The sequence below is a fragment of the Flagellimonas allohymeniacidonis genome, assembly GCF_004296335.1.
GTDB classification, from domain to species: domain Bacteria; phylum Bacteroidota; class Bacteroidia; order Flavobacteriales; family Flavobacteriaceae; genus Flagellimonas; species Flagellimonas allohymeniacidonis.
On sequence record NZ_SGIU01000001.1, the window covers coordinates 1,267,101 to 1,497,786 of the forward strand.

Genomic DNA, 230,686 nt, shown 5'->3' on the forward strand with positions numbered 1-230,686 from the left:
ATCGCCAAAGGCCGATGTGGCCTCGCTAATGGCACGCTCCATTTGTGATTTTAAGTCTGACTCCTTATCAACGATTCGCATCCCCTTTCCTCCACCACCAGCAGAGGCTTTGATTAGTACGGGATATCCGATTTCAGCTGCAATTTCCTTAGCTTTTTTTACGTCTGTAATGGCCTCATCAATACCAGGTACCATAGGAATGTCGTACGCCTTAACCGCTTCCTTGGCCGCCAGCTTACTTCCCATAATTTGAATTGCTTTCGAACCCGGACCAATAAACGTTATTCCATTTTTCTCGGCAGCCTCGGCGAATTCGGCATTTTCACTCAAGAACCCATAGCCAGGATGAATTCCATCCACTCCCAATTCCTTGGCAACCTCAATAATTTTATCTCCCAACAAATAGGATTGGTTCGATGGCGCCGCTCCAATGCAGACCGCTTCGTCAGCAAAGCGTACATGGGGAGCGTTTCTATCAATTTCTGAAAACACCGCTACCGTTTTTATACCCATCTTTTTGGCGGTTCGCATTACCCGTAAAGCAATTTCTCCCCTGTTGGCGACCAGAATTTTTTTCATGCTATACTATTCAAAGGTTAGTAATATCTGTTTTTTATCCACAGCCTCTCCCTTTTTCACTGAAATTTCCTTTATCACACCGGCTCGAGGGGAAGAAATAATATTCTCCATTTTCATAGCTTCAAGAATCAAAAGTTGGTCATCTTCCGCAACTTCTTGTCCTGCCTTGACTGAAATATCCAAAATCAACCCTGGCATTGGAGCCTCAATTGAAGTGATGTTCTTTGTGCCATTTGAAGCAAAGCCCATGGCATCGATAAGTTTATCCAGCTTATTTTCTATGCTGGTGTGGTATTCCATACCATTTACCCTAAGCACATAACTTCGATTGTTGAAATCGGTGGAAACCACTTCAATGTGAAAGGACTTTGAACCATACAGTAGGTGGAAATCCTTTTTACTTGTTTTTAAAATATCAAGCTTTTCTATATCATCCTTGGAGAGCTGAAAATCAAGGTTCTCATTGACCTTGATGGAGAAGGAGTTTTCCATAAAATTATAGTGCCTTAGGTTACTTGAATAAATATAAGATTAAAAGCAATAATCTTAGGCAAAGCTAGGACGATATCACAGTCAAATTCATGACAACCGTCATTCATTTCAACAAAAACATCGCTTAACTATGCATAGTTTTTCGGGGAAGCGAAATCTTATCAAATGCTTACTTTTGAAATTAAAATTTTCATAATGCTTGTCATAGGAATCGCTGGGGGTACAGGTTGTGGTAAGACCACTGTTGTCAACCAAATTGTGGAGGAATTGCCACAGAACGAGGTAGGGGTCATATCACAGGATTCCTATTATCATGATCTTGCCCATTTGACCAAGGAAGAAAGGGGGAAAGTAAATTTTGACCACCCCAATAGTATTGATTTTGACTTGATGATTGCTCATTTGGAAGAACTCAGAAATGGCAAACCCATTGAAAAACCAATTTACTCTTTTGTTGAGGAGACCCGATTGGACGATACCATAACGGTCCACCCCAGAAAGGTAATTATTGTTGAGGGTATTTTGGTTTTGAGCAACCCTAAGCTTCGTGAAATGTTCGACATAAAAATATACGTTCATGCCGATTCTGACGAGCGATTGATACGAAGGCTGCAAAGGGACATTAAAGAAAGGGGGCACGATTTGGAAAAGGTTCTGCACCGTTATCAAACGGCAGTTAAGCCCATGCACCAGCAGTTTATTGAACCGTCGAAGGAGTTCGCGGACCTTATCATACCCAATAACCACTACAATACGGTGGCTGTGGATATGGTTCGGACCATAATCAATGAAAACTTAGGTTAATATGGGGTTTGGCGAACTGAAAAAGAAAAAATGGTTTAAAGTAATGACCAATATGTACATTTTGGTCTTAACCATTTTTGTGATCTGGATGGCTTTTTTTGACACAAATTCCATGTTGATTCATTTAGAATTACGGAAAGAAATCAAAAAGTTGGAGCGACAAAAAGAATTTCTTCAAGGGGAAATTGACAAGGACAAAGAAGTTCTAAAAAAGCTATCCGATACGAGCGAACTGGAAAAGTTTGCCCGCGAAAAGTATTATATGAAAAAGGAAAATGAAGAAATATTCTTAATAGAATATGAGGATAGCTTAAAGACCAAAAAGAATGAGTGACAATGCCTTATTTGACGAATTTCCTCAAGTTTCCGCGAAACAATGGAAAGAAAAAATCCAATATGACCTAAAAGGAGCAGACTACAGCGACACCTTGGTATGGGAATCCCCTGAAGGCATCAAGGTTAAACCTTTTTATCACTCCGAAGACCTATCAGAAGTCTCCAAATTCAAGCGAAGTGAGGTTGAATCATGGAAAATCGGACAAGAAATCTATGCAGGAAATGCCACAAAAGCCAACGAAACTGCATTGAACACCTTGTCACGCGGGGCAGAAAGTCTGATTTTTTTGATACCTGATGAAAGTATTGACTTGATGAAACTGCTTGGTAACATCAATTTGGAGAAAACTGCAGTTCATTTTCGGTTTCAATTTTTAGCACTGGCTCCCATTAAGGGCCTATTGGAATTTTTAAGAGGTAAAAACTGCAATATCTACCTTCATTTTGATATCATTGGAAATCTGGCCCGAACTGGGAACTGGTTCCATTCCATGAAAGAGGACCATGAGATCCTGGAAAAAGTTTACGCAGCAACAAAAGCCATTGAAGGTGTTTCCTGTTTAAGTGTTGATCTTTCCCTATATCAGAATGCCGGGGCCAATATGGTGCAGCAATTGGCTTACTCCCTGTCGCATGCCCATGAATATGTAAACCATTTTCAGTCGGAAACCACAAGTGGTGTAGAGGAGTCCTTTCCAATGACTTTCAAAGTGGCCATGGGGGGGAACTATTTTTTTGAAATTGCCAAACTTAGAGCATTGCGATGGCTATGGAATAGCCTGACCGATGCCTATGGAATTGCTCCGGATTGCCACATTTTGGCTTTTCCTTCACGAAGGAACAAAACATTATATGACTACAATGTCAACCTACTCCGAACAACTTCGGAGTGCATGTCGGCTATTCTCGGCGGGGCAAATACTGTTTGCAATCAAGCCTATGATGCCATTTATCACAAAGACAATGAATTTGGGGATCGGATTGCCAGAAATCAATTGGTCCTCCTAAAGGAGGAAAGCTATTTTGATGAAGCGCACAAGGCTTCAGAAGGTACCTATTACATAGAAAGTCTTACCAAGCAGTTGGCTGAAAAAGCCCTTGTTCTTTTTAAACAAATTGAAGCTTCGGGTGGTTTTTTGGAAGCACTGAAAAAGGGAATCATACAACAAAAAATTAAAGAAAGTGCTGCCAAGGAACAGCAACGTTTTGATGAGGGTCAAACGGTCTTGGTGGGAACCAATAAGTTTCAAAATTCTGAGGACCGCATGAAGGGCGACCTTGAATTGTATCCCTTTGTGAAGCAAAGGTCCGAGAAGACCCTGCTTGAACCCATAATTGAAAAAAGACTGGCCGAAACACAAGAACAAAAACGATTGGACCATGAGTAGAAAAAACCTTCAAAACCTTGAGCTGATTGAAAAAGGCGGTTCCAGCTCTGCGGAAACTTCCAACAACGGACAATTGAATTTTGCCGCTGGTATCACACCCTTTCTTCGGGGTCCCTACTCCACCATGTATGTGCGACGACCATGGACCATACGTCAATACGCAGGGTTTTCCACTGCTGAAGAGAGCAACGCCTTTTACCGAAGAAATTTAGAGGCGGGACAAAAGGGACTCTCGGTGGCATTTGACCTTCCCACCCACCGAGGATATGATAGTGACAATGAACGTGTGGTTGGAGATGTGGGTAAGGCTGGTGTCGCGATTGATTCGGTTGAAGACATGAAGATTTTGTTTGATGGCATCCCATTGGATAAAATGTCTGTTTCGATGACCATGAACGGAGCAGTTTTACCGGTAATGGCTTTCTACATTGTTGCTGCCGAAGAACAAGGTGTCTCTATGGAAAAGCTCTCCGGAACCATCCAAAATGACATTTTGAAGGAGTTTATGGTACGGAATACCTACATCTATCCTCCTTCTCCCTCCATGCAAATTGTGGCTGATATCTTTGAGTTTGCCAGCCAAAATATGCCTCGATTTAATAGCATCAGTATCTCGGGATACCATATGCACGAAGCCGGCGCACCCGCTGCCATGGAGTTGGCATATACTTTGGCGGACGGTATTGAATACATTAGAACCGGAATCAAAGCGGGGTTGAAAATTGATGATTTTGCCCCAAGACTTTCTTTCTTCTGGGGTATCGGAATGAACCACTTTACGGAAATCGCAAAAATGCGAGCAGGTCGTATGCTCTGGGCCAAATTGGTAAAAGAGTTTGATCCACAAAACCAAAAGTCCTTGATGCTCCGCACCCATAGCCAAACCAGCGGATGGAGCTTAACCGAACAAGATCCATTCAACAATGTGGCGCGAACCACTATTGAGGCCATGGCCGCTGCTTTTGGTGGTACTCAAAGTTTGCATACCAATGCATTGGATGAGGCCATTGCGCTTCCTACGGACTTTTCGGCACGAATCGCAAGAAACACGCAAATTTATCTTCAGCAAGAAACCCACATCACCCGAACCGTTGATCCCTGGGCTGGAAGCCATATGGTTGAATCCCTAACCCAAGAAATTGCTGAAGAAGCTTGGCAATTGATACAGGAAGTGGAGAAATTGGGAGGGATGACCAAAGCCATCGAGGAAGGAATTCCCAAAAAACGTATTGAGGAAGCAGCCGCTAAAAAACAGGCGCGCATTGACAGTGGACAGGATACTATTTTGGGTGTGAACAAATATCAACTGGAAAATGAGGATGATCTGCAAATTTTGGAAGTCGATAATGCCAAAGTAAGAAAGCAACAGCTAGAAAGGCTGAGAGAAATCAAATCTTCTAGAAATGCCGGTAGCGTTTCCGTTTCGTTAAAGCGTATTGAGGAAGCGGCGCAAAAAGCCATGCAAAATGAATCAGGGCGTGAAAATTTACTAGATTTAGCCGTGGAAGCGGCTCGAAACCGTGCTACCCTGGGTGAAATCAGTGATGCCATGGAAACCGCTTTCGGCAGATATAAAGCAAAAATCCAATCGTTTACCGGAGTGTATTCCAAAGAAATAAAAAATGACAAGAGCTTTGAAAAGGCTCGTAAAATGGCCGATGAATTTGCGTTGGCGGAAGGTAGAAGACCTCGTATCATGATCGCCAAAATGGGTCAGGACGGTCATGATCGTGGTGCCAAGGTTGTAGCCACAGGATATGCCGATCTCGGTTTTGATGTGGATATTGGACCTTTGTTCCAAACTCCTGCGGAGGTGGCCAAACAAGCTGTTGAAAATGATGTGCATGTTCTTGGGGTTTCCTCATTGGCCGGAGGCCATAAGACGTTGGTTCCCCAAGTGGTCAAAGAGCTTACCGAGCACGGCCGTGAAGACATCATGGTCATTGTGGGCGGTGTGATACCAAAACAAGATTACGAACACCTATTGTCCAATGGAGCGGTTGCTGTATTCGGACCTGGCACCAAAATCAGCGAAGCGGCCCTCGAAATCTTGGATATTTTGATGGAGTAAGTCCACTTAATATTCTAATAATTAAAACTTTAACTTTCTTTAACGCCCATTGTTAAGTTTATCCACTTCCTGTTAACAAAATACATTTTTTGTCATAGTAAATAATCGTATTTTTAGCACCTAACTTACTATGAAATGGGCAAGATTATTGCTATTGCAAATCAGAAGGGTGGTGTAGGAAAAACAACGACGACGGTAAACTTGGCCGCGTCTTTGGGCGTACTGGAAAAGAAGGTATTGCTCATCGATGCAGACCCCCAGGCCAACGCTACTTCAGGACTTGGAGTGGATGTGGATAGCGTGGAAAAAGGAACCTATCAATTGCTGGAACATACCCTTGGGGTTGAAGACGTAATTATTTCAACGGATTCTCCTAATGTGGATTTGATTCCGGCCCATATTGACCTAGTGGCCATCGAAATTGAGTTGGTGGATAAGGACAATAGGGAATATATGTTGAAAGAGGCTCTGAGAGGTCTTCATGATCGTTACGACTTTATTTTAATTGATTGTGCTCCTTCACTTGGCTTGTTAACGCTTAACGCACTGACTGCGGCCGATTCAGTAATGATACCTATCCAGTGTGAGTACTTTGCATTGGAAGGACTCGGAAAACTTTTAAATACGGTAAAGAGCGTTCAAAAAATTCACAACTACGACCTTGATATTGAGGGAATGCTCCTGACCATGTACGATTCCAGGTTGCGACTATCCAATCAAGTAGTGGAAGAGGTCAAAAAGCATTTTGCTGATATGGTATTCGATACCATAATACAAAGAAACGTTAGGCTCAGTGAGGCACCCAGTTATGGCGAAAGCATTATTAAATATGATGCCAGTAGCAAGGGGGCCACAAACTATTTGAATCTGGCCAACGAAATTTTGAAAAAAAACAAGGAGAAAGTTTAGATGGCGAAGGCAACAAAAAAACAGGCTTTGGGAAGAGGCCTGTCCGCTCTTTTAAAGGACCCTGAAAATGATATCCAATCCGTTTCGGACAAAAATGCGGATAAGGTCATCGGTAATGTGGTGGAACTGGACATCAATTCCATAGATGTCAATCCTTTTCAACCTCGTTCGAACTTCAACGATGAAGCTTTGGGTGAACTGGCAAGTTCAATTCGGGAATTGGGCATTATTCAACCCATTACGGTACGTAAACTGGATTTCGATAAATATCAGTTGGTGTCCGGAGAAAGACGATTCAGAGCTTCCAAAATGGTAGGGCTGGCCACCATTCCCGCCTACATTCGTATCGCCAACGACCAGGAGTCTTTGGAGATGGCCTTGGTAGAGAACATTCAGCGCCAAGATTTAGACCCAATAGAAATTGCGTTGTCCTACCAACGTTTGATTGATGAGATTCAGGTAACCCAAGAAAAGTTGAGTGACAGGGTCGGAAAAAAACGTTCCACCATAGCCAACTACTTAAGGCTTTTAAAATTGCACCCAATCATCCAAACAGGAATGCGCGATGGTTTTATAAGTATGGGACATGGCAGGGCATTGATCAACATCGAAAAAAAGAAAGATCAAATAGACATTTACGAAAAGGTTGTTTCTCAAAATCTTTCCGTTCGTGAAACCGAACGCTTGGTAAAAGCCTATCAAGAGTCCAAGGGAGGTCCTGTTGCGCTTAAAAGAATTGCGAAGGACAAAGAAATTCCCGGATACATTTCCAAAGGGGCCCAAGCTTTAAAAGAACACCTTTCAACCAAGGTGGATGTAAACACTTCCTCAAACGGGAAGGGCAAAATTGTGATTCCTTTCCATTCCAAAGAGGAATTTCAGCGTTTAAGAAAACTGCTTACTGGTGAATAAGTTTCTTCCTTTCTTTTTGGCCCTATGCTTTCTAAATTTTCTTTCCGCCCAAGAGGATGAGCAAGAGCCCCATGATCAAGCCATTGATTCTTTGGCACAAAATCTTGAAGGTCAGGGCGTGGTCATCCAAGAAGTTACCTATGAAAAGAAACCCATAAACCCGTTGGCACCTAGTAAGGCGGCCTTCTATTCAGCTGTTTTACCAGGGTTGGGTCAACTCTACAATAAGCGAGGGGCATGGTGGAAAATTCCCGCGGTTTACGGTGGTCTTGCAACCGGAGTTGCTCTTTATTCGTTTAATAATACCGAGTACAATGCGGCAAGGGACGCCTTTAAACGAAGAAGAGCGGGTTTTGAAGATGATGAGTTTTTTGATATCAATGGGGATGGCCAAGGCCCCGACATCTCCTTGGACGCCCTTCAAAGTGCACAAGAGAATTTTCAACGGACCAGGGATTTGTGGTTGGTACTGACCATTGTTTGGTATTCTTTAAATATTATTGAGGCCAATGTAACCGCCCATTTGGCACAGTACAATATCGATGAACAACTGAGCTTTGATTTGCAACCCTATCTGAATCTTGATCCTGTTACCAATGATCCCAATTATGGGATGGCATTGGTGTTTAAATTTTAGCAATGAAAATCGGTTTGTTTGGTTACGGTAAGATGGGAAAAATGATAGCGGGTATGGCCGAGGAAAGAGGGCATACCATTGCGACCAAGGTGGATCTGGATACTGTGGAAATCGACTATGCTTCATTCGACGTGGCCATTGATTTCAGTACCCCGGAAGCTGCTTTTGAGAACATCACCAACTGTTTTAAAAACAACGTACCTGTTATTTCTGGAACCACGGGCTGGTTGGACAGGTACCAAGAAGCGGTGGAGCTTTGCCAACAAAATGATAGTGCTTTTATTTATGCTTCGAATTTCAGCTTGGGGGTAAACATCTTTTTTGAATTGAACCGCCAGTTGGCAAAAATGATGTCCCAATTAAACGAATACACGGTTTCCATGGAGGAAATCCATCATACCCAAAAATTGGATGCCCCCAGTGGAACAGCAATTACTCTTGCCGAAGGCATTATGGAGAACAGCTCGTACATGGACTGGCAACTAAATGGTACAGGAGAAAATAGCATTCCCATACATTCCATAAGGGAAGGCGCAGTTCCCGGTACGCACACGATTGCCTATGACAGTGAGGTGGATGGCATTGAAATCAAGCATACAGCACATAATCGTAAAGGATTTGCCCTTGGTGCAATTTTGGCCGCGGAGTGGATTCTCGGAAAGAAAGGGATTTTTGGGATGAGGGATGTTTTGAACTTTACATAGGTTGTAACAAGTAATCAAGAAAAGAGTCTAAGAAATAAATTCATATATGAACGGAGCACAGTGGCTTATTTTTATTTTGATTATCCAAGTGATTCATTTTTTAGGCACTTGGAAACTCTACGTTAAAGCCGGAAGAAAGGCTTGGGAAGCAGCGATCCCAATCTATAACGGCTTTGTTTTGATGAAAATCATTAATAGGCCATGGTGGTGGGTGCTTTTGCTTTTTATTCCCATTATCAATTTACTTATGTTCCCCGTTGTATGGGTCGAAACTATTCGCAGTTTTGGTAAAACCAAAATATGGGATACCTGGTTGGTGATTTTAACCCTGGGTTTTTACATATACTATATTAATTATGCTGAGGATGTAAAGTATATTGAAGACCGCAGCTTAAAGCCCAGGACCGGTTTGGGCGAATGGGTTAGCTCTATAGTTTTTGCCATTGTAGCGGCAACCTTCGTCCATACGTATTTTATTCAGCCCTATGTCATTCCGACAGGATCATTGGAACGCACTTTGCGAATTGGCGACTTCTTGTTTGTGAGCAAATTTCACTATGGAGCTCGCGTACCCATGACCACCCTGGCGGCTCCCATGGTTCATGATACGCTTCCTGGATTAAAAAAGCGGTCGTACATCGCAGATGTAAATCCCGAGACCTATAAAACCTCTTGGAAAAACAAACTACAGTTACCTTACCTGCGTTTTCCTGGATTTGAGAAGGTGGAAAAAAATGATATTGTTGTCTTTAGCCTTCCTTCCGATACTCTTTACCAGTTTTTCAAGGCAGAGAAGGCTGTAAAAAAACCGATTGACAAAAAATCCAATTATGTAAAACGCTGTGTGGGAACTCCTGGTGATTCCTTGGCGGTAATTGGGGGGTTTGTCCATATCAATGGCGAAAAACTACAACTTTCAGACAGGGCCAAGGTAATGTATGACTACACCATTTATTCAAGTAAGGGTGTTTCCAGTAGATTATTGGCCGAAGTTGATGCTTCTGACTATACCCGAAAATATATCGCAGATGCCCTAGATTCCAATCAATACAATGCGCTTGGACCATATGTTTTGGGGGCTTATCGAAACCAAGCCGGAAAAATTGAAATCATCACCCAAGAAAAAGGCATCCCCGCCGAGGTGATTCGACAGCTTCGCTTGGCACTAACCGAAGAAAAGCCCCGCTCACGGGTGGCCAACTTGACCGACGAGATAGCTGCCAAGCTGCGAAATAACCAAAATATTGATTCCGTTGTAAGAACCAACGAAGAAAAAGGAGTTTACGGTGGGGCCTATCCACAGAAACCGAACCTATATCCTTGGAATAATGACAATTTCGGACCTATTTACATTCCCGAACGCGGGGCGACTGTCAAAATTGATTACAAGACCATTCCACTTTATAAAAAAATTATTCGCGATTACGAGTACAATGATGTAGACGTAAAAGGACAAAAGGTCTTTATCAATGGGAAGGAAGCGAACTCGTATACCTTTAGACAAGATTATTATTGGATGATGGGCGACAATCGCGATCACTCAGAAGACAGTCGAACCTGGGGGTATGTCCCTGCTGACCATATCGTGGGTAAGCCCGTTTTCCTTTGGATGAGTTTTGACAACTTCAATGATGGACTTTTTAATTGGAGCCCTCGTTGGGAACGTGTTTTTACAACCGTTGGCGGTAGCGGAAAACCGGTGTCTTACCTCCCCTACTTTCTTATTCTGCTGGCGGGTTGGTTTGTATTTGATTTTATTCGAAAACGTCGAAAGAAGAAAAATTCTTGAAACTTTTACTGCATCCCACCTACTTCCCAAGTATCATTACTTTTGCAGCTATTGCTCAAAATGAAGTCGTTTGGGAAGTCTGTGATAACTTTCAAAAGCAGACCTATCGCAACCGTTGTTATATCTGTACCGATCAGGGCAGACATATGCTCAATATTCCAATAAAACACGTAGGTACAGATCAAGGGCGACAGCTGTACAACGATGTGATTGTCGATAATACTTCCCATTGGAAAAAGATACATTGGCGTACCTTGGAAACAGCCTACCGCACCTCCCCCTATTTTGAGTTTTACGAAGACGAATTAAGACCTTTGTTCGAATCCTCGGATGAAAAACTTTTGGACTTCAATCTGAAAACCATTCAAACTATTGGGGACTGTTTGAACCTAAAAATTTCAAATACCCGCTCAGAGTCTTATGAGATTACACCAAAAGATTTGGTGGACCGAAGGCAGCTTGTAAATGCTAAAGGAGCAACAACATTCCATCAAGAAAAATACAATCAAGTCTTTGAAGAAAGACACGGATTTATTGGGGATTTAAGCATATTGGACCTTTTGTTTAATGAAGGCCCCAATAGCTTGCAATACATCAAGAATCAACCCATTTCCTTTTTGTAATGTTGCGTTTCTTGGTACATTATGGTATTCACTTTATTGTTCCAGTGGCAATAGCTTTCTTATTTTTCAAGGAAAGAAAAATCGCGGTTGCATTATTACTATTGAGCGGAATTCTTATTGACATTGACCATTTATGGGCAGAACCAATATTCGACCCTAACCGTTGCAGTATTGGGTTCCATCCTTTGCATTCGTATTGGGCCATTATTGGATATAGCATTCTTCCTTTTTTCAAGAAAACCCGCTTAATTGGCCTTGCTTTATTATTACATATCATTGCAGATATAATGGACTGCCTACTCCTCTGATTTTATGCGCACCGTGGCCACTATGGGATAATGGTCAGAAAGCTTGACGTCGAAATTCTGATGTGATAGAATCTTAAATTCCGGTTCTGCCAAAATGTAATCGATGCGCAGCGGAAACCCAAAGAGGTTATAGGTTCTGCCAAATTTTTCTCCTTTTTCCAAGAAGGAATCCTGAAGGTCGCCTTTTAAAATTCTATAAATACTGGAAAATTGGGTATTGTTCAAATCCCCCGTAACAATAACCCTATAGGGTGATGAAGCTCGATGTTCATCAAAAATTTCAACTTGTTGGCGTTGTTTCTCAAAAGTGGTGACCAATCTTTTGTAATTTTTTTGGGATTGTTCTTCCGAAAAGGTCTCGCTGGAGGGAACAATGTTGAAGGATTGCAGGTGTATATTGTATATCCGAACTGTATCTGAATCTATAAGAAGGTCGGCATAAATAACATTGTTTATCGTATTGGGCAAATCCAACGAACCACTTGAAACAATTGGAAATTTTGAAAAAATCGCCTGAATAGTCCTAGGCTGAGAATACGGTGTCTCACTTCTGTAAGGATATTGCTGTAATTGCCGATACCGTATTCTACTGTGTTCTTGAAGGCACAAAATGTCTGGGTCCTCTTCGGCAATAAAGTCGATAATTTTATCCCCGATGTTGGGTTCTTTGATCCATTCATTTTTATTGAATCCCCAAACATTGTAAGTCATAATCTTGATATCGGAATCAAGATGGGTTTCACTTTCTTTATTTGAGCGATAAAAGGATCCAAATACAATATATGCGATGAGCAAGGTTGAAAGAGATAAAAGTAACCGCCTATTCCGTTTTATGGCCCAAAAGAGAACAAAAACTAGATTGATAATAAAAAGAAGTGGAACCAACAAGCTGAAAACAGAAAGGTAGGGAAGTGTGAAATAGTAAATAATACAGGTCAAAAATAACAAGATAGCAAACACCCAGTTTGCAATCATAACCAATTTGCTTGCTATTGAGAAGGTTTTCTTCAAAGGTTAATCTTCTTTTCCAGCTTTGAACAGAAAATCCTTTTCTGCTTTAGATAGACTCTCATAACCGGACTTGCTTATTTTGTCCAAAATGGCATCTACCTTACGTTGACGAGCCTCCTTATCATAGTTAACGGCCTTGCCCCGGGCTGTATTTTTTTTGTAAACGGTCTTTAAGGGTGCTTTCTTCTCACTTCTTTTGAAAAGGTTGCCAACGCTGTTCAAAAGTTTTGTGAATCCTGAACCAATATCAGTACCATTAAGCAATTGTCTGGCATAAATGTACCCCAGCAAGGCACCACCCAAATGGGCTAGCCTTCCCCCAACATTGCCTCCATAGGGAATTTGAATTAAATCGACCAAAACAAAAAACGCCCCAACATACCAAAGCTTAATATTAAAGAATATAATTCGAACTTCTTGGTTGGGGATATAGGCACAAATAAAAATCAAAACAGCAGTGACCCCTGCAGAAGCTCCTATTAAAGCCGTGTTTGTATTTAGCAAGGTGGGAAAGACATTATAACTTGTCAAGAATACGAGTCCTCCCACGATTATTCCCAAGAAGTATACATTGATGAATTTTTGATTGTCAAACAGGTTTAAAAATATTCGACCAGTAAAATACAGCATGAGCATATTCCAAAAGATATGGCCCAAACCTGCATGAAAAAAGGAATAGGTAATCAGCGACCAGGGCTGTCCCAAAAAGGCACCGATATCTTTTGGTAAGTGGAACCATTCATCCACAGAAACCGCAAAAAGAGCTTTGGAAAGTCCATTTAAAATAAAAATGAGGACATTGATCGCGATGAGTTTCTCCGCGATGTTGAGCCTGGCAAAATTATATTGCAAACCACCACTTGCCATTTTTAATTCCAACGGTTTTGGTTAAACTGATTTTTCTTCCAGTACCACATCATAATAAATCCAATCAACGCACCCCCGATATGTGCAAAGTGTGCAATTCCTGTATTGATATTTCCAATTCCAAAAATCAAGTCCAAAAGAATCAACGCAGGTACAAAATACTTCGCTTTTATGGGGACTGGCAAAAATATTAACATCAATTTCGCTTCCGAATACATAAAGGCGAAGGCCACCAAAATTCCATAAATGGCTCCGGATGCACCAACAGCGGGAGTGTTATACGCACTTAGAAAATTATCGATTGTACTTTTTGAAGCGACATTGTACCAATCTGGACTATACTGCCCCCTCGAAATAATATCCAAAACTTGAGTCTCTGTCATGCCCGCATTAACCAAAGCCTGCATACCTTCATTGAAAAGGTAATAGTTGACCCCACTATGCAGAAGGGCCGAGCCTAAACCTGCCGAAAAATAGAAGAACAAAAACTTATTGCGGCCCCATACCTGTTCCAAGGGCGTTCCAAAGGCCCAAAGCGCATACATATTAAAAAGGATATGCATGAGGCCACCATGCATGAACATATGGGTCAGAACCTGCCAAAATTCGAAATTTCCATTTTTTGGAAACCACAGTGAGAGCCATTGGTACATTTGTTCCCCATACAGTTGGGTGGCAAAAAACAAAATGACATTAATTATCAACAAGTGCTTTACCGCCTCTGTCAATCTACCCATTAATCTAATTTTTTATCTAAATCCCTATCTGAGATAATTGTATATGTTTTTTTTAGCATTGGACTTAAAGTAGGTTCCTTACATCCAAATAAATCATTGACCAGTGCCATTTGCGATTCTTGATCCAAGACCTCTCCAGATTTTACGGCCAAGTTTTTTGATAGGCTTTTGGCCAAAACATCGGCTTGCGAAATTGAATCTTCACCAAAACCCTCTTTATGATTCGCAATAAGTTGATCCAATACCGTGCCAATTCTACTTTCGGAAACCATGGCAGGTACAGCTGTCACTTCCACAGTTTCTTCTTCGAGTTTTTCGAAACTGAATCCTACATTGGCCAAACCTTCTTGAAGCTCTTTAAGTATATTTCTTTCCTGCGGACTAAACGTCATGGAAAGTGGAAACAGAAGCTGCTGGCTAATTCCTTTTTTTAAAGTGATTTCACCCAAAAACTTTTCGTACAACACCCGTTCGTGGGCACGATTTTGGTGAATGACCAACAATCCGGACTTAATGGTGCTCACCACATATTTACGCTGAAGCTGAAATGTGGTTCCGCTACCCTGGGAAAGTTCATCTTCCTCATACATGGAGGATTGCCATTGACCCTCAGATTCAATGTGTACACTACTGAAACTGGACTTTTCAATATCCTCATCAATGTTGGAATACAGACTTTCCCAACCTTTCACATTGGGTTTTTGATATGACCCAACAGCCTTTTTTGGCTCAGCAGGTTCTGCAAACGGATTAAATGTTGCGTCTACCGATATCTTTGGCAATACCGCTCCTTTTTCCTTGTAGGCATAAGGGGTATCTAGGTTTGAATCCCGTTCAAAATCCAAGACCGGGGCCACATTGAACTGCCCCAAACTATGTTTGATTGCCGATTTGAGAACGGCATACAAGGTATGTTCGTCATCAAACTTCACTTCAGTTTTGGTGGGGTGTATGTTAATATCGATGGATTTGGGGTCCACATCGAGGTACAAAAAATAGCCCGGATAATGATCTGCCTTTAATAAGCCCTCAAAGGCTGCTACAACAGCGTGATGCAAGTACGGACTTTTGATAAAGCGCCCGTTTGCAAAAAAGAATTGCTCTCCCCTACTCTTTTTGGAGAACTCGGGTTTGCAGACAAAACCTGACACTTTGACCACCTCAGTTTGCTCTTCCACGGGCACCAAACGATCTTTCATTTTACTTCCGAAAACTTGCGTGATACGTTGTCTACTATTACTTTGGGGCAAGTTGAATATCTCGGAGCCATTATTATAAAAATGAAATTCGATGGAAGGATTCACCAAAGCCACTCGGTGAAACTCATCCATGATGTGTCTCAATTCGACCTGGATGGATTTTAGAAAATTCCTTCTCGCCGGGATATTGAAAAATAGATTCTTAACGGAAATAGAGGTGCCTTTGGAAGTGGCCACCATTTCTTGTGAAATTATTTTGCTGCCCTCAATTTTTAGATGGACCCCAAGTTCAGAATCTGGCTTTCGCGTGAGCATATCAACATGGGCAATGGCAGCAATGGAGGCCAACGCCTCACCGCGGAAACCTTTTGTTTTCAAAGCAAACAAATCCTCCGCACAGGAGATTTTGGAGGTCGCGTGCCGTTCAAAGGAAAGACGGGCATCAGTTTCACTCATTCCAATGCCATTATCCACTACTTGAATCAAGGTTTTTCCGCCATCCTTTACAATTAGTTTTATCAAGGTGGCGCCTGCATCGATTGCATTTTCCAAGAGTTCTTTGACCACCGAGGCCGGACGTTGAACTACTTCACCTGCCGCAATTTGGTTCGCGACATGGTCTGGCAAAAGTTTAATGATGTCCGCCATTAAGATGTCCAGAATATGGATAAATCGAAGTCTATGATGAAGAGAAAAATCAAGATCAATACGACAAGAACAACTAAAAATCGGAGTTTTAAATGTTTGTCCCCCTCATTTTTAAGGTCATCCACAGCCCAGGAAATCTTATTTTTCAATCCCCTTTGCCGTTGTGCCGTACTTCGAAATTTATCGAGTTTGTGTTCAATTTTAAAAGGACTACCCTCTCCCTTATAATATCTGGGCGTGTAATTATATGAACGGTTTTTTTTTAGCTTTAGAAAATTCCGCATGAAGTCCTTTTCGAGTAACTTCAAAGGTACTTAAAAACAAAATATGCTTTCAACAGGGCGTCCCAAAAAATGTTAAGAGTTCTTCCTTCGGGAAGGTGATTCTGAAAACTTATCCCAATACGGCCATTTGAATGGCTGCTATGGCTGCTTCCGTGCCTTTATTGCCATGCTTACCTCCACTACGATCAATCGCTTGTTGCAAGGTATCATCGGTCAAAACACAAAATATAACGGGCACATCGTAGGCTACATTAAGATCTTTGATCCCTTGGGCCGTGGCAGAACAAACAAAGTCGAAATGACTGGTCTCTCCACGTATTACGCTCCCAATCGCAATAACGGCATCGACCTCCTGCGTAAGAATCATTTTTTTTGCACCATAAGTAAGCTCAAAGCTACCTGGTACATTCCAGCGGACAATATTCTCTTCAATCGCACCACAATCTGCAAGGGCATCATAAGCCCCTTGGTAGAGGGCATGGGTAATCTTGTCGTTCCATTCAGAAACAACAATCCCGAATCGCAACTTCTTTGCATTCGGGATTTTACTTTTGTCGTAAACGGAAAGATTTTTGTTCTCGGTAGCCATAGAAATCAACTCTTGGCCAGGCCAATCAGAACATCAATATTGTTGGCTTGTTGCCAAGAAGCATATTCATTCTTGATACGCTCAAAATAGCCTAACGCCTTATCTTTTTGGCCCAAGTCCAAGGCCAAGACACCCGCTTTATACAAAAATCTTGGAGTGGTATAATCGTTGGTGTCATGATTTAGCGCTTTTTCATAGTATTCTAGCGCATCTTCGGGTTGATCCAACTGTGCAAAGGCATCTCCGATGCCTCCTTTTGCCATGGCGCCCAAAATAACATCATCTGAAGAGAATTCTTCAAGATGTGCAATAGCTTCTTGATATTGTTGAAGGTTCAAATAGGTCATCCCAGCTGAATACTTGGCCAAGTTGGCAGCCTTCGTTCCTTTGTATTCTGTGATGATATCCAAAAATCCGTATTTCCCCTCCGCCCCGTTCAAGGCCAAAGCAAATAAGGAGTCTTTTTCAACCTCGTTATTCAGAGCCTGATCAAAGTATTGTTGTGGATAAAATAATTCGTTGGCCGCAGAGGCCTCTTTTGGTTTTTGGATAAATTCATTGTACCCCAAAAAACCCAACACTCCAATAGCAACTGCGCCAATGGCTCCCAAAATGTAGTTTTGGTTTTTTCGAACCCAAGCTTCGGTTTTCGAAGCACTTTCATCCAAGGTACTGAATACCTCGGCCGTTGTGCTGTTCGCCTCATCAATCTGTGCCTCCTCTGCTTTATTTTTTGGTTTAAAGCCCCGCTTCTTGTATGTTGCCATTCTTTGTTTTATTAATCGCGCAAAAATAAAGTTTTTATCCAAATTCAAAAGGTAATTTATTCGTTATTTTTGGAAGCCTTAATCGGATTCCGTGCTTTATATAAAGCTTTTCGTCTCTTATTTTTATGTTTTTAAACCGCTTATCCTTAGTTAATTATAAAAATTTTGATTCCATCGATTTGGAGTTCGACCCCGTCATCAACTGCATCGTGGGGAACAATGGGATGGGCAAGACCAACATTTTGGATGCCATCTACCACCTTTCATACGGAAAGAGTTACTTCAATCCGGTGTCAACCCAAAACATAAAGTATGATGCCGATTTTTTCTTGGTTGAAGGGGAGTTTGAAAAAAAAGGGCGCACCGAAAAAATAACTTGCAGTTATAAAAAGGGACTAAAAAAAGTAATTAAACGAAACGGCAAGGCATACGATAAGTTTTCGGAGCATATTGGCTTCTTGCCCCTGGTGATCATTTCGCCTACCGATCGCAATCTTATTATCGAAGGGAGTGAAACCCGTAGGAAATTTGTCGATGGGGTCATATCCCAATCCGATAAATTGTATCTGCAAAACCTAATCAAATACAATAAGGTATTGGTGCAGAGAAATTCTTTGCTCAAATATTTTGCGGTCAACCACACTTTTGATTCAGATACACTTTCCATCTACAATGATCAATTGCATGAGCTGGGTACTTCCATACATGAAAAGCGTAAAGCTTTTATCGAAACCTTCATTCCCATTTTTCAAGAACAGTATGCCCATATTTCCGATAAGGCTACAGAGGAAATCATGCTAACGTATGAAAGTCAGCTTGCGCAAGGGGAACTAAAAAAACTTCTGGAGGCATCCATCGATAAGGACCGGGCCTTGCAATATACCAGTGTTGGGGTTCACAAGGATGATTTAGCTTTCAGCATTGACCAACATCCCATCAAAAAATTCGGAAGTCAGGGACAGCAAAAAACTTTTTTGATTGCACTAAAATTGGCGCAGTTCCATTTCATGAAAAAACAGGCCCAAACCACCCCGATTCTTTTGCTGGACGATATTTTCGACAAACTAGACGAAAGTAGGGTGGCCCAAGTGGTCGCCTTGGTCAACAAAGAAAGTTTCGGGCAACTTTTTATTAGTGACACTCACAAAGAGCGCACTGAAAAAGTAGTGAAAAGTATCCATCAGAGTTATAAAATATTTACCTTGTAGTATGTGGAAGTGGACCCTCTCTTTTTTGATTCTTTTGCTCTGTTGTTGTACAGGTCGCGGTGTCACCTCAGATGAATTGAACCATTTAAACGGGTACTGGGAAATTGAAGAAGTTACTTTTCCAGATGGTTCAAACAAGGAATACGGAGCCAGTCCTGCCGTGGATTTCATCCATTTGGAGAATGAAAAAGGGTTTCGTAAAAAGGTATATCCAAAAATCGATGGTTCCTTCAATACCTCAAACAGTGCAGAATCTTTTGAATTAGCCGATACGGATGATGGTTTTGTTTTTTTGTATTCCACTGAGACCGCTGATTGGCAAGAAAGATTGCTGCAGATTGATTCAGTTTCGTTCACCGTGATGAACGAAGAGGGCTTGAAATATTCTTACAGGCGTTTTCAACCCATAGAAATTCCTAAGTAATGGCGAAAAGACAGAATTCATATATCCCACTTAGTGATGCCCTTAAAGAGTTTGTAAAAGAGAACAAGCTCCAAAAAGGAATGGATCGGGTGAATGCCAAAGAAGCCTGGCAAAATCTTATGGGCAATGGGGTAAATAGCTACACTACCTCGGTTGAGCTCAAGAATGACACTTTACATGTGTCCCTATCCTCCTCGGTGCTGCGAGAGGAGCTCAGTTTGGGTAAGACCAAAATAATGGCCATGCTAAACGAAGAATTGGGACAGGAATTGATAAAAAAAATAGTGCTCCGGTGAGTACTGATTTTACAATAGGTTTCAAATAAAAAAAGCCCCCGTTTAGGAGGCTTTTCCATTTATCTTCTTTCCTTTTTAAAATACTTCTCTTCCTGAAAAGTGAAAAGCACCTTCGATAGCCGCGTTTTCATCACTATCAGAACCATGTACTGCATTTTCGCCAATACTTTTGGCATACAGTTTTCTAATGGTTCCATCAGCAGCTTCCTCAGGATTTGTAGCACCGATCAAAGCCCTAAAATCCTCAACGGCATTGTCTTTTTCCAGAATAGCAGCTACAATGGGGCCTCTTGTCATAAATTCTACCAACTCTCCGAAAAAAGGTCTTTCCTTGTGTATGGCATAGAACTCTTCGGCGTCCCTTCTGCTCAGTTGGGTGTACTTCATGGCCGAAATCTTGAAGCCAGCACCCGTTATTTTCTCTAAAATTGCCCCTATATAACCACTTTCAACAGCATCTGGTTTGATCATGGTAAAGGTTCGATTTCCTATCATTTTTCAAAATTTTGCGCAAACATACGCTTTTTCGGGCAAGAGGCAAGGACTAATAGGACTGTTTCAACTCTTGGTAAATCTTGCCATTTTCGCCCATTATTTTGAAATGGACTTCTTTTTGGGCTAAATCCAAATAAATAAGCCCAAAACTTGGCACGGGGACCACCTCTCCTACTCTATAATCGTTGGGCTCAAAGGTATAGCTCGAATAAGAATGGGTAAGACCGCTACTTGTAAAATCTACTAAGGGATAAGATAAACTGGGTAGTTTGGTTTTTGAAAACTCGGAAATATGCCGGTCTCCCGAAAGAACCATTACTCCCTCGGCCCCAGATTCAACAATGACTCGCTTTAGTTTTTCCACTTCTTTGGGAAAATTCCCCCAACTTTCAAATCCGTGCTCCCATGACAAAAATTGAATGCTTGTAACAATAAGATTGAATTTAGCTTGGGAGGAGTCCAGTTCTTTTCGCAACCATTGCCATTGTTCCTGTCCTAAAATGGTAGCGGCGTCATCTCGATTGATTTTATATCTTCTATTGGGGTTCTCATCCTTTTCAAGCTGGCTTCGAAAATAACGGGTGTCAAGTACCAATACTTTAATATTCCCAGATGGCGTTTTAAAATCATGTGCAGCATAAACTCCGTTTTGCTTTCTTCTCGAATCGTTGGCTGGTACATCTAAAAAGTCCAGAAAGAGTTGCTGGCTTTGAGATTTCATTACAAATTCCTCACCCCCATCGTTAAGTCCGTAATCATGGTCGTCCCAAGTTCCAACTATGGGCACTGTTTTGGAGAGTTTCTTGTAATTGGGGTCCTGCTTTTGTTTTGCGTACATGGACTGCATCAACTCCATATCATCCGTATCGGCATAGATATTGTCGCCACCCCAAATCCAAACATCTGGAGTCTCGGCAAGAACATCGTCCCAAAAAGGATTGGTTTCATCTTGCTTATCGCATGAACCAAAAGCGACTACAAAAACAGAGTCGTTTATCGATTCTTCGTTGACTGCTTTTTCAACCACAGAGGCTTCCTTGGTCTTGCAACCAACAAGCAAAAGGGACATCACTAGATACAGGTACGTTCTTTCCATTTTTTGTAATTCGTTCACTACAAAAATAATGCATCACCAATTACCTCTATGTTATATTATTGTATCTTTGCACGCATGAACTTTGAAGACATTACGACCATAAAGTCGCTTCTTTCATCACCCCAAAACATTGCTATAATTCCGCATAAAAACCCAGACGGAGATGCTATTGGCTCCTGTCTCGCCCTGTATCATTTTCTCAAGAAAAAAGGGCATCAGGTTTCTGTTGTTTCTCCCAACGACTATCCAAAGTTTTTGAAATGGCTGCCTGGCAATGAGCACATTCTGAATTTCGAAAAAGAAAATGGTGTAGCCTCAAAAAAAGTTAAGGAAGCTAACTTAATTTTCACTTTGGATTTCAATGATCTGTCCCGAACAGGTTCTATGGAAAACTTCCTAAAGGGAGCCAATGCCGATTTTATAATGATCGACCATCATCAGCAGCCCAGCGATTACGCCAAGGTCACTTACTCTGATGTATCCATGAGTTCGACCTGTGAGATGGTTTACAATTTCATGGAATTTCTTGGGGAGACAAACCTGATTACGGAGCCCATTGCAACAGCGCTTTACTTGGGGATCATGACGGATACAGGTTCTTTTAAATATCGTTCCACTTCAAGTCGAACACATCGTGTGGTGGCAGACCTTATAGATAAGGGCGCCAACAATATGGAGATTCATCAAAAGGTATATGACACCAATTCACCCTCACGTTTACACCTTTTGGGCATTGCTTTGAACAATATGGTAATTCTGGATGAATTTCGAACGGCATACATCACTTTGAGTCAAGAAGAGTTAAATGCCAACCATTTTAAAAAAGGAGACACCGAAGGGTTTGTGAACTATGGTCTCACTTTGGAGAACATTATTTTTGCGGTCATATTTATTGAAAATAAAGAAGAGGGTATCATAAAAATGTCATTGCGTTCTGCTGGAGATTTTTCCGTTAACGAATTTGCCAGAAACCATTTCAATGGTGGTGGCCATACCAATGCGGCGGGCGGTAGGAGTAATCAAGACTTGGAAGAAACGGTTCAAACTTTTTTAAGTGTCTTAAAGGACTATAAATCGCAACTGAGACCATGAGGCAGTTATTTGTGCTTTTCTTATTTGTTCTAGTGGTGAGCTGTGGCGGCCCAGAACCCCGCAGACCTATTAAGGTAAAGTCAGGTAGTTTTTTCAAAGAGTCCGTTGAACGGAACAAAAACTTATTGGCCATAGAGGAAAAAATAATCAAAGAAATCATCAAGCAAGATACCCTCCATGACTATATCGCTAGTCCAAATGGATTTTGGTATTACTACGACACGCAAAATAATGATTCACCCTATACACCACAGACGGATGATCAAATTTTATTTTCGTATGACCTTCGAACACTTGATGAAAAAACCATCTATTCCACTGATGATTTAGGTCCTACTTCTTATACCGTGGATAAAGAACAGTTGTTCCCTGGGCTTCAAAACGCAGTAAAACTTTTGAAAATAAATGAAAAAGCAACCTTTCTTTTTCCATCACTACAGGCCTATGGCTACTTAGGCGATGGAGAATCCATAGGACCCAAAACACCTTTAAAATCAACTATTGAACTACATACCATAATTATCAATCAAGACAGTCTAAATCTAAAACCATTAAAATGAAACATACCATTGTTTTAACAGCTTTAATTGCGTTAAGTGTTGTTGGATGTAAATCGGGTAAATATGCCAATTTGGAGGACGGAATTTTTGCCGATATCCAAACCAATCGAGGGGATATTCTTGTAAAATTATACCATGAGGCCACTCCGGTCACAGTGGCAAATTTCGTTTCTCTGGCGGAAGGCACCAGCCCCTTTGTAACAGATAGCATAGGCATAGTCACCGGGCAAGATACCGTGGTGCTTAACTTGAAAGGGAAAAAGTATTACGATGGCGTTCCGTTCCATCGAATCATTAAAGATTTTATGATTCAGGGAGGGGACCCTACTGCATCAGGTTCGGGTAACCCTGGATATAAATTCAAAGATGAATTCAATGATACCCTTACCCACTCTAAAAAGGGCATACTTTCCATGGCCAATTCCGGTCCAAAAACCAATGGCAGTCAGTTCTTCATCACCCACAAGGAGACTCCATGGCTCAACGGAAGACATACCGTATTCGGGGAAGTTGTCATGGGTATCGAAGTGGTGGATTCCATTGCCAATGTAGCTACCGGCCCACAAGATCGCCCCAGTGTTGATGTGATAATGAACAAAGTGGAGATAGTTCGCAAGGGCAAAGAAGCCAAAAAGTTTGATGAAGTTCAAATCATGACAGATTACTTCGAAGAGGAGAAAGCTGCAGAGGCGGCTTTCAAGAAAATGAAAGAGGATTTGGTGGCACAGTTTGAACAACAGAAAAAAGATGCAGAAGAAACTTCAAGCGGTCTCCGGATCTATTCCCTTAAAAAAGGGGATGGGGAACAGCCTAAAATAGGCCAAAAAGTGATGGTATTATATGCTGGATGGCTTACCAACGGTGACCTTTTTGATAGCAACTATGAAGAAATCGCGGTTCAATTTGACCAATTTGACCAGAGAAGGAAACAAGGTGGGGGTTACTTCCCAATTCCAATGGATTACAGTCCGGAAGCCAGATTGATTCCTGGTTTCAAAGAGGGGCTTCAAAGTATGAAGGTGGGCGACAAAGTACGCTTGTTCATTCCGCCACATTTAGGCTATGGCCCACAAGGAGGTGGTCCCATACCGCCAAATGCCGACCTTGTTTTTGATTTGGAAATAACAGGTATCCAAGAAGAATAGATTTCAATGAAAGAAACGTCGCTTAAAGCGGCGTTTTCTTTTTTCAAATAATCTATGACCTGTACTCCCATTGTCATCTAACAATTAAGACTTAGCTTAGAATTCGTAATTCATTCCATCCTATTGGTCTATTTATGGGAAAAAGGACAAAAACAATCCTTCTACTGGCACTGCCCCTACAAATTATCCTAGTGAAGTGGTTGGGCAGTTATCCCGAACTGGTTGAAAAATACTATAGCCAGGCCATCTATCCTCTGATTTCCCAATTCTTTCGAATTCTTTTTGGATGGATTCCCTTTTCAATCGGGGATGTATTGTACACCATTCTTGGTATTTTGGCCATCCGATACATATACCGCCATTGGACGTTCATCAAAACAAAGCCTTTGGGCTTTTTAAAGAACATTCTTGTTGTCCTTTCCATTACCTATTTTCTTTTTCATCTGTTGTGGGGGCTCAACTACTACCGTCTGCCCATCGATGAAAAGTTGGAAATCACCAAAGAGTATTCTGAAGAAGAGTTAGTAGAATTCATAAAATACCTCACCAATAGGGCGAATACGATTCAAACGGAAATAACGGGTGATAGCACTTTACCCGTAAAAATTCCATATTCAAGGAAAGAAATCTTTAAGAAAACAGAAGAAGGATATAAAAGCTTAAAACAACAATACCCGGATTTTGACTACAAGCATCGAAGTTTGAAAGCCTCCATATATAGCATTCCCCTCACCTATATGGGGTATGGCGGGTATTTGAATCCTTTTTCCAACGAGGCTCAGGTAAATGGGGTTACACCCAAATTTAGGCTCCCCACAGTTAGTGGGCATGAGGTGGGACATCAGCTGGGATATTCTGCCGAGGACGCTACCAATTTTCTAGGTTTTTTGGTGACATCCGTCAACGACGACCCCTATTTTCAATATGCCGCTTATTCACATGCCTTAGCTTATTGCCTTTCGGATTTGGCACGACGCGATGGAGAGAAATTCAAAGAAATGGTCGAAGGGTTAAACGAAGGTGTCCGGGAAAACTTCAGGGAAGTGAACCGATTTTGGGAAAAATATGAAAACCCTTTGGAGCCAGTTTTCAAATCCATATTCAATACCTTTCTTAAGGCCAATAATCAAGAAGAAGGCATACAAAGCTACAATTCCGTGGTAGGTCTATTGATAGGCTATCATGCCAAAGAAAGGTTCTAGTAGAAGTTTGTACAATCCTATCAGTTCAGTTACCTTTAAAGCTGACTAATTCAACACGGTAGCTCTATGAAAAAACGATTTCTTACCTATGCTCTCTTATGGGCATGTGCAACAGTCTTTGCACAAGATTACTTTCCAAAAAATGACGGCGTCAAAGCCAAAAACAACAACTACACTGCATTTACCAATGCTAAAATATTCATTACTCCAAGCAACGTAATTGAAAATGGAACCCTGCTTATACAAAACGGTAAGGTGGTTCAAGTGGGGGCCACTGTCAGTATCCCAAAAAACTCGGTTGTAGAAGACCTTCAGGGCAAATCCATTTATCCATCGTTCATTGATGTATTTTCAGGATTTGGGGTAAAAATGCCCGAAAAAGCAAAATCCACAGGAAGGTCTGCACAATACGATGCAGAGCGAGAGGGGTTTTACTGGAATGACCACATCATGCCCGAAAATATGGCCATTGCCAAGTTTGATTATGATGAGAAAAAGGCAAAAGAACTCCGTAAACTGGGATTCGGGGTCGTGAACTCTCATATACAGGACGGTATTGCAAGAGGTTCTGGGGTTTTGGTCGCTTTGAATGACGAAGGGGATGCCTCACAAAGAATACTTGATGATAAATCAGCTCAGTATTTTTCATTTAAAAAGAGCATTGCAAAACGCCAGTCTTATCCCACTTCATTAATGGGAGCTACTTCGTTGATGCGACAATTGCACCACGATATGAACTGGTATGCACAAGGCAAGGTGGAAACAAAAGATCGGTCGTTGGAAGCTCTTATTGCCAATAAAGGTTTAAAACAGATATTTGCAGCAGGTGATAATGGGAATGTACTTCGCGCGGATAAAATTGGGGACCAGTTTGGAGTTCAGTATACCATTTTGGCCGGAGGTGATGAATATGAACACATAGAGGACATAAAAAAAACCAATGCCACCCTGATTGTTCCCATAAATTTTCCGAAGGCCTATGATGTATCAAATCCTTACCAAGCGGCCTATGTCACCTTGAAAGATATGCGTCATTGGAACCTAGCTCCGACGAATCCAAAGGTTTTGGAACAAAGCAACATCAATTTTTCATTGACCTTGCACGGTTTAAAGTCGTCCTCTGATTTTAAATCAAAGCTGATGAAGGCCATCAGCCATGGCCTTTCAAAGTCAAAAGCCTTGGAGGCGTTGACCACAATACCCGCCGCAATTTTGGGAAAATCCAATGAGATTGGTTCGTTGCAGCCTGGTCGACAAGCGAATTTTCTAATTACTTCCGGAGACCTTTTCGAAAAGGGAACCATTCTTTATGAGAACTGGGTCCAGGGCGTAAGAAGTACCATCAATGACAGAAATCAAAAAGATATTCGAGGAGATTACAGCTTGGCCTTAGGTGGAAAAACCTACCAAATTTCCATCTCAGGTGAACCCAATAAACCTAAGGCTTCGGTTAAACAAGACACCCTAAAGCTCGTTAGCAAATTCAGTTTCAAATCGAATTGGTTAAACTTGGCATTTACAGATAGCAAAGGAGACTCATATCGTTTGGTTTCCTTGGTTGATGCCCAATCAAATAACCTTAAAGGAAAGCTGATAATGCCCAACGGAAATGAATCCAGTTTTACCGCTACAAAAACCGATTCAATAGATCAAAAATCCCCGGTAAAAGCAACATCGCCCCTATCAAAGGCACTGCCACTGACTTTTCCGAATGTTGGTTTCGGCTATGCTTCAAAACCGAGGCAAGAAGATATACTCTTCAAGAATGCGACCGTATGGACTGGGGAAACTATCCTTGAAAACACTGATGTGCTCATCAAAGATGGTAAGGTGTCGAAGGTTGGTAAAGACCTCAATCCTGGTAGAGCCAAGGTAATTGATGCCACAGGAAAACATTTGACCGCAGGAGTAATTGATGAGCACTCCCATATTGCTGGTTTGTCCATCAATGAAGCAGGTCACAATTCTACAGCAGAGGTGCGCATGACCGATGTTGTCGATGCCAAGGACATTGACATTTACAGAAATTTGGCAGGAGGCGTCACAACCATTCAATTGTTGCATGGTTCGGCCAATCCTATTGGCGGACAATCGGCCATTATTCGATTAAAGTGGGGTGAAAGCGCAGATGGACTTATTTTTCCCGACATGCCCAAATTCATCAAATTTGCCTTGGGTGAAAATGTCAAGCAATCCAATTGGCAGAGTTTCTCACGCTTTCCGCAAACCCGAATGGGGGTCGAGCAGATTTTTGTAGATTATTTTCAGCGTGCCAAGGAGTATGATGCCAAAAAGAAAAGTGGACAGGCCGTTCGCTATGATGAAGAGATGGAAGTATTGGCGGAAATCTTAAATGGAGAACGCTTTATTAGTTGTCACTCCTATGTGCAAAGCGAAATCAATATGCTCATGAAAGTAGCGGAGAAATTTGACTTTAAAGTGAACACCTTCACCCATATTTTGGAAGGTTATAAAGTGGCGGATAAAATGGCGGCACACGGTGTTGGCGGCTCCACCTTTAGCGACTGGTGGGCTTACAAATACGAAGTAAACGATGCCATCCCCTATAATGCGGCAATCATGGCTAGCCAAGGGGTGACCGTTGCCATCAACAGTGATGACGCGGAAATGTCAAGACGATTGAATCAAGAGGCTGCAAAGACCGTAAAATATGGAGGCATGAGCGAAATTGAGGCCTGGAAGACCGTGACCTTAAATCCCGCAAAACTTCTTCATATTGATGATCGCGTAGGTAGTGTGGAAGTGGGCAAAGACGCCGATTTGGTGCTTTGGAACAATCATCCCCTATCAGTCTATGCCAAAGCCGAGAAAACACTGATTGAGGGAGCTGTATACTTTGATTTGGAAAAGGATAAAATGCTTCAAGCGGCTGTAAAGAAAGAACGCAGCCAACTCATCAACATGATGTTGAATGAAAAAGAAAACGGAGCTAAGACCCAAGGCCCCAAGCAGAATAAAAAACCAAAGTTTCATTGTGATTCCCTTTAATACCTAGAGATATGAAAACAATATTCAACATAATATCAACCACCGTTTTTCTAATAAGCACTTTAGGTTTTGCCCAACAAACCCCCGCAGGTGCCCAAACGGAAGCCGTCACCATTCAAGGTGCCACCGCACATATTGGAGATGGAACCCTTAGGGAAAACTGCACTTTGGTCTTCGAAAATGGAAAAATTACAACATTGGGCGGGCCTGAAGTTACAGCCAAAGGACAAGTTATTGATGCATCTGGAAAGCACATCTACCCTGGATTTATAGCTCCCGGAAAATCCTTGGGACTTATCGAGGTAAATGCAGTACGGGCCAGTAATGATCAGGATGAAATTGGAAATCTAATCCCGCACATTCGAAGTATCATTGCCTATAATGCCGAATCCAAGGTGGTGGAAAGCATGCGACCCAATGGTGTTCTTTTAGGCCAGATTACTCCCAAGGGTGGCAGAATTTCGGGCACCTCTACCATTGTTCAGTTTGATGCCTGGAATTGGGAAGATGCGGCAGTGAAAATGGATGATGGCATCCACTTGAATTGGCCCACAACGTTTCGAAGAGGTCGATGGTGGTTGGGAGAACCCCGTGGGTTTCTTCCGAACAAGGATTACGACAAACAAAAATTGGAGGTTGTTACCTTCATGCAAAACGCTAAGGCGTATGGGCAATCCGGAACTGCGGAGATCAATCTGCCCTTTGCTGCCATGCAAGGTGTTTTTGACGGAAGTCAGCATTTGTATGTGTATGCCCATGGAGAGAAAGAAATCATTGATGCCATTAGCCAAATCAAGAAAATGGGCGTAGCCAATGTGGTACTTGTGGGAGGTTATCATGCCCACAAGGTGATTGACTTCCTAAAGGAAAACGACGTCCCTGTTTTGGTAAACTTTACCCATTCCTTACCCAATTTTGACGATGATGATTACGATTTCACCTATAAACTTCCGAAGATTTTGGTTGACGCTGGGCTTTTGGTAGGATTGCAAAATGCTTCTGCTTCCAACTTCCAGACGAGAAACCTGCCCTTTTATGCAGGTCAAGTGGTGGCGCAAGGGCTGGAAAAAGAAAAAGCCTTGCAATTGATTACTGGAAATACCGCCAAAATTTTAGGTATTGAAGCCAACTATGGAACCTTGGAAGTGGGAAAAAGTGCCACACTTTTCATTTCAGAGGGTGATGCCTTGGATATGCGAACCAACCAACTGTCAAGGGCCTTCATTGATGGACGGGATATTTCGTTGGAAACCCATCAAACCGAACTTTGGAAACGGTACATGGGCAAGTTCGAAGGAAAATAAAACAAAAAAGGCGTTCATTTTGAACGCCTTTTTACTCTAACCACCATGATTAGCTTTTCTTGAGCTCAACATACGCTGCACTTTCCGGTTTCGCATAGAACGAATCGGATTTTTTTGTTGTACTCAGCTTTATGTCATTAAAAGTGACCGTGTTTCTTGGTTCAAGCGGGGTTCGACTTTCATAGGTATACCAACTGATGGATTTTGGCAAAAGAAGCCCTTCAACTTCTATCCAATCCGAGTACCTTATCCATCTAATATTATCCGACTTTTCACCACTTTTATACGTTACCGTATAACCCAACCAGACCATTTGGTTGGTGATTGGGTCATAATGGATGTAGTATTCATCCTTGGATGAAGCTCCTACTCCATCATGGTAGGCAATCCGGACACCTGGGTAATGCTTCCCTTCAAAAACCAAGTCCTCCGTATGCCCGTATACGATACCATCATCAGCCAAAACAAAGGGCATGGCGTAGAAATAGAACATAAGGTTGTGATAAAAACCAGGGTTCCCTTTGTACTTCTCTCCTTCATCCTGCAGCCAAACCTGTTGACCATCAAAACCCAAAATAAATTTTTCCGTATCAACTCTGTCTTTTCTGGTATGCAAATCAATGGTATGCACCTCAGTAAAATCAGGTCTCTCCATGCTAAAGGACAGCGTTCTTTGATCCCTCCAAAGTTCGAGTCCTCCATGGGCTTTAAAAGTATTGGAGAGGGACTGGGGATATTTCTCCTCTACTATGGCGGAGCTATCCTGCTGTTCATTTTTTGAATCCTCCTTGGGCGTCTGTTTACAGGCAGCTAGGGTCAGTAGAATCAATAACGTACTTAGTTGTTTCATTGCTATCAGTTTGGTCGCTTGGTCGTTCATTCGGATTTAAGATTACAGGAAAACGTATTTTTGACCTGTGAAGGTAGAGAAACTTATCAGCAGCACGCAAAATCCCTTGGCAAAAAAAGTGCTGGCACTCAAAGATAAATCTAGGGAACGTAAAAAAACAGGACTCTTTGTGGTGGAGGGCCATCGCGAAATAGAAATGGCACAAAAAGGGAGCTATCATTTTGAAGTGCTTTTGCATGTCCCCGAGATTACTTCCTTTTCAATCCAGCGTTTTCTTGAAAACCAGCCTGAAACGGAAGTAGTGCAGCTATCCAAAACCGTTTACGAAAAGATTGCCCATCGTGGGTCAACTGAAGGGGTTTTGGCAATTTGTAAAGCAAAAGAACATGGGCTGGCACAAATTAAGCTTCAAAGTAATCCATTGATTCTTGTTGCCGAAGCGCCTGAGAAGCCAGGGAACATTGGTGCACTGCTAAGAACCGCTGATGCTGCCAATCTGGATGCTGTTTTAATTGCCAATCCCAAATCAGATTTGTACAACCCAAACAGTATCAGGTCGAGTGTAGGATGCCTTTTCACAACCCAAGTTGGAATAGGGACCTCTGAAGAAATCATTCAGTTCTTAAAACAAAGGGAAATCAAAATAAAGTGTGCCGCTTTATCTGCTTCCAAAACCTACACTGAAAGCGATTTTACCCAACCCACAGCCATAGTTGTTGGTACTGAATCCACCGGTTTATCCGATGAATGGTTAAAGAATTCCGACGAAAACCTCATAATCCCGATGCGAGGGCAAATTGACTCTATGAACGTTTCCGTGTCAGCAGCAATACTTATCTTTGAGGCGGGGCGTCAAAGAGGATTTTAGCCTATGGGAGAAACTACGCTTTTCTACATTATCATCTTTATTTTAACGGCGCAATATCTGATTCATCAGCTATTGGAATACCTAAACGCCAAACGATTTACGTCCCAAATTCCTGAAGAGCTCAAGGATGTTTTCGATGAAGAAGAATATCAAAAGTCACAGCAATATAAAAAAACCAACTACCGATTTGGACTTCTCTCGGACGGGTTTTCCTTGGCACTCACTCTAGCATTTCTGATTTTTGGCGGTTTTGAATGGATAGACTCCGTAGTCAGGTCCATTACGGACAAAACTATACCCATGGCCCTTCTATTTTTCGGAATTATCGTATGGGGAAGCAGCATTTTAGGATTGCCCTTCTCCTACTACCAAACCTTTGTGATTGAAGAAAAATTTGGATTCAATAAGACCACCAAATCCCTTTTCTTTTCAGATATGGTCAAAGGCTGGCTCTTGAGCTTGGTCTTCGGAGGAGGCATTTTGGCCCTTTTTATATGGTTCTATCAATGGACCGGTCCCGATTTTTGGTTATACGCTTGGGCAATGTTGGCCTTTATCACCCTTATTCTAAATTTATTTTACAGTCGGTTCATTGTTCCCATTTTTAATAAGCAAACACCCTTGGAGGACGGAAGCCTCAAAAGTGCCATTGAAAATTATGCCAAGCAAGTGGGCTTCGAACTCAATAAAATTTTTGTCATCGATGGTTCCAAAAGGTCGACGAAAGCGAACGCGTACTTTTCGGGATTTGGAAGAGAAAAAAGAGTTACCCTGTTCGATACCCTGATCAGTGATTTGGACGAAGATGAAATTGTAGCGGTTTTAGCTCATGAAGTTGGCCATTATGAACGAAAACATATCATTTTTAATCTTTTCGTCTCTTTGAGTTTAATGGGATTTACGCTATACATACTCTCCCTTTTCATCAACAATCCGGAAATTGCATTGGCTATTGGCGTCTCTAAGGCAAGCTTCCACGCCGGATTGGTAGGTTTCATGTTATTGTACAGTCCGATATCGGAAATAACAGGTTTGGCCATGAACTATTTGTCTAGAAAATTTGAATTTCAAGCAGATGATTATGCCAAAAAGACATTTGCCGCCGATCCATTAATAACCTCCCTAAAAAAACTGTCCAAAAACAGCCTGAGTAACCTAACACCCCATCCTGCGTACGTTTTTGTGCATTATTCGCATCCTCCTTTGGTTGAACGAATTAGGAACCTAAAGGCATGATTTTTGTTGTTTAGCTATAAAGTTTGTGTAACTTTAATATACTATGACAGAGGCAGCTGTAGAGAAAGAGAACAAAGAAATTGCAAAGCAATACAAAGAATTGCTTCGCATAAGCTATCAGAACTTGTCCGCCGAGGACAAGAAACTGATACGCTCTGCCTTTGATGTGGCTGTAGACGCCCATAAGGATCAACGAAGAAAATCTGGGGAGGCTTATATTTTCCATCCGATTGCGGTTGCCAAAATTGTTGCTTCAGAAATAGGACTCGATGCAGTCTCCATTGCTTCGGCCCTTCTCCACGACGTTGTGGAAGACACCCCCTACACCCTTGACGATATTGAGCGAATGTTCGGGGAAACCGTGGCCCGTATTGTAGATGGCCTCACCAAAATAGCCCATCTTAAGAAGGATAAGGACATTAGTCAACAAGCGGAGAATTTCAGAAAAATGCTCTTGACGCTGCATGACGATGTTCGGGTGATCATTATTAAAATAGCGGATCGCTATCACAACATGCTCACCATGGATGCCATGCCAGAACACAAGCAGGTGAAAATTGCATCCGAAACTTTGTATATCTATGCGCCTCTTGCCCACCGAATAGGCCTTTACAATATTAAAACGCATCTTGAAGACCTCAGTTTAAAATATACCGAACCTGAGGTGTACAATGACATTCAGGCCAAAATAGAGGACACGGAGGAAGATCAGTTGTCCTATATTGAAGCTTTTTCAAATATCATCCGAAATTCACTGGATAAAGAGGGTCTCAATTACGAGATCAAGGGTCGCATGAAGTCTATTTTTTCGATAAGACGAAAAATGAAAGCCCAAAATGTTTCATTTGATGAGGTCTATGACAAATTTGCTATTCGAATTATCTACAAATCGGATCGAAAGAATGAAAAATTTCTTGCCTGGAAGATTTACTCCATTGTAACGGATCACTTTACCCCTAACCCCATTCGTCTCCGTGACTGGATCACTTCTCCAAAATCTACAGGGTATGAAGCTCTACATATAACCGTGATGGGGCCAAAGGGTAGATGGGTCGAGGTACAAATCCGTAGCGAACGCATGCATGAAATTGCCGAAAAAGGGTATGCGGCACATTTCAAATACAAACATGGCGCACAGAAGGAACAAGGTATCGAGGAATGGCTCAATCGCCTTCAAGAAGCTTTGGAGACATCCAATGGCAATGCAGTTGATTTTGTTGAGGAATTCAAACTCAACCTGTATTCCAAAGAAATATTCGTTTTTACTCCAAAAGGTGAATTGAAATCCATGCCCAAAGGCGCCACAGCTCTGGATTTTGCCTTTCATATTCATACCGAGATTGGAATGAAGACCCGAGGTGCCCGCGTAAATGGAAAACTAGTACCCCTAGGTTCTGAATTGCATAGTGGTGACCAGGTAGAAATCATCACCTCAGAAACAGCGAAGCCCAGTCAAAGCTGGCTCGATTATGCCCAAACAGCAAGGGCCCGGTCAAAAATTCGCTCTTCGCTAAGTGAGGAGAAAAAATCCATTGCCTCGGAAGGCAAAGAAATTCTACGTAGGAAACTAAAGTCGCAAAAGATAGATTTGACAGAAGATACGGTCAACAAATTGGTGACCTACTTCAAGCTAAAAACAAGTTTAGATCTTTTCTATCGTGTTGGGATTGGTGTGATCGACAATCAGAAAATCAAAGATTTCGCTTCTTCCTATCATAATGCATTTCTCAATTTCTTTAAAAATCGCATTCGACGTACTCCAGTACCACAAGATGTCAACAAGGAAGAAATTACCTCAAAATTTGACATGTTGGTTTTTGGTAAGGAAGAGGAAAAACTCCCTTACAAACTCTCCAACTGCTGCAACCCCATTCCCGGAGACGAGGTATTTGGTTTTGTGAGCGTGAACGATGGGATAAAAGTGCACAAAAAGAACTGTCCCAATGCTATTTCCCTTCAATCCAACTATGCATATCGAATTATTTCGGCCAAATGGATTGATTCCACTCAGGAAGAGTTTACGGTGGATATCGAAATCACCGGAATAGACAACATGGGACTTGTAAATGAAATCACCAATATTATTTCCGATAATATGCACGTGAATATGAGAAATTTGAATTTCAGTGCAGATGGCGGAACTTTCAAAGGAAAGATCGCGTTGGTAGTAAAAAACAACACCATTCTCAAAAAACTGATCAATAACCTGAAACAAATTGAGGGGATAGATCGAGTGGACAGAATTTAATTTTTAGGCGTACCTTTGCCCTTTAGTTTAGTTGAGACCATGGGGAACAACAAAAATCAGGAAATTGTTAAAAATGTCTTCACTTCCTTTCTGGAAGAAAAGGGGCATCGCAAGACTCCAGAGCGTTATGCCATTCTACAGGAGATTTATAACAGCGATGACCATTTTGATGTGGAATCCCTCTACATTAAAATGAAGACCAAAAACTATCGGGTCAGTCGGGCCACCCTTTACAATACCATCGAATTGCTTTTGGAATGCAAACTGGTTCGTAAGCATCAATTTGGTAAAAACCAGGCCCAGTACGAAAAATCTTATTTTGACCGTCAACACGACCATGTCATCTTGACGGACACCGGCGAAGTGGTCGAGTTTTGTGACCCACGTATCCAGTCCATCAAAAAAACCATCGAAGAGGTTTTTGATATCAAAATCAATAACCATTCGCTCTATTTTTACGGAACCCGAAACAAAGAAGAAAACCTAACAGACTAACCAACTTACTTCATGGTAGATTTATTGCTCGGACTCCAGTGGGGAGACGAAGGGAAGGGGAAAATTGTTGATGTACTAACCAAAAATTACGATATCATAGCCCGATTTCAAGGCGGTCCCAATGCAGGGCACACTTTGGAGTTTGATGGTATTAAACATGTATTGCATACCATTCCATCTGGAATTTTTCACGAAAATGCCCTAAACATTGTTGGTAATGGAGTGGTAATTGATCCCGTGATTTTTAAAAAGGAATTGGACAACCTTGAAAAATTTAATATTGATATCGTCTTGAGATTGTTGATCTCACGAAAGGCCCATCTCATTCTGCCTACCCATCGCTTACTTGATGCCGCTTCCGAAGCTTCAAAAGGAAAAGCGAAAATAGGCTCTACCCTTAAGGGTATTGGTCCAACATATATGGACAAAACAGGACGTAATGGACTTCGTGTGGGCGACTTGGAATTTGATACTTGGAGAAAAAAGTACCGAGCTCTTGCCAACAAGCATGAAGCCATGATCGACTTTTATAATGTTGACATTCAGTACGATTTAAAAGAGCTGGAAGATGAGTTTTGTGAGGGGGTCGAAGCCCTTAAAAAACTAACTTTCATTGATAGCGAAGAATTTATTTTCAAGGCGCAGGCGGAAGGTAAAAAAATATTAGCGGAAGGGGCCCAAGGTTCTCTTTTGGATATTGATTTTGGAACCTATCCCTATGTTACATCCTCCAATACCACTGCGGCTGGAGCTTGTACCGGTTTAGGTGTGGCCCCCAACAAGATTGGCAGTGTATTGGGTATTTTTAAAGCCTACGCCACTAGAGTGGGTAGCGGCCCTTTTCCAACAGAGCTTTTTGATAATGACGGCGAAACCATGGCTCGCGTCGGTAATGAGTTTGGTGCCACTACGGGAAGGCCTAGGCGCTGTGGGTGGCTTGATCTTGTTGCGCTAAAGTACGCCGTTCAAATCAACGGGGTAACAGAACTGATGATGATGAAGGCCGATGTATTAAGCGGCTTTGAAACCATAAAAGTTTGCACGGCCTATATGTACGGGGGTGAGAAAATCAAGCATCTTCCATTCAATATTGAAAGTGATAATGTCATTCCAGTTTATACGGAGCTTAAGGGTTGGTCCAAAGACCTTACAAAGCTGAGAAAAGTTGAAGATTTGCCGCCAGCCCTCAATGAGTACATTACATTTCTCGAAAAAGAACTCAATGTACCTATCAAGATAGTTTCTGTAGGACCCGATAGGCTACAAACCATCCACAGATAATTCGAATCGATTTTTCTGCTTGTGCTTCATCTCTTAAATAAAACTTGCTTCAGTATTAAAGGTTTGTAAAGAGTAGAATCAACTTCTTCTAAAAACCCTACTTTTGACCCAAAAGCAATGCGTTTGAAAAGACTTGTCTTCTTTTTTTGTCTGTTTGCCCATATCACGCTTGTGGCTCAAGAAACCCAGCCTGAAAGCAAGCAGATCAATATCGTGTATGGTGCGAATTTCACCAAAGATGAGGCACAATTTCCAGGTGCATCCATCTTTAGCAAAGATGATGAACGGCAGGTGCAATTTGAACACCAAGGGGCCGACCTATGGTGCGACATTGCCATTTTCTATACCCAGGAAAACAAATTAAAGGCCATTGGTAACATCCGATTGCAGCAAGGAGATTCCATCGAACTGAACAGTGGCAAAATTGATTATGATGGGAATACAAAAATTGCCAAAGCCTGGGAGAATGTTGATCTGACCAATGGTCAAATGACCTTGACCACCGATACGCTGTACTTCAATCGTGAAAAACAGGAATCGTTCTATCGTTCTGGTGGCAAAGTGGTTGACTCTGCCAATGTTTTGACAAGCAGAATTGGCACCTACTTTATGACTCCAAAGAAATATCAATTCTTGGATAGTGTACATATTGATAATGAGCAGTATACCTTGGATTCTGAACGTCTGGATTATTATACTACTTCAAAAAATGCCTATATGTATGGCCCTTCCACCATTGTTGGCGAGGATTACAAAATTTACTGTGAGCGAGGTTTTTATGACACCAAGATTGAAAGAGGATACGGAATCAAAAACACCCGAATCGACTATGATGACCGTATTATTGAGGGGGACAGCCTCTATTTCGATAAAATTTCAGAGTTCGCCTCAGCTACCAATAACATTCAAATTACGGATACCATCAACAGTGGGGTGATTCGGGCCCATTATGCTGAGGTGTATAAGGCACTGGACTCATTATTCGCCACTAAAAGGGCGGTTTCCGTCAATTTAGTGGAACAAGACTCCCTATACATCCATGGGGACACCCTTATGGTGACCGGCCAGCCCGAATCCAGAATTCTAAGGGCTTTCAAAAATGCCAAGTTCTATAAAACTGATTTGAGCGGTAAATGTGATTCCATTCATTTTGCTGAAAAAACAGGCATTACACAACTCATCACCAATCCCATTCTTTGGAACGTGGAAAATCAAATTACCGGGGATAGTATCCATCTTATTTCCGACTTGGAAACTGAAAAACTGGATTCCCTTAAGGTTTTAGAGAATGCTTTTATCATTTCTTTTGATACCATCGGCAAACAGGGTTATAACCAGGCCAAAGGCAAGGATCTCTTCGGAAAGTTCATTGAAAATGAGCTTAAAATCATTGATTTGGTGAAAAATACCGAGGTGATCTACTACATGTACAACGATGACCAAGAACTCATTGGCATTGATAAGACCATTTGCAGTAAGATTAGACTGGTTATGGCCAACAACGATATTGAGGATATTACCTTTTTTGTAAATCCCGATGGGGATATTTTTCCTGATAAGGACCTTCCTGTGGAGAGCAGAAAACTTAAGGGATTTGTATGGCGAGGTGACGAACGTATATTGACCAAGGATGATATTTTCGATGAGGATGACAACAATATCACTTTGGTGAAAATCCGTGGAATTGAAAATCCTATTGATATTGATGCAGAGGAACAAGAAAGGCGAAAAAACGAGAATGACCCGGTGAATCAAGTATCTCAAAGTAAAGCGACCAAACCTAAAGAGGTCAAGGTTCCTAAAGCACAAATCCCATAAAGCTGAAAGAAGATTTTTTCAAATATCAGGCGCAAACTACCCCACATCCCTTAGGCTTAACGATTTCACGAGCGGAAGGCAGCTACATTTATGATGATCAAGGTAACGCCCATCTCGATTTTGTAGCAGGCGTTTCGGCCTGTAGTTTGGGCCATTGTCATCCAAAGGTGGTTGATGCGGTAAAAACACAGCTTGATAAATACATGCATGTGATGGTGTATGGCGAGTACATTCAAGAACCTGCGGTTACCTACACCAAGTTATTGGCCGAATGTTTGCCAAGGCCCTTGGAGACCACTTATTTGGTAAACTCGGGTACCGAAGCAATGGAAGGTGCAATAAAATTGGCTCGTCGTTACACAGGTCGTTCTCAATTGGTAGCTGCGCATCATGCCTATCATGGCAATACCATGGGAAGCCTGAGCCTTATGGGCTATGAAGCTCGAAAAAGTGCCTTTAGACCGCTTATCCCCGACGTTTCCTTTATCCAATTCAACCATGAAGAGGATTTATCGCTAATTACCAAAAAAACAGCGGCCGTGGTTCTTGAGACCATTCAAGGCGGTGCAGGCTTTGTTCTACCAAAAGAAGGGTATCTGGAAAAAGTAAGGAAACGTTGTAATGAAGTAGGCGCTTTGTTGATTCTGGATGAGATTCAACCGGGTTTTGGGCGCACCGGCAAACTCTTTGCTTTTGAGCACTTTAATTGTATACCGGATATTTTGGTCATTGGAAAAGGCATGGCCTCTGGTCTGCCAGTAGGTGCTTTTGTTGCATCCCATGAGATGATGGCCACCTTACAAGATGCCCCCAAATTAGGCCATATCACCACTTTTGGCGGTAATCCTGTGATTGCAGCTGCCAGCTTGGCCACTTTACGCGAACTGACAAAAAGCCAGTTAGTTTCTCTGACATTGCAGAAAGAAAAGCGACTTCGTGAGCTTTTGGTACACCCTTTGATTAAAGAAGTTAGAGGGAAGGGATTAATGCTGGCATTGATCATGCAGAATGAGGAAATTGCCAACCATTTGGTCTTGACGGCTGCAAAAAAACACCTTATCCTTTTTTGGTTGCTGTTTGAACCAAAAGCGGTACGAATCTCCCCTCCGCTTACCATTTCTATGCAAGAAATAGAACTGGGATGCGACCTAATTATTGAGATTTTAAATGAATACGAGCCGGGTTCTGTTAACTAATTTGTTGATAACATACCTAAAATTCGGCTTTAATGAAGAAGGCAAAGGGCTAATTTTAAGTCCATAGTAAAACCAAATACGTTCCTATGGCGTTAGATTCTAACGAAAATACTGACAAGTCAATAAGTAAATTTGAGTCTATGCTCAAAACGGATGACGTCTATTTTTTTGATGCTGAGGACTTTGAAGACATCATTCACTACTACCTGAACAACGGAAAAATCGCGTTGGGAAAAAAGGCCATTCAAATCGGTCTGGAACAACACCCAAACTCCCTTGAATTAAAGTTACTGCGTGTAGAAGTATTGGTTTTTGAAGATAAATTTGAAAAGGCCGAAAACCTTTTGGATGAACTTCAAGACATTGATTCCCGAAATGATGAGATCTATATCCAGCGAGCCAACATAAGCTCCAAAAAAGACAATCATCAAGAAGCTGTAAACTTTCTGTTGGAAGCCTTGGAAATAAGTGATGACAACTTTGATATCCATTCCCTTTTGGGTATGGAATATTTGTTCATGGATGATTTCGAGAGCGCCAAACGTAGTTTTATGCGATGTGTGGAGTTTGATAACGCAGATTATTCATCCCTGTACAATGTGGTGTATTGCTTTGAATTTTTGGAAGACTACCAAGGAGCAATTCACTATTTGAACGATTATCTCGAAAGCAATCCGTATTGCGAAGTAGCATGGCACCAATTGGGCAAAATGTACCAAGCCAAGGGCATGTACCAAGAAGCCCTGACATCCTTTGATTTTGCCATTATTTCGGATGATTCATTTATTGGAGCCTATTTTGAAAAAGGTAAAGTCCTGGAAAATATGGGAAAATACAATGAAGCCATCGAAAATTATGAAACTACAATTTCCATAGATGACCCAACCTCCCATGCTTACCTTCGAATAGGCAGATGTCATGAAAAATTGGGAAACGACGATTTGGCCAAGTATTATTTCTACAATACCGTACATGAGGACCCTTTGTTGGACAAAGGATGGTTGGCCATTACGGATTTTCATAGTAGGCTAAAGAATTTTGAAAAGGCTTTGTACTACATCAACAAGGCCATTAACATCGATGGGGAAAACCCATTGTATTGGAAAAAAGCCGCCAAAATCTATTTCCAACTTGGAAATTTTGATGAAGCCGATTTTGCCTATAAACAAACGGTAGATTTGGGTAATTATGAACTGAAGACTTGGATGAACTGGGCAGAAACTCTAAAGAATATGGGGGATTTCAATTCGTCCATTCAAGTTTTGGTACAGGGTATTGAGTTCTATCCGGAGGAATCCCAGTTGTATTATAAATTGGCCGGCCTTTATCTCAAAAACAAGGAGTTCGAGAAATCGAAAACCAAGATAAAAGAGGCTATCGACATAAACCCAGATAATCTTCATCTATTTGAATCAGAATTCCCAGAACTTTGTGAAATAAAATGGCTTAAAAGTCTGCTCACCGGTGTGAAGAAAGCATCCACCTAATAATCTAGGTCCTACATTTTTACTATGAAGTCAAGAAATCCGTTGGATTATGTGTTTGTTACGCTCAAAGGTATGGCCATGGGTGCCGCTGATGTTGTGCCCGGGGTTTCCGGGGGCACCATTGCTTTTATCTCTGGAATTTATGAAGAGCTCATAAGCTCCATCAACAATATCAATTTGTCCTTGTTCAAAACGCTTGGCAAAAAAGGGTTCAAGGCATTCTGGACAAAGCTGAATGGTAATTTCCTACTCACCTTGTTTGTTGGGATTTTCATCAGTGTCATATCCTTGGCGAAGTTTTTAAGCTGGTTGTTGGAAAACAAACCCGTGCTACTTTGGTCTTTTTTCTTCGGTTTGGTACTCGCCAGTATTTTTTTTGTGGGGAAAGAAATCAAAAAATGGAATCTAAGCACCATACTCGTTTTTATTGGAGGTGCTGTTTTGGCCTATTTTATTACGGAGCTTCCACCGAATGAAAACATCAACAGTCTTCCCTATTTGTTTCTTTCAGGTGCCTTAGCGGTTTGCGCTATGATATTGCCGGGGATTTCCGGAGCGTTCATCTTAGTGCTATTGGGCTCGTATAAAACCATATTGGACGCCGTGCACGAAAGAGATGTTAATATAGTCTTGACCGTTGGGATTGGAGCGATTTTTGGACTATTGAGTTTCGCGCGCTTGCTAAAATGGATGTTCGTCCATTATAAAAACCTTACGCTAGCCTTGCTAACCGGATTTATACTAGGGTCGCTCAACAAAATTTGGCCCTGGAAGAAGGTTTTGGAAACCAAGACCTTTGGTGATAAAACTATAGTGGTCGATGAAATGAATGTACTGCCCTCTGCTTTTGAAGGGGACCCCCAAATACTACCTGCTGTAGTTCTAGCTTTGTTCGGTTTTTCGCTTATTTTTATCCTGGAAAAAACAGCTTCCAAAAAATAAGACGAGAATTCCCTTATGTACAAACCCAGAACCTTTTTGGATAAATTCTTTTTGGTGGTGAAAGGCCTATGCATGGGTGCTGCCAACAAAGTACCCGGGGTGTCCGGGGGAATTGTTGCGTTTGTTGGGGGATTTTATGAAGAGTTTATCTATTCCCTTCAAAAAATAAATACCAAAGCGTTCAAGTTGCTTTTTAATGGCAGGTTCAAAAGTTTTTTTAAGTATACGAACGCACAGTTTTTGATTCTCCTCATTACGGGGATGCTCATAAGTTATTTTAGTGTTTCCCGGGTACTGGACTATTTTCTTGAACAAAAGGAATTGTTTGTTTGGGCAGGTTTCTTTGGGATGATACTAGGTTCCATTTACTACATCGCCAAAGACTTTCACCACTGGAACAAAAAAACCATTCCTGCGGGATTTATTGGCCTGTTGATTGGAATATCCATTAGTTTCCTGAGTCCTGCTACGGAGAACGACAACCTGATTTTTATTTTTTTCTGCGGCATAATCAGTGTTTCGGGCATGACCCTTCCCGGACTTTCCGGTTCCTTTATTCTTATCCTTTTAGGGAATTATGTGCTTTTGTTGGTAGATTCCGTCAACGCGCTTTACGATACAATTTCAGAACTTTTTTCTGGAGATCTAAGTTTTGTAAATGATTCTGAGCGAATACAAACCCTAAAAATTTTGGCGGTTTTCACTATGGGTTCGGCGACTGGACTGGTTACTTTTTCCCATTTGCTCAGCTACGTTTTGAAGCACTACAAGGAAATTACCACTGCGGTCATCCTGGGGTTTATTACAGGTTCGTTGGGTGTTGTGTGGCCTTGGAAGCGAACGATTTACAAAATGGATGCCATTGGCAACCCGCTTTTTGATTCGAACGGGGATAAAATTATTCAGAACTATCAGCGTTTTCTGCCCGATTTTACAAATGGGGAAACCTTATGGGCTCTGGTTTTTGTCGTGTTGGGCATTTTGGTATTGTTGATTTTGGATTGGTATGGAAAAAACAGAAAAGAGCGAAAAGCGTTACGGACTGCTCGGTAAAAACATTTCTTATTCCTTTTCGCAAGGCTATTTTACCCAAAAATTCAAGGATTTGGGGCTGAGAGATCACAGCTATCAAAATTTGGATATAAGAGATATCCAAGAATTCCCACAATTGCTGTCCGAAACCAATTTTAAGGGGCTGAACGTGACCATTCCCTACAAGGAACAGGTGATTCCTTTTCTTGCCGAATTGGATTCGGTCGCTTCGGAAATTGGGGCAGTAAATACCATCAAATTCACTGAAAAAGGTTTAATAGGATTCAATACAGATGCTTTCGGATTTCAAAAATCTTTGGAACCACTACTCGGGCCACATCATACCAAAGCACTGGTGCTGGGCACTGGAGGAGCATCCAAGGCCATAGTATACGTTCTTGATCAACTTGATATTTCGTATTCCTATGTTTCACGAACACCTCAAAAAGGGTGGTTGACATATGACCAATTGGATGGTAAGATCATCAATGCTCATTTATTGATTATCAACTGCACCCCACTTGGGACCTATCCGAATATTGACCAAAGACCGGATATCCCCTACCAATTTATCACCGAAAAGCACCTTTTGTTTGATCTTGTCTATAACCCCGCAAAGACCACTTTTTTGCAACTTGGGGAAGAGCAAAGCTCAAAAATTTCTAATGGCTTGAAAATGTTGGAGTTACAAGCAGAAAAGGCCTGGGAAATTTGGAATACACGGTAAAGTGCGCAACAAACACGCATTTTAGCCCCATCGGTAAGCCCCAAAACTTAAACAAAAAGAAGAATCACTACCTTTGTTATTGGTGAATATAGTTGTTAACTTGGCTATAATTCCATCAATCGAAAGGAAAAACACTACTGATGCAGGAAAATGAACAAAAACTTCAGGAAACTGAAAGTGGTGCTCAGAAAGTTTCGGATATTATAAACACATCATTGGAAGAAAGCCCCATTTCTGACCCAAATTCATCCGAAAAAGAAGGCACGGAAAAAGTTCCGGAAGAAGACAATACAGAAAATGGTTCTTCTCAGGAAATTGTAACTAAAAATGATTCTTCAAAAAAGGAAGATGCTGATAAGGCTTTGGAAGAAATCGATGAATCAAATGCGGAGGATGCCGAGGATGTCGAAAATGAAAAACGACACCACATTCCCATGCTTGATTACCACGGCATGTCCCTTGAAAATTTGGTCGGCGAGCTTCAACGCCTAGTCAAAAATGAAAAAGTCCAAGCCATACACAAGCATATAAGTGCTATCAAATATGAGTTTGATCAAAAGTTTCAGGCTTTTTTAGAGCATAAAAAGGAGGAGTTTGTCGCCCATGGTGGCAATGAAATAGACTTCCGATATAATTCTGTTGCAAAAAGACAGTTCAATGAAGTTTTCGGGGAATACCGCGAAAAACGAGACCATTATTACAAAGAACTGGAGCAAAACCTAAAAAATAACCTCCAAAAACGACTGGAAATCATTGATGAGCTCAAGGGCTTGGTCAATGTCGAGGAGGATATCAACACCACTTACAAAAACTTCAAAGACCTGCAAGAACGGTGGCGCAATGCGGGGCCCATACCCCGTAACAATTACAACGACGTTTGGAGGACCTATCACCACCATATGGAAATCTTCTACGATTTTCTTCATCTTAACCGGGAGCTTCGGGACCTGGATTTTAAGCACAATCTGGAAGAAAAGCTCAAATTGGTGGAACGCGCAGAAAGCCTGGTCAACGAGCCGGATTTAAGTAAGGCTTTCCGGGAGCTGCAAACCCTTCACAAAATTTGGAAGGAAGATATAGGCCCCGTCGCCAAAGAGCAGCGGGAAGAGGTTTGGGAAAAATTCAGTAATGCAACAAAAGCATTGCATGAAAAGCGGCAAGATCATTTTCAGGAACTGGAAAAGGTCTATGAAAAAAACCTTGAAAAGAAACAGGAAATCATTGCGTCCATTGCTCAAATCGGTAATAATGTGAGTAATAACCATAGGGCTTTGCAGCAGCAAATCAAGGAGATTGAAGAGCTTCGTGAGTCCTTTTTCAAAGCTGGCAAAGTACCCTTAAAGCTCAATGAGCAAACGTGGAGCGATTTTAAAGAAGCTGTGCGCACCTTCAATCGAAACAAGAACGCCTTTTACAAAAACCAAAAGAAAGAGCAACACCTAAATCTAGAAAAGAAAAAAGCTTTGTTGGCGTTGGCGCTATCCCTTAAGGATAGTGAAGATTGGGACACGGCAACGCCAGAAATGAAACGCATCCAAAGTGAATGGAAAAAAATAGGACATGTCCCCCGAAAATATTCCGATAAAATCTGGAATGAGTTCAAAACTGCTTGCAATCATTACTTCAACCGACTGCATGCCGAGAAAAATGCTGGGCAGCAAGAAGAATATAAGAATCTTGAGGCGAAATCAGCCTGTCTTGACCGCTTAAAATCCTTTCAACTAAGTGGTGACAAGGAAAAGGACATGAAAGCCCTGAAAGGGTTCCTTGCCGACTGGAAAAAGCATGGTCGGGTTCCTTACAACAAAAGACATCTGAACGGCAAATTCAATAAGATAATTGATGCCCTGTTTAAGAAAATTGGGGTCAGCCAACAAGAATCTGAACTCATCAAATACGGTGATAAGATGCAACAATTGGCCAAGGGTGACGATGACAGAGCCTTACAAAATGAAAGAACCTTTATTAGAAGGAAAATTGAGGAATCCAAATCAGAAATCAGGCAGTTGGAGAACAATCTTCAATTTTTCTCCAATTCGTCTGGCGATAATCCCCTTGTCAAAGAAGTTGTGGAGAATATCGACCGCCATAAAAAAGCCCTTGAAACTTGGAAGACCAAGCTAATAAAGCTGAAGGTTATGGCCAACAATCGGAATAAACAGGAGGAAGCTTCTTCGGAAGAAGAATAGTCCTTTTTTTCGAATTCGTTTTTGCAAAATAGCATCCCTTTACAATTTCACGTCAAATTTACCGATGCACGTAACAATCATCTGAAGGTGTTAAGCTTTTGATAATTAAGTTGTTTCGTATAAACCAGTGCCATTTCTTTGACATAGTTTTTGTTTTTTTTCGGCAAAATGATTCCGTTATACATTACACAACTAGCTCTTTAATCCCCAAAAAATTGAAATGATTCGTTAAAATGGCATCATAAACCCAACTCGTTCACTTAAACGAAGCAACCTTATTTCAATCTTTGACTCTTCAATTCATCAAATCGCGGTTTATAAAACCAAATCATCATTCAAAACCTAAAAAACGAAGTAAATCATGAGAAAACTTAGTGCTTTCTTATTCCTTTATTTGACATTTTCCTGCAGTGAAAGTGAAACATCAATACCAAATGAGGATACTACAGAAATTTATTTGCTTCCAGTGGTGGTGCATGTTCTTCACAATGGTGAGGATATTGGAATCGGAACAAATATTTCAGATGACCGGATTAAAAAGCAAATAGAACTACTCAACAATGATTTTAGGAGAAAGTCGGGCTCTAGAGGGTTTAATAATCATCCTGATGGGGGAGATGCCAAAATTGAATTTGTTCTTGCCACAAAGGATCCCTTAGGGAATCCAACAAATGGCATTTTACGAAAGCAACTGGTCATTGACGATTTACCCAACGATATTCCAGCATTTGAATTTGAGCAATATGCTCATTTCAGTTATTGGGATTCGAAGGATTATATAAATATTTGGGTGGCTCCTTACCCTGAAGACCTTACCAATATCGTGTTAGGGAAAGCAACAGGGCCAGACTCAGATCTACCCGGTGATTCCCTTTTTCAGAAACCACTCCCCGGAGGAGCAGAAGGAATTATTGTTAATTGGGCTCATTTTGGGGAAACCAATCTGGCGGGAGGTCGTAATTTGGGGCGTACCTTAACCCATGAAATGGGGCATTATTTGGGTTTACTGCATACCTGGGGTGATAGGAACTGCGAAACCAACGATTTTTGCGATGATACTCCGGCTGTGGATACGGAAGTAACGAATGATCAACCTCATTTGGGCTGTGCAAATGAAGATGTCATGGTGGCCAACTACATGAACCTGACATCAGATGCTGTGATGAATATTTTTACGAATGATCAAATCACGCGAATGCGCTATGTGCTCGAAAACAGCCCAAGAAGAGCTTCTTTATTAACCTCCAAAGGAGTAAAAAGTATATAATCGAGCTTATTTAGCCACGTTCACAGAACGGGTTTCTCGAATCACTGTTACTTTTACTTGACCAGGGTAGGTCATATCCGTCTGGATTTTCTGCGAAATTTCGAATGAAAGCTCAGCAGCTTTATCATCGCTGACCTTTTCACTCTCCACAATGACCCGAAGCTCCCGACCAGCTTGGATGGCATAGGCCTTTTGCACCCCATTGAAACCAAAAGCTATCTCTTCCAAGTCTTTGAGACGTTGAATATAGGAATCAAGAACTTGTCTCCGAGCTCCCGGGCGGGCTCCACTGATGGCATCGCAAACTTGTACAATTGGTGATATCAAAGTAGTCATCTCAACCTCATCATGGTGGGCACCAATGGCATTGCAAACTTCTTTTTTCTCTCCATATTTCTGGGCCCACTGCATTCCTAAAATGGCGTGTGGTGTTTCCACTTCCACCTCAGCGTTGGGTACCTTTCCAATATCATGTAAAAGACCGGCACGTTTGGCCAGTTTAGGATTCAAACCTAGTTCCGCTGCCATTACCCCACAAAGTTTAGCTACTTCACGAGAGTGCTGTAGAAGGTTCTGTCCGTAAGAGGACCTATATTTCATTCGGCCTACGGCCTTTATTAGTTCTGGGTGAAGCCCGTGAATACCCAGGTCAATTACAGTTCGCTTACCAATCTCAATGATTTCTTCATTGATTTGTTTTTCGGTTTTCTTTACAATTTCCTCGATTCTTGCCGGATGTATTCTACCATCGGTAACGAGTCGATGCAGGGATAATCTGGCGACTTCTCTACGCACTGAGTCAAAACATGAAAGAATAATGGCCTCTGGAGTATCATCAACAATAATTTCCACTCCGGTGGCAGACTCCAAGGCACGAATGTTTCGTCCTTCCCGTCCAATTATCCTTCCTTTAACATCATCGGATTCCAAATTGAAAACTGAAACACAATTCTCGATGGCCTCTTCCGTACCAATTCGCTGAATGGTATTGACAACAATTTTTCTGGCTTCTTGCTGTGCGGTAAGTTTTGCTTCCTCCAGAGTGGACTGAAGGTACGCCATAGCATCTGTTTTAGCCGTCTCCTTTAGCGACTCCAGTAGTTGACTCTTGGCGTCTTCGGCCGATAAGCCCGATATTACCTCAAGTTGTTGCACTTGACTTTTGTGCAGCTTCTCTGCTTCGGAATGCTTTTTGTCAAGAATCTCACTTTTGTAGGAGACTTCCTTTATTTGTTGCTGCAGTTGCTCATTCAATTTTTTATTCTTGGCGAGCTCATTACTCACCTGCGATTCCTTATCCCTTGTGCGTTTTTCAGCTTCAGCAATTTTCTTGTCCTTGCCTATGATTACTTTTTCATGTTCCGCCTTGAGCTCCAGAAACTTTTCCTTCGCCTGAAAAATTTTATCTTTTTTTATGTTCTCCCCCTCCTTTTTGGCCTCTTTAATGACATCTGTGGCTTCCTTTTTGGCATGGGCCAATGTTTTCGATGCCTTTCCTTTCTCCATTATCTTGGCAACGGCAAAGCCTACCAAGAGTCCAACCAAAACTGCTCCTACGAGCATTATAGTGTTATCCATGTTGTTAGTGTTTGGTTATAAAAAAAGCCCACATTGGGCGAAGTTTTGTACAAACTCCTAATTACAGGTTTAGGGCTAACAAGCTGCTCAAAAATCCCTATGCTGGTAGGGCCCGCTTTCACAGCTTAAACTCACCCTTTTCAAATATAATAGTGTTGAGTTTGTCAAAAAATAATTACCAATGTGGGCAGTAACAATAATTTATTTAAAAGAACTTATTCGCCTAATTTGGAATGTACCAACTCGTTAAGCGCTTTTAAGCGCTCTAGAGCGGCTTTGGTACCTTCAGAACGGTCTATTCCACCTTGCTCTATTTTGGAAGCGAACTGTAAAGCGCACATGGCAAGAACATCTTGCTTATCGCGCACCGCATAGTTCTGCTCAAATTTCTTGGCCAAAATCTCAATGTTCTTGGCCGCTTTCCGTAAACCTTCCTCCTGTTTGGGATCTATCGTCAATGGATACACCCTATCTGCAATGGAAAGCTTTATTTTGAGCTTCTCCTCCATATTTTTTCATTAATCGGCAAGCTTGGCAATGCAAATATCCAATTCGCGAATCAATGTATTTATTTTGAGCTTAGCTTCTGTTTTATTTGTATTACTACCCAACATTGTGTTTGCCATTTTTAGAGAGTTGTACTTATCCTCCCAATCTTGAGCGCTCTGATGTTCCAATTGTTTGTTGGCCAAAGCTTGACTTAGCTCCTCCCTTAATTTGGAGTTGGTCTGTTGTAAGAGTTCCAGCCTATGCAGCAACTTACTTACCTTGTTCTCCAAAGAATCAACAATCTCAACGAGTTCGCCCATATGCAAACAACAATGCGTATCACACAAATTTAACGATCCTTGCCTAACCTCGCAATTTTTTTAAGAGATATTCCAAGCTGGACACAATTCGAACAAAGCGACCAAAAACACTTTTAACAGAGAAAAACATTGGTTACTTTCGTATGAACTTTGATGTTATGCCTATGCGCTTGTCCCTTTTCGGATTAATTCTGCTCCTATCCTCCCCATTCTACAGTCAAGAAAAGTACCCCAAAGATATTTTTCAATCTCCCTTGGATATTCCATTGATATTGGCTGGTACTTTTGGGGAGCTCCGTTCCAATCATTTTCATGCAGGAATCGACATTAAGACCCAAAGGAGGCAAGGACTACCCGTTTATTCCATTGCGGATGGCACGGTTACCCGTATCAAAATTTCCCATTGGGGATATGGAAAAGCGATGTATGTGGCACATCCCAATGGATATACCTCGGTATATGCACATTTGCAAAAGTTTAGTCCAGAAATTGAAGCTTACATCAAAGAAGTGCAATATCGAAAGCAATCCTATGAGGTGGAGGTTTTTCCAGATTATGGTGAATTAAAGGTCGAAAAGGGAAATATTATAGCCTACTCCGGAAATTCCGGTAGTTCCTCTGGCCCACATCTTCATTTTGAGATAAGGAGCAGTGTGACCGAAAGGCCTACAAATCCCCTTTTATATGGTTATGAGATAAGGGATGCCACCAACCCAACACTTTTAGGGCTCTTTGGCTACCCGTTGTCTGAAGATGCTGTCCTTAACCAAAGTGCCGAAAAAGCTCAAATCGGTTTTTCAAGACAGCCCGATGGTAGTTTTTTAGCAGATAAGGTTACCGCCATAGGTACCATAGGTTTCGGGTTTAACGGTTTTGACCGCCAAGATATGGCCGCCAACAAAAATGGTGTTTTTGCGGTGAAACAAACCGTCAATGGGAAAGTGTATTCCGAATATGATTTTGAGACCTTTTCTTTTTCTGAAACACGTTACATCAACACCCTTATTGACTACGCACACTTTGGAAAATTCAAACAGCGTATTCAAAAATGTTTCAAAGTGCCGTCTAACCGTTTATCCATTTACAAAACGCTTCACAATCAAGGTAAAATCTCAGTGAAAGAGGGGTTTTCCTATAATGTTGAGCTTTTGATTTCCGATTATGAGGGAAATCAAATTAAAGTGGTGATTCCTGTCGAAGGGAAAAGAGAGAATCCACAGGCCCAAAGAAACCATACCAAAACCGAAAACTTTATTATTTCGGACAAACCCAACAATTTTGATTTGGACGCAGCTACGGTATACTTTCCGGCCAATACATTTTACGAAGATTTTTATATTGATTTGACCAAAGGCAAAGACACGGTGAACATTCATAGAAACACAGTGGCGGCCCATAGGAATTTCACCATAAGTTTTGATGTTTCAAAATATTCCCAAGAGCAAAGAAGGCAGCTTTTTATTGCCAGATTGGACGAGAAGTTGAAGCCAAGACATCACAAAACATACAAAAGGGATGACTCCTTTACCACCCGAACCAGAGCATTGGGCATGTACACTTTGGTCCGGGATTCGGTTCCACCGGAAATCAGAGCTCGTAATTTCAAGGAAAAACAGTGGCTTAGCAATTATAGTTACCTGAGTTTGGAAATTTCCGATGACCTTAGTGGTATCAATACTTATAACGCAACCTTAAACGGGGACTGGATTTTGATGGAGTACGAGCCCAAAACAAAAACCATTACCTACAACTTCGACGATAAGATATTGGACAAAACGCAATGCAATCTTAAAGTCAACGTTACTGATAATGTGGGCAATACAACTACTTTTGAACGTACTTTCTTCCGTAAATAAGTTCTTAACAAAGGAATTTACCCTTTGGGTGGTATTTTTTTCTTTGGGGACTTTACTGACCTATGCCCAAAGTGCATACATCACTGGAGTTGTACTTGACCCAAACAACACGCCCTTAGAAAATGTAAACATTACTTCTACCGCCAACGGGACGACTACCGATGTGAACGGTTACTTTCTTCTTGAAATAACCGCCGATCTCAAGACAACCATAACATTCACCCATGTAGGTTTTGAAAATGTGGTGCTCAAAGATTTGATTTTGAATACCAACGAAACTTTTGAATTCAATCCCGTAATGCGCTCAGATGCCATTCAAATTGCAGGGGTGGAAGTATCAGCTACGGGAGATAGGAATCTGGAAGGCGTAACCACCATTGACCCAGAAGTTGTCCGTAAAATACCCGGCGCCAACGCAGGGGTTGAAAACGTTCTGAAACTTTTGCCAGGGGTATCCTTCAACAATGAGCTCAGTACGCAATACAATGTTCGGGGTGGAAACTTTGATGAAAATCTGGTTTACGTTAATGGAATTGAAGTATACCGAACCTTTCTCATACGATCTGCCCAACAGGAAGGATTAAGTTTTGTAAATAGCAACATGGTAACCGACCTCACTTTTTCTGCGGGGGGCTTCCAATCCAAATATGGAGACAGGCTTTCTTCCGTTTTGGATATCACCTATAAAACGCCACAGAATTTTTCATTTAGTGCCGAAGGAAGTTTCTTGGGTGTCGGCAGCACCTTGGAAGCCATATCAAAAAACAAAAAGTTGACCACTGTTGCAGGAATTCGTTTTAGGGACAACAGCCTTTTGGTGAACAGTCAGCAGACCAATACCAACTTTAATCCATCGTTTTTTGATTTTCAGAACTTCTCAACCTATCGCTTTTCCAATCAGGTTCATCTTAGTTTTTTGGGTACTTATGCCATCAATCAATATGAAAACGAACCTTTGACAAGGCAAACCAATTTCGGTACCATCAATGAACCACGTGCTTTGCTTGTTTTCTATGAAGGACTCGAAAAAAGTCGTTACGAAAATGTTCTTGGCGCCTTAAAACTGGATTACCTGCCCTCCAATTCCACCAAATTGGACATTACTGGGTCATTGTACCATACCAAGGAAGATGAATTTTCGGATATCATTGCTTCTTATGAATTGGGAGAAATCGAAACAGGTCTTGGGAGTGAAAATCTAGGAGGAGTCACTTCCTCCAGAGGGGTTGGTTCGCAACAATCCCGCGCAAGAAATCAGTTGGATGCACTCATTTTTAGTCTAAAACACAGTGGCGCCTATCAAAAAATGGGCAATTCCCTTGAATGGAGCCTCAAGTTCACCCATGAAGATTTCAGGGACCAACTCCGGGAAAGTGAATTCATCGATTCCGCCGGGTTCTTTGTTCGCCCTCGTGAACCTCAATTTGAGAATAATCAACCCGAAGAACCTTTTACGGGTGACATTGTTCCCTTTGAAAGCGTTCGGGCCACCAATGCAGTTCAGACCAACCGCTGGTCTGGCTTTGTCCAGTTTAGCAGACAAACCCAATGGAACACCCATGATATTTACTTCAATCTTGGACTTCGAGCTCAACATTGGACCCTATCTGGCCAAGGCTTCAATAACAATTCGCAATTCCTGTTCAGCCCTCGCGCACAATTTTCCATCAAACCAAATTGGGAACGCGACATATTGTTCCGGTTGGCCATAGGGAGTTATCAACAACCTCCCTTATATCGTGAATTAAGGAATTTATCCGGTCAAGTCAACCCGGAAGTCGAAGCTCAAAAGTCTCTGCATTTTGTAGTGGGGAGTGAGTTTAGTTTTGAGCTTTGGAACAGACCGTTTAGTCTGGTTAGTGAAGCGTACTATAAAGACATGTGGGATGTAAACACCTACACTATTGAAGATGTTCGAATTCGATATGCCGCCAATAATAATGCGGAAGCCTACGCCTTTGGTTTTGATTTTAGACTTACCGGCACATTTGTGCCCGGAGCTGAGTCTTGGGTGAGTGTTGGTTATTTACAAACGGAGGAAAACATCGCAGGACGGGGTTATATTTCGCGCCCTACCGACCAGCGTTTTAAGTTCGCCATGCTTTTTCAAGACTATGTTCCCAGCATCCCCAATCTAAAACTGTATTTAAATATGGTCTACAACACCGGCGTGCCCGGTGGTTCTCCCAATAATGCAGACCCCTATGATTTTCAGAATAGATTAAGAGATTATAGAAGGGTCGATTTGGGAATTTCCTATATTTTTGCCGACAATAAAAGCAAGTACCCCGAGGGTCATTGGTTGCATAAGTTCAAGGAGTTGAGTGCTGGATTTGAAATTTTCAACATGTTCAATAACCAAAACTCAATCACAAATACTTGGGTTAGGGATGTAGATACACAACAGCAGTTCGCCGTTCCCAACTTTTTGACCAGTCGGGTCTTTAATCTGAAGTTTGCTTTGCGATTTTGATGAGTCCTATGAATTTGATGAAGAAAATTAGCTTCCTTTTTTCCGTATTTGCGGTAACCACTGCATTTGCCCAAAAAAACATCTACGAAAACAGGAGGTTTGACGAACTCGCCCAAAATCATGAAGTATTGGCCATTGTTCCCTTCATCACCAATCTGGATTTGGAGCAAAGAGTAAATCCAAATGAACTCAAAGAATTGGCAAAAAAGGAAGGGTACGCCGTTCAGAATGCCCTTGAGACCTATTTCTCCAGAAGAAAGAAAAGGAAAAAATTCAATGTGGAGTTTCAAAACATTGAGGATACCAATGCCATTCTGAGCCAAAATAGTATTTCATACGACAACCTCGACATTTACACCACAAAGCAGCTATGCGAAATTCTCAAGGTAGATGGAATCATCAGTGGCACCCTTAGCCTTAACATTCTTCTTTCTGAAGGTGTGCCCACAAAATTTAGTTTTCTGGATTACTTCAGTGGTGATGCCGATTATGGAAGAATCGGAGTAAAGGTAAGTGATGGTGATTCTGGGAAACTTCTCTGGAAGTACGAAAAGGGAATTACCAAAAAAACAGGAAAAAACACAGTGGAACTCATCGACAAGATGATGAAACTTGCCTCGAGAAAATTTCCGTACGACAAGGAAAAGAAACGGAGAAACAAGGACTAACTTTCTGAGAATTCTTTGAGTACTTGGATGGTGTAATCCAGCTGTTCTTTCGTATTGTACTTCGAAAACGAAAAGCGCAACGAGGGTTTTTCCAATTCTTCTTCCGACAGAATTTCTTGAAGCACGTGAGAGCCTAAATTACTTCCCGATTGACAAGCACTTCCCTTTGAACAGGCAATTCCTTTTATATCCAAATGAAAAAGAAGCATAAGCCCTTTCTGCTTGTCGAAGGGTAGCCGAACGTTGGTCAAGGTATAGGTGCTTCCTTCCATATCACCAGACAGTCCGTTGAAGGTTACATCCGGAATTTCCGTTTTAATATGTTCAATGAAGTACTGTTTAAGCCCCTTTACCGTTTTGGTCTCTTCCTCCAAATTTGCATAGGACTGTACAAATGCCTCCTCAAGCCCAACGATGTTGTGAAAGGGCTCGGTTCCTGCACGGTAGCCTCTTTCTTGCGAACCTCCAAAAATAAGAGGCTTGAGACCTGAGTTCTTTCGAATGAAGGCAAAACCAATGCCTTTGGGACCATGAAATTTATGGGCTGCCGCTGTGAAAAAATCGATGGGTGTTTTTTGTACATCCCACGGATAGTGACCTATGGATTGCACCGTATCAGAATGGAATAAGGCTCCCGTTTCCTTGCAAAGCTCGCCTATCCGTTTAATGTCAATAATGTTACCTATTTCGTTGTTCACATGCATCAAGCTTACCAACTTCTTGGAATCATCAGCTCTTAGCAAGCTTTCCAAGCTTTTCAAATTCGGATTCCCATCTTTATCCAACTCCACAAACCGAACCGAAACACCATATTCCTTTTCCAATTCTTCGGCCGTATGCAATACCGCATGGTGTTCAATTTTAGAGGTAATTATGGTTTGGACACCCAAGTCCCTTACCGCACAGCGCAAAATCATATTATCGGCCTCAGTGCCTCCAGATGTAAAAATAATCTCAGAAGGCTGGGCATTTAGGGTTTTGGCAATAGTTTTGCGAGCCTGCTCCACTTCCGTTTTGGCCGACCTCCCATAGCTGTGGGTCGATGATGGATTCCCATAAACACTTAACGCTTGCTGCATACGCGCAATGACCTCTTCCCTGACCTGGGTTGTGGCGGCGTTGTCCAAATACACCTTTTGCATGATTTAGCTATCAAATTTTGACCATCAAAAATAGGTGAAATAAAGTTAATTTCATCCAAACTATTTCCAGGCTTTGAGGTATTGAAATGAATTGCTTTAAATTTGGGGCATGAGAAAATTTTTCCTACTCCTTTGCTCCCTAGGCATCGCAATTTCATGCAGTGATGGTGACCTACAAATTGAAGTAATTGATTTTAATGACATCACACCACAATCCTGCTCAAGTGCCGATCCAGCTTCCAGCAACATCCTTTTTAAGATAAACGATACCGAGGCCCTGATTTTGAATCTCCAAAGCGGTGTTTTGAACAATGGCGTGGTAGGTGAAACGGTTACAACCGAAAGTGAGGTTCCAGGTGGATCCACCCTAACGTTTCGTGTTTTTTCAGGTGGGGTCACAAGCAATTACTTCTGCGACGCTATTCCACCGGCCACCCCAACGGTTATTGAAGAAATCAATGCCACGGATGGCAGCATCTTAATTGAAACGGTCATAGATGCTGATACAACAAATTTCGTTCACACCATTCGACTTAGTGAGATAACCTTTGTGAACGCAGGCGGCGAACGAATCACCAATTTGACCATTGATGAATTCGGCGAGGTAACTACTACAATTCCTGTTGCAAATTAGTTGTTTTGATAGATGTACACCTCAGTGGCACCCATGCCATATTTTTGATATTCCGCATCGTAGTATTTGAGGTTGTCATACTTTTTAAATAGGTAGCGTAGCTCCTCTTTGAGCACTCCCTCACCTACCCCATGTATAAAAACCACCTTTTGAATTCGCTTGGCAATGGCAAAATCCAGCCTTCTTTTGGCAGTTTCCAGTTGAACATTGAGGATATCAAAATTGCTCATTCCCTTGGTTGATTTTACCAATTGATGGACATGGAGGTCCACTTCCATTTTGGGGATGTTTCGCTCTTTTGGTTTTGGTGTTTTTTTTGGTTTTTTGGCTGGAGCATCTTTTTGCGACTTGATTTGGGCGGCCTCATAATTGGTGACCCTAATTTCACCTTGGGCCGGTATCAATTCAGATACTGCATACTGTAATGAAAATCCATCTTCCATGGATATGGTTACTACGGGTCCTTCAATTTTTAGGACCTTTCCCCGAATGGACTCGTCCAATACCTCAACCCAATCCCCTTCTTGAAAGCCCATGAACAACGGAATTAATTTTTTGAAAATTTTAACAGTAACTGCAAAAATAATAGTAATTTTCTGGGCAATTATGTATCCATTGAATACATGTTTTTGAATAGCCTGGCCATAAACGCACAAAACTTCATGTTACCCTGCTTAAACAAGCAATTGTTTGGGTTGGATTGCCCTGGTTGTGGCTTGCAACGATCTCTATACTTTCTATTACATGGGGAATTTATGGCCGCCTTTAAAATGTATCCTGCAATCTATCCTATGATATTGCTTTTGTTTTTTTTGGGATCCAGCATATTTGTAAAATTCAGATTTGCTGGAATCATCAAATGGTCATTGATTTCGCTTACAGTAGGAACCATATTGGTCAGCTATTTTATCAAAATGAATAACCTTTTCAATTAAAATCAATATTTATGGAACAACAAAAACTCCCGAATTCGACCCTGATCTTGGTCTTTGGCATTATCTCAATTGTAACCTGTTGTTGTTACGGGGTACTGGGCCTTATTTTCGGAATCATCGCATTGGTTTTGGCCAATAAGGCAATTAAGCTCTATGCCGAAAATCCTGAAATGTATGATGGGATCAAAAATGTAAAGACAGGTCGGGTTCTGGCAATCATAGGGATTATCTTAAATGTGATTTACCTGTTAATGTCCATTTGGGCTATTTCGACCTTTGGATGGGACTCGTTACAGGATCCAGAAAAAATGCAAGAAATATTAGAACAATACCAATAAAACTATGAACCAACAACCCTTACCGGGTGCAAGCACAGTACTGACAATGGGTATTCTTTCCATTGTTGGTACTTTGATTTGTTGCGGACCCTTCGGAGCTATTTTTAGCATCATCGCTTTAGTAAAGGCAAAAACCGCCAATCAATTGTACCAAGAAAATCCAGAGGGATATTCAGATTATAGCAACATAAAGACCGGAAGGATATTGGCGTACATTGGTTTGGGCCTATCCCTGGTGTACTTGCTACTTTTTATACTCTATTTTGGATTTATTGTTGCGATGATATCTTCGGGAGGAGACTGGAGCGGAAGTTACTAATTGGCCACTTCGCTGATGAATTTTAGACGATACAGACGTAGTTCTTCATCTTCGTAATCCCCTTCAAACTCATCAATGGCTTGGGAAATGGAATCGGATTCGGCTTCCAAGAAATACTCATGTATTTCATCTTGCTGATCCTCATCCAGAATCTCATCAATCCAATAAGCAATGTTCAGCTTGGTACCACTGAACACAATTTGCTCCATTTCTTTGATGAGAGCTGGCAATTCCAAACCTTTGGCAGAAGCAATATCATCCAAGGGTAGTTTTCGGTCAACATTTTGAATGATGTAAAGCTTTAGTCCTGAATTGGCCCCTGTACTTTTCACAACAAGGTCGTCAGGGCGTATTACGTCGTTTTCTTCCACATAGTTTGTAATGAGCTGAACAAAGGGTTTTCCGTATTTTTTGGCCTTCCCTTCACCCACTCCGTGGATATTCAACAATTCTTGTATGGAAATAGGATATTTTAAGGCCATATCTTCAAGAGAAGGATCCTGAAAGACCACAAACGGAGGGACTTCCATTTTTTTGGCCTCCTTTTTTCGCAAATCCCGCAGTAGTTTTAACAAATTCTCATCAGCGGCCCCGCCAGAGGACTTCCCAGCTGTCACAATACCTTCATTGGATTCCTGACTGTACACATGATCTTTTGTCATCATAAAAGAGGTGGGATTTTCCAAAAAGTCCTTTCCCATCCCCGTTACATGTAAAATACCATATTGCTCTATTTCTTTTTTGAGCAGTCCCGCTACCAAAACCTGTCTCGTCAATGCCATCCAAAAGGCTTCGTCCTTTTCTGAACCAATACCAAAAAAGTCCTTCTCGTTGGTCTTATGTGAGGATATCATGGCGTTTGTTTTGCCTACAAGTACTTTTACGATTTCCTTGGTCTTGAATTTCTCGTTGGTATCCCTTACCACGGTCAAAAGCTTGATCACTTCTTCTTGAGCTTCCTCTTGAGGTTTAGGGTTTCTGGCGTTATCATCCATATCGGCTCCCTCCCCGTTCATAGAGTCAAACTCCTCCCCGAAATAATGAAGGATAAACTTTCTTCTCGACATGGAGGTCTCAGCATAAGCGACTATTTCTTGAAGAAGGGCGTTTCCAATCTCTTGTTCCGCCACCGGCTTGCCGGACATGAATTTTTCCAATTTTTCAACATCCTTGTACGAATAAAAGGCCAAGCAATGACCTTCTCCACCATCTCTACCAGCCCTACCAGTTTCCTGATAATAACTTTCAATACTTTTCGGAATGTCGTGATGAATTACAAACCGAACATCGGGTTTGTCGATTCCCATCCCAAAGGCAATGGTGGCCACAACCACATCAACCTCTTCCATCAAAAACATGTCTTGATACTTTGATCGTGTTTTGGCATCGAATCCTGCATGATAGGGAACGGCACTTATGCCGTTCACCTGTAATACCTGAGCCAACTCCTCCACCCTTTTCCGGCTCAAACAATAGATAATGCCAGATTTTCCCTGATTCTGTTTTACAAATCGGATGATATCCGCATCTACGTTCTGGGTTTTTGGGCGGACCTCATAAAACAGATTAGGTCTGTTAAAAGATGCCTTAAAAACTTTGGCATCGGTCATTCCCAAATTTTTGATGATATCTTCTTGTACTTTGGGTGTAGCAGTGGCTGTTAAGCCTATAATCGGTATATCATCGCCCAAACGACCGATGATACTTTTCAAATTGCGATATTCCGGTCGAAAGTCATGTCCCCATTCTGAAATACAGTGGGCTTCATCCACAGCTACAAAAGAAAGTGGCACGGAGCTCAAGAACTCAACATTTTCTTCTTTGGTCAAGGATTCTGGGGCTACATACAAAAGCTTGGTAATCCCATTGCTAATGTCTTCCTTAACCTGTTTTACTTCCGTTTTGGTAAGTGATGAATTGAGTACATGCGCTATGCCGTGTTGGTCGGATACCCCTCTTATGGCATCCACTTGATTCTTCATCAAGGCTATGAGCGGTGAAACGACAATTGCCGTACCCTCTTTCATAATGGCCGGAAGTTGGTAACATAACGACTTTCCACCACCGGTGGGCATTATTACAAAGGTGTCGTTGTCATGTATTATGTTTTCAATGACACTTTCCTGTAGCCCCTTGAACTGCGAAAATCCAAAGTATTTTTTAAGGGAGGCGCGCAAATCGGTGTTCGTAAGACCCGTTTCCATATTTCAATTTAAGTCAAATCAACCTTTAGTGGGAAGATTACCAATGTTTTTATCTGAATTTAATTAATGAGGCGCTCGCAATCGGTGATGCACAAATAGTTTCGGTAAAAGATAGTTTGTTTAGTTTTGTAATCTTAAATATAAGATATTCTTTTAGAATATAATTCGATAATCCCTTTATTACCTTGAGCGACAATACGTCTATTCTATCCATAGCTAAAAGAACCTTAGAAACTGAAAGCAAGGCCATTGCCAATTTGGTCAACCTTTTGGACGAGGAATTTGCAGAAGCCGTTCAGTATATTTTGAATTGCCATGGAAGGGTTGTGGTATCTGGAGTGGGCAAAAGCGCCATTATTGCTTCAAAAATAGTGGCTACCCTCAACTCAACAGGAACACCCGCCATTTTCATGCATGCAGCTGACGCCATTCACGGTGACCTTGGAACGGTTCAGGAAAATGATGTGGTGGTCTGCATATCCAAAAGTGGAAACACTCCAGAAATCAAAGCGTTGATTCCATTGATCAAGCTTGCTAAAAATAAGCTCATCGGCATTACAGGAAACCTGAATTCCGTATTGGCGAAACAGGCCGACTTTACCTTGAATACCTACGTTGACAAAGAAGCTTGTCCCAACAATTTGGCCCCTACCACAAGTACTGCGGCACAACTGGCCATTGGCGATGCATTGGCTATCTGTCTTTTAGAGTTAAGAGGCTTCAGTAGTTCTGATTTTGCCAAGTTCCACCCCGGTGGTGCCTTGGGCAAAAAACTGTATTTAAGGGTTTCGGACATTGTGGCCTTGAACCAAAAACCAAAAGTGAACATCGATTCAAGCGTAAAACAGGTCATCGTTGAAATTTCAGAAAAGATGTTGGGCGTTACAGCGGTTATAGAAAACGAAAAAGTAGTGGGTGTGGTCACCGATGGTGATATTAGGAGAATGTTGAACAAATACGACAACATTAATGGACTCACAGCAGGTGATATTATGACCCGAAACCCAAAATCGGTCAAGGCGGACACTTTGGCCGTAAAGGCGCTGGAACAACTTCAAGATAATGGCATATCCCAACTTCTGGCCTTCGATGGGGAAGAGTATGCTGGGGTGGTTCACATTCATAATCTTATAAACGAAGGAATTTTATAATGGCAGAGACTGCTCAAGACCCCGATGAAATGTCCTTTTTAGACCATTTGGAGGAACTCCGTTGGCATTTAATACGGTCGACCATTGCTATTGTGGTTGTAGCTTGTGGGGCCTTTGTGATGAAGGATTTCATATTTGACACCGTCATTTTCGGACCCAAAAAGATGGACTTTCCCACCTATCAGTTTTTTTGTAGGATTGCCACATTTTTCGGAATTGACTCTGAATTTTGTTCAGACTCCCTTCCCTTTACCATACAGAACCGAACCATGGCCGGTCAGTTTTCTGCACATATTTGGACTTCCATTTGGGCGGGCTTCATTATTGCTTTTCCATACGTTTTGTTCGAGCTGTGGCGTTTTATTAGCCCTGGACTTCATGAGAACGAACGAAAACACTCCCGCGGGTTTATTTTGGTTGCTTCATTCCTGTTCTTTTTAGGGGTTCTTTTCGGATACTATGTGGTCGCTCCACTCTCCATTAATTTTTTGGGCACCTATCAGGTAAGCAAGGAAGTCTTGAATGAGATTGACATCGGCTCCTTTATCGCAACGGTTCGGGCATCGGTGATTGCCTGCGGTATTATGTTTGAACTTCCAATTTTGATTTACTTTCTCACCAAAGTTGGACTAGTCACCCCTACAATATTGAAAAAATATAGAAAGATCGCCTTGGTACTGGTATTGGTGCTTTCTGCCATAATCACTCCTCCCGATGTGGCCAGCCAAATTGTGGTGGCTGTACCTGTACTTATTTTGTATCAAATCAGCATTTATATTTCGAAGGTTGTATTGAAAAAAGAGGCCAAAAAAGCATAGAGACATGTCAAATCAAGTAGAAGAATTCAATGCCTATCGTTCCAAAATGAACGAAAAGTTGCTAGCGGAAAACAATAAGCTCATCAAACGAATTTTCAATTTGGACACCAACGCTTATATGGCCGGTGTGCTCGATGTGAAGACGAAGGAGCTTCTTGGCCTGGTCGCTTCCGCGGTTTTACGCTGCGATGACTGTGTAAAATACCATTTGGAGAGTGCAAAAAGTGCCGGGGCACAAAAAGAGGAAGTTATGGAAACCCTTGGTATAGCCACTTTGGTGGGCGGCACTATTGTAGTACCCCATTTGAGAAGAGCTTATGAATTTTGGGAAGCTTTGGAAGAACAGGACTCCTAATTTGTTCACAAAATCTTCCACTTGAACACGAATATGAGTAGTTTTAGCCCGTTTATATGAAGCTAAGAGCAGAAAATATCATGAAGGCCTATAGAGGCCGGAAAGTTGTAAAAGGCATTAGCCTTGAAGTGAACCAAGGAGAAATTGTTGGTTTATTAGGACCCAATGGGGCTGGTAAGACAACTTCCTTTTACATGATTGTTGGCCTCATCAAACCCAATGGCGGTAAAATCTTCCTGGACGATATGGAAATTACAGATTTTCCTATGTACCGTCGAGCTCAAAATGGTATCGGTTATCTGGCTCAAGAAGCATCTGTTTTTAGAAAACTTAGTATTGAGAAAAACATCCTGAGCGTACTACAGCTTACCAAGTTGAGTAAGAAAGAACAGCATATGAAAATGGAGTCCCTCATTGATGAGTTTGGATTGGGCCATATTCGGAAAAATCGGGGGGATTTGCTTTCCGGTGGGGAACGAAGACGCACCGAAATTGCCCGGGCACTCGCAACCGACCCTAAATTTATCTTGTTGGATGAGCCCTTCGCAGGTGTTGACCCTGTGGCCGTGGAGGATATTCAGCGTATTGTTGCCCAGTTGAAAAACAAGAATATTGGCATCTTGATTACGGACCACAATGTTCAAGAGACTTTGGCCATCACGGAACGATCTTATTTAATGTTTGAGGGAGGTATACTTAAAGCAGGGATTCCTGAAGATTTGGCCCAGGATGAAATGGTTCGTAAAGTATATTTGGGACAAAACTTTGAGCTCCGCAAAAAGAAGCTTAATTTTTAGGAAATGTCCGGAGTACTTTTCTGCATAAAAGACATCAGCACATACATCAAGACAATTATTGGTATCGCCAAAAACCTGATTGTCAACAACAACACCAAACTTCCAATCAAGAATAGATAACGAACTGCATTATCCTTGAAACTCCAATTTTCAAATTTCAAGGCAAAAAGCCGCAACTTGGAATTCAGCAAAAAAGTACTCACCAAGGTCATTCCCATCAAGAACCATGGATTAAGGATAAGGCCGTTCAATGCATCATTGTTGTGATGAAGCAGAATCAAAGGGAGCGAAATAATAAGTAGGGCATTGGCTGGTGTAGGCAACCCTATAAAAGAAGTCACTTGGTTTTCATCCACATTAAAGTTGGCCAACCGATAGGCCGAGGCCAAGGTTATCAGAAATCCAAAAAAGGGTAGAAAGCTTAAGTTTGACTCTGTCTCAAGAAATCCATGCCCCCAACCTCCGGTTTGGGACATATTCAACAACTGAAACATGATCACTCCCGGTACCAATCCACTCGTGACCATATCCGCCAAAGAATCCAATTGAACGCCTATTTCGCTCTGAACCTTCAAAACACGGGCGGCAAGGCCATCCAAAAAATCAAAGAAAATTCCCAGAAAAACAAAAATTGCTGCTATCTCCAAGCGGTTCATCACCGCAAAAACCACCGCAATACAACCGCAGAAAAGATTAAGTAAGGTTATAAAATTGGGGATATGCTGTTTCATGGTTAGGCTTTTTGTAAAAATAGGGCAAAAAAGAAAGAGTCCGAATATTTGCTTTTAGGTGTTTGATTTATTCTGATATTTGTTGGATCATTCAAGTCTATGGGGCGTCTTTTTTCTGTGCTATCACTTATGTTGCTACTATTTCAAATAAATACCGTAGCACAAACCCCTTCCCTTTCTGAATCTTCAACCATAAGTTTGCTTACTTGTGGAAGCGGGGAAGAACTCTATTCTTCTTTTGGACATACGGCATTTCGCGTACAAGATCCTGCTTTAGGGATTGATGTAGTATACAACTACGGGACTTTTGATTTTAACAAGCCCAATTTCTACTTGAACTTTGCAAAGGGCAAACTGATCTATTCACTTTCCCGTACTTCCTTTGAACGTTTTTTATATGAGTACGAGTTGGAAAAAAGATGGGTAAGAGAGCAAATTTTTGACCTGAACCTAGCTGAACGAAATCGTATTTTGGCTTTTTTGGAAAACAATTATAAACCAGAGAACCGTGATTATGCCTATGACCCCCTTCTAAACAATTGTTCAAGCATTACGGGGGATATTTTAATAGATCAATTCAATGGCTCTATTGAGTTTAAGGAGTCTCATCTAAAAAAGCAATATTCCTTCCGGCAGTTGGTACGACAATATCTCAGCTATAATTCGTGGTCGGCTTTTGGCATTGACCTTGCTTTTGGTTCAGTTGTAGACCGGGTTGCTACCGTTCGTGAGCACATGTTTATGCCTTACTATGCCATGTATCAACTTAGAAACACGACCAAAAGAGGTAAACCCTTGGTTAAAAGGGAACGTGTTATCCTTGACTACGCCGAATTGGAGGACAATAGTTTTTTTCCGTTGTCCCCACTTTTTTGGTTTTCCCTTCTTTTCGTCTTTATCTGTGTCATTACATATTTAGATCGAAGTCACAAAGCGAGGAGCCGTTGGCTCGATTTTTCCATTTTCTTGGTTACTGGATTGGTCGGGACCATTTTGTTGATACTTTGGTTGGCCACCGACCATACCTCCACGCCCTATAACTACAATGTCTTATGGGCAATGCCCTTTAATCTGGTATTTGCATTTATATTGTTGGCGGAACCTCGGTTTTCAACTTGGATGTCAAAATATCTATTGCTTTTACTCGGACTGATGGCATTGGTCATTCTGTTATGGATAGTCGGAGTACAAAGTTTCTCTCCCGTTTTGATACCATTGTTTCTCGCTCTGGGGGTCCGATACCTATACTTGCTCAAAATTTCAAAACTTCCGTAGCGGGAAACCACATAGAAAATGAATCTACTTACCGCTGAAAACATATCCAAGTCGTACGGAGAACTAGTTCTCTTTTCCGATATTTCCTTTGGAATCAATAAAGGACAGAAAATAGCCCTGGTCGCCAAAAATGGTAGCGGAAAGACCTCGATTTTAAATATCATTTCCGGAAAGGATAATCCAGATACAGGCCAAATCACCACACGAAAGGGAATTCATATTTCATTTTTGGAACAAGAACCACATTTTAAGTCCGAAATAACAGTGGAAGAAGCTGTGTTCGAATCAGACAACACCATTCTGAAAACCATAGAAGCTTATGAAAAGGCGGTGGAACAGTCCGATGATACCGAGCAATATCAAAAGGCTTTCGAGGCTATGGAACGACTTAATGCTTGGGGTTTTGAAACCCAGTACAAGCAAATTCTCTTTAAACTTCAGTTGACTGATATGAAGGCCAAGGTCAGCTCACTTTCTGGAGGACAAAGAAAAAGATTGGCCCTTGCAAATGCACTTCTGAGCAAACCCGACTTATTGATTTTGGATGAACCTACCAACCATCTCGATTTGGAGATGATTGAATGGCTGGAGGCCTATTTCGCCAAGGAGAACCTTTCCTTGTTCATGGTTACCCATGATAGATACTTTTTGGAGCGTGTATGCAATGAGATCATCGAGCTCGAAAACAACCAACTTTATACCTACAAGGGCAATTACTCCTACTATTTACGGGAAAAGGAAGCAAGACAGGAGCGGGAAGCTGTGGAACAGCATAAAAACAAAATTCTTTTTAAGAAAGAATTGGATTGGATGCGCAGACAGCCCAAGGCAAGAACTACCAAATCAAAATCCAGGATTGATGATTTTCATGAAATAAAGCGCAGGGCCCATCAAAGAAGATTGGAACACGAAGTACAACTTGAGTTGAACATGGAGCGTTTGGGCAGCAAGATCCTTGAATTGCACCGGGTCTCAAAATCATTTGGGGACAAAACCATTCTCTCCAAATTCGATTATACCTTCACCAAAGGTGAACGATTGGGAATCATTGGTTCAAACGGTACCGGTAAATCCACTTTCTTGAATCTTCTCACTCAAAAAGAAAGTGTTGATGGCGGTAAGATCGTAAAGGGCGAAACCATCAAATTTGGATACTACACCCAAAAAGGGATAAGGGTTAAAGAAGGGCAAAAAGTCATTGATGTCATTCGAGAGTTTGGCGATTACATTCCTTTAAAAAAAGGAAAACAGATTTCCGCACAACAGCTTCTGGAGCGCTTTCTGTTCGATAGAAAAAAGCAGTACGATTTTGTGGAGAAATTAAGTGGTGGTGAACGCAAACGGCTTTACCTCTGTACCGTTCTCATTCAAAATCCCAATTTTCTGATTTTGGATGAACCGACAAACGATTTGGATATCGTGACCTTAAATGTGTTAGAAAATTTCCTGTTGGATTTCCCAGGGTGTCTGCTCGTAGTATCCCATGACCGCTACTTTATGGATAAAATCGTGGACCACCTATTTGTATTCAAGGGTGACGGGGTTGTTGAAGATTTTCCAGGGAACTACTCCGATTACCGTGCTTATGAAGGCAGTAGAATTCTTGAAGAGCGTGAAAACAAAAATCAAAGCCCGGATAAAGAGGACAAAAAAGACTGGAAACAACGAGATACTTCTAAAAAACTGTCGTATAAAGAACAAAAGGAGTATCAAAACCTCGAAAAGGAAATTCAAAAGTTGGAGGGGCAAAAAGAGCAACTCCAAAATCGATTTACCGAGGATAATTTAACCGGCGAAGAAATCAATACCCTTTCCATTCAGTTAAAAGAGCTTTCAGATACAATTGAGGCAAAGACCGACCGCTGGTTTGAACTTTCCGCCATACTTGAAAGTTGATATGTTTCGATTGGTTTCCTATTTGAAATTTTTACTGAAATCCACCAACGAACATGGTATCCACTCCCCTTTTGTGTTTAATCTAGTGACAAAATGCCTGTATGCAAAACCACGAAAGGCAAAACGAAAATCTTTGGATGTTCTCCTCAAAAGTTTGGCATACTTTAAGGTCAGGAGCTTGGAAATTTTAGGCAACTCCGAAATAAAGGCAGAGATGAAAAAAAGGTATCCTGAGCCATCCTTTTCCAAGGATCTTAAAGATTTGATCTATTTTGATAGCGTGCCAAATGAATCGTTTACCGAACTGCTCGATTATATTCAAATCCACAACGATACGGTAATTCTGTTCAACAGGATTCATTCCAGCTCCAGTGAATTCGAAAAGTGGTCAAGATTTGTGGAAGACGAAAAAATAACGGTGAGCATCGACCTCTTTCATTGCGGCATGGTCTTCATTCGAAGAGAACAAGCAAAGCAACATTTCTACATTAGAATTTAAAAAAGTAACTTTAAATACCAATTGTTAAACTATGGATTATACCGTCTATATTATTCTAGGAGCCTTGGCAATTGTTTATTTTGTTGTTTTTTTCAAGAATAAGCGAGGAAGAAAACGAAGAAGATCTCGAAAATTTATGGAGGGCAAGCGCAGACATGAAAAATAGCATCCAGCCCTTAACCACAGACTCCTAACTAGTATTATGAAAATTTATACCAAGACCGGTGACAAAGGTACCACTGCACTTTTTACAGGAGCAAGGGTCCCAAAGCACCATATTCGCATTGAAAGTTATGGTACCATTGACGAGTTGAACTCTGTTTTGGGCCTGGTTCGGGACCAAGAAATCGATGGGCATTCAAAAGGGATTTTGGCCCTTGTTCAAAACAAGTTGTTCACGGTGGGCGCCATTTTGGCTACGGAGCCGAAAAAGGACAATAGACTCAAAATACCTCGAATCAACATTGAGGATATTGAACTTTTGGAAAATGAAATAGACCAAATGAACGAGGAATTGCCTCCCATGACACATTTTATCCTTCCCGGTGGGCATACAACAGTGTCATACTGTCATATGGCCCGAACCACCTGCCGAAGAGCTGAGCGCATGATATCCTATCTCCATGAAAAAGAACCTGTCCCAGAGAATGTAATAGCCTATATCAACCGTCTTTCTGATTACCTTTTCGTGTTGGCACGAAAGTTGTCAAAGCAATTAAACGCTCAAGAAGTGAAATGGATTCCCGAAAAACTGGACAAATAAATTCGTTTTTTTGACGTTTCAGTTTTAAAGAGTTGAAAATTATTTTTAAATAATTGGGATTTTTCTTGACTAATTGAGTTTAAAAATTATTTTTGCAAAAATTTTAAAATCAAACCGTTACTATGTACTGGACATTAGAACTAGCCTCATATTTAAGTGACGCGCCTTGGCCAGCCACCAAGGACGAACTTATCGATTACGCGATTAGGACAGGTGCTCCCCTCGAGGTGGTTGAAAACCTTCAATCCATGGAAGAAGAAGGTGGAGAAGTATATGAGTCTATTGAAGAAATTTGGCCAGATTATCCTACAGAGGAAGATTACCTCTGGAACGAGGACGAGTATTGATTTCACATGGCACAAACCTTTCCTAAAAGTCTCTTCTGAGGCTTTTTTTTATGTAATTTTGACAGCCTGGCGAGGGCTTTTCCCCTTCTTTTGACAATGGAACAGCTTTTGCAAACCAAAAGAAAAACAATTCATGAGCTTTATTAATTCCGTACTAAAGGTTTTTGTAGGAGATAAATCGGAGAAAGATGTAAGGGCCCTACAACCTTTGGTCAATGAAATAAAATCCTTCGAACAACAGCTCGAAGGACTGTCTTTGGATGAACTAAGACAAAAAACAACTGCGTTTAAATTCAAAATTAACGAGGAGCGCAAAGAAATTGACGATAAAATAAATACCCTTACCGAAGAGGTCCATAATTCCTCAGATATAGATCGAAATGAGGAAATCTACTCCGAAATCGATAAGCTTAACGAGGAAGCCTATAAAATCGAAGAAATGACGTTGGAAGCCATTCTTCCAGAAGCTTTTGCCGTTGTAAAAGAAACCGCCAAAAGGTTTGCCCAAAACGAAACCCTTAGCGTAACCGCCACAGAATTTGACCGATTTCTTTCGGGATCCAAGGACTATGTCACTTTGGATGGTGACAAGGCCATTTGGAAAAATGCTTGGGATGCAGCAGGCAAGGAAGTGACTTGGGACATGATTCACTACGATGTGCAATTGATTGGTGGAGTCGCTTTACATCAAGGAAAAATTGCGGAAATGCAAACCGGGGAAGGTAAAACCCTTGTTGCTACCTTACCCCTATACCTTAACGCTTTACCAGGAAAAGGCTCCCACTTGGTTACCGTAAATGACTATTTGGCCAAAAGGGACAGTACTTGGATGGCACCCCTATTTGAGTTCCACGGCCTTTCTGTGGATTGTATAGACAAACACCAGCCCAATTCCGAAGGTAGAAGAGCTGCCTACAATGCAGATATTACCTATGGTACCAACAATGAATTTGGTTTTGATTATCTGCGTGACAATATGGCCCACGCTCCCAATGACTTGGTCCAACGGCCCCATCACTACGCTATTGTGGATGAGGTCGATTCTGTTCTTATCGACGATGCGCGAACACCATTGATTATCTCTGGACCTGTTCCTGAAGGAGATCGTCATGAATTCAATGAATTAAAACCAAAAGTGTCCGATATTGTGCAAAAGCAGAGACAATATCTAACCGGGGTACTTGCCGAGGCCAAAAAATTGATTGCGGAAGGCGACGCCAAAGAAGGTGGTTTCCAACTGCTACGTGTCCACCGTGGACTGCCAAAAAATAAAGCACTTATTAAGTTTTTGAGCGAAGAAGGCGTCAAACAGCTGCTTCAAAAAACAGAAAACTTCTACATGCAGGACAACAACCGCGAAATGCCCAAAGTGGATGCAGAGTTGTTGTTTGTAATCGATGAAAAAAACAATCAAATAGAGCTGACCGATAAGGGAGTGGACTACCTTTCTGGGGAACAAGACCGGGATTTCTTCGTGATGCCCGACATCGGTGCGGAAATTGCAAAAATTGAAGGGCAAGAACTCGAGATTGAAAAAGAAGCTGAGCTGAAAGAGGATCTGTTCAAGGATTTTGCCGTTAAAAGCGAACGTATCCATACCATGACCCAGCTTTTAAAAGCCTACACCCTATTTGAAAAGGATGTAGAATATGTGGTGATGGAAAATAAGGTCATGATCGTGGATGAGCAAACAGGCCGTATCATGGATGGAAGAAGATATTCCGATGGTTTGCACCAAGCTATTGAGGCCAAGGAAAATGTGAAGATTGAGGCCATGACCCAAACTTTTGCCACCATTACCTTGCAGAATTACTTCCGGATGTACAAAAAGCTGGCTGGTATGACCGGTACAGCGGTAACCGAAGCTGGAGAATTCTGGGAAATCTACAAGTTGGACGTGATGGAAATTCCAACCAACCGACCAATTGCCAGAGATGATCGCAATGATTTGATCTATAAGACCAAGCGCGAGAAGTACAACGCAATAATCGAGGAGGTCACCGACCTATCCAAAGCAGGAAGACCTGTGCTTATCGGTACCACCTCTGTTGAGATTTCAGAACTGCTATCCAAACTATTGAGTGTTCGGAAGATTCCTCACAATGTTTTGAATGCCAAACTGCATAAAAAAGAGGCAGATATTGTCGCAGAAGCTGGAAATCCTGGCATTGTCACCATAGCCACAAACATGGCCGGGCGTGGAACCGATATCAAATTGATAGATCAAGTAAAAGATGCCGGTGGATTGGCCATTGTGGGAACAGAACGACACGATTCAAGGCGTGTGGACCGTCAGTTAAGAGGGCGATCAGGGCGTCAGGGTGATCCTGGAAGTTCCCAATTCTATGTTTCCCTGGAAGACAACCTCATGCGTTTATTCGGATCTGACCGTGTGGCCAAAATGATGGACCGTATGGGCTTGGAAGATGGAGAGGTCATCCAACACTCCATGATGACCAAATCCATAGAACGAGCGCAGAAGAAAGTAGAAGAGAACAACTTTGGTATTCGTAAACGTCTGTTGGAATATGATGATGTAATGAATGCCCAGCGTGAAGTGGTATATAAAAGAAGAAGGCACGCTCTTCAGGGCGAACGCTTAAAAGTGGATATCGCCAACATGATCTACGACACCTGCGAGGTCATTGCCGATACCAATAAAATGGCTGATGATTATAAGAATTTTGAATTCGAACTCATCAAATACTTCTCTATCACTTCACCGATAAATGAAGAGGAATTCAAGCGATTGAGCTTTCAAGAAATTGCCAATCAGGTATACCAGGCCGCTTACAATTTTTATCAAGAAAAAATGCAGCGAAGTGCTGATGTGGCCTTTCGGGTGATAAAGCAGGTGTACGAGGACCAAACCAATAAGTTTGAGCGTATTGTGGTGCCCTTCACCGACGGCATCAAAACACTAAATGTGGTCACCAATCTTGAATCAGCTTATCAAAGTGGGGGAACGCAGTTGATCACCGATTTTGAGAAAAACATTAGCCTTGCCATTATTGATGATTCTTGGAAAACCCATCTTCGCAAAATGGATGAACTAAAGCAGTCGGTTCAGCTTGCGGTTCATGAACAAAAGGATCCTTTGTTGATATATAAGTTTGAGGCTTTTGAGCTTTTCAAAGAGATGATCGATAAGGTAAACAAGGAAGTGATTTCATTCTTGTTCAAAGGGGAATTGCCCTCGGAGAACACAAACCAAATACAGGAAGCCGGGACAGTTCATAGGCCGAAGGAAAAATTGCAGACCTCGAAAGAGGAAATCCCAAATAGTGATGAGTTGGCGGCTCAAAACAGGGCAGCAGGACAAACCTCTAGAAGCAGACCCCAAATTACGGAGACCATTGTTCGAGAAAAACCGAAAATTGGAAGAAATGAAAGGGTCACTATAAAGAACATCATGTCTGGGGAAAGTAAGACTTTAAAATACAAGCAAGCTGAACCTTTGATTGACAAAGGGGAATGGGTACTGCTTGAAGATTAGCATTTCAAACGGTTAAGAAAAACGGTGGCTCTTAAGAGCCACCGTTTTTGATTATACATAAAACATATTTAGATTTATAGCCGAAACACCCTATAAAACCATACTTTTGCTGCCGAAGTTCAAGGCGCAAGGTCATAGAATCAAGACAACCAGGCAGATTGATGAATATTCCAAATAAGGATAAATACCGCTTACAAGATAAAATGCAGCTGGTTCTGAAGGTGAACTACAGCTCCGCCTTCTTTTCGGTACTTTTTGGTTTGGTTTGTATGTTCCTTTTGGACATTCAAGGTGTTATCCCTTATGTTTTTTTTGCCTTTGCCGCCCTAAATCTTCTCAACACTCTTTTGTACAAAACGCATAAGGTACTCACCACGACCTACAACGTGACTTCCATTTTGGCGATGATCGGGGCCATATTGATTACTCTTTTTAGTGGTGGGATTCAAAGTCCATTCATTTTTGTATTGGCCATTGTTGTTTTTGCAGGATATGTTACAACCAAGATTTACGGGCGAATTTATCTCGTTGTGAATTTAATCGTAGTTGCCCTCATATTTCTCTATGATCTGAGCGATTTCAAAATATCTGAAAATACGGTACCGCTTGAATCCCGAAATTGGTTTGCCTTTTTAAGTGTGATTTTTGCTGTTTATTTATTGGGAGGCGTATTTGGTAAAAACCTACTCAGGGCACATCACAAACTTTATAAATCCAGAAGGGAGGTACAGCAACGTATTGAGGAGAAAGAGACCCTTTTGAAAGAGGTGCATCACCGGGTAAAAAACAACTTGCAAACCGTTTCCAGCTTGTTGAGCCTGCAATCCCGCGCGGTGGCAGATGATAAGATCAGTAGCATCATAAAAAGCAGTCAAAACCGTGTGGTTTCCATGGCCATGGTTCACGAAATGTTGTACAAACGGGACGATTACCTTTCAAAAATTGAATTCAAGCCCTATGTAAAGGAACTTTCGGAGTATTTGGTCCGCTCGGTAAAGGGAAATTCAAATGATGTAAGTGTCAATCTCGATATGGCCGACACCAAGTTAAGCATCGATACCGTTATCCCACTGGGATTGATCATTAATGAGACTATTACCAACGCCCTTAAGTATGGAATTAAGGAAGACCAACCGGGAGAGCTTTTCATCTCATTAAAAAAAATATCGGACAACAGATTTGAGATGTTGATAGGAGATGATGGCATTGGTTATCCAGAAGAAATCGGGCCGAAAACTTCAAAGTCACTGGGCCTTAAACTCATCTATAACCTTGCACGACAGTTGCGCGGAACCATATCGCGAGATTCTAGCAAGAAAGGCACCCATTACCGAATGGAATTTGAGGAAATCATAGAGGATTTCACAGCTATCGAATAAAAGCTTTTGCTATCTTTAGAAGATTAACCAATCTTTCTAGAGAATGCTAAAAAAATTACTCTTGGGAGTGCTGTTCCTAAGCACTTCGATCTCCGCTCAGGATTACTTCTTCAAAAAATTTCACCCCTTTGATTCCAACATTCCTTCCCCTGAAGAATTTCTTGGATATGGCATAGGTGAAAGACACACCCGACATGATCTGATTGTCAATTATCTAACAAAACTCGGGGAGCTTTCCGATAGAGCATCCATCTACGAATATGGCCGCACCCATGAAGGTAGAAAGCTTGTCATTTTAACGGTGACCTCACCCCAAAATCTACAAAATCTGGAGAACTTAAAAAATCAACACTTAGAATATGTGGACCCTACCAAAAACCCGACAGCATACGATGAACTGCCTTCGTTTATCAACTTAGGGTACAATGTCCACGGAAATGAACCTTCCAGTTCTGAAGCGGCACTGCTCACAGCCTATACTTTGACGGCTTCCAAGAATCCTGAAATACTACGCTATTTGAAAGATGGCGTGATTTTTATTGACCCCACCATCAATCCCGATGGCCGGGACAGACATACCCAATGGGCCAATATGTATCAAGGAAATCCGTTGGTCGGAGATCCACAAGATGCCGAACACAACGAGTACTGGCCCAGGGGAAGAACAAATCACTATTGGTTCGATTTAAACCGGGATTGGCTCTTGGGCATCCACCCTGAAAGCCGCGGAAAACTTACCTGGTACCATCAATGGTACCCCAATGTGGTTACCGATTTTCATGAAATGGGCACGCAAAGCACCTATTTTTTTGAGCCTATGAAAGACAATGGATCACTTGACCCCATAATGCCAAAGGAAAATTATGAGGATTTGAACAATCTCTTCGGAGATTATTTCTCAAAAGCTTTGGATAGTATTGGTTCCTTTTACTTTACCAAAGAGGTGTTCGATGGTACCTACCCGGGTTATGGTTCTTCCTATCCAGATCTTCAAGGAGGCCTTGGATTGCTTTTTGAACAGGCCAGTTCTCGGGGGCATAAACAAACCACTCCTTTTGGAGAAATCACGTTTCCCTTCACCATAAGAAATCAATATTTAAGCAGCATTACTACGGTCAAGGCTGCTGTGGAAAACAAAGGAATGTTGCGAAAGTATCAGCAAGACTTCTTCAAAAGTGCGTTGAGCAACGCATCAAAAAGTCGCATTCGCGGATATACGTTTAAGGATGATCATGATGCCACTAGAGTCAAGGCGTTTGTAGATAAATTGTTACTGCACAAAATTGATGTGTACAAAAACAACAATGCGTTTGTTGTGCCTACACGTCAACCCCAATATCGTATGGTTCAAACCATGTTTGAAACCTATGAAAGGTATAGGGACAGTGTTTACTATGATGCATCTGCATGGTCTGTGGCCAATTTCTACAATATCAAATACAGCCCAGTGACGGCAGTGAATCTAGGCGAAAAAATCACCAGTTTAGATGGCCTTATAGTTTCGGGGCCAGTACAAAAGTCTAACTATGCCTATATTTTGGACTACGACGATTACAATGCAGTAGCTGCCTTGAATCATTTACAATCCAAAGGATTGGTAGTTTCGTCCTCCTTCAAACCCTTCCTTCTGAAAACATCCGTTGGAGAGAAACAATTCAATTATGGAGCAGTGATTGTTCCCGTAAGTCTGCAAAAAAAAGAGGGTGACGCCATATTTCAAATTGTACAGGAAACCCAAGCGAAATTCAAAGTCCCTTTTTATGCCGTTTCTTCCGGATATAGTGTAAAGGGAATTGATCTGGGCAGCCGATATGTTCGACCTGTAACAAAGCCTAAGGCGGCCATGATCATTGGCAATGGCGTTCGCTCCTACGAAGCTGGTGAGGTATGGCATTTGTTGGATACTCGGGTACACATGCCCATCACTAAAATTCCTGTTCGCAATTTTGGAAGAGCAGATTTGGACAAGTACAATACCTTGGTCATGGTTTCCGGGTCGTATAGCTTTTCTGAAAAAGTACAGAACAAGATCAAAGCTTGGGTAGAAAAAGGAAATACATTGGTGACCATAGGCACAGCCACTAAATGGGCAATTGACAAAAAATTGGTCAAGGAAAAGCTAACCGATGCCGAAAAGGATTCCACAGAAAATGTGAATCGTAGACCGTACGTGGGTGCTCCAGAAGATTTAGGAAAGGAAAGTGTGGGCGGAGCAATTTTTAAGGTGGATTTGGATGTTACCCATCCCCTGGCCTTTGGATATCACGATGCTTCAATTCCTGTTTACAAAAACAACTCGGTCTGGTTAGCACCCAGTAAAAATGCCTATGCCACCGTGGCCAAATATGCTTCAGACCCCCATATTGATGGTTTTATTACAAAGAAGAACATGGAGGAAAACTTAAAACCATCTGCCTCTTTGGTAGTAAGCAAATTAGGAGGTGGTCGCGTGATATTGTTTGCGGATAATCCCAATTTTAGAGGATCTTGGTACGGTACCAATCGCTTATTTCTAAATGCCCTGTTCTTGGGTGATAAAATCCGAATTCCAGAATAAAACAATTATGAAAAGATTTCTCTCCTTTCTTATTCTTTTGCAATGCACGCTGACCTTTGCTCAAAACGACCTAAGCGAAGGGCCATTTCCTCAACTGATCATTCGTGGGGTTACCCTTATCAACGGCAATGGTGCTCCCCCAAGGGGTCCCGTGGATATTGTTGTCGAAAACAACAAAATTGTGGATATCAAAGTCGTTGGATACCCAGGAGTAAAGATCGACCCTGCCAAGCGTCCCCAACTCAAAGCAGACGGGAAAGAACTGGACTGCACAGGGATGTATTTGTTGCCCGGTTTTGTTGATATGCACGGACACATTGGTGGTGTATCCCAAGGAGCAGATTACGATTATGTTTTTAAACTGTGGATGGCCCATGGAATCACCACGGTACGCGAACCGAGTGGTCGCAGTATTGATTGGACTCTTGATTTGAAACGGAAAAGCTCCAAAAACGAAATTGTAGCCCCAAGAATATTTGCCTACACCGGATTCGGGCAAAAAACGAAAGATTTTAATCCTTTAAACGATATCCCCATCAGTACCCCGGAGCAAGCTCGCAAATGGGTACGGGCCAATGCGGAAAGAGGGGCCGATGGCATAAAATTTTTTGGTGCACCACCAGAGATTATGGCGGCGGCCTTGGATGAAAATAAAAAACTGGGCCTCCGATCAGCTTGTCACCATGCCCAAATGGATGTGGCCCGATGGAATGTACTGCATTCCGCAAGGGCGGGATTGACCAGTATGGAACATTGGTATGGCCTTCCTGAAGCTCTATTTGACGACAGAACCGTTCAAGACTATCCGCTGGATTACAATTACCAGAACGAACAACACCGGTTTGAGGAAGCCGGTAAATTGTGGGTACAGGCTGCAAAACCCTATTCCGACCATTGGAACAAGGTTATGGATGAATTGATCAGTCTTGACTTTACCCTTGATCCCACCTTCAATATTTATGAAGCCAGTCGCGATCTCCATAGGGCAAGAAGGGCCGAATGGCATGAAGACTATACCTTACCCTCACTTTGGGATTTTTATCAGCCCAGTAAAATTTCACATGGGTCATATTGGCACGATTGGGGAACCGAGCAAGAAGTAGCGTGGCGAAAGAACTATCAGCTTTGGATGACCTTCGTCAATGAATACAAGAACCGGGGGGGAAGAGTGACCACAGGCTCAGATTCTGGCTTTATTTTCCAGCTTTACGGCTTTGCCTATGTCCGGGAGATGGAATTGTTGCGTGAAGCAGGCTTTCATCCTTTGGAAATTATTCGTTCTGCAACCCTCAACGGTGCCGAAGCCCTGGGAATGGCGAATCAAATTGGAACTGTTGAAATTGGTAAGCTGGCCGACTTTGTAGTAATTGACGAAAATCCACTTAAAAATCTTAAGGTTTTATATGGAACTGGTGCCATACGTCTTACCGACGATAATGAAGTGGTACGTGTGGGTGGTGTGAAATACACCATTAAAGATGGAATCGTTTACGATGCCAAAGCCCTACTAAATGATGTAAAATCGATGGTGTTGAAAGAAAAGGAAAAACTCAACTACCAAATTACACAGCCCGGCAACAAATAATTAGCTTTTGTACGGGAACTTAGTTGGATTGAAGGTTTCAGAAGAACGTACCTTCTTGGTCTGAAATCTAGTTTGGTTTTTGGTTGGGTTATATTTAGAAAAGCCCAAAAAAAGTAAAATGCTCGTAAAAAGAAGGATAAAGTATATCATAGTATTTGTTGATTAAGCAAGCTTGGAACGATTTCTTTTGGTTCTGAAAGCCAATTCCTTTTTGATTCTGGAATTTTTGAACTTGTAAAGTCTAGCAACCTCTTTGTCCATTTTGAAAGTTTCCTTTACCTCAATGTCCAAAGTAACCTCCATACTAATGGTTTCTACCTTGATTTCTTCGGCAGGGTTTTGTGCCATTGCGAAAGTTCCGAAGAAAACTACTGCGATAAGGGTTAAAATTGCTTTCATGACTTGGGTTCTTTTTACATGATAAAATTACCTTCGCATGAAGCCTGAGGCGGATTTAACTCGCCTAAAATCACTTTTTTATCGGTGTTGGAATTTTTTTAGGTTGAAGTGTATTTTATCTCCGATAAACGATTTCGGGGTCAAAATCAAGCTGCCGATCAGAGGTGCATTTCATCGATCATTCAAGAAATAACCTTTAATAAAAGATTGGGGTTTGGGCAGTTCTTTTTGAAGAAATCCAAATCATTTTGGGAACAAACCCCGGGATAATCCCCATAATGATCTTCAATATCCAATACAATTTGAAAATGTAGATGAGGGGCATAGTTCACGTTGATGTCTGGTGTGCCCAAAGTGCCCAATACCGTACCCTTTTCAAATTGCCTGCCCTCCTGCAAGTCTTTCAAAGATTCTATGGACAAATGGCCATAAAGCGTGTAAAAAGACTTAGCCTGCCATTTATGTTTCAAAATAATGGTTGGCCCGTAATTGCCAAAATCGCTGTTGTTGGCAAAACTATGAACTTGCCCATCGATGGGGACAACCACTTTTGTACCAGCTTTGCACCAGAAATCCATGCCCAAGTGAATATCGCGCTCCCCTTTGGCCCTAAACCGCGCCGCTTTGGCATAAAGCCCTCTCTTCTCAAGATACCCGCCATAGGCTACCTGTTTGTTATTCCCCAGTACTTTTTCCACGTAAGCTTGGCATTCATCAGGAGATGTTAAATCAATATGGTCCAAATCGTCATTGGTCACCGACAAATCAATTGTGATGTAGTCGGAAAGTGGAATTTCAGAATCAAGAACTTTAATAGCCCCCTCATTATAGTGTCTTAAATACTTCTCGAAATTCATGATCGGTCCATTCTGATTAACAATTTTTAACAAGCCCTACCGTAATAGTTGGTAACTTAGGCCTACTAAGGAAAAAAACCAAAATGAATATATTAAGAATTCCCAGTATTGCCCTTCTATTTTTTGTTTCTCTGAGTTGTCAACCTAAGAATACCACAAGCAAATCCGATTTAGCTGAAGAAAAAAGTATTGAGAAAGTCGCTTTTACCGCGACCCAGCTACAAGAATACGAAACAGCATACTTCGCCAGCGGTTGTTTTTGGTGCGTAGAGGCCATTTTTGAGAGTGTAAAGGGGGTGAAAGAAGTATATTCTGGATATTCCGGAGGAAAGGAAGAAAATCCCACCTATGAAGAGGTAGCCTATGGGCGAACCGGGCATGCCGAAGCCATTGAAGTATATTATAATCCAGAGGTAATTACCTTCACCCAGCTGGTACAGGTATTCTTCGGTTCGCATGACCCCACATCCCTCAATCGTCAAGGACCTGATCGTGGGGCCCAATATCGTTCCGTAGCTTTTTATAAAAATGAAAAGGAACAAAAAATCATCACGGATTATGTTGAACTATTGGAATCAAAAAATCTTTATGATCGTCCAATTGTGACTCAAATCGCAGAATTCGAAAAATTCTATAAGGCCGAGGAATATCACCAAGATTATGAACGTCGGAATCCGAATAACTCATACATCCGCAATGTTTCCATCCCCCGGTTAAATCGTTTCAAAGCAAACTTTCAATCCTATTTGAAAGAAGATTCCCACTAACGGGATACAGCCTGTTTTTTAAAATACCTATCTTAGAGCCATGCGAACATCTGTTTACATGGCTCTTTTGCTCTTGGTTTTGAGTTGCAAATCAGCCCAAAAAGAAGACCATCAAGTAATTGAAGTCAACAAAGCCCCAAAAAGTCCTTTAATTGATGGTACTGCCATGGACGCCTGTTGGGGAAATAGCGAATGGCTTGCCTTGGATCAACTGTGGCTAGGAGAAGCCTATAGCACCAGTGATTTTAATGGAAGGTACAAATTGAGCTGGGATGAAGAGGCGCTCTATCTTTTGGTGGAGGTAACCGACGACGTTCTTTTCGATCAATACGATGACCCCCTGAAACTTTGGTGGGATGACGATTGTGTTGAAGTTTTCATAGATGAAGACAATTCTGGAGGTCAACACCAGTTTTCGCATAACGCCTTTGCTTATCACATCGCAATGGACGGAAATGTGGTGGATTTGGCCCCAGATGAACAACCTCGATTGTACAATGACCATATTACTTCAAAAAAAGTCACAGAGGGAAATGTCTCTACTTGGGAAATAGCCATAAAACTCTTTTCCGATGATTTTGTGGATGGTGAAAAGAATTCTCCGGAAAAACTATCCAATAACAAAAAAGTGGGGTTCGCCTTGGCCTATTGTGATAATGATGGAAGTAAGGAGAGGGAAAATTTTATAGGCTCTGTTTTCGTGCCGGGGGAAGATAAGAATCAGGGATGGATCAATGCGGATATCTTTGGGACCTTAGTGCTCAAGTAGTTCTATTCCTTTAATACCACTTCGCTATATTTCGAGTTGATATTGATGGTCTTTCCTTTCATATTCTTGATATGATACCCGTTGTAAATGTTGGATTCCCGGTTCTTGGAGGAGCCAACGGACAAAATTTCAGGATAGCTAAAATCTGAAATGGTTTCATTTACATAGATGGTAAAAGGAACCGTGGGCAAAACAAAATCCAGTTCGCCATTCTCAATGGAGATATCAATATTGGTAAAATCATCACCAACGGAGTTGATCTGTAATTCCCCAAAATTATTGGTGACCAAGGCTTTATTCACCAATTTACCTATCACTACATTGGACGATACCGAATTTAACCGAAGCTCTTTCACTTCTTTCAGTCTCACCCTGTCGGAATAATCTGTTTTTAGTTTTCCATAGTTCCAACGTTGTACCTCAACCGGAGAATAGGAAGCGCTAATACTGGTGCTCTGGCCATCTATGGTTGAGGCAAGCAAGCTTGCGTAGGACAAGCTTGCGTTGATATTCTTTACATTGGCGGCCAATTTTACTTCGCCATGCCTCACATTCATCTTCAGTTTTACGGACTTTGGCATCTTTATTTTGATGCGTTTTTTGACCTTGTACCTTTTGCCTTCCCCATCTGAAGAGAAGTAAAACACATTGGGTTCGTCATCATCACCTACATGGATACGAAACCCCCTACTCGACCTGTACCGCTCTTTTATCTTTTCCCTTTTTGCTCTTTGTTCCTCCCGTTGTTCCCTAGCTTTCTCACGCAACTCCTCGCGCTGTTCTTGCAGCTCTCTTCGTTTCTCACGAAGCTCTTCCCTACGTTCTTCATGAACCTTCGCTTTTTCCTCAATCCTTTTGCTCCACTCCTTGAACCGATCTTGATATTCATCATCAAAATTCTTATCAAATTCCTTCTTCCATTCCTTCAAGTATTTGTCACCATCCTTTTTATAGGCATCATAATCAAATTCAATATGTGGAATAGGAGGCATCGGAGGTAAATCGGGCAGTACAATAACCTCGGGCAATTCTGGAATGTTCAAACTCTCAAACAAGGGTTCAACAAATGTTATATCAGGAGTGACAAAATCAAAATCGTAATCGAAATCCCCACTGGTCACAAAATTGAAGCTTCTATTTGGGGTACTCACCTCTATTTCCTTGCTATTTCCAATTATTTTCACGGCTTCATCCTCAAAAAAACGCTCTGCCTCCTCCTTGGTGGCTTCCTCTAGTTCGACCACTGCAGTAATCTCCACTTGATCTTTATCCCAAGTCTCAAATTCGATATCTGCATGGTTTGTGTTGATATTGAGGACAGCATCGCTTGCCACATTAAAGGTTTCCTTATAGGTCTTTGACGTAGTTTCCTGCCCCATAACCGGCAATGCGAAAAGCACAAGCAGCCCTAGATTAAATAATACTCGCTGATTTCTGTTCATTTTTTGATGATTTTAATTGATTCAACTTTGTTTTTAATTTTTGCAATAATTGCAGTCTCAACTGTAAATTGCCGATAAGAGCGCTTATGGTATTGTCATTGGGGCCCAATTCATTGAGCTCTGTATTCAAGCGCCTGTATTCTTCATCCAATTCGGCAAGACGTTCCATATAGCCATCCACCAATACTTTGTCCTTCTGATTGAATTCCAATCCAGATAGCTCAAAATTGATGTTGGCCACATAATAATCTTCAATCCTTTTAAATTCGGGTGATAGGTCGCCCAGAGAAATCGTCTTTATATTTTGATCTGTGTTTCCATTATCCACCACTTTGGGCACAACCGTTTCATCGGGCTGCAATTGAAATGGATAGAAGTATATCCCTAAGCCCAAAACCACTGCAATCGAAGCAGCAATGGACCAACGAAAGAAATTGTTCCTTTTTTCCTTTTTTGGTAGCCCTTCCTCTAGTTTGGACATGAAGCGTTTTTCATGTCCCTTTTTCATGACGTACTTCTTTTCTTCTCGCTCTTTGGCGAACAATTCTCTAAGATCTTGTGCCATATGCTTTGCCTTTTAGCATTTCCCGCAATCTCGATTTACCTCTCAGTAATCGGGTACGGCTTGCTGTTTCTGATATTTTCAATATTTCTGAAATTTCACTGTGGTCATAGCCCTCAACCAAAAAAAGCTGTACCACAAACCTGTATTTGTCCGGTAATTGTTCGATTGCATTTTTTACCTCATCAATGGATATGCCCGTATCAAAGCTCCAATCCTCATCTTCAGCCACGCGCATATATCCTTCATTTAATTCCACCGTGCGCTGTTGTTTTGATTTTAAAAAATCAATACTACCATTAACAACAATGCGTTTCAACCAAGCTCCGAACGTCACATCGCCCCTAAACTGGTCAATGCGTTGAAAAGCTTTTATAAAAGACTCTTGAAGCACATCCTCAGCGTCATCAACATCCTTTAAAAATCGCATCGCCACACAGAACATCCCATCGCAATACTGCTCATAGAGCTGCAACTGCGCTTTCCGGTCATTTGCCTTGCACTGTTCTACCAGTTCAATTTGAAACATGGTCAGTTGTAATCGTGTTTTAGAGTTGTTTAAGATAAGGACGATGGAAAAACCACCGCGTTGCAAAAACCTTCATTATTTGATTCTTTTTTAACAGAAAGACTCAATTTAGGTTAGCGGGCATCTCTTCTGAAAACTTTTTACCTTCGTAGCAAACCTGATGATTCCCATTTGTGGCAAACCAAAAGAAAACCCGAAACCAAAACATATCCAAAATACGAAAGTTACGGAAGGAGGAGGTTTCCGTTGACAGCTTGATTGAAGGAATACGACAATCGGATAAAGCCTCCTTGGCCCGGGCTATCACCTTGGTGGAAAGTTCCAATCCCGAACATCTTGAACAGGCAGAGCAATTGATTGTGAAATCCCTTGCCTTGAACTCCAACAGCATTCGAATTGGCATCACAGGAGTTCCTGGTGTGGGCAAAAGTTCCTTTATAGAGGTTTTTGGCAAAACCTTGACCCTATCGGGCAAAAAAGTGGCCGTTTTGGCGGTAGACCCTACCAGTGCGTTGAGCAAAGGGAGCATTCTCGGCGACAAAACACGCATGGAAGAACTTTCGAAAGATCCCCTTGCATTCATACGCCCCTCACCCTCGGGAGAATCGCTTGGCGGGGTCGCCCGGAAAACCCGCGAAAGCATAATTCTTTGTGAAGCAGCTGGGTATGATGTTATTCTGGTTGAAACCGTAGGGGTTGGTCAAAGTGAAATTGCTGTGCACAGTATGGTCGATTTCTTTTTGCTTTTGAAGTTGTCAGGAGCTGGGGATGAGCTTCAAGGCATTAAAAGGGGAATCATGGAAATGGCCGACGGGATTGCTATAAATAAAGCCGATGGAAACAATGTGGAACGTGCAAAGCTGGCCCAAGCTGAGTTTGCAAGGGCCTTACACCTATATCCTCCGAAGGAAAATGGTTGGGTTCCCAAAGTATTCTGCTGTTCGGCCGTTGAAAACACCGGTATTAATACATTGTGGGAGTTAATACAAGATTTCACAAAGACCATGAAAACCAATGGGCATTTTGAGCGGAATCGAAAATTGCAGAACAAAAACTGGTTTCTGCAGACCGTTGACGAACAAATAAAAGTCTATTTCCATTCCAAAAAATCTTTCGTTGAGGCCCAAGAGGAAATGCTCAAAGCGATTGAGGAAAACAAAATATCCCCTTATCATGCCGCTCGTAAACTGCTGGATGGGCTCAAGGAACAACTTAAATAAAAGCCCTAAATTTGAACCCAATATTTCTCAAGTAGATGAGCGTCGTCACCAATTCCCTTCTTTCCATTGTAGTTCCCTTATACAACGAACAGGACAATGTTGTCTTGTTGACCCAGAAAATACATGAAAGTCTCAAAGGGTATCGATATCAAATCGTTTATATAGATGATTTTTCGACTGACCAAACCAGAAAGGTGGTCAAAGAAATGAACGATGAGTTGGTCCATCTTATTGAATTGAAAAAAAATTATGGCCAGAGTTTGGCCTTGGCCGCTGGGATTGATTACGCGGAAGGTGAGTTTATTATCACCATGGATGGAGATCTTCAGAACGACCCCTCCGACATACCTCATATGTTGGAATTTGCGGTTAGTGATGAGTACGACGTGGTCACTGGAATTCGACAAAAAAGAAAAGATTCCTTAGTAAAAAAAATACCCTCCAAAATTGCCAATTTTTTGGTGAGACGAGTGACCAAGTTGGATATTAAGGACAACGGTTGTGCACTTAAAGTGTTTACAAAAGATATTGCCAAGGGCCTTAATCTCTACGGAGAAATGCACCGTTTCATAAACCTTTTGGCCTATTTGGAGGGTGGTCAAATAAAGCAAGTTCCCGTTAAACATCATGCCCGCCATGCCGGGGTTTCCAAATATGGTTTGGAACGCGTGTTCAAGGTTGTGGCCGACATGATGCTCTTGTTGTTCATTCGCAAATACTTTCAGCGCCCCATACATCTATTCGGAATTTTCGGGGTTTTGTTGATTATTCTGGGGATTTTCATCAATATTTATCTGCTTATTGTAAAGCTTGGATTTGGAGAGGATATCGGAAGTCGACCTCTTCTTATTTTTGGAATGATGTTCATTTTAGGGGGCATTCAGTTATTTACTATAGGTATTGTAATGGAACTGTTGATTCGAACCTATTATGAATCACAACAAAAGAGGCCATACCGGGTCAAAAAAATATCCATAGGTGCAAGAAAGGCGGCGTAAACAACTGCTAACTATCTTAAAGATAGTGGTAAGTGGAGTTCTAATCTATTTCATTTTTACCAAAATCAATTTTCAAGATGTTGTTCGGACGCTAAAGACGAGCAATCCCTTTTATCTAATCGGAGGAATTTTATTGGTGTTGTTTTCAAAGGTCATGGCTTCTTTCCGCCTGAATCTATACTTTCATCAAATTGGGGCAAAACTTACCACATGGAGTAATTTGAAACTCTATTTTCTGGGAATGTTCTATAATTTATTCTTACCAGGGGGCATTGGTGGGGATGCGTATAAGGGCTATATCATTCAAAAAAGCTTTAAGCCCGGCACCAAAAAAGTAGTAGGTGTTTTGTTGATAGACCGTTTGAGCGGTCTTCTCCTATTGTTCATTTATGCCTGTATATTGTCACTGGTTTTGAATAATGATTTCATTGCACCCTACAAACCTATTTTTGCAGTGGCCATTCCTTTGAGTATAGCTGCTTTTTGGTGGATGAACAAACGGTTTTTCCTCTATGCCCTACCCATCTTTTGGAACTCCTTTTTGTATTCAGCGTTAGTCCAATTTTCTCAAATGGTTTGTGTAATCCTTATTCTCTTATCCTTGGATGTGCATATGACATATGTAGAATATCTTTTGGTCTTTTTGGTTTCTTCCATTGTTTCAGTGATTCCCTTGACCATTGGCGGGATTGGAAGCCGAGAGGTTACTTTCCTATATGGGGCCCAGTGGTTGGCATTGGAAGCCAATACCGCAATAGGAGTGAGTTTTGTTTTCTTTTTGATGACCGCCCTAATCTCCTTTATCGGAATTCGTTATCACTTCGAGAAACCCAAATTGGAAGTTGTGGACTCCTAATCAAGACGTACCAGATGCATCTTGTTCAAGATTTTTTGCCGGGTATGCGGATTTAAAAATCTGGCCTGAAGTCTAGTGATTCGAAATTGATCTACGGTATGTTGATCATGCCAATGATAACCCAAATTGGCCAAGCGCTCCAACTCATCGTCATTGGCGTAAATCCAAATATTGTGTTTTTCATACAATTCTTCGGGACCAAGAATCGAAACAGGTTTTTTGTTATAAAAATCCAGGGCCCAGCTAAAATTCTTGGATACTTTATAGATTTCATCAACGGGAATATTCTCTTCATGTATAATCTGTGCCATCGTTGAGCCTGCCTGATATTTTAGCAATGAGGGATAAAAATGGGTGTTCATCACACCATTCAGCAGTAAAGAGCTGTAAACAGAAAGTGTGATAATCCGCATATAATAGGCTTCTCGTTTCAGGCAGAAATACGTGATTACCGCCAACAAAGAAATCAGAATGAAGTAGCTATGTATTTTCTCAAACTTGAAGACATGAAAACAGACCAAAAGAACGAAAATGAACACCACACTCAATACAAAGTATTGAATGCCCAACAGTACTTTGATGATGGTATGCTTGGAATACCGATAAAGACTATGTAGATAGGAAGCCGCCAAAATGGAATACAACGGTATTAAAATGTTCATGTAGTGTGGCAGTTTGAACTGGGCAAAACTGATAACAAAAAACAAAATGGTAATACCACCCAAAGTGAGAAATTCATATTGGGGTTTATATTGAAAGCGCAGTTTAATGAAAGTCTTTACCCTCCGCCAGTAAGCAATCAAAGCCAAAACCGTCCAGGGCAGAAACACCCAAAGGAACGTATGAAAAAAGAAAAAATAGTCGCTGCTGTTCTTTCCAACCCCCTGACCGCTCAAGCGCTCGAAACTCTGTTCCCAAAAAATAAAGAAAATACCACTTCGGTTGGCCTTTCCGCGTATTACCTTTTCAGGATGAAGGTCAAATTGCAGATAGTAGGCATATAGCATTGGGGCAATCGTAATGGCAAATACCAAAAGGGCCAGAAACACTTTCCAGTTGAGCAAACTTTTCCATTTTCGGGTGTACGCTAAATGGCAGAGTACCGAAATACCAATAACCACCAATGCGATCTGACCTTTAGTACAAAAAGCCATTCCCGCACCAAAAGCTCCTAGCAAAATTGCCACTAGCTTTCCAGTTTCAACATATCGTACCAACTGCCAAATAGAGAAAATGGTGAATCCGGTCAAAACAGCATCTGTACGTACGTCAATGTTTGACAATACAATGGTCTGCGCGGTCATAAAAATCAAGGCCGAAAAACGGCCTATATCATTATTGTATAGCAGCCTACCAAGCCCATAGCAGCTATATGCGCCCAACAAGGTCGCCAGAATTGCCGGTATTCGATAAGCCCAGTCATGGATTCCAAAAAACTTAAAGGAAAGCGCCGCCAACCAATAATGCATATGCGGCTTGTCAAGATACTCCTCCGTGCCCTTTATCAAGGTAAAGAAATCGTTTTCCTGAACCATTCGCATGGCCATCACAGCGAACTGTGCCGAGTCATTTTCAAAGAGGGTGACAAACATCCCGGCAATGTAAACGATAATAACGAGGGTAATTAAGAACCAGTACCTTGCCGATGAAATCATGTTCCAAATTTTTGGAATGCAAATATAGACAAGTTGGCAAACAGCCCGCCAAAAATCAGTCCGATTAAAATACCGGTGACCACATCCAAAGGATAGTGAACCCCAATATAAATTCGGCTATACGCTACTAATAGGGCCCACAGGGTCAGAGGTGTAGCAATCCATTTGATTTTAGATTTCAGAAGCACACTAAAAAAAGTAGCTAAAGCCATGCTGTTGGAAGCATGGGCGGAAAAATATCCAAATTTTCCACCACAGGATTTTTTCACCAATCGAACCATCTCGCCAATATCCAAATCATGACAAGGACGGGGTCGTTGAACACCATATTTGAAAAAATTGCCCAACTGGTCCGTGGCCGTTATCAATAAACCGATAAAAACCAGTACAATAAGGGTTCTTTTCCACCCAAGAAAATGGTAGAGAACCCCAAGAAGAACAATATACAATGGAATAGCGCTCCATTTATTGGTGATGAAAAGCCAAAATCCGTCCCATGTTTCAGAACCAAGTCCATTTAGAAACAGGAAAAACTCTTTATCCCACTGTACTATTCCTTCAAGCATGACTATTCTTGATATCTGGAAACTTCCCTGTCGTAAAAAGCGGTGGCGGCCTCTATTAAAGATTCAGTTTCATTGGCGAGTTCCTCTTCATCCTGTTTTGAGAACTCCTCCAACCACTCCACTTCGTCATTCTCCAAATTGATGATAAAACGGGGATATTCGGTGTGCACAATAAAAATTGAATTCGGGTGGTCTGTATTATCACCTAAAAGAAACTTGGGTACTTCCATTTTAAAAAGTATAAAGTCTTACGTCATTGGATGGAAAATCCAATTAGTTTTTGATAAGCTTTTTGGTTAGAAAATTGAATCGAATATACAACATTACAGCAGAAGCTGTTAGGCCCAAAAGGAGACCCAACCATATACCGGAACTCTTCCATTCAGTGTGCAGCCCCATATAGTAGGAAATAGGGAAACCGATGAGCCAGTAGGCAATAAAGGTGATAAAAGTGGGAATTCGGACATCTTGAAGTCCGCGGAGTGCTCCCAATACCACTACTTGAATGCCATCAGATATTTGAAAGAAGGCTGCAATCAAGAGTAGTTTTGCCGCAATTGCAATCACCTCGGTATTGTCCATCTGATTGCTTAGGTCGTCAACATCTAAATAAATCGTAGGCAACCAGTGACGACCCAATAAAAAGAGCGCAGCAAAAACGATTTCCAACAAAAGGGTCAAGAAAAAAATGGATTCGGCAATACGTTTCAACTCCTTAAAGTTTTGCAATCCTTTTTGGTTCCCTACGCGAACCATGGCCGCCACACTAAGTCCCATTCCCACCATAAAGGTCATGCTACTAAGATTCAGGGCGATTTGATTGGCGGCCTGGGCATTCTTTCCCAAAACCCCACTCAACCAAATGGCCGCAGTGAAAATGGCGACTTCAAAAAACATTTGGAGGGCCGAGGGAAATCCCAAACTGATAATTTTCCGCATCACCTTTTTCTCGATGACTCTAAAGTTAAACCCCGTGACATAGGGTTGGAATTTCTCCTTACGCCCGAGCAAAAACCAAATATAGCCCACCATTATAAAGCGCGAGGCCAAGGTGCCAATCGCGGCCCCAACAATGCCCAATTTGGGAAATCCGAAAGCTCCAAAAATCAATAGATAGTTGATGACTACATTGATCACATTGGCCAAAATCGTAGCATACATGGGGTATTTCGTTTGTGAAAGGCCCTCAGAAAACTGTTTAAAAGCTTGAAAAATAATCAATGGGACCAAGGAAAAGGCTACCAAATCAAGATATGGAATGGCCAGTTCCACCACTTCCTCAGGTTGTTGCATCATATGGAGGAGCGGCTTGCACAACAGTATGATTCCAAACAAAGACAACCCCAAAATGGTACAAAGCACCAAACCGTGTTTAAGAGCACTTTTCCCACCGGCCTGATTACCTGCCCCATCCGCTTCAGCGACCAAAGGAGTGATTGCTGTGGAAAACCCAATTCCCAAAGACATCGCAATGAAAATGAAACTGTTTCCCAAGGAAACTGCCGCAAGCTCTGCGGTACCCAATTGGCCCACCATGATATTGTCAGCAAAAGCTACGAATGTATGCCCGAGCATTCCCAAAATGACGGGATAGGCCAATCGCAAATTATATTTGAATTCTTTGGTGTATTGTTGAAACAAGGCTAGGTTTTTAACCGGGCGTAAAGATAACTGGATTCCCCTTCAATGCTCGACGAAAAGATGAGGATTTATGAAATAAAATGAACAGAAAAAAAGCTACAGGCTTTTGGCTTCTTCCCAAAAAACGTCCATTTCTGCCAAGGTCATTTCCTTAAGGGATTTACCCGCCTCCTTCGCTTTACTCTCAAGATATTGGAACCGTTTTATGAACTTTTTATTCGTGCGCTCGAGTGCATTTTCTGGATTTATGTGCAAAAATCTTGCATAATTCACCATCGAAAAAAGAACATCGCCATATTCTGCCTCCAACCTATCACTATCATTTCGAAGTACTTCTTCTTGCAACTCTGATAGTTCCTCTTGCACTTTTTCGAATACCTGTTGGGGTTGTTCCCAATCAAATCCAACACCTGCAACTTTTTCCTGGATTCGATTCGCTTTTACTAAGGCGGGAAGGCTATTTGGCACCCCTTGCAGCACACTTTTTTTGCCTTCTTTAAGTTTGATGTTTTCCCAATTTTGTTTCACTTCCTCTTCGTCATTGACCTTTACATCTCCATAAATGTGGGGGTGGCGGTTAATCAATTTCCCACAGATGTCGTTAGCTACATCGGCGATATCAAAATCATTTGTTTCGGAACCAATTTTGGCATAAAAAACAATATGTAACAAGAGATCTCCCAGTTCCTTTTTGACTTCATTCAAATCCTTTTCCAAAATGGCATCTCCCAATTCATAAGTCTCTTCAATGGTCAAATGTCGCAAGGACTCCATAGTTTGCTTACGGTCCCAGGGACATTGTTCCCGAAGTTCATCCATAATCGTCAAAAGCCGGTCAAAAGCTTTCAGTTGTTCGTCACGGGTACTCATCGCAAAAGTTTGTCTAAAAGTACAAAGACCAAAAATTAGGGCAGGATTGATTTTTGGGTTATTTTAGAAGACTATCAACCAGTTTTCAACACATTGCATCAAATGACACGTATCACCAGCTTTATTGTCATAATTTCCTTTTATTTTGCACACTTCAATAACCCAATTATGGCTCAAGAAAAAACCACCGAAGAAAAAATAGATTCCTTATTGGAACAAATGACCCTTGAAGAAAAGGTCGGACAAATGAACCAGTACAATGGTTTTTGGGACGCAACAGGTCCCGTTCCGGAAGGAGGTAATGCCGCAATGAAATATGACCATTTAAAAAAAGGGTGGGTGGGTTCCATGCTCAATGTCGTGGGAACGGAAGAAATTCGAAAACTTCAGCAAATTGTTGTTGAGGAATCACGCTTGGGCATTCCCTTGATTTTTGGCTATGATGTAATCCACGGGTATAAGACCTTGGCACCTATCCCTCTGGCTGAAGCCGCCAGTTGGGATATGGAAGCTATAGAGAAGTCTGCTCGAATTGCTGCTGATGAGGCCTCTGCCGTAGGCCTTAACTGGACTTTTGCCCCGATGATAGACATTTCCAGAGAGCCTCGCTGGGGCCGAGTGATGGAAGGCGGTGGTGAGGACACCTATTTAGGTTCCAAAATTGCCAAAGCCCGTATAAAGGGTTTCCAAGGGGATGATTTATCAAAACCCAATACCATCGCAGCATGCGCCAAGCACTTTGCCGGATATGGCTTTGCAGAGGCGGGAAGAGACTACAACACGGCCGATATTGGTACAAGCACCCTGTTTAATTCAGTCCTACCGCCATTCAAGGCGGCCATAGACGCTGATGTGAAGACAGTGATGAACGGGTTTAACCTGCTCAATGGCATTCCTGTAACTGGCAATAGCTTTCTTCAGCGCGATATTTTAAAAGGAAAATGGGGCTTTAATGGTTTTGTTATTTCCGACTGGGCCTCCATTGCAGAAATGGTACCTCATGGATTTGCAGAAAATTTAAGCCATGCTGCGGAGCTAGGTACAAAGGCGGGTTCTGATATGGACATGGAATCTTCCGCTTACGTTCGTCATTTGGCTCAAAACGTGAAAAATGGAAAAGTAGATGAAAAGTTGGTGGACGATGCTGTAAGACGAATTCTTCGGGTGAAGTTTGAACTTGGACTTTTTGATGATCCCTACCGATACTGCAACCCTGAAAGGGAACAGGAAAGATTATACCATGATGACCACCATGCAGGGGTTTTGGATATGGCCATGAAGTCCATTGTGTTGCTCAAGAACGAAGGAAATTTGCTCCCATTGGCAAAAGATCAAAAGAAAATTGCCGTAATAGGTGAACTTGCCAATGATAAAAATAGTCCGTTAGGTAGTTGGCGTTTGGCATCTGACAACAATTCCGGGGTGTCATTTTTAGAAGGACTTAAATCGTACACCGATGAGGTGTCTTATGCCCGAGGGCCCAAAATTTTCAATGACGATGCCAGTTTTTTGCATGAGGTTCAGGTAAATTCCACAGATACTTCTGGAATGGATGAGGCCGTTGCCTTAGCCAAAGATTCCGATGTTGTACTCATGGTGTTGGGTGAACATGGATTTCAAAGCGGCGAGGCTCGTAGCAGAACGCACCTTGATTTGCCAGGACTGCAATTAGATTTGCTCAAAGCAGTCTACGAAGTGAACCAAAATGTGGTACTCATATTGATGAACGGGCGGCCCATGACCATTACTTGGGAAACCGAAAACATCCCTACCATTCTTGAAACTTGGCAATTGGGTACCCAAGCTGGAAATGCGATTGCAAAGGTGGTGTTCGGGGATTATAATCCCAGTGGAAAATTGCCGATGACTTTTCCTAGGAGCATAGGGCAAATTCCCATTTATTACAATCGTTTTAGCACAGGTCGGCCTGATCCGGAGCCCAATGTTTTTTGGTCCCACTATGTAGATGAGGTAAATGACCCCCTCTTTCCCTTCGGGCATGGATTAAGTTATACCCAATTCGAGTATTCGGATCTAGAAATTGACTCCTCCGATTCCAAAAATGTGAAGGTAAGCGCTAACGTTAAAAATTCAGGGGGCGTAAGTGGAGAAGAAGTTGTTCAATTATACATTCGGGACAAGGTGGCCAGCGTTGTTCGGCCTATAAAAGAGCTAAAAGGTTTTGAAAAGATCAGCCTTGCCGCAGGAGAGTCCAAGAAAGTTGAATTTGTGCTTACCGATGCCGAACTGGGATTCTATGACCACAACTATGATTTCGTGGTGGAACCCGGCTCGTTTGAAGTTATGATTGGAACCAGTTCCCAAGAAGGTTTAACCGGGCACTTCAAAATCGATTAATAGTATGTGGCGCGGTTTCAAACTTGCTTGCCTTGTTGTTGTACTTTGTATTTCATCGAGTACCGCCCAAAAAAAACTTGCCTTTGAGGAAGAGGTTAAGGACATTCAAAAAAAGATGGATACTCTTTGGGATGCTTCAAAAGAGACCATTGTTTTTACAGGAAGCTCCAGTATTCGGCTATGGGAGGATTTACAAGAACGGTTTCCCGAGCAGCAAGTGTTGAACACCGGCTTTGGAGGTTCACAGAGTTCGGACCTTGTCAATTTTCTGGATGAGTTGATTCTGGACTACAACCCGGTCAAGGTTTTTATTTATGAAGGAGATAACGACATTTTTGCCAAAAAACGACCCAAAGCCATTATCGAAACCTTCAATTCGATTTTGAACAAGCTTCAAAAAGCCCGACCTCAAATGGAGATTGCTCTTATTTCAGCCAAACCCAGCATATCAAGATGGCATTATAGAGGAAGATATCGAAGATTGAATAGGAAGCTGAGCAAAATTGCAGAGGAACGCGAAGAGGTTTCCTTTATTGATGTATGGCATATCATGTTGAACAAAAGAAGGTTAAAAAAAGACCTTTTCATTGAAGATGGCCTCCACATGAATCCAAAAGGATATGAGTTGTGGTATATTACCATTAAAGACTATATACCCACGGAAGCGAAATGAAGTTATTATTGAAAATAGCACTTATTTTTGGGTTGATTTTGGTTTTTGCAGCCTGTAAAGAGCCCAAGATTCAAATTCAATATCCCCATACCGACCTTGCTTCAGAAGCCTTAATTCCCAAACCTGTGAAGACCATAGCCACGCATAGTGGTTTTGGTTTGGAAAAAAACACCATGATCTATGTTTCGGAAAAGGACACCCAACTTGTTGCTGTTGGACATTTTCTTTCCCATAAGATAAAAGATAAAACAGGCTTGGTGATACCTGTCAATGCGGATACCGACCAATCTCCTCACAATTTGATTTACATTTATAAATCTGATAGTGTCAACCTAAAAGTACCAGAGTCCTATCAACTTTATATCAAGGAGGATTCAATTCTTATCAATACCAAAAATGCCTCAGGGGCATTTAGGGGCATTCAAACTCTTCTACAACTTGTTCCGGAGATGAGCAATGATACTTTGACCGACTACCCCTTATGGGTTGTGCCTACCGGCAAAGTCATTGATAGTCCCAAATTTGAATATCGAGGAGCCATGTTGGATGTGGCCCGCCACTTCTTTTCAGTGGAAGAGGTCAAAAAGTACATCGACCTTTTGGCTTACTACAAATTCAACGCCTTGCATTTACATCTTTCTGATGATCAAGGTTGGAGATTGGAAATCAAATCATGGCCTAAGCTCACCCAAATTGGTGCCAAAACCGAAGTTGGCGGTGGTACCGGAGGGTATTACACACAAGGAGACTACCAAGACATTATTCAGTATGCCGCGGAACGTTTTGTTACAATTATTCCTGAAATCGATATGCCAGGTCACACCAATGCAGCTTCGGTTAGTTATCCTTTTTTGGATGGAACCGGAAAACCTATAAAACCCTATCATGGGACACGAGTGGGCTTCAGTTCCTTTGATACCAGAAAAGATACCGTCTATCAATTCATAGATGAGGTAGTAAAGGAAATAGCTGAGCTGTCCCCTGGACCCTATTTTCATATAGGCGGGGATGAAAGCCATTCAACAAAAAAATCGGATTACAAGTATTTTGTAAATAAGGTAGAAGGCATTGTGCAAAAACACGGTAAAATCATGGTGGGGTGGGATGAAATTGTGGATGGCGATATAAGCTCCGAAGCCATTGCCCAACATTGGAGAACAGAATCCAACGCTCTAAAAGCGGCTGAAAATGGGAATAAGATAATTTTATCTCCAGCTAAAAAGGCATACTTGGACATGAAGTATGATTCCCTATCAAAGTACGGATTGGATTGGGCTGGTCATATTCCTTTGGATGTGGCCTACAACTGGGACCCTGAGACTTATATTGAGGGTCTATCCAAAGAAAATATTCTGGGCGTTGAAGCACCCTTATGGTCTGAAACCATAAGCAACAGTGCTGAACTAGAATATTTGGCCTTTCCCAGGACATTGGCCTATGCCGAGTTGGGGTGGTCAAGTTCTGAAAATTGTGATTGGGAAGATTTTAAAATACGATTGGCGCAGCAGGCCATCTTTTTTGAGCAGATGAATGTAAGCTACTACCCTTCCCCTTTGATTGATTGGAAATAGTTTTTATTCCTCTTCGGAAGAATCCGATTCCGCATCGCCATCGGCATCCGAAAAATCGGTGATCTTATTGTCCAAAAGCAGATTATACCACTGGATGATTTTCTTTATGTCGCTGGCATAAACTCTATCCTCGTCGTAATTGGGCAACACCTCAAAGAAATACTCTTCCAGCTGTATTTTTTCCGCCTTGTGGTTAACGGATGTTTTGCTACCGTTTTCCTTCTCTTTGATTTTCTGAAAAACTTCCTTTAAGGGAACTTCTTCTTCCAGAGTATAAATGGCAATCTCTGAAAGAACACTCACATTGTTTCTAAGGCCGACCGTAACTCGTTTTCCATCCAAAAGCGATTCCCCGACAAAACCTGTTCGGGTTTGGGTCAAAAGTTTATAAAGTCCAGGTTTACCGGCGATAGATAAAATCTTGTCAAGAGCCATTTAATTATTTTTGCGGGCAAAATTAGACTTTTATCCCAAACAATATTTTTTTTAACGTCCCTTTTTGATATTGGGGAATTTCATTTTGTAGTCAACGTTAATCTTTCCTTTGGAAATCTTGTCCAGTCTACTTTTTAAAAGCCTTTTCTTCAGGGATGAGAGTTTATCCGTAAAAAGAATGCCTTCGATGTGGTCGTATTCATGCTGAATGACCCTTGCCAAAAGTCCATTATAGGTCTCGGTGCGCTTTTCAAAGTTCTGATTAAAGTAGGTAATTGTGATTTCCGGTTTTCGCTTCACATCTTCCCGAATATCAGGAATACTAAGGCACCCTTCATTAAAATCCCACTCCTCACCTATTTCATTCTCAATTTTGGCATTGATAAACACTTTTTTGAAGCCGTTCAATGCTTCTTGCTCCTCTGGACTTAAATCCTCATCATCTGAAAAGGGAGTGGTATCAACCAGAAACAAACGAATCGGCAAACCCACCTGAGGAGCGGCCAGACCAACCCCATGGGCATTGTACATGGTCTCCCACATGTTTGTGATAAGCTCTTTAAGTTTGGGGTAACTTGAATCTATTTCCTTCGCGACCTTACGTAAAACGGGTTCCCCGTAGGCTACTATGGGTAAAATCATATTTTTATTTTCTTTCTAAGTAGGCTTGTAAGATGAGCGTAGCGCTAATTTCATCCACAAGGGCCTTATTTCGTCTTTTTTTCTTTTTCAAACCGGATTCCAGCATGGACTCAAAAGCAATTTTTGAGGTAAAACGCTCATCTTGTCGTTCCACCGGAATTTGGGGGATTCTTTTGCTGAGTTTTACCAAAAAACCTTCGATCAACTGTTCTGATTCTGATGGAGTATTGTCCATCTTTTTAGGAAGTCCAACAATAAACTTTTCCACAGATTCGTCCCCAACATACTTCTCAAGGTAGGGCAACAATTGGTCAGTGTTGACCGTGGTTAGACCAGAGGCTATCAATTGAAGTTCATCTGTAACAGCAATGCCTGTTCTTACTTTCCCATAATCCAACGCCACAATACGTGCCAAACCCAAATTTTTGGCAAAAATACATCTAAAAATGTTACGGGTTTAAAATAGGGGTCAATATTCAATCCCGTCCGACTATCTTTGCGAAAAAATTAAGAATGACCGAATTAAGAGCACTTATTGAAGAAGCCTGGGATAATAGGGAATTACTGAAAACTGAAAAGACACAAAATGCAATTCGCGAAGTCATCAACCGAATTGATTCTGGCGAATTGCGCTGCGCTGAACCTACGGAAAATGGTTGGCAAATCAATGAATGGGTCAAGAAGGGTGTCGTGCTCTATTTCCCTATACAAAAAATGGAAGTGCTTGAGGCGGGAATCTTTGAATATCACGATAAAATCCCGTTAAAACGAGGATACGAAGAAAAAGGGATTCGAGTTGTTCCGCATGCTGTGGCGAGACATGGAGCGTATATTTCAAAAGGAACCATTTTAATGCCTAGTTATGTAAACATCGGTGCTTACGTTGATGAAGGCACCATGGTCGATACCTGGGCCACGGTAGGAAGTTGCGCCCAAATCGGGAAAAATGTGCACCTGAGCGGTGGCGTAGGTATTGGCGGAGTACTGGAACCCTTACAGGCGGCTCCTGTGATTATTGAGGACAATGCGTTTATCGGCTCAAGATGTATTGTTGTTGAAGGAGTACGCGTGGAAAAAGAAGCCGTTTTAGGGGCCAATGTGGTTTTGACAGGTTCCACTAAGATTATTGACATTACGGGTACGGAACCTGTTGAGCTAAAGGGAAGAGTTCCTGCAAGATCTGTTGTCATCCCCGGAAGTTATACCAAGACTTTCCCTGCGGGCGATTACCAAGTACCTTGTGCATTAATCATTGGAAAAAGAAAAGAAAGCACAGATAAAAAGACTTCCTTGAACGATGCCTTACGTGAACATAGCGTGGCAGTTTAGTTCAAAAAAGTCTTTGTCTTCAAGCAATCTAAAAGATTTTCGATAATGGAAGCAACCCTTTGCGTTTTTGACATCTTTTAGCTACAAAACAACCTAATTTCGCGAGTTACCAACAAAGAATTGGATAAATTCACAATTCGGAGACATGTAAGAAAATTACATCCGAAAACAATTTTATCCTTGTTTTTTTGTTATAATTTTGTAAACACCAAACGCGGATACCAATAAATTATGGCTGAGTTGAGGACCCCAAGACAAAAATTGTCAGCTCTGATCATAACCTATAATGAAGTAGGTTATATTGAAAGATGCATCGAATCCATATCCTTTGCAGATGAAATTCTCGTTGTGGATTCTTTTAGCACTGATGGTACCTATGAGTACCTGATGGAGCACCCAAAAGTAAGAGTAATTCAAAATCCTTTTGAGAATTTTACGGCGCAAAAATCCTATGCACTTGGACAAGCAACACATGATTGGATACTTTTTGTTGATGCCGATGAAGTCGTTACTCCGAATTTGGAAAAAGAAATAGTGCAGACTATAAGCAATCCAGATGCCTGTGAAGCTTACTGGTTTTATAGAAAGTTCATGTTTCAAAATGAGCCATTGCACTTTAGTGGTTGGCAAACCGATAAAAACCACAGACTTTTTAGAAAAAGCAAAGCAAAATTTACCGATAAGAAAATAGTCCATGAGACCTTAGAGGTCGATGGTTCTTCTTGTGTTTTAAAGGAAAAATTAATCCACTATTGCTACAAGGATTATGAAGACTATAAAGGTAAGATGCTGCGGTATGGACAATTGAAGGCAAAAGAAGCTTTCTATAAGGAAAAGCATTTCAATTATTTACTTATGCTCATCAAACCAGCTTGGAAGTTTTTCTATCACTACATCATCCGTTTGGGTATCCTAGATGGGAAAAAAGGAATCATCATTTCTTATCTGAATGCGCTAGGGGTACTGGAACGATTTAGAGAATTAAAAAGGCTGGAAAAGAAAAATGAGCTTACTTATTACTTGGTGATGCCATAGTGGGTCCAAACCCGTTTTTGGTTCCTGGTCTTTCTTCGTATTTCCAAATTTTTCGCAATTGATTCGGGAGTTTTATATCCCCTCTTATGATCTAAGTGCACGCAGACCGCGCTATATCTCAGTTGTTTGGATTTGATTCCGAAATTGAACAAACGCTCCCCTAGCTCCCTGTCCTGTCCTCCATACTGCATTCGTTCATCGAAGCCATTTACGTTTAAAATATCCTTTTTCCATCCGGAAGAGTTATGTCCATTCCAACTTGCATTTGTGGGGGTAAAGGTGTTCAATAGTTTTGAAATCCAGCCGCTGGCGGTAAGCTTGTTGTTCTTAAAGGTTTTTGGAATGCCCTTGTCTTTGAGCCAATTAATACTAAAACAATGTTGTTTTTGAATATCCTCTTGGGTAATCATTTTGGAAATATTCATGGGAAGCATGTAGTACCCTCCAGAAATAAAGTATCCCTTCTCCTTATTGATATAGTGAACCTCTGTAAAATCTTCCCTTGGAATGCAATCTCCGTCCGTCATGATAACATATTCCGCGTTGCAGGACTCCAGGGCTTTATTCAAAATTCGAGATTTTTGGAAGCCATCGTCTTCTTGCCAGACATGGACGATATCATAAAAAACCTCTTTTCGCATTACGTCGATGAGTTCTTTGGTTGTGGGTCTGGACCCATCATCCGCGATAACCACTTCGAAGTTCTTGAAAATCTGACAATTAAATCCCCATAATACCTTCCGTAACCATTCCTCGGAGTTATACGTACTTACAATTACAGAAATTTTGGGTTGTTCTCCTTGGGCTCTGTTCATAATCACAAAAATATGAGATTAATATTAACGTTCGGATGTTTAATTTTGCGATTCAAATCAATTCTTGATGAAGGTCAAAGAAATACCTCTTTCTCTATATTCCCAAACAAAACTTACGTACAAATCCAAGGAAAAACTGGTAGCAAGCAAAAAACAGCTTCCCATTATGGTTTCCTTGGCATCCATTCCTTCGCGACTGTCCATTGTTCATCTAGCCATCCGTAGCATTTTAAATCAGAATGTGCTTCCCGAGAAAATAGTATTGTGGCTTCACAAAGATCTTGAGAGCAAGATTCCCAAAAAACTGTCGGCCTTGGTGGGGTCCATTTTCGAAATCAGATATTCCGAAGAAACAAGTTCACATCGTAAGTTGGTTGAGACTTTGAAAATTTACCCCCAATCCACCGTCATTACCTGCGATGATGATATGATGTATAGATCCAACTGGCTGTCTCAACTCTACAAAATGCACAAGGATTTTCCGAACAAAATTGTTGCAAATCAAGTAAGGTGCATAGCGTATGATAAAAATGAACAATTACTATCGTACAAGGATTGGCCCTTCACAAAAATGCCTTGCACAAAAGTGAACAATGCTTTGCCCATTGGAGCTGGCGGAACTTTATATCCTCACGATGTTTTACACCCACAGGTGTTGGATAAAGTCCTGTACATGAAGTTGGCCCCTAAAGCGGACGACCTTTGGTTTAAGGCCATGGCATTGTTAAAAGGTACTGTTTCCATACCTTCCAGTTATGCGGTAAAGGAACCTATTCCCATTTGGGGATCACAAAAAGTTTCGCTTAAAAAAATCAATATTTCTGAGGACAAAAACCGGACACAGTGGTTGGCCCTTACCGAACATTTTAACTTAAAGCTTTAAAATTTGACAACGGAAATCAATACATGCATCGAAGCATTAAACAAAGGAAATTTAATAGTGTATCCTACGGATACGGTTTGGGGAATTGGCTGTGATGCCACGAATCCTGATGCAGTCCAAAAAGTTTATGCCCTTAAAAAAAGGGAAGATAGTAAGGCCTTGGTATGCCTTGTTTCCAATCAGGCGATGCTTGAGCGTTATGTAAAACAGGTTCCAGATGTAGCCTATGATATTATGGACTTAGCCACAAAACCTACCACAATTGTTTTTGACGAACCCATCGGAATAGCTCAAAATTTGGTGGCTGAGGACAACACTTTGGCGATTCGGGTGGCCTCAGACAACTTTTGCCAACGAATGATTCAAAAATTTGGAAAACCTATAGTTTCGACTTCAGCCAACATTTCAGGTATGCCCACACCTAATAACTTTGATTCTGTTAGCAACGAAATTTTAAAAGGAGTTGACTATGTGGTAAATTTGCCTCTTGAAAACAAAAACGCTCCGCCCTCCTCAATCATAAAACTTGGGAATGACGGACAGGTAAAGGTGATCAGGGAATAGAATGACGAAAGAACTCCATACAAAAGCAATACAGCAGCCCATTTTTAAACTCATTGGAGATACTTCCCAAGAAATTGGACAGGACTGTTATGTGATTGGAGGATTTGTTCGGGATTATTTGCTTGAAAAACGCATTCCTAAGGATATCGATATTGTTGTAACAGGAAGTGGCATCGAACTTGCGAAAAAAGTGGCTACCAAACTTAAGGGAAAACCACAGGTTTCTATTTTCAAGAATTTTGGAACGGCCATGGTCAAGCACAAGGAGTTGGAGTTGGAGTTTGTTGGTGCCAGAAAGGAAAGTTACCATCGCGATAGTAGAAAACCTGTAGTGGAAGATGGCACTTTGGGGGATGATCAAAATCGAAGGGATTTCACCATTAATGCGCTCGCCATTTCACTAAACCCAGAAAATTTTGGAGCGCTTATCGACCCCTTTGATGGAATTGGGGATTTGAATCGAAAGTTAATTCGAACCCCTTTGGAGCCCGGGGTCACCTATTCCGATGACCCACTTCGCATGATGCGGGCGATTCGATTTGCAGCCCAGCTTGATTTTTCCATCGAAATTGAATCCCTCCGAGCAATTGCTGCGCATAAAGAGCGTATCAAAATTGTGTCGAAAGAGCGGATCGTTGATGAATTGAACAAAATTTTAATGTGTGATAAGCCTTCTGTTGGACTGGCCTTGATGCATCAAACAGAACTCCTTCCGATTGTTCTGCCCGAACTTACAGCACTCCAAGGAATTGAAGAGGTAGAAGGACAACGGCACAAGGATAACTTTTGGCATACTCTCGAAGTGGTGGACAATATTGCCAAAATCACGGATGACCTATGGCTACGATGGGCCGCCCTTCTCCACGACATTGGCAAGGCCCCAACCAAACGTTTTAGCAAAAAAGTGGGTTGGACCTTCCACGGTCATGAGTTTTTGGGTTCAAAAATGGTCTATAAGCTTTTTAAAAGATTGCGTCTTCCCTTAAATGAAAAAATGAAGTTTGTGCAAAAGATGGTGCTCATGAGTTCCCGCCCCATCATTTTAGCTGAGGATCACGTGACCGACTCAGCGGTTAGGCGACTGGTTTTTGATGCAGGTGACTATGTTGATGATCTTATGACCCTTTGTGAAGCGGACATCACAACAAAAAATCCCAGAAAACAACGGAAATACAAAAACAATTTCAAGCTCGTACGACAGAAAATTGTTGAAGTGGAAGAGCGTGACAAGATTCGAAACTTTCAACCCCCAGTCACCGGAGAAGAAATCATGGAAGTTTTTGACTTAAAACCCTCAAAGGAAATAGGAATCATCAAAGAGGCCATCAAAGAAGCCATATTGGAAGGAGTAATTCCCAATGAACATGATGCTGCCTATCAATTTATGCTGAAAAAAGGCGAATCCTTGGGCCTAAAACCTGTTTCACAATGAAATTATCCTTTCGAAAACTCGCAAAAATAAGCTTAGTATTGGTCTATTTGGTTATTGTGGCCGGAGCAGTGGTTCGTATGACCGGAAGCGGGATGGGTTGTCCTGATTGGCCTAAATGCTTTGGTTATTACATCCCCCCTACCGATGAACAAACCTTGCTATGGGAACCCAATCGAGAATTTGAAAAGGGCCAGGTCATCATTAAAGAGGAACAATTATTGGTGGCCAATACGAATTTTACAAGCACTGAAACCTTCACGGATAGCCATTGGGATCTTTATACCAAACATGATTATGCAATTTTTAATGTGTGGCATACATGGATAGAGTACATCAACCGCTTATTTGGAGCGCTTGCGGGATTGGCCGTACTGCTTCTTGCCATTTTCTCATTGAAGTATTGGAGCACTAAAAAAAGAATTGTCCTGCTTTCATGGCTAACGGTTTTTGGCATGGGCTTTCAGGCATGGCTGGGAGCAACCGTAGTATATTCCGTCTTGGAACCAGTGAAAATAACGCTACATATGGTTATGGCCCTTGTAATAGTGGCTATGCTACTCTACATCATACATTTGTCCAAAGTCACCCATAAAAAACTCCAAGTCGCTAAATCGCTTCAATATTTGATGGGTTTTGCACTGGTATTGACTTTAGTGCAAATCGTTTTGGGGACCCAGGTCCGACAATTTGTCGATGAGCAGATTGACTTGGTGGGTGAACAAATGAAAGACTTGTGGTTAAAAGACCCGACCTTTCAATTTTATGTCCACCGTTCCTTTTCCATTTTGGTTTTTGCGCTCAACGCATACTTGTGGTACGCTGTCAGGAAAAGAAAGTTGCCCCTAAACCAAATGAATTGGGTAATGGGGCTTATCGGACTGGAGATACTTACTGGCATCGCCATGTACTACATCGATTTTCCCTTCGGAAGTCAGCCCGCACACTTGGTTTTGGCCTCTATTCTTTTTGGTGCTCAGTTCAGCTTGGTTTTGGATGTGATAAATCCAAGAACTACTCCGAAAACTTCTTAAATTTGCACCCACTCATAAAATTTTGGGATGATATATAAGATTAGGATAATCCTTGATGCCGAAGAAGACATTTTCAGGGATTTGGAGATTGAGCACATGAGTACTTTAGAGGATTTCCATAATGCCATCACACAGGCTTTTGGTTTCATGGGGAGCGAAATGGCCTCATTCTATACCTGCGATGAAGAATGGAACCAAGATGAGGAAATTGCTCTTTTCGATATGGGCGAAAATGGTGCCGAAACACGTCTTATGGGGGAAACCATCCTAGAGGATGTGCTTACCGAAGAAAGCCCTAAATTAATTTACGTTTACGATTTTTTGAGCATGTGGACCTTTTTCGTTGAACTTGCCGATATTGTTGAAAAGGAAGATGGACAAACCTATCCCAACCTTTTATTCAGTTTTGGAGAACTTCCCGATGCTCCACCGGAAAAAAGATTTGAGTCCAAACCCTCAATAGACTTTGACGATTCGATTGACAATTATGATGATTTGGACTTTGATGAAAATTGGAATTGATTCATCTAAACCACTATAGCAACGCAGCTTAGCACAATTAAAAAAATAGCACATTCATTCCCATTGTAAAAAACTCTGATAAAGAACATGCTCAATTTATATCCCACCCAAATCGAAAGTGTTTCCCTGCACCGTGTTGGAAACAAAAGCAAAAATGAACCCACTTTTCTGTCCTCCTCCCCTTTCTCCTTGACCGATGAGATGGCAGGACTGCTAAAGGAATATTTTTTTAGACCCTTTAGAGAAAAAGAGGAGAATTATTATCGTTTTTCAAATGAAGTTGACCTGGAATTCAATGAGATTTTTAAATCCATTGCACAACTGTTTGAAAACCCGTCCCAATCACATGCGATTTCCAAGAAAATCACCTCATATCTCTATGATCAGTCCAGTCATCCCCATATTAAAAGTGGTGAGGTCTATATTGCCCATCTTTCAGATGTGGTTTTGGACAATCAAAAAATCGATGCCGTTGGCATATTCAAAAGTGAATTAAAACACGATTTTCTTCAATTTGAGGAGAAAGAGGAGAATCTTGATATTTTAGTTCGACAGGGCATCAATATCAACAAGCTAGACAAAGGCTGTATCGTTTTTAATGTTGACAAAGAGGAGGGTTATAAGGTTTTATCTGTGGACAGCAACCGATATGACGCCAAATATTGGTTAGAAAGCTTCTTGGGTCTGGAGCCTTTGACCGATGAGAATTTCTACACCAAGAATTACCTGAAGTTTTGCCAGAATTTTGCCAAGGATGTTGTTCTTCCCGCAGAAGACAAGCAACAAGAGGTGCTTTTTATGAACCGGGCAGTCAATCATTTTGCAAAGAATGATGCCTTTGAGGAAAGTTCCTTTCTAAACGAGGTAATGGAAAATCCGGAGTTGATTCCTGAATTTAAACACTATAAGGTTGAAAAGGGCCCTAAGTTCAGCATAGAAGATGTCTCCAATTTCGATATCGCCAACAAAGCAGTTTCCGATGCGCGAAAAAAAATAAAAAATGTAATTCAGTTGGATACCAACATCCAAATAAAAATGGATTTCATCAACCCAGAATCAGCGGAAAAATTTGTTGAAAAGGGTTGGGACGAAGAAAGACAGATGTACTACTATTTGGTCTATTTCAATAAGGAGCAGAAGAGTTAATCAAATTATCCCTTATAAAGATTAAAACTTTTTCTCAATGATTTGCTTCATACTGACGTCTTGGTAATTGCGCTTAACGAAGTCCAACGCTTCGGCCAAAACTTGACCCATGGTCCCACTTTTCTTGAATTTCATATCCAAGGTTAAATCGTAAATCTGCATTTTTAGCATCTCGATGTTCTCTTGTAGAGAAATGTTATCGGTTTTGGCAATATTGATCAAACGCTTGATGCGATTTCCTGAGCTGATGATTCTTTTGGCAACTATGGACCGTTCTTCAATCTTGTATTGATCCACAGAGTACTTCTGAAGTTTGGTGCTTACCAACTGCACCATTTGGTAGTTTTCTTTAAAAAATTGGGGGCGATACACCTTTAAATTGCCCTCAAAACATTGTTGGTCAAAGTCAATGGCCCGGATTCGATACACCACATGATCAAAATCATGTACCGGTACAATAACATAGTTGTAAGACCTCATATCGCCCAAAAGACGAATCATACAACGTTCATTGAACTTTACAAACTCTTTGGCAAGCTGTGATTTTTCGCTTTCAGTACACTTGGGTAAAAAGTCCTTGATAAAAACATCCCCAGGAATTCCGGCGATATGTTCTTCTATCAAGGTGTCTCGATGGACCAAAAAATTAAGATTATACGGGGAGAGCATGTGCTCAAGTTCCAGCCCGTACACCCGGGAAGCATCGGTTTTTTTTACATAGAAATAGGTGTAGTTGTCGTTGAGAATATTTCGCACCTTAATACGAAAAGGTTTGGAATTCCCAAAAGTACAGTAGTCGACTGCATCAATGTTCAAATAATCCAAAATGCGCTCACTTCCATCCGAATGCAAAATGGAATAAACCTTTTTGAGGCTTGAATCAATTTCTTCCCGGTCAAAATCCGAATAGTATACCCTGACCCAGAGTGTGTCATCGCCATCCGCATCGTAAACTACAACAGAACCCGAAAACCGCAGTAAATCCTCATAGAAAATGGGAATCTCAATTTTACGGCTATACCGATCCAAGTAACCATCCAGTTTTTTATTGACTGGATAGGCAGGCTTTTTTTTCGACATCAATTTTTCCTCGGCCATTCTTTCATTATTTTGTAACAAAAACAAGCATATTTCGTCAAGTTACTACAAACAAATCAAAAAACGACGTCACTTTGAATACAATACTAACCGTCAACAACCTCACTAAAAAATTCGGATACCTCACTGCGGTAAAGGATTTGTCCTTTACCATTGAAAAAGGAAATGTGTACGGTATTTTGGGACCTAACGGAAGTGGGAAATCCACAACCTTGGGAATCATCCTGAATGTCGTCAATAGAACCTCGGGGGAATTTAGCTGGTTCGATGGCACAACTTCCACGCATGATGCCCTTAAAAAAGTAGGTGCCATTATTGAGCGGCCCAACTTTTATCCGTATATGACCGCGATACAGAATCTTTCTCTGGTCTGTAAGATCAAAGAGGTATCCAATGAAAAAATTCAGGAGAAATTAGAGCTGGTTGGCCTTTGGGAGCGTAGGAACAGTAAATTCAGAACCTATTCCTTGGGTATGAAACAACGACTGGCCATAGCTTCGGCATTGCTCAACGACCCTGAAATTTTAATTCTGGATGAGCCTACCAACGGATTGGACCCTCAGGGAATCCATCAAATTCGTGAAATCATAAAAAGAATTGCTACCCAAGGCACCACGATTCTCTTGGCCTCGCACCTTTTGGATGAAGTGGAAAAAGTATGCTCACATGTGGTTATCCTCAGAAAAGGAGAGAAACTTTATTCGGGACCTGTGGACGGTATGATGGCAAGCCACGGCTTTTTTGAACTGCGGACCACCCATATGGAAAAACTCAAAAACCTTCTTGAAAAACATGCAAGTTTTGGAAAAATCAGCCAAGAAAATGGTACCCTCACTGCCTTTTTAAAAGAAGAAATGAATGCTGAGGCCCTCAACAAGCTTCTTTTTGAAGAAGGGATGGTGCTCTCCCATTTGGTAAAACGCAAAGAAAGCCTTGAGGAGCAGTTTTTAACCTTGACCAAAAACCAATAATCAAAAAAACGAATGGTACGCTTACTTCAAATAGAATTCATCAAACTTTGGAACAATAGGGCGAGTAAAATCTTGATTACCTCCTATTTTGTGTTGCTTACATCAATTGCCCTGATTGCAGCCATCAAGTTCGACATAGGTCCCATAAAATTTCACTTGGCTGAAATTGGAATTTTCAACTTCCCCTACATCTGGCATTTCAACACCTTTGTCACCGCCTTTTTTAAACTTTTTCTGGCTATTGTGATTGTTTCCATGATGGCCAACGAATATAGCAATAAGACCATCAAACAAAACTTGATAGATGGGCTTTCAAAGAAAGAATTCATTCTCTCCAAATTTTTGACCGTCATCTCATTTGCACTGATATCCACCGTCTTTGTCTTTGTGGTATCCTTGATTTTGGGAGGAATTTATTCGGATTACGATGAATTTTCCATCATTTTTTCCGATCTGGAATTTGTCATGGCCTTTTTTGTAAAACTTGTCGGGTTCTTTTCCTTTTGCTTGTTTTTGGGAATTTTGGTGAAGCGTTCTGCATTCTCCTTGGGCTTTCTGGTTATTTGGCAAATCATAGAAGGAATCACCACAGGTCTTATACGATGGAAACTCTTCAATAAAGAGACAACAGAATTTGTTATGGGATTCTTTCCCTTGCAGTCCATGTACAACCTCATCAAGGAACCTATCACTAGATTGGAGGCAGTTCAGACCGTAGCAGATCAAGTAGGAGAGGAAATTGTACTAGACTATCATGTTCAGTGGTATGAAATTTTGATTGTACTCGGTTGGACAGCTATTTTTGTCTATTTATCCTATGCACTATTAAAAAAACGTGATTTGTAGTATCTTACAGTGTTGGAACACTGAGAGATGCTTAAAAAAATTGCTCTTTTTCTTACCCTTTGCTCCACAGCAATTGGTCTTGGACAGAGTTGTCCAAGTTTGATCACCCCATTGGATGGTGCAACCAATGTACCTGTTGATGCAACTATCGTATGGAATGCTGTTGCCGGAATTCCCGGCTATCAAATACGGTTGGGGACAGCTCCTGGTCTTGGGGATATTGCCCAAGCTTCGGTAGGAAGCTCCACTGCCTACACCCCGCCCCGTGGAATGCCTGAGAATACTGAGGTTTTTGTAACCATTGTTTTGGATTTTCTTTTTCAAGGGGGAGATGACATCATCTGCCAGGGACAGTCCTTTTTTACGGAAGATGTGGTAACACCGCCCAGCTGCACAAACATCCGAACACCGGTTGACAACGCCACCGATGTAAGTGTATTTACCAATATTTCATGGGATTATGCCCCAAGAGCGACGGGCTATAGAGTTGCCTTGGGTACCTCTCCAGGGGGCAATGAAATCTTTCCATTGCAAGATGTAGGGAACGTATTGACTTTTAATCCTCCGGGGCAACTGCCTCCCAATCAAGACATTTATGTTCGGATTATTCCATACAATGAAAATGGAGATGCGGTTAACTGCGAGGAATATGAATTCACAACAAGGGACGTGGCACCCCTACCTGGCTGTACCAGTTTGATCAGTCCGGCTAACGGGGAAGTCAATGTACCCCTTACACCATTTATCGAGTGGGTTGAGGTACCGGAAGCGACTGGATATAGGGTGACCATTGGCACCACTCCGGATGGAAACGATATCTTGGATGAAGCAAGTTTTTTTACAAATTCTACCTTTGTAATTGATTTTGATGAGAATAGAACCTTTTTCATCACCATCGTTCCTTTCAATCCTTCAGGTTCTGCTATAGGATGCCCGCAAGAGTCCTTTTCAACAGCCTTGGGCTGTGGCCCATTTTTAGATCTTACAACGGGAGATTTTGTGGATTTGTTCCCAGATATCGAATTCCCAACGGTATTTTCTTTTTGTAAAAACAATGAGCCTTTGGTTCTGGAAGCTCCTCCAGGCGCAGATGGGTATCGGTGGGTCAGTGTGGATCAATTTGGCAATAACACCATACTTGAAGAGGGAAACCAGGTGACCATCACCGAAAATGGAACGTTTTTTTTAGAAGCTTTCAATTTTTCGCCACAGGCTGAAGGTGTTTTGGAATGCCCTGTAATTTTGGATTTTGAGGTGGTTTCTTCGGAAACACCGCGCATTGATAACCTCAGAGTTCGCGAAACCGCCTTGGGACTTGATGTTACTGTTGAAGTGTCTGGGTCTGGGGATTACGAATACGCCATTAACAATATTGATGGGCCCTACCAAGACAGCAACCAATTTTCTGGTGTTACACCAGGCACAAGTACCTTTTATGTACGGGACAAAGGTGGTTGCGGTATAGTGGAAGAAACTCTTGTTCAAGATTTGACCGTTGAGGGTTTTCCCAAATTTTTTACTCCCAACGGGGATACCATCAATGATTTTTGGCAATTCATTCAACCGAAAACTGGGGAACAGATCGTTTTGCAGAGTATTCAAATATTTGATCGCTACGGCATGTTTTTGAAGCAAATTGATCAAAACTCCCTTGGCTGGGATGGTACCTTTAATGGCAACCCACTTCCTTCCGGTGATTATTGGTTTAAGGCCGTGGATAACCAAAATAGAATGGTGCAAGGTCATTTTGCCCTAAAGCGCTAATAGATTCATAATCTTTCTTTTTTGGTGTGGCTCTTTCGTAATTTTATTCCATGAAGTTTCAAGTAGTTTCAGAATTTGATCCCACCGGAGATCAACCTCAAGCCATACAACAACTTGTGGAAGGAGTGGAGACCAATGAACCCCACCAAACCTTGTTGGGCGTTACAGGGTCCGGTAAAACATTTACCATTGCCAATGTAGTGGAGTCAGTTCAACGACCAACTCTAGTACTGGCCCATAACAAGACCTTGGCTGCGCAGTTATACTCCGAGTTCAAACAATTTTTTCCAAATAATGCTATAGAGTACTTTGTATCGTACTATGACTACTATCAGCCCGAGGCTTATATTCCAACCAGTGGACTTTATATTGAAAAGGACCTTTCCATTAATGAGGACATTGAAAAATTGCGCTTAAGTACAACCTCTTCCCTCCTATCAGGCCGAAGGGATGTATTGGTTGTGGCCTCGGTCTCCTGTTTGTATGGAATCGGAAATCCGATAGAATTCCAGAAAAATGTAATCTCAATTCATAAAGACCAGGTGATTTCCCGCACCAAATTTCTAAAGCAATTGGTGCAAAGTCTCTACTCAAGGACAACAGCGGATTTTAGAAATGGGAATTTTAGGGTCAAGGGGGATGTGGTCGATGTTTTCCCCGGATATGCGGACCATGCTTTCAGAGTCCATTTTTTCGGGGATGAAATCGAGGAGATTGAAGCTTTAGACCCCTTCAATAATAATGTAATTGAGGTATACGAGAATCTAAACATTTATCCGGCGAACATGTTCGTTACCTCTCCGGATATCCTCCAAAATGCCATTGTTCAAATTCAGGATGACCTGGTGAAACAAATCGATTACTTCAAAGACATTGGAAGACCCCTTGAGGCAAAGCGATTGGAGGAACGCACCAATTTTGATTTGGAAATGATTCGGGAACTCGGGTACTGTTCCGGAATTGAAAACTACTCAAGGTATTTGGATGGCCGTGAACCAGGTACACGACCCTTCTGTTTATTGGATTACTTTCCAGAGGATTACCTGATGGTAATTGACGAAAGTCATGTCACCATTCCACAGGTACATGCGATGTACGGCGGTGACCGCTCTAGGAAGGAAAACTTGGTTGACTATGGCTTTCGGCTTCCCGCAGCGATGGATAACAGACCCTTAAAATTTGAAGAATTTGAAGCCCTGCAAAATCAGGTAATTTATGTAAGTGCTACACCGGCAGATTATGAGCTGCAACTCAGTCAGGGGGTATATGTGGAACAGGTAATTCGCCCTACCGGACTTTTGGACCCTGAAATCGAGGTGAGACCCAGTAAGAATCAGATTGATGATTTGGTGGAGGAAATACAAAAACGTGTGGAAGCCGATGAGCGGACCTTGGTCACCACTTTGACCAAACGTATGGCCGAGGAATTGGCCAAATACCTAACACGAATTGATGTACGCTGCCGCTACATCCACAGTGATGTGGATACACTGGAACGAGTGGAAATCATGCAAGATCTCCGCAAGGGCCTTTTTGATGTATTGATCGGGGTAAATCTTTTACGAGAGGGGCTCGACTTACCTGAGGTGTCCTTGGTAGCCATTTTAGATGCGGATAAGGAAGGGTTTTTAAGAAGCAATCGGTCCTTGACCCAGACTGTGGGCAGGGCTGCACGTAACCTTAACGGGATGGCCATAATGTATGCTGATACGATTACGGAGAGTATGCAGAAGACCATTGATGAAACTGATTATCGAAGGGAAAAACAGCAGTCCTACAATCTCGATAACAATATCGTTCCCAAAGCACTGAACAAAAATCTGGACAATGCCTTGGCCAAAAACTCGGTTTCCACCTATCATTTCCAGAAGGAAGAACTGCGGGCAGCCGAGCCAGATATTGAGTACCTTACTCCAAATCAAAAAGAAAAACTGATCCGAGAAAAAAGAAAGGCCATGGAAAAAGCCGCCAAGGAACTGAACTTTATGGAAGCGGCCAAGTTAAGGGACGAAATAAAGGTATTGCAAGAACACGAATAAAGAAAGCGCGCTCCCTCCAATTAAGGAAGGAAACGCGCCTCCAACTAACCAACTAAACCAATCATCATGAAACACCTAAGTTGGTGTTCTTTCATCCTACCCTTATCCTATAGAAATTAATCTTTTAGGCTTGGGCAGTGCTTCTTCCTTTTTCGGCAGGGTCAACGTTAGAATTCCGCTCTCATATTTGGCGTCAATCTTAGAACCATCCACTGTTTCGGGAAGTGTAAAAGCTCTTTTGAAAGCTGTGTATGAAAACTCTTTGCGAGTGTAATTTTCGTTTGATTCTTCGCTTTCGGTTTTTGCCTCACTGGAAATGGTCAAAACATCGTTATCCACTTCCACTTTAAAATCATCTTTTTTGGCTCCAGGCACTGCTAGTTCCAATGCAAAGCCACTATCATTTTCCTTAATATTTACCGCCGGTAAATCTGTATTCCATCGGTCAACGCCTCCAAACCAATCTGGTCCCAAAAACTCATTGACCAGGGAAGGGAAAAATGGGTTGTTTCTTTTTACGATACTCATGGTGATTCAATTATATATTAAACTTCAAAATCACCTTTCTTAAGTCAAAACCTATACCATGTACTTTTTAATGCCATTTTGGCATTTTCTTAATAAAGAAAGCTGTCATTATGACATTTAATTGTAATGGGCCTTGAAGATTTCAATCAATACTTCTGGAGGAACAAGCTTGTTGGGATATTTGTGCATTATTTGAAGCACTTGCGTCACCGCTGAGGGTGGAAGCCCCATTTTTAAACCGATGTTGTGAAGTGTATGGATTTCTTTCTCATGTTGTTCTTCATCAATGTTCATGAGCAATACCAGCCGGTGAAACTGTACAATTCGCTCTGCCTGCGACTTAAAAACCGGTTTGGCCACCTTTTGTTTCAATAAGGCATCAAAAGAGTCCTTGTTAATCCCCAAATTGGCAGCTACACCAACCAAAAACTGATATTCAGAGTTCTTCAGGGATTGATCTACCCGGGCAAATGCAATCATTTGGGATAAAATATCCAACTTCTCCTGTCGAGTATCCATTGAATTGGGATTGATATTAATAGATAACTCAAAACTCCTATGGTTTAGTGCATAAAAAATCCTGAGGACTCCCCAGGATTTTATTGACTGATTTAAAAACCTACGTTGCGCGTTTATTCGAATAAGAAGAACATGGACCTATTCCTGCCATATTTTATACGAGGATTAGTTCCCTTGCCTGGGCACGATTCGAATGTCAACGGTAAATTGCCTTCCCTCTTTAAAATCCGGAATAACAACCTTTTTATTGTTCAATGATCGGGTCAAGAATCTTTTTACTTCCACAAAATCGGTTTGCACCACCAATACCTCAATCCTTTGTTCCTCGTTTAAAGTGAAAAGTACTGTTGCCGTTAAATCCTGATTCTTGGCACAAATCGAATTATCGGCCAAAAGTTCGTGGATTTGTCTTGTTAGGGTCTTGTCTTTTTTGGGCGGATTGGCCATTGCACTGGACGATACCAATGTAGCCGCCAGAATCGAAGCGATACTTAGTTTTCTCATGATGTCTATTTTTGATTAATGATTGATGTATATCAAATAGACAGAAAAGCAATCCAAATGTGTCTTTCAGGATTCCCAATTAACAATCCCTTGGGGTATTTTTAGCACAATTTATGACAGTAGCCCCCAGACTTCGGAAGAAGGCATAAAAAAAGGACCTAATTGGTCCTTTGTAATTTATGTGTACGATAATCCTTAGGAGAGCACTTCCTTTACCTTATCCGCTGCTTCCTGGAACTGTACAGCGGAATGCACAGCAAGTCCTGAGTTATCTATAATCTCTTTGGCTAATTCGGCATTGGTTCCTTGAAGCCTAACGATGATAGGGACCTTAATGGCATCCCCCATATTTTTATAAGCATCAACAACACCTTGGGCAACACGGTCGCATCGAACGATTCCCCCAAAAATATTAATAAGGATAGCTTTTACATTAGGGTCTTTAAGAATGATTCTGAATGCCTCTTCCACTCTTTTCGCATCGGCAGTACCTCCAACGTCCAAAAAGTTGGCAGGTTCCCCTCCAGCCATTTTGATCAAATCCATCGTGGCCATGGCCAAACCAGCTCCATTGACCATACAGCCTACATTTCCGTCGAGGTCTACATAATTTAGACCCACCTCACGGGCTTCAACTTCAATCGGATTTTCTTCACGCAGATCCCGCATTTCAGCGTAGGGCTTTCTTCGATACAGAGCATTGTCATCAATGGTCACCTTAGCATCAACCGCCATGATCTTATCATCTGATGTCTTCAAAACCGGATTGATTTCAAAAAGACTGGCATCACTTTGATCGTATGCTTTGTACAAGGCAGAAACAAATTTCACCATTTCCTTGAAGGCCGCACCGGAAAGTCCCAAATTGAAAGCGATGCGTCTTGCCTGAAAAGGCAAAAGTCCGGTAGCTGGATTAATCTCCTCGGTAAAAATAAGATGTGGGGTTTTCTCCGCTACTTCTTCAATGTCCATACCTCCTTCGGTAGAATACATGATCATGTTTCTCCCCGAAGCACGGTTCAAAAGAACCGACATATAAAATTCATTCGTTTCGCTATCCCCGGGATAATACACGTCCTCAGCAACAAGCACCTGATGCACTTTCTTACCTTCGGCAGAAGTTTGGGGGGTAATTAGGTTCATCCCTATTATGCTTCCAGCCAATTCTTCAACTTCCTTAAGGTTTTTTGCCAATTTGACACCTCCTCCTTTTCCACGACCACCTGCATGGACCTGGGCTTTGATTACGTGCCAAGCGGTTCCGGTTTCCTGAGTGAGCTGCTTTGCGGCATCCACTGCCTGCTTCGCGTTCCTTGCTACAATGCCACGTTGGATACGTACGCCAAAACTGGCCAAAATTTCCTTTCCTTGATATTCGTGAAGATTCATTATCAAACAGACTTTAAGTTGCCGACAAAAATAGAAAACGAAGCGTAATTACCCTAACGAAGTCATATTTTAAAATCTTTAAAATCCAAAGGGTCAAAATTTTTGAAATGTCCATTCATGTCAATAAGATCTTTGGTTCGATTGACCTCTTGCAGAACCGAAGTTGTTGTTTGCAAATGCTCCTTGATGAACAACAACCTGTCCGTTTCTTTGGGGATTTGGAGAAGTCGATATTCTTGTTCAAAGGAGAGTCCCATTTTGTGCGCCAAAGAATAGCTATTGAATTGTTTGGGTGATATTTTGGTAAAGGGTACGTCCATTAAATCATACAAGCGTTCAACCTGTTCCAACACCTCATTTCTTAGGTCATCATCAGCATCATTTTCAGAATCCAAAAATTCAATGTCTCCTCCAGCATATAGCTTACCCTCCATTTGGTTTTCGAACGATAAAATGCGAAATACCTGTCGAGCCACACAAACCACGTCCATTTCTCCACCTTGGTAGGTGGTAACCACCTCAACCAATTGAACTTCCGTACCAAATGCAATGGTGTTGTTTATGTAAACAGGAATACCAAAAGTCAAAGCTTCCTTCCTACAGTCCGTAATGAGCTGTTTATACCGTTCCTCAAAAATGTGCAGTGGGACCGTTTCTCCTGGAAAAAAAACGGACTGCAGTGGAAAAAGGGGTAATTTCATGCTGCGAATTTGACTTAAAAGTACAATGACAGGGTTAAAGAACAAAGGCTTTTTCCTGTTCAATTGTTATTTTTTAAACATTTTGTTATATTTTTTTTAATTAAGTTTCTTATTCTTGTGGTTCTAAATGTCTTCCGTTAGATTTGCTTTAAAGTTTGATAGCCCATGAAAACTGCTACCCTATTGGAAATTGCCGACGAATTTGGCGCTCCTTTATACGTATATGATGCTGAAAAGATAGCTTCACAGTACGAACGTCTGACCCATGCTTTTAAAGGCGTTGGCCATTTGCGATTGAATTACGCCGCAAAAGCGCTATCCAATATCAGCATACTCCGTTTTATGAATGTGTTGGGAGCCGGACTGGATACCGTTTCCATTCAAGAAGTTAAATTGGGATTGATGGCAGGTTTTCAACCTGAGTCCATTATATTTACTCCTAATGGAGTGTCCTTGGAGGAAATCGAGGAAGCATCTGCTTTAGGGGTACAGATCAACATTGACAATCTTTCCATTTTGGAACAGTTTGGAAGCAGATACCCCAATGTTCCTGTTTGTATTCGTATCAATCCCCATGTGATGGCGGGTGGCAATTCCAACATTTCAGTAGGACATATCGATTCAAAATTTGGTATTAGCATCCATCAGATTCCACATTTATTACGGATTGTGGAGCTCACCAAAATGAACATTAATGGCATCCATATGCATACCGGAAGTGATATTCTCGATATTGATGTGTTTCTGTATGCCTCAGAAATTCTGTTTGAAACCGCCAAAAACTTCAAAAACCTAGAATTCATCGATTTTGGAAGTGGCTTCAAGGTGCCGTACAAAGCTGGGGATATTGAAACCAATATTGAAGAACTCGGGAAAAAATTGACGACTCGGTTCAATCAATTCTGTGAGGAGTATGGCAAAGAACTGACCCTAGCCTTTGAACCCGGAAAATTCTTGGTTAGCGAAGCTGGGCATTTTCTTGCCAAAGTCAATGTAGTGAAACAAACTACCTCAACTGTATTTGCGAGTGTGGATTCAGGTTTCAACCATTTAATTCGACCGATGCTCTACGGAGCTTCCCACGAGATTCACAATATTTCAAATCCCAAAGGGCGTGAGCGTTATTACTCCGTGGTAGGGTACATTTGTGAAACCGATACTTTTGGAAGCAATCGGCGAATCAATGAAATATCCGAAGGAGATATCCTTTGCTTCAAAAATGCGGGAGCGTATTGTTTTACGATGGCCAGCAATTACAATTCCAGGTACCGCCCAGCCGAGGTGCTCTGGTACAATGGAAAAGCGCATTTGATTAGAAAAAGGGAAACTTTTGACGATATACTTCACAACCAAGTGGACGTCCAAGGATTATTTGAAACGCCTACTGCCAAGGCCATTGCCAAATAGATATGGATGTATTGGCCATATTCCTAGCAATCACCCTTACTTTTTTGGCCATGCTTCACTTTTATTGGGCAATATTTGGTATAAAGGATCCTGAAAGGGTGGTTCCTGCAATTGGTACCGACCAAAGAGTCAAGACACCGGGAAAGCTCGCCGCGACTTTTGTAGGTTTGGTCCTGTTAGGTTTTGCCCTTGTATTTTTAAATAAGGTTATTCTTTACTTGAATTTTCCTTGGCTCAGTAATATTTCGATTGGTATTGCGATAATTTTTCTTGTAAGAGCCCTTGGCGACTTTAAATATGTGGGTTTTTTTAAAACTTCAAAGAACAGTAAGTTTTCAGCACTTGACACTCGCTACTATTCACCTTTATGCCTGCTTATGGGTATTCTGATTTTGGTCCTTGAGCTATTCTCCTAAACACTATTTTGGCACAATTTTCGTTAGTTTTGTAGAAGTCGACGGACTAAAACCCAAAACACGAGAGAGATGCGCGCAATTTTTACCTACTTAACCATTTTGAATCTTTTGTTTTTTATTGTTCCTGTTTCAGGTATTCAGGCACAAAACGTGCAATGGATAAGCTGGGAAAAAGCAGTGGAGCTTGCCCAAACCGAAAGTAATCCCAAGAAAATATTTGTGGATGTTTATACGGACTGGTGTGGCTGGTGCAAAAAGATGGATAAAGACACCTTTCAAAATGCCGAGGTTGCAACCTATATGCAGGATAACTTTTATATGGTGAAGATGGACGCCGAAGGTAAGGAACCTATAAATTACCAAGGTAAGACCTTTAAGTTCATTCCATCCGGTCGAAGAGGGTATCATGAATTGGCCGCTGCCTTATTACAGGGGAAAATGAGTTACCCTACTGTTGTATTTTTAGATGAAAATTTGAATATGCTCTCTCCAGTTCCCGGCTATCAAAAAGCCAAGCCCTTTTTACAAATTGCCCGTTATTTTGGGGACAATATCTACAAAGACCAGGATTGGCAGACCTATTCCAGCGCTGGTAAATAGATTTTTTAGCTTATCGTCTCATTCATTGACCATATTTAACTTAGTTATTTCCCGCTATATATTTATTGCTTTAAATCTAACCGAAGAACAAAAGCATCCACAGGGTTATTTGCTTGGTTGTTGGCAAAACTTGATGTAAGTATCACATTTTCGTAATCAATTGAAGGTTCAAAACTATGAACGCTACTTCTATAAAATACTGGATCAACAGTGAGTGGATTTATGTCTACTGAATTTGCATTCAGCACTGATTGAACTGCTTCGGGAAATTCAAAGTTATTTAAAAAAGGAATTGTCATTGATGGAATCGGGCGTTCAATAAACGACCAGGCAAAAGTGACGTCAGAAGCTGCAGTGAACGTTTGTAGATAGTGATCTATATAGTCATATTCACCTTGAATATTAAGTGTTTCTCCAGATTTTGTGATATCGATATTAGGTATTGAGAACGGAACATCAGCACCTTTTTGCTTAGTAAATATTGTTTTTCCTCCAGGCCTTATCAGTGTCAGTTGTTTTGCATAAACATTCAACTCTGACAATAATGGTATTTCGATTGAAGTTCCCGGAGTGCCTCCCGAGACAAAATGGATTATGTGAAACTTGTGTGATTCATAATCAGATTCGTCAAAATAGCCCAACAGCAGTAGGTTAAAACTATCACCTTCTGGGATTGCCAATGAGGCAAGTTCGGCAGGAGGGCCAAAGTCGTCGATTGTAAAATCTGTCTTGGTAAAACCATCAATGAATAGATATGCATAATCAATAAGGCTCGATATTCCCAAAGGAGAATCAAGCTTCACAAAAAATGGAGTGTCCAATCCAGAAGCGAAACTTAAAGTATAGTTTGAAGTATTTGGAAAAATTCCCCCGGACAAAAATCCATGATACGAATTCACTCTTGCAATCCTATCTGTATCAATAATCAGATTTGCACTCTGATCACGTTCCACAGGTTGATTAAACATCTCTCGTTCTTCCTCTTCGGTTAACAGATGGGTTCCTGGTTTAATTCCACTATAAGAATTAACGTCTACTATACGATCCGAGGGATTCGTAAAATTTGTCAGCATAAATCTTGTTATAATCACATCTTGCCGATCAAATCCATCAGGAGCAAAGAAAATGACATCTTCGTCATCCTCAATCTTTTTAAAATCAACCAACCCACCTTCCAAATTGTTTATTGCAAAATACACTTCTGTATTTTCTCGAATAGACGCAGATTCACGTAGGGGATCCGGATATACAACCAGTAGCTTTCTCAATTCAAAACTCACTGTAGTGCTTCCTTCGTTACCACTATCATCCGTGGATTTCACTTCAAGGGTTTTTGCTCCGGAGTCAAAATCATAAGGATCCAGTTCAAAGGTGAAGTTCTTTTGGGTGCTTTGGAATATTTCCGTACCATCCAAACTAAAGGTCGTTGTAACCTGGTCCGATTCGTCCGTAATCTGAAGATTAAATTCAGTGAGGACCTCTATTACATCAGGTACACTTGATATGGAAATCGTCGGAGCGGTCTCGTCGGGTTGGCTTATATCGTCATCAGTGGTCTGCACAGGACCTTCGTCAGTCGGGTCTTCTGAACTACTATCACAAGAAAGAAAAGCAAAAAATAAGGCAGAACAATAGAGTAGAATTCTCTTCATTAGGTTATAGTTTAGTTTGTAAGATTGTTACGCCAATATAGAGCAATGAAGGGAATATCTCCAAAAAATTCAGATAAAAACAGTCAAATTCCTTTTGTCCACTTCAACCAGCAAAGACAACATCTACAAGGACCATCATTCACAGACCTATTCTGGAAGGAAATAGTTAACCAGTATTCTTATAACAGATACTAAGACAAGGTTATTCTATTCTTTACTGTTCCAAAATCAGCTGGATCCGAAAACTATCTCCTGCCTCATTATTGAGAAAGACAGAGGTCAATACAAGGTCAGTATAATTGATTTCATTCTCATAAGCATATACCGTGGTTGTATATGTTGAAGGGTCTGTATTTTCAGGATTTACCTCTATTGATTTGAGGGTAACTACATTTTGTATGGGCTCAGGAAATTCAAAAGTGCTTACAAAAGGAATCTCTTTAGTGTCATCCGAAGTATCCGTAAACGTCCAAAAAAAACTACTTGAGCCATTCCCTGTTGCATTGGCAGGTATAAATAAGTTATGTCTGATAAAATTGAACTCACCAGTAATAACTAAGGTCCCTCCTGTTCTTGAAATATCAAGATTCGGAATGGAAAAAGGATTCAAACCCTTTTGATCTATAAACCAGGTTATACCTCCAGGCCTATTCACTACCGTGCTTTTCTTAAAAACATCAAAATCAAGTATGACCGGCACCTCTATTGATTGGGAAACTACTGGTACTTCCGCATCTGTTCCTGCTAACCCGCCTGATTCTTCGTAAATTCTTTGAAATCGATTCTGCTGATAATCCATTTGGTTTGCATATCCATTTAAGCTAAAGCTAAATGATTTTCCCTCTGGGATGGATAAGGTCTGCAAGGTTTCCGGTCTAATAAAGTCAGAATCGTTATAATTCTGTTTGGTTAAATCGTCAATGAATAGATAGGAATAATCGTTAATGGGAGGACTTGAAGAAGGTTCAAGTCTCATCAGAAAATTTGAAGCAGCCCCAGAAGCATAATTTAAGGTGTAATTGTCAGATCCGGGTGGTCCCATATTCACAAGTGAAGCGTGATAGGAGTTCAACTCTGCTGTTCGATCAGAGTTCACCACAATATCCACGGATTGGTCTTTTGTCAAAACAGAATTGAACTTGGCCTCTACTTCCTCTTCAGAAAGGAGAAATGTTCCTGGCTCAATTCCGCCAAAAGAATCCAAAATAAGAAAATCGCCGGGTGAGTCCCTTACCAAATATCGAGTCAAAACAAAGTTTTGTCTCTCAAATCCATCCGGGGCATACAAAATCCCATCTTCCTCACTTTCAATTTTCTGAAACATGACCAATTCACCTTCCAGGTTGTTGATGGCCAGATATGCTTCTGTAGTGCTTTGATCAAATCTGCGAAAAGGATCAGGATAGGATACCAGTAGTTTTCTCAATTCAAAAGTCACTGTGGCACTTCCTTCGTTACCACCATCATCTATGGATTTCACTTCAAGGGTTTTTGCTCCTGAATCAAAATCGAACGGATCCAGTTCAAAGGTGAAGTTCTTTTGATTGCTTTGGAATATTTCTACACCGTCCAAACTAAAGGTCGTTGTAACCTGATCCGATTCGTCTGTAATCTGAAGATTAAATTCGGTGATAACCTCAATAACATCAGGGACACTTGATATGGTAATTGTGGGTGCGGTCCCATCGGGTTGGCTTATATCATCATCAGTGGTCTGCACAGGACCTTCGTCTGTAGGGTCTTCTGAACTACTATCACAGGAAAGAAACGCAAAAAATAAGGCAGAACAACAGAGTAGAATTCTCTTCATTTGGCTATAGTTTAGTTTGTAAGATTGTTATAACCAATATAGAGAAATGAAGGGAATATCTCCAAAAAATCTAGGCAAAAAACTACCTATCGACTGTAATTCGGACTTTCTTTCGTAATGGTAACGTCATGGGGATGACTTTCATGGATACCGCTTGCCGTGATTTTTACAAATCGTCCGGTTTCCTTGAGCGTTTCAATGTCCTTGGCACCACAATACCCCATTCCAGCGCGAAGGCCACCAATAAATTGGTGCACACTTTCAAACAAATCTCCCTTATAGGGGACTCTTCCCACGATTCCTTCAGGGACCAACTTTTTAATATCATCCTCAACATCTTGAAAGTAGCGATCCTTACTTCCTTCTTTCATGGCCTCAACGGAGCCCATACCACGATACGATTTAAACTTTCTACCTTCATAAATGATGGTTTCTCCTGGGGATTCCTTGGTGCCTGCCAACAAGGAACCCAACATTACAGTATCTGCCCCAGCGGCAATCGCTTTGGGAATGTCGCCTGTATAACGAATACCTCCATCTGCAATTACAGGTACGCCACTGCCCTTAATCGCCGAAGCCACCTCTAAAACGGCTGAAAATTGCGGGAATCCAACTCCGGCCACAACACGTGTAGTACATATAGAGCCAGGACCAATGCCGACCTTGACCGCATCTGCTCCGGCTTCCACCAAATACTTGGCTGCCTCACCGGTAGCAATGTTGCCTACTATAACTTCCAAATCAGGGAAGGCGTTCTTTACATCCTTTAGAATTCCTACCACACCTTTGGTGTGACCATGTGCCGTGTCTATCACAATGGCATCCACCCCGGCATTGACCAAAGCTTCTGCCCTATCAACCGCATCGGGTGTAACCCCAATGGCCGCCGCAACACGAAGTCGTCCATATTGGTCTTTATTGGCGATGGGCTTTTGGGTCAGTTTGGTGATATCGCGAAAGGTAATCAAGCCAACAAGTTCTTTGTCCTTATTAATTACAGGGAGCTTCTCAATTTTGTTTTCTTGAAGAATTACCTCCGCCTGCTGCAAAGAGGTTCCTTCTCCAACGGTAACTAAGTTTTCTGAGGTCATCACCTCAGAAATGGGGCGTTGGTTATTCTTTTCAAAACGTAGATCGCGATTGGTCACGATACCTATTAACTTTCTTTCATCATCAACAATAGGGATACCACCAATGCTGTGTTCCCGCATACTGTCCTTGGCATCGCTAACAACGGAATTCAGGGGAAGGGTCACCGGGTCCATGATCATGCCACTTTCTGCACGCTTTACCCTGCGTACCTTGTTGGCCTGCTGTTCTATGGTCATGTTTTTGTGAAGCACGCCAATACCTCCCTCACGGGCCATGGCAATGGCCATTTGCGATTCGGTAACGGTATCCATGGCCGCCGATACTATGGGCACATTGATGGTGATGTTTCGTGTGAACTTGGTCTGAATGTTGACTTCTCTTGGGAGTACTTCAGAATAACCGGGGACAAGAAGGACATCATCGTAAGTAAGTCCTTCTCCAACAATTTTTGAAAGGTGGGCTTCCATCGCAATTATGGATTAATTGCGTGCAAATATACCATATTTTATATCAAAAGTTGCTTCTTGGGCAAACAGGAAATATTTTGACATACCGGTATAGGGCCTAAGGCAATTGTAGCCTCTTATCTTTCTCAGGAAATTCTTCCTTTTTATCTCTAAACATGTATCCGGAATTTAAATAACAGCATAAAGAACCTGCCTTCCAACTGTTCTCTGGTGTTAATAGGTTTGATAGTGGTAATTTAGGGATCCGCAATTTTCTTTTTCTAAACCGCAACTCATCAACACCTCTTCCATTGTAACTCACAAGTAAAGAAATCGTTAGTTAAACTGAAGAAAACTTTAACGCAAAATAATTTTTATTTGTTCTAAATAAGCTTTGTGTAACGAGAACAATATCCTACTTTTGCTTCGTTTTTAACATTTATTTAAAATAAGTCTAATTAAAATGAACAGGATTTTATCCCTTCTTTTTTTGTTTTGCATCCTAACCGTACAAGCACAACAAATTTCTAACCCTATTGATTCCTCACTCATAAAACTTGACGAGGTGGTTCTGTCCGCCAAAGTGATCCTTGGAAGCAAGTTTGAAGCCAAAAACCGAACAGGCTCGGCATATTATCTGTCCGGCGAGGAGATAAAAAAATTCAATTACACCGACGTAAACAGAACCCTCCGAAGCGTTCCTGGTGTAAATGTCTATGAAGAAGATGGTTTTGGACTTCGTCCAAACATAAGTTTGCGGGGGACTTCCCCAGAGCGTAGTTCCAAAATTACCTTAATGGAGGATGGAGTATTAATCGCTCCCGCTCCCTACAGTGCTCCTGCGGCCTATTACTTTCCAACCATAGCAAGAATGCAAGCGGTGGAAATCCTGAAAGGTAGCAGCCAGGTGCAATATGGGCCCTATACTACCGGAGGAGCCATCAATATGATTTCAACGGAGGTACCCGAACAATTTGGGATATTTGTGAACAGTAGCTATGGAAGTTTTCAAAGCGGTAGAATTCATGCTCAATTAGGTGATAGCCGAAAAAACTTTGGCTATTCCGTTGAATACTTGAATTACAATTCAAATGGGTTCAAAGATTTGGACAATGCAGCAAATACTGGTTTTGACAAAAACGACCTAGTGGCCAAATTCCGAGTTAATACAAATCCAGATGCCAAATTAGGCCAGGAGTTTGAAGTCAAATTCCAATACTCCGATGAAGATTCCAACGAAACCTATCTAGGCCTTACGCAAAGTGATTTTGACGCTACTCCATTTAGAAGGTACGCTGGCTCCCAAGTGGATGAAATGACCAACGAGCACCTTCAATTCATGGGTACCCATACCTTAAAATTCAGCGATTACTTTAGAATTACCACCGTGGGTTATTACAATGACTTTAGCCGTAATTGGTTCAAGGTTGATTTTGTGACCATTAATGGAGAAAGGGAAGGGATTGGTACTATTTTCAATAACCCCGACACCTTTTCCTCTTATATTGACCTTGTTACAGGATCTGTTAATAGTGGTGATGGAGATTCTTTGAATGCGCGTGCCAATAACAGAAATTACCTTTCCACAGGAATTCAAACCAAACTTGATTATCATTGGACAGGGGAAAACACCTTTCATGATTTGGAAATTGGCTTGAGATACCATTATGATGAGGAGGACCGTTTTCAATGGATTGATGACTACGCCATGGTTGATGGTGTTATGCAACTGGTCAATGCGGGAATACCGGGAACAAATGCCAATAGAATCAGCGATGCGAGAGCATTTTCGAGCTACGCGCTCTACAAACTAAAATACAAAAATTTGACCCTTACCCCTGGTATTCGATATGAGAACATCAGTTTGAACCGGGAGAATTTTGGTAATGCTGATGTAAATCGGACTGGAATAAACCTTTCAGAACGCGAAAACAATGTAGATGTCTTTATTCCCGGGATGGGCTTCAATTACAATTTTGATAATATCTCAGTGTTTGGTGGGGTCCATAAGGGCTTTTCTCCACCAAGCAATCAACCTGGGGAAAGTCCGGAAGAAAGTGTTAACTACGAGCTCGGAAGTCGTTTTTCGTACGCTGGAATCACTGGAGAAGTGGTAGGTTTTTACAACGACTACAGCAATTTGTTGGGAAGTGACCTAGCTGCTACCGGAGGCACCGGTTCGCTAGATCAATTCAATGCCGGTGAAGTTAGGGTGCAGGGTCTCGAACTTCTTCTGAATTACAACTTCATTCAAAACGGCGATAAGTTTTTGATGCCCTTTACCTTCGCCTATACGTTCACCGATACCGAATTTCTGAACAGTTTTGGAAGTGAGGATGACCTATGGGGTGAAGTAACAGCCGGAGATGAATTGCCTTATATTTCAAGACATCAGTTTAATGGAACTCTATCCCTGGAGCATGAAAAGTTCGACATCAATTTGAGTGGAAGGTTCAATGGTCAATTTAGAACCGAAGCCGGAAGTGGTTCCATTCCGATAAATGAGCGAGTTGCTTCCAATTTTGTATTCGACCTAGGAGGTAGATATCGATTCAGTGACCATATTGCTTTTACAGCCAATGTGCTTAACCTATTTGACGAAACCTACGCAGTTGCGAGAGTACCTGCAGGATTACGTCCTGGCCATCCCTTCGGAGTATATGCGGGATTGGAATTGCGCTATTAGTATTGCAATAAATTAAGTTTAGTTAAAAGGGCATTTGAGTTAATTCGAATGCCTTTTTTTAGTGGTATACCGAAAACAATTCTGTTGCCTTGTTGTAGGCCGCTTCAAAAACCATCCAATTGACTTCCGTATCAGCTTTTTGCTCCGTAAAATAAGACAACATTTTCTCAGTGGGCATGTTGCCTGTGAGCTCATCTTTGGCCATAGGACAGCCTCCGAAGCCCTGAACGGCCCCATCAAACCTCCTACAGCCGGCCTTATAGGCCGCATCTACCTTTTCATGCCATTTGGTCGGGGTGGTATGCAAATGTGCCCCAAACTCAACATCAGGGTATTTTGGAATCAAGTTGGAGAAGAGGTAGTCAATTACTTCTGGGGTGGAGCTACCAATGGTGTCCGATAGGGATAAAATACCAACACCCATATCGGCCAGTTTTTCTGTCCACTCCCCCACGATATCCACATTCCAAGGATCTCCATACGGATTTCCAAAGCCCATCGAGATGTAGGTGACCACTTTTTTGTCCACCGCATTGGCAATTTCTAAAATACCATTTAAGGTTTCAACAGACTGGGCAATGGTCTTATGGGTATTCCTCATTTGAAAATTCTCGGAAATGGAAAAGGGATATCCCAAATAATCGATTTCCTCATGCTGGCAAGCATCTTGGGCCCCGCGTATATTGGCCACAATGGCCAACAACTTGCTTTGGGTTCGGGAAAGGTCCAATTGACCTAATACCTCAGCGGTATCAACCATTTGCGGAATTGCCTTTGGTGAAACAAAGCTTCCAAAGTCAATAGTGTCAAAACCACATCCCAATAGCGCTTGAATGTACCTCACCTTCTCTTGGGTAGGTATAAACGTCTTGATGCCTTGCATCGCATCTCGAGGACATTCTATGAGCTTGACTTTGGACATGGGCTAGATGTAAAAATAGCACTATTTATCCGATATAAATAAGTAAACAGCTATACCTAAAAAGACAACAATCTGCATCCATTTGAAAAAATCACCCGTTTTCGGATGTTGCATTGTGAATCTGGAAATGCTACCGGAAAGAACGGCTATGCTTCCAAAAACAAATAGGGTCACCAACATAAAAAGAAGCCCCAATACGTAAAACTGAACCACGGTATTGAGCGAATCACTGAACAAAAAACCAGGGAAAAACGCCAAAAAGAAAATTGTGACTTTTGGGTTGAGCACGTTCATGGTAAAACCCGTCCAAAACAACTTGGTTTTGCCCTTACGTTTTGCATTTTCTGAGGAAGATACATTGATTTTAGCATCACTGACATACACCTTGTAGGCCAAATAAACGAGATAAAGAGCTCCCGCTATCTTAATGGCCATAAAGAGGTTGTCATTACGTTTTATGACTTCGGAAACACCAAAGGCCAAGAGGGTGGTATGAATAATACATCCACTAACCAAACCTAGCACCACGGCAATCCCCGATCGCACACCATGGGCCAAACTTTGGGTGAGCACAAAAATGTTATCAGGTCCCGGTGATAGTGCCAACAAGGCAGACGTAACCGTGAATGCAATTAATATGACATGATTGACTACAAGAAAGTCCAAACTAAGCATGCGCCTTCGGTACTTCGGTTCGCTCCAAAATGGCCTGGTTGATTTGCTTAATGAGCGAAGGTCCCTCATAAACAAAACCTGTATAAAGTTGAAGAAGGTCAGCACCTGCGTCCAACTTTTCCAAAGCATCTTCTGCTGAGTGGATTCCACCAACCCCGATTATAGGAAAGGCCTTGTTACTTTTCTCAGCCAAAAATCGAATGACGTCCGTACTTCTTTGACTCAGTGGTTTTCCACTTAAGCCTCCTTTTTCTTCTGTGAGATACAAAGGTGATTTTAAGTCCTCCCTTACCACCGTTGTGTTGGTCGCGATAACTCCATCAATTTTGGTGTTATTTACGATGTCAATAATATCCAGGAGTTCTACATCGGTGAGGTCGGGAGCAATTTTCAATAAAATGGGCTTCTCAAGGATTTCCAGTTTTTCTGCCAGTTTTGAATTCTCCTTTTTTAACCTCTTCAGCAACTTGGTGAGAGGTTTTTTATCTTGAAGCTCCCGAAGTCCTGGTGTATTCGGAGAGCTCACATTGACCACAAAGTAATCCACGTGCTCAAAAAGGGCTTCGAAGCATATGAGATAATCCTTTACGGCATCTTCATTCGGAGTAAGCTTGTTCTTCCCAATGTTTCCGCCAATCAACACCCTGTGCTTTTTCTTTAAATGCTCTACAGCTTCAAATACGCCTTTGTTATTGAATCCCATTCGATTGATGATGGCTTGATCTTCAATGAGCCGAAATAGTCTTTTCTTGGGATTCCCCTTTTGTGGTTTGGGTGTCAGGGTTCCGATTTCCACAAACCCAAAACCAAAGTCGGACAGTTCGTTGTACAGGATAGCGTCCTTATCAAAACCAGCGGCAAGGCCTACAGGGTTTTTAAAGGAAAGACCAAAAACTTTTCTTTCAAGCTTAGGGTCTTGCAAGGCAAATTTCTTCCTAAAGATTATACCTAACCCCAAGGTCGAAAGAAGCCGAATCATCTTAAAGGAAAAATGATGGGCGGTTTCGGCATCAAGTAGGAAAAGGATGGGGCGAATTAGGAGTCTGTACATTAAGCGGATTTTGTGCAAAAATATAAACTCTTCATGCAGATTTTAACAATTAGGCTACTTTTCGTTGTTTGGTCCATTCACAAAGATGGGTCGCAATGAAATCCCACTGCACAACTCCAAATAAAACCCATATTGCCGTTCATTAAAAATGGAGAGAAGTCGCTTGTCGATCATTAGGGAATTCGCCTTCATGCTATCCAAGATATCTTTATATTCCTTTGAAACCTTCATCAAAACATCTGGAGGACTTTCCTCATTGCGCTTGAGCAAGTGTTTCGCCTTATCTTTTAATAGAGTGTTTCTGATTTTCAGCTCAGCACTCCAATTTCTCATTTTCTCTGTTTGTTCCTCGTTGAGTTGGAACACTTCAATAATGGTGTCATCGTCTTTTCCGCCAACCCCCAAGGGACACTCCTTTTGACTGAAAATATGCATGCTAAAGACGAAAAAAAACAAGGGTAGAACTTTTCGCAAGGTTGTTTGGCATTGGTTACTAGCTTGATAAGGTAATCTTTCGACTCTTTTTTTCCCAAAATCACGATTGAATAAACATTATTTTTGATGAAAAGCAATTTATGGAGAAACTTTTACCTCGATTTCTGGAATATGTTGTTGTGGATACACAAAGTGATCCCTATTCCAAAACCACCCCGAGTACAGAAAAACAGCTAAAGCTTGCCAAAAAATTGGTTTCAGAATTGCATCAAATTGGGATGCAGGAGGTTTCCATTGACCAAAATGGTTATATCATGGCCACCCTTCCGAGCAATACCGATAAAAAAGTACCCACGATAGGGTTTATCGCCCATATGGACACCACCCCTGATTTTACGGGTAAAAATGTAAAACCCAAAGTGATTAAGGATTATGATGGTGGAAACATTGTGCTTAATGAAAAGAAAAATATTGTTCTGTCCCCAGAAGAGTTTGAAGACCTGCTACAATACAAGGGACAGACTTTGATCACCACGGATGGCACTACCTTGTTGGGTGCAGATGACAAGGCTGGTGTTGCCGAAATTATCACAGCCATGGAGTATCTTTTGACCCATCCTGAGATAAAACATGGTAAAATACGGGTGGCCTTTACCCCTGATGAGGAAATAGGCAAGGGGGCCCATAAGTTTGATGTTGAGAAATTTGGTGCAGAGTGGGCCTACACCGTGGATGGAAGTCAGATAGGCGAATTGGAATATGAAAATTTCAATGCGGCCAGCGCTGCTATCAAAATCAAAGGAAAAAGTGTGCATCCAGGTTATGCCAAGGGCAAAATGGTGAACGCCATTGGTCTAGCCAATGAATTTCTCAGTCTGCTCCCGCCCCATGAAATTCCTGAGAAGACTTCGGGTATTGAAGGCTTTTTTCATGTTTATAAAATCACTGGTGATGTAGAGTCTGCCGAGATAGAGCTGATTGTAAGAGATCATGATTTGGAGCATTTTGAAGCAAGAAAAAACCTCCTTTCTGATATTGAGGACAAGCTCAACACAAAATATGGTGATTATGTTTCGTTGGTGATTGAAGAACAATACAGAAATATGCGCGAAAAGGTAGAGCCTGTTTTCCATATTGTTGAAATCGCCGAAGAGGCCATGGAATCCCTAGGTATTGAACCACTAATTAAGCCTATTCGAGGCGGTACTGATGGATCTCAACTAAGTTTTATGGGGCTTCCCTGTCCCAATATTTTCGCTGGAGGCCATAACTTTCATGGGAGATATGAGTACGTGCCTTTGCAAAGCATGGAAAAGGCAGTGCAAGTTATTGTAAAAATTTGCGAACTTACAGCAATTCAAATCAGGTGATATGAAAACCATAGAAAAGGTAAATGCCTATTTTGAAAAGGAGAGTCCCTTTAAGGAAGGTGTCCAACAATTACGAAAATTGGCGTTGCAAACCGAAGCCCAAGAACATTACAAATGGAATTTTCCGGTGTACACCATTAATGAAAAAAATGTATTTGGAATCTGTCGTTTTAAGGGTCATTTTGGCGTGTGGTTTTTTAACGGTGTTTTTCTAAGCGACCCCAAAAAGGTGTTGGAGAATGCCCAAGAAGGTAAAACCAAGGCCATGCGCCATTGGAAATTCACTGATAATGCCCAGATTGAGGAGGAAAGTATGCTGGCCTATTTGCAGGAAGCGATCGAGAACCAAAAAAAAGGGATGGAGGTCAAACCGGAGAAAAAAGGAGCGACCACTATTCCAGAACCTTTGAAAACTGAGTTAAGTAACAACCAACAGCTTAGGGAAGCTTTTGGTTCCCTAACTTCATACAAACAAAAGGAATACTCAGAATATATTGGGGAAGCCAAACAAGAGACTACAAAAGCCAAAAGACTACAAAAAATAGTTCCCCTAATCGAGCAAGGTATCGGTTTGAACGATGCTTACAGAAAAAAAAGCACCTAGTTTCCTAAGTGCTTTTCAAAACATAATTTGGTTTTGCTTTACTTTTTGGCCTCCGTGGTCAACTTTTTGCTCATTTCCATGGAAATGGCAGACCGGTCAAACTTTAATCTTCCGGCCATGGTTTCAATCACACAAGAAAAATCCTTGTCATTGAGTTCCACAACTTTACCATAAAGTCCACTTTTGGTGATAATGCGATCACCCTTTTTTAAAGCCGAAGCAAATTTTTTCTCATCTTTCTGACGTTTCATCTGTGGCCGGATCATAAAAAAATAAGCGACCGCAAAAATCAATATCAGAGGTAAAAACTGTCCTAAATTCTCCATTCAAAAAATTAATTCGTTTTAACTGGGCCTGCTACCTGGGCAGCATCTTTTGGATTAACAAAAGCTTTGATTCGAAGAATCTCGGAACCTTTTTCAGTATTTGCTGTTACGGTGATGGTCTTGGTCACCTGGTTTTGTCCAGAACCATTGAACTTCACCAAAAGATCACCTGTTTCACCGGGTGCAATAGGTGTGTTTTTTGGATACTCAGGTACCGTACAACCACAGCTGCTTTTTGCGTCGGTAATGATCAATGGAGCATTCCCTGTGTTGGTGAAGGTAAAACGTGTTTCTTGTGGAGTACCCTGGGCTATCGTTCCAAAATCATGTTCTGACTTTTGAAAACTCATCACTGGAAGGTTTTTTTGTGCTACATCCCTATCCGTTGCACTTTCTACATTTTCAGCAACGATTTTACTGGAGGCCTTGTCCTTGCAAGAAAAGCTTACCAAGGCAACGGCCAAAATCAAACCTAAAATTGTTGTTCCTCTTTTCATTCTTAAAATTTGTTTTTTCAAAAATAATCAATAAAAAATTATTGCAATCCCCTTCCTACTTTTTGCAATTGTCCACTTGCCTTGTATTCTTTGGCAAGTTTATCCAGCACGCCGTTGATAAAAATGCTGCTTTTGGGGGTGGAATATTCCTTGGCAATTTCCAAATATTCGTTAAGGGTAACTTTTTCTGGAATGGATGGGAAGTTAAGCAGTTCGCAGATTGCCATTTTTAAGATTATGGAATCTATTTCGGCGATTCGATCATTATCCCAATTGGGCGTTTTTGCTTCTATCTCTTTCTCCCATTTAGCATCATTCAATAGGGTTTTGGTCAAGAGTTGATTAGCATATTCCATGTCCTGCTCATCCTTCAGCAATCTTGGAAGAAAGAAACGGTCGTTGGCCTTACTGTCAAGCTTTTTCAACCTTTTAACCAGGTAGGTGTTGACAATGGGAAAATCATCGACCCAAGTCAACTTATCATCCTCAAAATACTCGTAAATCTTGTCATTGGGAGCAATCACATTTTTGAACAATTGAACGACCAATTGTTTGTCCTCATCGTAAGTGCTACCCTCTTTCGCCATGTAATCCTTATAATCCGAACTACTCACAATCTCCCTGTATAGGATTTTTATATAGTCCTCATTCAAATACCAATTGTTGAGCTTTCTTTTGGACAACTCACCGGTCAACAAGGCGTTTTTAGAAATTTGCAAGAGCACCTTGTTTTCAACAAACTTGGCGGGGTTGGGGTATTCTTCCTCGGAAGCCAAATACTTTTTTGACGCATGCTGCACATGTTTTTCTGCCAGCTTATGCAATTCAGCCAAGAGGCTGAGCATGAGCAAGTATAAGACATACATGTTATCAATGCTTACCTTAAGAAACTTCAACTGTTTGTCCAATGAATCATCTTTGGACTGAACCAATGCATAAATGCATTGCATAACTTTTACTCGGATATGCCTTCTGGTAAGCATTTTAAAAGAACATTAAAGTCATTAATTGGCTTTTACTGCGCAAAAGTAATCTTATATTTCAATCCCACCTACGCAAAGATTTTTTCTTATCAGTTTTATAACATTTCTTTTTTTTGCAATCCTCTATATTTGCGCAGCCGCTGTCGAATTTCAGATCTCAGGCACTACTTTTTATGAAGGAGTTAAAACACCTAAACAAATATTTCAGGAAGTACAAGTTCAAAATTCTGCTTGGGATCATCATCACGATAGTCGCACGCTTGTTTTCATTGGCGGTTCCCAATTATGTGAATGCCTCTATACAGGTCATTGAGAGTTACTTGGGGGAAAGCATTGAACTTTCTCAAGCAAAACAGACCCTTTTTCTGTACATTTTGATTATTGTCGGCACTGCCTTGCTTTCGGCACTATTTACATTTTTGATGCGTCAAACCATCATAAATGTCTCTCGATATATCGAGTATGACCTAAAGAATGAGGTCTTTGATCACTATCAAATACTCAATCTCAACTTCTATAAGAAAAACCGCATAGGTGACTTGATGAACCGAATCAGCGAAGATATCAACCAAGTACGAATGTATGCTGGACCGGTGATTATGTACGGTATGAACACCATAACCACTTTTGTTTGTGTTATTTCCATTATGTATATCAAGGCGCCTACATTGGCTACCTATACCTTGGTTCCGCTTCCAATTTTATCCGTACTCATTTATCAAATAAGCAAAATAATTCATCAAAGAAGTACAAAAGTTCAAGAGTTTTTGTCCACCCTTTCAACCTTTACCCAAGAATCTTTCTCTGGAGTTTCTGTCATCAAGGCATACGGTATTGAACCGAGGGCAAACCAAGAGTTGGAAGCCCTTGCTTTGGAAGGAAAGAATACCAGCATGGACCTGGCCAAGGTGAATGCCTGGTTTTTTCCTTTAATGATTCTTTTGATAGGCATTAGCAATATCATCGTTATTTATTTCGGTGGCAAACAGTATTTGAATGGCGAAATTGCGTCATTTGGACTCATAGCCGAATTCATTCTTTATGTCAACATGTTGACTTGGCCCGTGGCCATTGTAGGCTGGCTAACTTCTATTGTTCAAAGGGCTGAAGCTTCCCAAAAAAGAATCAATGAGTTCTTAAAGGTAGAACCCGCCATAAAGAATGAGGTTGCAACGGAAACTCCTATTCTGGGGAATATCGAATTCAAAAATGTGACCTTCACCTATGAGGACACCAACATTACAGCACTAAAAAGTGTTTCGTTTACCATAAATGCAGGTGAGACCATAGCCTTTTTGGGAAAAACGGGTTCTGGAAAATCAACCATTTTAGATTTGGTCGCGCGGCTATATAACGTTTCCGAGGGACAAGTCTTAATTGATGGTAGGCCTATCCAAGAACTGAACCTTAATAGCTTGAGGCAGGCCGTCGGTGCAGTGCCACAAGACGCATTTTTATTTTCAGACACTATTCAAAATAACATTCGCTTTGGAAATGAAAAGGCTTCCTTTGATGAAATTGTTGAAGTAGCCAAAAAAGCGGTGGTTCATGAAAACATCGAAGGTTTCACCAAAAAGTACGATACCATTTTGGGGGAACGGGGGATTACCTTAAGTGGCGGTCAAAAACAGAGAGTCTCCATTGCCCGAGCCCTTTTGAAGGACCCTAAAATTTATCTTTTTGATGATTGTTTATCGGCGGTCGATACTGAAACAGAAGAGGAAATCTTGAACAACCTTAAAAAGGTTTCTGAAGAAAAAACTACATTGATTGTAAGTCATCGAGTGTCTTCTGCAAAAAATGCCGACCGTATTATAATCCTTGAAGATGGGGAAATCCTGCAGGAGGGAACACATGAGCAATTGAACAGTATTGAAGGGTACTACAAAGAACTTTACCTGAATCAGCTCTCGGAGAAAGACTAGCGAAAAGTTGCTGAATTAGCATTTTTTTTACATTTTTGGTAGAATAATTCAGCATTTCACTAAACACACACCTAAGACCCTATGAGCGAGAAAGAAATAATGGATCAGGAAGAAATTCACTCCAAAGTCCTACGCGCAGGAAGAAGAACCTACTTTTTTGATGTTAGAAGTACCAAAGCTGGAGATTATTATTTGACAATAACTGAAAGTAAGAAGTTCACTCACGATGATGGTTCTTTCCATTACAAAAAACATAAGATTTATTTGTACAAGGAAGATTTCACCGCATTCCGAGATATTATGGAGGAAATGATGGACTACATCATTGACGAGAAAGGACTTGAAGTAATCTCTGAAAGACATCAAAAAGACTTTAAAAAGGAAGAACCACCTAAGTTTAGCGAAAATGGTTCTACTACGGAAAATTTTACAGATGTTGACTTTGATGACATCTAGTTCAGATCATTAAAAAAACCATAAAACGACCTGTTATCCGCAGGTCGTTTTTTATTTTTAGCATTGACTAATTCAAAACGAAATCAATGAAACCATTGTACTTGCTGATTGCTGTGCTTTCCATTTTTGGAGTTTCAGCCCAAAACGTCTCCTTGGAGTATTACTTACCTGACAATGTCACTTACGATTCCAATATTCCCAAACCAGTAGATATTATTGGTCATGAGGTGGGCGAATGGCACGTTACCCATGACAAGTTGATTTTCTACATGCAAGAACTTGCCAGGGTCAGTGATAGAATTAGCATTGAAAACAGGGGAAAGACCTTTGAGGGAAGGCCTATACTGTTGCTCACCGTTACCACTCCCCAAAACCATCAAAGAATTGAGACTATTCGTCAGCAACATATCTCCATGACCGAAGGAGACGCCGGTGTGGACACCTCCCAAATGCCCATTGTGGTCTACCAAGGTTTTTCCATACACGGAAACGAGGCAAGTGGCGCAAATGCCTCCTTGGCCTATGCTTACTATTTGGCGGCAGCCGAAGGTGCTGAAATAGAATCTATGCTGAGCAATATGGTCATTCTTTTGGATCCCAGTTTTAATCCTGATGGTCTTCAGCGTTTTGCTTATTGGGCCAATGTGCATCGTAGCCAAAATTTAAATCCCGATACCAATGAAAGGGAATACCATGAAGTTTGGCCTGGAGGACGTACCAATCATTACTGGTTCGATATGAACCGTGATTGGTTACCGGTCCAGTTACCGGAAAGCCGGGCACGAATAGAATCTTTTCACAAATGGTTGCCCAATATTTTGACCGACCACCATGAAATGGGCACCAACTCCACGTTTTTCTTCCAGCCGGGAGAACCTTCACGAGTTCACCCTTTGACACCGAAAATCAACCAAGAACTTACCAAAGAAATTGGAACCTATCATGCGAAGGCATTGGATAAAATTGGTTCGTTATATTATTCGGAAGAGCGGTACGATGATTATTACTACGGCAAAGGTTCCACTTTCCCCGATGTCAACGGAAGTATTGGTATCCTTTTCGAGCAGGGAAGTTCCCGAGGCCATATTCAGGAGAGCGAAAATGGGATTCTTACCTTTCCCTTTACGGTTCGAAACCAGTTCACCACAGCACTCTCGACCATTGAAGCCGCCAAGAACATGAGAACCAAAATTTTGGACTACCAAAAACAATATTATGCTGATTTAAGAAATGAGGCAGTTAGAAATAAGTCAAAAGCGATTATTTTCGGAGATAGCAAGGATGCGGCTAGAGCTTGGCACTTGGCGGAAATTTTGCATCGCCATAAGATAAAATTCCATGAGTTGGCCTCTGATGTGACCATAGGCGGCAAGACGTACAAAAAGGGACACGGTTATATTGTGCCCCTGAACCAAAAAAATCCAAGATTGATCAATGCCATGTTCGAAAAGCGTACCACCTTTAAGGACAGTCTATTTTATGATGTATCGGCATGGACCTTCCCTCTATCCTTTAATTTGGATTATGCCAATTTGAATACATTGACCAACGCGGGTGCAGCAATCACTGAAATGCCCACCCTATCAGGTGGTGTGGACAAACGCAGCAACTATGCCTATCTATTTGAGTGGCACGAGTACTATACCCCGAGAATTTTGAACAAAATTTTGGAAAAGGGCCTTCGCGCAAAAACAGCAAGAACCCCATTTTCCCTAGAGGGAAAGGAATACGACTACGGTACTATCATGGTTCCTGTGCAAAATCAGAAATTGGATTCTGGAGAACTGTACAGCTTTCTAAATGATGTGGCTAAAGAAAGTAAGGTGCAAGTAACCGGGGTTTCAACAGGATTGACCCAAGGTATTGATTTGGGAAGTAATGATTTTGAGCCCATTAAAAAACAAAAGGTGGCCATTTTGGTTGGGGATGGTATTCGATCCTATGACGCTGGTGAAATCTGGCACTTGTTCGATACGCGATACGATATGAAAATCACCAAAATTGATACCCGTTATTTTGATGATGTGGATTTATCCAAATACACAGATCTTATTGTTCCCAGTGGATGGAATGGCGATATTTTGAATAAGGAGGAAAGTGAAAAAATCAAAACATGGGTCAAAAACGGCGGTACTGTTATCGGATTCAGAAATGCGGCCAATTGGTTCAACAAAAATGAAATGTTGAAGTTGAAAATGCGAAAAGACACTTTGGTCGCCAAGAATATTCCCTTTGACCAAAAGAGCAATTTCAACGGAGCGCAGGTCACTGGTGGTGCCATATTCGAGGCCAAATTGGACCGCTCCCATCCGGTAAGCTATGGATACAAAAATGACAGGGTGTCCCTCTTCCGAAACACCAATATTTACTTAGAGCCGGAAAAGGACAGTTACAACAACCCGATTCAATACACGAATAATCCTTTGCAAAGCGGTTACATTTCTGAGGAAAATGCGGAACTCATCAAAAACACTGTTCCTTTTAAGGTAAAACGTATGGGCAAAGGCAGGGTGGTTCTGTTTACCGATAACACCAATTTTAGGGCGTTTTGGTATGGCACGAACAAGTTGATGATGAATGTGATTTTTTTCGGGGATATTATGTAGAACACAAAAGTTGATTTCCTATGGCAAGAACACCAAGCAACATGTTGGCATTGGGCACCCAGGCCCCTGATTTCTCTCTCCCAGATACGATTTCAGATAAAATGGTGTCGCTCTCATCAGCAAAAGGAGATAAAGGCACGGTTGTGATGTTCATTTGCAACCACTGCCCTTTTGTAATCCATGTGAACCCGGAGATTTCTAAATTGGGGAGGGAGTATCAATCCCAAGGTATCGGGTTCATTACCATTTCGAGCAACGATGTCGATAATTATCCACAGGATGCCCCACATCTTATGAAACAAAAAGCCATTGAAGAAGGTTATAGCTTCCCGTATTTGTACGATGAAACACAGGAAGTTGCCAAAGCGTATGACGCCGCCTGCACCCCAGATTTCTATTTGTTCGACGCAGATCTAAAACTCGTTTATCGTGGGCAGTTGGACGATTCCCGTCCAGGCAACGGAGTTCCCCTCACGGGCACAGATTTAAGAAATGCCATGGAGGCGCTTCTAAGTGATAAGAATATAGATGCCCATCAAAAGCCAAGCATTGGGTGTAATATCAAATGGAAATAGGGTAAATACAAAAGTGAGCCATGAAAGTAAGTCCAGAGCAAGCACTTAAAACCTTAGCGGGTCAAGAATCCCCCTTCATCCATTTATTCGAACATGGCACCCTTCTTTTGGAAATCTATAAGCCGGACAAGGTAGACTTCCAGCAACCACATACTCGAGACGAGGTTTATATTGTTATTTCTGGTACAGGCGAATTCTTAAATGGTACTGAACGGGTAAACTTTAGTGCTGGGGATTTTTTGTTTGTCCCGGCAGGTGTTGAGCATCGTTTTGAAAATTTTACCGATGATTTTGCCACCTGGGTACTTTTTTACGGCCCCGAAGGTGGAGAAAAACCTTAATTCTTGTGCAAGTACATCTAGAATCAGTCACTTCAGATTCGGTAGATATCTATATTAAAGTGGGGGAAAAATCTTACCGCCAACATTATCTTCACCTTTGGCCAAATGAAGATCCCACCAATTATATTTCGACAAGTTTTACCAGAGATGTTGTGAGCGAGGAACTCAAAGATTCAAATATGGAGAATTTTTTGGTGAAAACAGATGAAGATATCGTTGGTATCCTTAAACTGATATGGGATAAAGCATTGGATGAATACAGTGCAGAAAAATCTTTGCTGGTGGAAAAAGTGTATCTCTTAAATGAATATTCGGGTAAAGGTTATGGGGCACAACTTTTTGACCTAATCGAAGTTTATGCTAAAAAACTAGGCAAAACCCTAATTTGGTTGGATACCATGCAAAAGGGAGCCCAATTGAACTTTTACCAAAAAAATGGTTACGAAATTAAGAGGGCCTCCCTACTCACACTGCCTGGAGCAAAAGAAGAAGAAAGACCCATGTGGATCATGACCAAGAAAATTTAGGTCACCAACCCTTCCGTTTGATCAAATTTTCAATATGCGCAAAATGATGGCTTCCATGCCAAGCATAACGCCCTACATTTTCTGCCAAGGTGCTTTGTGAGTTATCCTCAGGATGCCGAAACGTTCTTTGCAGTTCCTCCGTTGAAAGTCCTTTAAGCAAATGCACCAATTTAGCGTGTACCGCCTTTAAATGATCCAGTGACATTTGAATGGGTGCTGTTTTTGCATCGAATAGCTTGGACCATTCCTTTTCCAGATATGGTTTGATCAACGGATTGTCTTCGGTCAACGCCCATTTAAAGCGGATATAGCTGTGGTGATGGCTATCCGAAATATGGTGAACCAACTGCCTAACGGTCCATCCTTCAGGCCGGTAAGGAGTTTCCAATTGCCCTTCAGAAAGCGGGGTTACCATGGCCTCCAGGCGGCTGGGCAAATGCTCTAAAATGTCTATCCATTCCGTTAGATGGTTTTCTGTAATGGGTTCGGGAATCTCATATTTCCCAATGGGATAGCGTAGTTGTTCCAAGTCTTGTGTTTCCATATTCTAAAAGTACTAAAGTTGGTGTGAATCCAACACATGGAGATGATGCCAATCATTGTTTTTGCGCAAAGTTTAATAGACTTTTAACTCCCTTAAATTATTTGGGGATGATGATCCACTAACTTTGTGAAAGACATTTTGTTTCAATCTAAAAAAACAATACATATGGCAACGATTCGATTAGGAGATACCGCTCCGGATTTCACGGCAGAAACCTCCCAAGGAACCTTAAATTTTTATGACTATTTAGGTGATGGATGGGGTATTCTTTTTTCCCATCCCGCTGATTTTACCCCTGTGTGCACAACAGAGCTGGGCACTGCAGCCAAGTTCAAGGATGAGTTCGATAAGCGCAACGTAAAAATGATTGCGTTGAGCGTTGACGGAGCCGCATCACATAACGAATGGATCAAGGATATCAACGAAACACAAAACACCCAGGTCAACTTTCCTATTATCGCGGATGAGGACCGAAAAGTTTCCGACCTATATGATATGATTCATCCGAATGCCGATGATACGTTAACGGTTCGTTCGGTCTTCATTATTGCTCCTGATAAAACGGTGAAATTGATTTTGACTTATCCCGCTTCCACTGGGCGTAATTTTTACGAGTTGCTTCGGGTAATCGATTCGTTGCAATTGACCGCATACCATAAAGTGGCGACCCCAGCGAATTGGGAACACGGTGAAAAGGTAGTAGTTAGCCCTTCCATTCCGACCGATGAAGCAAAAGAAATGTTCGCGGGAGGTGTTGAGGAAATCAAGCCTTACTTACGTTTGACACCTGACCCCACAGCATAAGTGCAAACTCCTTGGGTTGAACGATTTTGTCCACACCCAAGGAGCTTTTGACCATTCCTTGTTCTATAAGAACATTCCTCCAGAAACCTCTATACGTTGGCCCGTGATCCAGGCCGCATCGTCTGTGGCCAAGAAACTTACTACACCTCCAACATCTTCGGACTCTCCTATTCGTCCAAGAGCGGTCATTTGAGAAATAAATCCAGAAAGTTGTTGGTTTTGGGCAAAAGCTTCGCGATTCACATCGGTGTTCATGGCCCCTGGCGCCACCACATTTACTGTGATTTTGTTGCCTCCCAATTCTTTCGCCAAGTACTTGGTAAAGGTCTCCACAGCGCTTTTGGCCGCGGCATAGGCGGCATGCCCCGGAATACTAAAACGGGTCAGACCTGTGGAAATATTAATGATTCGTCCTCCCTCGGGAATCAATTCCAACGCTTTTTGGGTGAGAAAGAATACCCCTTTGTATTGAACATTGGTGACCAAATCGAAGGTCGCTTCATCCATTTGTGCAACCAATGATTGTGGAATAATCCCTGCATTATTTACCAAAATGTCCAATTGGGTTTTGCCAAATGCAGTTTCCATTTCTGATTTAAGGGTCTCAAAGAAACCGTTGAAAGTGTCAATTTTGCCAGTGTCCAACTGCAAAGCAATGGCCTTTTGACCCAAAGACTCAACCTTTTGAACAGTTTCCTGAGCAGCGGATGCATTGGACTGATAGGTAATGATCACATCCGCTCCTTTTTCAGCTAAGCGAAGGGCCATATCCTTTCCTAAACCTCTACTGCTTCCTGTTACCAATGCTAATTTTTCTAATAAAGTTTTCATAGTATGATGTTTTTAAGATTATTAAATAAGAACACCACAAAGATGAAAACAGGACATGCGTGAATAAAGGCACATTTTTTAGAATGTAGGGTAGATTTTTTGGAACCGTCTTCAGTCTAGGTTTTTTAGTCTCTCTTCGCCTTACGAAATGCACCTGGAGTGACGCCTTCGTACTTCTTGAAAAATTTGGAAAAATGAGTTGCCTCATGGAAGCCCAGGGTATACGCTATTTCCTTGATAGAATCTCTTGTGTTTGAAAGCAAAGCTTTGGCTTCAGAACAAATTTTACCTTGTATCCACTGATTCGCTGTACGGCTGGTCTTTGTTTTGATGACCGTACTGAAATAACTTGGATTAAGATGTTGGGCTTCAGCAAAATCCTGAACCTGTGGAATGGTCTTGGAAACACTTTTATCCGCTACCAAGTTTCTGAACTTGGACTCAAGGTCTTTCTTAAATTGGTTTACAATTTCCGAATCCCTATCATAGGCTTGCTTAAAGTCCGCATCACCCAAAAGATATTCCTTCACCTTCAACAGAAAAACCATAAAAAGCGAACTTATGATTTTGTGTTTTAGGATAGATCCATTTTTTTGTTCGCTCAAAATCTGCTCCGCAAGATTGTGTAATTCGGAAAATCGGGTTTCTTCCAAATGGCAGGGGGGCACAATTTCGGTCAGTAAAAAAGAAAAATCGTCAAACACTTTTTCATGTATGTTCTCTTTTAAGTACGCCTCTGAAACCGTAATCAAAAAACCATGGGTTACTTCAGAAATATCAAAGGACTTTAGATGGCCAGGGTTTGTAAAGTATAGGGTTCGGTCTCTTGTGGAAAATACGTGATTGTCGATGGAATACTTTGTACTTCCTTTTTTCACCAACACAAAAGAGTAGTAATTTGCCCTGAAAGTAGGTGACTTTGTTGGCTTTGGATGGACAAGCTCAAGCCTATGAATCGTAAACTCGGAATCTTGGTCCAAAGTTTTTCCTACTTCTTCGTTTCTGAAGAGTTCAGATAATTGATTATAGGATTTTACGCTCATCTTTAAATCTACAAAATAAGCCCATTTGCACACCAATCCTAAGCATGAACATAAGTAAATGAGTGATTTTCAGTGTTTTTTTTAACATTTTGGACGAAAAGAAGCTTTTCCAAAGAAATTAAACGTACCTTCGCGGCTCATTAATTTTTTTAGTTTTTATTATGAGTAAAGGAACAGTAAAATTCTTCAACGATTCAAAAGGCTACGGCTTCATCACTGAAGAAGGTTCAAACACAGATCACTTCGTACACATTTCCGGCTTAGTTGACGAAATTAGAGAAGGTGACGTTGTAGAATTCGAACTACAACAAGGTAAAAAAGGATTGAACGCCGTTAACGTACAAGTTATAGATTAAGGTAACAGTATACTTTTTTATACAACACCCAGGCTTTTAGTCTGGGTTTTTTATTGCTTTTTGTTTAGGCCTAACGCAACCAAATCGTTTTTTTCTATCTAAAACTTGAACAAACGCAGTACCCCTTAACCATCAAATAAACACTATCATGAACACATTTTTTGTGGTTCTTTTGGTCTTATTGGCCATTAACCTCTTACTCTTGCTTCTGAGCATTAACCAGGCAAAAAAGTAATTTTGTTGCCTTACATCTGGACAAATCATTGTAAATAAGGCAATATAGTAGGGTTTATCTCCGTTGAGTTGTTATTGGATAAAGCAGTTCATCCTTTTACAACAAAACACAGAACCGATGCAAACTTTTTTCATGGTCCTTCTTTTTTTACTAGCCCTCAACGCTTGCTTGTTGTTGGTCAGTGTAAATCGGTCCAAATAAAAAAGCTTCCCAGTGGGAAGCCTTTTCTTTATTTAGAGTCTTTCGTTGACTATTTCACATTCATTAATTCCACATCAAAAATCAGGGTGGCATCGGGTGGAATCACACCACCGGCACCAGCACTACCGTAAGCTAAATGCGACGGAATAACCAAACGGGCCTTATCTCCTACCTTCAATAAAGAAATTCCTTCGTCCCATCCCGGGATGACCTGACCTACACCCAACGTAAAGTCAATAGGCTGGTTTCTGCTGTAGGATGAATCAAAGACCTGACCGTTTGATAAACTACCTTCATAATGAACGGAAACGGTCTTCCCTTTTTCAGCTTGTGTACCATTCCCTTTTTGAATTAATTGATATCGAAGTCCGCTTTCCGTTTTCTCAAAACCTGCGGCCAATTCTTCAAGTTCTGCTTCGGCTCTAGCTTTGGCTTCCGCTATTCGCTTTTCACGAGCGCCCTCAAAATTGCGAAAGGCTTCAATGGCATTCCAACTTTCAGCTTCTGTCCCAACACGAACAATTTCCAAAGTGTCAATACTATCACCCTGTGCAATGGCGTCTACTACCTCTTGACCGTGTTCAACATTTCCAAAAACGGTGTGTTTGTCATCCAGCCAAGGGGTTGGGCCGTGCGTGATGAAAAATTGGCTGCCATTGGTCCCAGGTCCGGCATTCGCCATGGAAAGTACCCCTGGAGCATCATGGCGAAGCTCTGGGTGGAATTCGTCATCAAATTTATATCCTGGGTCACCTGTGCCTGTTCCCTGGGGACAACCCCCTTGAATCATGAAATCGGCAATCACTCTGTGGAATTTTAATCCATCATAGTAAGGTTTACCTTGTGGTTTGGCAGAATTCTCCATATTGCCTTCAGCCAAAGCCACAAAATTTCCAACGGTTCCTGGAGTTTTGTCATGGGTAAGTTTTACAACGATTTCCCCTTTACTGGTATTGAACTTTGCGTAAATTCCCTCTTGCATACTATTGATTATCAGATTATTTATTCTTGTTTAAAAAGAAGGTGCAAAGTTACGGGTTTTTGAGAGTTGTCATGGAAGAAACTGAGCTTTTTTGGCCGATACGAAAGAGGATGGCAGGCATGCGGATGGGTCTGCCCATCTTTAAGTTTGCAATGGAATCGAAGAGGTTTAAAGTTTTGTGAAATTCCAACCAATCTTCTCTAATCACAAAAAAATTGATATCTTTGTGTTGTATATACAACTATTTATGAAGTATAAATTTCAAGATTGCATCGGGTCAAGATTGAGAAGCGCCTCCAGAAAAATTGATGCTATTTACCGACAGCATTTAAGTCACTCTGGAGTTACAGCCAATCAATTAAGTATTATGATGGCTCTGTATAAAACAGGTGAAACCGAGCAGAATGAAATTGCTCGTTTTTTAAATCTTGAAAAATCCTCTTTAAGCAGAAATCTGGTTCGTTTACTTGATTCGAACTATGTAAAAAAGCATGGTCCTGTGAATAGACCCATTATCAGTCTTACCAAACAAGGGAAACGAAAAGTGGATGACCTAGCACCACATTGGGAAAAAGCTATGGATAAGATTCACAAGGTGTTGAACGTACAGGTATTGAATGCCTTTCAGCAATTTGAAGAAAGTATAACAGAATTATAAAATTTTCACTTTAAGTTGTATATGCAACTCAAATTAACAATCGATAATACATAAACAATGAACATCTTAATGGACATCGAAAAACCTAAGGCTGACGTATGGTTTGCTTCAGGGCAAACGCTTCCCTACCAAAAAAATCATGGTCAAATTCTATCCCATTCTACAGAAAACCACTTGGATAATGGTGTATTGCACATTTGGAACAAGGTAGTAGGAGACTCACAACCTAATGAAGAAAGCCAATGGACTACCATGATGCCGGGCTTTCCCGACGGAGCCTTTGGCTGGGCGGGTACAGAACCATTTCTAAGTCAGCTGGATACTGACCCTAGGTTATATGTTGAGTACATAGGTATGGGCGCCTCTGACAAACCTCACAATTATGACTATAGCATTAGGGAACGTGCCGATTTGGTCGAAGCGCTATGGCGTTACCACAAAGTCAAGCAAACCGTTTTGGTAACCTTCGACTTTTCCTCTCTAACCGCCCTAGAGCTTTTGAGCCGGCAAATTGATAGACAGGGCCATGGACTTGAAGTCGAAACCAAAATCACCAAAGTTTTGTTCATCAATGGCGGACTGTTTGCGGATTCGCACTCTCATCCAATCATGACGACCCCATTGCTAAAAACCCCTTTTGGCAGGATGGGGGCAAAAATGGCCCAATATTCCAGATTCGCATTCAATTTGATGATGAAAGACCTCTGGTCCAAAGAATACGGAGTCACAAAGGAAGAGCTATCAGAATTTCATACTGCAATTGGTAAAAACAAGGGGACTGTTTTTATGAGTGACGCTGCCGGTTTTGTTGACGAACACCAACACAATGCTGAACGGTGGGATTTAAAACGAATTTTTAAGGAAACCTATCCCGATATAAAATATATGGTAGCAGGTAGTGAAAAGGATCAATTTGAACCCAAACAGGTTATCAAAGCTCAATACGAACTTGAACCACTGGGACTTCGTGTAAAAATGTTTCCTGGTGGGCATATGACCACTTCCGAACATCCCAATCTCATTGCCGAGACCATAACATCGTTCAAATCTACTTAAAGGTATGTTGCAGTGAAAACCTCTGAAAGTGTCTCCATGTTGATTGTGGCCGATAGGGGTAGTTCTTCTTATTAAATTAGGCTACCCCTTGATTTTTGGCGTTGGAACTGGACCGTATTTATCCATCAGATAAACCAAGCTTGCCATGGTGGCGGCCCCCAGCTCCAGTTCTCTTTTGTTGACATGTTCGAAAGTATCGTTCTCGGCATGATGATGGTCAAAATAACGTTGGGAATCAGGTCGAAGTCCCGCCAAAACTATATTGTCATCCTTTAGTGGGCCAATATCGGCTCCGCCCCCACCTTTTACAAACATGTGAATCAAATAGGGTTCAAAAAGCTTTTTCCAACTTAAAACTTGCTCAAAATTCTCCTCGGAACAGTCAAAAGAAAAGCCTCTAGGGGTGAATCCCCCGGCATCACTTTCCAAGGCAAAAACATGCTTTTCGTTCCTTTGGCGGGCCATTTCAGCATACTTATTCCCACCTCGAAGGCCATTTTCCTCATTCATGAACAAAACAACCCGCAATGTACGCTGCGGTTTGTATCCTGTCTCCCAAAGTAATCGGAGTACATCCATACTTTGCACGCAGCCGGCACCATCATCATGGGAACCGTCACCCAAATCCCAAGAATCCAAATGTCCCCCGACAACCATAATCTCATTGGGATAGGTTGAACCACGAATCTCACCTACAACATTATAGGATTGAACATCCTCCAGTTGCTTACAGTTTTGTTTGAAATAGAACTTTATTTCTGGATTTAAGGCCAAGGTAGTGCTCAAGAGCTCAGCACCTTTGGTGCTGATGGCCGCCGCTGGAATTCGATTGTTTACTGGCGTGTCTCCATAGCTCATAGATCCTGTGTGCGGGAGATTGTCCAACCTAAGATTCATCGAGCGTACAATAACTCCTGCCGCACCGAATTTACCTGCTTCCGCGGCACCTGAATATCTTTGGTCGACACAACCGGAGTAAGCAGAGAAGGTGCTGATCTGCGTAGGATCCATGGGGCGGTTGTAGAATACTATTTTTCCTTCTATTTTTTCTTTGCCCAGTTTCTCCAAATCCTCTATTCCTTTTACCTCTATCACATTGGCTTTTATTCCTACATCTGGAGTGGCCACCGAACCTCCAAGTGCGCAGATAGGAACATTGGTAGTAAGTCCAGGCTTTGTTTCGATGTAAGCAAACTCGGGAGTGCCCCTAACCCATTTCGGAACCATTACAGGTTGCAGCCAAACTCTATCCAAGCCCAACGAATCCAACTGGTTTCGGGTGTACTCAACAGCTTGTTGGGCTTGTACCGAACCAGAAAGTCTACCGCCTATTTGATTGGACAAATAGTTTAACCAGTCATAGGCCTTGCCATTGGTCAACGCCATATCGTAAATAGCCTTTATTTGTTTTTCATCCTCGGATTGGGAAAAGGTGATGGAGGAGGTCACAAATAGGGCAAGAAGTAAAAACTTTTTCATTCGCTTTCTTTTTCCAGTTGTTGTTTGAAAACTTCTAAATTAGCTTTTATTTCATCGTCCAACTCCGGTTCCTCGATATCTTTGTATTTTTTTAACGCCTCTAGAAGTATGGAAGCCACAATTACCCTGGCACCTCTTTTATTATCGGCGGGAACCACATACCAAGGTGCATGGGGTTTGGAAGTTTTACCAATGGCCTCTTCATAGCATTCCACGTATTTGTCCCATAGCTTTCGTTCCTTGAGGTCGCTTGGCGAAAATTTCCAGTTCTTTTGTTTGAGTCGTAAACGTCGTAATAAACGCTGTCTTTGTTCTTCTTTGGACAAATGAAGGAAAAACTTAAAGATTATGGTTCCGTTTTCAACGAGATGTCTTTCAAAATCATTGATCTGGCGGTATCTTTTTTCCCAAAATGCCTCATCAACATCCGATAAGGTATCAATGCCGGGGATGTTTTCAGATAGGATATATTGGGGATGGACTTTAGTCACCAAAACGTTTTCGTAGTGGGTGCGATTAAAAACACTGAATTTGCCCCGTGCAGGCAAGGCAATGTAGTGTCTCCACAGATAGTCGTGTTTCAACTCAAGTTCTGTGGGCACTTTAAAACTATGCACTACTACACCTCTAGCGTTAAAATCCTTGAAAACTTCCCGTATCAAACTATCCTTGCCCGAGGTATCCATACCCTGTAGGCATACCAGAACCCCATACTTTCCATGGGCATACAGGGTATCTTGGAATTTTCCCAGTTTTTCCCGAATATCTTCCAGTAATTTCTTTAAATCCTTTTCAGAAGTGCCAAAATCTTCCAAAGTCGCTAAATCAGCCAATTTTAACGGATTGTCGACCTTATAGGTTTCACCTTTGATTTTTTCCATGGGAATGAATATAATGCTTTTTGATGTCTCGCCCAATCTGGTTCAAAACGACATTTTACCGATGTTTTTAATGATTTGGTAGTATTCGCCCGTTTTTTATCGATTTTATTCTACTTCAGGACACTATTAAAGTAACTTAGTAAGGAAATCTCGGCGCAAAGTCCCAAATCTAGCGTTATGCGATCAAGAAAGACTGTTCTTGTCATCATCTTTATACTTGGCCTAATTGGCTTATGGCTGCTTTCCTCCGCGGGCTTACCTAATGCCTGTGAGTATGCCAATTCCAACTTGGAATACATCAAAAAGCAAACTGAATCTGCGATTACTTCGGAAGATTTTGAATTGTCCAAATATTATGCTTACAAGGCCATCAACAGTATTGAAAAAACCCGGTCTAACTTCGAGGATTGTGGATGCTACGAAGCCATAGAAAGTTTGGACCATACCCTTACCTCACTCATAGAGGCAACACGGGCAGAATCCTTAAAATCGTCGAAAAAATCATTGAACAAAGCTCTTGAAAATACCATGATCGGTATTACTGAACTTAAATTATACGGTCCCGGCCCTAGCATTTCAGGCCAGTACCGCGATGATATGTTGGTAATGAATACTAAAGAAGTGCTCGATTCACAAGGTGGCATTATCAATCCGAAAAAGGTGGATATGAAACAAGAGGTGCACAATACTTTGATAAAATTCGAGACCTCCATAGCGAATATTGTAAGTAGTGTAGATTGTGCGGAGGCAAAACGTTTTATTCAAGCCACTTTCGACAACGCAAATGTTGCACTATTGAATACCGAATTGACCGTACGAAAGAAGATTTACCATCAGCGGGTAAAGACCATTACCAAAAGGGCTCTTTTGGAGTTGAGCGATTGTCAGTAAAGGGCTATTTACTAGCAAAAAGTTTTACGTCTTCCTCGGTCACTTCCGTTCCACCCAAAATGATGAGACGTTCAATAACGTTTCGTAGCTCACGAACATTTCCGGTCCAGTCGTATCCTTTTAGCAATTCCACTGCTTTTTTGGAAAATTCTTTCACCCCCGTTCCTTGTTCTTCAGCGATTTTCGTTGAAAAATGCTCAATAAGCATAGGGATATCATCTCGACGGTCATTCAATGAGGGGACTTTGATCAAAATTACCGCAAGTCTATGATAAAGGTCTTCCCGAAACCTTCCTTCCGAAATTTCTTTTTTAAGGTCCTTATTGGTTGCGGCCAGTACCCTAACGTCGACTTTTATATCTTTATCCGTTCCCACCCTGGAAATCTTATTTTCTTGTAACGCCCTTAACACCTTGGCCTGTGCTGACAGGCTCATATCCCCAATTTCATCAAGAAAAATAGTGCCCTTGTTGGCTGCCTCAAACTTTCCTGCCCTGTCTTTGACCGCTGAGGTAAATGCCCCTTTTACATGCCCAAAAAGTTCGCTCTCAATAAGTTCAGAAGGAATTGCAGCACAGTTAACTTCGATAAAGGGCGCTCCCGATCGCTGACTTTTTTCGTGTAGCCAGTGGGCAACCAATTCCTTTCCGGTGCCGTTGGGCCCGGTGATAAGCACTCGCGCATCGGTAGGAGCCACCTTTTCTATCATCTCCTTGATCACCTCCATTTCCTTGCTATCCCCAACCATTTCATAGGTTTTGGAGACCTTTTTCTTCAGTATTTTATTTTCCACAACCAACTCCTTGCGATCGAGGGCGTTCCGTACAGTGGTTAGTAAGCGATTCAAATCTGGAGGTTTGGAGATGTAATCAAAGGCCCCTAACCTCATGGTGTTAACCGCTGTATCCAAGTCTCCATGTCCCGATATCATAATGAAGGGCACCTCAGGTTTTACCTGTTTTGCAGCCTCCAACACTTCAACCCCATCCATTTTGGGCATTTTAATATCACATAGAACCAAATCAAAGTCTTCTTTTTTTATGGCTTCCATACCCTTCAGGCCATTTTCTGCCTCATATACCTCATAGGTATCGCTTTCTTCACTCAATATTTTTATCAAGACGCGCCTAATGGCCGATTCATCTTCTATTACAAGAATTTTGGACATAATTTTTTATTTAAAAGATTCCAATCTTGAAACCAGTTCGAATATAAAGATTTGCTTCATCATTCAACAGAAAAACATCGCCTCGACGATTGTTTCTCAACTTTCCTTCCTGTTCTATTGACCTACCCACCAAAGCATAGAATGCCATACGTTTTGACACATTGTACTGATATCCCAATGCTCCCACCAAAGCTGAAAGGGAAATTTTGGAGCCAAGCTGCCCATCAGGAAGAAGAATATCGTTTTGTACATTGATGAAATACCCATCCAATAAGAGTGTGGTCTCCAGAGTATGCTTTTTTGCCAAATGAAATTTAAAATTGGACCGAGGGATTCCCAAGGTATAGGACCATTTTGGATGAAACCTTTTATAATAACTAACCAATGGTAAGGGTATCGGAAGTCCCGTGGTACTGTTATAGCTTAGCCCTAACACCAATCGAAAGGGCTTGTCCGCATCCGGCTTTTCCTTCCAGAAGGTTGCCGTAGCATTAAAGAAGAAGTCTTCTCCCATTACCCCATTGGTAAAGTTAGAGGCAAGCCGGGGGGTAACTATGCCAATAAAATTCCAATTCTCATTCCATTTGGTGATGAAGCCTAAATTGAAATCAACAACGTGAAATCGTATCAATTCACTTTCGTCAAAAGGAAAATCTTGGGAATAGCCCACATCAAAACGATTGTACTCAAAACCGGTGACCAAATAATCCTTTTTTTTATTGAGTTTAAGGGGGAGGTTGAACAAAAGCCGATATCGTTGGGTCTTTATTCCTGTATCGTTTTCAGGAATGTTCAAATACTCAATCCTAAAAACGTCGGAACTCTGGGCGAAAAGAAATTGGTCGTTGAAAAATCCCAATAGTAATAGGGTTATCCAAAGAGCTCTATTAAAAAATCTACGGTTTATTACTTTGAGGTTTTAGATTCTGAAATATATGGACATCCCGCTGAGGGAATGGGATTGTAATGTTATTTTCTTTGAATTTAGTGTTTATGGCATAACGGATATCACTCTTTATCTTAAGGTCACCAAAACTGTCCTTAATAAAAAAATGTACCGAAAACAATAGAGCAGAATCACCAAAATCCCGAAACAGCACAAAAGGTTTGGGTTCTTTTAGCACTTGTCTTTGTTCGCTTGCGGCTTCCTCCAATATTTTGGTTACTAATTCCACGTCACTGCCATAGGCCACTCCCACTTGTACATTTTCTCGGGTAGTGCTATGGTTTTGGGTATGGTTGAATACGGTATCACTAATGAACTTGTGGTTGGGGATAACCATGACCTTATCATCACGGGTCAATGCACGGGTAGTCCTTAACTTAATTTCAAAAACTTTACAAACCCTTCCTTCAATGTTCACCACATCCCCTACCTGGAGTGATTTGTCCAGAATAATAAATATGCCTCCTAAAATATCCTTGAAAAGCTCCTGCAGGGCCAATCCAAGACCAACAAATAGTGCAGCGGAAGCGGTAATGAGCAATGTGATATTGATACCTGCAGCACTCAAGGTGATGAGGACCACCGCCAAATAGATCACATAATTAATAAACTTGAAGACACTGGAAAACCTTCGCTTATCTTCCTGGTCCATCTTACGGGTAAAAAGACTTCGCAGCCATTTCATTATGACTTTGGTCACCACGATGGAGAATATCAATAGGAGTAAAAGACCAATGGTCAGGTGGATGGATTTTTCACCTTCACCCAAATGGATTCCAAGGTTCAAAAAATCCTTGATAGAGCCCCAAATGTCTTCTTGAATAATTTCTTTTATTTCTTCAGTTCCCTCTTGCATGAAGAATTAATAACGCAACCATTTAAACAATTCTTTGTAGGTAGGCCGCTTTCCATACATTAAAATACCTACCCTGTAAATCTTTGAGGCCAACCAAACGATGGCCAAAAAAGTACCCAGCAACAAAATTATTGAAACCAAAAACTGCCACAAAGGTACGCCACCTTCACCAATTCCGCCCGGAAGTCTCATCAACATTACAATAGGCGAAGTCAATGGGAACAATGAAAATCCAACGGCGATAGGTCCATTAGGGTTGCTGAACACCGAAAAGAATCCCACATAAATCGCCAACATCAGAGGTAAAATTATCGGAAAAATGAATTGTTGGGTATCCGTTTCATTATCAACGGCTGCACCAATAGCCGCATAAATGGAGCTATAGATCAAATACCCTAAAACAAAATAGATCAAAAAGGAAATTATGAGCAATCCCCAAGGAATCTTGATGATTTCCTGGGCGTAGAACAATACCTCACTGTCAGGCGCTAAGGACAGTTGTTCCATTTCTGCCATGCCCCCGTTGGGCAATTGACCAGCATTCATAAAAAGGGATGGGTCAATGTCAAGAAAGAGCACTACCAAAAAGAGTAGGAATGAGGCCGATATGATCCAGATGATAAACTGGGTGATTCCTGCTAGGGAAGTACCGATAATTTTTCCCAACATTAATTGAAAGGGTTTTACCGAAGAAATAATCACCTCAATAATGCGGCTTGTCTTTTCTTCGATAACGCTTCGCATTACAAATCCACCATATATAATAATGAACATCATGATGCCATAACCAAAGGCACCACCGATAATCGCCTTCAACTCATTGATACCTTTAATGCTTTTTTCACCTTCAAAAGTGGCAAGATTAATATCGTATGGTTTTTCAACATCTTCAAATTGCTCATCTGAAACCCCAAGTTGTGCCAGCCTATCCAACCTCAATTGTTTTTCGAAAACCCGCTCCAAACGTTCCGTTACCGAGGTATTGGGATTGTCCTTGGCATACAAGAAGCTGCTACGAGCCACCTCTTCAATATGCTCGCCCTTGGGGATGTGCAATAAGGCGAAATACTCCAATGCCTGTGTTGAGTCCTTCGCCTCTTCAAGCGATAGGTTTTGAAATTGGACATAGGAAATCTTATCTGTTGAAGTAAAGCCATCCCCAAAGAAAGTACTCTCGTTCAGCACCGTGATTATTCGACTTTCACTTTCATTGACCTTGGTCAGGTAAGCTATAAGCACTATCATTCCCACGATGAGGATAGGGCTTAAAATGGTCATCACAATGAACGATTTGTTTCTCACCTTGGCCAAGTATTCCCGCCTTATGATCAATCGTAGCTTAGCCATTACCCTCCTTCTCATTTACGGTTTGAATAAAAATATCGTTAGCTGAAGGAATCACCTCCTCAAAGCGCGTAACATTTCCATATTTGGTCAACTCAGTTAGGATACCGCGAGTATCATTCGAGGGAAGTTTTACCTTAAGGTCGTACCGACGATCCACTTGATCAAAATTAGAAGCTAATATCTCCAACTTTTTATCAAAGAAATCAGAAACTTTTTGCACTCCGTTCTCCATTTCCATACTTACCTCAAAAACATTGTTCTTATAGGCTTTCTTGATTTCGGATAACTTTCCATCCAGTACTTTTTCTGACTTATGGATCAAGGCGATATATTCGCACAATTCTTCAACAGATTCCATACGGTGAGTAGAAAATATGATGGACGTACCTTTTTCCTTTAGTTTGAGGATTTCGTCTTTTATGATGTTCGCATTTATAGGATCAAACCCGCTAAAGGGCTCATCAAAAATCAAAAGTTTGGGTTCATGTAGAACAGTCACAATAAACTGAATCTTCTGTGCCATCCCCTTTGAGAGTTCTTGCACTTTTTTACCCCACCACTCCCCAATTTCGAAACGGTCAAACCATTCTTTTAATCTTTTTTTGGCTTCGGACTTTCCCAACCCCTTAAGTTGGGCCAAGTATAGGGCCTGCTCCCCTACCTTCATGCTCTTGTAGAGACCTCGTTCTTCTGGCAGGTAACCGATCAAGGAAATATGTCCAGGGGACAGTGGATTACCATCAAAGAAAATCCGACCTTCATCTGGATACGTAATTTGATTTATGATTCGGATAAAGGTGGTCTTGCCAGCGCCATTGGGGCCCAGCAATCCATAAATTCTATTCTTTGGTATCTCAAGGGATATGTTGCCTAAGGCGCGATAATTTCCATAGGATTTGGAAACTGCATCAGCAACAAGAATGTTTTGCATTCAAACAATTTTTTCAAAGATATGTATTTGTAAAAAGTTATCTCTTCTCCAAAAAAACAAAACCCACCCTCAAAAAAATTCAAGGATGGGAAAAAAATTGCTATGAAAAAGAAAATTAGATATTGGTCTCCCAACATCAATTTCAAATATACGTTTTTTATTTAAACCTAAAACTTTTTATTGCTAAGAGAACATATCTTTAACCTTTTCGAAGAAAGATTTATCCGACTTCTGTGGCTTGGGTATAAAATTTTCATCTTCCCTCATTTTTTCAAAGAATTCCCGCTGTTCACGGTTCAATTCCTTAGGTGTCCAAACATTCACATGAACCAATAAATCTCCTGATCCATAGCCATTTAAGCTCGAAATTCCCTTCCCCCGAAGTCTTAGTATTTTTCCTGATTGGATTCCGGGTTCCAATTTAATGCGGGCCTTTCCACTTACGGTGTCTATTTCCCGTGAACTTCCCAAAACCGCTTCGGAAAAACTGATATACAAGTCATAATGTAGATTGTCCCCTTCGCGCTTTAGGCTTTTATGCTCTTCAGTTTCGATAGCAACTAAAAGGTCACCTGAAATGCCATTGCCGGGTGCCCCATTTCCTTTTCCGGAGACTTTCAACTGCATCCCATCTTCAACCCCTGGTGGTATTTTGATGGAAACCGTTTCTTCAACTGAGGTCAGTCCCTGGGCATCGGCTCCAGCAGGTCGTTGGTCAATGGTTTGTCCGGCTCCCCCACAGGTAGTGCAGGTAGTAGCCGTTTGCATACGACCCAATATGGTATTGGTAATTTTGGTTACTTGCCCGCTTCCGTTGCAGGTTGGACAGGTTTGATAGGTAACCCCTTCAGCTTGAACCTTTCTTCGAACCTTGACCTTTTTTTCGACTCCATTGGCCACTTCTTCTAAAGTCAACTTAACGCGAATTCGAAGATTACTCCCCTTCACACGACGTTGACCGCCTCCAAAACCACCAAAACCACCAAAACCGCCACCAAAAGCACTTCCGAAGATATCCCCAAATTGACTGAAGATATCCTCCATGTTCATTCCACCTCCGCCAAAACCGGCGCCACCTTCGAATGCAGCATGTCCAAACTGGTCGTACTTGGCTTTTTTATCGGGATCACTCAAAACTTCATAGGCCTCCGCTGCCTTTTTGAACATTTCCTCAGCCTTGGTATCACCAGGATTCTTATCTGGATGAAACTCTATCGCTTTTTTCCGATATGCTTTTTTGATTTCGGCTGCGGTCGCTCCTTTCGAAAGTCCAAGTATTTCGTAATAGTCCTCCTTCATAACCCTCTTTAGTTACCAACAACCACTTTGGGGTGTCTTATTATTCGATCACCGAGCTTAAAACCCTTTTCTACCACATCAATGATTTTCCCCTTCATTTTCTTATCCGGCGCGGGAATTTGGGTAATCGCATCGTGAACCTCTGCATCGAAAACGTCACCTGGTCCAACTTCGATTTGCTCCAGACCTTTATTCCTCAAGGTTTCCTTAAACTTGCTGCTTATAAGTTCCACGCCCTTGAACATTTCTTTATCTTCCGATTTGGCAAGTTCTTTCATGGCTCTATCAAAATCGTCCATAACGGGTAGAAGTGCCACCATTACTTCTTGACCAGCGGTTTTAAAAAGTTCTATGCGCTCTCTGGAAGTTCTCTTTTTGAAATTTTCGAATTCGGCGAAAAGCCTGAGGAATTTTTCTTTTTCCTTGGCCAAATCATCTTGCAACTGCTCTACTTCGGAAACTTCTTCTTGATTTTCCTCGTTTATATCTTTTCCTTCCAGCTCAGGATTCTCCATGGTTTGAGCGTCTTTGACCTCTTCTTCCATTTCAGTAACCTTGCTTTTTTTGCTCATAGGTATATTCGTTTTCCTTTTAAGATTGGCAAAAGTACTGCCAATTGTCCAAAAATGTCAAAATGTCATCACAAAACACAAAAAAATCCGCCTTTTGGCGGATGTTGAATTCTTACAAATCCTTGGTCTTATACATATTCCTTACTAAAGGAATCAATTTTAGAATCATTGTTAGGGGAATCTGGCAATAGCAATTCTTCCAAAGCGGCACATACATTGGTATGTTGAAAAACAAAGCCTTTTTCCTCAATACGCTTACTGCTCACTCTTTGACTGGCAAACAGCACATAAGCCATTTCGCCCAAAAGTGCGTACATCACAAACTTCGGTATATTAGGTAAAATAAGAGGTCTTTTTAGCACTTTGGCGATTTCCTTAGTCAATTTTGTATTGGTCACCGGATTCGGTGCCACACCATTAAAGGTCCCCTGCAGTCCCTTTGCAATCACAAAAAGGAACATTTGGGCCAAATCATCAATATGTATCCAGGATTGCCATTGTTCCCCACTGCCAAATGCGGCCCCTACATAATAATTCACGGGCCTTGCTATTTTTGGTAGCGCTCCACCCTCGGTTGAGAGAACCAACCCAATCCTGATTTCGGCAACATTGAAATCAAATTTCTTGAAAGTGTCTATTTCTTTCTCCCACTCGTGAACCACTTCTCCCAAAAAACTATCATCCACGGAAGTTTCCGTTTCTTCATAAAAAGTGGTCAGAGAGTTGGGGTAAATGCCAATGGCAGAAGCCGAAACAAATGAAATAATATCTGAATCCCCTATCTGCTCAATGCCTTTGCGAAGCGTTTTTAAGCTGTTCAACCTGCTGTTGAGCACTTGCTTTTTGTATGAGGAAGTCCATCTTTTGGCAATATTGGAACCGGCCAGGTTGATTACCGCCGATACATCTTCAAAACAGTTCAGGTCTATTTCGCCCTTGGAAGGGTTCCAGTAAAAACCCTGATAATCCTCACTTGAAACGATTTTTCCCTTTCGGGTCGTCAAGTAATTCACAGAAATACCTTGATTGTGCAAAGCCTGTGTAATTGCTTTGCCAACCAATCCGGTGGCTCCTGTAACCAACACTTTCATATCATCAACTTTTAAGGCAAAAGTACAGGTTTAAGGTACTGTAAATTAGGCATTAGTGTAGGTTTAACAGAATTGTTTAAACTTTAACCTAAATTATAATAAAGCAAAAGAACGCCTTAACAGGACATTGGCAATCCTTTACGCTTTGGTGGCTCGAAGCATTTCCCTTTTTCCAGGAGGACCGGCCAAGCGTTCCACATCAAAGCCAACCTCTTGCATCGCCCGTCTTACACTACCCTTGGCCGAATAGGTGACAAGAATCCCACCCGGTTTTAACGATCCGTACATTTTCTCAAAAATGGCAACGGTCCATAAGTCTGGCTGCACCCTCGGTCCAAAAGCATCAAAATATATGAGGTTGAACAGATCGGTATCGTTAATCGATTCAAAGTGCATTTGACGCTTGATAAAATGAAAATTCTTAAAAATTTCTTCTTTATCACCCCACTTCATCGCATGCATTCTTTGAAATATTTTTTCATAACGCTCTGCTCCTAACTGTTCAATATAGTTCAATTCAGAAACCACTTCCTCTTCTACAGGAAATGCCTCTATTCCGACATAATCAAGGTGTAAATTCAGTTTTTGGGCCTCAATAAGAGTAATGATAGCATTGAGCCCTGTTCCAAAACCAATTTCCAAGAGGGATATATCCGTATTCCGAAAACGTCTCAATCCCATCTCGATAAAGACGTGGTATGCCTCTTGAATGGCTCCATGCTTTGAATGGTATTGCTCGTTCCAATCCTCAAGGTGTATGGTCTTTGAACCATCAGCAGTAAGGATTATCTTGCGTTTCACCTCTAATCTCGGATTAGTACTCCGTCAGCCTCAAAACGCAATGTTTTTTTTGGGGTATTTATCTTGGCAATTTCCTCCTGAGAATCCCCTCTATCCTTTGCATAATGTTGTTGGTCCTCTATTGAGACTTCCTCAAGGAATGCCACTCCGTTGAGCACTACTTTTTTATTGGCGGAATTGGTGGGCACAAAAAAACCATAGTCTTTGAACTTTACAAAAACTTCATCATTGGTCTCCAGTTCAACTTTCATCCAGCATCCCTTGACTTGACATACCTCTTTGATTGTCCCAGTCAATTGGGTTTTTATGGTGTCGTTCAACACCATTTTACCATAGACTTCTGAAGCCATGTCATGTCCTTGATTCATTTTGAACTCCTCACCGTAAAACCCTGTGGACGATTGCTTTTGGGCATTGCCCAGCACCACAAAAAACATTGGTAAAACGATAGCAAAAATGTTAAAAACCTTCATAATCGATAAGATTTGTGTAATCCCTAAAAAAGAATGACAATTAGAATTAAGGTTAGACCAAAACTAACAATAAATGGCTAATTTTAACTTCTAAATCTCTAAGGATATGGAAGCAATGGTGAACAATATACGTGTAGAAAAAGCTGCCACTTCAAAAATCCATGACGTGGATTTTGACAATCTAGCTTTTGGAAGTACCTACACGGACCATATGTTGGTCTCTGATTTTGTAAATGGCGAATGGAAAGAACCAAAGATTGTACCCTATGGCCCAATTTCCTTGGAACCTTCAGCTAAAATTTTCCATTATGGCCAATCCATTTTTGAAGGTATGAAAGCCTACAAGGATGTGGAAGGTGGTGTTTGGTTGTTTAGGCCAATGGAAAACTGTAAAAGGTTAAATAAATCTGCAGAACGATTGACGATTCCAGAGTTGCCAGAAAGTTATTTCATGGATGGTCTGATGGCATTGTTGCAGCTGGAAAAAGATTGGGTTCCAAAAAACCCAGGAAGTTCCCTATATATTAGACCGTTTATGTTCGCTTCTGGGTCTGGATTCCATGCCTCCCCTGCTGATGAGTACAAATTTATAATAGCGCTTGCTCCATCTGGGGCTTATTTTTCTGGTAAGGTCAAGGTTTTGATTGAAGAAAAGTATTCTCGTGCGGCCAATGGCGGAGTGGGCTACGCAAAGGCGGGAGGGAATTATGCTGGTCAATTTTATCCAACCCAACTGGCTGCCGAAAAAGGGTACCAACAAGTCATTTGGACAGATGACAACAACCATGAATTCATTGAAGAAGCAGGTGCGATGAACGTTTTTGTTCGTATCAACGATACGCTTATTACAGCCCCAACCAGTGATCGTATTTTGGACGGAATTACCCGGAAAAGTATTTTGGATATTGCCGAAGATGAAAACATTGCAACCGAGGTGCGCAAAATTTCGGTTCATGAAGTTGTTGAGGCGGCAAAAAATGGGACCTTGAAAGAAATGTTTGGAGCAGGGACCGCAGCCGTGGTTTCACCAATTGCAGGTTTCGGATACAAGGGCATGGACTATGATTTACCCGTTTTGGCCGAAAGCTATGCCGAAAAACTCAAAAAAAGAATTACCGACATTCAATACAACCGTGCAGAAGATAAGTTCGGTTGGCGACATCAAGTAGTATAAGAAAAAAGGCACCTTAAGGTGCCTTTTTTATTTGTCCAATATTTTTTGGATATCAGGTCTAAAGTAATTGGGGCCTTTTAATACCTTGCCATCTTCCCTGTAAATGGGTTTTCCATCAGCTCCTAACTTGCTCATGTTGCTTTTTTGGATTTCCTCAAAAACCTCTTCAATCTTATATTGCATACCGTGTTCCAAAATGGTGCCACACAGGATATACAGCATATCTCCCAGGGCATCGGCCACCTCTGCCAAATCCCCAATGTTTGCCGCCTCCAAATATTCTTTGTTTTCTTCGTCCATAAGCATAAATCGCAATTGGTTTTTATCTCTTCCCAAATTGGCTTTTGGCTTATGGAGTATGCCTAATCCAAAGGCACTATGAAACTCCTCTACGGCCTTGATCTTTCTTTTCATTGTTTTTGAATTACCTTAATTTTGCTAAAAATATAAAATATGTTCAGCTCCGGTCAATTGATTTTCGCAATACTCTTTTTTGTTGTTTTCATCGGGGTAATGATTGTTTCCTATCGAAGGGACAAAAATCTTCATCAAAAGAACTATAAGGGTGTAAAATGGATCATGCTTTCCTTTATAACATTTGTAGTTTTTCTCTTCTTGATTAAATATTTCCTTAAAAATTAACAGGGTTATTGATTTCCCTACAAAAATTTTTGGTTTTACAACTAAAATCAGTGAACTGCTCGTTTTCGTTAAGAAAACACGTACTTTTGTTGTGTTAAGACCAGTAACTAGATGATAGCTTTCTTCACAATCCTTTTTATCCTCTTGGCAATCAATGCTTTTTTGTTGGTTTTTAGCGTCAATGGAGCAAAGGAAAGATTTAAAAAACCTATTGAACCTATTTCAGATACGTCAATCGCCAAGCTTACACCAAAAGAGTCCAGTGAAGGTGAATACAAAAAGGCTGTTTAGTTTGTACCTTTAGGGTATGAAACAGGTTCTTCTTGTTTTTTTAGGTGGGGGCTTAGGTAGTATTCTTAGATACCTAATTTCGAAACCCCTTAATTCAGTTGTCGGCAATTTTTACTTAGGTACCCTTACGGTCAATATCATTGGCTGCCTATTGATTGGCTTTATCATTGGACTTTCAGCAAGAAACAACCTCCTATCTTATAACAGCACACTTTTTTTGGCTACAGGAATTTGTGGTGGATTCACCACCTTTTCAGCTTTTGCCCTTGAAAAGCACACATTGATCAAATCTGAGGAATTTCTACCCTTACTGCTCTATGCAGGCGCTAGTATTTTGTTGGGTATTTTGGCCGTAGCCTTGGGCTTATGGTTTTCTAAATTTACCAACTAGTTACAAAATCAATTTTTTTCGTCAACATTTGTTAATTCCTGAACATTCTTTCTGGAAAAAACCTATTTCTTCGATGAAATAGCACTCTATACACTCCTAGGATTAAGAAATAATCACCATATTTTTAAAAAAGTGTTATTATAAATTGCATACCCCTAAAAAAATAGGGGTTATTTTTTTATAAGAATAAAAATGCATCCATATACCCCCAATTTTAGATAGTCCTGTATCAATTCATATATATTTGGCTCGTCAATTAACTACTTAATTATGAAAAAAGTCGAGGCAATTATCAGAAAATCCAAGTTTGATGAGGTGAAAAAAGCACTTCATGAAATTGAGGTCAACTTCTTTAGTTACTGGGATGTAACAGGAGTTGGAAATGAAAAACAAGGTCACGTGTACCGTGGCATTTCCTACAGCACATCAGATATTCAGAGAAGGTATTTGGTTATCGTGGTTTCAGATGACTTTCTGGAACGAACGATAAATACCTTATTGGATTCTGCTGCTACCGGAAATGTAGGAGACGGAAAAATCTTCGTATCCGACGTCGTGGAAGCGTATCGAATTAGAACTAAAGAGAGCGGAAGCGCTGGAATCAACTAACTAAAAACTAACTAACGAACAATATTTAAAGATTATGGACGCAGGATTATTTACAGCAAATAACGTATGGATGATGGTATGTACCGGCCTGGTGTTCTTCATGCACTTAGGATTCTCCTTTTTGGAGATTGGACTTACCCGACAAAAAAACACAGTAAACATTCTATTTAAGAATGTATTTATTATATGTGTTGGACTACTCCTTTACTACATCGGAGGATTTAATTTAATGTATCCCGGATTTGAAGATGGAGATGCAGGTTTCTTAAAATTTGCAGGTTTTGGGATTGCAGCCCCTGAAAATGGGATGACACCCGAGTATGCCGATGGAGGTTACACTTGGTGGACCGATTTCTTGTTTCAAGGAATGTTCGCTGCAACAGCGGCAACCATAGTTTCTGGAGCCGTTGCTGAGCGTGTCAAGCTGGGCAGCTTCATGCTTTTCACCATTATTTACGTAGGCGTGGTCTATCCAATCGTTGGATCATGGCAATGGGGTGGTGGTTTCCTTTCTTCCCTTTCTTATGGAGACGCTGAAGGATTTTACGATTTCGCAGGTTCCACTTTGGTTCACTCTGTAGGTGGATGGGGCGCTCTTATTGCTATTTTCCTTTTGGGAGCCCGTATTGGTAAATTTGGTGAAGATGGTAAACCCAAGGCAATTCCAGGGCACAACCTACCACTTACTGCCGCCGGGGTATTGATTCTCTGGTTGGGATGGTTTGGATTTAACGGAGGTTCCGTGCTTTCTGCAGACCCAGAATTGACTTCTTTAGTTCTGGTTACTACCTCTTTGGCCGCTGCCGCAGGCGGGGTATCTGCTTTTATTACCTCTTTGTTGGCTTACAAAAACTACGATCTTACCATGTTCCTTAACGGTATTTTGGGCGGATTGGTAGGTATTACGGCTGGTGCGGACCAAATGTCGCCCAACGAAGCTGTGATTATAGGTCTTTTGGCCGGAATTATCATTGTAGCTGGTGTTGCACTTATCGATAAGTTGAAGCTTGATGACCCTGTTGGTGCCGTTGCCGTCCACTTGATCTGTGGTATTTGGGGAACCTTGGCCGTTGGTATCTTCGGTCAGCTAGCAGGTTTCGACCAATTCTTGGTACAACTTGCTGGCGTTGGGGCCGCCGCTACTTTCTGTAGTGTCGCTGGTTTCATCATTCTCTTTGTTATCAAGAAAGTTTCTGGACTTCGGGTTTCCGAACAAGAAGAACTGGAAGGTTTGGACATCCACGAACATGGAATGGATGCCTATGCCGATTTCAGAATGAACCAACATTAACATATAAAAGGAAACGGAGCGTTCTGCCAAACGCTCCGTTGAATAACCTTTTCACATTTAAACTCAATTAAACAATTAAATGTTCCGAAAACGGAACACCTAAAAGATGATATTATGAAAACGATTATAAACACAAAGTTCGTAAAAAATTTAGCTTTTGCAGCCTTGGCGCTTACCTCTGTTGGTGTTTTTGCACAAGAGGAAGAGGAAAAACCAAAATTTACTTTTAGTGGTACGGTCGATGCTTATTTTCGAAGCAACTTCAATGGATTGAACAAGGAAATTCCGGCATTTGATACCGCTGGAGACTTAACCGGTGTATTTACTCCAGCCGCTCCTGGAACTTCTTTTGCCAATGACCCAGGTTTTGCCATCGGTATGGTGAACTTGATAGCCGGGTACGAAGGTGAAAAAGTAGGATTTGTGGCTGACTTGGTATTTGGCCCAAGGGGTGAGGACGCCGTGTTCAATTCCTTTGGTTCTCCTGCCATTGTAAACCAGTTGTATGTGTACTGGAATGTAAGTGAGAGCACTACCCTTACCTTTGGTAACTTTAATACCTTCTTAGGGTATGAGGTAATCTCTCCATCGGCTAACTTCAACTACAGTACCTCTTACATGTTCTCTTATGGGCCATTCTCCCATACAGGAATCAAAGCGGATTTTGATTTGGGCAATGACTGGTCGGCCATGTTAGCGATTTTAAACCCAACTGACTTTACAGATTTCAACCCTTTTGGTGAATTATCTTTTGGAGCGCAATTGGGGTATAGCGGTCAGTTCCTAAACTTCATCTATGGTAAGCAAGGTGACGAGGAATTTGTAAATGGTGCGGGAGAATTGGTTGAAGGTGATGTTGAATCTCTTTTCCAAGTTGATTTTACGGGAGGCTTTGATGTTACCGAGGATTTCTTTTTGGGAATCAATGCGACTTATCAAGATACTGACGACCTAGGATTCTACGGTGTTGCTCTATATCCACAATTGGCGACTTCTGAAAACTTCACTATTGGTTTAAGAGGAGAGTATTTTGCAGAATCCGGAAACTTTGGAGCCATTGGAACAGGGGTAGAAGATTCTGATGTGATCGCGGTAACGTTGACCGGTAGCGCTACCATCGGGGATTTGATCATTAAGCCTGAATTGCGATTGGACAGTGCTTCCGACGATTTCTTTTTGGATAGCGATTTAGAGCCCGGTGATAGTCTAGCTTCATTCCTATTGGCAGCTATATACTCGTTCTAGTAAAATCGAACGACACAATATAAAAAGCCTTTTTCCCCAGGGATTAAGGCTTTTTTAATCCTTAGTAAAATTTTTCACTCCTGCTCTCACTTTAGTTCTCAAATAATTTTGCCTTGGCACTAGAGGGCAGGAGTACTTTTTGTTATAAACGCAATAGGGATTATAAGCCTTGTTGAAGTCGATTATAATAGAATCTCCTTCCGGGATCGTTAAATCCAAGTAGCGTCCTCCACCATAGGTTTCCTCACCATTGGTCTCATCCAAAAAGGGCAAAAACAGATAATCCTTATACTTTTCTTGGGACAACAAACTTGGGGTTTGATAAATCTCAAGCTGATGAGATACTCCGTTCAATTCAAAAGATGCGATACCGTAAACCACCTCTTCCGTTTTCTCCTTGGTGGTAGTAGGCATGAAGAAGGGTTCGGCATCCGGAGTTCTTTCAAATTTGGCCACAATTCGATACGTGGTATCAGCGGGGAAGAAATCCAACCCTTCAAAGTCTTTGCGAAATCTATCGGGCAAGGGAGATGTTTTGGGATTTTCAAACGTTTGGTTGAGCTGCTTCTGGAAATCCAAAATTTCTTGCTCAACTTCGGAGTCAATGGCAAGTTCATTTTTGGAATCGTGATACTTTTTCCCCTTTCCGCACGAAAGCATCAAAAGGAGGATCAATAAAATCTTCTTCATGGTTCAATTTCGATTTTTCAAAAGTAGAATAAATCAAGCATAGTGGTACCTTCGTAACAGCATCAGTTCAAAATAAGAAAACATGTATAGGAATTTATTGGTATTTCTTCTTGTGGTAAGCATAGCATCTTGTAAAAACCCCTCCAAAGACTTGGTAGAAAAAGTTGAGGAAACACGCTACCTTCCCAAGCTTGAACCCAACCGGTACAATGTTGCTTTCTTGATTATGGATGGCGTATACAACACGGAGTTCACAGCACCCTACGACATCTTTCAGCATACCCAATATCGTGAGAACATTAAAGCGATGAACACCTTTACTGTAGCAAATACGCTTAAGCCCATTACCTCGTTTGAAGGGGTTCGAATACTTCCTGATTTTGACTACACCAAGGATTCAATTCCCAAAATAGATATTTTGGTGGTCCCCAGCGCAGAGCACCATTTAGACACAGATCTTAACGATACCGCCATGCTGAATTTCATTAAAAAGGTAGATAATGATGCCTTATTTATTACCTCCCACTGCGATGGTGCCTTTGTTTTGGCCAAAGCAGGATTGCTGGACAGTGTCGCCTCAACCACTTTCCCCAGCGATATACAGAAATATCGCGCCATGTTTCCACACCTTCAGGTGAAAGACAGTGTTCTTTTTGTACATGATGGAAAGTATATTACTTCGGCTGGAGGGGCCAAGAGCTTTGAAGCTGCCCTCTACCTATGTGAATATCTGTATGGTGAGGAAATTGCGAAATCCCTGGCAGGAGGATTGGTTATTGATTGGAATCTAGCAAGTGTCCCTAAGTCTATTCCTCATTGATCTCATAACGCGATTCTTTCAAGTACTTGGCCATCAGACTATTAAATTTTGGATTGATACGAAGCAAAGCTGTGTTTTCAAGGCCATAAAGCTTTTCGGTGTCCTTAAAGCCTTTTTTGAGGGCCTCTTCCAGATAAAAGAGTGAGGTGCCAAAATCCTCGTTCTTGGCGCTCAACGAAATGATATTCAAGTAGTAATCAAAATCTTGTGGGGCGGTCAACGTTTTAAGCATGTACAAAAATGCCAGCGCATCCTCATCGACCAATTCCTCGGAACTTACCAAGTCAATTGTGTCTTCGGCAAGGGCATTGACATATCCCTTTAATCGATTCCCCATTTTTTTCTCATGGATATTGGGTCCGTTGATGAACTTATCTATTTCATTCATTTGATAGTTCCACCATCCTAAATTATTGAAATTATGGGTGCGCACATCTTCATCCATATAATAGGCAAAATCTTCCTTTAGTAATGATTCTTTGAAGAAAGTTGAGTTTTCAGCTCTTTTCATGGCTTTGAAGGTGCGGTCCTTTCTTAATTCCCGTTGCACTCCTCTTAACGAGTCCAGATTTTTATGAATCCCATAAATTGAAAAGAGTTCTTTGAGGTATTGCTCTGCCAAGATCAACTGGCCTTTGGCCTTCAATTGGCTGACCTTCAAAACATCCTTCTGGTACAAGTTTTCGATATATACTGAATCTTTTATCGTCCATCCCTTCCCCATGGCGGACAGGGTGAAAATTTGCATGGCCTTTTTCAAATACGGCTTTGCCAAATCATTTTCCTCTTTGTCCACAATCAAAACCTGGTTGGGAAACTTATAGCGGTTCAATACTTTTTGAGTTCCAAGCATCTCAGAGTAAACGTAACTGTCTTCCTGCACAACACCCACGTAGTGAAATGGTTTTTTCGCATTCAACAACTCCGTGTTGACTATGGAAGCATTTATGGATATAATGCCCTGAACGCCCTTTAAAAAAATTGGAGTAAGTGAAGCATATCTTGCACCGGAGTTTTTCCCGCTGGTATAGATTCTGCTTGTATTTATGGGTAAAGTTTTGGCGACCCGCTCCAAGGCTTTTCCTGTTTTTATCATGTTGTTGGTCAAGGAAACCGTATCAGATAAGGCAAGGGTAGCAAGAACGTAACCTTCCTCTTCTACTGCAGGAACAAAAGAGGCCGTTAAGCACTCTGGTTCACCATCAAAATCAAATACAAAGAGAAGAGGCCATTTTTTAGAGGTTTCAAAATTTTTAGGGAGGTAAAGGGAATATGTCCCCGGAATGCTATCATGAATTTTTAAAGAATCTATCACTTTACCCTTCGGTAAAACCATTTGTTGGCCAAAACCCAAATAAACAGTAAAAACAATGCTAAGGAGAGGTGCAATTTTTTTCATAGCTTTTTGATAGCAAAAATCTCGCCAAATCAAAATTCGTTTGGCATATTTAAAGTTAAACCATATTGCCAAGGAAACCTAGCTGGGTTTGATATGTGCATTGGAAATAACATTGGACAGCACAATATGCGTTCTGCATTCTCCATAAATAATCAGCTTATCAATGAATTTTTCCAAATGCGACTGATCTTTTAAAACAACCTCCATGATAATGTTTTCATTACCTGTGATTCGGTAACAATTGACCACTTCATCAAAGGATTTTACCTTTTCCAAAAAAGGTTTCAATTTCCCCATAAAGGCCCTCAACATGATGATTGCCTTCAACTGATGTCCGGCTTTTGCATACGAAACATGGGCTCCATAACCCTCGATCAACCCTAGATCTTCCATCTTTTTAACCCGTTCTGCAACTGCTGGAGGTGTTAAACCGACTTTCCTACCAATATTGGCAAAAGTCTCCCTTGCATTTTGTTGTAGACTGTTAAGAATTTCCCAATTTAACTCGTCAATTTTCATCCGTAAAAAAAAACTCAAATTTCTTTTGATTCAATAGCAAAATTTTAAATACACTATTGATTGTAAAGTTACATTTTCTTTTTCATAACTAATTTTAAGGGTATTTATTGCTATAAAAAGTTATGGAAGGGAGTTCCTTAAATTCTCACAGAATGTATCGTAAATCTCTGGCACTTCGTGACATGAGCGAGGCCATTGCCGGTTATTTTTCGTACAACACGGATTTTTTCTCATTGAAAAGGTATGGAAGTTTTCGAGATGATATTTCGAAATCTTTGGTGACCGATGCCACTCTGATCACGAAGGAAGTAGAGCATGTGGCCCAAAGTCAATCCTACAGTGTTCGAATGAGAAGTTTGTCCTTTATTCACATTATGACCCAAAACATTTTGGCCTACTGCAATGGCCTTGAAAAAGATGGGGTCGCAGAAAAGGAATATTTGAACTTGTTGCGAAAGGAAATCAAGACCTTTAGAAGCTCCTTTAAAAAATGGCGAAAGTCATTCCAAAACGGAAGTGATGAATAAAATTAGCCCCTTTTCGTCCTGTCTTTCTTTACATATTTCTTCTATACTGTCCCCCAACTTCGAATAGGGCCGTTGTGATTTGTCCCAAAGAACAAAATTTGGAGACCTCCATCAACTTCTCGAACATGTTTTCATTATGTACTGCTGCCTTTTGGAGTTCTTCCAGTTGCTCTTCAGACTCGTCCTTATTTCTTTTGTGCAAGTTTTGAAGGGTATCAATTTGATTTAGTTTTTCTTCCTCGGTGGCTCGAATTACCTCAGCTGGTAAAATGGTAGGTGATCCTTTGGAACTCAAGAAGGTATTGACCCCAATGATTGGATACTGCCCCGTGTGCTTCAGGGTTTCGTAGTGTAGACTTTCTTCTTGAATTTTAGAACGTTGGTACATGGTCTCCATAGCTCCCAATACGCCTCCGCGTTCTGTTATTCGATCAAATTCCAATAGCACTGCCTGTTCCACCAAATCGGTAAGCTCTTCGATTATGAAGGATCCCTGCATGGGGTTTTCATTTTTGGCCAACCCCAATTCTTTATTAATGATCAACTGAATGGCCATGGCCCTTCGCACCGATTCTTCCGTTGGTGTCGTAATAGCCTCATCATAAGCGTTGGTATGCAACGAATTACAATTATCATAAATGGCATAAAGCGCTTGCAAGGTCGTTCGTATGTCATTGAAGTCTATTTCTTGTGCATGAAGGCTCCTTCCCGAAGTTTGAATATGATATTTGAGCATTTGGGCCCTTGGGTCCGCACCATATTTATCCCGAAGTGCTTTCGCCCAAATTCTGCGTGCCACCCTTCCAATCACAGCATATTCCGGGTCGACCCCATTGGAAAAGAAGAAGGACAGGTTGGGGCCAAACTTGTTGATGTCCATCCCTCTGCTTAAGTAGTATTCCACATAGGTAAATCCGTTGGAAAGCGTAAAGGCCAATTGGGTGATTGGGTTTGCGCCTGCCTCGGCAATGTGATATCCGGAAATGGAAACCGAATAAAAGTTCCGTACTTGATGATCAATAAAATATTCTTGTACATCTCCCATTAAGCGCAAAGCAAACTCTGTAGAAAATATACAAGTATTTTGGGCTTGATCTTCCTTTAAAATATCCGCTTGAACAGTTCCGCGAATCTGGTTCAAGGTGTCTTTTTTGATTTGGGCATAGGTCTCTTTAGGAAGCACCATATCCCCAGTTACCCCTAAGAGCATCAACCCCAAACCATTGTTTCCTTCCGGAAGTTTGCCGCTGTACTTGGGTTGTTTGGACTTTTTTTGCTTGAAGATGGACTTTATCTTCTTTTCAACTTCATCTTGTAGGCCGTTTTCAAGGATGTATTTTTCACAATTTTGGTCTATAGCTGAATTGAGAAAATACGCAAGCAACATAGGTGCTGGGCCATTGATGGTCATGCTCACGGAAGTCATTGGGTCGCTCAAATCAAACCCAGAGTACAATTTTTTGGCATCATCCAAACAGCAAATAGAAACCCCCGCATTTCCAATTTTGCCATAAATATCCGGGCGATGGTCAGGGTCGTTTCCATATAAGGTAACCGAATCAAATGCCGTTGAGAGTCTTTTGGCCGGCATATCCAAACTCACATAATGAAAGCGTTTATTGGTACGTTCTGGACCGCCTTCCCCAGCAAACATTCGAGTAGGATCCTCCCCTTCCCTTTTGAAGGGATATAATCCAGAGGTATACGGAAATTCACCAGGAACATTTTCCTGAAGCATCCAGCGAAGTAAATCTCCCCATGCTTGATATTTTGGTAACGCTATTTTTGGTATTTGACTATGGGAAAGGGATTCGGTATGGGTTTGTATTTGAATTTCCTTATTGCGAACTTTAAAGGCGTATATCTCATTCTTGTAACGACCTACTTTCTCGTTCCATTTCAAAAGCAATTCCCAGTTATGCGGATCAAAATCCATTTTTACCCGATCAAACTCCTTGATCAGGAGTCCTATTAGATCTTTGGATTCTTCCTCATCTGCTGCACCCAAGATTTTTTCCTCATCCAATCCCGATTTTATTAGGTAATTCAACTGATTCTCCGCGGATTCCCCATTTACCACCGAAACCAAGGTCAAGTATATACCATACAGCTTTTGCGCAATTTGAGCCTGACCATCAACCTTGGTATCATATAAACGGTTGTTCTCCGCTATTTCAGAGAGGTAGCGTGTTCGGGCGGGCGGTATAACAAAAATTTTCTCGGTCATCTCCTCCGAAACTTCCAAGTTGGAATCTAGTTGGGCGTTGGCTTTTGCAACCAGGGTGTTCATCACGACCCTATAGAGTCGATTCATGCCCGGGTCATTAAATTGGGAAGCAATGGTACCAAAAATAGGAAGGTCGTCCATGGAAGTATCCCATAGTCCATGGTTGCGCATATATTGCTTTTTCACATCCCGTAGGGCATCAAGTGCTCCTCTTTTGTCGAACTTGTTTATTGCTACAACGTCGGCAAAATCGAGCATGTCTATTTTTTCGAGCTGTGTGGCAGCACCAAACTCTGGAGTCATCACATACAACGATACATCGCTGTGCTCCAATATTTCAGTGTCCGATTGCCCAATTCCAGAGGTTTCAAGAATTATTAGGTCGTAGTTAGCAGCTTTCAAAACTTCAACCGCTTCCGCCACATGTTTGGAAAGTGCCAAGTTGGATTGGCGAGTAGCCAAGGAACGCATATACACCCTTTCATTGCTTATCGCATTCATTCGGATACGATCTCCTAGCAGGGCACCCCCGGTCTTCCTTTTGGATGGATCCACGGAAATAATACCTATATGTTTATTTGGAAAATCCTTTAGAAATCTTCGGACCAACTCATCCACCAAACTTGACTTTCCTGCACCCCCTGTGCCTGTTATACCAAGAACGGGAATATCTTTTTTGAGGGATTCCATCTGTTTTTGGTAGGCGGTAAAAAGATCCCATTTATTTTCAGCCAACGAAATGATTCTGGCTATGGTATTGGGATGCTTTTCCTTTAACAACCCACAGAGCTTTTCCTGTTGAGAGGGTTCCAAATCAGATACTTCGGAATCACATCGCTGTACCAAATCATTGATCATGCCTTGTAGGCCCATTTCGCGGCCGTCGTCAGGAGAGTATATTCGTTCGATGCCATAATCCATTAATTCTTTGATCTCCTTCGGCAGAATAACTCCACCTCCGCCACCAAAAATTTTGATGTGCCCGGCATTACGCTCTTGGAGCAAATCGTACATGTATCGAAAATACTCGTTATGCCCCCCTTGGTACGAGGTCATGGCAATGGCGTTGGCATCTTCTTGAATTGCGCAATCGACAACTTCGGCAACGCTCCTATCATGACCCAAATGAATCACTTCCACACCAGTGGCCTGAATAATTCTTCGCATGATGTTGATAGCTGCATCGTGTCCATCAAAGAGAGAGGCCGCAGTAACAATTCTGATTTTATTTTTTGGTTGGTAGGGCTTTGCTTGCTCCATTGTCAAATTTGAGTCAAAATTCGACCCGCAATTTACGGAAAACGCAACTCAAATTCGTTTTTACTTAGAATTTTATAAAAATATTAGAATGATGGACATACTTTTTCCCAATACCATAATTTTGGAAGGTGAAAATCAAGATTCATGAATCTGACCATCCTTATTCACTGCCAAGATCAATCGGGAATCATTCATAACGTAACCGGTTTTATTTCCAGGAACGAAGGGAACGTTATTTATTTGGACCAGCATGTGGACAAACAGGCTGGTGTTTTTTTTATGCGGTTGGAAAGTGAGTTCATTTCGGAAATCAATGTAGAAACCTTCAAATCTCAGTTTTCCCAGGAACTGGCCGAGAGATATGGCATGGAATGGAGTATCCACTTAGGTGGCGATAAACCCAAAATGGCCATCTTTGTTTCAAAGTACAACCATTGTTTGTATGACCTTTTGAGTAGATACCACTCTGGAGAACTCTTGGTCGACATTCCCTTTATTTTGAGCAATCACAAAGACCTTGGGAACATTGCCCAACAATTTGACATTCCCTACTATCATATCCCGGTGAACAGGGAAAACAAGGCCGAAGCAGAACAGAAGCAGCTCAAGCTTTTAAAGGAACACCAAGTAGATTTCATTGTCTTGGCTCGATACATGCAAATTGTTTCCCCACGAATCATCGATGTATTCCCCAATAAAATCATTAATATCCACCATTCTTTTTTACCCGCCTTTGCCGGTGCTAAACCTTATCACGCGGCTTTTGAAAGGGGTGTTAAAATCATTGGTGCGACAAGTCATTATGTGACTGAAGAGTTGGATGCCGGTCCCATCATTGAGCAGGATGTCACCACTGTGTCTCACACACATTCCATCAAAGATTTTTTGGCCAAAGGCAGGGATTTGGAGAAAATTGTCCTATCCAGAGCCGTGAAGCTCCATGTTACCCATAAAACGATGGTGTATAACAACAAGACGGTCATCTTCGCTTAAACTTTTCAACAATAAGCAGATTTTTAGGTAATTAAGTGTAATTTTCTTGCCTAAGAAATAGCTTTATTATGATGAAACGTTTATGGTTTGTATTGTTTTTCGTAGCAGCAGGATGTACGGAATTACAACAAGTAGTAAACCAATTGCCGCAAGGCACTGCAGAAATTGGCAATGCAGAAATTGCACAAGGACTTAGGGACGCCTTAAATCAAGGCATTGAGAAACAGGTGAACAAGTTGGCCTTAAAAGATGGTTTTTTTAAGAATGAGCTTGTCAAAATTCTCCTTCCTGAAGAATTAAAGAAGGTGGATAAGACCCTCAGGGACATTGGTCTGGGTAATTTGGCAGATGAAGGACTGCGGGTATTGAACCGTGCGGCGGAAGATGCCGTTGGTGAAGCCACTCCCATTTTTATTGATGCCGTAAAGGGGATCTCGTTTGCAGACGCCAAGCAAATTTTATTAGGAAGCGAACGGGCCGCTACGGAATATTTGGAACAATCCACAAGTACAAAACTATATGCCAAGTTTCAACCCGTTATCGAATCTTCTTTTCAGCGTGTTGGAGCGGACAAGATTTGGAATACTTTGATTACAAAATATAATAATCTTCCCTTGACCACAGACGTTAATCCCGATTTAACCGAATATGTGACCGAAGAGGCACTAGATGGGGTCTACACCATGATTGCGGTCGAGGAAAAGGAAATTAGGACCAAAGTATCCTCAAGAACGACTGATTTGTTAAGGAAAGTTTTTGCTTTGCAAGATTAGTGCTATTTTTTTGTTAACTGCACAATATCAAGCTAGTATGCCCGTTATTATTTCAACAAAACAAGGCAATTACAACAAAATCCTAAAGTTAAATTAACCTTCATATAAAGGTGAAATAGGAATTTTGTAGCGATTATCTGAGTTAGCATTTTTTTGAGTTAGTTAGTTTTAACCGGTGTTCGCACCGGTTTTTTGCTTTTAACTCACTACCTATCAATCTGTTATTTTTCTTCTCCTTTAAGGTCAAATTCCTTGACATCTGAGGTAAATTATTATCGGGAGTTACGGTTTTTAGTATTTTTTTAACATTTCACTTTTGTTAATTAACTAACTTGAAATCAGGCTAATTCATTAATCAATCAACGAATGAGACGGTCAACCTTGATCCTTGTCCTGTCTTTGTATTGCTTCTGCAATAGCATTTATTCACATTCACCTGATGAGGCAAAAGCTTCACCGGCATCTATCATTGTTTTCCAAGATTCTTTAAAATGGGCCGATTATTACTACAATATTCATCGGTACAAAAAAGCCATTCCTTTATATGAAAAGAACCTTCAAAACCCAAAAATTGAGAAAACCAGAATTCTAAAAAAATTGGCGTTGAGTGAAGCAGCCTTAAAAAAACCTCGGAAATCCACAGCCAACCTCAACCAATATCTACAACTGGAGTTCAATCCGAACTTTTTACTTAACGAAGGTTTTGACCCTATTCGGGAAACTGCAGAGTTTAAGCGAATTTCTAATCAAATTATCCCCAAAGTAACCACTTGGTCCATAGTTTACCTATTCGTATCCATTATTGGTTTTTATGTGGTCTTTCTTATCGCGTTTAACAAAAAAATCTATCCGGCATCCCGTGTTTTAATAGGACTCTTTCTTTTTATTCACTCCTTTTTCATACTACATATCAGCATTAACTCAGCACACTATTTCTTTGAGTATCCACATACCTATCTGATGTCTACCTGGGGCATTTTCCTTTATGGTCCCCTTTTGTATTTCTATCTTAAAAAGACCTCGCAGAAACACAAGTTTAAACTACTGGATTCGTTGCACCTTTTGCCCTCAGTACTTCTGATGGTTTATTTGACGAGTGAGGTGTATACGATGTCTGGAAACTCTAAGGTAATCTTGATGTTAGAGCGGATACAAAACGGGATTGGCCCACAGAATTCAGATAGACTAACACTCTTCGTTGTTTTGAAAACCATTTCGTTAACCGTTTATGGATTCTTTATTGGCAGGACCTATTTAACGAGTAAAAGAAAAAGGTTGGTAGACGATAAGGTTCTTAAATGGCAGAAAAATGTGTATCATATCCATATTTTGTACGTGCTGACATACACCGCATATGGTATTGTGATCATCAACGGCTTTTCCAATAGTTGGATTTTTGATACCTCAGCTGCGGCCATGGCCTTGATGGTTCTCTTTATGGGATATTCGGCAAATATTCAGCCGGACGTTTTCAATGGGGTATACGCTTATAAGAATAACCGACTTTTTCCCAAATATGAAAAATCCGGTCTTACGCCCAGTCTATCCGTGGAATTGAAGGAAAGTCTACTGCATTTATTTGCAGTTGAAAAAATCTACAGGGAAAACAATATCAGTTTGGACAAATTGGCGCAGCGACTGAACACCACGCGCCATAATGCCTCTCAGGTTATCAACGAACACTTCAATTTAAGCTTTCATGAGTTTGTCAACCTTTACCGCATCAAAGAAGCCAAGGAGCTTTTGCTAGACCATGAGTCAAACAAGCTGAACATCATTAACATAGCGTACGAAGTAGGCTACAATAACAAGGTTACCTTCAATAAAGCTTTTAAAAGAGATACGAATCTTACCCCTTCTGAGTATCAAAAAACAATTGTTGAAGCTTCAAGGTAAAGGGTAAATATCCAACGGCAAACGTAAACTTTGATAAGGGTTAGCGCGTGCCTATGATGACAGGGCTACTTTTACTTTAAACAGCCCACAATTAATTCTTCACAAAACTGCTTTGTCTCAAGAATTGGGTATTTTGAATTAGTCAGCAAAACATCCCTGGGCTGTTTATTTTCTTTTATAGATTCCGTCGAAAGCCACACTAACTACCTTTTCTCCTTCCAATACTTCCCAAAGTTGTCTTACGGTACCATCTTCATTATTGAACCATGTAATGCGGTTTCGTAAAGACTTGCCATCATTTTGGAATTCTTCTGAAGACAAAATCATTTTGCTATCGACATACTTTCCCCTCAATTTAAGGGCAGCACCTGTATTATCTACCCATAGCTGTTCCCATTCTTCATTCGCCTTATTATAAAAGTTAAGGCTAGTTCCGGTATAACCTGGTTGGGCACTTGTCCAGTTTTCCCTAAGCACACATCCATCCTCCTGTTTCACAATACTATTGTAACCAGCAATGCTCCCATTGGTGTTGTTGGTTACCTCCCACTCTCCTACCCAGAAATCAAAGGCTTTTTGGATTTCTGAACAGCAATTACAAGAATCATCGGTTTGTGCGCTACCCAAGAAAAAGGATGCGCAACATACTAGAAAAAGTACTTTTTTCATCGTTTGGTATTTAAGTTGTTTAGATATTGGATTACTTGTTCATTGAAAACCACTGGCTGCTCCACATTGACAACATGACCGCAATTTTCCACTACATAAAGCGTGGAGTCCATATGCGATTTTATCACTTTCTTAATGGTGGGCAAAAACAGATAGTCTTCTCCCCCCATGATGTATAAGGTGGGTATTTGGATGTCAACGGCCCTAAAAAACCGCAGCAAGGGATTTATCTCTGAGGTAAGCCTAAACCATCGGACAAATTCCTTTTGGTACAGTTTCTTTGCCTCCCTTACAAATAAGAGACGTGATTCGCGGTGATTCTTGTTGGGCATAATTATAAATGCAAAAAACTTATAAAGCCATAAATAGGGCACTATGGACTTGCAAATGATACCCAAGCGCATAAGTACCTGAGATCTAAAGTTCAATTTCATAATTGCGCCACCCATAACCATACTTTTAACGCGATGCGAGTGATTTTCAGCAAGATTTCGAATTAATATGGTACCAAGGGAAATTCCGATAAAATGTGACTGCTCTATGCCTTCATGGTCCAATACCTCAATAATATCTTCTGTTATGGAGTCGAACGTGTACTTTTCATCAAAAGCATCCTTAATGTTGGGTTTTGAATTTCCATGGCCCCTTAAATCCAACAAAAGAATATTGAAGTGCTTTTTGAAATCTCGGAGCTGTTTGTACCAGATTGAAGAACTGCCTCCCGCACCGTGAACGAAGGTCACCCAATCCGTGGAAGTTTCATGGATGTACTTGGAATAGTGTAGCAATTGTTTTTTTTTAAATGTACGTTAAATTTTTTCTAATGAAATCAGCATTTTTCCACGTTCTCAGAGGTTTTTAGGTTAAAATTTAGATAAAGTGCCTGATTTCTAGTTGTATACACCGCCGATACATAGTCCAAGTGCCACTTTCTAACGTATCTTTGGTATAACAAATCTTAAGACAATGAATAATCAGTATTGTAAGGTAGGAACGGTTACTCCTATCACCAGTGGCAACCAAGCCATTTCAATTTTGGAGTTCAGATATAGAAACTTTATCGAAAAGGCATCTGATGCCACTTACGTAAACACCAATCTTGGTGAGTTTTTCTCAAGAAAGGCGCAAGGCATCAAAAAGATTCTTGAAAACCTAGCTTAGGATTCAAATCACCTTTTCCACGTATTTTAGCATTTCCCTTTGAAGCAGTTGGGCCGCTTCCCTTGCTCCCAATGCGAAGTTTTCCCCACGGGATGCATAGATAATTCCTCTGGAAGAATTCACCAATAACCCCACCTTGTCGTTCATGGCGTGCGAACAAACCTCTTCTAAACTTCCGCCTTGTGCACCTACCCCGGGGACCAATAAAAAATGATTCGGAACCAATTTTCTCACTTCTTCGAGGTAAGAAGCTTTTGTAGCACCGACGACGTACATTAAATTTCCTGAATTTTTATACTTCGTGGAAACTTGAAGCACTTCTTTATACAACTCTTGATTTCCCAACTTTTTGGTTTGAAAATCAAAAGCACCCTTGTTGGAAGTCAATGCCAACAGGATGGTGTGCTTATCTTCAAATTCCAAAAAGGGCTCTACAGAATCCCTTCCCATGTAGGGTGCCACCGTAATCGAATCAAAATTCAAAGTGTCAAAAAAGGCCTTGGCGTATCTTGAAGCCGTGTTTCCAATATCTCCACGTTTGGCATCTGCAATGGTAAAAATTTCGGGATGATGCTCATTAAGATAGGCCATGGTACGTTCCAAGGATTTCCAACCCTTTAGTCCATAGGCTTCGTAAAACGCTATATTGGGTTTGTAGGCCACACATAAATCATGAGTGGCATCAATAATGGCCTTATTGAATTCAAAAATGGGGTCTTCATGGTCAAGCAGATGTGAAGGAATTTTTTCCATATCCGTGTCCAGTCCAATACACAAAAAGGACTTCTTCTGTTTTATCTGCTCAAAAAGAAACTGTGTGGTCATGTATTAGAAGATCTCAGAAGCTTCCTTAAGTTTTTCTGTGTTTTCGACCAACATCAACTCATCAATGATTTTTTGAACGTCACCGTTAATGATATTCTGTAGGTCATAGAGCGTGAGTCCAATCCTGTGGTCGGTCACCCTTCCCTGAGGGTAATTGTAGGTCCTGATCTTGGCAGAACGGTCCCCACTGCTCACCTGTGAATTTCGTTTTGCCGCATCCTCCTCCTGTTTTTTGGCCAATTCCAAATCGTAAAGTCGCGAACGAAGTACCTTAAAGGCTTTTTCCTTGTTTTTGTGCTGGGATTTCTGATCTTGGCACTGGGCCACAAGTCCTGTTGGAACGTGGGTCAAACGTACTGCGGAATAAGTAGTGTTTACTGATTGTCCTCCCGGTCCAGAAGAACAGAAATAGTCGATTCTAACATCCTTTGGGTCTATTTGTACGTCAAAATCCTCCGCCTCCGGAATCACCATCACGGTAGCCGCACTGGTATGTACCCTCCCCTGTGTTTCGGTTTGGGGAACCCGTTGTACACGATGCACCCCCGCTTCAAATTTTAACGTGCCATAAACATCCTCCCCAGATACTTCAAAATGAATTTCCTTAAATCCACCACTAGTACCTTCGTTAAGGTCAATAATATTGGTCTTCCAACCCTTGGATTCACAATATTTGGCGTACATCCTATACAGATCTCCAGCGAAAATACTGGCTTCGTCCCCTCCGGTTCCAGCCCTTATTTCCATGACCACATCCTTTTCATCCTCTGGGTCTTTGGGTATCAAAAGAAACTTTATCTCCTCTTCCAATTTCGGAAGCTTTTCCTTGGCTTCTTCCAACTGCATTTTGGCCATTTCGGCCATCTCAGGATCACTGCCATCGGACAATATCTCCTCTGCCTCATTGATGTTTTCGGTAAGTTCGATGTATTGGCTTCGCTTATCCACCAATACCCTAAGGTCTTTGTACTCCTTATTGAGCCTTACATATCTTTTTTGGTCAGAAATAATATCAGGTTGGATGATTAGGTCGGAAACCTCATCAAAACGTTGTTTTATAATGTTGAGCTTATCAAGCATGAATCAATCTTCGTTAGGGCTACGAATTTACAATTTTTGAATGGATTGCGTTTTAGATGAGGAAGTTCTAATTGCCCACAAATGTGGTGCCCAGCGTAACGATAAATGCATTGAGGCCATCGCTTCGGTCATATTGATTAACGCGTAAATCGATGGTCTTCAAGCCAAAGGTAAGAACCTTCGCATTGGCAAAAATATCCTTGTATTGGATTCCCAAGCCATATTGATGCGCATCATAGTTGGAAAGGTCGTAATCTGAGGTATAGAACTCAAAGGTGGACAAGGCCTCCTCTTTTGGGTAAAAGTAATCTGCTGCGGATTGATTGTAATACCTATAATTGGGAAAAATCGTGAACCTATCCGTTAATTTCACAGCGGTTTCCAAACTCGCTGTATGCGAAACAATGCCCCAATCGTCCCAATAGAAGCGATAATAGGAGCGCAAAATCAGAAAATCATTCAAAAAATAGTTCAATCTTCCACCAATCGGAAGTTTGAATCGGGAATCGGGAAGCCTTTCCACATCATCCGCCAACTGAAAATCATCAATAAAAAAGTCCTCAGCATCCCCAAAGTAAACCCTTTGGAAGGGTGTACTCAATAATCCTTCTTGCAGAACAAGATCTGTAAAAATTGCTCCCTGCAATCTCCTGCCCAAAATTTGGGAAAAATTCAAGGAAACGGAATAGGAGTTTCTGCCCTCATCCTCAAATTCTGAAAATACCGGGGCATAGGTTCCGTTACCTGTAATTCTATCATCAAAAAAGCCGCCTCGGAGCTCAATGGGGTATATGGCATTCCATTTGTCCAAAAACGCACGGGCGCCAATAGTCACTTCCGTATTTTTTTCATTGAACAATCGGGTGTAGTTCCCTCCAAAACCAAAGGAAATATAGTCGTACTCATTGGAAAAATAGGCATTTGCACTCCAAATCGTGTTTCTATCGTCCGAACTGTGCTGGTACGTGGGATTTATATAAGCAAGGAGGTCCTTTCTGGATTCTCCCGATGAAGCATCGAAAGGCGAAGTATTCAAATTGTTACCGTCCAAAGGGTTTACATTACTGGAAGATGCGGATGTATAGGCTGACAAGCCTACATCAACGGTAAGAACATCATTTTCATTCAAAGGCATTCGCAATACCAATGTGGATGTGGCATCGGTAAGTTCTTCCGTACCCTCACCACCGGTTACCGCGGCATTTTGACCATCCTGACTGTAATAACTAAAGAGCATATCAATTTCACTGGTCTCGAGCACTCTTTTGGTGTAAGAAGAATTGGTTTGCTGGGAAAACCCTTGCGCAAACATTAGAAGGAAACCTGCTTGAAAAGCCAACTTAACAGAGCCGCGGGGCGAAAGGAAACGTTTAATTACATCCACAACCGCCTCCTGTTTTGCCACCATTGGCACCTGCAGATGCCTCTCTGTATATCTGGAAATTTGTCTCAAAACGTTCAGATGCCCTTGCACCTAAAATCATCTCGGCGTCGTTTACATAAATCATGTCGTATTCCCTAACGGCAACACATGAAGTGACTGAAGTCAAAAGTAGAAGAAGTAAAACTAGTCTTGCCATGATTTAAAATTATTGATTTTTCTCAAAAACGATTCCTGAGCTTTTATGAATTTTATTTTCAGAATCAACCACTACAGCCTCCACCCCATCTATCTGATTGACCATGTGAATGCCACTATCCTTGCCCATGATAAAAACAGCTGTGGCCATGGCATCGCATAGTTCGGCATATTTGGCAAATATGGAAACACTATTGATTCCAGTGGTAGGATACCCCGTTCTAGGGTCAATGATATGGGAATATTTTTTGTCGTTGAACATGATGTATTTCTCATAATTGCCAGAAGTAGCAACAGAGGACTCAACAACAGGAAGCCAACTGAAAACCTTGTCCTTGCTTAGGGGATTGGCAATGCCGACGAGCCATTTTTCCCCTGTGGTCTTGGTTCCCCAGGTGGTAAGATCCCCAGAAGCATTTATGATTCCGGCCTTTACCTGTTTTGCCATTAAAAGTTCCTTGGCCTTATCCGCAGCATAGCCTTTTCCAATGGCACCAAATCCAATGCGCATTCCCTGCTCTGGCAAAAAAACGGTTTGGTCTTTCTCATTTAGAACAATCTTCTGAAAGCCTATTTTAGAAATTGAACGTTCAATCTCGGAAGGTGCGGGCATTCGATCCATACTTCCATCAAATTTCCAAACCTTATCCAATGAGGCATAGGTTATATCAAATGCGCCATCGGTAATTTCTGAAATTTTAATCGCGCGCTCAATCAGATTGTAAAGCTCAGGGCATACTTTTACTGGCTGAATCCCAGCATTTTTATTGATTAAGCTAGTTTCCGATGTTTCATCCCAAGAAGAAATGATTTTCTCTATGCGTTTGATTTCAGAAACGGCTTCGTCGATATTAATATAGCCGATATCCTCATTTGGTGCTACCACGGTAATCTCGAACCGTGTGCCCATCAATTTCATGGTCTTGCGAACCGTTACGTCCTTACGTGCTTGCCCCTTGACCAGCATACAGGATAAGCTGAAAAAAAGGAGCAGGAAGATTCTCATTTTACGAAACCATTCAATAAGGAAATATATTCTTGAGGTGACTTTTTGGTATCAAAACCAGTTTTGCCCAAGAGGGATTCTTGTTGGTCCAACACTACAACTAGTGGAAAAAAGCCTCTCGGATTAAACTTTTCAGCCAGTGATTTGTTGGCATTTAATTTATCCGTCGGAAGTTGATTTTTCTTCTTTCTTGGAAAATCGGCATTGTACAGCACGAAATTTTCAGAAGCATAGTTTTTGAAGTCCTCTGAATCCAAAATTCGTTTTTTAAATCGAATGCACGGGCCGCACCAATCAGAACCAGAGAAGACGACCACAATGGGCTTTTCTTCCGCGTTTGCATTAGCCAACGCATCTTCAAAATTGTCCTGCCAAAGTTGAGCCTGGACCATTCCACTCAAAAGAAAAAAGAAAACAAGAGCTATTGATTTCATAGAAAATTTCATTTATTCAAACACTCTGACGGTATCTCCGTTGACTTCCGTATTGAAAATCCTTAGAGGATTGTCGGTAATGGAATTCAGGGGAGTACCTGCTTGGCTGAATCGCGCCCCATGGGTGGAACATCTAAAAATCCCTCCATCCTCAGACAAAAAGCGGACCCCTTCGGTTTGTTGATGACTACAAATCTGACTGGCAGCCACAATATCACCCTCCAAATTTCGGGCCACAACAATATCGGTGTAGGTGAAATCCTGATTTGATTTAGCCAAAATAAAGCCTCCATTGCTTGCCAAAGGGGCAGCTTCTGGAGAGGTCAGGTCAATTGTAAAATCAACTCCGTCGGGTTCGGGAAATTGCTCCAGGTCTTCAGAATCACTGGAACATCCATGTAAGCAGGGAAAAGTCAGAGCGAAAGCAGCGCCAGCGCCAAGACTTTTGAGAAAATCTTTTCTTTCCATAGCGTAAAAATGAGGTTTACTAAAAAGAACGCAAAATTCGGGCAAATCGTATCCTAGTAGACAAACTTACCGTACTCACTTTCGATGGTCAATTTTCTGAGGTCACTTTCCTCTACCCTTCCAATGATTTGGGCATCCACATGAAAACTTTGGGATATAGCGATAAGGTCTTGTACAATGTTCGCATCAACGTACAATTCCAAACGATGGCCGCAGTTAAAAACTTGGTACATTTCTTTCCAATCGGTACCGGATTGTTCCTGAATCAATTTGAAGAGCGGTGGTACAGGAAAAAGATTGTCCTTCACTACGTGCAAAGCATCAATAAAATGTAGAATTTTGGTTTGTGCCCCTCCACTGCAGTGTACCATGCCATGAATTTGTTCCGACGAATATTTTGCCAGCATTTCTTTGATAATCGGTGCGTACGTACGGGTGGGAGAAAGTACCAGTTTACCGGCATCAATTGGAGCGTCAGGAACCTTATCGGTCAACTTTGAACTACCTGAATAGACCAATTCACCAGGCACCGATGGGTCAAAACTTTCAGGATATTTTTTAGCTAGGTACTTACCAAAAACATCATGACGGGCAGAGGTAAGTCCATTGCTTCCCATACCCCCATTATATTCCGTTTCATAAGTCGCTTGACCAAAGGAAGACAGTCCCACAATGACATCACCAGCTTTAATATTGGCATTGTCGATAACGTTCTTACGCTTCAAACGTGCAGTGACCGTTGAGTCGACAATAATGGTTCTGACCAAATCTCCTACATCCGCGGTTTCTCCCCCGGTAGAATGAATGATTACCCCATGGTCCCTTAAATCGGAGATCAATTCTTCGGTTCCATTGATTATGGCTGAAATAACTTCTCCAGGGATTAGATTTTTGTTTCGACCTATGGTGGATGACAGCATAATATTATCGACCGCTCCAACGCAAATCAAATCGTCGATATTCATAATAAGGGCATCCTGGGCAATCCCTTTCCAAACCGAAAGGTCCCCTGTCTCTTTCCAATACATGTAAGCCAAGGAAGACTTTGTTCCGGCGCCATCGGCATGCATCACTAAACAGTAATCCTCATCTCCTGTTAGATAATCTGGAACTATTTTGCAAAAAGCCTTTGGAAATAGACCTTTATCGATGTTCTTAATGGCATTGTGGACGTCTTCCTTGGAGGCCGACACTCCACGTTGAGCATACCTTTTACTGTTTTCTGAGGACATAAATCAGGTTTGGACAAAAATAGATAAAGACTGTAATTTAACTTCGCTTGTAGCTATCTATTTGCTAAAAAGCAACTCGCTGTATTTTACAAAAGGCCATAAATCATCAGCAATCAACTTTTCCAATTTATCTGATTGTTCCCTGATGGTTTCAAAATAGGGCTTAACATTGTTGCAGTAGGCCTGAGCCTTTTTGTTCGTTGTGGACAAGGCATTGGCCCGTTTTCGTGCCGCTGTCATTTCTTCCGTCAACTTTCGAATCTCTGCCATATGGGTGCCAATTTGCTCTAGAAGGTTCAATTGGGTCTCGGCCACTTTCTTATGCGCTGCTCCGTACACCTCCTTAAGACCTCTCACATTTTCCAATAATAAATTCTGATATCGCACTGCCGCTGGCAAAATATGATTATAAACCATTTCTCCCAGTACTCTGCCCTCAATCTGCACATGAAAAATATAGGCCTCCAGTTCCACTTCTTGATGCGCCTTTAATTCAACCTCACTCATAACATCGGTGTCCTTAAACAGGGCTATACTTTCTTTTGATGTCAAAACTTGAAGGGCTTCCGGAGTATTTTTGTTATTGCTCAGTTTGCGACGCTTCGCTTCTTCCTGCCACTCGCGGCCATAGCCATCACCATCAAAACGTATTCTTTTTGAAGTTTTGATATATTCTCGAAGGACATTGAATACGGCCTCATCTTTTTTGAGGTTCTTTTTCTGAATCAGCGCATCCACTTCTTTTTTGAATTCCGTAAGCTGTTTGGCAACGATGGTATTCAAAATAGTCATGGGCTTGGCGCAATTGGTTTTTGCACCCACGCCTCGCATTTCAAACTTATTACCAGTGAAAGCAAAGGGAGAGGTCCTATTGCGGTCTGTATTGTCCAACAGAATTTCTGGAATCTTACCTACAACATTCAATTTGAGTTCTGTTTTTTCCTGGGGGGAGAGTTTTCCCTTCGAAACGCCTTCCAGCTCATCCAAAACATCGGTCAATTGTTTTCCGACAAAAATGGATAGGATGGCCGGTGGAGCTTCGTTACCGCCCAACCGATAATCGTTGCTTGCCGAAGCAATGGAAGAACGCAGTAATTCTTCGTAAGTATCCACAGCCTTTATCGTATTGACAAAAAAGGTTAAAAACTGTAGGTTTTTCATGGGGGTTGTTCCCGGACTCAAAAGATTGACCCCTGTATCTGTCGCCAAAGACCAGTTATTGTGTTTACCTGAGCCATTTATTCCAGCAAATGGCTTTTCATGGAACAAGACTACAAAGTTGTGTCGGTCGGCTATCACCTCCATCACATCCATGAGCAGTAAATTGTGATCTACTGAAAGGTTGGCCTCTTCGTGCATGGGGGCAAGCTCGAACTGATTGGGAGCTACTTCGTTATGTCTGGTTTTCACTGGAATTCCCATCTTGATGCACTCTTTTTCCAACTCGCTCATAAAACTGAGCACCCTATTGGGTATGACTCCAAAATAATGGTCATCCAATTGTTGCCCTTTTGCTGCAGCACTCCCCACCAAGGTTCTTCCCGCCATTGTGATATCCAAACGGGATTTCGCCAATGCTTTATCAATTAGGAAATATTCTTGCTCCCAACCCAAGGTGGCATAGACCTTACGAACGTTTTTGTCAAAATATTGTGCCACTCCCGTTGCAGCCTCATCTACAGCGTGTAATGCTCTTAAAAGAGGGGCCTTGTTATCCAGGGCTTCGCCTGTGTAAGCCACAAAAATTGTTGGGATACACAAGGTAGTTTTATATATAAAAGCGGGAGAAGTTGGATCCCAAGCTGTGTATCCCCTAGCCTCAAAAGTATTTCTAATTCCTCCACTTGGAAAACTGGATGCATCAGGTTCTTGTTGAACCAGTTGAGCACCTCCAAACTTTTCCATGGCACGCCCATCTGGAGTTAGGGCAAAAAAAGCATCATGCTTTTCTGCTGTGGACCCTGTTAACGGTTGAAACCAGTGGGTATAATGGGTAGCTCCCATGGAAAGGGCCCAAGCCTTCATCCCCTCGGCCACTTGGTCCGCAATTTTTCTATCAATCTTAGTGCCTTGGAAGATGGCTGATTTTACCTTATCAAATGCCTCGGTAGTCAAAAACTGAAGCATTTTTTCCTCATTGAAGACGTTTTTGCCAAAAAGCTCCGATCGTTTACCGGAAGATTCAATATCCTTTTGGGTTCTTTTCCGACTCTCTTGAAGTGCCTCAAATCTCATCATAGATGTCATTATTGGTTAGGGACAACAAAGCTACAATTAACAATTTAATAATAAAGGGGGCAAATATTACTTTTTTTTCAATCAACCCTTCAAAAAATAGGGGTAAAAGAAAATATTGATGACACTATGTTAATTTACCCCTTCAAAATGAATATTATCAAAGTAAAAATATATTTTTGTCAATCATAAATTTGAGAACAAATAACTACCGGAATTATGAGCAAATCTAAATTAGAGTACATCTGGTTGGATGGATATGTGCCAACCGCAAACTTGAGAAGTAAAACAAAGGTTGAAAAAGATTTTAGCGGTAAGTTGGAAGACTGCCCAGTGTGGTCTTTTGATGGAAGCTCCACACAACAAGCAGAGGGAGGTTCGTCAGACTGTCTATTGAAGCCAGTTGCCATTTATCCAGATCCAGCAAGAAAGGATGGCTATTTGGTAATGGCTGAAGTGTTGAATGCTGATGGCTCGGCCCACGCTTCAAACTCCAGAGCTACCATTGACGATGAAAATGACGATTTCTGGTTCGGTTTTGAGCAGGAATACTTTATTATGGATACCGAAACCCAACTTCCCCTTGGTTTCCCTGTAGGTGGATATCCTGGACCCCAAGGTCTTTACTACTGCTCTGTTGGTGGTAAAAACACACATGGAAGGGATTTGGTTGAGCGTCATGCTGACATGTGCCTTGAAGCCGGCCTTAATTTCGAAGGAATCAACCAAGAGGTTGCTTGTGGACAGTGGGAATTCCAAATTTTTGCAAAAGGTGCCAAGAATGCAGGAGACCAAATTTGGGTAGCCCGCTATTTATTGGATCGTTTGACAGAAGAGTATGGTTTTTATATTGACTATCACCCAAAACCGATCAAAGGGGATTGGAATGGTTCTGGTATGCACGCCAACTTCTCGAACAGTACATTGAGAACTGCGGGGAACAAAGAAACCTATGACAAAATATGTGAAGCCTTCAGACCAGTAACGGCTGAGCACATTGCGGTTTATGGGGAGTTTAATGACCAGCGTTTGACCGGTTTGCACGAAACGCAATCCATCCATGAGTTTAGCTACGGGGTTTCCGATAGAGGTGCTTCAATCCGTATTCCTATTGCCACGGTTGAAAGTGGTTGGAAAGGTTGGCTGGAAGATAGAAGACCTGCTTCCAACGCGGACCCATACAGGGTAGCCGCTCGAATCATCCAGACGGTTAAGTCAGCGGATGCGTAAAGAATAAATTAGTTGTTGATTTTAGATAATGTTAATGACCGCCCTTCGTTGAAGGGCGGTTTTTATTTTAGGGTCACAAAGACGAAAATAATGTAGAAAGTCAGCAATACCAATCCATCTCTCCATCCTAAGCGCAAGCCTTTGGGGAAGAATACCAAAGGTAGGATTAGGAATGAAATTCCAAGCATCCAGAAGATATCGCTGGACAGCAATTTTTCATCAACCACATTAATAGGTGTAATTAACGATGTAATACCTAAAACCGCCAAAAGGTTAAAAATGTTGGAGCCTATTAAATTTCCCAAAGAAATTGCCTTTTCTTTCTTGATAACAGCAATCACTGAAGCGGCCAATTCGGGAATACTGGTACCCACTGAAACCACGGTAATGCCAATTACGCGGTCGCTTACTCCAAGGGTGGACGCCATCCCCACGGCACCATCAATCAAAAGTTCAGAACCGCCCCAAAGTCCGATTCCTCCAATTCCCAAAAACAACACAGTTTTATACAGCGGTAAGGGGATATCATCTTCAGGCATTTCATCAACGACTGCGGCCTTCTGAAACCTTAATAAGTACACCAAAAAGAGAAAAAGGAACGCTACCATTATACCTCCCTCATATTGCTGTAGTTGTCCATCAAAGTAAATGAACCCAACAAATAGCAGGGACGCCGCTATCATTACAGGCCAATCAGTGGTATAAAAGCTCTTTCGAACATCGATGCTGCCCAACAGAACGGTAATGGCCAAGACCATTCCTAAGTTGGCTATGTTCGAACCTACCACATTACCCAAGGCCAAATCGGGAAAACCGTCAAGGGCGGCCTTGATACTAACGATGAGTTCCGGTGCAGAGGTAGCAAATGAGACTACGGTCATCCCAATAACAATTTTGGGAATTGCCAACCGCAACGATAGGGCCACAGCAGCTTTAAGGAGCCAGTTGCCCCCCAGTATCAAAAAAGTAAGTCCAAGAATTATGAATAAAAAATTGCTCAACTCGGGAATTTGAAGCAAATATAGACTAAGATTTATTGTTGCGAGAAACTAATCATTAAAATAAAAAAAAGGGTGAAAACTAAGGAAAATCACTATCCAGAATGGCCCTGAATTTTTACATGATTCTGTCCTATCCAGAAAACGAAAATGCCAAAAAGAGCCCTTTTTTAAACGAAACGCCCCTTGCAATTCAAAAATTGACAAAAAACACCCCTACAATTATTACAAATGACTACCATATATAACATTTAATATTACATTTCAAAACTTTTAGCAAGAGAGTCACATCAATTCCGAAACATATCTCATTTTTTTACCTACAATCTTGTATTCAATTGAATAGATTTTCATCCAATTTCTTGGAAACATGATGTTTATCATTCTATATTCAAAAATGTAACCGGTTAACATCACCATTTTCAAACCATTTAAATCAAAAAAATAGAATGATAGCAATTGTAAAGTTTTTAGTCATACTTCTTGTGCAACTTATTGAAACCTTACTACTATAATTCATCTGCTTGACCTCATCAGTCAACGTAAGTCAGGTTCCGGTTAGTCATCAACATCAAAAAACAATCATCAACATCAATCAAAAATCATTATTCATGTGGACCATCGAAATGTGAAATCTGAACCGGGTTTCACATTTGGTCCCTGAATTACTTAAAAAAGCAATCCCTTAAAGTTTGTTCAAAAGCAGTAAGGATTTAGAGCTATGATTTTGGTTACCTTTAAACCGTGTAAATCCAAAAATTATCATGACTCAAAAATTTACAATAGGATTACTTGCAATCGCGTTCGTTTTTGCCTGCAAGCCAAAAGAAAATCAAGAAACATCAGAAAATGTAAGCGGTGCTTTTGCCGAAGTACTGGATGCTTACTATGAAGATGGATTAAAGCTCAACCCCATCAATGCCACCGTAGCAGGGGACAATCGCTACAATGACCAATTTCCGAATTTCCTTTCGGATGACTACAAAGCCAAGCTGAAGGGTCATTATGAAGACTATAAATCGCAAATAGAGTCTTTCGAAGAGGCTAAACTATCCGATACGGAGAGGCTAAGCAAGGCCATTCTGCAATGGGAATGTGACATCAATTTAGCAGAATTCAAATTTAACAAGGACCTCACCCCCATTGATCAAATGTGGTCGGCAAACCTTTTTATGGGGCAACTGGCCAGTGGTTCCAGTGCACAGCCCTTTGCAACCGTAGAGGATTATGACCATTGGCTAAAACGTGTGGATGGTTATCTAAATTGGTTGTCGACGACAGAGACCAAAATGCGTGAGGGTATGGAAAAGGGCTTTGTATTACCCAAGTCGCTAATCACAAAAGTCTTACCACAATTGGAATCCCAAACAAAATCAAATCTGGACGAGCATCTGTTTTATCAGCCTATTCTTAAACTGCCAGAATCCTTCAGCGATGTCGATAAAGATCGTATAACAACTGCCTATGCTGACATGGTTCAGAACAAGGTTGTTCCCGCCTATAGAAAGCTAAGTGATTTTATGAAGAACGAGTACATGGCTTCAGGTAGGGAATCCAGTGGTATACAAGGGGTTCCTGACGGCGATGCTTACTATCAACATCAAATCAAGAAATACACCACGACCAACATGACCGCAGATGAAATACATGAATTAGGGCTGAGTGAAGTAAAACGTATTCGCGATGAAATGGAGAAAATAAAGGAGGAGGTCGGTTTTGAGGGCAATCTAAAAGCATTCTTTGATTTTGTTAGAAACAATCAAGAATTGATGCCGTTTACAGACCCCCAACAAGTAATTGATAATTTCAATGCGATTCATGATCGAATGAAACCCCAAATTGAAAAGCTTTTCGATGTGAAACCAAAAACTCCATTTGAGGTAAGGCGAACAGAGGCTTTTCGCGAAAATTCGGCCAGTGCCGAGTACAATCCAGGTTCATTGGATGGAACCCGCCCTGGTATTTTTTATACACCCATTCCAGATGTGAAGCGATACAATACCTATTCGGATGAATCGCTTTTCTTACATGAAGCGATTCCCGGACATCACTATCAAATTTCGTTGACGCAAGAGAATGAAGATCTGCCCAAATTCAGAAAAACACTTTGGTACAGTGGCTATGGAGAAGGTTGGGCCTTGTATAGCGAATCCTTGGGTAAAGAATTAGGACTGTACACCGACCCTTATCAAGTTTTTGGCATGTTGGGTGCTGAAATGCATAGGGCGGTCCGCTTGGTAGTGGACACCGGGTTGCATGCCAAAGGATGGACCCGTGAGGAGGCCATACAATATTCTTTGGACAACGAGGCGGAGTCCGAAGCCAGCATCATTTCAGAAATTGAGCGTTATATGGCCAATCCTGGGCAGGCATTATCTTATAAGATAGGGCAACTAAAAATTAGAGAACTAAGAGCCAAAGCCGAAGAAACCTTGGGCGAGAAATTTGATATCCGCCAGTTTCATAATCAGGTTTTGGAAACGGGATGCGTTCCTCTAGCTCTATTGGAAGAAAAAATTGACAATTGGATCGCACTGCAGAAATGATATGACAGGTCGTTTAAAACGGCCTGTTTTTTTGTCCCCCAAGTTGATTATCTTTATCAAACCAACTCATGCACAGTGTTCTATAAAATATTGGCAAAAATCAATAAGGCGGTTCTTCCATCCTACACAAAAAAAGGATTGGATTTGGCCAAAGCCAGCAAGTTTCAGTTAGCGATTATTGGCTGGCGTTACTTAGTGACAAAAAAGGCTTTGGACACTTAATAGTTCAATAGGGAAACGATTTCTTGCCCTTTCAACTTGTCTTTTCCGTTTAAAAAGTCGAGGATGATGAGAAAATTGCACTGAACCACTTCGCCCCCTAACTTTTCGACAAGCCGACACACGGCACTGGCGGTACCTCCTGTAGCCAGAACATCATCATGAATCAAAACCTTTTCACCTTTTTGGATGGCATCTGTATGAATTTCAAGCACGTCCGTGCCATACTCCAAATCATAGGTTTCACTTAGCGTGGTATAGGGCAGCTTTCCTTTTTTTCGGACTGGAACAAAACCGGCGCCAAGTTTGTTCGCCAGCATGGGTGCGAAGAAAAAACCGCGACTCTCCATGCCCACGACCTTATCAACAGGCTTCCCGTTAACAAGGTCCAGCAAGCCTTCAAAAGCGGCATTCAAAGCTTTGGGGTCATTGAACATGGGAGTGATATCCTTAAAAACAACGCCAGGTTCTGGAAAGTCCTGAATATCGCGTACAAAGGGGTGCAAATCCATTTATTTTTGAGTGCTTCGGTTTTGCAGTAAAGGTAAAAAGAAATATATTTGCAGCCCTTAATAATAAGGCCTCCTAGCTCAACTGAATAGAGCACTTGATTACGGCTCAAGAGGTTGCAGGTTTGAATCCTGCGGAGGTCACTTTAAGCGCAAGCCCTGCATGAAAAGCAGGGTTTTTGTTTTTCTTGGAATGTCAAAAACGGAAGTTTTTGTAAATGGAAAGAAAAATTAAAACCGCAGTACGATAGTAATGCAAGTTTGCATTTTCAGAAAGGAGCTTAAAGGACGTGCGGCAGCAAATCCTGCGGAGGTCACAAAGAGGGTATTATCATCCATACACTACCCCCGTTTACCTCAAACATAGCAAGAAACGGGTTTTGGGCCCAAACCTGAGTAGAGAGCTTTACTGCAAACTCAGATTTATGAAAAATGCAGTGCTTGCTCTATTTGGAGTTTTAAGTCTTGTAGCGCAGGGTCAAAATCAGGAACTTGAAAAATTAAGGCTGATTGAAAACTCTGTACACATAGAAGAACCCAAAGGGATTCTTCCCCATACAAGGCAATTAAAGCCCTTGGATTCTCTAGTTTTGATTACCTTTTCAAAGACTACTGGTGAACTTTTGGAACATAAAATGATTACAAAGGGGACTTTAATCAGGGACTTGGATCTGAACCAGTTCCAATATTATTATTTTGTAGTTTTAATCGATAGAACAGCCATTTTCTATATGGATTAATTCATTTAATACCTTGGTTAACAGGAAAAAATGAGCAAGTTTCGGGTTTCAATTTTGCTAGGTGCTAAATATTTTAGCACCATCAAATACGTTAAAAATGACAAGTCAGGAACAATTGAACTATGATAGGATAGCGAAGTCCATTGAATTCATAAAACAGAATTTCAAGGAACAACCTTCACTTAATGAAATTGCCGAATCGGCCAATTTAAGTCCCTTTCATTTTCAACGGATGTTTACGGAGTGGGCAGGGGTAAGCCCGAAAAAATTCATGCAATACATGAGCCTCAACTACGCTAAGCTCCTGTTGAAAGAAAAAGGAAATTCGTTATTCGATGCAGCTTTGGATACAGGACTTTCAAGTACTAGCCGATTGCATGACCTGTTTGTCAATATCGAGGGAATGACCCCTGGTGAATATAAAAATGGAGGTGAAAATCTGATCATCAACTACAGCTTTGCTGAAAGCCCCTTCGGTAGAGTTATAGTCGCTTCCACATCAAAAGGTATATGCCATATGGCATTTATGGATGATGAGAAAGAAGCATTAACCCAACTCAAGTCTCGATTTCCTAAAGCGAGTTACTTGCAAAAGGCGCCTCCAACACATGCCCATGGTCTATCCATTTTTCAACTGGATTGGGGAAATATAAACACCATAAAATTACATTTACAGGGTACACCCTTTCAATTAAAAGTTTGGCAAACCTTACTTACAATTCCTATGGGAAATTTGGATACCTACGGCATCGTGGCCAAAAGAATAGGGAAGCCCAATGCTTCAAGGGCGGTAGGTTCTGCCATTGGGAATAATCCTGTGGCTTTTTTGATTCCATGTCATCGCGTTATTCAATCCTCCGGGCAATTGGGAGGTTATATGTGGGGCGAGACACGAAAATCTGCGATTCTTGGGTGGGAAGCCTCCCAAGTCAATGCTTCAGCTGTTCTATAAATCTTGGAGAAAATGGGGATACACAAACGTATTTCCAATGAATTCTATTTAGAATGGGGAAGTCAAAAGAATAGACTTCCCCCATTCTTTTTACTGAAATGCTTGGATGTTTTCCTTCACAAAGGTTGAAAACGCTCTTGGTTCATGTCCTGTTAATGTCGCCACATGATCATTGTTCTTGTCAAAAAGGCCCTGCTTGATATCATTACTGAATTCCTTTAAATGTTTGGCTAGGAAATCATTGATGTAAGGGTCTTGCTTTACATTCTCAATCCAATGTTCTACAGGAATGGGCACATACTCCGTTTCTTTTTCAAGAAGCTCACCCAATTCTTTGACCAATTCATGGGAAGTATAGGTTCTAGGCCCTGCCAGCTCATAAGTTTTTCCATAATGTAATTCGATATGGTCGGAAACGAGAAGATTAGCGACTACATCTCCAATGTCCTGGGGATGAACGATGGTATATTTTGCATCTAGATTGGGAAAGTAAAATTTACCCTCCTGCTTGATGGTGGGTCCTGCCATACTCAGGTAATTCCATGCAAAGAGGCCAGGCCGAATGTGCACAACGGGAACAGGAGACCAATTAAAGATATCTTCAGCTGCCAGATGATTTTGTGTCGCTGGACTGGAACTCCGGTCATGGACGTTCATTTGGGACATGGCAATAATCACTTCCACCCCATTCTCTTTGGCAGCCTTGGCAAAGTAGGTGGCAGCCTTGGGCAATCCATCTTTAAATGGATAGCAGAAATAAGCTCGTTTTATGCCCCTCAACGCTTTTTTAACGGCGAAATAGTCTGAAAAATCGCCTTGGACCACCTCAACTCCTTTTTCTTCAAGAGCTTTGCTCCGTTCATCGAGTACCCGAACCATGGCTCGAACAGGTACATTGTTTTCAATAAGTCGCTTTAACGTGGCCTGTCCGGTATTTCCGGTGGCTCCAGTAATTAAAATTTCTGATTTCATTTTTGTCATTTATGATTATTACTTTATGTTGTACATACAACTTAAACAATATGTAATCAACATTTCTTTCAAATATATCGAATATGTTGTATGTACAACTTAAAAGTATATTAAAATTTTTCAATGTTGCTTTAAACGATTCTTTTTTAGGATAGATGAGTGTTCAGCTACGGTGATAAAAAGAATATGGAGGATGCTGATCCATCCCCCATATCCAAATGAACTAAAACGGCATCCAAGTATCCACAATGCTATTTGGTCGATACCTGAAGTAAATGGCCCATCTGTAGGGAATCCTTGATCAATGATTCTTGTAGGGGGGCAACTCTTTGGTTCAGTTCCACAACTCCGTAATCAATTCCCGAAACAATACGGTCCACCCTTTTGCCCGGTTGGGCTTCCACCAAAGAAGCGATATCATCAGCCACCAATTGCGGGCTGGGTGCCTCATCGGTTTGAAAGAAGCCTTCAAAGTTCTTCAACATGGCATGGGGGACTTCCTTGAAATCACCGTAATCCTCCAACACTTTGCTATCGGCTTCTTTGGGCCCCGAGTACAATAGATTAGTCGAAAAAGGTCCAGGCTCAACAACGCTGACCTCCACCCCAAAGGGTGCAAGCTCATAGCGCAAAGATTGCGAATAGGCCTCAACAGCATATTTGCTTGAACAGTAGATTCCAAAATAAGGAAATGACAATCTACCGGCCAAGGAAGTCACGTTGATGATAAGACCCTCACCGTGCTTACGCATGTGTGGAGTCACGGCTTTGGTGGTTCGCAGAATACCAAAGAAATTGGTGTCGAATTGATCTTGCGCCTGCCTTATGCTATAGGCTTCCGTAATTCCCACAAACATGTAACCAGCATTATTCACCAAGGTATCAATCTTGCCATCTTCAGCAACTATTTTTTCAATAGCCGAACTCACTGAAGTATCCGAGGTAACATCCAGCTCAACCACCGAAATTTGCAAACCTTCCTCATTTGCTACACGCAATAGGTCTTCCTTTTTCTGCGCATTTTTCCCATCCGGATTTCGCATAGTGGCCCAAACTTTATAGCCCTTTCTGGCTAGAGTCAACGTTGAGAGATAACCAAAACCACTGCTACTCCCTGTAATTACAACATTTTTCATAGATAAAATTAAATTTAGAATTATTATTATTATTAGACCAGTCTACTATAAATGTTTAAAAAAAATTAAATCATATACTTATCCAAAAAGTAGACAAAATTGTTATACGATTCGGGGTTCTTAGAGGCCTTCATTCGAAGTAAGGCACCTTCCCAAGAATTCAGAATGAAATTTGCCAAGTCCTTGGCGGTTTCCCCAGATTTTATGCTTCCGCTCTTCTGCCCTTCTGTAATGCATGCTTCAATGGCCGATTGCCATTGATTAAGTTCGTTGCTAACCAAGTTCCTGAAAGATTCCGCCTGGTCGGAAAGCTCCAAACTGCAGTTGCCCAACAAGCACCCTTCTTTATATGCCTTTTCCTGATAGATGGGTTTCATGCCTTCAAAAAAGTCGATCAGCCTTGCCCTGGGGTCCTTACTTTTATCCTCTAGATGCTGCTTCACAAATTGCAAAGTATTGGCCGAATAGTATTGTATCACCTTAAGACCAAAATCTTCCTTGCTTTTGAAATAGTAGTAGAAAGAGCCTTTGGGAATTTCGGCTGTATCCAGCACTTCATTGATGCCCAATTTGTTGTACCCCTTCTCCAACATCAGTTGCATGCCCACATCCAAGATATGTTTCAACGTTTGCTCTTTCATAATTTCAAAAGTGAAGCACAAATATAAAACAAAATTAGACCGGTCTCCTAGTATTTTGGGTTTTAACACTCGGCATGCTTCCTTGTATTTTTTATGGTACACGTGATATCGTTCCATCTCAAATAAGTGGCCGCAATCCTTACGGCCACTTTACAACGTCAGTTTTACTCCTCTACTTTAAAGACTCCGGGCTTGAATTTAAAGGCCTTCATCAATCGTGTCCAAACGTTGATTTGGGAAATGGCAAGGCTCAAATAGGCAATCTCACCTTTGGTGTAATACAAAGAAAGATCATCAAAAACCTCTTGGGGAATCTCATTGCCCCCAAGTTTGGTTAGTGCGTCCGTATATTGCAAAATGGCCCTTTCCTCTTTCGTAAAGCAAACAGCTTCTGTCCACGCAACCAAAGAAACCAATCGCAATTCTTCTTCTCCAAAATGTCTGGCCAATTTGTAATGCATATCCACGCAATAGGCACAACCATTCAGTTGTGATACACGGACCCTTACAAGTTCCAACAGTTTCATGCTTAAACCAGAGTTGTTAATAAAGTCTTCAAGTGCCATGAGTTTGGGGAATGTTCCCTCGGGAATATCCTGATAAGAGATTCTTTCCATTTTTATTTGATTTTGAACTTGGACCAAAATTAACATGGAAGCCCGTCAAGATTCCTTAAGCTATCTTAAGTTATTCCACAGGGTTTTTGCGAATCTCACTTAGATACTCCGGAGTAATGTTCAAGTAGGAGGCTATCATGTATTGAGGCACTCTTTGGGCAAAGTTTGGAATGGCGCGGACCAATGCATAGTATCTTTCCCGACTTGACTGCTTCATGTAGATTTCGTTTTTCCGCAATTGGGCGATCAAAGTGTTTTCGGCAATCAATCGAAATACCCGCTCCAATTTGGGTATCTTTTTAAACAACTCTGGCTCATCTTCCTTGGAAAGGGCCAATAGTTCAGTGGGTTCAATAGCTTGTATGGAGTTTAAGGAAGGAATTTGGTTGATATAACTATCGTATTCCGTGATCCACCAGTTTTCTATGGCAAATAAATTGGTCTCTTCCACACCTTTTGAATTGGTATGATAAATTCTGAGGATTCCATTCAATATAAAATAGCGGTGCCCACAGGTTTTGCCCTGTTCCAATACCAATGCCCTTCGTCCATATTTTTGTGGCGTCAAAAAACCGGAAATCAAGGCCAATTCTTCCTCTTGAAATGTTTCATACCGACCGAGGTATGCGGCCAATTGATCGTTCATGGTTCAAAAGTAAAAGGTTCAGGCATGTTCACGATGTTTCTAAACCGTATTTTTGTGATTAAAGCTCATTTTTCAATTAAGTACCCATTTGAAAGCGTTTTTTACCAAAATCCATCCGGTTGAAGATGAAATCCTAGAGGAATATCTCTCCCATTGGTCACCACATTCCACTTCAAAAAAGACCATTCTAACACATCCGGGGAAGACCGAAACTTACATCTACTATGTTAAGCATGGCATTCAAAAATCCTATTATCTCAATGAGGACAAAGAACATATTATGTTCTTCGCCTATAGTCCCTCTTTTTCGGGAGTTGTGGAATCCTTCCTGACACAGACCCCTTCCAAATACTATTTGGAGACCATTACAGATAGTGAGTTCATGAGGCTTTCCTATGCCAAACATCAAGAGCTGATTCAAAAACACAGGTCTCTGGAAACCCTGTTTCGAAAAATCACGGAGCAATTTCTAGTAGGCATTATTGAACGGCATCACCAACTCATGGCTTTTAATGCAGAAACACGGTTCACCCAATTTGCCAAAAGAAGTCCTCACCTTTTCCAATTGGTACCCCAAAAAGATATTGCCTCTTACCTGCGCATCGACCCCACGAATTTTAGCAAAATGATGAATTCTATCAAAATTTAAATCTTGGTTTTTACCAAGATTTGCCCAATCACTTTTCTTGAATTTTGCCTCGTAGAAATCCTAATTCCGCGAACCATGAAACTATTTACCACTTTTTTGGGATGCTTGGCGATCTTTATCACCACCAATCTCTATTCACAAACAAATCCAAATAAGATTATGACAAATCAAGAAACGGTACAGAAATTTTTAGAGGGCTTTAATGACCCTGACATGATTCATGAATCATTGGCGCTTTTATCTGATGATTATCACTTTAAAAATCCAATGGTGGAGTTGACCACCAAATCAGCTTTTATCGGGTTGGCGCAACAGATTGGTTCTGTTTTAACTGGGGTCGACATTCTTCATATCACCGATAACGGTAATTGGATTGCCTTGATGTATGAATTCAAATCGTCCATCGCAGGGCTTGAAGTAAATCTCGCCACAGAATGGTTTCGCTTGGAAAACGGAATCATCAAGGAATCCATTCTTATCTATGATGCCACAAAATGGCGGGCTCTGTATGCCCAAATGGAGAATTGACCTTGGTGCAAATAAAAAGTTGGGCTTAAGGCCCAACTTTCCAATCAATCAAAAAAACGAATTATTCACCTTGGTTTATCTAAGTTCCTTGAACTCTTCAACGGTGAAAAAGTCTTGATCATCATTGTTGATGAAATAAATTCCTTCCCTTGCAAAATATTGCATGGTTTTATCATCAACCTTTACTGCAAATCCCTTTTCTGTTGCGACAAGTTCAAATGTGTCGGTAAGGGACTTCCTGTATTTCAGCACAAAGTATTGTTCGTGCTCATTATCATTGTCCGTATCAACCGCAATTAGTTTAGTTACTTTGGCCGCTGATGTCTCGCGGTCTTGGTTGATTTTTCCCTTGTCTTCAGCACTTAGTGTTACGGGGTATTTTCGATGCTCCAAAACCTTTACATTGTATTCGGTCTGGGTTCCATCGGTTTCAATCGTGAATGTTTTGTGCAGGGTTGCATCCATGGTTCCTTGAGAGTTTTCTTGTGCCGGGAGCACTGATATAGAGAGTAGCGCAATGCTAAAAAAGCTTAATAAATTTTTCATTTGTGTTGTTTTATAGTTCGTAAATCTTTTTCTGTTTGCCTCAATCCTATTTCAAATAGGAAGTGAACATCCAATTTCTCTTCTCCAAGGCTCTTAGGAAGTCTGTCAACATCTGTTCCGTAGCTATATCTCCTGTGTCTAAGGATGCGCCAATGGCTGACATCATATTATCATGGAGAATTCCAAAGTCTTTAAGTACTTCCCTTACCATTTCAATGGCCGTAAAACCTTTTTCGGTTTCTTCAATTTCGGAAAGCTCTAAGGTCTTTTTCAGTGTGAAATTGGGTTTGACGCCAAAGACGCGAATTCGTTCGGCTACAATATCAATGTTTTCTTTGACCGTATTGTATTCGTTTTCAAATTCTTCATGCAATTCAAAAAATTCTGGTCCCTCAATATTCCAATGAAAATTTCTCAACTTGTTATAAAACACTTGGTAATTGGCCAACAAGGTGTTTAGGTTGACTACAATTTCCGCAGTTTCCAAATAGGTGAAACCTAATTTTTTAAATTCCTTATTTCTTTTGATATTGTTTTGTTCTTTAATGATTTCCATTTTTTATTCTTTTAATTCTGTTTAATATTGATGTACTCGAAAAGCAACAGAGAAAAAATTTCTCTTTTTTCAGATACTTATTTCTTATTTTTTTGAAAGGTGGGATGATAATCCCTATGGAAAACTGTAGCCAATTACTTGGCTTAGAACACTAAAACTTTGAAGTATGATTCATAATGTTTCATATCTTTAATATACAGATATATTGCAGAATTTCAAGTATTTAACAGGGTTTAACATAATTAGGCCTGGTTTAAGATTATTTTGAGAAATCTCAAAGAAGCCAACAACATTCAATGATCTAAAAACATAATGGCCAAGGACTTTATAAATTCTACCTCCCTCATACGATATTCTCCCAAAGACTATGAGAACACCAAAATTGACACAATAGAGTCCCTTAATTTCAAAGATAAAAATGGGCATATCAGATGGTTCAACACATATGGAACCCAATATGCCGAAGTATTTTCGACTGTAATACAAAACAATGAACTGGACGATTTTCTAATTCGGCTTTTACGGGAAAAAGTCCAAACCAACCGTGTAATTGAATTGGATGGCCATTTATTTGTTGCAATACAGGTACTTAAGACAGAAAGAAACCAATTGGACTATGAACAAATGTTTTTTATTGGCTCATCTGGTTTCGTATGGAGTATTCAAGAGAAGTTGGGCGATTATTTTGATTGGATCAGGGAAAGACTTGAAAACGGAAAGGGTATCGCCCGACGTAAAAAAGCGGATTATTTGTTATTTCTGCTCTTAGAGTCCATCATTGAAAACTACAGGGAAACCTACAAAAACTTTATCCAATTGGACTCTGACAAACTAAGCTACGCCGCCATCCGAACCACACCAGAGTTTACCGAAAGAATCGAACGCAGAAAACAAGACTATCTGAGTTTCAAAAAAGCCTGCTCAAGCTTAAGGGATACGATTGTCAAACTGGAAAAGGTAGAGATTAAAGGTTTCGAAGTGAAGTATTTTAGTGAACTAAAAGAGCAAATCAACAATTTGGTCACCGATATCGATTTTGAATTGCATGAATTGGAAAGCAAGGTAAACCTGATTTTCAGTATCCAAGGACATCGGTTGAATGAAGTGATGAAAACCCTTACGGTATTTTCGGTAATCTTTATTCCCCTGACCTTCCTGGCAGGAATTTATGGCATGAATTTTAAAAACATCCCAGAGCTTGAATATCAGTACGGATATTTCATTCTGATAGCGGTCATGTTGCTTGTGGTGCTGATTACCCTCTGGTACTTTAAACGAAAGAAATGGTTTTAGACCTGTTTTCTGGACTCTTTAAAAAAAGACCTTACAAGACCGGAATTATCTTAGGAGGCGGGGGCACTCGTGGTTTTGCCCATTTGGGAGTTCTACAGGCACTTCATGAAAAGGAAATTTCCGTTGATGCCATTTCTGGCGTAAGTGCAGGTGCTATTATAGGAGGGCTTGTTGCAGCGGGGAAATCTCCCATAGAGGTAATGACAGTGATGAGCAGTCAAAAACTGATGGATTTCACTTCCCTCAGTTTTCCAAAAACCGGTTTGCTCAAGCTAGATAAATTAGGACAGTTCCTGAAAGAACAGCTAGGCGAAACCTCGTCTTTTGAAAAACTTCAAACTCCTTTTTGGGTCGCTTTAAGCAACTTGAACAAGGGTAAGGTTGAATATCACAATAGTGGTGATTTAATTACCAAAATATTGGCTTCCGCGGCAATTCCGATACTCTTTTCTCCTGTGATAATTGGACAAACTACTTATGTGGACGGGGGTTTGTTTGACAACCTGCCCGTTGCACCACTTCAAGACAAATGCAAGAAACTTATCGGGGTGAACATCAGTCCTGTTCAAGAGGTCGACGACTTTTCCAATATTATTGATATTGCAGCGCGTACTTTTCAATTGAACGACAAATCGAACACCAGAAAAAATAGTCGCCTTTGTTCTGTGCTTATACAACCTCCAGAGCTTGGAAAATACGATTTGCTCGACACCTCCAATGCCCAAAAGCTATTTGACATTGGATACGAGCATACCATGAAAATTGATTTTTAGGCCCGCCCTAGTGCATTTAACTCCTTTGAGTTTCAGTTTTCCGGTTTACTTGGAATTCCATCAAACAACCTTTAAACCATTTCTCTGGAATGTCGATTTTCTATCTGGACAGATCCGAAATCTTTATGCAGAACAGTAACAATTGTATTTTTTTTACATTTAAATGGAATAACCTGACCTTTTTATTGATGAAACGCTTCTTCAACCTTATTTTCTCGGTGTTTGGCGTCTGCTATTTTTCTTGGGCCCAAACCACCCCAAAAGACAGTCTGCTAAGGTTGTTCAAAGACACCAAAGCTCCTGATTCTGTTCGGTTCGATTCTGGAACACGTTATATGGGGCAATTGTTGGGGAAAGATTTGGACAGCGCAAGAGGTACAGGTATCCAACTTCTTGATTTCGCCCAAAATGTCGACAATAAAAAATGGGAAGCTACTTCGTATCGCCTTATCGGAAATACCTACGCCATACAGGGCAATTTTGAAAAAGCCCAAGAATTCTTTTTCAACAGCCACGAAATTCTGCTTGAGCTTAACGATAAAGAAGGCCTGGCCGTCACCTTTAACAATATCGGTACCGTATTCTATGAATTGGGGAATTATGTGCAAGCGCAAGTAAACCTATTGGAGTCATTACGCCTTGCCGAAGAATTACAGGATGATGTGGCAGCCTCTAGGGCCTTGAATAATTTAGGGAATATTCATAGCGATTTGGAAAACAACGAAAAGGCCCTAGGTTATTATGGTAGAAGCTTGGAATTGAAAGAAAAGCTGGGTCATAGAAATCGTCTTCCAGCGGGTTATAACAATATTGGGTTGATTTACATTCAAATGAAAAAGCACGATCTGGCGATTGAAAACTTAACCAAAAGTGCTACCATAGCCAAAGAAATTGGTGACCTGCAATCGATGACAAGGGCGCAAAGTAATCTCGGCATCGAATACTCCAATAATGGGGAATTAGATAAAGCACTTGACTATTTCAATGAGAGTATTGGTATTAAACAAGATATCAATGATTTAGACGGATTGGCCTCAGCATACGTTTATAGAGGTCAAAATTATTTGGCCATGAAACGATTTGACCTTGCTAGGTCCGATTGTTTGGAAAGTCTTGAACTTTCGAATGCTTCGGGTGCCTTGAACACACAGAGTTTAGCCTGCGATTGTTTGGGAAATGCTTTGGAAGGTTTGGGAAACCATCGAGAAGCTCTTCAATATTTCCGACGTTTTGAGAGCCTAAAGGATTCCCTTTTTGATAAGGAGAAGACCCAGGAGATGACGCGTATTGAAATGAACTATCAGTTTGAAAAAAAACAGCTTGCAGATAGTATCGCGTTTCACAAACTGCAAACTGAACAAAAAGTAGCTTTTGAACGTGACCTGAACAAAGAACAAAACAAATTTTTCATCACTTTGATGATCAGTCTGGCGGCCTTGCTGTTCATGTTATTTTTATATTGGAAGTACACCCAGAATTTGAAGGTTAAAAATCTCGAAAACAAACTGCTGAATTCAGAAATCGAATACAAGAAAAAAGACCTGACCAATTTCGCCGTCAACATATCCAATAATCAAGAATGGGCCGAATCCCTTGCACAGCGATTGGAAATCTTAAAAGCTTCCACCGGGAGAAAGCGACTCAAGGAATTAGAAAATCTGGAAACCGATATTAAGAACAAGATTTGGGTCAATAAGAGCAGTGATGAGTTCTATAAAAAAATCGATGCCCTGAGCAGTTCGTTTTATGATCGGCTGACCAAAGAGTTTAAAGACCTTACCAAAACCGATATACGGTTATGCTCTTTAATCAAATTGAATTTGAATACCAAGCAGATAGCAGCGCTTCAGAATATCAACCCATCTTCAGTGAAAATGAGCAGAAATAGGCTCAGAAAAAAGCTAAATCTCTCCCCAGAAGACGATTTGAACGCATTTTTGCGCACTTTTTAATAAATATTTTAACTATTTGATTATCAATATGTTAAAATTTGAATATTTAATTTTGTAACCCATTTGTATACCCCCTAAAACAGCTTTGTAACCCATTTGTAACCATTCCATTTTCTTTTTGAGGGATACTTCATGACTAGGTTTGCCCCGAATTTAAAAATCTATCAGTCGTGAAAAAAATTCTAATGTTCTCGTATTCAATAGTTGCTTACTTCATTGGCTTTGCGTCAATACTCTATTGGATACTATCCGTAAGTAATCTTGTGCCCCAGATTTCCATCGACCAGGAAACCAAAATCCCGGTGCTCTGGGCCATTCTCAACAACCTTATGTTGATATCCCTATTTGGTGTGCAACACAGTGTGATGTCCAGACAATGGTTCAAGGATTTCTTTGCCTCCCACTTCCCCCGACCCATTGAACGCAGCACCTTTGTTTTAATGTCCGGTATTTTGCTGTTCAATTTGGTGATTAACTGGCAGCCCCTTGGCGGAACGATTTGGACCATACCTGCGGACACCATTTGGTATTACGGGATTTACATCCTATTCTTTTTAGGATGGATCATTTTATTCGTCAGCTCATTTTTGATCAACCATTTTGACCTGTTTGGGCTTCGTCAGACCTTCTTGGAACTTCAAAACAAACCATACACCCAGCTTGAGTTCAGGATTATTTCCTTCTACAAGCACGTACGTCACCCGCTTTACTTTGGAATGTTGCTCGGAATGTGGGCCACCCCGGTTATGTCGGTTACCCACTTGTTTTTGGCACTCGCAATTACGGCCTATGTTTTAGTGGGCACCACCTTGGAAGAAAGGGACTTGGTAAAAGCTTTCGGGCAAAAATACAAGCACTATCAAGCTAGCAAACCCATGCTTGTTCCCTTTACGAAAAGAAAAAGGGGCAAGAGTTTCGATACTGTATCTAAATCCCCCAGTAAAAGCTAGTTTTTGAAAAGAAGCATTTTCAAAAAATCCAATAAATAACAAATCATGAAAACTGCAACGAAATACAGAACACCTTTGTTCTTTGGCTTTTCTACCTGTGGGGTACCCAGCAGCATCAAAGAAAAGAGCATAGTAAACTTGAAGAGCTATTCCTCCAGGGAATGGTCCAATACAAAAACAACAATCTACAATCAGTAATTCAACAAAAAAATGAAAACAACAGCGATACATGCCGACCATTGGATCGATACAACCAAATCTTTGGCCCAAACCTTCCAAAAAGGCTCACAGGAAAATGATGAGAAAGGCCAATTTGTATTTGAAAATTATGAACTGCTTAAGACCTCAGAATATTTTTCTTTGCTTGTTCCTCAGGAATTGGGTGGGGCCGGGCTATCATTTTCAGAAGTCTGCAATATTATCCGGATCATTGGAAATGGGTGTGGTTCGACCGCGCTTGCTTTTTCCATGCATCAACATCTTGTGGCAGCCACGGTCTGGAAATACAAGCACAAAGGTCAGGGTGCGCCCTTGTTGACCAATGTAGCCGACAACCAATTGGTTTTGGTAAGCACCGGGGCTAGAGATTGGTTGGGTTCCAATGGGGTAATGACCAAAACGGAAGGAGGATACATTGTCAACGCAAAGAAGGCCTTTGCCAGTCAATCTGCAAACGGGAATATTTTGGTCACCTCGGCACCCTATCAAAATGAAAAGAAAGAATGGAAAGTATTGCATTTTGCGGTTCCGTTCTCCTCCGAAGGAGTATCTCTTTTGGATGACTGGAAAGTAATGGGCATGCGTGCCACGGGTTCACAGACCGTAGTTCTTGAAAATGTTTTTGTTCCTGACAGTGCCATTGCTTTGGAGCGCCCACAGGATGAGTTTCACCCGGTATGGAATGTTGTGATTACTGTGGCCATGCCCCTTATCATGTCAGCCTACATAGGAATCGCGGAAAGGGCTAGGGAAATTGCACTAAAAACTGCAAAAGCTATGAAAGAACAACAAAGTCATACTCCTTTTATTTTGGGAAAATTGAACAATAGTTGGTTGAGTGCCAAAACTCAATGGCAAGCGATGTATGAACGTACCAATGCGCTTGAATTTTCTCCTTCCAGAACAACAACCACTGAAATATTAGGTCTAAAAACCAACGTTAGCAAGGCTTGTATTGATGTTGTACAATATGCAATTGAGCTTGTCGGAGGAAGAAGTTTCTACCAAAAAAATGAACTGGAAAGATTGTTTAGGGATGTCCAAGCCAGTCAGTTTCATCCGCTCCCCAAATGGGACCAGTATGCATTTAGTGCTGAAACCTTGTTGAATGATTCCAAACTCGACAATTAATCACATAAAACGATAGGGGTTCGCGTCTAGGCCAAATCCAGCAAAATAAAAAGCCCATTGAAATAATGGGCTTTATTTTTTTAGGGAGTCAATGATAATTTTAGCTTGCTCCAACTCTTTGTTCAACCTTAAATTTTCTTCCTGATACTGCAATCGTACTTTTTCCAGACTGCGTTCAAAATCATCCATGGGAACATACTGAGGTTCTAGGAAGGTATCCTTTACTATTCCATAAACGGTGAAAAGAAAACTAATACCAATGGCCGAAATTAGCAGAATCAGAAGAGTTCTTTCTTTTTTTAGTGCCGGCGAGTTTTTTTCCAGATACTCCTTCTCATCTCTCGTAAGCTTACGACTTTCTGGGAGCTGACCTATGAATTTATCCCATTTTTCCTCTTCCTTCACGTGCATATCAAGAAAACCACCTCCATCCAGAAAATCTTGGGTAGAAGGTGTGGAAGCCAACATAAACATTTCCATCCCATTACCACTCATCACATCCAAAAGTTGCCTATCGTAGTCGCGAATTTCTCGAATGATCCTTTCAACAAAATCAAGGTTGTAGTTGGGTCTTAAGAACTCATCGTAAAGGGTTTGGATCTCAAAATAATCCCTCCGCTCCAAGGCGTATTCCAAAAAACGGTCCTTAAGCTCGGCTTTAAAAAACTCGCCCATTTTACGAATGCTGTAGTTTGGTTGATTGAAGTAACTCGTCCCTAAAAATACTGCAAATCCATGCTGATTTGGAACTTAATACGGCAAAAAAAACGAGAAAATGTGAGGTTTAATAGCTTCGTTACGTGAAAGGTAGAAATTAGATTCCTGGTGTTGACAGAATTTACTACGGCTAGACAATTTCCGCACTCAAGCCAGCTTCCAATAATTTGGAACACCTTGGCTTCAAATCGGAATACTCACCGGTCTTCACCGTACATTTTCCATTGTAATGTACGATTAGTGAGCATTGTTCGGCTTGCTCCGGGGTATGATCACAAACATGAATCAAGGTCTCAATAACATGATCAAAAGTATTCACCTCATCATTGAAAAGTATGATTTCATGAAGCTTCTGCTCTTTTTCCTCGACAAGGAGTTCTTCCGATATCTTTTCCTTAGTGCCCAAAACAAAGATTTGATGAACTAATATACTAATTTTCAGACACCAAAGTACGCCCCCGGTCTTAAGAACAAAAAAAAGTGCCTTTTAAAAGGCACTTTTATCAAGTAAGCAAATTCGATTTGATTTTAATATAAATATCTCAGGGCGGTGATGTCATTATTATTGAATTCACCATCCTCGCTTGTGCTGAAACATGCCAGCATTAAAGAAGTAGGGTCATAGCCTTCAGGGGTTCCCGGTATGGGGTTTGCCCCAATGCTCCCAACACCTTCATTAATGTTATCACCACAACTTTGTCGGCTAAACCAATCCGTGTGTCTAAAACCAACGGAATGGCCAATTTCATGAGTGATAACATGTTCATTTACATTGGTGCTGAAATTGTCCAGACCATAAATCTGGATAAACTTATTTGGGTTTCCATTGCTAGGAAAACCCGCCGAACCGCCGCTCCCTGATTGGTTGGGGTTATGGTACACCACCATGTCCTTATCTTGGTAATTTGTCCCAAAAGTGAGCGATAGGGTAATGGTGAGATTTAAGCGGTTGTAATTATTTACCGCCCATTGTAAGGCCGTTCGTTCTTTATTCGAAAGACCAAAACCTCCGCCGCCGGTGTAGCCTATTATGGTTAAGGTTCCAGGATTCACCAAATTGTTGGTATGATAGTTCTTGGAACTTTTTGCCACCTCTCGGAGCAATTCAATTTGATCCATGCTGAACGTAATATCATCCTCAATTTGAAAACGTTGTTCAACTGAACCATCAGGTAAGTAAAAATTTACCACCTTGACATCACCGACATTGAAATAGTTGTCCTTTAGGACATTGATGACATCCTCCGTAACTTCAAGGGTAATTTCGGGAGTCGCACTTTCCTCTACGGTTTGAGGTTCAATGAGGTCAGTATCTCCGCTATCCTTCTCGCATGCGGATAGCACTAAAAGCAAAGCCATGGGCATTGCCAAAAATTTCAATTTGTTCATGAATTAAATGATTTAGGGGTTATGAAATAAGAATTTACTTACTTTTTTAAGATACAATTAATTCTTTCTTTCCCTCCCCGTAGATCAAGAAATTCGATAAACAGCAGCCACCCAATTATTTTTTTCAATGTGCCTTTGGTACTTGAAACCAGAACGTTCACATTCCGTAGTAATAGATTCCAAATCCTCTTGATAGAATCCACTTAAAAACAGAAGGCCATGCGGATTCATGCAGCTCGCATAAACCGGAATGTCCTTCAGCAGGATGTTACGATTGATGTTAGCCAAAATAATATCAAAGTTTCTTCCAGCTAGTAACGAACTATCCCCTTGTTCAACCTTGATATCAGGACAATGGTTTCTCTCCACATTTTCCAAGGAATTCAAATAGCACCATTCCTCAATATCAATAGCGTCTACTGCACTAGCGCCTTTCATTTTAGCCAATATGGCTAATACCCCCGTTCCACAGCCCATGTCCAGAACCGTTTTGCGTTCGATATCGGTATCCAATATCAAACTCAACATCATGTATGTGGTTTCGTGATGTCCCGTTCCAAAACTCATTTTGGGCTCAATCACAATATCGAATTCAACGGCTTCAGCTTCATGAAAAGGAGCTCTAACGAAACACGACGACCCAACCTTGATAGGTTGAAAACTCTTTTCCCATTCGGCATTCCAATTTTGCTGGGCAATCTCTTTACAGACCCAACTTATTTCGAATTCAGGACTTTTTGTAATAAAAAGGTTATTTAGGACCGTATCATCCCAATCTGATTTTTGAATGTAAGCCTGAACCCCTGTTTCGGTTTCCACAAAGCTTTCGAACCCCAACTCTCCCAATTCAGCAATCAAAACCTCGGAAGCCGGCTGCAAAGGACTGACCTTAAAATCATACTCGATATAAATCGAACCCATGGTTTAATCTTAGATGGCCTTGATGATGGCCACGAAATCATCGGCTTTTAGCGAAGCACCTCCAATGAGCCCCCCATCCACATCGGGTTTGGAAAAAATCTCCGCAGCATTGCCCGGTTTTACACTACCTCCATATAAAATGGATACCCCATTGGCAATGGATGTGTTATAGGCCTCTGCGATGGTCTTTCTAATGAAGGCATGCATTTCTTGGGCTTGTTCGGGTGATGCGGTTTCCCCTGTACCAATCGCCCAAACCGGTTCATATGCCAATACGATTTGGTTCCACGCTTTCTCGTCCAAATCAAAAAGTGCGTTTTTTAGCTGACTTTCCACTACAGAAAAATGATTGCCCGATTTTCGTTCGTCCAGCTCCTCGCCAAAGCAAAAAATAGTGGTCATTCCTTTTTCAATGGCGGTATTGACCTTTTTTGCGAGTAGGGAGTCATCTTCCCCAAAAAGGGAACGTCTTTCAGAGTGGCCCAAAATCACAATATCAATACCAAGATTCAGTAGCATATCGGCAGATATCTCACCGGTATAAGCCCCATTTTCAGCAAAATGCATGTTTTGGGCTGCAACTTTTATTGTTGAAGATTGAAGTGCATTCTTTGCAGAACCCAAGTTTACAAAAGTTGGAGCCACAATAACATCGGCATGGGAGTCCGGTAATTTGGCTGAAAGTTCGGAAAGTAAATCCTCCGTTTCATCCTGTGTTTTGTTCATCTTCCAGTTTCCTGCTACTATTTGGGTTCTCATAATTGATGGGTTTGTGTTCGTTTAAAATTCCAGTTCGTCTAAATCGTTGTAATGTACTTTTTGTTGTATAGTGCCCTTCTCCAAAACCAAAACAGCCGGGTTCGACCGAACTATGGTCTTTAAGGTGGTTTCGTCGGTAAAGTAAAAATCAAAACCAAGATTGTATTTCTGAACAATCCCTTGTTTTAGGTCTTCGCTGGAAGCGGACATTCCTATGACTTTATATCCCTTGGCGGAAGCTACGTTGGCAGTGGCTGCCAGCGCTTCGAAAAAGTCATAATTGCTTTTTGCCAAATCATAGGCAATTACCATCACTAGCTTTTCTTCTTCTAAGATTTCCGAACTAAGGTCAACTCCGTTTTGTTCAATGGTAAAATCGTGGATTGGTGGTTCGTATCCTTCTTGGATTTCCGTGGTTTCCACATCAACAAACTCTCCGTCCACAGTCGGATATTCCCCATTGGTGACTACTACTTTATCGGAACCATCTACCTTAAAGCGCCAGGCATATTCATAAATGGGTTTGGGTGCATCATCCGGTACGATCATCCCATCGGGAATGTTTGCGCCAATTTTATAAGGTCTGAAATCCACGGAAGGCAAGTGGTTTAAAACATGGTTGGCAAATAAGCCGCAAGCTATGATAGAAACACCGGCAAGAATCCAATTTATTTTTGAGGAGAACAAAGGTTTGATATACGATTTACCCACAAACAATATCAGTATCAGGGCCAGCAATATCACATCCTTGGTAAACGATTCCCATGGGGTTAATTTAATGGCATCCCCAAAACAGCCACAATCGGTTACCTTGTTGAAGTAAGCAGAATAAAAAGTCAAAAAGGTGAAAAACACAATCATAAGCAGCAGACTCCAAACCGTAAACTTCGGCCTAAATCCAATGAGCAGAAATATTCCCAAAACCACCTCAACAATGACGACAATAATCGAAATGGTCAGGGTAAAAGGCATCAAAAAAGGAAGGTCCAATACCCCTTGACTGAAATATTCTTCCAATTTGAATGAGAAACCAACTGGATCGTTGAGTTTTATAAGTCCACTGATAATGAACAGAACCCCAACGATTATCCGCGAAATCAGCACCAAATATCTCATTACTCCTCTTTTAAATGAATCAATGCAAAAACGGCATAATTGATAATGTCCTGATAATTGGCATCGATGCCTTCGCTTACCAGTGTTTTGCCCTTATTATCCTCAATTTGTTTCACCCGAAGTAGCTTTTGCAATATCAAATCGGTTAAGGAACTCACACGCAAATCGCGCCATGCCTCACCATAGTCGTGATTTTTGTTTTCCATAAGGTCTTTTGTAGCTTCCACTTCCTTATCGTAAAGAGAAATGGCATCATCGGCATTTAAGTCGGGCTGTTCGGCCACCCCTTTTTCAAGTTGAATCAATGCCATTATGGAATAATTGATAATCCCAATAAATTCGGGAACCACGCCCTCATCCACTTTCCGCACTTCCTTTTCCTGAAGACTTCGTATGCGTTGTGCTTTAATGAAAATCTGATCGGTCAATGAAGGAAGTCGTAATATTCGCCAAGCGGTACCATAATCTTTTGTTTTCTTGATGAAAAGTTCCCGGCAGGTATCGATTACAGCGTCAAACTGTTGGGAGGTCTCCGACATGTGTTCGTACTATTTTGTGTAAATTTCGTCCAAAATTTGGGTGCTTCCCAGCACTCGCCAAAGATAATCAAACCCAATAAAGCTACTGCGGTCAATGACAATAAACTGTAAAGGTTCCCTAATTGATTTAAGTTCTCCCAAAGTTATGGGTATCCTTAATTTAACCCCCGACTCTTTTTACGATGGCGGAAAACATAAGGATGCAAAGGCGGTTTTAGACCAAGTAGAGCTCATGCTCAACAATGGGGCCACTTTTATTGACATGGGAGCTTACAGCTCTAGGCCTGGTGCGGAACATGTTTCTGAGGATGAGGAAATGCAACGCTTGTTTCCAGTCATGGAGCTGATTTTAAAACATTTTCCATCCACATTGATTTCCATTGATACCTTCAGGGCAAACATCGCTGCCCAAAGTATTGAAATTGGAGCGGCCCTTATCAACGATATTTCCGCAGGAAATTTGGATGCAAAAATGTTTGACGTAGTGGCCCAATATCAGGTTCCCTACATTATGATGCATTTAAAGGGAACCCCCCAATCCATGCAAAAGCAAGCGGTTTATGACGATTTGATGAAAGACCTTTTGCTATATTTCTCAAAAAAACTCCATATCGCCCGAGATAAAAAAATCAACGATATCATTATTGACCCCGGTTTTGGATTTGCTAAAACAACCGAACAGAATTACCAGTTGTTGAATCACCTAAACATGTTTCAAACCTTAAGGAAACCCATTTTGATTGGGTTGAGCAGAAAATCCATGATCTATAAGATCTTAAAATCTTCTCCCAAAGAAGCTTTGAATGGAACCACTGCCCTACATTCGATTGCCTTGTTGAAAGGGGTCAATATATTAAGGGTGCACGACGTTAAAGAGGCGTTCGAATGTGTCCAATTGATTGAAAAATTAAAGGCTAACACATAGCCCTTTTGGGTTCCTCTATTTTTGTTAATTTTACAAAAACGCCGCGGTTGGATTTCCTGAATTTTCTTGAGTTTAAAATCACCGATGTCATTGACATTGTTCTGGTCGCCGCCCTCCTCTACTACATTTACAAATTGGTCAAAGGCACTGTGGCCATCAATATTTTCATAGGTATCGTTATTGTTTGGGCCCTATGGAAGCTTACAGAGCTGTTACAAATGAAGATGATCAGTAGCATGGTGGGTGGATTCATGAACATTGGACTGATTGCTCTTATTATCGTTTTCCAACAGGAAATCAGGAAGTTTTTGCTGATGATTGGCTCCACCAACTTCGCTACGAAACGAAATTTTATCCGTCATTTCAAGTTTTTGAAACAAGAGGCACTCCCAACCATGACCGATGTGAACGCCATTGTTGGTGCCTGTGAAAAAATGGGTGCGACAAAAACAGGTGCTTTGATCGTTATTGAACGCACCAACTCCCTCGATTTTATCAAGTCCACGGGCGATCAAATGAACATCCAGATAACACAGCCCATCTTAGAAAGCATATTTTTCAAAAACAGCCCCTTACACGATGGGGCAATCATTATTCAAGACAATTACATCACAGCAACCCGGGTTATTTTACCTGTATCCAATGACAGAAACATTCCGCTGCGCTTTGGTCTTAGGCATCGTGCGGCAGTGGGTATTACCGAAAAAACAGACGCTATTTGTTTGGTGGTGAGCGAGGAGACCGGGCTTATCTCATATATAAAAAGTGGGGAATTTGTCTCATATAAAGGCCTTCCTGAACTCATCAATTTGATAACAAAAGATTTGGAATAGATGGTTTGCAAAAATTGCGATTCCAGTTTACGGTCCGATTTTAGTTATTGTCCCAATTGCGGAGCAAAAGTCATTCGCAATCGACTGACCATAAAGAACATTTGGCAAGATTTAAGCTTTCAAGTGTTCAATTTGGACAATACCTTGTTAAAGACATTCAGGCATTTGTTCACAAGCCCTGAAAAGGTGGTTGAAAGTTTTGTTTCAGGGACCCGAAAAAAATACATGAACCCCATTAGTTACTTCGCCATTGCAATAACACTCTCCGGATTGCTATTTTTTGTGCTCCGCAGAATCTACGAAGTAAATCTCACCGGGAACAGTTTAACGAATGCCAATACACCCAACCTTGATTTTATTTTCGATTACCAAGGCTTGCTCTCGTATTTGATTATGCCCATATACGCCCTACTGACCTGGCTTTTGTTCCTAGATAAAAACAAACTGAATTATACTGAGCATTTGGTGGCTAATTCCTATACAACTGCACAAGCTTCATTTGTGCAAGTTATGATATGTTTGCCCCTATTTGGCTTGTTTAAGATTCCCTATGATATTTTCAACTGGCTGTTTCTCGTATTGATTGTGATTTATCAATTTATTGTTTTCGGAAGGATACATGGAACGAGCATCATGAATACATTCCTAAGAGGCTTGGCCTATCTTTTTTTGATGGTCTTTGTTATGTTAGGAATAGGGGTCCTAATCATAAGTTTAATGTTATTGGTGGGTAAGGTCAACATACAAGACTTTGCACCAAAGCCTTAAGCAATTTGCTGTTCTGCCAAAAATTGGGCTTCGTAAAGGTCGCTGTAGTACCCTCCTTTTTTAAGCAATTCTTTGTGAGTGCCCATTTCAACAATTTTACCGGCATCCATCACAATAATCTTATCGGCCTTTTTCACGGTGGCCAAACGATGCGCAATAATAATTGAGGTTCTACCTTCTGTTATTTTTTCAGTTGCCCCTTGAATCAATTGCTCTGAGTAGGTATCCACAGAAGAGGTGGCTTCGTCCAAAATTAGGATACTTGGGTTGCTTACATAAGCTCTTAAGAAAGATATAAGCTGACGTTGCCCGCTTGAAAGCATGGTTCCCCGTTCCTTTACATTGTATTGATACCCCTGGGGCAAACTCGAAATGAAGTCGTGTACCCCAATTTGTTTGGCAGCCTCTTCAATGGTCGACTGCGAAATGGAATCATCCTTGAGGGAAATATTATTGGCAATGGTATCCGCGAAAAGGAACACATCTTGAAGTACAACCGCGATGTGCGAGCGAAGTGATTGAAGCGTATAGTCCTTGATATTAATACCATCGACCAAAATAGCACCAGAGTTGATCTCGTAAAAACGATTCAGCAGATTGATTATGGTTGATTTTCCAGCTCCTGTAGCACCTACTATAGCAATAGTTTCACCCGCTTCCACTTTAAACGAAATACCGTGTAACACCTCTTCATCTTCCAAGTAACCAAATCGCACATTGTCAAACTCAATGTTACCCTTCACCTCTGGTTTTTCAAGTTTTCCAAGGTTAGGGATATTACTCTCCGTATCCAAAATTTTAAATACGCGATTGGCAGCCACCATTCCCATTTGTAGGGTATTGAACTTATCTGCAATTTGACGTAGCGGGCGAAAGAGCAAATCCATCAAGAAAAAGAAAGCGAAAATGGAACCTGTATCATTCAGGTTTACATTATTGATGTTTTGAACAACACCAAAATACACCACCAAACCTATCCCTACCGAGTAAGAAATCTCCGCAATGGGGAAAAAGATGGAATTGTACCAGACCGTTTTCAGCCAGGCGTTTTGATGTTTTTCATTGATGGTCCTGAATTTTTCCCTTTCAATTTCCTCACGGTTAAATAGCTGAACGATTTTCATTCCTGCAATTCGTTCCTGTACAAAAGAATTAAGGTTGGCCACTTGGGCCCTTACTTCAATAAAAGCTACTTTCATGGCCTGTTGAAAAAGCCGGGTGGCAATCAGAATTATAGGTAAGATGGCAAAAACAATAAGCGCCAACTTCCAATTAATGATAATCATTATAGCTGCAGCAGAAAGCATTTTCAGCAAGTCGGCCACGATAACGAAAAACCCTTGGCTAAAGATTTCACCGATTCGTTGCATATCCTGCACCGCCCGGGTCACCAAGACACCAATGGAGGAATTATCAAAATAGGTCATTTTGAATCCCATCATCCTTTTGAAGAGGCGTACCCTAATATCCTTTATCACAGATTCCCCCAATAAATTGGCGAAGTAATTAAATAAGAGTTGCGTGATAACCTGACCAAGGAGTACCCCTAATAGGGAAAGCACCAAATACAGCAACAAATCAGCATCTTTTTGGGAAAGCGCACCATTGATGACATCACGCACCAGAACCGGGGTCAAAATTGCAAATCCAGCAGACAATATAGCTGCCAAAGCTACGACCCAAAAGATGGTCTTATACGGTTTGGTATGCGCAAAAACCCTTTTGAAAAGTCCGATGTCAAATGCTTTTCCTATTTCGTCATTCTTGCTCATCAAAAATGCTATTTGGATATAAAATGTGAGTCAAATATAGTCCTTTTGCAGGTACGGAAACCCCAGCTTCAGACCTACTTTTACTCTCAATAATCTTATTAATTCCTACTGGCTCCTGCTTCCCCAATCCCACTTCAAGCAATGTGCCAACGACAGCCCGTACCATGTTTCTCAAAAAACGGTCAGCAGTTATAGCAAATACCCATTTGTTTTCTTCTTTTGTCCATACTGCCTTTCGTACATCACAGATAAAGGTCTTGACGTCCGTGTTGGACTTTGAGAAACACTCAAAGTCTTCGTGTTCCAATAAAAGAGCCGCAGCTTCATTCATTTTAGAAATCTGCAAAGGCTGCCAAACGTGGTGTGCAAAATCAGTGAAAAAAGGGTCTTTTTGTTGAACAATCCAATATTCGTAGGTTCGTTCACTGGCATCAAAACGTGCGTGGGCGTCATTAGAAGTGCGAACTATATCTTGGATGGCAATATCGTCAGGTAAAAAGGAATTCAAGCGTTGCACCAATTCCTTCGAATCGATAGCACCATCAAAATCGAAATGGGCATACATTTCACGAGCATGCACGCCTGCATCCGTTCGTCCGGCACCCACTATTTCCACCGGTGCTCTTAAAAGCGTGGACATGGCGTTTTCCAAAATTTCCTGAACGGATATGGCATTGGGCTGTCTTTGCCAACCATGATACGCTTTGCCGAAATAGGAAAACCTGATAAAATATCTCAATGGAATCCTTTACTTTTAGGCGTTAAAGATACTTGAATCCCCAACAATCGTGATTCACGGATTCTTTTTTAGCATATTTTTAGCGTATGACCAAAATCTTGTTGCTGTCGGATACTCATGGCCATATGGATGAATCCATCCTTAAATACGCTTCGCAAGCTGATGAGATTTGGCACGCCGGTGACATTGGCACGTTATCGGTTACCGATAGCTTGAAAAAGATAAAGCCCGTACGCGGAGTTTATGGTAATGTGGATGACCACCGGATTCAACAGGAGTTTCCAGAACATAACCGTTTTTTGTGTGAGAACGTTGATGTATGGATCACACATATTGGAGGTTACCCAGGTAAATATAATGTTAGGGTTCGGGATGAAATCAAACAAAATCCGCCAAAACTTTTTATTTGTGGTCACTCCCATATTTTAAAAGTGCAGCACGATAAAAAATTGGGGGTATTGCATATGAATCCAGGGGCATGTGGAAAGTATGGGTTCCATCATGTACGCACCATGCTTCGGTTTGTTATTGATAAGGATAAGATTACGGATTTGGAGGTCATTGAACTTGGAAAAAGATAGAGGGATGAAGTTTTGGGTCATTTTTATTGTGGTTGCCTTCTTCGGATGTCATACTTCTTCAAAAAAACATGGTCAGGACACACAAAATCAACCAAAGTCTACCGTAAGCCTATACATTTTGGGAACAGTCCAAGATGGGGGAAGTCCGCACATAGGCTGTAAAAAAGAGTGTTGCTCCCAATTATTTGAAAACCCAGACCCAGACCGAAAGGTGGTGAGTTTGGGTGTAGTGGACCATGAAACTAAAAAGACCTATTTGTTCGAAGCATCCCCTGATATTACTTCTCAACTCAAAGAACTCAAAAAACGTGCTGGAACTTCAGAAGAAACACCAAATGGCATCCTCCTCACTCATGCCCATATAGGGCATTATTCGGGGTTGATGTATTTGGGCAGAGAAGCTTTGGGCGCTCAAAAGGTTCCTGTTTATGCAATGCCCAAAATGGAAAACTTTCTTCGGAACAATGGTCCATGGAATCAATTGGTTGATTTGGGCAACATCCAAATGATATCCCTCGTCAACGAATCGGAATTGAAACTTTCGAAAAACTTCAGCATCGTTCCCTTTACCGTTCCACATCGCGATGAATATTCAGAAACGGTGGGCTACAAATTAATGGGACCCAACCAATCCACCCTCTTCATTCCCGATATCGATAAATGGTCTAAATGGGAGAAGCAGATTGTCAAAGAAATTGAAAGCGTTGACCTAGCCTTTTTGGATGCTACTTTTTTCAGCGGAGAAGAAATTGATAACCGAGATATTTCTGAAATACCACATCCCTTTGTGATTGAGAGCATTGAGCTTTTTAAAAACCTTCCGGAAACGGAAAAGGCGAAAATCCATTTTATTCACTTCAACCATACGAATCCCCTTCTAAATCCGAAAAGTGATGCACACTCCAATGTAATTCAAAAAGGTTTTGGTGTTGCATCCCTTGGACAGCAATTTGAGCTTTAATTTTTTTAGGCTTTTCGTAAGACACCAGCTCACTTTTCGTCTAAAGCCTCAAACAACAAAACAACAACATGAAAACAAAAGGCCTTAAGATTCTTGCTTTGACAAGTATTCTATTTTTTGCTTCCTGTGTACAGAAGTCAAAACAGGCAGACACACAAACCGAAACAGTGGTTGAAGAAGTGGACCCTGCCCCCATTTATGATACCTCAGAACCCAAAACTATTTTAAAAGCTGTTGCGCATGCCCATGGTGGTTGGGGCGATTTATGGAACAAACGCGATGTACAATATACCTATGATTACCGTCAAGCTGATGGAAAAGCAGATATATCCACGGAACGCTACATCTTTAGCAACGAAGCTTCATTGGGAAAATACACGCAGCATGACATCAATGTTATGCCGGGTGAAGAAGGTGAGGTCATTCAGTGTTTTGACGGTAAGGAGACGGTAGTTATGATCAATGGTAACAAAACAGAGGACGCCCAACTCCTTGGTTTAGGGGATTTTTTGCGAAAAGCCAATTACTTTTGGTTCACCATGCCTTATAAGCTTACGAACGAGGGCACTATTGTTACCTATCAAGGTCAAGAGGAGTATAATGGAACAACCTATGATAAGGTTCACGTAACCTATGACCCAGAGGTCACGGGCAAAGAACAGAACGATATTTATATCCTTTATGTGAATCCCACTACCAAAATGATTGATCGCTTTTATTTTTCCCTACCGTTTTTAGGAGTAAACGAGCCGGTTATCATAGCGAATTATGAGTATACCAACGTGGATGGGCAAACTGTGGCGACCCGAAGAACCTATTTTTTACCCAGTGAAGAGGGATATTCTGAAGAACCGAACCTTGTTCAAACCCTAACGGATGTTAATTTCAATAATGGATTTACGGTGGATAACATGATGGAAGGATTATAAACTGGAAGATCTTCATCGTAAAATAAAAACCCCGGCCAATGGCCGGGGTTTTTCGCACTAATACTACTAAGATGTTAGGTTTATCGCAAACGATCAACAGATTTTACAAGATCTTCATCCTTTTTGATAGCCCTGTTGGCCAGGACCAGAAAAACGATAGAAAATACAGGAATCAGCATCCCAATACCCTTCTCAGAAATTTCACTTTCTCCGGATAAGTTTAGCGATCGGTAAACGAAAAATCCTAGTAAAAAAAGATTCAATATCATATTCAATCTGTTCAACACAAATTGATTCTGTCTGTTTTTGTACATAAAAATGGTAATCAAGGCCAAAGCCGCCGAAGCATAAAACATTAGGCTGATCCATAAAACATTGCTAGCGAATATTTCTGTCCCACTTGCATCTTTCCATAAACTGAGCAAAAAGGGAGATAAACCCGTCATCAATGCGACGACTACCAAAAAGAACGTTTGAATTCGTTGAATCATTGTACCAAAAGAATTCGGAAGGCAAAAATAAGTGTCTTTTTGGGAAAAAGCCCCAGAATGTTGAAAAATAATTTGTATACTTGTGCCGTTATTAGAGTGACACTTACCCAGGAAGTCTTTCCTACCGTAATACCCCAATAACTTTTACTTCAATCGGTTTTATCAAGTAAGTTTAATTTATTCATCATTTAATGTTTGAGATTTCAGATCTAAAGGCTAAAAAGCTTCCAGAGTTGCAGGAAATTGCCAAAGGACTCAAGGTTCCTAAATTTAAATCCTTGAAAAAATTGGATTTGGTCTACCAAATCTTGGATGTGCAAGCATCCAACCCCGTTGCCGTTTCCAAAAGCGCACCTCAACCTGAGCAAAATGCAGCTCCCAAACCTAGGAGAGCCCGCGTAGCCAAAAACCAAAAAAATACATCGGAAGCCACTACCGAAACAAAAGTGGCCACGCCTGCCCCTGCCCCTGAGGTAAAGGAAGAATCCAAAAAGGAAGAACCTAAAAAAGAGCCTCAACCACAACAGCCTAAGCGAGATCATAAGTCAAACGGACAACACAAAGGTCAAAGTAAGCGAGGTGGCCAACATCAACGGGGAGGACACCAAGACAAGAAAAGCAGCAACTTTGATAAAGATTTAAAGAATCGTTATAAAGAGCCTGAATTTGAGTTCGATAGCATTATTGAAAGTGAAGGTGTTCTCGATATTATGCAGGACGGATATGGCTTTTTGCGTTCTTCCGATTATAACTATCTGTCCTCACCAGACGATATTTATGTTTCCCAATCCCAGATTAGACTCTTTGGGTTAAAGACTGGAGATACAGTTTTAGGAAACATTAGACCTCCCAAGGAAGGAGAAAAGTATTTTCCGCTTATTAAAGTGAACAAAATCAACGGCTTGGACCCTCAAGTGGTCCGGGATAGGGTTTCGTTTGAACACCTTACCCCTCTTTTTCCAAAAGAGAAGTTCAGGTTAGCGGAACGACAAAGTACCTTATCCACCAGGATTATCGATTTGTTTTCCCCTATAGGTAAAGGACAACGTGGTATGATCGTTTCCCAACCGAAAACAGGTAAAACAATGCTTCTTAAGGATATCGCCAATGCCATTGCGGCCAATCATCCTGAGGTTTATCAAATTATTTTATTGATTGATGAGCGTCCTGAGGAGGTTACCGATATGCAACGAAATGTTCGAGGTGAAGTGGTGGCATCTACATTCGACAAAGAAGCAACCGAACATGTGCGGGTAGCGAATATTGTCATTGAAAAAGCAAAGCGTCTAGTGGAATGCGGACACGATGTGGTCATCCTTTTGGATTCCATTACGCGTTTGGCAAGAGCCTACAATACAGTGCAACCTGCTTCCGGAAAAGTATTGAGTGGTGGTGTTGATGCCAATGCCCTACACAAACCGAAGCGTTTCTTCGGTGCGGCCCGGAACATTGAAAATGGTGGTTCTTTGTCCATCATAGCCACAGCATTGACTGAGACCGGCTCCAAAATGGACGAGGTAATCTTTGAAGAATTTAAGGGTACTGGAAATATGGAACTTCAGTTGGATAGAAGAATTTCCAACCGAAGAATATTCCCTGCCATTGATTTAATTTCTTCCTCCACACGTAGAGATGATCTGTTGTTGGATGAAAACACCATACAACGCATGTGGATCATGCGTAAGTATTTGGCCGATATGAATCCTGTAGAGGCCATGGAGTTTATGGAACAACGCATTAAGCAAACTAGAAATAATGAGGAATTTTTGTTGACCATGAACGAGTAGTCAGCAAATCCCCATTTTACAATATGATTTAACCCTTTGGCGATCCCAAAGGGTTTTTTGTACTTCTTTTTAGAGAAAAACATATCTTTAGTACGGTTTCCCTATACTCTAAATACTTAAAAGACTTACAAACATGAAGAACACTTACAAAAGCATTGCTCTTTTTTTGGGCTGTACCTTAGTGCTATTGGCCTCTTGCCAGCAAAAACCAAAACAAGAAAAAACCGATGACCCACCGCAACAAGAAGAAAGGGAGGTCGTAAAGCCCCCAAAAAGTATAATCTCTCTGGAAGAATCCAAGGAACTATACGATAACTACACAAGAAACCGTGTAGAGAGCATCAAGGCCTTTGAGTTGGAAATGAACGACGATGAAAACTTTAAGGTAGCGCGTTGGTCTACTTACGACTTTGACGAAGTGAAACAATATATCGCTTTTGTAGAGCAAGAAGCGAAAAAAGCAAAGGTAGATGTTACCACCTTAAGATTTTATTTCGCCAACTATCCAAACAAAGAAAAATTTCCAGATGGTAAAAAAGTAGTACATCCTCGTCAAAACTCGATTTTCATTGTTCCTACCATTAACGTAGATGGCCAAAATTTTGGTTTTTATATCGGAGCTGATGGTGAGGCAAAACTCATTAAGGACAAGACACAGGTATACCAAAAGGGTTTGGGTGAAAATAACCCAAAGACACAAAAGGCCTATGCAAGTTTTGCTCCCAGTTTAGCCCCGCAAGGAGGAGATCAAAGTCTAACCATGAACCGAGGAAGCAGTGGACCTCCGCCCCCCGGTGATTTCTAAGAAAGATGGCCCAAGAATTCTTTGAATTTTTAAAGGAACATTATTTTATTCCTTTTTATTTCGTCACATGGGTAATTGCTGTTTTCAGCTACCGAAAATATTTTGACACCGTGTTAAAATATTTACCGGTTCTCATTGCCTATACCTTTTTTACGGAACTCTTGGGCTATTTTATTAAGTATCATGAAAACTTTCAGTTTTTCTCTGATGAGAGATATAATTGGCACAATGTCATTATTTATAACATCTATCAAGTAGTGGTATTTAGTTTTTTCTACTGGGTCTATTGGAAGACAGTAGTTACGGCCAAGCACAAAACCTGGATAAAATACGGAGCCATTATCACATTTGTAGCTTATTTGGTCAGCCTGTTTTTCCAAGATCCCTTCCATACCAATCTGTACTATGCAGATTTGGTGGGGTCTTTGGTCCTTTTGTTTGCCATCTATATTTATGCTAAAGAAAAAAGAGCGGACAAAAGCGCCTACCCACTAAGACAAAATCTTCTGTTCTGGATAAGCTTGGGACTAGCTATTTTTTATCTCTTCTTCCCATTTATCTTCCTCATCGGGTACTTGAAATATGAAATTTGGGCCCAGTACAATTTACAAACCATCCTAGTTATATTGATTGTTTTGATGTATGCGCTCTTTAGTATCGGCTTCATACTTGGAAAGCGTCGCGCGTTCCGTTAACTGTGACCCCAACATCACTTTTTAGCACTTTTACAACTTCCTTGAACCGTTCGTCGATAGGTTATAAGATTTTGTAAGTTTTTTCGTTCTTTTTTCCAAGAAAAGATGGATATTCTGTTTGTCGAACCATTTATACCGTTCGCCGACAGTAGCTTGCCAGCAAAGGTAAATGATGAATTTATTGCACAGTTCAAGCCTATTTTTATCCATCGCTGAATATAGATATTTGAAAAATTGAATTATGAAAACGTCCCAAATTGTTTCATTATTTCTAGGAATTTGCACTATTTTTTGCCTAGAATCCTGTGTAAAAGATAGTCTTGAAGAGCCTATCGAGACAGCAACCGAAACGGAAAATGAATCAGAAGAGCCCGCCCCAGTCGGAGAGCTACTCATCACAGATTTAAAAATACCTGATGGTTTTGAGTTTAAAACAGAAAAGCCATTGCAATTGGTAATCAATGATAACACTACAGGAGTTAAATATGACGTCTATGCCTACAGAGCATCTACGGCTCAAGGTCAATTTACCTATATCAGTGAGGAAGATGAAGAAATAACTGATACGGATGTAATTGTTGACAATCTCAACCATTTACTGTTCAGTGGTGTTCCTTCTGGAGGAAGAATAGAACACAGCTTTGTAGTTCCAAGCTATTTTGAAAAGCTTTATATCCGCCGAAAGGAAGGATTTGCTTATTCTTCATCTATCGTTGACATTGTTGGCAACGAGGTGACCTATACCCATGTGCCTTCCAGCGGCAAGGGTGCCTCCTCATCCAAAAGTGCGATAGAGGATTATCTCTACTGTGTAAATGGCAGTGGGGAACTATTCCAGGTAGATCCTTTGAACGGAGATTATACCTTTATTTCTACGATGCCGATGGGTAGTTATACGGCTGCCATTGACCAACAAAACAAAGTTTTGTATTCCATAGGACGTTCCAAGCCGAACCCCCTGATGAAATATGATATGATAAATGACGCCTGGACCACTGTGGCCAACTTGGGAATTGGAGGGCCACGATTGGATTATAATACTCAAGATGGTTTGCTTTACTTTTCCACAGGAGATAAATTGTATACCATAGATCCATTGAACGGTACAATTTTGTCCCAATGGGTTATCAATGGATTGGATAAAAAACAAGGTGGGGATTTGGCCTTTGCCGAAGATGGCACGCTATTCCTCTGTTCGTTTTCAGGCCTCTATCGCTTGACCCTGAACAATGAAGGAGATTATGACTCTACACGAATTAGTGGGGAAGACCTACCATTCTCGCCTACATCAATGACCTTCGATTCCAATAACGAATTGTGGTTGGCCAATAACGGGAGTAATAGTAACCTAATCGTAATGGATACCCAAACAGGAGGATGGGAATATAGATATGGGCCCAACTCCAATTCAGGTGTCTCTTTTGGAAGAACCATCAACGACCTGACAACCTTTAGGATTATTGACGAAACAGCGGTTGACCCCGATACCGACGGCGATGGAATCACGGATAGCAACGACGATTTCCCGGAAGATGCTGATAAGGCCTTTGAACAATTTACACCTAGCAAGTATGGTTGGGGAACACTTGCCTTTGAAGACCTTTGGCCATTTTTGGGGGACTATGATTTTAATGATACTACCATAAATTATCGTTTTGTTGCCATACTCAATTCCGATAATATGGCCGTACAGCTCGATATACATTTCGAGGTAACTTCGGATGGAGCCGGTTTTGCCAATGCCTTTGGTATTGAATTCGAAAGTATTGCCCCGAGCCTAGTTGAATCAGTTACAGGCACGGTCCTCACAGAAGGGTTCATCAACGTTGCTGCTAATGGCACCGAACAAGGACAATCGAGAGCTGTGGTGATATTATTTGATAATAATGAAGCTATGTTGAACATTCCGTCCAAAGTCTCGGTGAAGTTTACCACCCCAATTACCACTAACCAGTTGGGACTTGCACCCTTCAACCCATTTTTAATTGTTGATGAGGACAGAGGAAAGGAAATTCACCTTCCTAACCGGTTTCGAACTAGTTTGGGCATAAATGATACCGAGGTAGAAGGTGTCAATCAAGATGAAGATGGCAATTACCAAACTGGAACCGGGCTTCCCTGGGCCATAAACATTATCCACAATTTTAAGCCCCCAAAAGAAAATGTACCGGTAAACCAGGCCTACAATTTCTTCAATGAGTGGGCAGCATCAGGAGGGGCAGCATATCAAGATTGGTACAAGGACTCGGTTGGATATCGAAATGAATCTGAATTGCAATAATAAGAAAGAAGGGCTCCTATTTGGGGCCTTTTTCCTTTAGTTTTAAAATGAATTGCAAAACCAGTCACTCATGGTCTCGCATAACTGAACTCCTATGTTGAAAGTAAAATGCCAACCATAGGAATGACTCTCCGCTCGCCACGCTTTTAACAGCTTTTGCAACTTCGGATTGCCGTTTATCGATAAAACTGAGTTTTTTGTAGGTTTTTTCGTTCATTTAAGGGATTTACTGGTCATGATAAAGCTTAGAATTTTTTCAACAACCCTTGTTTTAGCAGCTGCCTTCTTACTTCAAGGATGTCTGCAGGAAAAATACAATGATTACCTCGAATCGCTAAGTAGGGATTCAACTAACCTGGATAAACCAGCCTTGATCGATTTAAAATTTCCAGCCGACTTTAATTTTGTAACCGAAACCATAGTATCAGTTAATATCACAGACAATTCCCCAAACGTTGTTTACGAAGCCTATGCCTATAGCGATGAGCTAATCAACAGTTTAGACAGTATTATCGGTCCTTTGCCAAATAAACTTTTTGAAAAACAACCCCTTAATGGGTCTATATTGGAAAGTGTGAACCTATCCACGTTCATTGAAGACATATTTCTTGTAAGAAAATCAAATGAGTCTGTTAATGAAGTCATCGTTCCCATAATACAAAATTCCGCTTCTTACTCCTATAACGGAAATTCGGGAAAAAGAGCTCCTTCAAAAGCGAATTCACAAAAACAATCCAATACAGATTGCGCCAACATTTATGGTCAAAGGTTTTATGCAGATGTATCCAGTGTTTCTATTGGAAACACGGGTGATGTAAACACTATTTCCAACATACAATTTCCCAAGCAGGGAGTTACAGCCATTGTTATGGCAACCCCAGTGAATGGTGCTGAATTTAAAAATCGTTTTTCCATTGCCGGTGGTGGTTTTTCTACTCCCATTTTCACTTTTAATGGTTTCAACTTTTGGATACGCTCAAAAATTGACACCAATAATGATCCAGATGGCTATGTGGAGTTTGAAATGACATTTGATACCCCTGTACAAAACTTATTGATGCACTTTAGAAGTGTGGATGCCTCCATGTATCAATTTGTAGGCGACCAACACACCGAAACCCTACTATCGGGGGGCAGTGAGTTTGTTTATGATGATACTGAAAGAATATTAAGGGACACAGATCCCAGGTCAAAGGCGAGGTATTACCGGGACGGTTATGGAACTCTTTTGATTTCGGCAGCATCAGGAACTTTCAATCGTATCGTTTGGCGAAGAGTTGATGATCCCAACACCAATGGGCAGAACGACACCAATTGGTTTACATTTTCTGAGGTAGAAATTTGTAATGATGAAGATAGGGATGGTGTTGAGGATTCGGTCGATGAATACCCCAATGATGCAACTAGGGCTTATGCTATAACATACCCCTCAAGTTCTACGAAGGCATCATTGATATTTGAAGACCTCTGGCCCTTTAAGGGTGACTGGGATTTCAACGATACTGCCCTAGATTATTCAATTACTAGAATTTTCAATGCACGCAACGAAATGGTTGGTATTGATTTTGATTATGTAGTGACTTCCGATGGTGCAGGCTTCGTGAACAGCTTTGCTTTTGAAATAGAGGGTTTGAGTCCAAACAATGTGGGGTCAATATCAGGGCAAATTCTTGACAGGGATGTCTTCAGTTTGGCAGGAAACGGAACAGAACTGGGACAACAACACGCCGTTATTCCCTTATTTGATGATCATTCAATCCTGGTCAACCAAGAAAACAAGGTCAGTGTTTTGTTCGTAAATCCCCTAGTCGCCACTTCCTTGGATTATGCCCCGTACAATCCATTTTTGGTAGCCAATGGGGAGCGGGACAAAGAAATTCATTTGGCGAATTACAAGTCTACCACCTTGGGAAATTCCCAACCTGAAGTTACTGGCAACAACTCTGATGTGGATGGTGATTACACAACGGAAAATGGTTTGCCTTGGGCTATCAACGTGATTGAATCCTTTCCTTTATTACTTGAAAAAGAACCCTTGAACGAAGGTTACCTCTTTTTTGAAGAATGGGGAGTATCTGGAGGAAAAAGCAAAAAGGACTGGTACAAAGATATTCCCGGTTACAGAAATGTTACAAAGCTACGAAGCAACTAAAGTTCGGCAACTCTTGCCTTTATATTACAGGCCGATTTAATAGCATAAAAAAACGCCCCAAAAGTGGGGCGTTTTTAATAATATTTCAAATCACAAATTACATTGCGGCTACCTTTCCCATCAATTGGCTTTTTAAATTGGCTGCTTTGTTCTTGTGAATGATATTTCTTTTGGCCAACTTATCAATCATGCCAACAACGGTTGGCAACAAAGCTTCCGCTGACTTCTTATCCTCTTCATTACGCAATTTCTTAATCGCATTACGTACCGTTTTGTGCTGATATCGGTTACGCAATCGAACAGCTTCGTTTCTTCTAATTCTTTTTAATGCTGACTTGTGATTCGCCATCTTTTCTTTTTATTTTTTGTAGCCCGTAGGGGAATCGAACCCCTGTTACCAGGATGAAAACCTGGCGTCCTAACCCCTAGACGAACGGGCCATAATTTAAGTCGGAAGCAATAAACTTTATACCGTGCAATAGTTACTCCCAACATTTTATATGAACATTGCACTTTCGTAGCCCGTAGGGGAATCGAACCCCTGTTACCAGGATGAAAACCTGGCGTCCTAACCCCTAGACGAACGGGCCCTAAGGTTACATAATTGCGGATGCAAAAATACAACTATTTTTAAGTATTGCAACAGTTAGCAGGAATTTTTACCGCTAGCTAGTAGGCCTTTGCAAATAGCACTCTTTGGCCAGATGGCTCCCCTGTCACCATACACTTTCCCTCCTCTTTTATAGGAGGAAATGGAATGCACCTAATCGTTGCTTTCGTCTCTTCCTTTATTTTGTCCTCCGTCTCTCGGGTACCATCCCAATGCGCGGAAATAAAACCTCCCTTTTCTTCCAACACCTTTTTAAATTCATCGTAGGAATCCACAGGTGTTATGTGTGACGTCCTGAAATCAAGTGCCTTTTTATAGATATTATCCTGAATCTCTTCTAAAAGGGAAGATACCTTCGCTACAACAGTATCTGCACCTACGGTTTCTTTTTCCAAGGTATCCCTTCTTGCTATTTCGTAGGTACCGTTTGCCAAATCGCGCTGTCCCACAGCAATACGCAAGGGAACTCCTTTTAGCTCATATTCGTTGAACTTAAAGCCAGGCTTATGGGTATCTCTTTTATCATATTTTACGGAAACACCCTGGGAACGTAATTCTTTCACTAAAGGTCCGATACGTTCAGAAATGGCATCTAATTGTTCCATACCTTTATATATAGGAACAATGACCACTTGTATTGGAGCCAACTTAGGAGGCAATACCAATCCATTATCATCGCTATGCGTCATGATCAACGCGCCCATCAATCGCGTGGAGACCCCCCAAGAAGTGGCCCAAACATATTCCTGACCTCCCTCCTTGGTAGCAAATTTAACATCAAATGCTTTGGCAAAATTCTGACCTAAGAAATGTGATGTTCCAGCTTGTAGTGCTTTCCCATCCTGCATGAGAGCCTCAATGCAGAAGGTTTCCTCTGCTCCGGCAAAGCGCTCACTCTCTGTCTTGGTTCCTTTAATAACAGGCACACCCATATGATCTTCAGCAAATTCAGCGTATACATGCATCATTTGTTCCGCCTCCTCCATAGCCTCTTCCCGGGTAGCATGGGCCGTATGACCTTCTTGCCATAAAAATTCCGTAGTACGCAAAAACAAACGTGTTCGCATTTCCCATCGTACCACATTCGCCCATTGGTTGACCATTATGGGCAAATCGCGATATGATTGTACCCATCGCCGATAGGTATCCCAAATAATAGTTTCTGATGTAGGCCGAACAATGAGCTCTTCCTCCAACTTGGCATCTTCATCCACAACAATGCCACTTCCATCCTCGGCATTTTTCAAACGGTAATGGGTGACTACAGCGCACTCCTTGGCAAAGCCCTCAACATGACTCGCTTCCTTGCTCAGGTACGATTTTGGAATAAAAATTGGAAAATACGCGTTCTCATGCCCTGTTTCTTTGAACATTTTATCCAGCTGGGCCTGCATTTTCTCCCAGATGGCAAACCCATACGGCTTGATGACCATGCATCCTCTTACCCCAGAGTTTTCAGCCAAATCGGCCTTTACTACGAGCTCGTTATACCATTTGGAATAATCCTCACTGCGAGTTGTTAAATTTTTACCCATTCCCTGTAGTTTGGCACAAAACTTGTGACTTAGTTTAGAAAATAATTCGGTAAAGCTAGTTATTTTTAGTATGTTCAACAATAAAAATTGCGATATGAAAAAGTCTCTACCCCGCCTAACTTTTAAGCTTTTTTCCCTGATTTTTGTCGCCATCCTTTTTGCATCCTGTGGATCCTATCAACAGGCATCTTATTATGAAGATGATGGTATATATTCAACCAACAGAGCACCTGTCACACGAGTTGAAAAAAGATCCCCCGAAGCAGTCAGAAATGATAATCGGGAGAGCGATGTATATGGGGACTATTTTGGTCAAAAAGCCGACGAGTTCGATGAAATTTTAGAGGACGAGATCTTTACCGATATCGACAGCTATTCAAGTGGTGTAGAAAACGACAGTATTCCCTTGGGAGCTCAAACCGATTATTTTGCCGATAACAATACCTATCAAGGAAATCCTGCATGGGGTGATAACCCAACGAACCTCACCATCAATGTTTATGACAACTGGGGCGGTGGCTTTGGTTGGGGTTGGAACGACCCATGGCTTTGGAACGGCTGGGGCTGGGGCGGAGGCCTTGGTTGGGGCTGGGGCTGGAACAACCCTTGGCGATGGAATCGCTGGGGCTGGGGCGGTGGCTTTGGCTGGGGCGGCGGTTTCGGTTGGGGCTGGGGCGGAGGCTTTGGCTGGGGCTGGAACAATCCTTGGGTCTGGGGCGGTGGCTACGGATGGGGCGGTGGTTACTGGAACAACCGTTATTACAATAGAGGATTTGCCTACAATAGAGGTCGCAGAGGATATTCCAATACGGTCATTCCTGGAACAAACCTAAGAGGCGGTAGATCAAATTTATCATATAGAGGAAGAAGCTCGACGTCAAGGACGCGGGCTGTTGCCGGAAGATCGAATGTTGGAAGGGGCTCTTCTGCCTATAGAAGTTCGCGAACCTATCGCAGCGGCACGGCAAGAAGGTCTGTAAGTGCTGATGCCGCAACTCGAAATCGAAGTTACAGAACAAGCCGAAGTACGCGAACCTCTCCAGGTTATGGCACAAGTTCAAGAACCAATCGTTCATATGGCACATCTCCTTCTTCAAGAAGCAGTAGAACCTATAGGTCATCTCCTTCTTCAGGAAACAGTAGGACCTACAGAAGTGGAACCTCTGGAAGAACTTCCTCAGGTTATCGCTCATCAGGCAGAAGCACAAGAAGTTATCAATCTTCGGGCAGAACAGCCCCAAGAAGCAGCAACTACAGTAGGTCTAGCGGAAGCTCCAGAAGTTCTGGAAGTTATAGAAGTCCGAGCAGAAGCTCCAGAAGTAGCGGCTACCGAAGCTCACGTAGCGGAAGCAGAAGCTCTGGCAGCTTTAGAAGTTCTGGAGGAGGTAGGTCTTCTTCCGGTAGGTCTTCTGGAAGTCGTGGTGGTGGACGAAGAAGATAAACGCATCCATTTTCAAATAAACTAAATCAGACAAAATGAAAAGATTTTCAACTTTCATAATGGTACTTTCATGCGTTTTCGCAAGTGGCCAGAACATCAACGATGTACTTCGATACAGTCTTGAAGAGGTACAGGGTACAGCACGTTTTCAAGCTATGGGCGGTGCTTTTGGAGCTCTAGGGGGTGATTTATCTTCCATAAA

At 41.3% G+C, this 230,686-nt stretch carries 230 protein-coding genes, 3 tRNA genes and 1 other RNA gene (2 of these 234 only partly in view); 129 read left to right on the forward strand and 105 right to left on the reverse strand.

Annotated elements, in window-relative coordinates:
* Both EW142_RS05730 and EW142_RS05735 read right to left on the reverse strand, forming a co-directional pair.
* On the reverse strand, positions 1–579 hold the 5' portion of the coding sequence (locus tag EW142_RS05730; RefSeq protein ID WP_130610910.1) for an acetyl-CoA carboxylase biotin carboxylase subunit. 864 nt of this gene lie to the left of the window's left edge; only the first 579 of its 1,443 coding nucleotides appear in the window; the start codon lies at positions 577–579; its stop codon lies off the left edge, out of view.
* 6 nt (positions 580–585) lie between these two features.
* Positions 586–1,071, reverse strand: coding sequence for an acyl-CoA carboxylase biotin carboxyl carrier protein subunit (locus EW142_RS05735; protein WP_130610913.1), 486 nt, complete (start codon positions 1,069–1,071; stop codon positions 586–588).
* Positions 1,072–1,266: 195 nt separating this feature from the next.
* Here EW142_RS05735 and udk point away from each other — a divergent pair, with 195 nt between their 5' ends.
* From udk to EW142_RS16865, 11 genes are all read left to right on the forward strand, one after another.
* Positions 1,267–1,875, forward strand: a complete 609-nt coding sequence (gene udk, locus EW142_RS05740) for a uridine kinase (RefSeq protein WP_130610916.1) — start codon at positions 1,267–1,269, stop codon at positions 1,873–1,875.
* Between the two features lies 1 nt (position 1,876).
* Positions 1,877–2,209 (forward strand): FtsB family cell division protein, encoded by a 333-nt coding sequence (locus EW142_RS05745; protein ID WP_130610919.1) that lies wholly within the window; start codon positions 1,877–1,879, stop codon positions 2,207–2,209.
* Positions 2,202–3,599 carry a methylmalonyl-CoA mutase subunit beta gene (locus EW142_RS05750; RefSeq protein WP_130610922.1) on the forward strand — a complete coding sequence of 466 codons (1,398 nt, stop codon included), beginning with the start codon at positions 2,202–2,204 and terminating at the stop codon, positions 3,597–3,599. Before EW142_RS05745 ends, EW142_RS05750 begins: the two co-directional genes overlap by 8 nt.
* Positions 3,592–5,670 carry a methylmalonyl-CoA mutase gene (gene scpA, locus EW142_RS05755; RefSeq protein WP_130610925.1) on the forward strand — a complete coding sequence of 693 codons (2,079 nt, stop codon included), beginning with the start codon at positions 3,592–3,594 and terminating at the stop codon, positions 5,668–5,670. Before EW142_RS05750 ends, scpA begins: the two co-directional genes overlap by 8 nt.
* Before the next feature lie 135 nt (positions 5,671–5,805).
* Positions 5,806–6,579 (forward strand): ParA family protein, encoded by a 774-nt coding sequence (locus tag EW142_RS05760; protein WP_130610928.1) that lies wholly within the window; start codon positions 5,806–5,808, stop codon positions 6,577–6,579.
* Positions 6,580–7,491, forward strand: a complete 912-nt coding sequence (locus EW142_RS05765) for a ParB/RepB/Spo0J family partition protein (RefSeq protein WP_130610931.1) — start codon at positions 6,580–6,582, stop codon at positions 7,489–7,491.
* Positions 7,484–8,128, forward strand: a complete 645-nt coding sequence (locus tag EW142_RS05770) for a DUF5683 domain-containing protein (RefSeq protein WP_130610934.1) — start codon at positions 7,484–7,486, stop codon at positions 8,126–8,128. The genes EW142_RS05765 and EW142_RS05770 overlap by 8 nt, the downstream gene beginning before the upstream one ends.
* Positions 8,129–8,130: 2 nt before the next feature.
* Positions 8,131–8,832 (forward strand): 4-hydroxy-tetrahydrodipicolinate reductase, encoded by a 702-nt coding sequence (dapB, locus tag EW142_RS05775; protein WP_130610937.1) that lies wholly within the window; start codon positions 8,131–8,133, stop codon positions 8,830–8,832.
* 46 nt (positions 8,833–8,878) lie between these two features.
* Positions 8,879–10,621 carry a signal peptidase I gene (lepB, locus tag EW142_RS05780; RefSeq protein ID WP_130610940.1) on the forward strand — a complete coding sequence of 581 codons (1,743 nt, stop codon included), beginning with the start codon at positions 8,879–8,881 and terminating at the stop codon, positions 10,619–10,621.
* A complete protein-coding gene (locus EW142_RS05785; protein ID WP_130610943.1) occupies positions 10,618–11,244 on the forward strand; it encodes a WbqC family protein in 627 nt (208 codons plus the stop codon). The genes lepB and EW142_RS05785 overlap by 4 nt, the downstream gene beginning before the upstream one ends.
* Entirely contained in the window at positions 11,244–11,552 is a 309-nt protein-coding gene (locus EW142_RS16865; protein ID WP_130610946.1) for a DUF6122 family protein, read from the forward strand. Before EW142_RS05785 ends, EW142_RS16865 begins: the two co-directional genes overlap by 1 nt.
* On the opposite strand, the gene EW142_RS05795 is transcribed toward EW142_RS16865, so the two are convergent.
* From EW142_RS05795 to EW142_RS05825, 7 genes are all read right to left on the reverse strand, one after another.
* Positions 11,541–12,527 (reverse strand): endonuclease/exonuclease/phosphatase family protein, encoded by a 987-nt coding sequence (locus EW142_RS05795; protein ID WP_130610949.1) that lies wholly within the window; start codon positions 12,525–12,527, stop codon positions 11,541–11,543. The genes EW142_RS16865 and EW142_RS05795 overlap by 12 nt on opposite strands.
* 39 nt (positions 12,528–12,566) lie before the next feature.
* Complete coding sequence (locus tag EW142_RS05800; RefSeq protein ID WP_130610952.1) at positions 12,567–13,430, reverse strand: rhomboid family intramembrane serine protease; 864 nt, start codon at positions 13,428–13,430, stop codon at positions 12,567–12,569.
* Positions 13,431–13,432: 2 nt separating this feature from the next.
* Positions 13,433–14,167: a rhomboid family intramembrane serine protease gene (locus tag EW142_RS05805; protein ID WP_130610955.1), complete on the reverse strand. Its 735-nt coding sequence runs from the start codon at positions 14,165–14,167 to the stop codon at positions 13,433–13,435.
* On the reverse strand, positions 14,167–16,014 hold the full coding sequence (gene mutL, locus EW142_RS05810) for a DNA mismatch repair endonuclease MutL (RefSeq protein ID WP_130610958.1): 1,848 nt from the start codon (positions 16,012–16,014) through the stop codon (positions 14,167–14,169). The genes EW142_RS05805 and mutL overlap by 1 nt, the downstream gene beginning before the upstream one ends.
* On the reverse strand, positions 16,014–16,298 hold the full coding sequence (locus EW142_RS05815; RefSeq protein WP_130610961.1) for a riboflavin synthase subunit beta: 285 nt from the start codon (positions 16,296–16,298) through the stop codon (positions 16,014–16,016). The genes mutL and EW142_RS05815 overlap by 1 nt, the downstream gene beginning before the upstream one ends.
* Positions 16,299–16,407: 109 nt before the next feature.
* Entirely contained in the window at positions 16,408–16,887 is a 480-nt protein-coding gene (gene ribH / locus EW142_RS05820; protein WP_130610964.1) for a 6,7-dimethyl-8-ribityllumazine synthase, read from the reverse strand.
* A 5-nt stretch (positions 16,888–16,892) separates the two neighbouring features.
* Positions 16,893–17,654 (reverse strand): tetratricopeptide repeat protein, encoded by a 762-nt coding sequence (locus tag EW142_RS05825; RefSeq protein ID WP_130610967.1) that lies wholly within the window; start codon positions 17,652–17,654, stop codon positions 16,893–16,895.
* Between the two features lie 125 nt (positions 17,655–17,779).
* Between EW142_RS05825 and recF the strand changes: the two genes are divergently transcribed.
* The 3 genes from recF to EW142_RS05840 are packed head-to-tail and all read left to right on the forward strand — an operon-like array spanning position 17,780 to position 19,582.
* Positions 17,780–18,862 (forward strand): DNA replication/repair protein RecF, encoded by a 1,083-nt coding sequence (gene recF, locus EW142_RS05830; protein ID WP_130610970.1) that lies wholly within the window; start codon positions 17,780–17,782, stop codon positions 18,860–18,862.
* Between the two features lies 1 nt (position 18,863).
* Complete coding sequence (locus tag EW142_RS05835; RefSeq protein WP_130610973.1) at positions 18,864–19,286, forward strand: hypothetical protein; 423 nt, start codon at positions 18,864–18,866, stop codon at positions 19,284–19,286.
* A complete protein-coding gene (locus EW142_RS05840) occupies positions 19,286–19,582 on the forward strand; it encodes a DciA family protein (RefSeq protein WP_130610976.1) in 297 nt (98 codons plus the stop codon). The genes EW142_RS05835 and EW142_RS05840 overlap by 1 nt, the downstream gene beginning before the upstream one ends.
* Before the next feature lie 75 nt (positions 19,583–19,657).
* Here EW142_RS05840 and EW142_RS05845 read toward each other — a convergent pair whose 3' ends face one another.
* Positions 19,658–20,077, reverse strand: coding sequence for a nucleoside-diphosphate kinase (locus EW142_RS05845; protein WP_130610979.1), 420 nt, complete (start codon positions 20,075–20,077; stop codon positions 19,658–19,660).
* Positions 20,078–20,126: 49 nt separating this feature from the next.
* On the reverse strand, positions 20,127–21,173 hold the full coding sequence (locus tag EW142_RS05850) for an alkaline phosphatase D family protein (RefSeq protein WP_130610982.1): 1,047 nt from the start codon (positions 21,171–21,173) through the stop codon (positions 20,127–20,129).
* 75 nt (positions 21,174–21,248) lie between these two features.
* Here EW142_RS05850 and EW142_RS05855 point away from each other — a divergent pair, with 75 nt between their 5' ends.
* The 6 genes from EW142_RS05855 to EW142_RS05880 all read left to right on the forward strand — a co-directional run bounded on the left by EW142_RS05855 (position 21,249) and on the right by EW142_RS05880 (position 29,485).
* The gene (locus EW142_RS05855) at positions 21,249–22,265 is read left to right on the forward strand and encodes a DHH family phosphoesterase (protein WP_130610985.1); all 1,017 of its coding nucleotides are present in this window, start codon (positions 21,249–21,251) and stop codon (positions 22,263–22,265) included.
* Positions 22,262–22,825 (forward strand): gliding motility-associated peptidyl-prolyl isomerase GldI, encoded by a 564-nt coding sequence (gene gldI, locus EW142_RS05860; RefSeq protein WP_130610988.1) that lies wholly within the window; start codon positions 22,262–22,264, stop codon positions 22,823–22,825. Before EW142_RS05855 ends, gldI begins: the two co-directional genes overlap by 4 nt.
* Positions 22,822–23,970 carry a peptidylprolyl isomerase gene (locus EW142_RS05865; protein WP_130610990.1) on the forward strand — a complete coding sequence of 383 codons (1,149 nt, stop codon included), beginning with the start codon at positions 22,822–22,824 and terminating at the stop codon, positions 23,968–23,970. The genes gldI and EW142_RS05865 overlap by 4 nt, the downstream gene beginning before the upstream one ends.
* A gap of 134 nt (positions 23,971–24,104) precedes the next feature.
* Positions 24,105–25,172 (forward strand): DUF3810 domain-containing protein, encoded by a 1,068-nt coding sequence (locus EW142_RS05870; protein ID WP_130610993.1) that lies wholly within the window; start codon positions 24,105–24,107, stop codon positions 25,170–25,172.
* A gap of 66 nt (positions 25,173–25,238) precedes the next feature.
* Positions 25,239–28,181: an amidohydrolase family protein gene (locus tag EW142_RS05875; RefSeq protein WP_130610996.1), complete on the forward strand. Its 2,943-nt coding sequence runs from the start codon at positions 25,239–25,241 to the stop codon at positions 28,179–28,181.
* An 11-nt stretch (positions 28,182–28,192) separates the two neighbouring features.
* Positions 28,193–29,485, forward strand: a complete 1,293-nt coding sequence (locus EW142_RS05880; protein ID WP_130610999.1) for an amidohydrolase family protein — start codon at positions 28,193–28,195, stop codon at positions 29,483–29,485.
* A 49-nt stretch (positions 29,486–29,534) separates the two neighbouring features.
* On the opposite strand, the gene EW142_RS05885 is transcribed toward EW142_RS05880, so the two are convergent.
* A complete protein-coding gene (locus EW142_RS05885) occupies positions 29,535–30,335 on the reverse strand; it encodes a DUF6503 family protein (RefSeq protein WP_130611002.1) in 801 nt (266 codons plus the stop codon).
* Positions 30,336–30,402: 67 nt separating this feature from the next.
* Here EW142_RS05885 and EW142_RS05890 point away from each other — a divergent pair, with 67 nt between their 5' ends.
* From EW142_RS05890 to EW142_RS05950, 13 genes are all read left to right on the forward strand, one after another.
* Positions 30,403–31,203 (forward strand): RNA methyltransferase, encoded by an 801-nt coding sequence (locus EW142_RS05890; protein WP_130611005.1) that lies wholly within the window; start codon positions 30,403–30,405, stop codon positions 31,201–31,203.
* 3 nt (positions 31,204–31,206) lie between these two features.
* The gene (locus EW142_RS05895) at positions 31,207–32,439 is read left to right on the forward strand and encodes a M48 family metallopeptidase (protein WP_130611008.1); all 1,233 of its coding nucleotides are present in this window, start codon (positions 31,207–31,209) and stop codon (positions 32,437–32,439) included.
* A gap of 43 nt (positions 32,440–32,482) precedes the next feature.
* Complete coding sequence (locus EW142_RS05900) at positions 32,483–34,687, forward strand: RelA/SpoT family protein (protein WP_130611011.1); 2,205 nt, start codon at positions 32,483–32,485, stop codon at positions 34,685–34,687.
* Between the two features lie 39 nt (positions 34,688–34,726).
* Positions 34,727–35,182: a Fur family transcriptional regulator gene (locus tag EW142_RS05905; RefSeq protein WP_130611013.1), complete on the forward strand. Its 456-nt coding sequence runs from the start codon at positions 34,727–34,729 to the stop codon at positions 35,180–35,182.
* A 12-nt stretch (positions 35,183–35,194) separates the two neighbouring features.
* Complete coding sequence (locus EW142_RS05910; RefSeq protein ID WP_130611016.1) at positions 35,195–36,463, forward strand: adenylosuccinate synthase; 1,269 nt, start codon at positions 35,195–35,197, stop codon at positions 36,461–36,463.
* 117 nt (positions 36,464–36,580) lie between these two features.
* Positions 36,581–38,281, forward strand: coding sequence for an OstA-like protein (locus tag EW142_RS05915; protein ID WP_130611019.1), 1,701 nt, complete (start codon positions 36,581–36,583; stop codon positions 38,279–38,281).
* Between the two features lie 2 nt (positions 38,282–38,283).
* Complete coding sequence (locus EW142_RS05920) at positions 38,284–39,477, forward strand: aspartate aminotransferase family protein (protein WP_130611022.1); 1,194 nt, start codon at positions 38,284–38,286, stop codon at positions 39,475–39,477.
* 86 nt (positions 39,478–39,563) lie between these two features.
* A complete protein-coding gene (locus EW142_RS05925; RefSeq protein ID WP_130611025.1) occupies positions 39,564–40,964 on the forward strand; it encodes a tetratricopeptide repeat protein in 1,401 nt (466 codons plus the stop codon).
* Positions 40,965–40,988: 24 nt separating this feature from the next.
* Positions 40,989–41,906 (forward strand): polyprenyl-phosphate transporter, encoded by a 918-nt coding sequence (locus EW142_RS05930; protein WP_130611028.1) that lies wholly within the window; start codon positions 40,989–40,991, stop codon positions 41,904–41,906.
* Between the two features lie 15 nt (positions 41,907–41,921).
* Positions 41,922–42,959 carry a DUF368 domain-containing protein gene (locus tag EW142_RS05935; RefSeq protein ID WP_130611031.1) on the forward strand — a complete coding sequence of 346 codons (1,038 nt, stop codon included), beginning with the start codon at positions 41,922–41,924 and terminating at the stop codon, positions 42,957–42,959.
* Complete coding sequence (locus tag EW142_RS05940; RefSeq protein WP_130611034.1) at positions 42,913–43,665, forward strand: shikimate dehydrogenase family protein; 753 nt, start codon at positions 42,913–42,915, stop codon at positions 43,663–43,665. Before EW142_RS05935 ends, EW142_RS05940 begins: the two co-directional genes overlap by 47 nt.
* Positions 43,666–43,805: 140 nt before the next feature.
* On the forward strand, positions 43,806–45,854 hold the full coding sequence (locus tag EW142_RS05945; RefSeq protein ID WP_130611037.1) for a DUF349 domain-containing protein: 2,049 nt from the start codon (positions 43,806–43,808) through the stop codon (positions 45,852–45,854).
* A 361-nt stretch (positions 45,855–46,215) separates the two neighbouring features.
* Positions 46,216–47,121 carry a M43 family zinc metalloprotease gene (locus EW142_RS05950; protein ID WP_130611040.1) on the forward strand — a complete coding sequence of 302 codons (906 nt, stop codon included), beginning with the start codon at positions 46,216–46,218 and terminating at the stop codon, positions 47,119–47,121.
* Positions 47,122–47,127: 6 nt separating this feature from the next.
* On the opposite strand, the gene rny is transcribed toward EW142_RS05950, so the two are convergent.
* The 4 genes from rny to EW142_RS05970 all read right to left on the reverse strand — a co-directional run bounded on the left by rny (position 47,128) and on the right by EW142_RS05970 (position 49,508).
* Entirely contained in the window at positions 47,128–48,699 is a 1,572-nt protein-coding gene (gene rny, locus EW142_RS05955) for a ribonuclease Y (protein ID WP_130611043.1), read from the reverse strand.
* A 51-nt stretch (positions 48,700–48,750) separates the two neighbouring features.
* Positions 48,751–48,860, reverse strand: a non-coding RNA gene (gene ssrS / locus EW142_RS05960) — 6S RNA.
* Positions 48,861–48,914: 54 nt separating this feature from the next.
* Positions 48,915–49,208, reverse strand: a complete 294-nt coding sequence (locus EW142_RS05965) for a cell division protein ZapA (RefSeq protein WP_130611046.1) — start codon at positions 49,206–49,208, stop codon at positions 48,915–48,917.
* Positions 49,209–49,217: 9 nt separating this feature from the next.
* Positions 49,218–49,508 (reverse strand): hypothetical protein, encoded by a 291-nt coding sequence (locus tag EW142_RS05970; protein WP_130611049.1) that lies wholly within the window; start codon positions 49,506–49,508, stop codon positions 49,218–49,220.
* Between the two features lie 164 nt (positions 49,509–49,672).
* Between EW142_RS05970 and EW142_RS05975 the strand changes: the two genes are divergently transcribed.
* Genes EW142_RS05975 through EW142_RS05985 form a run of 3 tightly spaced genes read left to right on the forward strand, consistent with a single transcriptional unit; the run spans position 49,673 to position 54,505 of the window.
* Positions 49,673–51,364: a M23 family metallopeptidase gene (locus tag EW142_RS05975; protein ID WP_130612511.1), complete on the forward strand. Its 1,692-nt coding sequence runs from the start codon at positions 49,673–49,675 to the stop codon at positions 51,362–51,364.
* Entirely contained in the window at positions 51,318–53,837 is a 2,520-nt protein-coding gene (locus tag EW142_RS05980) for a TonB-dependent receptor (protein ID WP_130611052.1), read from the forward strand. The genes EW142_RS05975 and EW142_RS05980 overlap by 47 nt, the downstream gene beginning before the upstream one ends.
* Positions 53,838–53,854: 17 nt before the next feature.
* The gene (locus EW142_RS05985) at positions 53,855–54,505 is read left to right on the forward strand and encodes a hypothetical protein (RefSeq protein ID WP_130611055.1); all 651 of its coding nucleotides are present in this window, start codon (positions 53,855–53,857) and stop codon (positions 54,503–54,505) included.
* On the opposite strand, the gene EW142_RS05990 is transcribed toward EW142_RS05985, so the two are convergent.
* Positions 54,502–55,647 (reverse strand): cysteine desulfurase family protein, encoded by a 1,146-nt coding sequence (locus EW142_RS05990; protein ID WP_130611058.1) that lies wholly within the window; start codon positions 55,645–55,647, stop codon positions 54,502–54,504. The genes EW142_RS05985 and EW142_RS05990 overlap by 4 nt on opposite strands.
* 109 nt (positions 55,648–55,756) lie before the next feature.
* On the opposite strand from EW142_RS05990, the gene EW142_RS05995 reads away from it, so the two are divergent.
* Complete coding sequence (locus EW142_RS05995) at positions 55,757–56,281, forward strand: hypothetical protein (protein WP_130611061.1); 525 nt, start codon at positions 55,757–55,759, stop codon at positions 56,279–56,281.
* Here the strand turns inward: EW142_RS05995 and EW142_RS06000 are convergent.
* Positions 56,278–56,817, reverse strand: a complete 540-nt coding sequence (locus tag EW142_RS06000; protein ID WP_130611064.1) for a Smr/MutS family protein — start codon at positions 56,815–56,817, stop codon at positions 56,278–56,280. The genes EW142_RS05995 and EW142_RS06000 overlap by 4 nt on opposite strands.
* 126 nt (positions 56,818–56,943) lie before the next feature.
* Here EW142_RS06000 and EW142_RS06005 point away from each other — a divergent pair, with 126 nt between their 5' ends.
* Genes EW142_RS06005 through EW142_RS06015 form a run of 3 tightly spaced genes read left to right on the forward strand, consistent with a single transcriptional unit; the run spans position 56,944 to position 57,873 of the window.
* Entirely contained in the window at positions 56,944–57,216 is a 273-nt protein-coding gene (locus EW142_RS06005) for a DUF2752 domain-containing protein (protein WP_130611067.1), read from the forward strand.
* A gap of 11 nt (positions 57,217–57,227) precedes the next feature.
* A complete protein-coding gene (locus EW142_RS06010; protein ID WP_130611070.1) occupies positions 57,228–57,554 on the forward strand; it encodes a CCC motif membrane protein in 327 nt (108 codons plus the stop codon).
* A 4-nt stretch (positions 57,555–57,558) separates the two neighbouring features.
* Positions 57,559–57,873 carry a CCC motif membrane protein gene (locus tag EW142_RS06015; RefSeq protein ID WP_130611073.1) on the forward strand — a complete coding sequence of 105 codons (315 nt, stop codon included), beginning with the start codon at positions 57,559–57,561 and terminating at the stop codon, positions 57,871–57,873.
* On the opposite strand, the gene recQ is transcribed toward EW142_RS06015, so the two are convergent.
* On the reverse strand, positions 57,870–60,077 hold the full coding sequence (gene recQ / locus EW142_RS06020) for a DNA helicase RecQ (protein ID WP_130611076.1): 2,208 nt from the start codon (positions 60,075–60,077) through the stop codon (positions 57,870–57,872). The genes EW142_RS06015 and recQ overlap by 4 nt on opposite strands.
* 185 nt (positions 60,078–60,262) lie before the next feature.
* Between recQ and EW142_RS06025 the strand changes: the two genes are divergently transcribed.
* The 4 genes from EW142_RS06025 to lptB are packed head-to-tail and all read left to right on the forward strand — an operon-like array spanning position 60,263 to position 63,198.
* Positions 60,263–61,228, forward strand: coding sequence for a KpsF/GutQ family sugar-phosphate isomerase (locus EW142_RS06025; RefSeq protein WP_130611079.1), 966 nt, complete (start codon positions 60,263–60,265; stop codon positions 61,226–61,228).
* Positions 61,228–62,046, forward strand: a complete 819-nt coding sequence (tatC, locus tag EW142_RS06030) for a twin-arginine translocase subunit TatC (RefSeq protein ID WP_130611082.1) — start codon at positions 61,228–61,230, stop codon at positions 62,044–62,046. Before EW142_RS06025 ends, tatC begins: the two co-directional genes overlap by 1 nt.
* Positions 62,047–62,050: 4 nt before the next feature.
* Positions 62,051–62,401: a carboxymuconolactone decarboxylase family protein gene (locus tag EW142_RS06035; RefSeq protein ID WP_130611085.1), complete on the forward strand. Its 351-nt coding sequence runs from the start codon at positions 62,051–62,053 to the stop codon at positions 62,399–62,401.
* A 56-nt stretch (positions 62,402–62,457) separates the two neighbouring features.
* Entirely contained in the window at positions 62,458–63,198 is a 741-nt protein-coding gene (gene lptB, locus EW142_RS06040; protein WP_130611088.1) for an LPS export ABC transporter ATP-binding protein, read from the forward strand.
* On the opposite strand, the gene EW142_RS06045 is transcribed toward lptB, so the two are convergent.
* On the reverse strand, positions 63,195–63,929 hold the full coding sequence (locus EW142_RS06045; protein WP_130611091.1) for a CDP-alcohol phosphatidyltransferase family protein: 735 nt from the start codon (positions 63,927–63,929) through the stop codon (positions 63,195–63,197). The two genes, lptB and EW142_RS06045, sit on opposite strands and share 4 nt — an antisense overlap.
* A 99-nt stretch (positions 63,930–64,028) precedes the next feature.
* Between EW142_RS06045 and EW142_RS06050 the strand changes: the two genes are divergently transcribed.
* The 9 genes from EW142_RS06050 to EW142_RS06090 all read left to right on the forward strand — a co-directional run bounded on the left by EW142_RS06050 (position 64,029) and on the right by EW142_RS06090 (position 77,726).
* Positions 64,029–65,204: a lipoprotein N-acyltransferase Lnb domain-containing protein gene (locus EW142_RS06050; RefSeq protein ID WP_130611094.1), complete on the forward strand. Its 1,176-nt coding sequence runs from the start codon at positions 64,029–64,031 to the stop codon at positions 65,202–65,204.
* An 18-nt stretch (positions 65,205–65,222) separates the two neighbouring features.
* Positions 65,223–67,100, forward strand: coding sequence for an ABC-F family ATP-binding cassette domain-containing protein (locus EW142_RS06055; RefSeq protein WP_130611097.1), 1,878 nt, complete (start codon positions 65,223–65,225; stop codon positions 67,098–67,100).
* A gap of 133 nt (positions 67,101–67,233) precedes the next feature.
* Positions 67,234–67,599, forward strand: a complete 366-nt coding sequence (locus EW142_RS06060; protein ID WP_130611100.1) for a hypothetical protein — start codon at positions 67,234–67,236, stop codon at positions 67,597–67,599.
* Between the two features lie 202 nt (positions 67,600–67,801).
* Positions 67,802–68,362, forward strand: coding sequence for a cob(I)yrinic acid a,c-diamide adenosyltransferase (locus EW142_RS06065; RefSeq protein WP_130611103.1), 561 nt, complete (start codon positions 67,802–67,804; stop codon positions 68,360–68,362).
* A gap of 122 nt (positions 68,363–68,484) precedes the next feature.
* Complete coding sequence (locus tag EW142_RS06070) at positions 68,485–68,709, forward strand: DUF2795 domain-containing protein (protein WP_106145445.1); 225 nt, start codon at positions 68,485–68,487, stop codon at positions 68,707–68,709.
* A gap of 133 nt (positions 68,710–68,842) precedes the next feature.
* Entirely contained in the window at positions 68,843–72,205 is a 3,363-nt protein-coding gene (secA, locus tag EW142_RS06075) for a preprotein translocase subunit SecA (protein WP_130611106.1), read from the forward strand.
* A 161-nt stretch (positions 72,206–72,366) separates the two neighbouring features.
* Positions 72,367–73,584 carry a sensor histidine kinase gene (locus EW142_RS06080; protein WP_130611109.1) on the forward strand — a complete coding sequence of 406 codons (1,218 nt, stop codon included), beginning with the start codon at positions 72,367–72,369 and terminating at the stop codon, positions 73,582–73,584.
* 43 nt (positions 73,585–73,627) lie between these two features.
* Positions 73,628–76,141, forward strand: a complete 2,514-nt coding sequence (locus EW142_RS06085) for a M14 metallopeptidase family protein (RefSeq protein WP_130611112.1) — start codon at positions 73,628–73,630, stop codon at positions 76,139–76,141.
* A gap of 7 nt (positions 76,142–76,148) precedes the next feature.
* The gene (locus EW142_RS06090) at positions 76,149–77,726 is read left to right on the forward strand and encodes an amidohydrolase family protein (protein WP_130611115.1); all 1,578 of its coding nucleotides are present in this window, start codon (positions 76,149–76,151) and stop codon (positions 77,724–77,726) included.
* Between the two features lie 162 nt (positions 77,727–77,888).
* Here EW142_RS06090 and EW142_RS06095 read toward each other — a convergent pair whose 3' ends face one another.
* Both EW142_RS06095 and EW142_RS06100 read right to left on the reverse strand, forming a co-directional pair.
* Complete coding sequence (locus EW142_RS06095) at positions 77,889–78,125, reverse strand: hypothetical protein (RefSeq protein ID WP_130611118.1); 237 nt, start codon at positions 78,123–78,125, stop codon at positions 77,889–77,891.
* Positions 78,126–78,307: 182 nt separating this feature from the next.
* Positions 78,308–78,982, reverse strand: a complete 675-nt coding sequence (locus EW142_RS06100; RefSeq protein ID WP_130611121.1) for a peptidoglycan DD-metalloendopeptidase family protein — start codon at positions 78,980–78,982, stop codon at positions 78,308–78,310.
* A gap of 83 nt (positions 78,983–79,065) precedes the next feature.
* Here EW142_RS06100 and msrA point away from each other — a divergent pair, with 83 nt between their 5' ends.
* Positions 79,066–79,749, forward strand: coding sequence for a peptide-methionine (S)-S-oxide reductase MsrA (msrA, locus tag EW142_RS06105; protein ID WP_130611124.1), 684 nt, complete (start codon positions 79,066–79,068; stop codon positions 79,747–79,749).
* Positions 79,750–79,789: 40 nt separating this feature from the next.
* Positions 79,790–80,518, forward strand: a complete 729-nt coding sequence (locus EW142_RS06110) for a CBM9 family sugar-binding protein (protein ID WP_130611127.1) — start codon at positions 79,790–79,792, stop codon at positions 80,516–80,518.
* A gap of 2 nt (positions 80,519–80,520) precedes the next feature.
* Here EW142_RS06110 and EW142_RS06115 read toward each other — a convergent pair whose 3' ends face one another.
* The 3 genes from EW142_RS06115 to EW142_RS06125 are packed head-to-tail and all read right to left on the reverse strand — an operon-like array spanning position 80,521 to position 83,051.
* Positions 80,521–81,960 carry a hypothetical protein gene (locus EW142_RS06115; protein ID WP_130611130.1) on the reverse strand — a complete coding sequence of 480 codons (1,440 nt, stop codon included), beginning with the start codon at positions 81,958–81,960 and terminating at the stop codon, positions 80,521–80,523.
* Positions 81,932–82,525, reverse strand: a complete 594-nt coding sequence (locus EW142_RS06120; RefSeq protein WP_130611133.1) for a hypothetical protein — start codon at positions 82,523–82,525, stop codon at positions 81,932–81,934. Before EW142_RS06120 ends, EW142_RS06115 begins: the two co-directional genes overlap by 29 nt.
* On the reverse strand, positions 82,509–83,051 hold the full coding sequence (locus tag EW142_RS06125) for an RNA polymerase sigma factor (RefSeq protein ID WP_130612514.1): 543 nt from the start codon (positions 83,049–83,051) through the stop codon (positions 82,509–82,511). The genes EW142_RS06120 and EW142_RS06125 overlap by 17 nt, the downstream gene beginning before the upstream one ends.
* 173 nt (positions 83,052–83,224) lie before the next feature.
* On the opposite strand from EW142_RS06125, the gene meaB reads away from it, so the two are divergent.
* The 3 genes from meaB to EW142_RS06140 are packed head-to-tail and all read left to right on the forward strand — an operon-like array spanning position 83,225 to position 86,125.
* The gene (gene meaB, locus EW142_RS06130) at positions 83,225–84,271 is read left to right on the forward strand and encodes a methylmalonyl Co-A mutase-associated GTPase MeaB (protein ID WP_130611136.1); all 1,047 of its coding nucleotides are present in this window, start codon (positions 83,225–83,227) and stop codon (positions 84,269–84,271) included.
* Between the two features lie 35 nt (positions 84,272–84,306).
* Entirely contained in the window at positions 84,307–85,269 is a 963-nt protein-coding gene (locus EW142_RS06135) for a glycosyltransferase family 2 protein (RefSeq protein WP_130611139.1), read from the forward strand.
* Positions 85,250–86,125, forward strand: a complete 876-nt coding sequence (locus EW142_RS06140) for a lysylphosphatidylglycerol synthase transmembrane domain-containing protein (protein WP_130611142.1) — start codon at positions 85,250–85,252, stop codon at positions 86,123–86,125. Before EW142_RS06135 ends, EW142_RS06140 begins: the two co-directional genes overlap by 20 nt.
* Here EW142_RS06140 and EW142_RS06145 read toward each other — a convergent pair.
* The 5 genes from EW142_RS06145 to mazG form a co-directional block, all read right to left on the reverse strand.
* On the reverse strand, positions 86,122–87,780 hold the full coding sequence (locus tag EW142_RS06145) for an ArnT family glycosyltransferase (RefSeq protein WP_130611145.1): 1,659 nt from the start codon (positions 87,778–87,780) through the stop codon (positions 86,122–86,124). The genes EW142_RS06140 and EW142_RS06145 overlap by 4 nt on opposite strands.
* A complete protein-coding gene (locus EW142_RS06150) occupies positions 87,777–88,346 on the reverse strand; it encodes a phosphatase PAP2 family protein (RefSeq protein ID WP_130611148.1) in 570 nt (189 codons plus the stop codon). Before EW142_RS06150 ends, EW142_RS06145 begins: the two co-directional genes overlap by 4 nt.
* A 2-nt stretch (positions 88,347–88,348) precedes the next feature.
* Positions 88,349–88,576, reverse strand: a complete 228-nt coding sequence (locus tag EW142_RS06155) for a hypothetical protein (protein WP_130611151.1) — start codon at positions 88,574–88,576, stop codon at positions 88,349–88,351.
* A 43-nt stretch (positions 88,577–88,619) separates the two neighbouring features.
* Positions 88,620–89,987 (reverse strand): MATE family efflux transporter, encoded by a 1,368-nt coding sequence (locus EW142_RS06160; RefSeq protein ID WP_130611154.1) that lies wholly within the window; start codon positions 89,985–89,987, stop codon positions 88,620–88,622.
* Positions 89,988–90,083: 96 nt separating this feature from the next.
* Positions 90,084–90,857, reverse strand: coding sequence for a nucleoside triphosphate pyrophosphohydrolase (mazG, locus tag EW142_RS06165; protein WP_130611157.1), 774 nt, complete (start codon positions 90,855–90,857; stop codon positions 90,084–90,086).
* Positions 90,858–91,025: 168 nt separating this feature from the next.
* Between mazG and bglX the strand changes: the two genes are divergently transcribed.
* Genes bglX through EW142_RS06180 form a run of 3 tightly spaced genes read left to right on the forward strand, consistent with a single transcriptional unit; the run spans position 91,026 to position 95,459 of the window.
* Positions 91,026–93,215 carry a beta-glucosidase BglX gene (bglX, locus tag EW142_RS06170; RefSeq protein WP_240740168.1) on the forward strand — a complete coding sequence of 730 codons (2,190 nt, stop codon included), beginning with the start codon at positions 91,026–91,028 and terminating at the stop codon, positions 93,213–93,215.
* A 4-nt stretch (positions 93,216–93,219) separates the two neighbouring features.
* Positions 93,220–93,888, forward strand: a complete 669-nt coding sequence (locus EW142_RS06175; RefSeq protein ID WP_130611162.1) for an SGNH/GDSL hydrolase family protein — start codon at positions 93,220–93,222, stop codon at positions 93,886–93,888.
* Positions 93,885–95,459: a family 20 glycosylhydrolase gene (locus tag EW142_RS06180; RefSeq protein WP_130611165.1), complete on the forward strand. Its 1,575-nt coding sequence runs from the start codon at positions 93,885–93,887 to the stop codon at positions 95,457–95,459. Before EW142_RS06175 ends, EW142_RS06180 begins: the two co-directional genes overlap by 4 nt.
* A gap of 3 nt (positions 95,460–95,462) precedes the next feature.
* Here EW142_RS06180 and EW142_RS06185 read toward each other — a convergent pair whose 3' ends face one another.
* The 3 genes from EW142_RS06185 to ruvX are packed head-to-tail and all read right to left on the reverse strand — an operon-like array spanning position 95,463 to position 96,951.
* Positions 95,463–95,894: a DUF5606 family protein gene (locus EW142_RS06185; protein ID WP_130611168.1), complete on the reverse strand. Its 432-nt coding sequence runs from the start codon at positions 95,892–95,894 to the stop codon at positions 95,463–95,465.
* A 51-nt stretch (positions 95,895–95,945) separates the two neighbouring features.
* Positions 95,946–96,536, reverse strand: coding sequence for a peptide deformylase (gene def, locus EW142_RS06190; protein ID WP_130611171.1), 591 nt, complete (start codon positions 96,534–96,536; stop codon positions 95,946–95,948).
* A gap of 4 nt (positions 96,537–96,540) precedes the next feature.
* On the reverse strand, positions 96,541–96,951 hold the full coding sequence (gene ruvX / locus EW142_RS06195; RefSeq protein WP_130611174.1) for a Holliday junction resolvase RuvX: 411 nt from the start codon (positions 96,949–96,951) through the stop codon (positions 96,541–96,543).
* A 98-nt stretch (positions 96,952–97,049) separates the two neighbouring features.
* Between ruvX and EW142_RS06200 the strand changes: the two genes are divergently transcribed.
* Together EW142_RS06200 and EW142_RS06205 are read left to right on the forward strand one after the other, a co-directional pair.
* Complete coding sequence (locus EW142_RS06200) at positions 97,050–97,865, forward strand: 2,3,4,5-tetrahydropyridine-2,6-dicarboxylate N-succinyltransferase (RefSeq protein ID WP_130611177.1); 816 nt, start codon at positions 97,050–97,052, stop codon at positions 97,863–97,865.
* A 231-nt stretch (positions 97,866–98,096) separates the two neighbouring features.
* Positions 98,097–98,900: a glycosyltransferase family 2 protein gene (locus EW142_RS06205; protein ID WP_130611180.1), complete on the forward strand. Its 804-nt coding sequence runs from the start codon at positions 98,097–98,099 to the stop codon at positions 98,898–98,900.
* Here EW142_RS06205 and EW142_RS06210 read toward each other — a convergent pair.
* Complete coding sequence (locus EW142_RS06210) at positions 98,882–99,715, reverse strand: glycosyltransferase family 2 protein (protein ID WP_130611183.1); 834 nt, start codon at positions 99,713–99,715, stop codon at positions 98,882–98,884. The two genes, EW142_RS06205 and EW142_RS06210, sit on opposite strands and share 19 nt — an antisense overlap.
* A gap of 67 nt (positions 99,716–99,782) precedes the next feature.
* On the opposite strand from EW142_RS06210, the gene EW142_RS06215 reads away from it, so the two are divergent.
* The 6 genes from EW142_RS06215 (at position 99,783) to EW142_RS06240 (ending at position 105,293) form a co-directional block, all read left to right on the forward strand.
* Positions 99,783–100,598, forward strand: coding sequence for a zinc-binding alcohol dehydrogenase (locus tag EW142_RS06215; protein ID WP_130611186.1), 816 nt, complete (start codon positions 99,783–99,785; stop codon positions 100,596–100,598).
* A gap of 3 nt (positions 100,599–100,601) precedes the next feature.
* Positions 100,602–101,162 carry an L-threonylcarbamoyladenylate synthase gene (locus tag EW142_RS06220; RefSeq protein ID WP_130611189.1) on the forward strand — a complete coding sequence of 187 codons (561 nt, stop codon included), beginning with the start codon at positions 100,602–100,604 and terminating at the stop codon, positions 101,160–101,162.
* A gap of 1 nt (position 101,163) precedes the next feature.
* Positions 101,164–102,594 (forward strand): CCA tRNA nucleotidyltransferase, encoded by a 1,431-nt coding sequence (locus tag EW142_RS06225; protein ID WP_130611191.1) that lies wholly within the window; start codon positions 101,164–101,166, stop codon positions 102,592–102,594.
* Positions 102,591–103,625: a COX15/CtaA family protein gene (locus EW142_RS06230; RefSeq protein WP_130611194.1), complete on the forward strand. Its 1,035-nt coding sequence runs from the start codon at positions 102,591–102,593 to the stop codon at positions 103,623–103,625. Before EW142_RS06225 ends, EW142_RS06230 begins: the two co-directional genes overlap by 4 nt.
* A 27-nt stretch (positions 103,626–103,652) precedes the next feature.
* Positions 103,653–104,147, forward strand: coding sequence for an IS1096 element passenger TnpR family protein (locus EW142_RS06235; RefSeq protein WP_130611197.1), 495 nt, complete (start codon positions 103,653–103,655; stop codon positions 104,145–104,147).
* A gap of 87 nt (positions 104,148–104,234) precedes the next feature.
* Positions 104,235–105,293, forward strand: coding sequence for a nucleoid-associated protein (locus EW142_RS06240; protein WP_130611200.1), 1,059 nt, complete (start codon positions 104,235–104,237; stop codon positions 105,291–105,293).
* Positions 105,294–105,314: 21 nt separating this feature from the next.
* Here the strand turns inward: EW142_RS06240 and EW142_RS06245 are convergent, their stop codons facing one another.
* A complete protein-coding gene (locus EW142_RS06245; RefSeq protein WP_130611202.1) occupies positions 105,315–106,391 on the reverse strand; it encodes a hypothetical protein in 1,077 nt (358 codons plus the stop codon).
* Between the two features lie 74 nt (positions 106,392–106,465).
* On the opposite strand from EW142_RS06245, the gene EW142_RS06250 reads away from it, so the two are divergent.
* From EW142_RS06250 to uvrB, 4 genes are read left to right on the forward strand one after another with little or no spacing between them, the layout of a single operon-like run.
* The gene (locus tag EW142_RS06250) at positions 106,466–107,362 is read left to right on the forward strand and encodes an ABC transporter ATP-binding protein (protein WP_130611205.1); all 897 of its coding nucleotides are present in this window, start codon (positions 106,466–106,468) and stop codon (positions 107,360–107,362) included.
* A gap of 12 nt (positions 107,363–107,374) precedes the next feature.
* Positions 107,375–108,208 (forward strand): ABC transporter permease, encoded by an 834-nt coding sequence (locus EW142_RS06255; RefSeq protein ID WP_130611208.1) that lies wholly within the window; start codon positions 107,375–107,377, stop codon positions 108,206–108,208.
* 27 nt (positions 108,209–108,235) lie between these two features.
* Positions 108,236–109,972, forward strand: a complete 1,737-nt coding sequence (locus EW142_RS06260) for a T9SS type B sorting domain-containing protein (protein WP_130611211.1) — start codon at positions 108,236–108,238, stop codon at positions 109,970–109,972.
* 50 nt (positions 109,973–110,022) lie between these two features.
* Positions 110,023–112,011 carry an excinuclease ABC subunit UvrB gene (gene uvrB / locus EW142_RS06265; RefSeq protein ID WP_130611214.1) on the forward strand — a complete coding sequence of 663 codons (1,989 nt, stop codon included), beginning with the start codon at positions 110,023–110,025 and terminating at the stop codon, positions 112,009–112,011.
* A gap of 102 nt (positions 112,012–112,113) precedes the next feature.
* Here uvrB and EW142_RS06270 read toward each other — a convergent pair whose 3' ends face one another.
* From EW142_RS06270 to EW142_RS06290, 5 genes are all read right to left on the reverse strand, one after another.
* Positions 112,114–112,539, reverse strand: a complete 426-nt coding sequence (locus EW142_RS06270; RefSeq protein ID WP_130611217.1) for an Hsp20/alpha crystallin family protein — start codon at positions 112,537–112,539, stop codon at positions 112,114–112,116.
* 117 nt (positions 112,540–112,656) lie between these two features.
* Positions 112,657–113,058: a TerB family tellurite resistance protein gene (locus EW142_RS06275; RefSeq protein WP_130611220.1), complete on the reverse strand. Its 402-nt coding sequence runs from the start codon at positions 113,056–113,058 to the stop codon at positions 112,657–112,659.
* 165 nt (positions 113,059–113,223) lie between these two features.
* Positions 113,224–113,562 carry a hypothetical protein gene (locus tag EW142_RS06280; RefSeq protein WP_130611223.1) on the reverse strand — a complete coding sequence of 113 codons (339 nt, stop codon included), beginning with the start codon at positions 113,560–113,562 and terminating at the stop codon, positions 113,224–113,226.
* A 195-nt stretch (positions 113,563–113,757) separates the two neighbouring features.
* The gene (gene sucC / locus EW142_RS06285; RefSeq protein ID WP_130611226.1) at positions 113,758–114,951 is read right to left on the reverse strand and encodes an ADP-forming succinate--CoA ligase subunit beta; all 1,194 of its coding nucleotides are present in this window, start codon (positions 114,949–114,951) and stop codon (positions 113,758–113,760) included.
* Between the two features lie 62 nt (positions 114,952–115,013).
* Complete coding sequence (locus EW142_RS06290) at positions 115,014–115,652, reverse strand: LON peptidase substrate-binding domain-containing protein (RefSeq protein ID WP_130611229.1); 639 nt, start codon at positions 115,650–115,652, stop codon at positions 115,014–115,016.
* A 165-nt stretch (positions 115,653–115,817) separates the two neighbouring features.
* Here EW142_RS06290 and lysA point away from each other — a divergent pair, with 165 nt between their 5' ends.
* From lysA to EW142_RS06305, 3 genes are all read left to right on the forward strand, one after another.
* Positions 115,818–117,059, forward strand: coding sequence for a diaminopimelate decarboxylase (gene lysA / locus EW142_RS06295; RefSeq protein ID WP_130611232.1), 1,242 nt, complete (start codon positions 115,818–115,820; stop codon positions 117,057–117,059).
* 50 nt (positions 117,060–117,109) lie between these two features.
* Positions 117,110–117,475, forward strand: coding sequence for a DUF3995 domain-containing protein (locus EW142_RS06300; protein WP_240740184.1), 366 nt, complete (start codon positions 117,110–117,112; stop codon positions 117,473–117,475).
* A 69-nt stretch (positions 117,476–117,544) separates the two neighbouring features.
* Positions 117,545–118,075 carry a thioredoxin family protein gene (locus EW142_RS06305; protein ID WP_130611237.1) on the forward strand — a complete coding sequence of 177 codons (531 nt, stop codon included), beginning with the start codon at positions 117,545–117,547 and terminating at the stop codon, positions 118,073–118,075.
* A gap of 62 nt (positions 118,076–118,137) precedes the next feature.
* Here the strand turns inward: EW142_RS06305 and EW142_RS06310 are convergent, their stop codons facing one another.
* From EW142_RS06310 to guaB, 3 genes are all read right to left on the reverse strand, one after another.
* Positions 118,138–119,727, reverse strand: a complete 1,590-nt coding sequence (locus EW142_RS06310; protein ID WP_130611240.1) for a hypothetical protein — start codon at positions 119,725–119,727, stop codon at positions 118,138–118,140.
* Positions 119,728–119,941: 214 nt separating this feature from the next.
* Positions 119,942–121,537 (reverse strand): hypothetical protein, encoded by a 1,596-nt coding sequence (locus EW142_RS06315; RefSeq protein WP_130611243.1) that lies wholly within the window; start codon positions 121,535–121,537, stop codon positions 119,942–119,944.
* 86 nt (positions 121,538–121,623) lie between these two features.
* Positions 121,624–123,096, reverse strand: coding sequence for an IMP dehydrogenase (gene guaB, locus EW142_RS06320; RefSeq protein ID WP_130611246.1), 1,473 nt, complete (start codon positions 123,094–123,096; stop codon positions 121,624–121,626).
* A 442-nt stretch (positions 123,097–123,538) separates the two neighbouring features.
* Here guaB and EW142_RS06325 point away from each other — a divergent pair, with 442 nt between their 5' ends.
* A complete protein-coding gene (locus tag EW142_RS06325) occupies positions 123,539–125,761 on the forward strand; it encodes a TonB-dependent receptor family protein (protein WP_130611249.1) in 2,223 nt (740 codons plus the stop codon).
* 58 nt (positions 125,762–125,819) lie between these two features.
* On the opposite strand, the gene EW142_RS06330 is transcribed toward EW142_RS06325, so the two are convergent.
* The 4 genes from EW142_RS06330 to EW142_RS06345 are packed head-to-tail and all read right to left on the reverse strand — an operon-like array spanning position 125,820 to position 128,883.
* Complete coding sequence (locus EW142_RS06330) at positions 125,820–126,683, reverse strand: hydroxymethylglutaryl-CoA lyase (protein WP_130611252.1); 864 nt, start codon at positions 126,681–126,683, stop codon at positions 125,820–125,822.
* A gap of 21 nt (positions 126,684–126,704) precedes the next feature.
* Entirely contained in the window at positions 126,705–127,358 is a 654-nt protein-coding gene (locus EW142_RS06335; RefSeq protein ID WP_130611255.1) for a LysE family translocator, read from the reverse strand.
* Positions 127,351–128,409 (reverse strand): quinone-dependent dihydroorotate dehydrogenase, encoded by a 1,059-nt coding sequence (locus EW142_RS06340; protein ID WP_130611258.1) that lies wholly within the window; start codon positions 128,407–128,409, stop codon positions 127,351–127,353. Before EW142_RS06340 ends, EW142_RS06335 begins: the two co-directional genes overlap by 8 nt.
* A gap of 54 nt (positions 128,410–128,463) precedes the next feature.
* Entirely contained in the window at positions 128,464–128,883 is a 420-nt protein-coding gene (locus tag EW142_RS06345; RefSeq protein ID WP_130611260.1) for a hypothetical protein, read from the reverse strand.
* 101 nt (positions 128,884–128,984) lie between these two features.
* Between EW142_RS06345 and pepT the strand changes: the two genes are divergently transcribed.
* A complete protein-coding gene (gene pepT / locus EW142_RS06350; protein ID WP_130611263.1) occupies positions 128,985–130,214 on the forward strand; it encodes a peptidase T in 1,230 nt (409 codons plus the stop codon).
* A gap of 1 nt (position 130,215) precedes the next feature.
* Positions 130,216–130,818 carry a YdeI/OmpD-associated family protein gene (locus tag EW142_RS06355; protein WP_130611266.1) on the forward strand — a complete coding sequence of 201 codons (603 nt, stop codon included), beginning with the start codon at positions 130,216–130,218 and terminating at the stop codon, positions 130,816–130,818.
* Between the two features lie 38 nt (positions 130,819–130,856).
* Here the strand turns inward: EW142_RS06355 and yajC are convergent, their stop codons facing one another.
* From yajC to nusB, 3 genes are read right to left on the reverse strand one after another with little or no spacing between them, the layout of a single operon-like run.
* Positions 130,857–131,144: a preprotein translocase subunit YajC gene (yajC, locus tag EW142_RS06360; RefSeq protein ID WP_130611269.1), complete on the reverse strand. Its 288-nt coding sequence runs from the start codon at positions 131,142–131,144 to the stop codon at positions 130,857–130,859.
* A gap of 8 nt (positions 131,145–131,152) precedes the next feature.
* Positions 131,153–131,641: a DUF1573 domain-containing protein gene (locus EW142_RS06365; RefSeq protein ID WP_130611272.1), complete on the reverse strand. Its 489-nt coding sequence runs from the start codon at positions 131,639–131,641 to the stop codon at positions 131,153–131,155.
* 38 nt (positions 131,642–131,679) lie between these two features.
* Positions 131,680–132,624, reverse strand: a complete 945-nt coding sequence (nusB, locus tag EW142_RS06370; RefSeq protein WP_130611275.1) for a transcription antitermination factor NusB — start codon at positions 132,622–132,624, stop codon at positions 131,680–131,682.
* 173 nt (positions 132,625–132,797) lie between these two features.
* On the opposite strand from nusB, the gene EW142_RS06375 reads away from it, so the two are divergent.
* From EW142_RS06375 to EW142_RS06400, 6 genes are all read left to right on the forward strand, one after another.
* Positions 132,798–134,549: an ABC transporter ATP-binding protein gene (locus EW142_RS06375; protein ID WP_130611278.1), complete on the forward strand. Its 1,752-nt coding sequence runs from the start codon at positions 132,798–132,800 to the stop codon at positions 134,547–134,549.
* An 81-nt stretch (positions 134,550–134,630) separates the two neighbouring features.
* A complete protein-coding gene (locus EW142_RS06380; RefSeq protein WP_130611281.1) occupies positions 134,631–135,005 on the forward strand; it encodes a PUR family DNA/RNA-binding protein in 375 nt (124 codons plus the stop codon).
* A gap of 86 nt (positions 135,006–135,091) precedes the next feature.
* A complete protein-coding gene (locus EW142_RS06385) occupies positions 135,092–137,611 on the forward strand; it encodes a M14 family zinc carboxypeptidase (RefSeq protein WP_130611284.1) in 2,520 nt (839 codons plus the stop codon).
* A gap of 20 nt (positions 137,612–137,631) precedes the next feature.
* Entirely contained in the window at positions 137,632–138,186 is a 555-nt protein-coding gene (locus tag EW142_RS06390; RefSeq protein WP_130611287.1) for a thioredoxin family protein, read from the forward strand.
* 20 nt (positions 138,187–138,206) lie between these two features.
* Positions 138,207–138,527: a cupin domain-containing protein gene (locus EW142_RS06395; RefSeq protein WP_130611290.1), complete on the forward strand. Its 321-nt coding sequence runs from the start codon at positions 138,207–138,209 to the stop codon at positions 138,525–138,527.
* A gap of 5 nt (positions 138,528–138,532) precedes the next feature.
* Positions 138,533–139,054, forward strand: a complete 522-nt coding sequence (locus EW142_RS06400) for a GNAT family N-acetyltransferase (RefSeq protein WP_165395225.1) — start codon at positions 138,533–138,535, stop codon at positions 139,052–139,054.
* 1 nt (position 139,055) lies between these two features.
* On the opposite strand, the gene EW142_RS06405 is transcribed toward EW142_RS06400, so the two are convergent.
* Positions 139,056–139,598: a YfiT family bacillithiol transferase gene (locus tag EW142_RS06405; protein WP_130611296.1), complete on the reverse strand. Its 543-nt coding sequence runs from the start codon at positions 139,596–139,598 to the stop codon at positions 139,056–139,058.
* A 165-nt stretch (positions 139,599–139,763) separates the two neighbouring features.
* Between EW142_RS06405 and EW142_RS06410 the strand changes: the two genes are divergently transcribed.
* The gene (locus EW142_RS06410) at positions 139,764–140,402 is read left to right on the forward strand and encodes a peroxiredoxin (protein WP_130611299.1); all 639 of its coding nucleotides are present in this window, start codon (positions 139,764–139,766) and stop codon (positions 140,400–140,402) included.
* A gap of 63 nt (positions 140,403–140,465) precedes the next feature.
* On the opposite strand, the gene EW142_RS06415 is transcribed toward EW142_RS06410, so the two are convergent.
* Entirely contained in the window at positions 140,466–141,233 is a 768-nt protein-coding gene (locus EW142_RS06415; protein WP_130611302.1) for an SDR family oxidoreductase, read from the reverse strand.
* A 125-nt stretch (positions 141,234–141,358) separates the two neighbouring features.
* On the reverse strand, positions 141,359–142,276 hold the full coding sequence (locus tag EW142_RS06420) for a helix-turn-helix domain-containing protein (RefSeq protein WP_130611305.1): 918 nt from the start codon (positions 142,274–142,276) through the stop codon (positions 141,359–141,361).
* Between the two features lie 161 nt (positions 142,277–142,437).
* Here EW142_RS06420 and EW142_RS06425 point away from each other — a divergent pair, with 161 nt between their 5' ends.
* Positions 142,438–142,632 carry a cold-shock protein gene (locus EW142_RS06425; RefSeq protein WP_130611308.1) on the forward strand — a complete coding sequence of 65 codons (195 nt, stop codon included), beginning with the start codon at positions 142,438–142,440 and terminating at the stop codon, positions 142,630–142,632.
* A 485-nt stretch (positions 142,633–143,117) separates the two neighbouring features.
* Here the strand turns inward: EW142_RS06425 and EW142_RS06430 are convergent, their stop codons facing one another.
* Positions 143,118–144,050: a peptidylprolyl isomerase gene (locus tag EW142_RS06430; protein WP_130611311.1), complete on the reverse strand. Its 933-nt coding sequence runs from the start codon at positions 144,048–144,050 to the stop codon at positions 143,118–143,120.
* A 247-nt stretch (positions 144,051–144,297) separates the two neighbouring features.
* Here EW142_RS06430 and EW142_RS06435 point away from each other — a divergent pair, with 247 nt between their 5' ends.
* Both EW142_RS06435 and EW142_RS06440 read left to right on the forward strand, forming a co-directional pair.
* On the forward strand, positions 144,298–144,708 hold the full coding sequence (locus EW142_RS06435) for a MarR family winged helix-turn-helix transcriptional regulator (RefSeq protein ID WP_130611314.1): 411 nt from the start codon (positions 144,298–144,300) through the stop codon (positions 144,706–144,708).
* 57 nt (positions 144,709–144,765) lie between these two features.
* Positions 144,766–145,764, forward strand: coding sequence for an alpha/beta hydrolase (locus EW142_RS06440; RefSeq protein WP_130611317.1), 999 nt, complete (start codon positions 144,766–144,768; stop codon positions 145,762–145,764).
* A gap of 81 nt (positions 145,765–145,845) precedes the next feature.
* Here the strand turns inward: EW142_RS06440 and EW142_RS06445 are convergent, their stop codons facing one another.
* Positions 145,846–147,243 carry a M28 family peptidase gene (locus tag EW142_RS06445; protein WP_130611320.1) on the reverse strand — a complete coding sequence of 466 codons (1,398 nt, stop codon included), beginning with the start codon at positions 147,241–147,243 and terminating at the stop codon, positions 145,846–145,848.
* A complete protein-coding gene (locus tag EW142_RS06450) occupies positions 147,240–148,124 on the reverse strand; it encodes a PPK2 family polyphosphate kinase (RefSeq protein ID WP_130611323.1) in 885 nt (294 codons plus the stop codon). The genes EW142_RS06445 and EW142_RS06450 overlap by 4 nt, the downstream gene beginning before the upstream one ends.
* A 177-nt stretch (positions 148,125–148,301) precedes the next feature.
* On the opposite strand from EW142_RS06450, the gene EW142_RS06455 reads away from it, so the two are divergent.
* Positions 148,302–149,015, forward strand: a complete 714-nt coding sequence (locus EW142_RS06455) for a hypothetical protein (protein ID WP_130611325.1) — start codon at positions 148,302–148,304, stop codon at positions 149,013–149,015.
* A 4-nt stretch (positions 149,016–149,019) separates the two neighbouring features.
* Here EW142_RS06455 and EW142_RS06460 read toward each other — a convergent pair whose 3' ends face one another.
* From EW142_RS06460 to EW142_RS06505, 10 genes are all read right to left on the reverse strand, one after another.
* Positions 149,020–150,183 carry a sigma-54-dependent transcriptional regulator gene (locus EW142_RS06460; RefSeq protein WP_130611328.1) on the reverse strand — a complete coding sequence of 388 codons (1,164 nt, stop codon included), beginning with the start codon at positions 150,181–150,183 and terminating at the stop codon, positions 149,020–149,022.
* A gap of 10 nt (positions 150,184–150,193) precedes the next feature.
* On the reverse strand, positions 150,194–151,042 hold the full coding sequence (locus EW142_RS06465) for a DUF6268 family outer membrane beta-barrel protein (protein WP_240740169.1): 849 nt from the start codon (positions 151,040–151,042) through the stop codon (positions 150,194–150,196).
* 37 nt (positions 151,043–151,079) lie between these two features.
* Entirely contained in the window at positions 151,080–151,985 is a 906-nt protein-coding gene (locus EW142_RS06470; RefSeq protein ID WP_130611334.1) for a mechanosensitive ion channel family protein, read from the reverse strand.
* A gap of 6 nt (positions 151,986–151,991) precedes the next feature.
* Complete coding sequence (locus EW142_RS06475; protein WP_130611336.1) at positions 151,992–153,332, reverse strand: ABC transporter permease; 1,341 nt, start codon at positions 153,330–153,332, stop codon at positions 151,992–151,994.
* Positions 153,325–154,263 carry an ABC transporter ATP-binding protein gene (locus EW142_RS06480; protein WP_130611339.1) on the reverse strand — a complete coding sequence of 313 codons (939 nt, stop codon included), beginning with the start codon at positions 154,261–154,263 and terminating at the stop codon, positions 153,325–153,327. Before EW142_RS06480 ends, EW142_RS06475 begins: the two co-directional genes overlap by 8 nt.
* 183 nt (positions 154,264–154,446) lie before the next feature.
* A complete protein-coding gene (gene dnaJ, locus EW142_RS06485) occupies positions 154,447–155,562 on the reverse strand; it encodes a molecular chaperone DnaJ (RefSeq protein ID WP_130611341.1) in 1,116 nt (371 codons plus the stop codon).
* 8 nt (positions 155,563–155,570) lie between these two features.
* Positions 155,571–156,134, reverse strand: coding sequence for a nucleotide exchange factor GrpE (locus EW142_RS06490; protein WP_130611344.1), 564 nt, complete (start codon positions 156,132–156,134; stop codon positions 155,571–155,573).
* Positions 156,135–156,262: 128 nt separating this feature from the next.
* Positions 156,263–157,225 (reverse strand): TIGR01777 family oxidoreductase, encoded by a 963-nt coding sequence (locus tag EW142_RS06495; protein WP_130611347.1) that lies wholly within the window; start codon positions 157,223–157,225, stop codon positions 156,263–156,265.
* 138 nt (positions 157,226–157,363) lie between these two features.
* Entirely contained in the window at positions 157,364–158,026 is a 663-nt protein-coding gene (gene mnmC2, locus EW142_RS06500; RefSeq protein WP_130611350.1) for a tRNA (5-methylaminomethyl-2-thiouridine)(34)-methyltransferase MnmC2, read from the reverse strand.
* Between the two features lie 2 nt (positions 158,027–158,028).
* Positions 158,029–158,499: a DUF4920 domain-containing protein gene (locus EW142_RS06505; RefSeq protein ID WP_130611353.1), complete on the reverse strand. Its 471-nt coding sequence runs from the start codon at positions 158,497–158,499 to the stop codon at positions 158,029–158,031.
* 106 nt (positions 158,500–158,605) lie between these two features.
* Here EW142_RS06505 and EW142_RS06510 point away from each other — a divergent pair, with 106 nt between their 5' ends.
* The gene (locus EW142_RS06510) at positions 158,606–159,673 is read left to right on the forward strand and encodes a branched-chain amino acid aminotransferase (RefSeq protein WP_130611356.1); all 1,068 of its coding nucleotides are present in this window, start codon (positions 158,606–158,608) and stop codon (positions 159,671–159,673) included.
* Between the two features lie 27 nt (positions 159,674–159,700).
* Here EW142_RS06510 and EW142_RS06515 read toward each other — a convergent pair whose 3' ends face one another.
* A complete protein-coding gene (locus EW142_RS06515; protein ID WP_130611359.1) occupies positions 159,701–160,087 on the reverse strand; it encodes a pyrophosphohydrolase domain-containing protein in 387 nt (128 codons plus the stop codon).
* A 339-nt stretch (positions 160,088–160,426) separates the two neighbouring features.
* On the opposite strand from EW142_RS06515, the gene EW142_RS06525 reads away from it, so the two are divergent.
* The 5 genes from EW142_RS06525 (at position 160,427) to EW142_RS06545 (ending at position 164,142) form a co-directional block, all read left to right on the forward strand.
* Positions 160,427–160,606 (forward strand): hypothetical protein, encoded by a 180-nt coding sequence (locus EW142_RS06525; RefSeq protein ID WP_130611365.1) that lies wholly within the window; start codon positions 160,427–160,429, stop codon positions 160,604–160,606.
* A 16-nt stretch (positions 160,607–160,622) separates the two neighbouring features.
* The gene (crcB, locus tag EW142_RS06530; RefSeq protein ID WP_130611368.1) at positions 160,623–160,997 is read left to right on the forward strand and encodes a fluoride efflux transporter CrcB; all 375 of its coding nucleotides are present in this window, start codon (positions 160,623–160,625) and stop codon (positions 160,995–160,997) included.
* Between the two features lie 270 nt (positions 160,998–161,267).
* A complete protein-coding gene (locus tag EW142_RS06535; RefSeq protein ID WP_130611371.1) occupies positions 161,268–161,606 on the forward strand; it encodes a P-II family nitrogen regulator in 339 nt (112 codons plus the stop codon).
* Positions 161,607–161,640: 34 nt separating this feature from the next.
* Entirely contained in the window at positions 161,641–162,897 is a 1,257-nt protein-coding gene (locus EW142_RS06540) for an ammonium transporter (protein WP_130611374.1), read from the forward strand.
* 114 nt (positions 162,898–163,011) lie between these two features.
* On the forward strand, positions 163,012–164,142 hold the full coding sequence (locus EW142_RS06545; RefSeq protein ID WP_130611377.1) for an outer membrane beta-barrel protein: 1,131 nt from the start codon (positions 163,012–163,014) through the stop codon (positions 164,140–164,142).
* Between the two features lie 54 nt (positions 164,143–164,196).
* On the opposite strand, the gene EW142_RS06550 is transcribed toward EW142_RS06545, so the two are convergent.
* A complete protein-coding gene (locus EW142_RS06550) occupies positions 164,197–164,832 on the reverse strand; it encodes a DUF1684 domain-containing protein (RefSeq protein WP_130611379.1) in 636 nt (211 codons plus the stop codon).
* Positions 164,833–164,914: 82 nt separating this feature from the next.
* Between EW142_RS06550 and EW142_RS06555 the strand changes: the two genes are divergently transcribed.
* Positions 164,915–165,652, forward strand: coding sequence for a DJ-1/PfpI family protein (locus EW142_RS06555; RefSeq protein ID WP_130611382.1), 738 nt, complete (start codon positions 164,915–164,917; stop codon positions 165,650–165,652).
* Here EW142_RS06555 and EW142_RS06560 read toward each other — a convergent pair.
* Both EW142_RS06560 and EW142_RS06565 read right to left on the reverse strand, forming a co-directional pair.
* Complete coding sequence (locus EW142_RS06560) at positions 165,639–167,051, reverse strand: alpha/beta hydrolase (protein ID WP_130611385.1); 1,413 nt, start codon at positions 167,049–167,051, stop codon at positions 165,639–165,641. The two genes, EW142_RS06555 and EW142_RS06560, sit on opposite strands and share 14 nt — an antisense overlap.
* Before the next feature lie 78 nt (positions 167,052–167,129).
* Entirely contained in the window at positions 167,130–167,570 is a 441-nt protein-coding gene (locus tag EW142_RS06565) for an Lrp/AsnC family transcriptional regulator (RefSeq protein WP_130611388.1), read from the reverse strand.
* A 152-nt stretch (positions 167,571–167,722) separates the two neighbouring features.
* Between EW142_RS06565 and EW142_RS06570 the strand changes: the two genes are divergently transcribed.
* Positions 167,723–168,097 (forward strand): TIGR03643 family protein, encoded by a 375-nt coding sequence (locus EW142_RS06570; protein WP_240740170.1) that lies wholly within the window; start codon positions 167,723–167,725, stop codon positions 168,095–168,097.
* Positions 168,098–168,125: 28 nt separating this feature from the next.
* Here EW142_RS06570 and EW142_RS06575 read toward each other — a convergent pair whose 3' ends face one another.
* Positions 168,126–171,584 carry a methylmalonyl-CoA mutase family protein gene (locus EW142_RS06575; RefSeq protein ID WP_130611394.1) on the reverse strand — a complete coding sequence of 1,153 codons (3,459 nt, stop codon included), beginning with the start codon at positions 171,582–171,584 and terminating at the stop codon, positions 168,126–168,128.
* A 144-nt stretch (positions 171,585–171,728) separates the two neighbouring features.
* Between EW142_RS06575 and purU the strand changes: the two genes are divergently transcribed.
* The 3 genes from purU (at position 171,729) to EW142_RS06590 (ending at position 175,246) form a co-directional block, all read left to right on the forward strand.
* A complete protein-coding gene (purU, locus tag EW142_RS06580) occupies positions 171,729–172,577 on the forward strand; it encodes a formyltetrahydrofolate deformylase (protein WP_130611397.1) in 849 nt (282 codons plus the stop codon).
* Between the two features lie 68 nt (positions 172,578–172,645).
* A complete protein-coding gene (locus EW142_RS06585; protein WP_130611400.1) occupies positions 172,646–173,350 on the forward strand; it encodes a DUF4197 domain-containing protein in 705 nt (234 codons plus the stop codon).
* 366 nt (positions 173,351–173,716) lie between these two features.
* Positions 173,717–175,246 carry a helix-turn-helix domain-containing protein gene (locus tag EW142_RS06590; protein WP_130611403.1) on the forward strand — a complete coding sequence of 510 codons (1,530 nt, stop codon included), beginning with the start codon at positions 173,717–173,719 and terminating at the stop codon, positions 175,244–175,246.
* 165 nt (positions 175,247–175,411) lie between these two features.
* Here the strand turns inward: EW142_RS06590 and EW142_RS06595 are convergent, their stop codons facing one another.
* Entirely contained in the window at positions 175,412–175,915 is a 504-nt protein-coding gene (locus EW142_RS06595; protein ID WP_130611406.1) for a hypothetical protein, read from the reverse strand.
* On the reverse strand, positions 175,912–176,703 hold the full coding sequence (locus EW142_RS06600; RefSeq protein ID WP_130611409.1) for an alpha/beta fold hydrolase: 792 nt from the start codon (positions 176,701–176,703) through the stop codon (positions 175,912–175,914). The genes EW142_RS06595 and EW142_RS06600 overlap by 4 nt, the downstream gene beginning before the upstream one ends.
* A 178-nt stretch (positions 176,704–176,881) precedes the next feature.
* Here EW142_RS06600 and EW142_RS06605 point away from each other — a divergent pair, with 178 nt between their 5' ends.
* On the forward strand, positions 176,882–177,076 hold the full coding sequence (locus tag EW142_RS06605; protein WP_130611412.1) for a hypothetical protein: 195 nt from the start codon (positions 176,882–176,884) through the stop codon (positions 177,074–177,076).
* A 3-nt stretch (positions 177,077–177,079) separates the two neighbouring features.
* On the opposite strand, the gene pyrF is transcribed toward EW142_RS06605, so the two are convergent.
* The 9 genes from pyrF to EW142_RS06650 form a co-directional block, all read right to left on the reverse strand.
* Positions 177,080–177,901, reverse strand: a complete 822-nt coding sequence (pyrF, locus tag EW142_RS06610; RefSeq protein ID WP_130611415.1) for an orotidine-5'-phosphate decarboxylase — start codon at positions 177,899–177,901, stop codon at positions 177,080–177,082.
* A 3-nt stretch (positions 177,902–177,904) separates the two neighbouring features.
* Entirely contained in the window at positions 177,905–178,981 is a 1,077-nt protein-coding gene (gene prfA, locus EW142_RS06615) for a peptide chain release factor 1 (RefSeq protein ID WP_130611417.1), read from the reverse strand.
* A 67-nt stretch (positions 178,982–179,048) separates the two neighbouring features.
* Positions 179,049–180,293: a DUF3570 domain-containing protein gene (locus tag EW142_RS06620; protein WP_165395245.1), complete on the reverse strand. Its 1,245-nt coding sequence runs from the start codon at positions 180,291–180,293 to the stop codon at positions 179,049–179,051.
* A 58-nt stretch (positions 180,294–180,351) separates the two neighbouring features.
* Positions 180,352–180,561 (reverse strand): DUF4266 domain-containing protein, encoded by a 210-nt coding sequence (locus tag EW142_RS06625; RefSeq protein WP_130611423.1) that lies wholly within the window; start codon positions 180,559–180,561, stop codon positions 180,352–180,354.
* 9 nt (positions 180,562–180,570) lie between these two features.
* Complete coding sequence (locus EW142_RS06630; RefSeq protein ID WP_130611426.1) at positions 180,571–181,566, reverse strand: FAD:protein FMN transferase; 996 nt, start codon at positions 181,564–181,566, stop codon at positions 180,571–180,573.
* Positions 181,563–182,000, reverse strand: a complete 438-nt coding sequence (locus EW142_RS06635; RefSeq protein ID WP_130611429.1) for a thioredoxin family protein — start codon at positions 181,998–182,000, stop codon at positions 181,563–181,565. The genes EW142_RS06630 and EW142_RS06635 overlap by 4 nt, the downstream gene beginning before the upstream one ends.
* A gap of 12 nt (positions 182,001–182,012) precedes the next feature.
* The gene (locus EW142_RS06640; protein ID WP_130611432.1) at positions 182,013–182,468 is read right to left on the reverse strand and encodes a QcrA and Rieske domain-containing protein; all 456 of its coding nucleotides are present in this window, start codon (positions 182,466–182,468) and stop codon (positions 182,013–182,015) included.
* Positions 182,469–182,521: 53 nt separating this feature from the next.
* Positions 182,522–183,700 (reverse strand): AIR synthase related protein, encoded by a 1,179-nt coding sequence (locus tag EW142_RS06645; protein ID WP_130611435.1) that lies wholly within the window; start codon positions 183,698–183,700, stop codon positions 182,522–182,524.
* A gap of 57 nt (positions 183,701–183,757) precedes the next feature.
* A complete protein-coding gene (locus tag EW142_RS06650) occupies positions 183,758–185,935 on the reverse strand; it encodes a glutamine synthetase III family protein (RefSeq protein WP_130612517.1) in 2,178 nt (725 codons plus the stop codon).
* Positions 185,936–186,154: 219 nt separating this feature from the next.
* Here EW142_RS06650 and EW142_RS06655 point away from each other — a divergent pair, with 219 nt between their 5' ends.
* Positions 186,155–187,165 carry a glutamine synthetase beta-grasp domain-containing protein gene (locus EW142_RS06655; protein ID WP_130611438.1) on the forward strand — a complete coding sequence of 337 codons (1,011 nt, stop codon included), beginning with the start codon at positions 186,155–186,157 and terminating at the stop codon, positions 187,163–187,165.
* Between the two features lie 62 nt (positions 187,166–187,227).
* On the opposite strand, the gene EW142_RS06660 is transcribed toward EW142_RS06655, so the two are convergent.
* On the reverse strand, positions 187,228–188,166 hold the full coding sequence (locus tag EW142_RS06660) for a calcium/sodium antiporter (RefSeq protein ID WP_130611441.1): 939 nt from the start codon (positions 188,164–188,166) through the stop codon (positions 187,228–187,230).
* Positions 188,167–188,927: 761 nt separating this feature from the next.
* Here EW142_RS06660 and EW142_RS06665 point away from each other — a divergent pair.
* Positions 188,928–190,709 (forward strand): DUF885 domain-containing protein, encoded by a 1,782-nt coding sequence (locus tag EW142_RS06665; RefSeq protein WP_130611444.1) that lies wholly within the window; start codon positions 188,928–188,930, stop codon positions 190,707–190,709.
* Between the two features lie 75 nt (positions 190,710–190,784).
* Positions 190,785–190,931: an SsrA-binding protein gene (locus EW142_RS16875; RefSeq protein WP_130611447.1), complete on the forward strand. Its 147-nt coding sequence runs from the start codon at positions 190,785–190,787 to the stop codon at positions 190,929–190,931.
* Here EW142_RS16875 and EW142_RS06675 read toward each other — a convergent pair.
* Positions 190,928–191,440 carry an adenine phosphoribosyltransferase gene (locus EW142_RS06675; RefSeq protein WP_130611449.1) on the reverse strand — a complete coding sequence of 171 codons (513 nt, stop codon included), beginning with the start codon at positions 191,438–191,440 and terminating at the stop codon, positions 190,928–190,930. The genes EW142_RS16875 and EW142_RS06675 overlap by 4 nt on opposite strands.
* Positions 191,441–191,507: 67 nt before the next feature.
* On the opposite strand from EW142_RS06675, the gene EW142_RS06680 reads away from it, so the two are divergent.
* The 3 genes from EW142_RS06680 to EW142_RS06690 all read left to right on the forward strand — a co-directional run bounded on the left by EW142_RS06680 (position 191,508) and on the right by EW142_RS06690 (position 193,129).
* Positions 191,508–191,581 (forward strand) — tRNA-Arg (locus EW142_RS06680).
* A 281-nt stretch (positions 191,582–191,862) separates the two neighbouring features.
* Entirely contained in the window at positions 191,863–192,177 is a 315-nt protein-coding gene (locus tag EW142_RS06685; RefSeq protein ID WP_130611452.1) for a hypothetical protein, read from the forward strand.
* Positions 192,178–192,274: 97 nt separating this feature from the next.
* Positions 192,275–193,129 carry a methylated-DNA--[protein]-cysteine S-methyltransferase gene (locus EW142_RS06690; protein WP_130611455.1) on the forward strand — a complete coding sequence of 285 codons (855 nt, stop codon included), beginning with the start codon at positions 192,275–192,277 and terminating at the stop codon, positions 193,127–193,129.
* A gap of 90 nt (positions 193,130–193,219) precedes the next feature.
* On the opposite strand, the gene EW142_RS06695 is transcribed toward EW142_RS06690, so the two are convergent.
* The 5 genes from EW142_RS06695 to EW142_RS06715 all read right to left on the reverse strand — a co-directional run bounded on the left by EW142_RS06695 (position 193,220) and on the right by EW142_RS06715 (position 197,141).
* Entirely contained in the window at positions 193,220–194,101 is an 882-nt protein-coding gene (locus EW142_RS06695) for an NmrA family NAD(P)-binding protein (protein WP_165395226.1), read from the reverse strand.
* Between the two features lie 251 nt (positions 194,102–194,352).
* Complete coding sequence (locus EW142_RS06700) at positions 194,353–195,237, reverse strand: SDR family oxidoreductase (RefSeq protein ID WP_130611460.1); 885 nt, start codon at positions 195,235–195,237, stop codon at positions 194,353–194,355.
* Between the two features lie 65 nt (positions 195,238–195,302).
* Positions 195,303–195,878 carry a TetR/AcrR family transcriptional regulator gene (locus tag EW142_RS06705; RefSeq protein ID WP_165395227.1) on the reverse strand — a complete coding sequence of 192 codons (576 nt, stop codon included), beginning with the start codon at positions 195,876–195,878 and terminating at the stop codon, positions 195,303–195,305.
* A gap of 164 nt (positions 195,879–196,042) precedes the next feature.
* Positions 196,043–196,495 (reverse strand): carboxymuconolactone decarboxylase family protein, encoded by a 453-nt coding sequence (locus EW142_RS06710; RefSeq protein WP_165395228.1) that lies wholly within the window; start codon positions 196,493–196,495, stop codon positions 196,043–196,045.
* Positions 196,496–196,565: 70 nt separating this feature from the next.
* Positions 196,566–197,141: a Crp/Fnr family transcriptional regulator gene (locus EW142_RS06715; RefSeq protein WP_130611468.1), complete on the reverse strand. Its 576-nt coding sequence runs from the start codon at positions 197,139–197,141 to the stop codon at positions 196,566–196,568.
* An 88-nt stretch (positions 197,142–197,229) separates the two neighbouring features.
* On the opposite strand from EW142_RS06715, the gene EW142_RS06720 reads away from it, so the two are divergent.
* Positions 197,230–197,790: a Crp/Fnr family transcriptional regulator gene (locus tag EW142_RS06720; RefSeq protein ID WP_130611471.1), complete on the forward strand. Its 561-nt coding sequence runs from the start codon at positions 197,230–197,232 to the stop codon at positions 197,788–197,790.
* A 75-nt stretch (positions 197,791–197,865) separates the two neighbouring features.
* On the forward strand, positions 197,866–198,318 hold the full coding sequence (locus tag EW142_RS06725) for a nuclear transport factor 2 family protein (protein WP_130611475.1): 453 nt from the start codon (positions 197,866–197,868) through the stop codon (positions 198,316–198,318).
* A gap of 75 nt (positions 198,319–198,393) precedes the next feature.
* Here the strand turns inward: EW142_RS06725 and EW142_RS06730 are convergent, their stop codons facing one another.
* Both EW142_RS06730 and EW142_RS06735 read right to left on the reverse strand, forming a co-directional pair.
* Positions 198,394–198,864, reverse strand: a complete 471-nt coding sequence (locus EW142_RS06730) for a hypothetical protein (protein WP_130611477.1) — start codon at positions 198,862–198,864, stop codon at positions 198,394–198,396.
* Between the two features lie 46 nt (positions 198,865–198,910).
* Positions 198,911–199,420, reverse strand: a complete 510-nt coding sequence (locus EW142_RS06735; protein WP_130611480.1) for a Dps family protein — start codon at positions 199,418–199,420, stop codon at positions 198,911–198,913.
* A gap of 312 nt (positions 199,421–199,732) precedes the next feature.
* On the opposite strand from EW142_RS06735, the gene EW142_RS06740 reads away from it, so the two are divergent.
* From EW142_RS06740 to EW142_RS06760, 6 genes are all read left to right on the forward strand, one after another.
* Complete coding sequence (locus EW142_RS06740) at positions 199,733–200,713, forward strand: CorA family divalent cation transporter (protein ID WP_130611483.1); 981 nt, start codon at positions 199,733–199,735, stop codon at positions 200,711–200,713.
* Entirely contained in the window at positions 200,704–201,486 is a 783-nt protein-coding gene (locus EW142_RS06745) for a patatin-like phospholipase family protein (RefSeq protein WP_130611486.1), read from the forward strand. Before EW142_RS06740 ends, EW142_RS06745 begins: the two co-directional genes overlap by 10 nt.
* 188 nt (positions 201,487–201,674) lie before the next feature.
* On the forward strand, positions 201,675–203,438 hold the full coding sequence (locus EW142_RS06750; RefSeq protein ID WP_165395229.1) for a tetratricopeptide repeat protein: 1,764 nt from the start codon (positions 201,675–201,677) through the stop codon (positions 203,436–203,438).
* Positions 203,439–203,608: 170 nt separating this feature from the next.
* A complete protein-coding gene (locus EW142_RS06755; RefSeq protein WP_130611492.1) occupies positions 203,609–204,388 on the forward strand; it encodes a methyltransferase family protein in 780 nt (259 codons plus the stop codon).
* Between the two features lie 45 nt (positions 204,389–204,433).
* The gene (locus EW142_RS16680; RefSeq protein WP_165395230.1) at positions 204,434–204,586 is read left to right on the forward strand and encodes a hypothetical protein; all 153 of its coding nucleotides are present in this window, start codon (positions 204,434–204,436) and stop codon (positions 204,584–204,586) included.
* A gap of 12 nt (positions 204,587–204,598) precedes the next feature.
* A complete protein-coding gene (locus EW142_RS06760; protein ID WP_130611494.1) occupies positions 204,599–205,738 on the forward strand; it encodes an acyl-CoA dehydrogenase family protein in 1,140 nt (379 codons plus the stop codon).
* Between the two features lie 72 nt (positions 205,739–205,810).
* Here EW142_RS06760 and EW142_RS06765 read toward each other — a convergent pair whose 3' ends face one another.
* The 7 genes from EW142_RS06765 to EW142_RS06795 all read right to left on the reverse strand — a co-directional run bounded on the left by EW142_RS06765 (position 205,811) and on the right by EW142_RS06795 (position 211,179).
* Positions 205,811–206,413 carry a hypothetical protein gene (locus EW142_RS06765; RefSeq protein WP_130611497.1) on the reverse strand — a complete coding sequence of 201 codons (603 nt, stop codon included), beginning with the start codon at positions 206,411–206,413 and terminating at the stop codon, positions 205,811–205,813.
* Positions 206,414–206,585: 172 nt separating this feature from the next.
* Positions 206,586–206,861, reverse strand: a complete 276-nt coding sequence (locus tag EW142_RS06770; protein ID WP_130611500.1) for an ATP-dependent Clp protease adaptor ClpS — start codon at positions 206,859–206,861, stop codon at positions 206,586–206,588.
* A 122-nt stretch (positions 206,862–206,983) separates the two neighbouring features.
* On the reverse strand, positions 206,984–207,844 hold the full coding sequence (locus tag EW142_RS06775; protein ID WP_130611503.1) for a M57 family metalloprotease: 861 nt from the start codon (positions 207,842–207,844) through the stop codon (positions 206,984–206,986).
* 84 nt (positions 207,845–207,928) lie between these two features.
* The gene (gene prmA, locus EW142_RS06780) at positions 207,929–208,765 is read right to left on the reverse strand and encodes a 50S ribosomal protein L11 methyltransferase (RefSeq protein ID WP_130611506.1); all 837 of its coding nucleotides are present in this window, start codon (positions 208,763–208,765) and stop codon (positions 207,929–207,931) included.
* A 9-nt stretch (positions 208,766–208,774) separates the two neighbouring features.
* Entirely contained in the window at positions 208,775–209,524 is a 750-nt protein-coding gene (tpiA, locus tag EW142_RS06785; RefSeq protein WP_130611509.1) for a triose-phosphate isomerase, read from the reverse strand.
* A 21-nt stretch (positions 209,525–209,545) separates the two neighbouring features.
* Positions 209,546–210,640, reverse strand: a complete 1,095-nt coding sequence (locus EW142_RS06790; protein WP_130611512.1) for a BT_3928 family protein — start codon at positions 210,638–210,640, stop codon at positions 209,546–209,548.
* Complete coding sequence (locus EW142_RS06795; RefSeq protein WP_130611515.1) at positions 210,640–211,179, reverse strand: DUF1599 domain-containing protein; 540 nt, start codon at positions 211,177–211,179, stop codon at positions 210,640–210,642. The genes EW142_RS06790 and EW142_RS06795 overlap by 1 nt, the downstream gene beginning before the upstream one ends.
* Before the next feature lie 94 nt (positions 211,180–211,273).
* Between EW142_RS06795 and folP the strand changes: the two genes are divergently transcribed.
* The 3 genes from folP to EW142_RS06810 are packed head-to-tail and all read left to right on the forward strand — an operon-like array spanning position 211,274 to position 213,705.
* Positions 211,274–212,104 (forward strand): dihydropteroate synthase, encoded by an 831-nt coding sequence (gene folP / locus EW142_RS06800; RefSeq protein WP_130611518.1) that lies wholly within the window; start codon positions 211,274–211,276, stop codon positions 212,102–212,104.
* Positions 212,105–212,151: 47 nt separating this feature from the next.
* Positions 212,152–212,937 (forward strand): diadenylate cyclase CdaA, encoded by a 786-nt coding sequence (gene cdaA / locus EW142_RS06805; protein WP_130611521.1) that lies wholly within the window; start codon positions 212,152–212,154, stop codon positions 212,935–212,937.
* Positions 212,938–213,705: a DUF3667 domain-containing protein gene (locus EW142_RS06810; protein ID WP_130611524.1), complete on the forward strand. Its 768-nt coding sequence runs from the start codon at positions 212,938–212,940 to the stop codon at positions 213,703–213,705.
* Here EW142_RS06810 and EW142_RS06815 read toward each other — a convergent pair.
* Positions 213,702–215,477, reverse strand: coding sequence for an ABC transporter ATP-binding protein (locus EW142_RS06815; protein WP_130611527.1), 1,776 nt, complete (start codon positions 215,475–215,477; stop codon positions 213,702–213,704). The two genes, EW142_RS06810 and EW142_RS06815, sit on opposite strands and share 4 nt — an antisense overlap.
* Positions 215,464–216,216: a tRNA pseudouridine(38-40) synthase TruA gene (truA, locus tag EW142_RS06820; protein ID WP_130611530.1), complete on the reverse strand. Its 753-nt coding sequence runs from the start codon at positions 216,214–216,216 to the stop codon at positions 215,464–215,466. The genes EW142_RS06815 and truA overlap by 14 nt, the downstream gene beginning before the upstream one ends.
* An 86-nt stretch (positions 216,217–216,302) precedes the next feature.
* Here truA and EW142_RS06825 point away from each other — a divergent pair, with 86 nt between their 5' ends.
* From EW142_RS06825 to EW142_RS06835, 3 genes are all read left to right on the forward strand, one after another.
* The gene (locus EW142_RS06825) at positions 216,303–216,797 is read left to right on the forward strand and encodes a metallophosphoesterase family protein (RefSeq protein ID WP_130611533.1); all 495 of its coding nucleotides are present in this window, start codon (positions 216,303–216,305) and stop codon (positions 216,795–216,797) included.
* Positions 216,798–216,801: 4 nt separating this feature from the next.
* Entirely contained in the window at positions 216,802–217,758 is a 957-nt protein-coding gene (locus EW142_RS06830) for an MBL fold metallo-hydrolase (RefSeq protein ID WP_130611536.1), read from the forward strand.
* 68 nt (positions 217,759–217,826) lie between these two features.
* A complete protein-coding gene (locus tag EW142_RS06835; RefSeq protein WP_130611539.1) occupies positions 217,827–218,687 on the forward strand; it encodes a DUF6503 family protein in 861 nt (286 codons plus the stop codon).
* 80 nt (positions 218,688–218,767) lie between these two features.
* Here EW142_RS06835 and EW142_RS06840 read toward each other — a convergent pair whose 3' ends face one another.
* The gene (locus tag EW142_RS06840) at positions 218,768–219,178 is read right to left on the reverse strand and encodes a DUF4293 domain-containing protein (RefSeq protein ID WP_130611541.1); all 411 of its coding nucleotides are present in this window, start codon (positions 219,176–219,178) and stop codon (positions 218,768–218,770) included.
* 191 nt (positions 219,179–219,369) lie between these two features.
* Between EW142_RS06840 and rho the strand changes: the two genes are divergently transcribed.
* The 5 genes from rho (at position 219,370) to EW142_RS06865 (ending at position 226,898) form a co-directional block, all read left to right on the forward strand.
* Positions 219,370–220,965, forward strand: a complete 1,596-nt coding sequence (gene rho / locus EW142_RS06845; RefSeq protein ID WP_130611544.1) for a transcription termination factor Rho — start codon at positions 219,370–219,372, stop codon at positions 220,963–220,965.
* 133 nt (positions 220,966–221,098) lie between these two features.
* On the forward strand, positions 221,099–221,770 hold the full coding sequence (locus EW142_RS06850; protein ID WP_130611547.1) for a hypothetical protein: 672 nt from the start codon (positions 221,099–221,101) through the stop codon (positions 221,768–221,770).
* A 5-nt stretch (positions 221,771–221,775) separates the two neighbouring features.
* Positions 221,776–222,465, forward strand: coding sequence for a hypothetical protein (locus tag EW142_RS06855; protein WP_130611550.1), 690 nt, complete (start codon positions 221,776–221,778; stop codon positions 222,463–222,465).
* Between the two features lie 241 nt (positions 222,466–222,706).
* Positions 222,707–224,746, forward strand: a complete 2,040-nt coding sequence (locus EW142_RS06860; RefSeq protein WP_130611553.1) for an LruC domain-containing protein — start codon at positions 222,707–222,709, stop codon at positions 224,744–224,746.
* A 235-nt stretch (positions 224,747–224,981) separates the two neighbouring features.
* Positions 224,982–226,898 (forward strand): LruC domain-containing protein, encoded by a 1,917-nt coding sequence (locus EW142_RS06865; RefSeq protein WP_130611556.1) that lies wholly within the window; start codon positions 224,982–224,984, stop codon positions 226,896–226,898.
* 97 nt (positions 226,899–226,995) lie between these two features.
* Here the strand turns inward: EW142_RS06865 and rpsT are convergent, their stop codons facing one another.
* The 4 genes from rpsT to proS all read right to left on the reverse strand — a co-directional run bounded on the left by rpsT (position 226,996) and on the right by proS (position 229,043).
* Complete coding sequence (rpsT, locus tag EW142_RS06870) at positions 226,996–227,247, reverse strand: 30S ribosomal protein S20 (RefSeq protein WP_130611559.1); 252 nt, start codon at positions 227,245–227,247, stop codon at positions 226,996–226,998.
* A 19-nt stretch (positions 227,248–227,266) separates the two neighbouring features.
* Positions 227,267–227,338: transfer RNA gene (locus EW142_RS06875), tRNA-Glu, on the reverse strand.
* A 78-nt stretch (positions 227,339–227,416) separates the two neighbouring features.
* Positions 227,417–227,488, reverse strand: a tRNA-Glu gene (locus EW142_RS06880).
* 79 nt (positions 227,489–227,567) lie between these two features.
* Entirely contained in the window at positions 227,568–229,043 is a 1,476-nt protein-coding gene (proS, locus tag EW142_RS06885; protein ID WP_130611561.1) for a proline--tRNA ligase, read from the reverse strand.
* A 94-nt stretch (positions 229,044–229,137) separates the two neighbouring features.
* Between proS and EW142_RS16685 the strand changes: the two genes are divergently transcribed.
* Together EW142_RS16685 and EW142_RS06900 are read left to right on the forward strand one after the other, a co-directional pair.
* Positions 229,138–230,484, forward strand: coding sequence for a hypothetical protein (locus EW142_RS16685; RefSeq protein ID WP_165395231.1), 1,347 nt, complete (start codon positions 229,138–229,140; stop codon positions 230,482–230,484).
* Between the two features lie 35 nt (positions 230,485–230,519).
* On the forward strand, positions 230,520–230,686 hold the beginning of the coding sequence (locus EW142_RS06900) for an OmpP1/FadL family transporter (protein ID WP_130611570.1). Its footprint extends 1,333 nt past the window's final position; 167 of the gene's 1,500 nt are visible here — the first part of the coding sequence; its start codon is at positions 230,520–230,522; its stop codon lies beyond the right edge, outside the window.

Coding starts and splice junctions, on each gene's coding strand:
- EW142_RS06135 (WP_130611139.1), top strand. CDS start 84,307: ATGAGCGTCGTCACCAATTCCCTTCTTTCCATTGTAGTTCCCTTATAC.
- EW142_RS06270 (WP_130611217.1), bottom strand. CDS start 112,539: ATGAGTATCGTAAAAAGAAACAACCCATTTTTCCCTTCCCTGGTCAAT.
- EW142_RS06645 (WP_130611435.1), bottom strand. CDS start 183,700: ATGTCCTCAGAAAACAGTAAAAGGTATGCTCAACGTGGAGTGTCGGCC.
- EW142_RS05970 (WP_130611049.1), bottom strand. CDS start 49,508: ATGGGCGAACTCGTTGAGATTGTTGATTCTTTGGAGAACAAGGTAAGT.
- EW142_RS05945 (WP_130611037.1), top strand. CDS start 43,806: ATGCAGGAAAATGAACAAAAACTTCAGGAAACTGAAAGTGGTGCTCAG.
- EW142_RS06840 (WP_130611541.1), bottom strand. CDS start 219,178: ATGATTCAACGAATTCAAACGTTCTTTTTGGTAGTCGTCGCATTGATG.
- pyrF (WP_130611415.1), bottom strand. CDS start 177,901: ATGACCACACAGTTTCTTTTTGAGCAGATAAAACAGAAGAAGTCCTTT.
- EW142_RS06230 (WP_130611194.1), top strand. CDS start 102,591: ATGAAATTATCCTTTCGAAAACTCGCAAAAATAAGCTTAGTATTGGTC.
- EW142_RS06085 (WP_130611112.1), top strand. CDS start 73,628: ATGCTAAAAAAATTACTCTTGGGAGTGCTGTTCCTAAGCACTTCGATC.
- EW142_RS06655 (WP_130611438.1), top strand. CDS start 186,155: ATGAGCAAATCTAAATTAGAGTACATCTGGTTGGATGGATATGTGCCA.
- secA (WP_130611106.1), top strand. CDS start 68,843: ATGAGCTTTATTAATTCCGTACTAAAGGTTTTTGTAGGAGATAAATCG.
- EW142_RS05925 (WP_130611025.1), top strand. CDS start 39,564: ATGGCGTTAGATTCTAACGAAAATACTGACAAGTCAATAAGTAAATTT.
- EW142_RS06245 (WP_130611202.1), bottom strand. CDS start 106,391: ATGGCCGAGGAAAAATTGATGTCGAAAAAAAAGCCTGCCTATCCAGTC.
- EW142_RS06410 (WP_130611299.1), top strand. CDS start 139,764: ATGGCAACGATTCGATTAGGAGATACCGCTCCGGATTTCACGGCAGAA.
- EW142_RS06385 (WP_130611284.1), top strand. CDS start 135,092: ATGAAACCATTGTACTTGCTGATTGCTGTGCTTTCCATTTTTGGAGTT.
- EW142_RS06325 (WP_130611249.1), top strand. CDS start 123,539: ATGAACAGGATTTTATCCCTTCTTTTTTTGTTTTGCATCCTAACCGTA.
- EW142_RS06835 (WP_130611539.1), top strand. CDS start 217,827: ATGAAAACAAAAGGCCTTAAGATTCTTGCTTTGACAAGTATTCTATTT.
- lptB (WP_130611088.1), top strand. CDS start 62,458: ATGAAGCTAAGAGCAGAAAATATCATGAAGGCCTATAGAGGCCGGAAA.
- EW142_RS16680 (WP_165395230.1), top strand. CDS start 204,434: ATGAAAACTGCAACGAAATACAGAACACCTTTGTTCTTTGGCTTTTCT.
- scpA (WP_130610925.1), top strand. CDS start 3,592: ATGAGTAGAAAAAACCTTCAAAACCTTGAGCTGATTGAAAAAGGCGGT.
- EW142_RS06365 (WP_130611272.1), bottom strand. CDS start 131,641: ATGAAAAGAGGAACAACAATTTTAGGTTTGATTTTGGCCGTTGCCTTG.
- EW142_RS06745 (WP_130611486.1), top strand. CDS start 200,704: ATGGTTTTAGACCTGTTTTCTGGACTCTTTAAAAAAAGACCTTACAAG.
- EW142_RS05865 (WP_130610990.1), top strand. CDS start 22,822: ATGAAACATACCATTGTTTTAACAGCTTTAATTGCGTTAAGTGTTGTT.
- EW142_RS05870 (WP_130610993.1), top strand. CDS start 24,105: ATGGGAAAAAGGACAAAAACAATCCTTCTACTGGCACTGCCCCTACAA.
- EW142_RS05980 (WP_130611052.1), top strand. CDS start 51,318: ATGTGGGCAATACAACTACTTTTGAACGTACTTTCTTCCGTAAATAAG.
- EW142_RS06340 (WP_130611258.1), bottom strand. CDS start 128,409: ATGTACAGACTCCTAATTCGCCCCATCCTTTTCCTACTTGATGCCGAA.
- EW142_RS06790 (WP_130611512.1), bottom strand. CDS start 210,640: ATGAGATATTTGGTGCTGATTTCGCGGATAATCGTTGGGGTTCTGTTC.
- EW142_RS06115 (WP_130611130.1), bottom strand. CDS start 81,960: ATGAACAGAAATCAGCGAGTATTATTTAATCTAGGGCTGCTTGTGCTT.
- EW142_RS05735 (WP_130610913.1), bottom strand. CDS start 1,071: ATGGAAAACTCCTTCTCCATCAAGGTCAATGAGAACCTTGATTTTCAG.
- EW142_RS06695 (WP_165395226.1), bottom strand. CDS start 194,101: ATGAAATCAGAAATTTTAATTACTGGAGCCACCGGAAATACCGGACAG.
- EW142_RS05805 (WP_130610955.1), bottom strand. CDS start 14,167: ATGGGTAGATTGACAGAGGCGGTAAAGCACTTGTTGATAATTAATGTC.
- EW142_RS06760 (WP_130611494.1), top strand. CDS start 204,599: ATGAAAACAACAGCGATACATGCCGACCATTGGATCGATACAACCAAA.
- EW142_RS05910 (WP_130611016.1), top strand. CDS start 35,195: ATGGTAGATTTATTGCTCGGACTCCAGTGGGGAGACGAAGGGAAGGGG.
- EW142_RS06690 (WP_130611455.1), top strand. CDS start 192,275: ATGACAAGTCAGGAACAATTGAACTATGATAGGATAGCGAAGTCCATT.
- EW142_RS06735 (WP_130611480.1), bottom strand. CDS start 199,420: ATGGAAATCATTAAAGAACAAAACAATATCAAAAGAAATAAGGAATTT.
- EW142_RS06865 (WP_130611556.1), top strand. CDS start 224,982: ATGATAAAGCTTAGAATTTTTTCAACAACCCTTGTTTTAGCAGCTGCC.
- rho (WP_130611544.1), top strand. CDS start 219,370: ATGTTTGAGATTTCAGATCTAAAGGCTAAAAAGCTTCCAGAGTTGCAG.
- EW142_RS06205 (WP_130611180.1), top strand. CDS start 98,097: ATGGCTGAGTTGAGGACCCCAAGACAAAAATTGTCAGCTCTGATCATA.
- EW142_RS06850 (WP_130611547.1), top strand. CDS start 221,099: ATGAAGAACACTTACAAAAGCATTGCTCTTTTTTTGGGCTGTACCTTA.
- EW142_RS06830 (WP_130611536.1), top strand. CDS start 216,802: ATGAAGTTTTGGGTCATTTTTATTGTGGTTGCCTTCTTCGGATGTCAT.
- EW142_RS06650 (WP_130612517.1), bottom strand. CDS start 185,935: ATGAGATTTGAGGCACTTCAAGAGAGTCGGAAAAGAACCCAAAAGGAT.
- EW142_RS06150 (WP_130611148.1), bottom strand. CDS start 88,346: ATGCTTGAAGGAATAGTACAGTGGGATAAAGAGTTTTTCCTGTTTCTA.
- lysA (WP_130611232.1), top strand. CDS start 115,818: ATGAAAACTGCTACCCTATTGGAAATTGCCGACGAATTTGGCGCTCCT.
- EW142_RS06545 (WP_130611377.1), top strand. CDS start 163,012: ATGAAAACGATTATAAACACAAAGTTCGTAAAAAATTTAGCTTTTGCA.
- EW142_RS06565 (WP_130611388.1), bottom strand. CDS start 167,570: ATGAAAATTGACGAGTTAAATTGGGAAATTCTTAACAGTCTACAACAA.
- EW142_RS06310 (WP_130611240.1), bottom strand. CDS start 119,727: ATGAAGAGAATTCTACTCTATTGTTCTGCCTTATTTTTTGCTTTTCTT.
- EW142_RS06630 (WP_130611426.1), bottom strand. CDS start 181,566: ATGAGAATCTTCCTGCTCCTTTTTTTCAGCTTATCCTGTATGCTGGTC.
- proS (WP_130611561.1), bottom strand. CDS start 229,043: ATGGGTAAAAATTTAACAACTCGCAGTGAGGATTATTCCAAATGGTAT.
- EW142_RS06355 (WP_130611266.1), top strand. CDS start 130,216: ATGAAAACCATAGAAAAGGTAAATGCCTATTTTGAAAAGGAGAGTCCC.
- EW142_RS06240 (WP_130611200.1), top strand. CDS start 104,235: ATGCTCAATTTATATCCCACCCAAATCGAAAGTGTTTCCCTGCACCGT.
- EW142_RS06290 (WP_130611229.1), bottom strand. CDS start 115,652: ATGAAATTACCCCTTTTTCCACTGCAGTCCGTTTTTTTTCCAGGAGAA.
- sucC (WP_130611226.1), bottom strand. CDS start 114,951: ATGAATCTTCACGAATATCAAGGAAAGGAAATTTTGGCCAGTTTTGGC.
- pepT (WP_130611263.1), top strand. CDS start 128,985: ATGGAGAAACTTTTACCTCGATTTCTGGAATATGTTGTTGTGGATACA.
- EW142_RS06730 (WP_130611477.1), bottom strand. CDS start 198,864: ATGAAAAATTTATTAAGCTTTTTTAGCATTGCGCTACTCTCTATATCA.
- EW142_RS06570 (WP_240740170.1), top strand. CDS start 167,723: ATGTATCGTAAATCTCTGGCACTTCGTGACATGAGCGAGGCCATTGCC.
- EW142_RS06550 (WP_130611379.1), bottom strand. CDS start 164,832: ATGAAGAAGATTTTATTGATCCTCCTTTTGATGCTTTCGTGCGGAAAG.
- EW142_RS06765 (WP_130611497.1), bottom strand. CDS start 206,413: ATGGGCGAGTTTTTTAAAGCCGAGCTTAAGGACCGTTTTTTGGAATAC.
- EW142_RS06490 (WP_130611344.1), bottom strand. CDS start 156,134: ATGAGCAAAAAAAGCAAGGTTACTGAAATGGAAGAAGAGGTCAAAGAC.
- EW142_RS06255 (WP_130611208.1), top strand. CDS start 107,375: ATGGTACGCTTACTTCAAATAGAATTCATCAAACTTTGGAACAATAGG.
- EW142_RS06335 (WP_130611255.1), bottom strand. CDS start 127,358: ATGCTTAGTTTGGACTTTCTTGTAGTCAATCATGTCATATTAATTGCA.
- EW142_RS06185 (WP_130611168.1), bottom strand. CDS start 95,894: ATGGCTCTTGACAAGATTTTATCTATCGCCGGTAAACCTGGACTTTAT.
- EW142_RS06330 (WP_130611252.1), bottom strand. CDS start 126,683: ATGTCCAAAGTCAAGCTCATAGAATGTCCTCGAGATGCGATGCAAGGC.
- EW142_RS06415 (WP_130611302.1), bottom strand. CDS start 141,233: ATGAAAACTTTATTAGAAAAATTAGCATTGGTAACAGGAAGCAGTAGA.
- EW142_RS06395 (WP_130611290.1), top strand. CDS start 138,207: ATGAAAGTAAGTCCAGAGCAAGCACTTAAAACCTTAGCGGGTCAAGAA.
- EW142_RS05875 (WP_130610996.1), top strand. CDS start 25,239: ATGAAAAAACGATTTCTTACCTATGCTCTCTTATGGGCATGTGCAACA.
- crcB (WP_130611368.1), top strand. CDS start 160,623: ATGAAACAGGTTCTTCTTGTTTTTTTAGGTGGGGGCTTAGGTAGTATT.
- EW142_RS06665 (WP_130611444.1), top strand. CDS start 188,928: ATGACTCAAAAATTTACAATAGGATTACTTGCAATCGCGTTCGTTTTT.
- EW142_RS05880 (WP_130610999.1), top strand. CDS start 28,193: ATGAAAACAATATTCAACATAATATCAACCACCGTTTTTCTAATAAGC.
- EW142_RS05850 (WP_130610982.1), bottom strand. CDS start 21,173: ATGGAAAGAACGTACCTGTATCTAGTGATGTCCCTTTTGCTTGTTGGT.
- EW142_RS06750 (WP_165395229.1), top strand. CDS start 201,675: ATGAAACGCTTCTTCAACCTTATTTTCTCGGTGTTTGGCGTCTGCTAT.
- EW142_RS06460 (WP_130611328.1), bottom strand. CDS start 150,183: ATGTCCAAAATTCTTGTAATAGAAGATGAATCGGCCATTAGGCGCGTC.
- nusB (WP_130611275.1), bottom strand. CDS start 132,624: ATGCTTACCAGAAGGCATATCCGAGTAAAAGTTATGCAATGCATTTAT.
- EW142_RS06110 (WP_130611127.1), top strand. CDS start 79,790: ATGCGAACATCTGTTTACATGGCTCTTTTGCTCTTGGTTTTGAGTTGC.
- prfA (WP_130611417.1), bottom strand. CDS start 178,981: ATGCTTGATAAGCTCAACATTATAAAACAACGTTTTGATGAGGTTTCC.
- bglX (WP_240740168.1), top strand. CDS start 91,026: ATGGCTCAAGAAAAAACCACCGAAGAAAAAATAGATTCCTTATTGGAA.
- EW142_RS06435 (WP_130611314.1), top strand. CDS start 144,298: ATGAAGTATAAATTTCAAGATTGCATCGGGTCAAGATTGAGAAGCGCC.
- EW142_RS06095 (WP_130611118.1), bottom strand. CDS start 78,125: ATGAAAGCAATTTTAACCCTTATCGCAGTAGTTTTCTTCGGAACTTTC.
- dapB (WP_130610937.1), top strand. CDS start 8,131: ATGAAAATCGGTTTGTTTGGTTACGGTAAGATGGGAAAAATGATAGCG.
- EW142_RS06000 (WP_130611064.1), bottom strand. CDS start 56,817: ATGGGCTTTCAAGAAGGGGATTGGGTTGAGGTATTGGACGAGTCCATT.
- dnaJ (WP_130611341.1), bottom strand. CDS start 155,562: ATGAAGGAGGACTATTACGAAATACTTGGACTTTCGAAAGGAGCGACC.
- EW142_RS05915 (WP_130611019.1), top strand. CDS start 36,581: ATGCGTTTGAAAAGACTTGTCTTCTTTTTTTGTCTGTTTGCCCATATC.
- rny (WP_130611043.1), bottom strand. CDS start 48,699: ATGGATAACACTATAATGCTCGTAGGAGCAGTTTTGGTTGGACTCTTG.
- EW142_RS06155 (WP_130611151.1), bottom strand. CDS start 88,576: ATGGAAGTACCCAAGTTTCTTTTAGGTGATAATACAGACCACCCGAAT.
- EW142_RS06015 (WP_130611073.1), top strand. CDS start 57,559: ATGAACCAACAACCCTTACCGGGTGCAAGCACAGTACTGACAATGGGT.
- EW142_RS06070 (WP_106145445.1), top strand. CDS start 68,485: ATGTACTGGACATTAGAACTAGCCTCATATTTAAGTGACGCGCCTTGG.
- EW142_RS06450 (WP_130611323.1), bottom strand. CDS start 148,124: ATGGAAAAAATCAAAGGTGAAACCTATAAGGTCGACAATCCGTTAAAA.
- EW142_RS06640 (WP_130611432.1), bottom strand. CDS start 182,468: ATGGAAAGAAAAGATTTTCTCAAAAGTCTTGGCGCTGGCGCTGCTTTC.
- tatC (WP_130611082.1), top strand. CDS start 61,228: ATGGCAGAGACTGCTCAAGACCCCGATGAAATGTCCTTTTTAGACCAT.
- EW142_RS05835 (WP_130610973.1), top strand. CDS start 18,864: ATGTGGAAGTGGACCCTCTCTTTTTTGATTCTTTTGCTCTGTTGTTGT.
- msrA (WP_130611124.1), top strand. CDS start 79,066: ATGAATATATTAAGAATTCCCAGTATTGCCCTTCTATTTTTTGTTTCT.
- EW142_RS05935 (WP_130611031.1), top strand. CDS start 41,922: ATGTACAAACCCAGAACCTTTTTGGATAAATTCTTTTTGGTGGTGAAA.
- EW142_RS06440 (WP_130611317.1), top strand. CDS start 144,766: ATGAACATCTTAATGGACATCGAAAAACCTAAGGCTGACGTATGGTTT.
- EW142_RS06280 (WP_130611223.1), bottom strand. CDS start 113,562: ATGAGAAAACTAAGTATCGCTTCGATTCTGGCGGCTACATTGGTATCG.
- EW142_RS06175 (WP_130611162.1), top strand. CDS start 93,220: ATGTGGCGCGGTTTCAAACTTGCTTGCCTTGTTGTTGTACTTTGTATT.
- EW142_RS05930 (WP_130611028.1), top strand. CDS start 40,989: ATGAAGTCAAGAAATCCGTTGGATTATGTGTTTGTTACGCTCAAAGGT.
- EW142_RS06405 (WP_130611296.1), bottom strand. CDS start 139,598: ATGGAAACACAAGACTTGGAACAACTACGCTATCCCATTGGGAAATAT.
- mutL (WP_130610958.1), bottom strand. CDS start 16,014: ATGGCGGACATCATTAAACTTTTGCCAGACCATGTCGCGAACCAAATT.
- EW142_RS06560 (WP_130611385.1), bottom strand. CDS start 167,051: ATGAAAAAAATTGCACCTCTCCTTAGCATTGTTTTTACTGTTTATTTG.
- EW142_RS06420 (WP_130611305.1), bottom strand. CDS start 142,276: ATGAGCGTAAAATCCTATAATCAATTATCTGAACTCTTCAGAAACGAA.
- EW142_RS05855 (WP_130610985.1), top strand. CDS start 21,249: ATGAACTTTGAAGACATTACGACCATAAAGTCGCTTCTTTCATCACCC.
- recF (WP_130610970.1), top strand. CDS start 17,780: ATGTTTTTAAACCGCTTATCCTTAGTTAATTATAAAAATTTTGATTCC.
- EW142_RS06620 (WP_165395245.1), bottom strand. CDS start 180,293: ATGTTTGCGCAAGGGTTTTCCCAGCAAACCAATTCTTCTTACACCAAA.
- EW142_RS05840 (WP_130610976.1), top strand. CDS start 19,286: ATGGCGAAAAGACAGAATTCATATATCCCACTTAGTGATGCCCTTAAA.
- uvrB (WP_130611214.1), top strand. CDS start 110,023: ATGAAGTTTCAAGTAGTTTCAGAATTTGATCCCACCGGAGATCAACCT.
- EW142_RS06475 (WP_130611336.1), bottom strand. CDS start 153,332: ATGGCTAAGCTACGATTGATCATAAGGCGGGAATACTTGGCCAAGGTG.
- EW142_RS06775 (WP_130611503.1), bottom strand. CDS start 207,844: ATGAACAAATTGAAATTTTTGGCAATGCCCATGGCTTTGCTTTTAGTG.
- udk (WP_130610916.1), top strand. CDS start 1,267: ATGCTTGTCATAGGAATCGCTGGGGGTACAGGTTGTGGTAAGACCACT.
- EW142_RS05885 (WP_130611002.1), bottom strand. CDS start 30,335: ATGAAACAACTAAGTACGTTATTGATTCTACTGACCCTAGCTGCCTGT.
- EW142_RS06035 (WP_130611085.1), top strand. CDS start 62,051: ATGTCAAATCAAGTAGAAGAATTCAATGCCTATCGTTCCAAAATGAAC.
- EW142_RS06180 (WP_130611165.1), top strand. CDS start 93,885: ATGAAGTTATTATTGAAAATAGCACTTATTTTTGGGTTGATTTTGGTT.
- EW142_RS06305 (WP_130611237.1), top strand. CDS start 117,545: ATGCGCGCAATTTTTACCTACTTAACCATTTTGAATCTTTTGTTTTTT.
- EW142_RS06575 (WP_130611394.1), bottom strand. CDS start 171,584: ATGGAGCAAGCAAAGCCCTACCAACCAAAAAATAAAATCAGAATTGTT.
- EW142_RS16685 (WP_165395231.1), top strand. CDS start 229,138: ATGAAAAAGTCTCTACCCCGCCTAACTTTTAAGCTTTTTTCCCTGATT.
- EW142_RS06480 (WP_130611339.1), bottom strand. CDS start 154,263: ATGCAAAACATTCTTGTTGCTGATGCAGTTTCCAAATCCTATGGAAAT.
- EW142_RS05950 (WP_130611040.1), top strand. CDS start 46,216: ATGAGAAAACTTAGTGCTTTCTTATTCCTTTATTTGACATTTTCCTGC.
- guaB (WP_130611246.1), bottom strand. CDS start 123,096: ATGGAAGCCCACCTTTCAAAAATTGTTGGAGAAGGACTTACTTACGAT.
- EW142_RS05825 (WP_130610967.1), bottom strand. CDS start 17,654: ATGGCAACATACAAGAAGCGGGGCTTTAAACCAAAAAATAAAGCAGAG.
- EW142_RS06300 (WP_240740184.1), top strand. CDS start 117,110: ATGCTTCACTTTTATTGGGCAATATTTGGTATAAAGGATCCTGAAAGG.
- def (WP_130611171.1), bottom strand. CDS start 96,536: ATGATTTTACCCATAGTAGCCTACGGGGAACCCGTTTTACGTAAGGTC.
- EW142_RS06675 (WP_130611449.1), bottom strand. CDS start 191,440: ATGGATTTGCACCCCTTTGTACGCGATATTCAGGACTTTCCAGAACCT.
- EW142_RS05795 (WP_130610949.1), bottom strand. CDS start 12,527: ATGATTGCAAACTGGGTGTTTGCTATCTTGTTATTTTTGACCTGTATT.
- EW142_RS06375 (WP_130611278.1), top strand. CDS start 132,798: ATGAAGGAGTTAAAACACCTAAACAAATATTTCAGGAAGTACAAGTTC.
- EW142_RS06700 (WP_130611460.1), bottom strand. CDS start 195,237: ATGAAAAATGTTGTAATTACAGGGAGTAGCAGTGGTTTTGGTTATCTC.
- EW142_RS06635 (WP_130611429.1), bottom strand. CDS start 182,000: ATGAAATCAATAGCTCTTGTTTTCTTTTTTCTTTTGAGTGGAATGGTC.
- EW142_RS06605 (WP_130611412.1), top strand. CDS start 176,882: ATGAATAATCAGTATTGTAAGGTAGGAACGGTTACTCCTATCACCAGT.
- EW142_RS06380 (WP_130611281.1), top strand. CDS start 134,631: ATGAGCGAGAAAGAAATAATGGATCAGGAAGAAATTCACTCCAAAGTC.
- EW142_RS06470 (WP_130611334.1), bottom strand. CDS start 151,985: ATGCAAGAGGGAACTGAAGAAATAAAAGAAATTATTCAAGAAGACATT.
- mazG (WP_130611157.1), bottom strand. CDS start 90,857: ATGAGTACCCGTGACGAACAACTGAAAGCTTTTGACCGGCTTTTGACG.
- recQ (WP_130611076.1), bottom strand. CDS start 60,077: ATGGAAACGGGTCTTACGAACACCGATTTGCGCGCCTCCCTTAAAAAA.
- EW142_RS06125 (WP_130612514.1), bottom strand. CDS start 83,051: ATGTTTCAAATTGAACTGGTAGAACAGTGCAAGGCAAATGACCGGAAA.
- EW142_RS05765 (WP_130610931.1), top strand. CDS start 6,580: ATGGCGAAGGCAACAAAAAAACAGGCTTTGGGAAGAGGCCTGTCCGCT.
- ribH (WP_130610964.1), bottom strand. CDS start 16,887: ATGGCTACCGAGAACAAAAATCTTTCCGTTTACGACAAAAGTAAAATC.
- EW142_RS06555 (WP_130611382.1), top strand. CDS start 164,915: ATGTATAGGAATTTATTGGTATTTCTTCTTGTGGTAAGCATAGCATCT.
- EW142_RS06390 (WP_130611287.1), top strand. CDS start 137,632: ATGGCAAGAACACCAAGCAACATGTTGGCATTGGGCACCCAGGCCCCT.
- EW142_RS06625 (WP_130611423.1), bottom strand. CDS start 180,561: ATGGCAAGACTAGTTTTACTTCTTCTACTTTTGACTTCAGTCACTTCA.
- EW142_RS05995 (WP_130611061.1), top strand. CDS start 55,757: ATGAGAAAATTTTTCCTACTCCTTTGCTCCCTAGGCATCGCAATTTCA.
- EW142_RS06210 (WP_130611183.1), bottom strand. CDS start 99,715: ATGAACAGAGCCCAAGGAGAACAACCCAAAATTTCTGTAATTGTAAGT.
- EW142_RS06590 (WP_130611403.1), top strand. CDS start 173,717: ATGAGACGGTCAACCTTGATCCTTGTCCTGTCTTTGTATTGCTTCTGC.
- EW142_RS06740 (WP_130611483.1), top strand. CDS start 199,733: ATGGCCAAGGACTTTATAAATTCTACCTCCCTCATACGATATTCTCCC.
- rpsT (WP_130611559.1), bottom strand. CDS start 227,247: ATGGCGAATCACAAGTCAGCATTAAAAAGAATTAGAAGAAACGAAGCT.
- EW142_RS06145 (WP_130611145.1), bottom strand. CDS start 87,780: ATGATTTCATCGGCAAGGTACTGGTTCTTAATTACCCTCGTTATTATC.
- yajC (WP_130611269.1), bottom strand. CDS start 131,144: ATGGAGAATTTAGGACAGTTTTTACCTCTGATATTGATTTTTGCGGTC.
- EW142_RS06725 (WP_130611475.1), top strand. CDS start 197,866: ATGAAACTATTTACCACTTTTTTGGGATGCTTGGCGATCTTTATCACC.
- EW142_RS06275 (WP_130611220.1), bottom strand. CDS start 113,058: ATGGATACTCGACAGGAGAAGTTGGATATTTTATCCCAAATGATTGCA.
- EW142_RS06090 (WP_130611115.1), top strand. CDS start 76,149: ATGAAAAGATTTCTCTCCTTTCTTATTCTTTTGCAATGCACGCTGACC.
- EW142_RS06585 (WP_130611400.1), top strand. CDS start 172,646: ATGATGAAACGTTTATGGTTTGTATTGTTTTTCGTAGCAGCAGGATGT.
- EW142_RS06715 (WP_130611468.1), bottom strand. CDS start 197,141: ATGAACGATCAATTGGCCGCATACCTCGGTCGGTATGAAACATTTCAA.
- EW142_RS06005 (WP_130611067.1), top strand. CDS start 56,944: ATGTTACCCTGCTTAAACAAGCAATTGTTTGGGTTGGATTGCCCTGGT.
- EW142_RS06515 (WP_130611359.1), bottom strand. CDS start 160,087: ATGAAAAGAAAGATCAAGGCCGTAGAGGAGTTTCATAGTGCCTTTGGA.
- EW142_RS05975 (WP_130612511.1), top strand. CDS start 49,673: ATGCGCTTGTCCCTTTTCGGATTAATTCTGCTCCTATCCTCCCCATTC.
- EW142_RS05815 (WP_130610961.1), bottom strand. CDS start 16,298: ATGCGGAATTTTCTAAAGCTAAAAAAAAACCGTTCATATAATTACACG.
- EW142_RS05990 (WP_130611058.1), bottom strand. CDS start 55,647: ATGCAAAAGGTGTATTTGGACAACGCCGCCACAACCCAGGTCAGGGAA.
- EW142_RS06045 (WP_130611091.1), bottom strand. CDS start 63,929: ATGAAACAGCATATCCCCAATTTTATAACCTTACTTAATCTTTTCTGC.
- EW142_RS05900 (WP_130611011.1), top strand. CDS start 32,483: ATGACAGAGGCAGCTGTAGAGAAAGAGAACAAAGAAATTGCAAAGCAA.
- EW142_RS06795 (WP_130611515.1), bottom strand. CDS start 211,179: ATGTCGGAGACCTCCCAACAGTTTGACGCTGTAATCGATACCTGCCGG.
- EW142_RS05845 (WP_130610979.1), bottom strand. CDS start 20,077: ATGATAGGAAATCGAACCTTTACCATGATCAAACCAGATGCTGTTGAA.
- EW142_RS06225 (WP_130611191.1), top strand. CDS start 101,164: ATGACGAAAGAACTCCATACAAAAGCAATACAGCAGCCCATTTTTAAA.
- EW142_RS05895 (WP_130611008.1), top strand. CDS start 31,207: ATGGGAGAAACTACGCTTTTCTACATTATCATCTTTATTTTAACGGCG.
- EW142_RS06050 (WP_130611094.1), top strand. CDS start 64,029: ATGGGGCGTCTTTTTTCTGTGCTATCACTTATGTTGCTACTATTTCAA.
- EW142_RS05760 (WP_130610928.1), top strand. CDS start 5,806: ATGGGCAAGATTATTGCTATTGCAAATCAGAAGGGTGGTGTAGGAAAA.
- EW142_RS05800 (WP_130610952.1), bottom strand. CDS start 13,430: ATGGCAAGTGGTGGTTTGCAATATAATTTTGCCAGGCTCAACATCGCG.
- lepB (WP_130610940.1), top strand. CDS start 8,879: ATGAACGGAGCACAGTGGCTTATTTTTATTTTGATTATCCAAGTGATT.
- purU (WP_130611397.1), top strand. CDS start 171,729: ATGAATCTGACCATCCTTATTCACTGCCAAGATCAATCGGGAATCATT.
- EW142_RS06860 (WP_130611553.1), top strand. CDS start 222,707: ATGAAAACGTCCCAAATTGTTTCATTATTTCTAGGAATTTGCACTATT.
- EW142_RS06495 (WP_130611347.1), bottom strand. CDS start 157,225: ATGAAAGTGTTGGTTACAGGAGCCACCGGATTGGTTGGCAAAGCAATT.
- EW142_RS06535 (WP_130611371.1), top strand. CDS start 161,268: ATGAAAAAAGTCGAGGCAATTATCAGAAAATCCAAGTTTGATGAGGTG.
- EW142_RS06055 (WP_130611097.1), top strand. CDS start 65,223: ATGAATCTACTTACCGCTGAAAACATATCCAAGTCGTACGGAGAACTA.
- EW142_RS06710 (WP_165395228.1), bottom strand. CDS start 196,495: ATGGAAAGAATCTCTTATCAGGATATTCCCGAGGGAACATTCCCCAAA.
- EW142_RS06120 (WP_130611133.1), bottom strand. CDS start 82,525: ATGGCACAAGATCTTAGAGAATTGTTCGCCAAAGAGCGAGAAGAAAAG.
- EW142_RS06235 (WP_130611197.1), top strand. CDS start 103,653: ATGATATATAAGATTAGGATAATCCTTGATGCCGAAGAAGACATTTTC.
- EW142_RS05965 (WP_130611046.1), bottom strand. CDS start 49,208: ATGGAGGAGAAGCTCAAAATAAAGCTTTCCATTGCAGATAGGGTGTAT.
- EW142_RS06595 (WP_130611406.1), bottom strand. CDS start 175,915: ATGAAAAAAGTACTTTTTCTAGTATGTTGCGCATCCTTTTTCTTGGGT.
- EW142_RS06855 (WP_130611550.1), top strand. CDS start 221,776: ATGGCCCAAGAATTCTTTGAATTTTTAAAGGAACATTATTTTATTCCT.
- EW142_RS06815 (WP_130611527.1), bottom strand. CDS start 215,477: ATGAGCAAGAATGACGAAATAGGAAAAGCATTTGACATCGGACTTTTC.
- EW142_RS06825 (WP_130611533.1), top strand. CDS start 216,303: ATGACCAAAATCTTGTTGCTGTCGGATACTCATGGCCATATGGATGAA.
- EW142_RS05905 (WP_130611013.1), top strand. CDS start 34,727: ATGGGGAACAACAAAAATCAGGAAATTGTTAAAAATGTCTTCACTTCC.
- EW142_RS06215 (WP_130611186.1), top strand. CDS start 99,783: ATGAAGGTCAAAGAAATACCTCTTTCTCTATATTCCCAAACAAAACTT.
- EW142_RS05985 (WP_130611055.1), top strand. CDS start 53,855: ATGAAGAAAATTAGCTTCCTTTTTTCCGTATTTGCGGTAACCACTGCA.
- EW142_RS06510 (WP_130611356.1), top strand. CDS start 158,606: ATGGAAGCAATGGTGAACAATATACGTGTAGAAAAAGCTGCCACTTCA.
- prmA (WP_130611506.1), bottom strand. CDS start 208,765: ATGGGTTCGATTTATATCGAGTATGATTTTAAGGTCAGTCCTTTGCAG.
- gldI (WP_130610988.1), top strand. CDS start 22,262: ATGAGGCAGTTATTTGTGCTTTTCTTATTTGTTCTAGTGGTGAGCTGT.
- EW142_RS06315 (WP_130611243.1), bottom strand. CDS start 121,537: ATGAAGAGAATTCTACTCTGTTGTTCTGCCTTATTTTTTGCGTTTCTT.
- EW142_RS06425 (WP_130611308.1), top strand. CDS start 142,438: ATGAGTAAAGGAACAGTAAAATTCTTCAACGATTCAAAAGGCTACGGC.
- EW142_RS06010 (WP_130611070.1), top strand. CDS start 57,228: ATGGAACAACAAAAACTCCCGAATTCGACCCTGATCTTGGTCTTTGGC.
- EW142_RS06525 (WP_130611365.1), top strand. CDS start 160,427: ATGATAGCTTTCTTCACAATCCTTTTTATCCTCTTGGCAATCAATGCT.
- EW142_RS06505 (WP_130611353.1), bottom strand. CDS start 158,499: ATGAAGGTTTTTAACATTTTTGCTATCGTTTTACCAATGTTTTTTGTG.
- EW142_RS06200 (WP_130611177.1), top strand. CDS start 97,050: ATGACCGAATTAAGAGCACTTATTGAAGAAGCCTGGGATAATAGGGAA.
- EW142_RS06685 (WP_130611452.1), top strand. CDS start 191,863: ATGAAAAATGCAGTGCTTGCTCTATTTGGAGTTTTAAGTCTTGTAGCG.
- EW142_RS06065 (WP_130611103.1), top strand. CDS start 67,802: ATGAAAATTTATACCAAGACCGGTGACAAAGGTACCACTGCACTTTTT.
- EW142_RS16865 (WP_130610946.1), top strand. CDS start 11,244: ATGTTGCGTTTCTTGGTACATTATGGTATTCACTTTATTGTTCCAGTG.
- EW142_RS06445 (WP_130611320.1), bottom strand. CDS start 147,243: ATGAAAAAGTTTTTACTTCTTGCCCTATTTGTGACCTCCTCCATCACC.
- EW142_RS06540 (WP_130611374.1), top strand. CDS start 161,641: ATGGACGCAGGATTATTTACAGCAAATAACGTATGGATGATGGTATGT.
- EW142_RS06080 (WP_130611109.1), top strand. CDS start 72,367: ATGAATATTCCAAATAAGGATAAATACCGCTTACAAGATAAAATGCAG.
- tpiA (WP_130611509.1), bottom strand. CDS start 209,524: ATGAGAACCCAAATAGTAGCAGGAAACTGGAAGATGAACAAAACACAG.
- EW142_RS06705 (WP_165395227.1), bottom strand. CDS start 195,878: ATGAAAGAGCAAACGTTGAAACATATCTTGGATGTGGGCATGCAACTG.
- EW142_RS06100 (WP_130611121.1), bottom strand. CDS start 78,982: ATGAATTTCGAGAAGTATTTAAGACACTATAATGAGGGGGCTATTAAA.
- EW142_RS05750 (WP_130610922.1), top strand. CDS start 2,202: ATGAGTGACAATGCCTTATTTGACGAATTTCCTCAAGTTTCCGCGAAA.
- EW142_RS05940 (WP_130611034.1), top strand. CDS start 42,913: ATGGAAAAAACAGAAAAGAGCGAAAAGCGTTACGGACTGCTCGGTAAA.
- EW142_RS05745 (WP_130610919.1), top strand. CDS start 1,877: ATGGGGTTTGGCGAACTGAAAAAGAAAAAATGGTTTAAAGTAATGACC.
- folP (WP_130611518.1), top strand. CDS start 211,274: ATGACAATAAACTGTAAAGGTTCCCTAATTGATTTAAGTTCTCCCAAA.
- EW142_RS06455 (WP_130611325.1), top strand. CDS start 148,302: ATGCGATCAAGAAAGACTGTTCTTGTCATCATCTTTATACTTGGCCTA.
- EW142_RS06260 (WP_130611211.1), top strand. CDS start 108,236: ATGCTTAAAAAAATTGCTCTTTTTCTTACCCTTTGCTCCACAGCAATT.
- EW142_RS06430 (WP_130611311.1), bottom strand. CDS start 144,050: ATGCAAGAGGGAATTTACGCAAAGTTCAATACCAGTAAAGGGGAAATC.
- EW142_RS06810 (WP_130611524.1), top strand. CDS start 212,938: ATGGTTTGCAAAAATTGCGATTCCAGTTTACGGTCCGATTTTAGTTAT.